General features: G+C 73.2%; 182 protein-coding genes and 5 pseudogenes (1 of these 187 cut by a window edge). 101 read left to right on the top strand and 86 right to left on the bottom strand.

Annotated features, from left to right (window positions below; all coding sequences use genetic code 11):
* The 3 genes and pseudogenes from ACLJPY_RS20400 to ACLJPY_RS20390 form a co-directional block, all read left to right on the top strand.
* A pseudogene (locus ACLJPY_RS20400) lies at window positions 1-308 on the top strand (2-oxoacid:ferredoxin oxidoreductase subunit beta); the annotation flags it as partial.
* A 143-nt stretch (window positions 309-451) separates the two neighbouring features.
* On the top strand, window positions 452-1,765 hold the full coding sequence (locus tag ACLJPY_RS20395) for a GH25 family lysozyme (RefSeq protein ID WP_410590577.1): 1,314 nt from the start codon (window positions 452-454) through the stop codon (window positions 1,763-1,765).
* Between the two features lie 24 nt (window positions 1,766-1,789).
* Window positions 1,790-2,530 carry a D-Ala-D-Ala carboxypeptidase family metallohydrolase gene (locus ACLJPY_RS20390; protein WP_410590575.1) on the top strand — a complete coding sequence of 247 codons (741 nt, stop codon included), beginning with the start codon at window positions 1,790-1,792 and terminating at the stop codon, window positions 2,528-2,530.
* A 60-nt stretch (window positions 2,531-2,590) separates the two neighbouring features.
* Here the strand turns inward: ACLJPY_RS20390 and ACLJPY_RS20385 are convergent, their stop codons facing one another.
* The gene (locus tag ACLJPY_RS20385; RefSeq protein WP_410590573.1) at window positions 2,591-3,553 is read right to left on the bottom strand and encodes a helix-turn-helix domain-containing protein; all 963 of its coding nucleotides are present in this window, start codon (window positions 3,551-3,553) and stop codon (window positions 2,591-2,593) included.
* A gap of 177 nt (window positions 3,554-3,730) precedes the next feature.
* A complete protein-coding gene (locus tag ACLJPY_RS20380) occupies window positions 3,731-4,183 on the bottom strand; it encodes a MarR family winged helix-turn-helix transcriptional regulator (RefSeq protein WP_410590571.1) in 453 nt (150 codons plus the stop codon).
* Between the two features lie 167 nt (window positions 4,184-4,350).
* On the opposite strand from ACLJPY_RS20380, the gene ACLJPY_RS20375 reads away from it, so the two are divergent.
* From ACLJPY_RS20375 to ACLJPY_RS20360, 4 genes are read left to right on the top strand one after another with little or no spacing between them, the layout of a single operon-like run.
* The gene (locus ACLJPY_RS20375) at window positions 4,351-5,661 is read left to right on the top strand and encodes a pyridoxal phosphate-dependent decarboxylase family protein (protein WP_410590594.1); all 1,311 of its coding nucleotides are present in this window, start codon (window positions 4,351-4,353) and stop codon (window positions 5,659-5,661) included.
* Window positions 5,662-5,707: 46 nt separating this feature from the next.
* Entirely contained in the window at window positions 5,708-5,887 is a 180-nt protein-coding gene (locus ACLJPY_RS20370; RefSeq protein ID WP_410590569.1) for a hypothetical protein, read from the top strand.
* 26 nt (window positions 5,888-5,913) lie between these two features.
* Complete coding sequence (locus tag ACLJPY_RS20365) at window positions 5,914-6,594, top strand: response regulator transcription factor (RefSeq protein ID WP_410590567.1); 681 nt, start codon at window positions 5,914-5,916, stop codon at window positions 6,592-6,594.
* Window positions 6,591-7,895: a sensor histidine kinase gene (locus ACLJPY_RS20360; RefSeq protein ID WP_410590565.1), complete on the top strand. Its 1,305-nt coding sequence runs from the start codon at window positions 6,591-6,593 to the stop codon at window positions 7,893-7,895. Before ACLJPY_RS20365 ends, ACLJPY_RS20360 begins: the two co-directional genes overlap by 4 nt.
* Before the next feature lie 22 nt (window positions 7,896-7,917).
* Here the strand turns inward: ACLJPY_RS20360 and ACLJPY_RS20355 are convergent, their stop codons facing one another.
* Window positions 7,918-9,126 (bottom strand): DUF1501 domain-containing protein, encoded by a 1,209-nt coding sequence (locus ACLJPY_RS20355; protein ID WP_410590563.1) that lies wholly within the window; start codon window positions 9,124-9,126, stop codon window positions 7,918-7,920.
* Window positions 9,123-10,418 carry a DUF1800 family protein gene (locus tag ACLJPY_RS20350; RefSeq protein WP_410590561.1) on the bottom strand — a complete coding sequence of 432 codons (1,296 nt, stop codon included), beginning with the start codon at window positions 10,416-10,418 and terminating at the stop codon, window positions 9,123-9,125. Before ACLJPY_RS20350 ends, ACLJPY_RS20355 begins: the two co-directional genes overlap by 4 nt.
* Before the next feature lie 190 nt (window positions 10,419-10,608).
* Between ACLJPY_RS20350 and ACLJPY_RS20345 the strand changes: the two genes are divergently transcribed.
* From ACLJPY_RS20345 to ACLJPY_RS20325, 5 genes are all read left to right on the top strand, one after another.
* A complete protein-coding gene (locus tag ACLJPY_RS20345; protein WP_410590559.1) occupies window positions 10,609-10,935 on the top strand; it encodes a Sec-independent protein translocase TatB in 327 nt (108 codons plus the stop codon).
* A 94-nt stretch (window positions 10,936-11,029) separates the two neighbouring features.
* A complete protein-coding gene (locus ACLJPY_RS20340; RefSeq protein WP_410590557.1) occupies window positions 11,030-12,361 on the top strand; it encodes an MFS transporter in 1,332 nt (443 codons plus the stop codon).
* A 31-nt stretch (window positions 12,362-12,392) separates the two neighbouring features.
* Window positions 12,393-13,307 (top strand): LysR family transcriptional regulator, encoded by a 915-nt coding sequence (locus ACLJPY_RS20335; protein ID WP_410590555.1) that lies wholly within the window; start codon window positions 12,393-12,395, stop codon window positions 13,305-13,307.
* A 102-nt stretch (window positions 13,308-13,409) separates the two neighbouring features.
* Complete coding sequence (locus ACLJPY_RS20330) at window positions 13,410-14,120, top strand: SDR family NAD(P)-dependent oxidoreductase (RefSeq protein WP_410590553.1); 711 nt, start codon at window positions 13,410-13,412, stop codon at window positions 14,118-14,120.
* The gene (locus ACLJPY_RS20325; RefSeq protein ID WP_410590551.1) at window positions 14,107-14,478 is read left to right on the top strand and encodes a YybH family protein; all 372 of its coding nucleotides are present in this window, start codon (window positions 14,107-14,109) and stop codon (window positions 14,476-14,478) included. The genes ACLJPY_RS20330 and ACLJPY_RS20325 overlap by 14 nt, the downstream gene beginning before the upstream one ends.
* Before the next feature lie 47 nt (window positions 14,479-14,525).
* Here the strand turns inward: ACLJPY_RS20325 and ACLJPY_RS20320 are convergent, their stop codons facing one another.
* Window positions 14,526-15,122: a TetR/AcrR family transcriptional regulator gene (locus tag ACLJPY_RS20320; protein WP_410590549.1), complete on the bottom strand. Its 597-nt coding sequence runs from the start codon at window positions 15,120-15,122 to the stop codon at window positions 14,526-14,528.
* A 118-nt stretch (window positions 15,123-15,240) separates the two neighbouring features.
* Here ACLJPY_RS20320 and ACLJPY_RS20315 point away from each other — a divergent pair, with 118 nt between their 5' ends.
* The 4 genes from ACLJPY_RS20315 (at window position 15,241) to ACLJPY_RS20300 (ending at window position 20,045) form a co-directional block, all read left to right on the top strand.
* Window positions 15,241-16,338, top strand: coding sequence for a hypothetical protein (locus ACLJPY_RS20315; RefSeq protein WP_410590548.1), 1,098 nt, complete (start codon window positions 15,241-15,243; stop codon window positions 16,336-16,338).
* 91 nt (window positions 16,339-16,429) lie between these two features.
* A complete protein-coding gene (locus ACLJPY_RS20310; protein WP_410590546.1) occupies window positions 16,430-16,954 on the top strand; it encodes a (2Fe-2S)-binding protein in 525 nt (174 codons plus the stop codon).
* Window positions 16,951-17,958, top strand: a complete 1,008-nt coding sequence (locus tag ACLJPY_RS20305) for an FAD binding domain-containing protein (RefSeq protein ID WP_410590545.1) — start codon at window positions 16,951-16,953, stop codon at window positions 17,956-17,958. Before ACLJPY_RS20310 ends, ACLJPY_RS20305 begins: the two co-directional genes overlap by 4 nt.
* A complete protein-coding gene (locus ACLJPY_RS20300) occupies window positions 17,955-20,045 on the top strand; it encodes a xanthine dehydrogenase family protein molybdopterin-binding subunit (protein WP_410590544.1) in 2,091 nt (696 codons plus the stop codon). Before ACLJPY_RS20305 ends, ACLJPY_RS20300 begins: the two co-directional genes overlap by 4 nt.
* Before the next feature lie 37 nt (window positions 20,046-20,082).
* On the opposite strand, the gene ACLJPY_RS20295 is transcribed toward ACLJPY_RS20300, so the two are convergent.
* Window positions 20,083-21,300, bottom strand: a complete 1,218-nt coding sequence (locus ACLJPY_RS20295; protein ID WP_410590543.1) for an amidohydrolase family protein — start codon at window positions 21,298-21,300, stop codon at window positions 20,083-20,085.
* 90 nt (window positions 21,301-21,390) lie between these two features.
* On the opposite strand from ACLJPY_RS20295, the gene ACLJPY_RS20290 reads away from it, so the two are divergent.
* Window positions 21,391-21,840 (top strand): MarR family winged helix-turn-helix transcriptional regulator, encoded by a 450-nt coding sequence (locus ACLJPY_RS20290; RefSeq protein WP_410590541.1) that lies wholly within the window; start codon window positions 21,391-21,393, stop codon window positions 21,838-21,840.
* Window positions 21,841-21,995: 155 nt separating this feature from the next.
* On the opposite strand, the gene ACLJPY_RS20285 is transcribed toward ACLJPY_RS20290, so the two are convergent.
* Together ACLJPY_RS20285 and ACLJPY_RS20280 are read right to left on the bottom strand one after the other, a co-directional pair.
* Window positions 21,996-22,259 carry a DUF6082 family protein gene (locus tag ACLJPY_RS20285; protein WP_410590539.1) on the bottom strand — a complete coding sequence of 88 codons (264 nt, stop codon included), beginning with the start codon at window positions 22,257-22,259 and terminating at the stop codon, window positions 21,996-21,998.
* An 80-nt stretch (window positions 22,260-22,339) separates the two neighbouring features.
* A pseudogene (locus ACLJPY_RS20280) lies at window positions 22,340-22,570 on the bottom strand (hypothetical protein); the annotation flags it as partial.
* 252 nt (window positions 22,571-22,822) lie between these two features.
* Between ACLJPY_RS20280 and ACLJPY_RS20275 the strand changes: the two are divergent.
* Both ACLJPY_RS20275 and ACLJPY_RS20270 read left to right on the top strand, forming a co-directional pair.
* Window positions 22,823-24,001, top strand: coding sequence for a serine hydrolase domain-containing protein (locus ACLJPY_RS20275; protein WP_410590537.1), 1,179 nt, complete (start codon window positions 22,823-22,825; stop codon window positions 23,999-24,001).
* Window positions 24,002-24,139: 138 nt separating this feature from the next.
* Entirely contained in the window at window positions 24,140-24,700 is a 561-nt protein-coding gene (locus ACLJPY_RS20270) for a phosphoribosyltransferase family protein (RefSeq protein ID WP_410590536.1), read from the top strand.
* A gap of 13 nt (window positions 24,701-24,713) precedes the next feature.
* Here the strand turns inward: ACLJPY_RS20270 and ACLJPY_RS20265 are convergent, their stop codons facing one another.
* Entirely contained in the window at window positions 24,714-25,376 is a 663-nt protein-coding gene (locus ACLJPY_RS20265) for a hypothetical protein (RefSeq protein WP_410590534.1), read from the bottom strand.
* 36 nt (window positions 25,377-25,412) lie between these two features.
* Window positions 25,413-26,462 (bottom strand): hypothetical protein, encoded by a 1,050-nt coding sequence (locus ACLJPY_RS20260; protein ID WP_410590532.1) that lies wholly within the window; start codon window positions 26,460-26,462, stop codon window positions 25,413-25,415.
* A gap of 169 nt (window positions 26,463-26,631) precedes the next feature.
* Between ACLJPY_RS20260 and ACLJPY_RS20255 the strand changes: the two genes are divergently transcribed.
* Window positions 26,632-27,771 (top strand): DICT sensory domain-containing protein, encoded by a 1,140-nt coding sequence (locus tag ACLJPY_RS20255; RefSeq protein ID WP_410590530.1) that lies wholly within the window; start codon window positions 26,632-26,634, stop codon window positions 27,769-27,771.
* A gap of 267 nt (window positions 27,772-28,038) precedes the next feature.
* On the opposite strand, the gene ACLJPY_RS20250 is transcribed toward ACLJPY_RS20255, so the two are convergent.
* The gene (locus tag ACLJPY_RS20250) at window positions 28,039-29,310 is read right to left on the bottom strand and encodes a vanadium-dependent haloperoxidase (RefSeq protein WP_410590529.1); all 1,272 of its coding nucleotides are present in this window, start codon (window positions 29,308-29,310) and stop codon (window positions 28,039-28,041) included.
* A 127-nt stretch (window positions 29,311-29,437) separates the two neighbouring features.
* Here ACLJPY_RS20250 and ACLJPY_RS20245 point away from each other — a divergent pair, with 127 nt between their 5' ends.
* Genes ACLJPY_RS20245 through ACLJPY_RS20225 form a run of 5 tightly spaced genes read left to right on the top strand, consistent with a single transcriptional unit; the run spans window position 29,438 to window position 32,508 of the window.
* On the top strand, window positions 29,438-30,034 hold the full coding sequence (locus tag ACLJPY_RS20245) for an RNA polymerase sigma factor (protein WP_410590527.1): 597 nt from the start codon (window positions 29,438-29,440) through the stop codon (window positions 30,032-30,034).
* On the top strand, window positions 30,031-30,723 hold the full coding sequence (locus ACLJPY_RS20240; RefSeq protein ID WP_410590525.1) for a ubiquinol-cytochrome c reductase iron-sulfur subunit: 693 nt from the start codon (window positions 30,031-30,033) through the stop codon (window positions 30,721-30,723). The genes ACLJPY_RS20245 and ACLJPY_RS20240 overlap by 4 nt, the downstream gene beginning before the upstream one ends.
* Before the next feature lie 20 nt (window positions 30,724-30,743).
* Window positions 30,744-31,169 (top strand): plastocyanin/azurin family copper-binding protein, encoded by a 426-nt coding sequence (locus ACLJPY_RS20235; protein WP_410590523.1) that lies wholly within the window; start codon window positions 30,744-30,746, stop codon window positions 31,167-31,169.
* Window positions 31,166-32,104, top strand: a complete 939-nt coding sequence (locus ACLJPY_RS20230) for a metallophosphoesterase family protein (RefSeq protein ID WP_410590522.1) — start codon at window positions 31,166-31,168, stop codon at window positions 32,102-32,104. The genes ACLJPY_RS20235 and ACLJPY_RS20230 overlap by 4 nt, the downstream gene beginning before the upstream one ends.
* Window positions 32,101-32,508, top strand: coding sequence for a hypothetical protein (locus ACLJPY_RS20225; protein ID WP_410590520.1), 408 nt, complete (start codon window positions 32,101-32,103; stop codon window positions 32,506-32,508). Before ACLJPY_RS20230 ends, ACLJPY_RS20225 begins: the two co-directional genes overlap by 4 nt.
* Before the next feature lie 9 nt (window positions 32,509-32,517).
* Here ACLJPY_RS20225 and ACLJPY_RS20220 read toward each other — a convergent pair.
* The 3 genes and pseudogenes from ACLJPY_RS20220 to ACLJPY_RS20210 form a co-directional block, all read right to left on the bottom strand.
* Window positions 32,518-32,771, bottom strand: a pseudogene (locus tag ACLJPY_RS20220) (ubiquinone-dependent pyruvate dehydrogenase); the annotation flags it as partial.
* Window positions 32,772-32,843: 72 nt separating this feature from the next.
* Window positions 32,844-33,023, bottom strand: coding sequence for a hypothetical protein (locus tag ACLJPY_RS20215; protein WP_410590518.1), 180 nt, complete (start codon window positions 33,021-33,023; stop codon window positions 32,844-32,846).
* 76 nt (window positions 33,024-33,099) lie between these two features.
* Window positions 33,100-33,771, bottom strand: coding sequence for a signal peptidase II (locus tag ACLJPY_RS20210; RefSeq protein WP_410590516.1), 672 nt, complete (start codon window positions 33,769-33,771; stop codon window positions 33,100-33,102).
* Window positions 33,772-34,013: 242 nt separating this feature from the next.
* Between ACLJPY_RS20210 and ACLJPY_RS20205 the strand changes: the two genes are divergently transcribed.
* Together ACLJPY_RS20205 and ACLJPY_RS20200 are read left to right on the top strand one after the other, a co-directional pair.
* The gene (locus ACLJPY_RS20205; protein WP_410590514.1) at window positions 34,014-34,922 is read left to right on the top strand and encodes a hypothetical protein; all 909 of its coding nucleotides are present in this window, start codon (window positions 34,014-34,016) and stop codon (window positions 34,920-34,922) included.
* A gap of 87 nt (window positions 34,923-35,009) precedes the next feature.
* Window positions 35,010-35,357 (top strand): DUF3253 domain-containing protein, encoded by a 348-nt coding sequence (locus ACLJPY_RS20200; protein WP_410590512.1) that lies wholly within the window; start codon window positions 35,010-35,012, stop codon window positions 35,355-35,357.
* Between the two features lie 87 nt (window positions 35,358-35,444).
* On the opposite strand, the gene ACLJPY_RS20195 is transcribed toward ACLJPY_RS20200, so the two are convergent.
* From ACLJPY_RS20195 to ACLJPY_RS20150, 10 genes and pseudogenes are all read right to left on the bottom strand, one after another.
* Window positions 35,445-36,578, bottom strand: coding sequence for a M48 family metalloprotease (locus ACLJPY_RS20195; protein WP_410590511.1), 1,134 nt, complete (start codon window positions 36,576-36,578; stop codon window positions 35,445-35,447).
* Between the two features lie 189 nt (window positions 36,579-36,767).
* Window positions 36,768-37,778 (bottom strand): SMP-30/gluconolactonase/LRE family protein, encoded by a 1,011-nt coding sequence (locus ACLJPY_RS20190; protein WP_410590509.1) that lies wholly within the window; start codon window positions 37,776-37,778, stop codon window positions 36,768-36,770.
* A gap of 27 nt (window positions 37,779-37,805) precedes the next feature.
* A pseudogene (locus ACLJPY_RS20185) lies at window positions 37,806-39,436 on the bottom strand (PQQ-dependent sugar dehydrogenase).
* Window positions 39,437-39,665: 229 nt separating this feature from the next.
* Window positions 39,666-40,541 (bottom strand): fumarylacetoacetate hydrolase family protein, encoded by an 876-nt coding sequence (locus ACLJPY_RS20180; RefSeq protein WP_410590507.1) that lies wholly within the window; start codon window positions 40,539-40,541, stop codon window positions 39,666-39,668.
* Window positions 40,538-40,672, bottom strand: a complete 135-nt coding sequence (locus tag ACLJPY_RS20175) for a hypothetical protein (protein WP_410590505.1) — start codon at window positions 40,670-40,672, stop codon at window positions 40,538-40,540. Before ACLJPY_RS20175 ends, ACLJPY_RS20180 begins: the two co-directional genes overlap by 4 nt.
* A 404-nt stretch (window positions 40,673-41,076) precedes the next feature.
* Window positions 41,077-41,238, bottom strand: a pseudogene (locus ACLJPY_RS20170) (IS110 family transposase); the annotation flags it as partial.
* Between the two features lie 62 nt (window positions 41,239-41,300).
* On the bottom strand, window positions 41,301-42,170 hold the full coding sequence (locus tag ACLJPY_RS20165) for a class II glutamine amidotransferase (protein ID WP_410590504.1): 870 nt from the start codon (window positions 42,168-42,170) through the stop codon (window positions 41,301-41,303).
* Window positions 42,171-42,286: 116 nt separating this feature from the next.
* Window positions 42,287-42,778, bottom strand: coding sequence for a MarR family winged helix-turn-helix transcriptional regulator (locus ACLJPY_RS20160; protein ID WP_410590502.1), 492 nt, complete (start codon window positions 42,776-42,778; stop codon window positions 42,287-42,289).
* Window positions 42,779-42,873: 95 nt separating this feature from the next.
* Complete coding sequence (locus tag ACLJPY_RS20155; protein ID WP_410590500.1) at window positions 42,874-43,965, bottom strand: L-dopachrome tautomerase-related protein; 1,092 nt, start codon at window positions 43,963-43,965, stop codon at window positions 42,874-42,876.
* Between the two features lie 139 nt (window positions 43,966-44,104).
* Window positions 44,105-45,022 (bottom strand): NAD-dependent epimerase/dehydratase family protein, encoded by a 918-nt coding sequence (locus ACLJPY_RS20150; protein ID WP_410590498.1) that lies wholly within the window; start codon window positions 45,020-45,022, stop codon window positions 44,105-44,107.
* A gap of 115 nt (window positions 45,023-45,137) precedes the next feature.
* Between ACLJPY_RS20150 and ACLJPY_RS20145 the strand changes: the two genes are divergently transcribed.
* Window positions 45,138-45,743, top strand: coding sequence for a TetR/AcrR family transcriptional regulator (locus tag ACLJPY_RS20145; RefSeq protein ID WP_410590496.1), 606 nt, complete (start codon window positions 45,138-45,140; stop codon window positions 45,741-45,743).
* Between the two features lie 15 nt (window positions 45,744-45,758).
* On the opposite strand, the gene ACLJPY_RS20140 is transcribed toward ACLJPY_RS20145, so the two are convergent.
* From ACLJPY_RS20140 to ACLJPY_RS20115, 6 genes are all read right to left on the bottom strand, one after another.
* Window positions 45,759-47,075, bottom strand: coding sequence for an alpha-glucosidase/alpha-galactosidase (locus ACLJPY_RS20140; protein ID WP_410590494.1), 1,317 nt, complete (start codon window positions 47,073-47,075; stop codon window positions 45,759-45,761).
* 30 nt (window positions 47,076-47,105) lie between these two features.
* The gene (locus tag ACLJPY_RS20135) at window positions 47,106-47,990 is read right to left on the bottom strand and encodes a carbohydrate ABC transporter permease (protein ID WP_410590493.1); all 885 of its coding nucleotides are present in this window, start codon (window positions 47,988-47,990) and stop codon (window positions 47,106-47,108) included.
* Complete coding sequence (locus tag ACLJPY_RS20130; protein WP_410590491.1) at window positions 47,987-48,898, bottom strand: carbohydrate ABC transporter permease; 912 nt, start codon at window positions 48,896-48,898, stop codon at window positions 47,987-47,989. The genes ACLJPY_RS20135 and ACLJPY_RS20130 overlap by 4 nt, the downstream gene beginning before the upstream one ends.
* Window positions 48,899-48,907: 9 nt before the next feature.
* A complete protein-coding gene (locus ACLJPY_RS20125; RefSeq protein ID WP_410590490.1) occupies window positions 48,908-50,173 on the bottom strand; it encodes an ABC transporter substrate-binding protein in 1,266 nt (421 codons plus the stop codon).
* Between the two features lie 203 nt (window positions 50,174-50,376).
* Window positions 50,377-51,192, bottom strand: a complete 816-nt coding sequence (locus ACLJPY_RS20120; RefSeq protein WP_410590488.1) for an endo alpha-1,4 polygalactosaminidase — start codon at window positions 51,190-51,192, stop codon at window positions 50,377-50,379.
* 90 nt (window positions 51,193-51,282) lie between these two features.
* Complete coding sequence (locus ACLJPY_RS20115) at window positions 51,283-52,089, bottom strand: DeoR/GlpR family DNA-binding transcription regulator (RefSeq protein WP_410590486.1); 807 nt, start codon at window positions 52,087-52,089, stop codon at window positions 51,283-51,285.
* Between the two features lie 127 nt (window positions 52,090-52,216).
* On the opposite strand from ACLJPY_RS20115, the gene ACLJPY_RS20110 reads away from it, so the two are divergent.
* The 7 genes from ACLJPY_RS20110 to ACLJPY_RS20080 all read left to right on the top strand — a co-directional run bounded on the left by ACLJPY_RS20110 (window position 52,217) and on the right by ACLJPY_RS20080 (window position 60,382).
* Window positions 52,217-53,347 (top strand): SIS domain-containing protein, encoded by a 1,131-nt coding sequence (locus tag ACLJPY_RS20110; protein ID WP_410590484.1) that lies wholly within the window; start codon window positions 52,217-52,219, stop codon window positions 53,345-53,347.
* 1 nt (window position 53,348) lies between these two features.
* Window positions 53,349-54,305 (top strand): N-acetylglucosamine kinase, encoded by a 957-nt coding sequence (locus ACLJPY_RS20105; protein WP_410590482.1) that lies wholly within the window; start codon window positions 53,349-53,351, stop codon window positions 54,303-54,305.
* Between the two features lie 10 nt (window positions 54,306-54,315).
* Window positions 54,316-55,230, top strand: coding sequence for a DMT family transporter (locus tag ACLJPY_RS20100; protein WP_410590480.1), 915 nt, complete (start codon window positions 54,316-54,318; stop codon window positions 55,228-55,230).
* Entirely contained in the window at window positions 55,227-56,135 is a 909-nt protein-coding gene (locus ACLJPY_RS20095; protein WP_410590478.1) for a 1-phosphofructokinase family hexose kinase, read from the top strand. Before ACLJPY_RS20100 ends, ACLJPY_RS20095 begins: the two co-directional genes overlap by 4 nt.
* On the top strand, window positions 56,132-56,956 hold the full coding sequence (locus ACLJPY_RS20090; RefSeq protein WP_410590476.1) for a class II fructose-bisphosphate aldolase: 825 nt from the start codon (window positions 56,132-56,134) through the stop codon (window positions 56,954-56,956). The genes ACLJPY_RS20095 and ACLJPY_RS20090 overlap by 4 nt, the downstream gene beginning before the upstream one ends.
* Window positions 56,957-57,037: 81 nt before the next feature.
* Window positions 57,038-58,327, top strand: coding sequence for a protein kinase domain-containing protein (locus ACLJPY_RS20085; RefSeq protein WP_410590474.1), 1,290 nt, complete (start codon window positions 57,038-57,040; stop codon window positions 58,325-58,327).
* Window positions 58,328-59,020: 693 nt separating this feature from the next.
* Window positions 59,021-60,382, top strand: a complete 1,362-nt coding sequence (locus ACLJPY_RS20080) for a beta-1,3-glucanase family protein (RefSeq protein ID WP_410590472.1) — start codon at window positions 59,021-59,023, stop codon at window positions 60,380-60,382.
* A 39-nt stretch (window positions 60,383-60,421) separates the two neighbouring features.
* On the opposite strand, the gene ACLJPY_RS20075 is transcribed toward ACLJPY_RS20080, so the two are convergent.
* Window positions 60,422-61,579, bottom strand: a complete 1,158-nt coding sequence (locus ACLJPY_RS20075; protein ID WP_410590470.1) for a mandelate racemase/muconate lactonizing enzyme family protein — start codon at window positions 61,577-61,579, stop codon at window positions 60,422-60,424.
* A gap of 72 nt (window positions 61,580-61,651) precedes the next feature.
* Here ACLJPY_RS20075 and ACLJPY_RS20070 point away from each other — a divergent pair, with 72 nt between their 5' ends.
* The 3 genes from ACLJPY_RS20070 (at window position 61,652) to ACLJPY_RS20060 (ending at window position 65,971) form a co-directional block, all read left to right on the top strand.
* Entirely contained in the window at window positions 61,652-62,398 is a 747-nt protein-coding gene (locus ACLJPY_RS20070; protein WP_410590468.1) for a FadR/GntR family transcriptional regulator, read from the top strand.
* 145 nt (window positions 62,399-62,543) lie between these two features.
* On the top strand, window positions 62,544-63,968 hold the full coding sequence (locus ACLJPY_RS20065; protein ID WP_410590467.1) for an ABC transporter substrate-binding protein: 1,425 nt from the start codon (window positions 62,544-62,546) through the stop codon (window positions 63,966-63,968).
* Window positions 63,965-65,971: an ABC transporter permease subunit gene (locus ACLJPY_RS20060; RefSeq protein WP_410590465.1), complete on the top strand. Its 2,007-nt coding sequence runs from the start codon at window positions 63,965-63,967 to the stop codon at window positions 65,969-65,971. The genes ACLJPY_RS20065 and ACLJPY_RS20060 overlap by 4 nt, the downstream gene beginning before the upstream one ends.
* Window positions 65,972-65,980: 9 nt before the next feature.
* Here ACLJPY_RS20060 and ACLJPY_RS20055 read toward each other — a convergent pair whose 3' ends face one another.
* Entirely contained in the window at window positions 65,981-66,721 is a 741-nt protein-coding gene (locus ACLJPY_RS20055; protein ID WP_410590463.1) for a ribonuclease activity regulator RraA, read from the bottom strand.
* A 41-nt stretch (window positions 66,722-66,762) separates the two neighbouring features.
* Window positions 66,763-67,641: a TIGR03620 family F420-dependent LLM class oxidoreductase gene (locus tag ACLJPY_RS20050; protein WP_410590461.1), complete on the bottom strand. Its 879-nt coding sequence runs from the start codon at window positions 67,639-67,641 to the stop codon at window positions 66,763-66,765.
* Window positions 67,642-67,738: 97 nt separating this feature from the next.
* On the opposite strand from ACLJPY_RS20050, the gene ACLJPY_RS20045 reads away from it, so the two are divergent.
* A complete protein-coding gene (locus tag ACLJPY_RS20045) occupies window positions 67,739-68,620 on the top strand; it encodes a LysR family transcriptional regulator (protein WP_410590460.1) in 882 nt (293 codons plus the stop codon).
* A gap of 309 nt (window positions 68,621-68,929) precedes the next feature.
* Here ACLJPY_RS20045 and ACLJPY_RS20040 read toward each other — a convergent pair whose 3' ends face one another.
* On the bottom strand, window positions 68,930-69,637 hold the full coding sequence (locus ACLJPY_RS20040; RefSeq protein ID WP_410590459.1) for an SGNH/GDSL hydrolase family protein: 708 nt from the start codon (window positions 69,635-69,637) through the stop codon (window positions 68,930-68,932).
* A gap of 177 nt (window positions 69,638-69,814) precedes the next feature.
* Here ACLJPY_RS20040 and ACLJPY_RS20035 point away from each other — a divergent pair, with 177 nt between their 5' ends.
* Window positions 69,815-70,666 (top strand): MerR family transcriptional regulator, encoded by an 852-nt coding sequence (locus tag ACLJPY_RS20035; protein ID WP_410590458.1) that lies wholly within the window; start codon window positions 69,815-69,817, stop codon window positions 70,664-70,666.
* Here ACLJPY_RS20035 and ACLJPY_RS20030 read toward each other — a convergent pair.
* From ACLJPY_RS20030 to ACLJPY_RS20020, 3 genes are read right to left on the bottom strand one after another with little or no spacing between them, the layout of a single operon-like run.
* The gene (locus ACLJPY_RS20030; protein ID WP_410590457.1) at window positions 70,631-70,939 is read right to left on the bottom strand and encodes a DUF3099 domain-containing protein; all 309 of its coding nucleotides are present in this window, start codon (window positions 70,937-70,939) and stop codon (window positions 70,631-70,633) included. The genes ACLJPY_RS20035 and ACLJPY_RS20030 overlap by 36 nt on opposite strands.
* Window positions 70,936-71,307, bottom strand: coding sequence for a hypothetical protein (locus ACLJPY_RS20025; RefSeq protein WP_410590456.1), 372 nt, complete (start codon window positions 71,305-71,307; stop codon window positions 70,936-70,938). Before ACLJPY_RS20025 ends, ACLJPY_RS20030 begins: the two co-directional genes overlap by 4 nt.
* A complete protein-coding gene (locus ACLJPY_RS20020) occupies window positions 71,304-72,872 on the bottom strand; it encodes a cytochrome b (RefSeq protein ID WP_410590455.1) in 1,569 nt (522 codons plus the stop codon). The genes ACLJPY_RS20025 and ACLJPY_RS20020 overlap by 4 nt, the downstream gene beginning before the upstream one ends.
* A 178-nt stretch (window positions 72,873-73,050) precedes the next feature.
* Between ACLJPY_RS20020 and ACLJPY_RS20015 the strand changes: the two genes are divergently transcribed.
* The 4 genes from ACLJPY_RS20015 to ACLJPY_RS20000 all read left to right on the top strand — a co-directional run bounded on the left by ACLJPY_RS20015 (window position 73,051) and on the right by ACLJPY_RS20000 (window position 77,223).
* The gene (locus ACLJPY_RS20015) at window positions 73,051-73,530 is read left to right on the top strand and encodes a TspO/MBR family protein (RefSeq protein WP_410590454.1); all 480 of its coding nucleotides are present in this window, start codon (window positions 73,051-73,053) and stop codon (window positions 73,528-73,530) included.
* 280 nt (window positions 73,531-73,810) lie between these two features.
* Window positions 73,811-74,944, top strand: coding sequence for an LLM class flavin-dependent oxidoreductase (locus ACLJPY_RS20010; protein WP_410590453.1), 1,134 nt, complete (start codon window positions 73,811-73,813; stop codon window positions 74,942-74,944).
* Window positions 74,941-76,230, top strand: coding sequence for an LLM class flavin-dependent oxidoreductase (locus ACLJPY_RS20005; protein ID WP_410590451.1), 1,290 nt, complete (start codon window positions 74,941-74,943; stop codon window positions 76,228-76,230). Before ACLJPY_RS20010 ends, ACLJPY_RS20005 begins: the two co-directional genes overlap by 4 nt.
* A 75-nt stretch (window positions 76,231-76,305) precedes the next feature.
* On the top strand, window positions 76,306-77,223 hold the full coding sequence (locus ACLJPY_RS20000) for an ABC transporter substrate-binding protein (RefSeq protein WP_410590450.1): 918 nt from the start codon (window positions 76,306-76,308) through the stop codon (window positions 77,221-77,223).
* Window positions 77,224-77,588: 365 nt separating this feature from the next.
* Here ACLJPY_RS20000 and ACLJPY_RS19995 read toward each other — a convergent pair whose 3' ends face one another.
* On the bottom strand, window positions 77,589-78,398 hold the full coding sequence (locus ACLJPY_RS19995; RefSeq protein WP_410590449.1) for an alpha/beta fold hydrolase: 810 nt from the start codon (window positions 78,396-78,398) through the stop codon (window positions 77,589-77,591).
* A 101-nt stretch (window positions 78,399-78,499) separates the two neighbouring features.
* Here ACLJPY_RS19995 and ACLJPY_RS19990 point away from each other — a divergent pair, with 101 nt between their 5' ends.
* Window positions 78,500-78,898: a winged helix-turn-helix transcriptional regulator gene (locus tag ACLJPY_RS19990; protein WP_410590447.1), complete on the top strand. Its 399-nt coding sequence runs from the start codon at window positions 78,500-78,502 to the stop codon at window positions 78,896-78,898.
* Window positions 78,899-78,940: 42 nt separating this feature from the next.
* Here the strand turns inward: ACLJPY_RS19990 and ACLJPY_RS19985 are convergent, their stop codons facing one another.
* Entirely contained in the window at window positions 78,941-79,465 is a 525-nt protein-coding gene (locus tag ACLJPY_RS19985) for a hypothetical protein (protein WP_410590445.1), read from the bottom strand.
* 256 nt (window positions 79,466-79,721) lie between these two features.
* Between ACLJPY_RS19985 and ACLJPY_RS19980 the strand changes: the two genes are divergently transcribed.
* The 5 genes from ACLJPY_RS19980 to ACLJPY_RS19960 all read left to right on the top strand — a co-directional run bounded on the left by ACLJPY_RS19980 (window position 79,722) and on the right by ACLJPY_RS19960 (window position 85,546).
* A complete protein-coding gene (locus ACLJPY_RS19980) occupies window positions 79,722-80,570 on the top strand; it encodes an SCO6745 family protein (protein ID WP_410590443.1) in 849 nt (282 codons plus the stop codon).
* Window positions 80,571-80,681: 111 nt separating this feature from the next.
* Complete coding sequence (locus tag ACLJPY_RS19975) at window positions 80,682-81,254, top strand: VOC family protein (RefSeq protein WP_410590442.1); 573 nt, start codon at window positions 80,682-80,684, stop codon at window positions 81,252-81,254.
* Window positions 81,255-81,283: 29 nt separating this feature from the next.
* Complete coding sequence (locus tag ACLJPY_RS19970; RefSeq protein ID WP_410590440.1) at window positions 81,284-81,745, top strand: hypothetical protein; 462 nt, start codon at window positions 81,284-81,286, stop codon at window positions 81,743-81,745.
* Between the two features lie 81 nt (window positions 81,746-81,826).
* Window positions 81,827-84,577, top strand: coding sequence for a helix-turn-helix transcriptional regulator (locus tag ACLJPY_RS19965; protein WP_410590438.1), 2,751 nt, complete (start codon window positions 81,827-81,829; stop codon window positions 84,575-84,577).
* 99 nt (window positions 84,578-84,676) lie between these two features.
* Complete coding sequence (locus ACLJPY_RS19960; RefSeq protein ID WP_410590436.1) at window positions 84,677-85,546, top strand: DUF3592 domain-containing protein; 870 nt, start codon at window positions 84,677-84,679, stop codon at window positions 85,544-85,546.
* A gap of 93 nt (window positions 85,547-85,639) precedes the next feature.
* On the opposite strand, the gene ACLJPY_RS19955 is transcribed toward ACLJPY_RS19960, so the two are convergent.
* The 5 genes from ACLJPY_RS19955 to ACLJPY_RS19935 form a co-directional block, all read right to left on the bottom strand.
* The gene (locus tag ACLJPY_RS19955) at window positions 85,640-86,443 is read right to left on the bottom strand and encodes a hypothetical protein (protein WP_410590435.1); all 804 of its coding nucleotides are present in this window, start codon (window positions 86,441-86,443) and stop codon (window positions 85,640-85,642) included.
* Window positions 86,444-86,537: 94 nt separating this feature from the next.
* The gene (locus ACLJPY_RS19950; RefSeq protein WP_410590433.1) at window positions 86,538-87,713 is read right to left on the bottom strand and encodes a mandelate racemase/muconate lactonizing enzyme family protein; all 1,176 of its coding nucleotides are present in this window, start codon (window positions 87,711-87,713) and stop codon (window positions 86,538-86,540) included.
* A gap of 1 nt (window position 87,714) precedes the next feature.
* A complete protein-coding gene (locus ACLJPY_RS19945) occupies window positions 87,715-88,542 on the bottom strand; it encodes a carbohydrate ABC transporter permease (RefSeq protein WP_410590431.1) in 828 nt (275 codons plus the stop codon).
* Window positions 88,542-89,489, bottom strand: a complete 948-nt coding sequence (locus ACLJPY_RS19940) for a carbohydrate ABC transporter permease (protein WP_410590430.1) — start codon at window positions 89,487-89,489, stop codon at window positions 88,542-88,544. Before ACLJPY_RS19940 ends, ACLJPY_RS19945 begins: the two co-directional genes overlap by 1 nt.
* A gap of 4 nt (window positions 89,490-89,493) precedes the next feature.
* Window positions 89,494-90,762 (bottom strand): ABC transporter substrate-binding protein, encoded by a 1,269-nt coding sequence (locus ACLJPY_RS19935; protein WP_410590428.1) that lies wholly within the window; start codon window positions 90,760-90,762, stop codon window positions 89,494-89,496.
* Window positions 90,763-90,912: 150 nt separating this feature from the next.
* On the opposite strand from ACLJPY_RS19935, the gene ACLJPY_RS19930 reads away from it, so the two are divergent.
* Window positions 90,913-91,674, top strand: coding sequence for a FadR/GntR family transcriptional regulator (locus tag ACLJPY_RS19930; RefSeq protein ID WP_410590427.1), 762 nt, complete (start codon window positions 90,913-90,915; stop codon window positions 91,672-91,674).
* A gap of 14 nt (window positions 91,675-91,688) precedes the next feature.
* Window positions 91,689-92,039, top strand: coding sequence for an L-rhamnose mutarotase (locus ACLJPY_RS19925; protein WP_410590426.1), 351 nt, complete (start codon window positions 91,689-91,691; stop codon window positions 92,037-92,039).
* 45 nt (window positions 92,040-92,084) lie between these two features.
* On the opposite strand, the gene ACLJPY_RS19920 is transcribed toward ACLJPY_RS19925, so the two are convergent.
* The 9 genes from ACLJPY_RS19920 to ACLJPY_RS19880 all read right to left on the bottom strand — a co-directional run bounded on the left by ACLJPY_RS19920 (window position 92,085) and on the right by ACLJPY_RS19880 (window position 112,368).
* The gene (locus ACLJPY_RS19920) at window positions 92,085-93,272 is read right to left on the bottom strand and encodes a glycosyltransferase (RefSeq protein ID WP_410590424.1); all 1,188 of its coding nucleotides are present in this window, start codon (window positions 93,270-93,272) and stop codon (window positions 92,085-92,087) included.
* Between the two features lie 5 nt (window positions 93,273-93,277).
* Window positions 93,278-94,744, bottom strand: a complete 1,467-nt coding sequence (locus ACLJPY_RS19915) for a serine hydrolase domain-containing protein (protein ID WP_410590592.1) — start codon at window positions 94,742-94,744, stop codon at window positions 93,278-93,280.
* Between the two features lie 2 nt (window positions 94,745-94,746).
* Window positions 94,747-95,433, bottom strand: a complete 687-nt coding sequence (locus ACLJPY_RS19910; RefSeq protein ID WP_410590423.1) for a hypothetical protein — start codon at window positions 95,431-95,433, stop codon at window positions 94,747-94,749.
* A complete protein-coding gene (locus ACLJPY_RS19905) occupies window positions 95,430-96,638 on the bottom strand; it encodes a cytochrome P450 family protein (protein ID WP_410590421.1) in 1,209 nt (402 codons plus the stop codon). Before ACLJPY_RS19905 ends, ACLJPY_RS19910 begins: the two co-directional genes overlap by 4 nt.
* 10 nt (window positions 96,639-96,648) lie before the next feature.
* The gene (locus tag ACLJPY_RS19900; RefSeq protein ID WP_410590419.1) at window positions 96,649-97,521 is read right to left on the bottom strand and encodes a TauD/TfdA dioxygenase family protein; all 873 of its coding nucleotides are present in this window, start codon (window positions 97,519-97,521) and stop codon (window positions 96,649-96,651) included.
* Between the two features lie 23 nt (window positions 97,522-97,544).
* The gene (locus ACLJPY_RS19895) at window positions 97,545-106,121 is read right to left on the bottom strand and encodes an amino acid adenylation domain-containing protein (RefSeq protein WP_410590418.1); all 8,577 of its coding nucleotides are present in this window, start codon (window positions 106,119-106,121) and stop codon (window positions 97,545-97,547) included.
* The gene (locus tag ACLJPY_RS19890) at window positions 106,118-109,933 is read right to left on the bottom strand and encodes a non-ribosomal peptide synthetase (protein ID WP_410590416.1); all 3,816 of its coding nucleotides are present in this window, start codon (window positions 109,931-109,933) and stop codon (window positions 106,118-106,120) included. The genes ACLJPY_RS19895 and ACLJPY_RS19890 overlap by 4 nt, the downstream gene beginning before the upstream one ends.
* Window positions 109,934-110,127: 194 nt before the next feature.
* The gene (locus ACLJPY_RS19885) at window positions 110,128-111,765 is read right to left on the bottom strand and encodes a glycoside hydrolase family 44 protein (RefSeq protein WP_410590414.1); all 1,638 of its coding nucleotides are present in this window, start codon (window positions 111,763-111,765) and stop codon (window positions 110,128-110,130) included.
* A 114-nt stretch (window positions 111,766-111,879) separates the two neighbouring features.
* A complete protein-coding gene (locus ACLJPY_RS19880; protein ID WP_410590413.1) occupies window positions 111,880-112,368 on the bottom strand; it encodes a MarR family winged helix-turn-helix transcriptional regulator in 489 nt (162 codons plus the stop codon).
* A gap of 108 nt (window positions 112,369-112,476) precedes the next feature.
* On the opposite strand from ACLJPY_RS19880, the gene ACLJPY_RS19875 reads away from it, so the two are divergent.
* Window positions 112,477-113,661 (top strand): FAD-dependent monooxygenase, encoded by a 1,185-nt coding sequence (locus ACLJPY_RS19875; RefSeq protein WP_410590412.1) that lies wholly within the window; start codon window positions 112,477-112,479, stop codon window positions 113,659-113,661.
* A 42-nt stretch (window positions 113,662-113,703) separates the two neighbouring features.
* On the opposite strand, the gene ACLJPY_RS19870 is transcribed toward ACLJPY_RS19875, so the two are convergent.
* Complete coding sequence (locus ACLJPY_RS19870; RefSeq protein ID WP_410590411.1) at window positions 113,704-113,925, bottom strand: hypothetical protein; 222 nt, start codon at window positions 113,923-113,925, stop codon at window positions 113,704-113,706.
* A 203-nt stretch (window positions 113,926-114,128) separates the two neighbouring features.
* Here ACLJPY_RS19870 and ACLJPY_RS19865 point away from each other — a divergent pair, with 203 nt between their 5' ends.
* From ACLJPY_RS19865 to ACLJPY_RS19855, 3 genes are all read left to right on the top strand, one after another.
* Window positions 114,129-115,274: a Gfo/Idh/MocA family protein gene (locus ACLJPY_RS19865; protein WP_410590409.1), complete on the top strand. Its 1,146-nt coding sequence runs from the start codon at window positions 114,129-114,131 to the stop codon at window positions 115,272-115,274.
* Window positions 115,271-116,275: a sugar phosphate isomerase/epimerase family protein gene (locus ACLJPY_RS19860; protein ID WP_410590407.1), complete on the top strand. Its 1,005-nt coding sequence runs from the start codon at window positions 115,271-115,273 to the stop codon at window positions 116,273-116,275. Before ACLJPY_RS19865 ends, ACLJPY_RS19860 begins: the two co-directional genes overlap by 4 nt.
* Before the next feature lie 86 nt (window positions 116,276-116,361).
* On the top strand, window positions 116,362-116,721 hold the full coding sequence (locus tag ACLJPY_RS19855; RefSeq protein WP_410590405.1) for a hypothetical protein: 360 nt from the start codon (window positions 116,362-116,364) through the stop codon (window positions 116,719-116,721).
* 240 nt (window positions 116,722-116,961) lie between these two features.
* On the opposite strand, the gene ACLJPY_RS19850 is transcribed toward ACLJPY_RS19855, so the two are convergent.
* The 10 genes from ACLJPY_RS19850 to ACLJPY_RS19805 form a co-directional block, all read right to left on the bottom strand.
* Window positions 116,962-119,898 carry an AAA family ATPase gene (locus ACLJPY_RS19850; protein ID WP_410590403.1) on the bottom strand — a complete coding sequence of 979 codons (2,937 nt, stop codon included), beginning with the start codon at window positions 119,896-119,898 and terminating at the stop codon, window positions 116,962-116,964.
* Window positions 119,899-120,009: 111 nt separating this feature from the next.
* Window positions 120,010-120,216, bottom strand: a complete 207-nt coding sequence (locus ACLJPY_RS19845; RefSeq protein WP_410590402.1) for a hypothetical protein — start codon at window positions 120,214-120,216, stop codon at window positions 120,010-120,012.
* 31 nt (window positions 120,217-120,247) lie between these two features.
* The gene (locus tag ACLJPY_RS19840) at window positions 120,248-123,106 is read right to left on the bottom strand and encodes a type 2 lanthipeptide synthetase LanM family protein (protein WP_410590400.1); all 2,859 of its coding nucleotides are present in this window, start codon (window positions 123,104-123,106) and stop codon (window positions 120,248-120,250) included.
* Between the two features lie 150 nt (window positions 123,107-123,256).
* Window positions 123,257-124,114 carry a 4'-phosphopantetheinyl transferase family protein gene (locus ACLJPY_RS19835; RefSeq protein ID WP_410590399.1) on the bottom strand — a complete coding sequence of 286 codons (858 nt, stop codon included), beginning with the start codon at window positions 124,112-124,114 and terminating at the stop codon, window positions 123,257-123,259.
* Window positions 124,111-127,278: a S41 family peptidase gene (locus tag ACLJPY_RS19830; protein ID WP_410590397.1), complete on the bottom strand. Its 3,168-nt coding sequence runs from the start codon at window positions 127,276-127,278 to the stop codon at window positions 124,111-124,113. Before ACLJPY_RS19830 ends, ACLJPY_RS19835 begins: the two co-directional genes overlap by 4 nt.
* Window positions 127,275-127,856, bottom strand: coding sequence for a GNAT family N-acetyltransferase (locus tag ACLJPY_RS19825; protein WP_410590395.1), 582 nt, complete (start codon window positions 127,854-127,856; stop codon window positions 127,275-127,277). The genes ACLJPY_RS19830 and ACLJPY_RS19825 overlap by 4 nt, the downstream gene beginning before the upstream one ends.
* The gene (locus ACLJPY_RS19820) at window positions 127,844-128,281 is read right to left on the bottom strand and encodes a hypothetical protein (RefSeq protein ID WP_410590393.1); all 438 of its coding nucleotides are present in this window, start codon (window positions 128,279-128,281) and stop codon (window positions 127,844-127,846) included. The genes ACLJPY_RS19825 and ACLJPY_RS19820 overlap by 13 nt, the downstream gene beginning before the upstream one ends.
* Complete coding sequence (locus ACLJPY_RS19815; protein WP_410590391.1) at window positions 128,274-128,729, bottom strand: hypothetical protein; 456 nt, start codon at window positions 128,727-128,729, stop codon at window positions 128,274-128,276. Before ACLJPY_RS19815 ends, ACLJPY_RS19820 begins: the two co-directional genes overlap by 8 nt.
* A complete protein-coding gene (locus ACLJPY_RS19810; RefSeq protein ID WP_410590389.1) occupies window positions 128,726-129,259 on the bottom strand; it encodes a hypothetical protein in 534 nt (177 codons plus the stop codon). Before ACLJPY_RS19810 ends, ACLJPY_RS19815 begins: the two co-directional genes overlap by 4 nt.
* 224 nt (window positions 129,260-129,483) lie before the next feature.
* Window positions 129,484-129,621 (bottom strand): hypothetical protein, encoded by a 138-nt coding sequence (locus tag ACLJPY_RS19805; protein WP_410590387.1) that lies wholly within the window; start codon window positions 129,619-129,621, stop codon window positions 129,484-129,486.
* 231 nt (window positions 129,622-129,852) lie between these two features.
* Between ACLJPY_RS19805 and ACLJPY_RS19800 the strand changes: the two genes are divergently transcribed.
* The 11 genes from ACLJPY_RS19800 to acpS are packed head-to-tail and all read left to right on the top strand — an operon-like array spanning window position 129,853 to window position 140,294.
* Window positions 129,853-131,451 (top strand): condensation domain-containing protein, encoded by a 1,599-nt coding sequence (locus ACLJPY_RS19800; protein WP_410590385.1) that lies wholly within the window; start codon window positions 129,853-129,855, stop codon window positions 131,449-131,451.
* Window positions 131,452-131,474: 23 nt separating this feature from the next.
* The gene (locus ACLJPY_RS19795) at window positions 131,475-132,434 is read left to right on the top strand and encodes a 3-oxoacyl-[acyl-carrier-protein] synthase III C-terminal domain-containing protein (protein ID WP_410590384.1); all 960 of its coding nucleotides are present in this window, start codon (window positions 131,475-131,477) and stop codon (window positions 132,432-132,434) included.
* Window positions 132,431-133,774, top strand: coding sequence for an ATP-grasp domain-containing protein (locus ACLJPY_RS19790; protein ID WP_410590383.1), 1,344 nt, complete (start codon window positions 132,431-132,433; stop codon window positions 133,772-133,774). Before ACLJPY_RS19795 ends, ACLJPY_RS19790 begins: the two co-directional genes overlap by 4 nt.
* Window positions 133,771-135,075, top strand: a complete 1,305-nt coding sequence (locus ACLJPY_RS19785) for a type III PLP-dependent enzyme (protein WP_410590381.1) — start codon at window positions 133,771-133,773, stop codon at window positions 135,073-135,075. Before ACLJPY_RS19790 ends, ACLJPY_RS19785 begins: the two co-directional genes overlap by 4 nt.
* Window positions 135,072-135,338, top strand: coding sequence for an acyl carrier protein (locus ACLJPY_RS19780; protein WP_003100549.1), 267 nt, complete (start codon window positions 135,072-135,074; stop codon window positions 135,336-135,338). The genes ACLJPY_RS19785 and ACLJPY_RS19780 overlap by 4 nt, the downstream gene beginning before the upstream one ends.
* 3 nt (window positions 135,339-135,341) lie before the next feature.
* A complete protein-coding gene (locus ACLJPY_RS19775) occupies window positions 135,342-136,205 on the top strand; it encodes a hypothetical protein (RefSeq protein WP_410590380.1) in 864 nt (287 codons plus the stop codon).
* Window positions 136,205-137,152: a 3-oxoacyl-[acyl-carrier-protein] synthase III C-terminal domain-containing protein gene (locus ACLJPY_RS19770; RefSeq protein ID WP_410590378.1), complete on the top strand. Its 948-nt coding sequence runs from the start codon at window positions 136,205-136,207 to the stop codon at window positions 137,150-137,152. Before ACLJPY_RS19775 ends, ACLJPY_RS19770 begins: the two co-directional genes overlap by 1 nt.
* On the top strand, window positions 137,149-137,757 hold the full coding sequence (locus tag ACLJPY_RS19765; RefSeq protein WP_410590377.1) for an acyl-CoA dehydrogenase family protein: 609 nt from the start codon (window positions 137,149-137,151) through the stop codon (window positions 137,755-137,757). Before ACLJPY_RS19770 ends, ACLJPY_RS19765 begins: the two co-directional genes overlap by 4 nt.
* The gene (locus ACLJPY_RS19760; protein ID WP_410590375.1) at window positions 137,754-138,893 is read left to right on the top strand and encodes an acyl-CoA dehydrogenase family protein; all 1,140 of its coding nucleotides are present in this window, start codon (window positions 137,754-137,756) and stop codon (window positions 138,891-138,893) included. The genes ACLJPY_RS19765 and ACLJPY_RS19760 overlap by 4 nt, the downstream gene beginning before the upstream one ends.
* On the top strand, window positions 138,886-139,635 hold the full coding sequence (locus ACLJPY_RS19755) for a hypothetical protein (protein ID WP_410590373.1): 750 nt from the start codon (window positions 138,886-138,888) through the stop codon (window positions 139,633-139,635). Before ACLJPY_RS19760 ends, ACLJPY_RS19755 begins: the two co-directional genes overlap by 8 nt.
* Window positions 139,632-140,294: a holo-ACP synthase gene (gene acpS, locus ACLJPY_RS19750; RefSeq protein ID WP_410590372.1), complete on the top strand. Its 663-nt coding sequence runs from the start codon at window positions 139,632-139,634 to the stop codon at window positions 140,292-140,294. The genes ACLJPY_RS19755 and acpS overlap by 4 nt, the downstream gene beginning before the upstream one ends.
* A gap of 221 nt (window positions 140,295-140,515) precedes the next feature.
* Here the strand turns inward: acpS and ACLJPY_RS19745 are convergent, their stop codons facing one another.
* Window positions 140,516-141,502 carry a LuxR C-terminal-related transcriptional regulator gene (locus tag ACLJPY_RS19745; RefSeq protein WP_410590371.1) on the bottom strand — a complete coding sequence of 329 codons (987 nt, stop codon included), beginning with the start codon at window positions 141,500-141,502 and terminating at the stop codon, window positions 140,516-140,518.
* Window positions 141,503-141,686: 184 nt separating this feature from the next.
* Between ACLJPY_RS19745 and ACLJPY_RS19740 the strand changes: the two genes are divergently transcribed.
* From ACLJPY_RS19740 to ACLJPY_RS19720, 5 genes are all read left to right on the top strand, one after another.
* On the top strand, window positions 141,687-141,956 hold the full coding sequence (locus ACLJPY_RS19740; RefSeq protein ID WP_410590369.1) for a phosphopantetheine-binding protein: 270 nt from the start codon (window positions 141,687-141,689) through the stop codon (window positions 141,954-141,956).
* Window positions 141,949-143,487 carry an acyl-CoA ligase (AMP-forming), exosortase A system-associated gene (locus tag ACLJPY_RS19735; RefSeq protein ID WP_410590368.1) on the top strand — a complete coding sequence of 513 codons (1,539 nt, stop codon included), beginning with the start codon at window positions 141,949-141,951 and terminating at the stop codon, window positions 143,485-143,487. The genes ACLJPY_RS19740 and ACLJPY_RS19735 overlap by 8 nt, the downstream gene beginning before the upstream one ends.
* Window positions 143,488-143,575: 88 nt before the next feature.
* Window positions 143,576-144,418, top strand: coding sequence for an ABC transporter ATP-binding protein (locus ACLJPY_RS19730; protein ID WP_410573303.1), 843 nt, complete (start codon window positions 143,576-143,578; stop codon window positions 144,416-144,418).
* Complete coding sequence (locus tag ACLJPY_RS19725; protein WP_410590366.1) at window positions 144,402-145,163, top strand: ABC transporter permease; 762 nt, start codon at window positions 144,402-144,404, stop codon at window positions 145,161-145,163. Before ACLJPY_RS19730 ends, ACLJPY_RS19725 begins: the two co-directional genes overlap by 17 nt.
* Before the next feature lie 20 nt (window positions 145,164-145,183).
* Complete coding sequence (locus ACLJPY_RS19720) at window positions 145,184-148,210, top strand: beta-ketoacyl synthase N-terminal-like domain-containing protein (RefSeq protein WP_410590365.1); 3,027 nt, start codon at window positions 145,184-145,186, stop codon at window positions 148,208-148,210.
* Between the two features lie 314 nt (window positions 148,211-148,524).
* Here the strand turns inward: ACLJPY_RS19720 and ACLJPY_RS19715 are convergent, their stop codons facing one another.
* Genes ACLJPY_RS19715 through ACLJPY_RS19680 form a run of 8 tightly spaced genes read right to left on the bottom strand, consistent with a single transcriptional unit; the run spans window position 148,525 to window position 174,017 of the window.
* On the bottom strand, window positions 148,525-149,274 hold the full coding sequence (locus ACLJPY_RS19715) for a thioesterase II family protein (RefSeq protein ID WP_410590364.1): 750 nt from the start codon (window positions 149,272-149,274) through the stop codon (window positions 148,525-148,527).
* Complete coding sequence (locus ACLJPY_RS19710) at window positions 149,271-150,338, bottom strand: HAD-IIIC family phosphatase (RefSeq protein ID WP_410590363.1); 1,068 nt, start codon at window positions 150,336-150,338, stop codon at window positions 149,271-149,273. The genes ACLJPY_RS19715 and ACLJPY_RS19710 overlap by 4 nt, the downstream gene beginning before the upstream one ends.
* Window positions 150,335-151,474, bottom strand: a complete 1,140-nt coding sequence (locus ACLJPY_RS19705; protein ID WP_410590362.1) for an acyl-CoA dehydrogenase family protein — start codon at window positions 151,472-151,474, stop codon at window positions 150,335-150,337. Before ACLJPY_RS19705 ends, ACLJPY_RS19710 begins: the two co-directional genes overlap by 4 nt.
* Before the next feature lie 3 nt (window positions 151,475-151,477).
* Window positions 151,478-151,729 (bottom strand): acyl carrier protein, encoded by a 252-nt coding sequence (locus tag ACLJPY_RS19700; protein WP_410590360.1) that lies wholly within the window; start codon window positions 151,727-151,729, stop codon window positions 151,478-151,480.
* Between the two features lie 28 nt (window positions 151,730-151,757).
* Entirely contained in the window at window positions 151,758-152,600 is an 843-nt protein-coding gene (locus ACLJPY_RS19695) for a 3-hydroxyacyl-CoA dehydrogenase family protein (protein ID WP_410590358.1), read from the bottom strand.
* A 33-nt stretch (window positions 152,601-152,633) separates the two neighbouring features.
* Window positions 152,634-161,549, bottom strand: coding sequence for an SDR family NAD(P)-dependent oxidoreductase (locus ACLJPY_RS19690; RefSeq protein ID WP_410590357.1), 8,916 nt, complete (start codon window positions 161,547-161,549; stop codon window positions 152,634-152,636).
* Between the two features lie 8 nt (window positions 161,550-161,557).
* Entirely contained in the window at window positions 161,558-165,916 is a 4,359-nt protein-coding gene (locus tag ACLJPY_RS19685) for a type I polyketide synthase (protein ID WP_410590355.1), read from the bottom strand.
* A 28-nt stretch (window positions 165,917-165,944) separates the two neighbouring features.
* Window positions 165,945-174,017: an SDR family NAD(P)-dependent oxidoreductase gene (locus ACLJPY_RS19680; protein WP_410590354.1), complete on the bottom strand. Its 8,073-nt coding sequence runs from the start codon at window positions 174,015-174,017 to the stop codon at window positions 165,945-165,947.
* Between the two features lie 485 nt (window positions 174,018-174,502).
* Here ACLJPY_RS19680 and ACLJPY_RS19675 point away from each other — a divergent pair, with 485 nt between their 5' ends.
* Genes ACLJPY_RS19675 through ACLJPY_RS19665 form a run of 3 tightly spaced genes read left to right on the top strand, consistent with a single transcriptional unit; the run spans window position 174,503 to window position 179,241 of the window.
* Window positions 174,503-175,732, top strand: coding sequence for a pyridoxal-dependent decarboxylase, exosortase A system-associated (locus tag ACLJPY_RS19675; RefSeq protein ID WP_410590352.1), 1,230 nt, complete (start codon window positions 174,503-174,505; stop codon window positions 175,730-175,732).
* Between the two features lie 17 nt (window positions 175,733-175,749).
* Window positions 175,750-178,293 (top strand): BTAD domain-containing putative transcriptional regulator, encoded by a 2,544-nt coding sequence (locus ACLJPY_RS19670; RefSeq protein ID WP_410590351.1) that lies wholly within the window; start codon window positions 175,750-175,752, stop codon window positions 178,291-178,293.
* A 21-nt stretch (window positions 178,294-178,314) separates the two neighbouring features.
* The gene (locus ACLJPY_RS19665) at window positions 178,315-179,241 is read left to right on the top strand and encodes a TIGR03564 family F420-dependent LLM class oxidoreductase (protein ID WP_410590349.1); all 927 of its coding nucleotides are present in this window, start codon (window positions 178,315-178,317) and stop codon (window positions 179,239-179,241) included.
* On the opposite strand, the gene ACLJPY_RS19660 is transcribed toward ACLJPY_RS19665, so the two are convergent.
* The 3 genes from ACLJPY_RS19660 to ACLJPY_RS19650 form a co-directional block, all read right to left on the bottom strand.
* A complete protein-coding gene (locus ACLJPY_RS19660) occupies window positions 179,234-179,722 on the bottom strand; it encodes a beta-class carbonic anhydrase (RefSeq protein WP_410590347.1) in 489 nt (162 codons plus the stop codon). The genes ACLJPY_RS19665 and ACLJPY_RS19660 overlap by 8 nt on opposite strands.
* A gap of 90 nt (window positions 179,723-179,812) precedes the next feature.
* Window positions 179,813-181,084 carry an LLM class flavin-dependent oxidoreductase gene (locus tag ACLJPY_RS19655; protein WP_410590346.1) on the bottom strand — a complete coding sequence of 424 codons (1,272 nt, stop codon included), beginning with the start codon at window positions 181,082-181,084 and terminating at the stop codon, window positions 179,813-179,815.
* Entirely contained in the window at window positions 181,081-182,064 is a 984-nt protein-coding gene (locus tag ACLJPY_RS19650) for an LLM class flavin-dependent oxidoreductase (RefSeq protein WP_410590344.1), read from the bottom strand. Before ACLJPY_RS19650 ends, ACLJPY_RS19655 begins: the two co-directional genes overlap by 4 nt.
* Window positions 182,065-182,277: 213 nt before the next feature.
* Here ACLJPY_RS19650 and ACLJPY_RS19645 point away from each other — a divergent pair, with 213 nt between their 5' ends.
* From ACLJPY_RS19645 to ACLJPY_RS19620, 6 genes are read left to right on the top strand one after another with little or no spacing between them, the layout of a single operon-like run.
* Entirely contained in the window at window positions 182,278-183,888 is a 1,611-nt protein-coding gene (locus ACLJPY_RS19645) for an ABC transporter substrate-binding protein (RefSeq protein WP_410590343.1), read from the top strand.
* On the top strand, window positions 183,885-184,841 hold the full coding sequence (locus tag ACLJPY_RS19640; protein ID WP_410590590.1) for an ABC transporter permease: 957 nt from the start codon (window positions 183,885-183,887) through the stop codon (window positions 184,839-184,841). Before ACLJPY_RS19645 ends, ACLJPY_RS19640 begins: the two co-directional genes overlap by 4 nt.
* On the top strand, window positions 184,834-185,664 hold the full coding sequence (locus tag ACLJPY_RS19635; protein WP_410590342.1) for an ABC transporter permease: 831 nt from the start codon (window positions 184,834-184,836) through the stop codon (window positions 185,662-185,664). Before ACLJPY_RS19640 ends, ACLJPY_RS19635 begins: the two co-directional genes overlap by 8 nt.
* Window positions 185,661-187,238, top strand: coding sequence for a dipeptide ABC transporter ATP-binding protein (locus ACLJPY_RS19630; RefSeq protein WP_410590340.1), 1,578 nt, complete (start codon window positions 185,661-185,663; stop codon window positions 187,236-187,238). The genes ACLJPY_RS19635 and ACLJPY_RS19630 overlap by 4 nt, the downstream gene beginning before the upstream one ends.
* A gap of 22 nt (window positions 187,239-187,260) precedes the next feature.
* Complete coding sequence (gene sfnG, locus ACLJPY_RS19625) at window positions 187,261-188,391, top strand: dimethylsulfone monooxygenase SfnG (RefSeq protein ID WP_410590339.1); 1,131 nt, start codon at window positions 187,261-187,263, stop codon at window positions 188,389-188,391.
* Entirely contained in the window at window positions 188,388-189,563 is a 1,176-nt protein-coding gene (locus tag ACLJPY_RS19620) for an acyl-CoA dehydrogenase family protein (protein WP_410590338.1), read from the top strand. Before sfnG ends, ACLJPY_RS19620 begins: the two co-directional genes overlap by 4 nt.
* A gap of 1 nt (window position 189,564) precedes the next feature.
* Here the strand turns inward: ACLJPY_RS19620 and ACLJPY_RS19615 are convergent, their stop codons facing one another.
* A complete protein-coding gene (locus tag ACLJPY_RS19615; protein ID WP_410590337.1) occupies window positions 189,565-190,524 on the bottom strand; it encodes a zinc-binding dehydrogenase in 960 nt (319 codons plus the stop codon).
* 66 nt (window positions 190,525-190,590) lie between these two features.
* Between ACLJPY_RS19615 and ACLJPY_RS19610 the strand changes: the two genes are divergently transcribed.
* Complete coding sequence (locus tag ACLJPY_RS19610) at window positions 190,591-191,169, top strand: TetR/AcrR family transcriptional regulator (protein ID WP_410590335.1); 579 nt, start codon at window positions 190,591-190,593, stop codon at window positions 191,167-191,169.
* Window positions 191,170-191,312: 143 nt separating this feature from the next.
* On the opposite strand, the gene ACLJPY_RS19605 is transcribed toward ACLJPY_RS19610, so the two are convergent.
* On the bottom strand, window positions 191,313-192,155 hold the full coding sequence (locus tag ACLJPY_RS19605) for a TIGR03620 family F420-dependent LLM class oxidoreductase (protein ID WP_410590334.1): 843 nt from the start codon (window positions 192,153-192,155) through the stop codon (window positions 191,313-191,315).
* 96 nt (window positions 192,156-192,251) lie between these two features.
* Between ACLJPY_RS19605 and ACLJPY_RS19600 the strand changes: the two genes are divergently transcribed.
* The 4 genes from ACLJPY_RS19600 to ACLJPY_RS19585 all read left to right on the top strand — a co-directional run bounded on the left by ACLJPY_RS19600 (window position 192,252) and on the right by ACLJPY_RS19585 (window position 197,048).
* Window positions 192,252-193,094, top strand: coding sequence for a LysR family transcriptional regulator (locus tag ACLJPY_RS19600; RefSeq protein WP_410590332.1), 843 nt, complete (start codon window positions 192,252-192,254; stop codon window positions 193,092-193,094).
* A gap of 59 nt (window positions 193,095-193,153) precedes the next feature.
* Window positions 193,154-193,891, top strand: a complete 738-nt coding sequence (locus ACLJPY_RS19595) for an alpha/beta fold hydrolase (RefSeq protein WP_410590331.1) — start codon at window positions 193,154-193,156, stop codon at window positions 193,889-193,891.
* On the top strand, window positions 193,888-194,469 hold the full coding sequence (locus tag ACLJPY_RS19590) for a TetR/AcrR family transcriptional regulator (RefSeq protein ID WP_410590330.1): 582 nt from the start codon (window positions 193,888-193,890) through the stop codon (window positions 194,467-194,469). Before ACLJPY_RS19595 ends, ACLJPY_RS19590 begins: the two co-directional genes overlap by 4 nt.
* Window positions 194,470-194,705: 236 nt before the next feature.
* Window positions 194,706-197,048 (top strand): beta-L-arabinofuranosidase domain-containing protein, encoded by a 2,343-nt coding sequence (locus tag ACLJPY_RS19585; RefSeq protein WP_410590329.1) that lies wholly within the window; start codon window positions 194,706-194,708, stop codon window positions 197,046-197,048.
* Between the two features lie 275 nt (window positions 197,049-197,323).
* On the opposite strand, the gene ACLJPY_RS19580 is transcribed toward ACLJPY_RS19585, so the two are convergent.
* The 3 genes from ACLJPY_RS19580 to ACLJPY_RS19570 form a co-directional block, all read right to left on the bottom strand.
* Window positions 197,324-198,100: an SDR family NAD(P)-dependent oxidoreductase gene (locus tag ACLJPY_RS19580; RefSeq protein ID WP_410590327.1), complete on the bottom strand. Its 777-nt coding sequence runs from the start codon at window positions 198,098-198,100 to the stop codon at window positions 197,324-197,326.
* Window positions 198,097-199,551 (bottom strand): aldehyde dehydrogenase family protein, encoded by a 1,455-nt coding sequence (locus ACLJPY_RS19575; protein ID WP_410590325.1) that lies wholly within the window; start codon window positions 199,549-199,551, stop codon window positions 198,097-198,099. Before ACLJPY_RS19575 ends, ACLJPY_RS19580 begins: the two co-directional genes overlap by 4 nt.
* A gap of 94 nt (window positions 199,552-199,645) precedes the next feature.
* On the bottom strand, window positions 199,646-200,260 hold the full coding sequence (locus tag ACLJPY_RS19570; protein WP_410590324.1) for a DUF4230 domain-containing protein: 615 nt from the start codon (window positions 200,258-200,260) through the stop codon (window positions 199,646-199,648).
* Window positions 200,261-200,371: 111 nt separating this feature from the next.
* Between ACLJPY_RS19570 and ACLJPY_RS19565 the strand changes: the two genes are divergently transcribed.
* The gene (locus tag ACLJPY_RS19565) at window positions 200,372-200,518 is read left to right on the top strand and encodes a hypothetical protein (RefSeq protein ID WP_410590323.1); all 147 of its coding nucleotides are present in this window, start codon (window positions 200,372-200,374) and stop codon (window positions 200,516-200,518) included.
* On the opposite strand, the gene ACLJPY_RS19560 is transcribed toward ACLJPY_RS19565, so the two are convergent.
* Window positions 200,515-201,105: a TetR/AcrR family transcriptional regulator gene (locus ACLJPY_RS19560; RefSeq protein WP_410590322.1), complete on the bottom strand. Its 591-nt coding sequence runs from the start codon at window positions 201,103-201,105 to the stop codon at window positions 200,515-200,517. The genes ACLJPY_RS19565 and ACLJPY_RS19560 overlap by 4 nt on opposite strands.
* Window positions 201,106-201,233: 128 nt before the next feature.
* Between ACLJPY_RS19560 and ACLJPY_RS19555 the strand changes: the two genes are divergently transcribed.
* The gene (locus ACLJPY_RS19555) at window positions 201,234-201,791 is read left to right on the top strand and encodes a hypothetical protein (protein ID WP_410590321.1); all 558 of its coding nucleotides are present in this window, start codon (window positions 201,234-201,236) and stop codon (window positions 201,789-201,791) included.
* On the opposite strand, the gene ACLJPY_RS19550 is transcribed toward ACLJPY_RS19555, so the two are convergent.
* Complete coding sequence (locus tag ACLJPY_RS19550) at window positions 201,779-203,137, bottom strand: glycoside hydrolase family 6 protein (protein WP_410590589.1); 1,359 nt, start codon at window positions 203,135-203,137, stop codon at window positions 201,779-201,781. The genes ACLJPY_RS19555 and ACLJPY_RS19550 overlap by 13 nt on opposite strands.
* A 433-nt stretch (window positions 203,138-203,570) precedes the next feature.
* Here ACLJPY_RS19550 and ACLJPY_RS19545 point away from each other — a divergent pair, with 433 nt between their 5' ends.
* Window positions 203,571-205,958, top strand: a complete 2,388-nt coding sequence (locus ACLJPY_RS19545; protein ID WP_410590319.1) for a ricin-type beta-trefoil lectin domain protein — start codon at window positions 203,571-203,573, stop codon at window positions 205,956-205,958.
* A 27-nt stretch (window positions 205,959-205,985) separates the two neighbouring features.
* Window positions 205,986-207,434, top strand: coding sequence for an arabinofuranosidase catalytic domain-containing protein (locus tag ACLJPY_RS19540; RefSeq protein WP_410590317.1), 1,449 nt, complete (start codon window positions 205,986-205,988; stop codon window positions 207,432-207,434).
* A 209-nt stretch (window positions 207,435-207,643) separates the two neighbouring features.
* Here the strand turns inward: ACLJPY_RS19540 and ACLJPY_RS19535 are convergent, their stop codons facing one another.
* Window positions 207,644-208,624: a PaaX family transcriptional regulator C-terminal domain-containing protein gene (locus ACLJPY_RS19535; RefSeq protein WP_410590316.1), complete on the bottom strand. Its 981-nt coding sequence runs from the start codon at window positions 208,622-208,624 to the stop codon at window positions 207,644-207,646.
* A 201-nt stretch (window positions 208,625-208,825) separates the two neighbouring features.
* On the opposite strand from ACLJPY_RS19535, the gene ACLJPY_RS19530 reads away from it, so the two are divergent.
* Genes ACLJPY_RS19530 through ACLJPY_RS19490 form a run of 9 tightly spaced genes read left to right on the top strand, consistent with a single transcriptional unit; the run spans window position 208,826 to window position 219,299 of the window.
* Window positions 208,826-209,743, top strand: a complete 918-nt coding sequence (locus ACLJPY_RS19530; RefSeq protein WP_410590315.1) for a transporter substrate-binding domain-containing protein — start codon at window positions 208,826-208,828, stop codon at window positions 209,741-209,743.
* The gene (locus ACLJPY_RS19525; RefSeq protein ID WP_410590313.1) at window positions 209,740-210,615 is read left to right on the top strand and encodes an amino acid ABC transporter permease; all 876 of its coding nucleotides are present in this window, start codon (window positions 209,740-209,742) and stop codon (window positions 210,613-210,615) included. Before ACLJPY_RS19530 ends, ACLJPY_RS19525 begins: the two co-directional genes overlap by 4 nt.
* On the top strand, window positions 210,612-211,397 hold the full coding sequence (locus tag ACLJPY_RS19520) for an amino acid ABC transporter ATP-binding protein (RefSeq protein ID WP_410590312.1): 786 nt from the start codon (window positions 210,612-210,614) through the stop codon (window positions 211,395-211,397). The genes ACLJPY_RS19525 and ACLJPY_RS19520 overlap by 4 nt, the downstream gene beginning before the upstream one ends.
* On the top strand, window positions 211,394-212,533 hold the full coding sequence (locus ACLJPY_RS19515) for a CapA family protein (RefSeq protein ID WP_410590311.1): 1,140 nt from the start codon (window positions 211,394-211,396) through the stop codon (window positions 212,531-212,533). Before ACLJPY_RS19520 ends, ACLJPY_RS19515 begins: the two co-directional genes overlap by 4 nt.
* Window positions 212,530-213,768, top strand: coding sequence for a CaiB/BaiF CoA transferase family protein (locus ACLJPY_RS19510; RefSeq protein WP_410590309.1), 1,239 nt, complete (start codon window positions 212,530-212,532; stop codon window positions 213,766-213,768). The genes ACLJPY_RS19515 and ACLJPY_RS19510 overlap by 4 nt, the downstream gene beginning before the upstream one ends.
* Window positions 213,765-214,784 carry a 2-hydroxyacyl-CoA dehydratase gene (locus ACLJPY_RS19505; RefSeq protein WP_410590307.1) on the top strand — a complete coding sequence of 340 codons (1,020 nt, stop codon included), beginning with the start codon at window positions 213,765-213,767 and terminating at the stop codon, window positions 214,782-214,784. The genes ACLJPY_RS19510 and ACLJPY_RS19505 overlap by 4 nt, the downstream gene beginning before the upstream one ends.
* Window positions 214,781-216,004: a 2-hydroxyacyl-CoA dehydratase gene (locus ACLJPY_RS19500; protein ID WP_410590306.1), complete on the top strand. Its 1,224-nt coding sequence runs from the start codon at window positions 214,781-214,783 to the stop codon at window positions 216,002-216,004. Before ACLJPY_RS19505 ends, ACLJPY_RS19500 begins: the two co-directional genes overlap by 4 nt.
* 19 nt (window positions 216,005-216,023) lie before the next feature.
* Window positions 216,024-217,907 (top strand): transporter substrate-binding domain-containing protein, encoded by a 1,884-nt coding sequence (locus tag ACLJPY_RS19495; RefSeq protein WP_410590304.1) that lies wholly within the window; start codon window positions 216,024-216,026, stop codon window positions 217,905-217,907.
* A 12-nt stretch (window positions 217,908-217,919) separates the two neighbouring features.
* Complete coding sequence (locus tag ACLJPY_RS19490) at window positions 217,920-219,299, top strand: hypothetical protein (RefSeq protein WP_410590302.1); 1,380 nt, start codon at window positions 217,920-217,922, stop codon at window positions 219,297-219,299.
* Between the two features lie 74 nt (window positions 219,300-219,373).
* Here the strand turns inward: ACLJPY_RS19490 and ACLJPY_RS19485 are convergent, their stop codons facing one another.
* Window positions 219,374-224,050, bottom strand: a complete 4,677-nt coding sequence (locus ACLJPY_RS19485) for a DUF6531 domain-containing protein (RefSeq protein WP_410590300.1) — start codon at window positions 224,048-224,050, stop codon at window positions 219,374-219,376.
* A gap of 242 nt (window positions 224,051-224,292) precedes the next feature.
* Between ACLJPY_RS19485 and ACLJPY_RS19480 the strand changes: the two genes are divergently transcribed.
* Complete coding sequence (locus ACLJPY_RS19480; RefSeq protein WP_410590298.1) at window positions 224,293-225,903, top strand: long-chain fatty acid--CoA ligase; 1,611 nt, start codon at window positions 224,293-224,295, stop codon at window positions 225,901-225,903.
* Between the two features lie 3 nt (window positions 225,904-225,906).
* Here the strand turns inward: ACLJPY_RS19480 and ACLJPY_RS19475 are convergent, their stop codons facing one another.
* Complete coding sequence (locus ACLJPY_RS19475; RefSeq protein WP_410590297.1) at window positions 225,907-227,595, bottom strand: helix-turn-helix domain-containing protein; 1,689 nt, start codon at window positions 227,593-227,595, stop codon at window positions 225,907-225,909.
* Window positions 227,596-227,741: 146 nt separating this feature from the next.
* Between ACLJPY_RS19475 and ACLJPY_RS19470 the strand changes: the two genes are divergently transcribed.
* Window positions 227,742-227,998: the start of an MFS transporter gene (locus tag ACLJPY_RS19470; RefSeq protein ID WP_410590295.1), read on the top strand. The gene runs 1,135 nt beyond the window's last position; only the first 257 of its 1,392 coding nucleotides appear in the window; the start codon lies at window positions 227,742-227,744; its stop codon lies off the right edge, out of view.

The following is a 227,998-nucleotide window of genomic DNA, read 5'->3' as shown; positions in this document are numbered from 1 at the left end:
CCAACCAGGAATTCGGCGTCCAACGCGGCGACTGGGGCGGCCTCGACGTCGCCAAAGCCGCCGACATCGGCGAAGACAACATCGTCGTCCACGACCCGTCAATCGCGGACACCTCCTACGCCTTCGCGCTGTCGCGCCTCGGGGACCAGAACCTCAACCACGTCCCCACCGGCATCCTCCGCCAAGTCGAACGCCCCACCTACGACGACGGCGCCCGCGCCCAGGTCGAGGAAGCCCGCGCAGCCCGCAAGCCAGACCTGCAGGCCCTCCTGCACGGCAAGGACACCTGGACCGTCGCCCGGTCGTGAGCCACTCCACCGGCCGTCCCGGCGTCCCGGCCGTGTCCCACGGCGGTGGTGTTTCCGCTGGTCCGGCGGGTGGAACCGTCCCGGTGTCCCGGATCGGCCGTCGAAGGGCGACGGGCCGGGTGGCCGCTGCCAGCCTTCTCGCCATGCAGAGACTCGCTCTGGCCGTCGCCGTGCTGCTGGTGCTCCCCGCCGCAGCCGCGGTCGCGGCCGAACCCGTTGCGGTGTGCGGGCACACGACCGCCCAGCCCACCCTGGACCAAGGCGCGACCGGGGCCGCGGTCGCCGAGGCGCAGTGCGAACTGAACCTGGCGACGAAGGCGAGCCGGTACACGCCCATCGGCGCGGACGGCTCCTTCGGCCCGGCGACCGACGCCCGCGTCCGCGTCTTCCAGAAGTGCGCCGCGCTGAGCGTGGACGGCTCGATCGGGCCGAACACGTGGGCAGCGCTGAACTCCTGGTCCGCGCGGCCGCGCAAGTGCGCCACGCAGGGCACGGCCGGCACCGCGCAGAGCGTCGTGTGCGGCCTGTCCACCGCGCGCCCGACCCTGCAGAGCGGCTCCAGCGGCCCCGACGTCGAAGAACTCCAGTGCCGGCTGAACCTCGCCATGGAGCCGGGCCACTACCCCCCGCTGACGGTCGACGGCCAGTTCGGGGCCGGCACCCGGAACCGGGTGATCGAGTTCCAGCACTGCGTCAACGCCGGCGCCGACGGCGTCGCCGGGCCCACGACCTGGGCGAAGGTCACCGACTGGTCCAGCCGCAACGCCTACTGCACACCGCTGAAGCCCGCCGGGCACCCGATCGACGGCGTCGACACGGCGAAGTACCAGCACCCCGGGGGCGCGCCGATCAACTGGGGCGCGGTGAAGGCGTCCGGCGTCGAGTTCGCGACCGTCAAGGCGACGCGCGGCCTCAACACCACCGACGAGTACCTGGCCACGGACCTGCCCGCCGCGCGCAACGCCGGCCTGGCCGTGGGGCCGTACCACTTCTACACGGGCACGGCGGCCGGCACCGGCGGCGCACAGGCCGACCGGTTCATCGCCGCGGTGAAGGCCACCGGGTACACCGGCAAGCGCGCCGGTGACCTGCCGCCGGTGTTCGACCTGGAGTGGAAGGACGACGGTTCCGGCGGGTGCCCGCCGTACGTGACGGTCGCCGACGTCAAGGCGTGGCTGGACAAGGTCCAGGCGGCGTTCGGCCGGACCCCGATCATCTACACCCAGAAGTCGTTCCTGGACAGTTGCCTCGGCGGCACCACGGCGCTTTCGGCCTACCCGATGCAGCTCGCGGACTACCGCCAGTCCGTCACGCAGCCGGCGCTGCCCGCGGGGTCGAGGACCTGGCTGATGTGGCAGTACACCGACGCGGCCATCCCCGACGGCATCCCCGCGCCGGCGACGGGTGACGTCTTCAACGGCACCCAGGCCGACCTCGACCAGCTCGCCAACCGCTGAAACCCCCGCTAGGAAAGGACAAGCATGACTCTTCCCCTCAGCCGCCGCACGGTGCTCCGCGGCGCGGTGGTGCTCGGCGCGGCCGCGGCGGTCAGCCCGCTGCTGCTGTCCGGCACCGCCCAGGCGTATTCGTGGTCCCGCACCCTCGTCGAGGGCAACACCGGCGCCGACGTCACCGAGCTCCAGATCCGGGTCGCGGGCTGGGCCGCCGATCACGCCAGCCAGAGCCGGGTTTCCGTCGACGGCGAGTTCGGTCCCGGCACCGCGGCGGCGGTCCGCCGGTTCCAGGCGGCCTACGGGCTGGGGGCCGACGCCCAGGTCGGTCCGGCCACCCAGGCCGCGCTCAACGCGCTGGAGCAGAGCGACGGGTCCACCGTCCACTTCAACTTCAGCGAGTTCACCGACCGCGAGAGCGGGACCTTCAGCGGCGGCAAGGTCAGCGCGGCCACGGCCAAGGAGAACGCCCGCCGCTGCATGTACAAGCTGGAGGCGCTGCGCAAGAAGCTCGGGAACACGCCGATCACGGTGAACTCCGGCTTCCGCAGCATCGCCCACAACGCGGCGATCGGCGGCGCGAGCGACAGCATGCACCTCTACGGCACCGCGGCCGACCTCAACGTGCCGGGCGTGGCCAACAAGACGGTCTACCAGAAGGCCGAGACCTGCGGCTTCTCCGGACTGGAGACGTACAACACCGACCACCAGCACGTGGACAGCCGGGCCGACCTCGGCCGCTCGTGGTGGTGGGAGAACGGCACGGTCTGAATCCACCACTGGGGGTCTGACGCCGGGAACCGCGCGGGGTTCCCGGCGTCAGCCGTGGTTTCAGTGCGGCTGCGGGTTCCCCAGCGCCGCCGAGCAGGACGGCCAGTCGTGGAAGTCGTGGTGCGCGCTCCACAGGCGGTGCGCCGCGTCGATGTTCCAGACCGGGTCGAACGCCTGCCGCGGCGAGCCGCCCAGCTCCAGCAGGCGCGCGTCGGAGATCTGGAAGACACCCCAGTTGCGGCTGCCGTTCGTGTTCGGCAGCACCCACAGCGGATCGAGGAACGAGGCGCAGCGGGCGATCGCGACCGCGGTGTCCGGCGTTTCGGTGAACACGGCCCGGATCCGCTGCTCCACCGTGGCCGCCGGCCAGGTCGCCATGCTGGTCCGCTGGTCGTACAGCGCGGTCTTGGTGGCCTCGTCGACGACGCCGCGGGCGGGCAGGCCGGCCAGCACCTGGAACGCGGTGACCCGGCGCAGCGTCTCCGGGCCGAACGAGCCGTCGACCGAGAGCCGCCCCCGGGCGGCGACCAGCAGGTTCTGCACCTCGGTGACGCACTCGTCGTGCTGGCCCATGCTCACCGGCGGCCGGCAGGCGGCCGAGAACAGCATCCGGTCGGCGTACCGGCCCGCGGCCGGTGCGGAAGCGTCGGAGGTGAGCCACACGAGCCCGGCCGCCAGCAGCACCACGACGCCGATGGCCGTCGCGGCGTAGGCACGCCGGCGGCGCGGCGGCGCGACATCGCCACCGGTCGCGGCGCCGGCCTGCTCCGCTTCGTCGACGCGGCCGGCGTCGGCGAGCGCCCACAGCTGGTGCAGTTCGCGCAGTTCCGCCGGGGAGGCGCCGCAGACCTTGGCGAACGAGTGGACGACGCGGTAGTCCGCGGGGACGCTCTTGCCGGAGCAGTACCGGTGCAGGCTGGAGCCACTGGCCCCGGCCTGCTTGCCGAGCCGTTCATAGCCCTGCCCGCTGCGGTCCTTCAGCATGCGCAGGTAGGCGGCGAACTTGTCCGTCTGCAGTGTCACAGTGCTTCGACCACCTCGCTCGGGAGCGGATGACGGACGGAAGTTAACACCGTCGTGCGGTACTCCGGGCAGAAACTGACGGATTGCGCCGACCGGGTCAGCCGTGACCGGCCGGTTGGCGGTTCCCCGGGCAGGTCCGGTGCCGTTCCTGCGGAAGCGCCGTGCGCTGATGACTCCTCAGCTGGCCGAAGGTCGATCGCTTCCGGCGAACCGCTGCTCGAGGCGGGCGAGGGTCTCGGTGCACCGCGTGATCGTGCCCGGGTCGATGTCGCCGAGGAGGCCGCCCAGCAGCTCCGACCAGGCGCCGCGCAGGACGGTCAGATTGGTCCGGGCCAGCTCCGTCGGGTGCACGGTGACCGTCCGGCCGTGGCCGGTGCGGGTCAGCATGCCCTTGGCTTCGAGGCCGCGAAGGGCGGTGCTGACGTTCGTGCGCTGCAGCCCGGTGCGCTCGGCGATGCGGCTCGGTGCGCAGCCCGGGTCGAGGTCGACGCTGCGCATGACCTGGCGCTCCGTGGCGGTGAGCGGCACGACGTCCGGCTCGGCCGGGGTGCGCAGGCGAATCAGGCGCGCCACGTTGAGCACGAGGTCGGCCAGGTCGGCGTACGGATCCGGAGGCGGGGGGAGCGGCACCCCTTTACGGTACCCGATAGTTATGCCACGATAATTATCTATCCATACCCAGGTCAGGGAGCCGCCGCGCGATGAACCGGAACGATGGTGTCCTGCGTGCGGGACCGGCCGGTTTCGCGGAGCTCGCCGCCGCGCTGGGCGACGCCGTCCGCGACGTCGGGGCCTGGATGGCGGAGTACGGCGGCTACGACCCGCACCCGGCGCAGGACGTGCCGCTCGACCGGTTCCGGGAGGCGACCGCGGAGCTGCACCGGCGCCTGCGGGACAACTACCCGTTCTTCCACCCCCGCTACGCCGGGCAGATGCTCAAACCGCCCCACCCGGCGGCGGTGGCCGGCTACCTGAGCGCGATGCTGGTCAACCCGAACAACCACGCCCTCGACGGCGGTCCGGCCACCGCGGCCATGGAAAAGGAAGTGGTCGCGGACCTGGCGGCGATGTTCGGGCTGCCGCAGCACCTGGGGCACCTGACCAGCAGCGGGACGATCGCGAACCTGGAAGCGCTGTTCGTCGCCCGTGAGACGCACCCGGGCCGGGCCATCGCCCACAGCGCCGACGCCCACTACACCCACGGCCGGATGAGCCACCTGCTCGGCGTCGAGGCGGTTCCGGTGGCCACCACGCCGTCCGGCTGCCTCGACCTCGACGCGCTCGAAGACCTGCTCCGCACCGGCCGGATCGGCACCGTGGTCGCGACCACCGGGACGACCGGGCTGGGCGCGGTCGATCCGGTCGGCGAGATCGTCGCCCTCGCCCGCCGGTACGGGGCCCGGGTGCACGTGGACGCCGCGTACGGCGGGTTCTTCCGGCTCATCGCCGACGACACCGCCGACGGGGTGCCCTCGGCGCCCTTCCGCGCCATCGCCGACGCCGATTCGGTGGTCATCGACCCGCACAAGCACGGGCTGCAGCCCTACGGCTGCGGCGCCGTGCTCTTCCGCGATCCTTCGGTGGCCCGGCACTACCTGCACGATTCGCCGTACACCTACTTCACCTCGGACGAGCTGCACCTCGGCGAGATCTCCCTGGAGTGCTCCCGGGCCGGCGCCGCGGCCGCCGCGCTGTGGTTGACGTCGAAGGTGCTGCCGCTGACCCCGGACGGGCTCGGCGCGGTGCTGCGGCCCGGGCGCCGCGCCGCACTCGCCTGGGCCGGCCTGATCGCCGACAGCGCCGAACTGGCGGTGTTCCAGCCGCCGCAGCTCGACATCGTCAGCTACTTCCCCGCCCGGGAGACGCTGTCCGAAGTCGACCGCGTCAGCGCGCACGTGCTCGACGCCGGGATGCGCCGCCCTGCCGACCGGGCGTTGTTCGTCGCCACCTACACCGTCACCGGCGACGACCTGGCCCGCCGCGGCCACGAAGTGCGTGCAGACGTTCCTCGCGGCCGGATCCTGCGCAGCGTCTTGATGAAGCCCGAAAGCGAAGCGCACGTCCCCGAGCTGCACCGCGAGATCGCGCTCCTGAGCGGCCGCGGGTAGGTGCCGGGCGGCGCCGTACGGGCCCTTCGCGACGGCGCAGGCGAAAGTGCCGCCCGGCACCCCGGTAAGCAATCTCGACCTGGCCGGCGACCGGGTGCCGACGATGTTCATCGCCGGTCGGCGCGACCCGGTCGTCGCCCCGGCGCACCTCGATCAGCTGAACGCCACCTTGCCCGCGGCGGACGCGACCGGCATCTCGGTGTACCGCAGCACCTGTCCACTGTAGCCACGCCGGGCCTCTAGGCTGGCGGGGTGGATGAGCCGACTCCGCCGCGCGTCCTGGTGATCGAGGACGCCGAAGCGATCCGTGTGCCGGTCGAATCCGCGCTGGCCGATGCGGGCTTCTCGGTGCGCTCGCGGTCCGACGGCGCGGAACTGGAGGCGGAGCTGGCCCGGACCCGGCCGGACCTGGTGGTGCTGGACGTGCTGCTGCCCGGCCGGGACGGGTTCGAGCTGCTGCGGGTGATCCGGCGGACCTCGGCCGCCGGCGTGGTCATGCTGACCGCGCGCGACGGGGTCGAGGATCGGCTGCGCGGGCTCGGCGAAGGAGCCGACGACTACGTCGTGAAGCCGTTCGTGCTCGCCGAACTGGTCGCGCGGGTGACCGCCGTGCTGCGCCGGACCGGGCGCTCCCGGCCCGCCGTCGAGGTCGGGGACCTGGTGATCGACGTCGAGGGTGGCCGCGCCCGCTACGGCGACGCCGACGTCGAGCTGACCTCGACCGAGTGGAAGGTGCTGCTGTACTTCGCCCAGCACCGCGACCGGGTGGTGTCCAAGACCCAGGTCCTCACCGCCGTGTGGGGCTACGGCGACTCCGCACCGAACCTCGTCGAGGTCAACGTCAGCACCCTGCGCCGGAAGCTCGAAGCGCACGGGCCGCGCGTGCTGCACACCGTGCGCGGCCAGGGATACGTCCTGCGCGGCGAGCCGTGAGCCTGCGGACCGCGTCGCTGCGCCGCCGGGTCACCGTCACCGTGCTGGTCGTGCTCGCGGTGGTGCTCGTCGCCGTCGGCTTCGTGGTGGACGCCGTCTTCCGCGCGCAGGCCGAGCGGGACGTCAACACGGTGCTCACCACCCGCGTCCAGCTCGCCCAGCAGCTGGCCAAGCAGAACGCCGCCCCGCAGACCCTGCTGCGGCGCGTGGAAACGCGGGGGGTGACCGGCTCGCTGACCCTGCCCGGCGGCGCGTTCTTCGGGGCGGCGCCGTTGCCGGCCGACGCCCGGCTCCGGCAGGTGCACGCGACGCTGTCCGGGCCGCCGCGGATCAACGGCGCCAAGCTGACCCTCACCGCCGACGAGTCCCTGATCGCGGCCGCCGAGCGGAGCCTGCGGTGGGTGCTGCTGGCGACCGGCGTCGCCGCGCTGGCGGTCGCCGCCGCGGCGCTGCTGCTGGCGGTGCGGTTCGCGCTCGCGCCGCTGGACGCGATGACCCGGCTGGCGCGGTCGATCGTGTCCGGTGAGCGCGGCGGCCGGCTCGCTCCCGAGCGGACCGGCACCGAGCTGGGGCGCGCAGCGGCCGCGTTCGACTCGGCCCTCGACGCGCTCGAAGGCGCGGAAGGCGCCGCCCGCGCCTCCGAAGAGCGGACGCGGCGGTTCGTCGCCGACGCCGCCCACGAACTGCGGACCCCGCTGGCGGGTGTGCAGGCGGCGGCCGAGGCGTTGCTGCAGCAGCCCCCGGACACGCCCCACGAGCACCGGGAACGGTTGCAGCTGCTGGTGGTCCGCGAGTCGCAGCGGGCCGGCAAGCTCGTCGCCGACCTGCTGGACCTGGCCCGGCTCGACGCGGGCGCCGAGCTCGAGCGGGCACCGGTGCCGCTGCGGGAACTGGCCGAGGTGCAGGCCGAGCAGGTGCGGCTGACCGCGCCGGAGGTCGCGGTCGAGGTGACCGGGCCGGACACGACCGTGCTCGGCGACCGCGCCCGGCTGACCCAGGTCCTCGCCAACCTGACCGGCAACGCCGTGCGCGCGGTGGACGGCCGGGGCACGATCACGCTCGAGGTCACCGGCGACGGCGTGACGGTGACCGACACCGGCCCGGGCGTCCCGGCCGCGGACCGCGAACGGATCTTCGACCGGCTCGTCCGGCTCGACGCCGCCCGCAGCCGGGCCGGCGCGGGCCTCGGCCTCCCGATCGCCCGCGGGTTCGCCCGGGCCCACGGCGGCGACCTCTGGTGCGAAGCCGCGCCCGGCGGGGGAGCGCGGTTCCGCCTGGCCGGGCTGCCGGTCGAGCCGTGAGCCGCCGGTCAGCGTCCGGTGGTCAGGCGAACAACCCGTCGAGCCGCCCGCTGTGCCCGGGCAGGACCCGGCCCGCGTCGGTGCCGAGCACGTTCTCGACGAGCGACGCGTAGACGTCGCGGAAGTCCGTGGTGCGCTTCAGGTCGCCGTCGTCGAGGTCGGTCAGGCTGGGCTCGGCGCCGTGGAAGCCGCCCTCGACCTTCGAGCCGAGGACGAAGACCGGGCCCGCCGTGCCGTGGTCGGTGCCCTGGCTGGCGTTCGCCGTCACGCGCCGCCCGAACTCCGAGTACACCAGCACCGTCGCCTGCTTGCCGCGGTCGGTCTTCGCGAGGCGCTGCACGAACGGCGTCAGGGCGCCGTCCAGCTCGGTCAGCAGCCGCTGCTGGGTGCCGCGCTCGTCGGCGTGGGTGTCGAAACCGCCCAGCGATACCGAGTACGCCCGCGTCGGCACGCCCGCTTCGATCAGCCCGGCGACGACGTCGAGCTGGGCGGACAGCTCGCCCTTGGCCTTCTGCCCGTCCTTCGCGGGCTTGCCGAGCGTCTGCACGGCCCGGTGCAGGTCGGTCACCGACCGCGCGGCACGGGCCTGCCAGAACCCTTCGCCCGGCTGCGCCGCGCCGAGGTCGGCGAACGCCTGGCCGAGCGCCCCTCCCGGCAGCTTCAGGCCGCCGACCGGCAGGGACGCGGCGGCGGTGCGCTCGCCGGCCAGCATCGGCGGCAGCACCGGGTCGACGGAGACCGCGCGCAGCGGGTCGTCGCCGGTGGCGTCGAGCCAGCGGCCGAGCCAGCCGGTCGGCACCGACGTCTCCGGCGACGCCGTCTGCCAGATCGCCATCGACCGGAAGTGGCTGTGGTCCGGTTTCGGGTAGCCGACCCCGCGCAGCACGGCGAGGCGGCCGTCGTCCCAGAGGCTCTTGAAGCCCTTCATGCCGGGGTTCAGGCCGAGCCCCTCGCCGAGGTCCAGCACCTCTTCCGGCCGGTACGCGAGTTCCGAGCGGGCGTTCCGGTACGCCGGATCGCTCGCCGGGACGACGGTGTTGAGCCCGTCGTTGCCGCCGTAGAGGGTGACGACCACCAGCACGCCGGCGTCCGGGTCGAGGGGGTTCTCCTGGGCGGCCGACACCAGCCGGCCCCAGTCGACCTGCGTGGCGCTGGCGGCCAGCGCCGCGGCGGCCGTCACGCCGGTCGCGGTGAGGAACCTGCGACGGTTCACCTGCTGCACGATCGTCACCCGCTCACTACGTATTCGGGGGCACAAGCGGCCACTGTGGACAGTTGACGGGCGTTGCCGCCGACCCCGGCCAGGGCCGCGCGCGTGCGGTCGGACCAGGCGTCGACGCCGAGCAGGTCACCGATCGCGGCGACCTTGTCCCGCGCCTTCGCCACCACGCCGAGGTCCGCGTGCGCGGCGACCAGCTGGGCGGCGTGCAGCCGCGCCACCCCCGCCGACGTCGTCAGCCACGCGCCGCCCGCGGCCCAGCCCCCGACGCTCGGCGGCTGGAACGGCACCTGGCCCATCCCGCGCAACGCCGTCAGCAGGCCGCCGCGGGTCTTGTCGTCGAGCCGCCCCGGCCGGACGCCGAGGGCGCGCAGCAGCCCGGCCAGCCATTCGACGGGCTGTTTGACCAGGGCGGTCCCGCTGTCGTGGAACGCGGCTTCACCGGTGATCGCGCGCAGCAGGGCGCTGATGTCGCGCCGGCCGCCGTAGGTGGCCACCAGCCGGTTCAGCGTGTCCGGCGGCGGCGGGGTCGTGGACACCAGCCGTGACCAGATCCGCCCGACCACGAACGCGGCCGATTCCGGCCTGCCCAGCACGAGGTCCACAAAGGACTGCGCGTCGAAGTCGCCGCTGGCGCCCAGGATCCGCTTCACCCCGGTGTCGTGCCGCTTGGCGACCAGCTGCGCGCCGGTGGCGTCGCGCTCGGCGGTCCAGCCGGTCAGCGCGCGGGCGGCTTCGCGGACGTCGTCTTCGGTGTAGTGCCCGATGCCGAGGGTGAACAGCTCCATGAACTCCCGCGACAGGTTCTCGTTCGGCTTGCCTGCCTTGTTGCTGTTGCCATCGAGCCACAACAGCATCGCCGGGTCGACGACCATGGCGCGGGCCAGGTCGGTGAAGCTGCCGAGCGCGTGGTCGCGCTGGGTCCGGTTCTGCGCGAGCATCAGCCGCGGGCTGCGCACCTTCTGCTCGCCGGTGGCGAAGTGGCCGTGCCAGAACCAGGTCAGCCGTTCCACGGACGCGAGATCGGCGGCCACCATCCGATCGAGCCACCATGCGGCGGCCTGCGTGGCTTGCGCCTGCGTCGCCTGACGCGCCTGCTGTTTCGCCGCCGGGTCTTTGCCGGGATGGTCCGGCGGCGGCCCGAGGTCGGGCATCGGGGTCGCGGCCGCACCGGCGTCCGGCCCGCCGCCGAGCAGCCGATCGCGGGTCTCGGCGAACCCGCGGTCGAGATCCCCCGCCCGCGGCCCGAAGCCGAGCCGATCGTGCAGCCGCCGCACGGCGGCCCGTTCGGAGAGCACCACCATGGCGTCGATGGTGCCGCCCGCACGGCGGCGCGGGGGAGGCCGCGACGGCTTTCTTAAGCCGATCCACAGGAGCGCGGGGTGCTGGTCGGTGCCCGAGGTCGGGCTAGACGGTCCAAAGGGGCGAGGTGCTCGCTGCCGCGGCCGTCGCGCTCTCAGCGTTCGCTAAGCGGGTGGCGGCTAAGGTCACCCGGTGTTCGGTCTCAGCCTGGAGCACCTGGTGATCCTGCTCGCGGCGGCGTTGTTCATCCTCGGCCCCGAGCGGCTGCCCGGCGCGGTGAGCCAGGCGACCCGCGCGGTACGCCGGATCCGCGGGTTCGCCGCGGAAGCCCAGCAGCAGCTCGAGGCCGAACTGGGCCCGGAGTTCCAGCAGCTGCGCAAACCGTTGCAGGACCTGCAGGCGCTGCGCGATTTCGACCCGAGAGCCGCCCTGCGTCACCACCTCCTCGACGACAGCCCGCCCGCGGCACCGGCCTTGCGCCCCGGCGAGCGTGCGCCGATCGACTCCGACGCCACCTGAGCGCGGCTCGCGGAGACCCTGGGAGGCGGCGCCTCGCACCTGGGAGGCAACGGTTCGTGGACCGCCGAAGCGTCCCCGGGGTTCACTCGGAGCCATGATCGCCTCGACTGCGCAGCGGGCTCCGGCCCGGCTGGCGCTCACCGCGGTGTGCCTCGGGTTCCTGATGATCACGCTCGACGCGACCATCGTGAACCTCGCGCTGCCCGCCATCGGGGCCGAATTCGGCGAAGCGTCGACCGCGGCCCTGCAGTGGGTGGTCGACTCCTACACCGTCGCGCTGGCCGCCTTCCTGCTCACCTGGGGTGCGGCGGGCGACCGGTGGGGCGCCCGCCGCGTCTTCGAAGCCGGCACGGCCGTGTTCGTCCTGGCTTCGCTTGCCTGTGCCACGGCCGGGTCGCTGCCCTGGCTGGTCACCGCGCGGGCCGTCCAGGGAGTCGGCGCGGCCGCGTTGCTGCCGTCGTCGCTCGCCTTGATCGTCCACCGGTTCCCCGACGCGGGCGCCCGGGCGCGCGCTCTCGGTGTGTGGGGCGGCATGAGCGGGGCCGGGCTCGCGGCCGGGCCGGTGCTGGGCGGCCTCGCCGTCGGGTTGGCCGACTGGCGGCTGGTGTTCGCCGTGAACGTGCCGGTCGGGCTGGTCACTCTGGTGCTGACGCGCCGGTGCGTCACCGAGACGCCACTCCGCGAACGCACCCGGCTCGACCTCGCCGGGCAGGTCCTCGGCACGGCCGCGCTGGCGTGCGTGGTCGCCGGCCTGATCGAGGCCGGGCACGCGGGGTGGACCGACGCGACGGCGCTGGGCCTCCTCGGCACCGGGGTCGCCGCGGGCCTCGGGTTCGCGGCCGCCGAGCGGACGGTCTCCGCGCCGGTGCTGCCGCCCGGCGTGCTGAAGGTCCGCGATTTCGCCGCCGCCACGCTCATCGGCGGCCTGTTCAACTTCTGCCTCTACGGCACGCTGTTCTGCCTCGCCCTGTTCCTGCAGCGGGTCTGGCGGCTCGACGCGCTCGCCGCCGGGCTGCTGCTCGTGCCGCTCACGCTCGTGGTGGGCGTCAACGCCTTCTTCAGCGGACGGCTCACGCACCGGTTCGGCGCGCGCGGGCCGATCGTGGCCGGCGGCCTCCTGGCGCTCGCCGGGTCGGTGGGCCTGGCGCTGCTGCCGTCCGGCCGCGCTCCGGTGCTGCTCATCGCCTGCTCGGTGGTCTTCGGGTGCTGCTCGCTCGCCATGCCCGCCATGACGTCGGTGGCCATGACCGCGCTGCCCGGCGCGGCGGGGCTCGCCGCCGGCGTGCTCAACGCCGTGCGTCAGACCGGCGGTGCGGTGGGGGTCGCGCTCGTCGGCGGGTTGCTGCCGGGTACCGCGATGTGGGTGGTTGCCGGGGGTGGCGCGGGTATGGTGGTGCTGGCCGGTGCGCTGCGCCGAGCCCGGTAGCGTCCTTTGTGGCCGGACCTAGGATGACGACGTGGAACTGCGTCAGCTGCGCTACTTCGTCACCCTCGCCGAAGAGATGAACTTCGGCCGGGCGGCCGAGCGGCTGCACATCGCCGGCCCGTCGCTGTCCCAGCAGATCAAGGCCCTGGAACGGGATCTCGGGGTGCGCCTGTTCGACCGCGACCGCCGCCGGATGGACCTCACCGAAGCCGGGCGGGCGCTGCTGCCGGAGGCTCGCGAGCTGCTGCACGGGGCCGACGAGCTGCGCCGGCACGCCGGGTCGCTCCGCGGGACCGGGACCGTCCGGCTGGGGTACGTCAACTGGCTGCCCGCCGACCTCGCCCAGCGCACGTCCGGGGTGGCGAACCTGCAGGTCGACGCCTGGGTGATGCCGTCGCACGCCCAGGCCGGCCGGGTGGCCGACGGCAGCATCGACCTCGCCGTCTGCTGGGTGCAGAAACCCGATCTGGCCGCGCAGGACCTCGACGCCCGCTTCCTCGGCGCCGACCGCCTCTACGCCGTCTCGCCCGGGACGGACACGTCGCCGGTGGCCGCGGCGGACACCGCGGTCCTGGTCGACTCCGACACCGTCAGCTGGGCGTCGTGGAACCTCTACGCCGGCCAGTTCAGCCGGGACACCGGCGCGCTCGTCGTGCGGACCGAGGACAACGGGATCACCGGGCCCGCGTTCTTCGAGCACGTGCGCCGCGCGGACCGGCCGGTGGTCAACTCGCCGAAGGGGCAGACCACGCCGCTGCCCGCCGGGCTGGTGGCCCGGCCGATCGTCGACCCGGCGCCCTACTGGACGTGGTCGCTGGTCACCCGCCGGGACGACGACCGCGCCGCCGTGCGGGCGGTCGTCGAGGCCTTGACCGACGGTGTCGAGGGCGTTCCCGCGGACGGCAGCGCGTGGTTGCCGTCCACCGACCCCTACGCGCGCTCCTGAGAGGAGTTTCCTCCCGGCTGGGAGGCTGCACCTCGTGGCGGTGAGTCCGGTGGCTGGTTAGCGTCAGTGGTAGACAACCGGTCTACTACTGAGGATGGGATCATGAGCAGTGCGCAGAAGGTGGCCGTGGTCACCGGGGCTTCGCAGGGCTTCGGCGCGGCGATCGTCGAGGGGTACCGGAAGCAGGGCTGGGCGGTCGTGGCCACGGCCCGCTCGGTGCGCGAGGCGAACGACGCCGGAGTGGCCACGGTGGCCGGGGACATCACCGACCCGGCCACGGCGCAGCGGGTCGTGGAGACGGCGCTCGAGCGGTTCGGGCGGGTCGACACGCTGGTCAACAACGCCGGCGTCTTCGACGCGAAGCCGTTCACGGACTTCACCTTCGACGACTTCGAGCGCTTGGTGGCGGTGAACCTGGCCGGCTGGTTCCACCTGACCCGGCAGGTCGTGCCGCCGATGCTCGCCCAGGGCGGCGGGCACATCGTGCAGATCACCACCAGCCTCGTCGAGCACCCGCTCTCGGCGGTGCCCGCCTCGGTGGCGATGCTGACCAAGGGCGGCCTGCAGGCGGTCACGAAGTCGCTGGCCGTCGAGTACGCCGGGCGCGGCATCCGGGTCAACGCCGTCGCGCCGGGCATCCACAAGACCGCGCTCAACCCGCCCGAGACCTACGCGGAGCGCGGCGGACTGCACCCGCTCGGCCGGATGGGCGAGGTCGGCGACGTCGTCAACGGCGTGCTCTACCTGGAGAACGCGCCGTTCGTCACCGGCGAGATCCTCAACGTCAACGGCGGTCAAAGTGCCGGCCACTGAGGACCGGGCGATCGTGACCCGGGTGCTCGACGCCTGGCGGGCGGGCATCGACGACCACCGCCCGGCCGACGTCGCCGCGCTCTTCACCGAGAACGCCCTCTTCCAGGGCGCGCACCCGGCGTACTCGCTGGGGCGCAAGGGCGTCGAGGAGTACTACGAGCAGCAGCCGGCCGGGCTGACCGTCCGCTACGAGGTCCGGGAACTGCGCCCGCTGGCCGACGGCGTGCTGCTGGCGTACGTCGATCCGGACTTCACGCGGCCGGACGGCACCGTGTGGCGGTTCCACCTGACCGTGCTCTTCGAGCGGCAGGACGACGGCCGGTGGCTGATCGGCCACTACCACGTGTCGAGGATCTGAGAAGCGCGGGAAGCGGGTGGTACGCACCTGCTTCCCGCCTCGGTCCGTCAGGCGGGCGCGCCGACGAGCGCGAGGCAGTGGGTCCACAGCGCGTCGAGGTGGCCGGTGTCGTTGTAGAGCTTGGCGAAGAGCACCTGGCCTTCCAGCTGGGCCACGACGGCCCGCGCCGCGGCGGCGGGGTCGGCGGCTCGCGCGTCACCGCGGGCCACGGCTTCCTCGACCACCGCCCGCACCAGCTCCGCCTGCTCGCCGAAGATGTCCTGCAGCGCGCGCCGGACGGGCTCGGCCTGGTTGCTCAGTTCGAGGCTCAGGTTGCCGAACAGGCAGCCCGAAACGGTGCCGCAGTCCGCCTGCCCGGACCGCTGGGTGGCGGCGGTCGAGTCGAAGAGCGCGCGGAGCCGGTGCAGGGGCGCCCCCGGGCCCTCGAGGATCTCCGCCCACGCCCGCCGCTGTTCGGCCCACTCGCAGGCGATCACCTCGAGCGCCAACGCCTCCTTCGAGTCGAAGAAGTAGTAGAAGCTGCCCTTGGGTGCTCCGGCGCTCTTGCAGATCTCGGCGACGCCCAGCGCGGAGTAGCCACGCTGCTCCATCAGCCGTCGTCCGGCGGCGACGATGCGCTCCTTGCCGTCACTCGTCCTGCCCACCCCGTCAGTGTACGACCGGTCGTCTACCAGTCCGGGCCGCTCACTCCATCGGTTGATCACCGCCACCGGACCGGCGACACCGGTCGTGAGCCGTTCGCGCCTGTGCTTCGTTGAACCGGTGATTCCGCTTCGCTTCGCCCACGCCCTGACCGGCTTGGCCGTCTCCGCGGGCGCTGTGACGCTCGCGTTGGCCGGTCCGGCCGCACGGACGGTCGCCCCGGCCGCGCGGTCCGCCGCGCCCGCCTCCGCGACGCTCGTCCGGTTGACGGAAGCACCGGTCGAAGCGCTGGGTCTCGAGGCCTACACCGGCCGGTACGGGGTGGCGGAATCCGCCGGTGCCGGTGAGACCGACAACGGCGACTTCAGCGACCCGGACGGGATGCTGCACCGGATCGGCGTCGCCACGAAGCAGACCCGGACCGCCGCCGACCCGGCCAAGAACTGGGCGCAGGCGCAGCTGACCGCGCTGGAGGTGAAGTCCGGGAGCAAGTCCTTCCTCCAGGTGGCTTCGTTCGATTCCTACGCCGAGTGCGTGCCACCGCCGGTGGGGCCGTGGGCGCTGGCGTACAACCGCAGCGACAGCAGCGTGATCCGGGTGCTCGGGCACCTCGTGCGCCCGGGCCGCACCGAGCTGAGCGTGACCGGGGCCGAGCTCGGTGCCGCCGGGATCGGCAAGAGCACGCTGACGGTCGTGGTGACGCCGTACCAGGACCCGTCCGCGCAGAGCCGCCGGGACTACGCGCGAGCCGGCCTGGACATCGACGTCACCGCGGCGCTGAAGGACAAGGACGGCAAGCCGGTGTACAACGGGCCGGTGCTGTCACTGCGCCTCGGTGAAGTCGAGGCGCACTGCGCAGCCCGGCCGCCGACGACCTCCAAAACCCCCGCCACTTCGACGACCCCCACGAGCTCGTCGACACCTGCCACCTCGTCGACGGTGACTTCCTCGTCCGCCGCGACGACCTCGACGACGGCCGGTTCTTCGAGTGCCACGACCACCCCGGCCGGCTCGTCGACCGCGACACCACCACCCGACTCGGCCGGCGGCACCTCGACGCCGGGCCCGGCGTCACCGCCGGGTGGGCCCGGCGAGCCGGGTGGGAGCCTCCCCGGCACCGGCATCGGCGGCCTGCCCGCGCAGGCGATCGTGCTGCTGGCGCTGCTCGGAGCCGGGCTGGCGCTGCTCGCCGCGGCGCGCCGCCGAGGCAGCCGCTGAGCCGGCCCGCACCCGCGCTCCACGGCGTGACCTGCAGGTTTTGTCGCGCCGCGAACGGGTACGCCGAACGATCCCACGGAAAGGGCAGCGCATGGCGGCGAGCGAAGACACCGGTGCGGGACCCGCGATCGCGGTGCGGGTCGACGGGACCGAGCACGAAGTGGCGGTGGACCCGCGGCGGACCCTCTTGGACCTCCTCCGCGAGCAGCTCGGCGAGCCGGTGGCGAAGAAGGGCTGTGACCACGGCCAGTGCGGCGCGTGCACCGTGCTGGTCGGCGGCCGCCGGGTGCTGAGCTGCCTGACCCTGGCCGTGACCTGCGACGGCGCGGACGTCACGACGGCGGCCGGGCTCGCCCGCGACGGCGAGCTGCACCCGATCCAGCAGGCCTTCCTCGACAACGACGCCTTCCAGTGCGGGTACTGCACGCCGGGGCAGATCTGCTCGGCCGCCGGGTTGCTGGCCGAGTTCGCCGCCGGGGCGCCGAGCCACGTGACCTCGCCGGTCAGCGGTGCTCCACAGTGGTCGGACGAGGAGATCGCCGAGCGGATGAGCGGCAACCTCTGCCGCTGCGGCGCCTACGCCGGGATCGTCGCCGCCGTCCGGGAGTCGCGATGAAGACCTTCACCTTCGCCAGGCCGGCCACGCTGGCCGAGGCCGTGCGGGCCGTGGCCGCGGACCCGGACGCGGTGTTCCTCGCCGGCGGCACGAACCTCGTCGACCACCTCAAGCTCGGGGTGGCCCGGCCGGACCGGGTCGTCGACGTCACCGGCGTGACGTCGGACGAGATCCGCGAGCACGAAGACGGCAGCCTGTTCGTCGGGGCCCGGGTGCGCAACAGCGATCTGGCGGCGCACGCCGCGGTCCGCGCGCGGTACCCGGTGCTGGCCGAAGCGCTGCTCGCCGGCGCGTCCGCCCAGCTGCGCAACATGGCCACGGCCGGCGGCAACCCGTTGCAGCGCACGCGCTGCCTCTACTTCCAGGACGTGACGACGCCCTGCAACAAGCGCGAGCCCGGCTCCGGGTGCTCGGCGCTGGGCGGAGCCACCCGCCAGCACGCGATCCTCGGCGCGTCCGAGGCGTGCGTGGCCACCCACCCCTCCGACATGGCGGTCGCGCTGACGGCCCTAGACGCGCGGGTGCACGTCACCGGGGCCGGCGGCGAACGGGAAATCGCCTCCGGAGACCTGCACCGGCTGCCCGGCGACCACCCCGAACGCGACACGGTCCTTGAACACGGCGAGCTGATCACCGGCTTCACGCTGCCCGCCGTGCCGTGGGCGCACCGGTCGGCCTACCGCAAGGTCAGGGACCGGGCGTCGTACGCGTTCGCGCTCGTTTCGGTGGGCGCCGGAGTGTCCCTTGTGGACGGGAAGATCGACGACGTCCGCGTCGTGCTCGGCGGAGTGGCGCACAAACCGTGGCGGGCCACCGAGGCGGAAGCCGTGCTGCGCGGGGCCCGGCCGGGTGCGGACGTCTTCCGGGCGGCGGCGGAGGCCGAGCTGGCCGGGGCCCACGCGCTCGACGGCGTCGACGGCGGCAACGCCTTCAAGATCCCGCTCGTCCGCCGCACCCTGGCCGCGGTGCTGCGCGAGCTGACCACCGAGGAGCCGACCCGATGACCGAGCTGCTCGAACCCCGTGCCATGGGGACCGCCACCACCCGCCGCGACGGCCCGGCCAAGGTCACCGGGACCGCACCGTACGCCTTCGAAACGCCCGCTGATCGCCCGCTGTACTGCCACCCGGTGCAGGCCACGATCGCCCGCGGCCGCTGCGCCCGGATCGCCACCGTGCCCGCCGAAAGCCTTGACGGCGTGGTGCGGGTGATCACGCCGTTCACGGCCGAACGGCTGGCGAGCACCGACGACGCCGAGCTCGCCGTGCTGCAGGGTCCCGAAGTACCCTTCCGCGGCCACGTCGTCGCGCTGGTGCTGGCCGAGACCCCGGAGACCGCCCGGCACGCCGCGGAACTCGTGGCGGTCGAATACGACGCCGAGCCGCACGACGTCGAGCTCAGCGCCGGCCGCAGCGACCTGTACGCGCCGGACTCGGTGAACCCGGCCTTCCCGACCGACACCGCGCAGGGCGACGCCGACGCCGAGCTCGAGCGGGCGGCGGTGACGATCGGCGAGACGTACACGACGGCGATGCAGCACAACAACCCGCTGGAGCCGCACGCGACGACCGCGTTGTGGGACAACGGGATCCTCACGCTCTGGGACTCCACGCAGGGGGTCCACCCGGTGCGCTCGGCCGTCGCCGGGGTGTTCGGGCTGCCCGAGGAGGAGGTGCGGGTCCGCTGCCCCTACGTCGGCGGCGGGTTCGGGTCGAAGGGCACCCCGCACGCGAACGTCGTGCTTGCGGCCATGGCCGCCCGCGCGGTGCCGGGCCGCCCGGTCAAGCTCGCGCTGACCCGGCCGCAGATGTTCGCCCTCGCCGGGTACCGCACGCCGACGATCCAGCGGGTCCGGCTCGGCGCGGACGCCGACGGGCGGCTGACCGCGCTGCGGGTCGACGTCGTGGAGCAGACGTCGCGGATCAAGGAGTTCGCCGAGCAGACCGGGGTGCCCGCGCGGATGCTGTATGCGGTGCCGAACCGGGCCACCAGCCACCGGCTCGCCGCGCTGGACGTGCCGGTGCCGTCGTGGATGCGGGCGCCGGGGGAGTGCCCCGGCATGTTCGGCCCGGAAGTCGCGATGGACGAGCTCGCCGTGGCGCTGGGTGTGGACCCGGTCGAGCTGCGGGTGCGCAACGAGCCCGACCGCGACCCGGAGAACGGACGGCCGTTCTCCAGCCGCAACCTCGTGGCGTGCCTGCGCACCGGGGCCGAGCGCTTCGGCTGGGCGGACCGGGATCCGCGGCCCGGTGTCCGCGGGGACGGCCGGTGGCTGACCGGCACCGGGGTCGCCGCGTCGGTGTACCCGGCGAAGCGCTCGACCGGGTCCACGGCGCTGATCCGGTTCGAGGCCGGGCGGTACGTCGTGGAGATCGGCGCCGCCGACCTCGGCACCGGCGCCTGGACGATCCTGCCGCAGATCGCGGCCGATGCCCTCGGCGTGCCGGTGGCGGACGTCGAGGCCCGCATCGGCGACACCGGCTACCCGAACGCGACCGTCGCCGGCGGTTCCTCCGGCACCGCCTCCTGGGGAACGGCGATCGTCGCCGCGGCGGAGGCGTTCCGCGACAAGTACGGCAGCGACCCGGCCGACGGCGCCGAAGCCGCCGCGGACACGCCGGAGAACCCGGCCGAAGAGCAATACTCGATGTACGCGTTCGGCGCGCAGTTCGCCGAAGTGCGCGTCGACGCCGACACGGGCGAAATCCGCGTGCCGCGGCTGTACGGCACGTTCGCGGCCGGCCGGATCGTCAACCCGCTGACGGCCCGGTCCCAGCTCCTCGGCGGCATGACGATGGGGTTGTCCATGGCGCTGTTCGAAAGCAGCACGATGGACCCGCGCACCGGGCACGTGGTCAACCACGACCTGGCCGAGTACCACATCGCCACCAACGCCGACGTCGGCGACCTGCGCGCGGACTGGATCGACGAGCACGACCCGCACGTCAACCCGATGGGCACCAAGGGCGTCGGCGAGATCGGCATCGTCGGCACCGCCGCGGCGGTCGCGAACGCGGTGCACCACGCGACCGGGGTGCGCGTGCGCGAGCTGCCGATCACCCTCGACGCCCTGTTGCCCGCGCTGGAGTGACGCCGGGGCCGTCAGGTGAGGCCGCCGAGGGCGCGCCTCACGCGTCTACGAGCCGGGCGCCTCGGCGCCAGATCGCCCGGGTGCCGAGCGTGTCGCCGATGTCCTGCGTCGGGTCGCCGTCGACGAGCAGGAGGTCGGCGCGGAGTCCTTCGGCGATGCGGCCGCGGTCGGCGAGCCCGAAGCGGCGTGCCGCGGTCGCGGTCGCCGCGCGCAGCGCTGCGGCGGGGGTCAGGCCGGCGGCCACGAGGTACTGCAGTTCCCGGTGCAGGCTGGCTCCGTGCGCGAGGCCGCCGAAGAACGTTTCGGGCATGGAGGCGTCGGTGCCCGCCAGGAGGTCCACGCCCGCGGCGGCCAGCGCCCGGACGGTCGCCAGCACGTCTTCCAGGTTGCCCTGCGGGTAGCGGTCGTAGCTCGAGCGCAGCGTTTTGTCCCACTGGTCGTCGAGGCGGCGGGCGACCCGGGGATCGTCGGCGAGGTCGCTGCCGGTGATGCCCATCATCGACGCGTCGAGCGCGATGCAGGGCACGACGAACATGTCCGCGCCGGCGATCAGGTCCACGATTTCCGCGGTGTGCGGCCGGTCCATGAACACGTGGACGAGGCCGTCGATGCCGGCTTCGACGGCCATCCGGGTGGCGTCGAGGGTGAGCGTGTGGGCGACGGTGAGGGCGCCGTGCTTCTTGGCTTCGGCGACGCCGGCGTCGAGCGTGGCCTGGTCGAGTATCGGCAGCCCGGGATGGCCTTCGACACTGCCATCGTCGATCATGAACTTGATGTAGTCGGAGCCGCGCGCCAGCAGCTGCGGGACGAACGCGGCGGCCTGCTCGGGCGTGGTGGAGAACGGCATCAGCGGCATGACCGGCGGCAGGTCGCGGGCCGGCCGGAACCCTTCGGGCATCAGCTCGCTGGGGTGGCCGCCGGGCGGCGTGATGGCGAAGCCGGCCGACCGGACGTCGGCGACGGTGTCGTCCTCGGTGATGTGCGCCCGGTTTTCCCGGGTGTGCAGACCTTGCATCTCCAGTTCGGTGGTGACCCCGAACCGCAGGGCCAGCGCCAGGGAGCCGGGGCTGGAGTGGACGTGCGCGTCGATCAGCCCGGGCAGCAGCGTCGCGCCGCGGCCGTCGACGACCTCGGCGCCGTCGGGCACGTCGCCGCCGATCCGGCGGATCTTCGGCCCGTCGAGGACGACGGTCTGCACACCCAGGGGCTTCTCGCCGTCGAAGACGCGGGCGCCGGTGATGGCGGTGGTGGCCATGGTAACTCTCTTTCTCGCTGACATTTACATACCTGATGCTATGCACTTTGCCAGTGGTATGCAAATGCGGGAGGTACTACGCTTCGGCGGGTGAGCAGTTCCGCCGAAGATCCGCTGCTGGACCAGATCGGGCCCGCGCTGTCCCGCCTGCGCCGGCGCACCCCCGCCTCGGGCCGCGACCTGTCCCGCAACCTGGTGCTGAACGTGGTCGCCGACGCACCGGGGGAGATGACGGTCGGCGGCCTCGCGGCGGAGATGGGCGTGGTCCAGCCGGTGGCCAGCCGCACGGTGGCGGCCTGCATCGCCGACGGCTTGCTGCGGCGGGCAGCGTCCCAGGCGGACGGCCGCCGGACGGTGCTGGAGCTGACCGAGCGCGGCGAGGTCGAGCGAACCCGGTTCGCCGCCGAGCAGCGCGCGGCGTTCGAAGACATCACCGCGGCGTGGTCACCGGAGGACCGCGCCCGGTTCGCGCGGCTCCTCGTCCGCTACGCCACCGATGCCGCCGCTTGGTCTCGGCGCCGTGGGTCGGACGGCGAGTAGCTTTCCGGGCCGCCGAGCGTTCAGCCGTCGCCCGTTGGTGCCCGGTGCGGTCGCGCCGAGCCTTCCGGTCGCGCGTGTGCCCGGACCGCGATCTTCCTGAGCTAGTCGAGAAGCGTGATAGTCAAGTTTCTTGACTGAACTAGCTGCGATGCGTGTCAAGACTCGGGTAGCTCAGTGCTTGGGTCGACGGAGGAGGTGGGCGGCAATGGCACCCAGTCCGCAGGCGGGCCCGCCTTGCGGGCCGAGTGAAATTCTTCTTCGACCGCCGAGAGGAAGGATTGTCTCCGGCGTCCGCCGCCTTGGCCCGAGAGCCAGCTGTCTCGTGAGTAGGCCCAGTACTCCCTTTCGAGTTCTCCCTCGAAGAAGCGGGCAATGTTGCGGCGGACGCCTTGCAGGCTGTACTGGCCACTGAGGAACATCGAGTAGTAGTTGAGAAAAGCAAGAGGCCCGCGTGCAGTTGGCGTTCGTCGCGGATGCCAGCCCTTCGTGCTTCGCGGACTTGGCCGAGGAGCGATGCGGCAACGCCGAATACGCCGACCGTGGCGATCAAAGCCGAAATTCCGCCGTACGCCTGTCCGATGTTGCTCAGCTTCGACCAGTCAACAGCCTCGACACGATCGAGCAACGGGAACAGAAACGGCGACACGATCACGGCGAGCACGCATATCGCAGCGCCCGCGAAACCGGCCGAAACCAGGATCGTTCGTCTCAAACGTAGCTGCCCTGGCATACGCTGCAACACGGCCACCCTCTTCTCGTCACGTCTCCGGCAGATTTCATGACGGCATCCAGGAGTACATCGCTCCCGGGCGAGTGGCCACGGTGGCCACCCGTTCGCCGAGCACTTCGACGCCGGAGACGCGGCCGGCCGGAAGGTGGAGCCGGACAGAGCGAACCGGAAAAACCGGATGCTCACGAGAATCCCTTACCGCGGGGGCTGGTCTGCGCTACCGTCGAGGGACCGCAGACACCGGGGGGAATCATGCGTCGATTGGTCGTTTCCGCCGCTTGCGCCGTGCTCGTGTGCGCCGGCACCGGTACCGCCGCCGCGGGGGTGGATCCGCGGCAGGCCGCGTTGGACGCCGCGGTGCAGGCCGGGAACGTCGGGGTGGTCGCCGTCGCCGCGGATGCGGCCGGGCGGTGGCGAGGCCGGGCGGGGGTCGGTGACGTCGTCACCGGGGCGAAGCCGGACACCGGCGGGCGGTTCCGCATCGGCAGCGTGTCCAAGACCTTCACCGCGACGCTCGTGCTCAAGCTCGCCGCGAAGGGGCGGCTGCAGCTGGACCACCCGGTCGCGGAGTACCTGCCCGGCCTGCTGCCCTACCCCGAGCCGATCACCGTGCGCCAGCTGCTGCAGCACACCAGCGGCCTGCCGCGGGACCTCGCCCCGCAGTACACCTGGACGAGCCTGCCCGAGCTGGACACCGAGCGCTTCGTGCACTTCGGCGAGGTCGAGGCGATCCACGACAGCACGGTGCAGCCGCTGCTCTTCCCGCCGGGCACGAGCTGGTCGTACTCCAACACCGGCTACAACGTCTTGGCGCTGCTGGTGGAAAAGCTCACCGGACGCCGGTTCGAGCAGGTGCTCGCCGACTGGATCACCGGGCCGCTGCACCTGGCCGACACGTTCCTGCCGCGCGACTTCCCGCTGGTGCCCCGCCCGGCGGTGCACGGCTACGAACAGCTCTACCCCGCGCCGCACGGGCTGACCGACGTCACCGTCTACAACCTCAGCCGCTACTTCGGCGCCGGGAACATCATTTCGAGCGCCACCGACCTCAACCGCTTCTTCCACGCGTTGTTCGGCGGCGAGCTGCTGCCGCCCGCTCTGCTCGCGCAGATGAAGACGACCGTTCCGTGGCCGGGCCAAGGTGGTGTCCTCGCCTACGGGCTCGGGCTGATGCGCGTTTCGCTGTCGGCGATCTGCGGTCCCGGCGCTCCCGACGTCTGGGGGCACGCGGGGGACGTACCCGGGTACAGCACGTGGAGCATGAGCGACGAGACCGCCACCCGCGGGATCACGGTCGCGGCCAGCCCGGACATCACCGCCACACCCGCCGCGGCGGCCGGCCGGGTGATGGCCATGGTGACGGAGTTCTGCGCCCCCGCCGCGCCCGGCGCACAGGCCCACGCCGGCCGGCTCGAGGCCGCGATGCGCTGACTTGGATTCCGGCGCCGCACCGACCGGTCCGGGCAGCTGGGGCGGGCGTCTGGCTCGGTCGAACTCCACGGCGAGCAGCCGCCGTCAGGGGCGCCAAATCCGATTGCCCGGCGAGGCCGGCGGCGCGATCATGGGCCGGTGTCCGGGGGCGAATGGCTGGCAGAGGTGAAATCCGGGCTGCGCGGTGCGGTTGCCTGGCGGGGAGACCGCACGGACGAGCACCGCTATGCCGACGTCACGGGCTGGTGGCGCCGGCCCGCCCTGCTCGGGCAGCTCGGCCCCGCGCTGGCGCACCTGTTCGACGGCGAGCAGCCCACCGTCGTCGTCGGCCCGGAATCGCGTGGCTGCCTGCTGGGCCCGCTGGTCGCCCTGCGTTTCGACGCCGGGTTCGTCGAGGTGCGCAAGAACCGCGTGGCGTCGAGCGACAGTGACGCCTGGCTGCAGCGGACCACGCCGCCGGACTACCGGGACCGGCACCTCACCCTCGGTTTCCGCAGGAGCCTGGTCGGCGGCGGCGATCGCGTGCTGTTCGTCGACGACTGGATCGAGACCGGCGGACAGGCCCACGGTGCCCACCGCCTCGTCGAGGACGCCGGCGCGACCTGGCTCGGCGCCGCGACGGTCGTCGACGCGCTGAGCAGCCACCAGGTCCGGCGGCACCTGAAGGTGCGATCGCTGCTGCACGTCCGGGAGCTTTGACCTTTTAGTGAGGTCAGCCGAGCGGGTAGCCGATGGCTGCGACCCGGTCCGCGACGGCGGTCAGTGTCGTGGCGGGGTTGAGTGCGGTCACGACGCCGGCGCTCAGGGGCCGCCCGGCGTAGACGTGCCGTACCGCGTCGAGGTCGATCGGCGTTCCGTAGTAGTCCCGCGCCCAGTCCTGGAACGCTTCGGGGGTGCCGTCGGTCAGCAGGCCGAACAGCCAGCCGGCGCCGTCGTCGCCGTCGGCGGGAACCGTGACGGGCCCGTGCCGCCACTCGCTGTCACGGTGCTCGCGCCACAGGCACACCGTGACGTGCGGCGTGCCGGTGTCGTCGCGGAACGCCGGGTTCTCCACGCAGTCCCGGAAGGCGTCGGGCACGGCGTCGAGCACACCGGGCCAGGGGCGCTCGTCGTCGGTGGCGTAGGGACTCATCGGTGACTCGTGGTCGAACCCGCGCACGAAGGCTCCCGCCCGCGTGAACACGATCGAATACTCGTTGCCTGCACCGTCCCGCATGGACGCCAGCTCGGCGCCGGGCGCCCAAGCGGGGTCGTGACCGTGGCGCCGGTCGTCGCTGCCGGGGTCCAGCACGACGTCCAATGTGGCCAGTGCGCGGCACAGCGCGCGCAGTCGCGGGATGGCGGGCAGGCGACGGGAAAGGTCGTACACGGTCACCCCGGCATCCAAGCAGACCGGCTCCGGGCCGCGATGTCAGCGGGCCCCGCCGGAAGCCTGCCTGAGCGTGCGTTGCCGGGGACGCAAGGGGTTGCGGACCCGCCACGCCATGCCTTGCCACCAGATGCCCAAGGCCGTCAGCGAGCCGCAGAGCACGACGACTTCGGCGGCGTCGGCGAAGTCGCCGCCGTCGGTGAGCCACGCCGCCGTTGCCGGGAAGGCGATCGTGGTCGCCACGGTGATCGGCCAGTGCCGCAGCGACACCACCAGCCGCCGCCCGCGGCCGGGTGCGCCGGTGGGGCGGCGGGCGGCGCGGGCGCGCCACGGCCCGCGGTAGAGGAGTTTGCCCAGCAGCGTCGAGAGGGCCAGGCCGCTGGTCACGCCGAACAGGAGGGCGATCCCGGACAGTCCGGTGAGGACTTCGGTGCGGTGGCCGTACCCCCACGGCCGGGCGTGTGGGTCGGGGGCGTCGCCGGTGGAGGAGGAGGCGGCGACGGCGACCGGGACGAGCAGCACCAGCCACGACGCGATCAGCCCGGCGAGGAACCAGGCGTGCAGCCGGACGCTGATGCCCGTGACGGTCACGCGGGCGGAACCGCGCGCGAAGTACTCGCCGCTGCGGGCGCCGAAGTCCGACCCCGCGCCCAGCCAGACCATGATCAGCGGCGCGCTGGTCATGACCGCCATCAGGAGCACGAAGACGATCGACCCGGTGCCGCTCGCGTCCCCGGACATCCCGAACAGCTGGTCGGGTCCGTGGCCGGTGCCCGTGAACCACAGGGTGGCCGCCAGCAGGAACAGCAGGTCCAGGCCGAACAGGCCCAGGCAGATCGACGCGACCGCCTGCTGCCACCGCACCGGCGCCCCCCGGTAGGCCAGCGAGAACCCGATCCCCGGCAGCAGCACGCTGCCGGCGACGAGCCACCACTGGCCCGAGGGGCCGCCCGGCTGCTGGGCCGGGTCGTAGGTCAGCCACCGGGTGCCGAAGGACGAAGTCAACCGGTCCCCGGTGCTCATCACCAGCGCGACCGAGGCCAACGCCGCGATCGCCAAGCCCGCCGGCACCGGCAAGATCCCACGCCGCATCGTCACCCTCTTCTGCCTCGGCCGGTCGGAAGCTGAGCTTTCAACGATCCGGCTGCGGGCGCAAGGGTGTCACGGAGAGCTTCCGAGTTCACGCCATTGTGTGACTGGTCGGCGGCTGTGGTCGCTTGTACGTTGGTTTTCTCCCTCTCCCCGGCGAAGGCGATCCCTCATGCCCCACGCAGATCCGCGTGCCGGCGTGCTGACCAAGCGCGCTCTGGTGACGGCGTCCCACGCGGTGGAGCGCGCGGCCCTGGCCGAGGGCGCCGGCGCCGACACGGTCGTGCTCGCGTTGTTCCAGCGGCTGCCCTACTTCGAACGCGAGCGGGAGGTCTACGCGCGGATCGCGCGCCGGGCCGCCGTCACGGTCGTCGGCCTGGTCGACGCCGGGCGGCCCGACCTGCCGCACGGCGTCACGCCGGTGCTGCTGCGGCCCGGCGAACCCCTGGCGCGGGAGTGGTCGGTCGTCGTGCTGTCGCCGACGTTCGGGGCCTCCGTCGTGGCGCAGGACCTCGTGGAGGTCGACCCGCAGGCGGCCACCGTCGAAGGCGCGCGGCTGTTCAGCGGCCGCTGGGGCCTGCGCCGCGACGAGGCGTACGCCGAGGTCGTCCGGCTCCGCGACGCCCTGGGCGACCGGCTGCCCCCGGCCGTGCGGCGGAAGGTCGACGAGGTGCTGGCGTCCGTCGAAACCCCGGCGGCGGTCGACGTCGAGAGCCGGGCCGAAGCGGCGTTGCGGCACGTGGCGGCCGAACTGGACGAAGCCCGCGACCGGGCGGCCCCGCCGCCGGCCGTCGATCCCGAAACCGGGCTCGCCACCCCGGCCGGGCTCGCCGCCTGGCTCGGCGACGCGACCGACACCGTGCCGCTGGGGCTGGTCCTGGTCGCGGTCGACGACCTCGCCGCGGTCGAACGCCGGCACGGGCCCCGCATCCGCATGCACACCGAGCAGAACATCGCCGACCTGTTGCGAGAGGGCCTCCGCCCCCTCGACCGCGCGGCCCGGCTCGGCCCGGGGGAGTTCCTGGTGGTCCAGCCCGCGGTACCCCCGGCCGAGCTCACCGAGCGCGGCCGCCGCCTGGAGCACCGCCTGGCGGCCCTGCACGCGACCTACCCGTTCGTGGACCTCCACCCCCGCACCACGACGCTGCTGACCCGCCGCCGCCCGTTGCCCCTGCGCAAGCTGCGCGCCCAGCTGCGCGAGGTCCCGGCGGGGACGTTGTGGCCGCCGAGCCAGGGTTCGCTGCCGCTCCCGCTCCCGTCGAAACCGCGGCCGGTGGTGCTGCGCTCGGGTGTGGGCAGCCGGTTTTCCTGAGCGCGGGTCGCGTCTGGTGACGGTCGGCGAATCCGCGCCACGGCCGGAGGACGAACTGGTCCTGCTGCCGCCCTGCTTCCGCCGCCACCGCCGCCACCGTGGCCGGCGGTGCTGCGCTCGGGTGCGGGCAGCCGGTTCTCCTGAGTGGCGGTCGCGTTTGGCGGCTGTCAGCGAATCCGCGCCATGGCCGGAGGACGAACCGGCCCAGCTGCGGCCCCGCCGGTTCCCCTGAGGCGCGTCCGTTCCGTGGCCGTCGGCAGATCCCCGTCACGACCGGAGCACGAACTCGGCCACATCGTGGCCCAGCTGCCGCCCAGCTTCATGGTCGATCCGGGTGTGGACCCCGGCCACAATGCGGCTCACGCCCGCTTCATCGGCGGCCGCCTGGAACGAGGGGAACCGGCGGATCGTGCCCGGCAACGCTTCGGACGTCACCGCCAAAGCCCAGCGCGGCCCGTACTCCTGGCGCAGCACCTGCGCGCCCGCCTGGGAAATGACGCTGTGTGCGCCGGGGTACGCCGGGTCAGGTGGGGTGTTCGCCAGGCTGGACCAGCCGGGGATGCCGTCCGTGGCCGGGTTGCCGTCCTCGGCGGCCAGGCGGATCGCCGTGATCGGGCGCCAGATCCGGTAGTGGTACTTCGCGTCGTAGAAGGCGATCACCGCGTCGGCGAAGGTCAGGTTGAGGCGGGCGAACACCCGGGCCGCGACGATCAGCCCGCTGCGCGAGCCGCCGACGACCGACTGCGCGATCTCGTTCCAATAGTTCCAGATCGGCGCGGCCCAGAACCGCGCTTGCACCGTCTCGTCGGCCGTCCGGGTCGTGCTGGTGTCACGCCCGGCCGCGGCCACCTCCCGCACCGCGTCGGCGTACCGCGCGCCGGTCAGCGCGGGGTACGGTCCCGGCCGGAACCGGGCGGCCCGGTCCAGCACGAACGGCGTCACCGCCGCCCAGTGGGTGAACGCGGCGGGGGCGAACGCCGGGGGCGTCGGCCGGTACTGCCCGGGTTCGGTGCCCGGTGGCAGGACCGGCGGGGGCGCGGCCGAGCCGTCGTCCGCGCGCAAGCCCAGCAGCAGCCGCGCGACCAGCCGCCCCGCCCGCACGCCGGCGTCCCGCGCGGCCGGCGGGGTCACGCCGGCCAGCTGCCCGGCCAGCAGGCTCGCCAGTTCGCCGGCCCGGGCGGGGTACAGGGCGGCGAGCACGTCGTGGGCGGCTTGCGCCGCGGCTGCCTCCGGCGCCGCCCGGCCCGGCGCGTCGACGGTGAACAGGTAGGGGCGCCCGGTGCCCGTCGTCGCGACGACGGCGTCGTGGATCGCCGCGTGCAGCAACGCGAAACTGCGGGTCGGGTGCACCGTCGCGGGCTGCAGGCCCGCGGTGCGCACGATGGCCAGCAGTTCCCGGTTCCAGGCCAGGACGACGTCCGCGCCACCGGGCCGCACGGGCGCCGCGGCAGCGATGGCCGGCAGCCCGGTTGTGGCGAGCACGGCAGCCGCCGTTCCGCTGGTCACGAGCAGCGTCCGGCGCGACATCGGTGTGGTCATTTCGCTCCCTGTTCGTCGGAGGCCCAGTCGCCAGAAGGTTCGCTCACCGATACGGTCACGAGTTACGGCGTAACCCGGGCGCGTATCCCTCAAGTGGCGGGAAGAGTCGGTGGGGAGAAGCGGGGCGGTGCCGGTGGCACAGCGGTTCCGGCGCAAGCGCGCCGAACAGGACGAAGCGGGCACGGCGCCGCGCCCGCGGCTGCACGCGGTGGGGGCGGATGTCTACCCGGACTGGGAGGCGGTCTACCGCGACAACGTCGACCGCGTGTACCGGCTGATGTTCTCGAAGGTGGGCAACCGGCCGGACGCCGAAGACCTCACGACGGAGGTCTTCCTGACCGCGTTGCGGCCGCTGCGCGTCTCGGCGAGCGTGGGCGAGGTCCGGGCGTACCTGCTGGCCACCGCGCGGACCGTGCTGGCCGGGCACTGGCGGCGCACGCTCGGCCGGGAGATCACCACCCTGGACGAGGAACACGACGTCGTCAGTTTCGAAACAGGCACAGCCGAGGCCGGCACCCCGGACCCGGGCACGCTGGCCCGCGCGGAAGCGATCCTAGCGCTCCTGCCGGAGCGGTACGGGCGGATCCTGCGGCTGCGCTTCTTGCAGGCTTGTTCGCTGAAGGAAGCGGCGGAGCAGCTGGGCACCACCGTCGGCAACGCGAAGGTGCTGCAGCACCGGGCGCTGCGCCAGGCGGCCCAGCTGGCGGAAGGGATGGAGACGTGAGCACCAGAGGCGCCCGCCGGTTCGTGAAGGACCTCCTGCGGCGGCGACGGCCGCGCCCGTTCGCGGCCGGCCCGGAGGACGAGGCCGAGCTGCGGACCGCCATCCTGCTGCGCGCCGCCCGGCCGGGCGGCGCGGCGGCGAGCGAGGAGTTCGTCGCGGGGCTGCACCGACGGCTCGCCGAAGAACTCGGTGAGCCGTCGCCCGCGCGCGGCGGCAACCGCCGCCGGTTCATCCAGGTGTCTTCGGCCGCCGCGGTGGCGGCCGCGGCGGGCGCCGGCGTCGAATACCTGGTGGTGTCGGAAGCCGAACCGGCGGCGGAGCCGCCCCCGCCTCCTCCGGGAGAAACGACGCTGCAGCCGGAAAACGGCGAGTGGCGGGCCGTCGTCGCGGCGCACGACCTGCCGGAGGGCGGGGTGCGTCCGTTCGACTTCGGGGCGGTGGCCGGCTTCGTGCACCGGTCCGGCGGGCAGGTGCAGGCCGTGTCGGCGACCTGCACGCACCTCGGGTGCCGGTTGAACCTCGACGCGCCGGCGCGGCGGCTGAACTGCCCGTGCCACCGCACGTCGTTCGCCGTCGACGGCGTCGTCCTGACGCACCAGCTGCCGGTGACGCCGCCGCCGTTGCCGCACCTGGTGGTGCGGGAAGCCGGGGGAGTGGTCGAGGTACTGGTGCCGCCCGCCGGAGCGTAACCCCCGCGCGTATTCCTGGCATGAGGATTTCCGTTGCGGTGAAACACTTCCTGCTCGTGGGTGCGGCGGCGCTGGCGCTCACGGCGTGCACCGCGTCACCACCGCCGCCGCCCGCGGCGGCGCCGCCGTCGATGCCCGCCATGTCGAGCATGGCGGCTCCGCCGTCTTCGCCGGTGGCCGCGAACGCCACCGCGAACAGCGTGGCCATCAAGGACTTCGCGTTCGCGCCCGCGGCGACGACGGTGAAGAAGGGCACCACCGTCACCTGGACCAACTCCGACCAGGACGCGCACACGGTCACCAGCACCGGCTCCGGCGGCCCGCTGCGGTCCCCGACCCTCCAAACCGGACAGTCCTATTCGTACACGTTCACGACCCCGGGCACGTTCGAGTACCTGTGCACCATCCACCCGTTCATGACCGCGACCGTGACGGTGACCCCGTGACCGAGGACGACCACGGCCCCGACGGCATGACCCGGCGCCAGCTGCTGCGCCACACCGCGTGGTTCGGCGCCGCGGTGGTGCTGACGGTGACCGGCGGCGAGGTGATCAGCCGGATCGCCGCGCCCGGCGAGGCCGCGGCCGTCGACGACCCGAACGCGCTGCGGTTCGTCCAGATCAGCGACAGCCACCTCGGGTTCAAGGGCCCGGCCAACACCGCCGTCGAGTCGTCGTTCTCGCAGGCGCTCACGCAGATCAACGGGCTCGGCTACCGGCCGGACTTCGTCATGCACACCGGCGACCTGACCCACCTGTCGACGCCGGCCCAGTTCGACGAGGTCAAGCAGATGATGGGCACGCTGGACACCGGGCACGTGTCCACCGTGCCCGGCGAGCACGACTCGGTCGACGACGCCGGGCAGAAGTACCGGCAGGCGTTCGGCGCGGGCACCGCGGGCGACGGCTGGTACAGCTTCGACGTCAAGGGCGTGCACTTCATCGCCCTGGTGAACACGCTCAGCCTGGAGAAGCTCGGCCACCTGGGCCCGGACCAGCTGGAGTTCGTCCGCAAGGACGTCGCCAAGCTCGGCTCGGACACGCCGATCGTGGTGTTCAGCCACATCCCGCTGTTCGCGATGTACTCGGCGTGGGGCTGGGGCACCGACGACGCCACCCAGGCCCTGTCGTACCTGCGGCGGTTCTCGTCGGTGACCTGCCTCAACGGGCACGTGCACCAGCTGTTCACCAAGACCGAAGGCAACATCACCTTCCACAGCGCGACGACGACGGCGTACCCGTTGCCGCAGCCGGGCACGCGCCCGGCGCCGACGCCGGTGACGCTGCCGGCCGGCAAGCTCGCCGACGCGCTGGGCATCCGCGAAGTGTCCTACCGGCCCGGGCAGCCGGGCCTGGCCGTGAAGGACGTGAAGCTGGCATGAACCTCCTCCTGCGGATCGCGACGGCGGTGGGCCTGGCGGCCACCGGATTCCTCCACGCGCAGCTGTACGTCGATGGCTACCGGGTGATCCCGGTGATCGGACCCGCGTTCCTGGTGCAGGCGGCGGGGTCGATGGCGGTGGCGCTCCTGCTGCTGGTGGGCGCCCCGATCCTGCTCCGGCTGGCGGCGGCGGCCCTGGCGGCGGGGGCGTTGGCCGGTTTCGTGCTGTCGCGCACGACCGGGTTGTTCGGCTTTTCCGAGCGGGGCTTCCAGCCGGCGCCCCAGGCGCTGCTGAGCGTCCTGGCCGAGGTGGCGGTGCTGGTCCTGGTCGCGGTCGCGCTGCACCGCGACGGGTGGGGGCAGCTGATCCGGCGCCGCGGCCGGGTCCGGGTCAGCTCGCCGTAGCCGCCGCGGTCACGGCCGCGGGATGTTGCGGAGGTTGGCCCGGGCGAGCCGGGCCAACCGGCCGACGCCGCCGTGCAGCACCATCTTCTTGGTGGGGACGGCGAAGCCGAGCAGCTGCCGCCGCTGATGTACGGCGGGATGGACCGGGCATTGGGGTCGGTGACGACGTCCACGAGCGCCGGGCCGTCGTGGTGGAAGGCGTCCTTCAGCGCCTGCCGGACCTCGCCCGGGTCTTCGACGCGCCGGGCGACAGCAGCGCCGCTGGTGTCGCCCGGCTGAGGTTCGTTGCCAGTGGCCCGGCTCGGTGACCTTCAACGAACCTGCGAAGAGCGCTGCTAAGCGACCCGCCGGACCGCCTCGGCGTGGTGTTGCGGGCGGCAGGCGGTGCACACCATGGTCCTGCCGAGCAGGAGCCCGGCGGGGGAGAGGATCCGCCCGACGTGCAGGGTGTGCTGGCCGCACCGCCCGCAGGGGAGGGGTTTGCTGTGGCGGCTGATTTCGATCCGGTCCGGCATGGGGCACCTTCCTCGGGCGTCGGTTCGGCGGGGCTACCCGGGTGACCGGGGGACACACCCGGGTAACCCGAACGGGCTAGGGCGCGCCCTGGTGCAGGGGCGCGCGCGGCGAGGTCGGCGGGACGACGGACCCGCCGTAGTCCGCGGCGCCGACCGTCACGGCCGCGACGAGGGCGACGGCGCCGGTGGCGGCCACGACGCGCGCGGGCTTGCGCAGCGCCGGCCACGGGTGGCGGGCGGCGGCCGCCGGCTTCGTGGCGGCCCGTCGGCGGGCGGACGCCACGACGAAGCACAGCGTTGCGGCGATGATGAAGAAGTCGGCGACGTTGAAGCAGTACCGGCCGATCGGGATGAAGTCGACCGCGCCCCGGACGCTGCCCGGGGCGGTGAGGTGGTGCATGCCGAGGCGGTCGAGCAGGTTGCTGGTCCAGCCGCCGATCGCGAGGGCCGCCGGCAGCCGGACGGCCACCGGGTGCCGGCCCGGCAGCCGGGTGAGCACGGCCACCGCCAGCAGACCGGCGCCCAGGAGGTCGAGCAGCGCGCCGGTGACCGGACCGGCGTACCACGCACCGACCGCCGGGCCGACGAGCGGATCACCGCCGTAGTTGATCCGCACCTGCGGGATCTCGCGCCAGGCCCACCACTTGGCCAGCTGGTCGGTGAGGACCACGAGCACGACGGCCGCGACCGGCGCTCTCGCCGATCTCCGCGCGGGGCCGTTCCCCTCTCGCCGGTCAGCACGGATCATGGTTCCTCACAACGCGGTGCGGGTGCCCTGGGCGAGCAAGGAGCCGGCCAGGTGGGGACTGTCTCGGCGAGTCCCCGGCGATCCGCCCGGTAAACGCTTCCACGGACCGGCGTCGGCGAGGACGACGCCGGCGCAACCCAGGTCGCCGCCGCGTGGGTCAGCGTGAGCGGTGCTCGGCAGAGTCCGACGAAGCATGATCCTTCTGCTGTGGTGGGGTTTCGTGGCTGTCTATGCTCGGGTGCATGCAGTCCGACCACGAGATGACGGACCAACCGAGCGATGATCCGGACCGGCAGCGTCCGCGGGGCCAGGCACCGGAACTACCGCCGATCGCACCCAGGACGCGATACCCTGTCTTCTCTTATCCGACCTTCGACGACGAGACCGTGCGCAGGCGGATGACGCTCATCGGAGTCGAGTGGAACGAGGGCTACGCGCAGAGAATCGAGCGATATGAAGAAGATCGTCAATGGAGCCAACTCAAGGCAGCGCTCATTCTCGGCTCATATGTATTAGTCGCTTTTTTCGGTATCTACGCCATGCTTCGTGAGTTCGTATTATCGCACCCCAGGGATAATGTCTGGCTGGTCGTCGCGGGCTACTCTCTTTTGCCTTGCTTGGCTGTTGCCTTCGGCATCTACTGGGTCTCGAGCCTTTTCGCGGGTGCCGATTCGCGCTTTTACAACCATATGGCCGCCATATTCAAAGCGGCGGACACCGGAGGTGTCGTCGACGCCATGAACCAGGTCGGTATCGCCGCGCGTCGGCTCTTCGCGCTGGTGCAGGGAAGTCGTCAGACATGGACATCGCCTCCCGCGGTCGCCGACCGGGCGTTGAAGCTGACTCGGCCCCTGCTCGACATCGCACTCGACGATGCGTTGCCGGCGCAGCAACGGGCGACTTTGAAAAGCCTGTTGTACGACGTGACGGCCATGGTCGTCATAGGCCGCCCGGACTTCATTCCGAGGGTTCGTTCCGGATATCCGAGCCTGCCGCGACGTTCGGTCGACGTGGCCGGAGACGATCGGGACATCCTCTACCTCGATCCCATGCGCAATCGCTCACGTTGGGAAGTGACTCGTGAGTACGTCGTGCCATTGGCCAGCCTGATCGTATCGATCGCGGCGTTCGTGGTTGCCAGCACGAAGTGAGGCGGTCATGTTCGTTCAACCGGTAAGTGGCTGTTTCAGGGACTCCCTGGCACGGCGAGCAGTGCCGATCGGTGCGACCCTGGCGGGATGACCGATCGGCCGGGGCCACGACGAGAACTCGAGCGCATCCGCGAGAGCGGTGGACCGGCGGCGGCGCATGCCCGGGAGGCACTCGGCACCGGATCCCTGCCCGATCGGCTGCGGGCCGCGATCCTCGCCTTGGCTCTCGCGCGCGGCGAACGCAGCAGCACCTGTCCTTCCGACGCCGCCCGCGCGCTGGCGGACGAGTGGCGTCCGCTGCTGCCACGGGCTCGGGAACTGGCCCGTGAGCTCGCGCGGGCCGGTGCGGTGCACCTGACCCAGGGTGACCGGGTGCTCGACCCGGACGGAGAATGGACCGGACCGATCAGGATCCGGTGGCACGGGACCGGCTGAGCGCCCGGACGCGACCGAGAACCGGCCGACGCGCCCGGGACTCCACGCGGAAGTCCCGGGCGCAGGCGGTGAGGCGACGGGAAAGGCTCAGCTGTGGGCCGCGGCGACCAGGGCGCTCGCCGGCGGCATCAGCTTCGGGTACTCCTTCTGGAACTTGTCGATCATCGTCGCGGACGGGATGATGCGGTTCGGGTTGGCCTGGCTCGTCGCCTGCTTCTCGCCCCAGGCACCGGCGGCCTTGCGCTGGTCGGGGGTGCCGTGGCTGTGGAAGCAGTCACCGATCGACGCGTCGAGGTAGCTGACCTCCTGCTGGGTGCGGGCGTTCCAGGCGTAACCCTTGGCGTGCGCGACGAAGTAGCCGCCGTAGGCGTCGGGGCCCATCTCGGACGACTCGTTGCGCGGGTGGTTGTCGTGCGCGAAGTCGACCTGGTGGCCGTACTCGTGGCCGACCACCGACTCCACCGAGACGTCGTCGAAGCCGAGGACGTTCACCGTGTCGAGCAGGCCGTCGCCGAGGGCCACGCGCTTGCCGCCGAGGCTGCCGGCCGGGGCGGAGAACGCGTTCAGCGTCAGCAGCGGGTTGCGGCCGCCCTGCATGGCCGGCACCTCGTAGAGCACCTTGGTGGCGAGCGCGGCCGCGTCCTTCACCTTCGCCGGTGCCAGGCCGAGGCTGAAGGTCTGCGCCATCTTCGCCTGGCTGCCGAGGTCGGTGCCCTTCCAGGCGACGAGCTGGATGTTCCAGCTCTCGATGTCCCAGAAACCGCGCAGCTTGTCGATCGCGGTGGTGGCCCGCGCGGTATACTGGCCGTCGGTGCCGAAGACCTGCGGTGCCTTGTCGGACGTCACGCCCTGGACGTAGAGCTGGCTGAGGCCCGACAACGCGTCGAGCGCCTGGCCCTCGAGCGGGGTGAGCGCGGCCGCGAGGTTGTTCGCGTAGGTCAGCAGCGCACCCGGGGTGCAGCCCGGGATCGGGCCGTCCGCGGCCTGGCTCTGCGGGCCGATGCGCGGGATGGGCGAGTCGATGAGCCGGTCGACGCCGCGCAGCGCGTCCGCGGGCAGGCCCCTGTAGAGGTCGATGACGTCCTGGTACAGCTGCGCGACGTCCTGTTCGACGGTGGTCGGTTCGGCCGCGGCAGCGGGAACGGCCGTGGCGAGCACGAGCGCCACCGCCGTTCCCGCCGCCGCGAGCGTGCTGCCGAGGAATCCGGTCCGGTTCGGCAAGGTTGGTCCCCTCTTCTGTTCCGGTGCAAGATCACGAAGCACCGCCACAGTAGGGCGGCGCTTGGCGGCCGAACCGGCGCCGGGACAGGAACCCCTCAATGGCTCACGTCTTTCGGAGGGTTTCGGGGGTGCGAACCTCGTCCGAAAGTACTAGAAGCGGGACGGTTGACGTGCTGGTGTAACTCGCGCTCAGTACGGGTTTCCGGGCACGGCCAGGTGCGTCCGGTAGAGGCCGAACCCGCCGCCGGGCGCGCTCGAGGTGATGTACAGGGTCTGCCCGTCGGGTCCGCCGAACGCCGCGTTGGTGCTGGTGCGCCCGGCCGAGATGGTGCCGAGCTCGGCACCGGACGGGGCGAAGACGTGGATGAGGCCTTCGCTGTTGGAGATCCAGTACAGGTTGCCCGCGCAGTCGACGGTCGCGCCGTCGGGCGTCCGGATGCTCGCGAACGTCGTGCGGTCGCCGGTGGATCCGTCGGCGCGGACGGCGTACTTCACGATGACGTCGTTGCCGGTGGCGCCCACGTAGAGCGTCCGGCCGTCGGGGGACAGGACGACGCCGTTCGGCTCCCGCAGGGTGTCGTCGACGAGGCTGACCACGCCGTCGTGCACGCGGAAGACGCCGGTCCGCCCGCCCTGCTCGTCGGCGCGGTTGCCGCGCTGGTAGTCGGGGTCGCTGAAGTACGTGGTGCCGTCCGCGCCGGTGGTCAGGTCGTTCGGCGAGTTGAACGCGTGGCCGAGGTAGCCGGCGGCGACCGTCGTCCGGCTGTGGTCGGCCAGGTCGTAGGCGGAAACGGTCCGGTTGTCGTGGGTGGCGGCGAGCACCCGCGTGCCGTCGGCGGTGATGGCCAGGCCGTTGCTGCCGGCGTCGGCGATGAAGGAGTCGAAGGTGGCCGGCGGGGTGTACCGGAGCATCGTCGACGGCTGCACGCGCTGGGGGCCGGCCGGGTTCTGCATGTCCGAGAGCAGCAGGGTGCCCGTGCGCCGGTCCCAGGTCGGTCCCTCGAGGAAGGTGAAGCCGCCCTTCACGAGCTCGGCGGTCACCGCCCGGCCCGGCAGCGGCGACCCGTAGGTCGCGCCCGGGGTGCACGGCGCGCCCGTGGTGGCGCTCGCCGCCGACGGCGCCGCCGAACCCGCGATCACGGTGGCCGTCGCGGCGACCGTCCACACGCGACGGTGGCGGCGGGTTCTGCGGTGGGCCATGGTGGCTCTCCTTCGCGAGGCGCGGCGTCAGCGGCCGAGTTCGACCTTGAGGATGCTTTCGTTGCTGTTGTTGGGGATGCTGTCCTTGTCGCCGTAGTTGCTCGTGGTCAGCCACAGGTTGCCGTCGGCGGACGGTTCCACGGTGCGCAGCCGTCCGTACGTGCCGTTGAGGTACTGCTGCACGTTGGTGAGGCTGTCGCCGGAGATTTCCGCGCGGTAGAGCCGGGTTCCGCGCTCGCAGGCGATGTAGACGGCGTCGCGGACCACGGCGATGCCGCTGCACGAACCCTGTGCGACGGGGTAGGTGTGCTTGGGGGCGACGAAACCCGGTTGCCCGCAGTCGCCCGTCGTGCCCTCGCAGGCCGGCCAGCCGTAGTTGCCGCCGCGAACGATCAGGTTGGTCTCGTCCATGACGGAGTTGCCGAACTCCTGCTCCCAGAGGCGGCCCTGGGAGTCGAACGCCAGGCCCTGCGGGTTGCGGTGGCCGTAACTCCACACCGGGGTGCCGAAGGGGTTGTCCGCCGGGACGGAGCCGTCGGGGTTGATGCGCAGCACCTTGCCGGCCAGGTTCCCGAGGTCCTGGCCCAGTCACCGTTCTGGCCGTCGCCGGTCGAGATGTAGAGCTTGCCGTCCGGCCCGAAGCGCAGCCGGCCGCCGTTGTGGTACTTGTTGCGCGGGATGCCGGTGAGCAGCACCTCCGGGGTGCCGGTGAGCACGCCGCCGGTGTAGCGGACGCGCACCACCCGGTTGTCGGTCGAGGTGGTGTGCATGACGTACAGCCACGGGTCGCTCGCGAAGCCGGCGGCCACGGCGATGCCGAGCACCCCGCCCTCGCCGTCGGTCCCGGCCGCGTCCGGAATCCGCCCGACGACGGTTTTCGCGCCGGTGGCGGGGTCGAGGCGGACGATTTCGAAGGTGTCGCGGCGGCCGTAGAGCACCTGTCCGTCGGGCAGGGTGGTCAGCCCCCACGGCAGGTCCGTCTCGGTGGTGACCTTGGTGACCGAGCACAACGCCGTGGCGCAGGACGAGCCCGTGGTGACCGCGACCGGTGCGCTCGGCGCCGACCGGTTGCCCTGGGCGTCGCGCGCCCGCACCTGGTAGGTGTAGCGGGTGTTCGCGGTGAGGCCGCTGTCGGTGAACGACGTCGACGTCGCACCGCTGGTCGAGCCGGCCGCGGCGCCGTTGCGGAGCACCTCGTAGGCCGTGACGCCGACGTTGTCGGTGGCCGCGGTCCAGCGGACGGTCACGGTGGTGCCCGACGCGGTCGCTCGCACGCGGGTGGGGGTCGTGGGCGGCTCGGTGTCGGCCTGGCACTGCGGCACGGCGACGGGAACCGTCGGACTGGCCTGGGAGACGTTGCCCGCGGCGTCGCGGGCGTTGACGTACAGGCCCCAGGTGGCTCCCGGCACGACGGTCAGCCGCGCCGACAACTCCGTGCCCGGCACCGAGGTCATCAGCTGCCCGTCGTGGTAGACGTCGTAGAAGGCCACCCCGACGTCATCGGACGACGCCGACCACGACAGCACCACTCCGGTGCACGTCAGGTCCGAGGTGCGGGGGTCGGCCGGCGCGGTCGGCGGCGTGGTGTCGGCGTCGAGCGCGGTGGCGGCAGGGGTCGGCACCACGGCACCCAGGCCCGCCAGCACCACCGTGCACACCACTCGGAGGGTGGCCGCGCGCTTCTTTCCCGGGGTGTTCCGCATGGTGTTCCTCTCACGCAATGCCGGGCGGATTTGCGCCGTCGGTGGGGGTCCGATTGATTGGGAGCGCTCCCAGCCAACGGTAGCGCAAATTGTTTTCCGACCACAACCCGGTGTGCGAATATCCCACTGCTTTCTGACGGCGGTTTCGAAAGTTTCGGGCGGGCGACGGTTCTCCGTCGATACTTCAGCGCCCGGCGAGCACCCGGCGCACCTCGTCCGCGCCCAGTACCACGGGCGAGCGCAGGGAACCGACTTCGGCGATTTCGATCTCCACCACATCTCCCGGCTGCAGCCCCTGATCGAGCCCGGGTACGACGGACGTGCCGGTCGAAAGGACGGCCCCGTCGGGGAAGTCGTTGTCGCGCAGGAGGTACTCGATCAGGTCGGCCGGCTTGCGGTTCAGCTGCGAGGTGCTGGCCGCGCCGGCGAACACCTCGTGGCCCTCGCGCAGGATGCGCATGCGGAGGTCGAGCGACAGCGGGTCCGGCACTTCCCACGCCGGTCGCACCCGCGCCGAAACAGCGCACGATCCGGTGTAGCTCTTGGCTTGGGGCAGGTACAGCGGGTTCTCGCCTTCGATGCTGCGGGAACTGACGTCGTCGACCACCAGATATCCGGCGGTCTCGCCGCCGGCGGTGAGGAGCAGGCCGAGTTCCGGTTCCGGGACGTTGTTGGCGGAATCGGCGCGGACGGCGATCGGCTCGCCGTCGGTGACCACGCGCCAGGCGGCCGACTTGAAGAACAGTTCCGGGCGCTTCGCGCGGTACACCCGGGCGTAGACGTCTTCGTCGGTGCTCTCCTCGCGGCGGGCCTCTTCGGAACGCAGGTAGGTGACCCCGGCGGCCCACACCTCCATCCGCCCGTCCAACGGCGGCAGCAGCCGCGTCCCGGCCGTGGGCCGCGGTTCCCCGGCGGCTTCGGCCAGCTCGCGGATTTCCGCGACGGGCCGGCGCAGCAGGTCGCTCATCGACCCGACCGCGAGGGGCCGCACCTCGTCGCCGGTGAGCAGGCCGACCCGGACGTCCCCGCCTCCGCCGTCGAATCGCACCAGGTGGCTCATGCCGGTCCGGTCCGGGCCCCGAGCAGGCTCGACACGAGGCCGCAGACGACGAAGAGCACCCCGGTCAGGAACAGGACACCGGCGCCGAGGCAGATTCCGCCGACGCCGAGTATCACGCCTAGGGCGACCATGCTTGTCCTTTCGCCGGTACCGCGAGCGCGCACGAGGTACCCGGGCCGCCACCCGGCCAAACCAGGAACGGCCGGGTGACCCGATCGTGGGCGGCCCACGCACCGGGTCGTGCTCGACCAGCCGGGTGAACCGATCCGGGCCGGACCGGCGTGCGGTATTGAACCATGATCGAAAAGCTTGTGGCGGGGTGGCCGCTTCCCGCAGTCTCCGGGGGTGACCGGGGAGGGTCCGGGACGGACACCGCGCCCACCGGCCGGGAGCGGCCGGTGACGGAGCAGGCGACGGGAGTGTGGGCCCCGGTACCGGGGGGAGGGGTCCCACGCTCGGTCCGGCGGCCGCGGTCGGGAGCGGGCGGGAACGTGTAGGCGGTCGAGGGCGGTGCAGATCCCGGCGACGGGTTCGTAGCGCGGCCGGGGTAGAGGTCGGCGATGCGGCGCATCGCCAGGCCGGGCGGTTGCGCCACCTGGTGTCCCGCGGCGCGGGCGACCGCGACCGGCACCGCCCCGATCGTGGAGCGCTGGGCGGCCACGACCAACAGTGTGCCGTGCTGGGCGAGTTCGTCGAGATCGGCGGTCGGTCGATGCCACCAGCGGCGGTGAAGGGTGGCTGAACGGTGTTCGGTTTTCCCTACTGGCCTTGCTGCGAGGCGGCGGCGTGGGCGCCGAGATCGTCGAGGGTCAGCCGGTGCTTCGGCGGGTGTTCGAGGACGGTGCTGCGGATGACGACCTGGTCCGCGCCGACGTGCAGGAGCTGCCCGGGTTGCAGGTTCTGCCAGCCGGGGTTTTCGTCCATCCGCTCGCTGGCGACGACGACCGCGCGGTGGTGGGCCAGCGGGCCGGAGCGGGCGCGGATGCGGCCGGCCGCGCTGGCGTGTTCGAGGTGGCGGTCGCCGTGCGGGCCGCCGGGTGAGCGTTGCAGGACGTACAGGTCGTGCGTGTCGGGGTAGCGCAGCGCCCACAGCTCGGTGGGGGTGGTGAGGATGAGGTTGATCGCGTAGATCGGCAGGTGGCCGGCGGCCCACCGGGCGGCGGTGGTGATCCCGGCGCCGATGTCGCCGTCGTGGGCGTCGATTTCCTTGGTGACGAGGGCGAAGAACCGTTCGGAGTCGGTGTCACCCTGTACGAGGTCCCGGTAGTCGCCGAGCTGCTGTTCCAGTGCCGGGAGGTCGCCGATGACGCCGTTGTGGGCGAACAGGCGGTCGTGCTGGACGAAGGGGTGGGTGTTCGCGGGTTCGAGGCCGCCGGTGGAGGCGTAGCGGATGTGCGCCAGGAAGGTCGCGGATTCCCGCTGTTTGGCCTCGTACGCGAACTCGTCGTCCTGGTAGGCGGCCAGCGGCTGCTTCGAGACCTGGGGTTTGCCGTCGGCGTCGAAGACGCCGAGCCCGGTGCCGTCCGGCTCGCGGCGGCTCTGCTCGGCGAGGCTGTCCGGCGCCTCGAGCAGCCAGAAAGTCGCGTGCACCCGCTCGGGCGCGGCGGACAAACCGAACAGACGACACATCCTGGGCTCCTTCCGATCCCGGCTGCGTCGCGGATACCCCTGCGGGCGCGCGTGAACCATCCGTTGTAGTGCGAAACACTTGGGCGAGGCAATCGAGCAGGGGCCTCGGCCTGACGTCAGCCCCAGATCGCTTCCGGGGCACCGTCGAGCGCCGGTTCCCCGCCGGCTTCGGCGAACGCGGTGAGCGCCTCGACGAGGCCGTCCCGGTGCCCGGCGGACATCCTGCCGACGACCTTGGCGATTTCCTTGCGCCTGCGGGCGATGACGCGGCGGACGATCCGCGCGCCGTCCGGGGTGATCGCCAGGATGATCTCGCGCCGCGAGACCGGGCTGGTCCGCCGGTCGACGAGGCCGCCGGCGACCAGGCGGTCGACCGTCCGGCTCGCGGTGGAGGGCGTCACTCCGAGGTGTTCCGCGAGTGTCGCGTGCTTGAGCGGCCCGCGCGCGTGCAGGACGACCAGCAACCGGAACTGGGGCAGGGTCAGCGTTTCTCCGGCGGCCGCGATCGAGCGCACCGAGATCGCGACGAGCAGCCGCGACGCGGTGAGGACGGCATCGGTCAGGGCGTCGAGGCCGGCGGCGTCCACTCCCGAGCTCGTGCGGGTCATGCGACCCATTGTGCCGCACCGGCGGGCCACGGTCCGGCGCCGGACGGCCGAGGGGCGGCGGCCCGGCCCGCGCCGCCACGGGCCGGGCCGCCGGATCACCGCAGGTGCACCGGGCCGGCGTCGATCGGCGTGCGGAACAGGTAGTACGGGTGCTGCCGTTCGTCCTTGCCGCCGCGGTACCTGTCCTGGCGGTGCAGCTGGTTGGCCGTGACGTACAGGTGGCCGTCGGCGACCGACATCGTGTCCGGCCACAGCAGCCGGGGGTCGTGCACCACCGTTTCCCAGCGGCCGTCGGGGTGACGGCGGTGGACGGCGTTGTGCTCCCCGTCGGTGACGTAGAGGCGGCCCTGGTCGTCGGTCTCCATGCCGTCGCCGGCGCCGCCCTTGTCACCTTCGTCGATGAGCGTCGCGGCGACCGCGTCGTCGTCGAGGCCGCGGTCGATCAGGGCGTCGGTGGACACGCTCCACCAGCGGCGGGAGGCCAGGCAGCAGTAGTACAGGCGGGCGCCGTCCGCGCCGATGGCGATGCCGTCGGCGCCCATCCGCACCGGGCTGACCGAGCCGTCTTCGGACAGCTCCACGAAGTCACGCCCCTCGACGACCATCCGCAGGTCGGGCGGTACCTCGGCCTTGGTGCTGGGGTGGTCGTGCAGGCGCCGCCAGGATTCGCCGGTCTCGAGGTCGACGACGATGATCCCGTTCGGGCCCTGGTCGGCGGAGTCGGTGATGAACGCGACGCCGCGGCCGAGGTCGAAGCGCACGTCGTTGAGGTAGGTGGTGGGCAGGGCCACGTCTTCGGGGAAGAGGATGGTCGTGGTGACTTCGTCGCGCTCGAGGTCGACGCAGACCAGCTTCGGGCCGCCGTGGGCGGTGGGCCGGAACAGCGGACTGCCCGTGTCGAGGATCCACAGCCGGTCGTCCGCGTCGACGACGATGCTCTGCACCGAAACGAGGGCGTCCGGGTCGGTCTGGCTCTCGCTGTCGTTGAAGGCCTGGCTGGGGTAGGGGACGAGTTCGCCGTCACGGAGTTCGGCGACGGTGAACCGCACGTCGTCGCCCCACTTCGGGAAGTTGACGAACACCCGGCCCCGGCGCGAAACGCTGACGCCGGTCGGCATCGCGCCGGTGAATTCGTGCACGACTTCCAGCTCGCCCAGCGGCTGGTCGGTGCCGGGCACCGCGGTCACGCCGTGCCCCCCGGGTGTTCGCGCAGCTGACGGCCGGAGTGGCTTTCGAGCGGGGGCAGGGTCATCACGGCTCCGTTCGGGAAGAGGATCTCCCCGCGTACCCCCTCGGCGGCCCGCCAACCGCCGGATCCGGTGACGGCTACCCGGACGCCGGTGCGCCGACCTCGGCGCGGACGGCGGTGTCGACGTCGGTGGCGGTCAGGCCGAAGGTGGCGGCCGTTTCGGTGGCGTCCATGCGGAACGGCTCGTACCACTGGTAGTCCATCTCGGCCATCTCCCGGGCGATCGGCACGACCAGCCCCGCCGTGCGCATCACGAACCGCGGCAACTGGATCAGCTTGATCGGCGGCCGGCCCGCGGCGGCGGCGTACCGGCCCGCCAGCTCGCGGATCGTGAGCGCCGGCGGGGACGGCACGTGCCAGGGGCGGCCCCACGCGCGCTCGTCCCCGGCGAGTGTCACCAGCGCCTGGGCCATGTCGGTGTTGACGGTGAACGTGTGCGGCACGTCCAGCCGGCCGGTGATCCACGCGGTACGCCCCTTGGTCAGCGCCGGCCGGATCAGCAGGGCGTAGATGCCGGCCGCGTCCTTGCCGATGTAGTCCGAGCCGCGGACTTCGACGGTGCGGATGCCGGCGGCGAGAGCCTGTTCCCACATGCGCTTGCGCAGGCGGCCTTTGTGCCCGGTCGCGGCCATCGGGGTGTGCTCGGTCATCCGGCCGTCCGGCCGGCGGCCGTAGGCGTAGAGGCTGCCGGTCAGCGCCAGGACCGCGTCGGTGGCCTTCGCGGCGGCGATCACCGCCGTCTGCAAGGGCGGCAGCAGGCGCTCCCACTGCGTGTAGGAGGGCGGGTTCGCGCAGTGGTAGAGCACGTCCGCGCCGCGGGACAGCTCGGTCAGCCGGGCCGGGTCGGACGCGTCGGCGGCGACCCGCTCGATCAGCGGGTGCTCGGGGCCGGAGCCGCTGCGCGTGACGATCCGGACGCGGTCGCCGCGGGCGGCGAGCAGCCGGGCGACGTTCGTGCCGATGGAGCCGGCGCCGATGACGACGTGGTGGGTCATGGGACTTCCTAACGTTGTTAGATTTTCTAACAACGTTAACCTAGCGGCGGGCTCGACCGGCCGTCAAGGACGGCGGCTAGGGTCCGGGCAAACCGGCGAAGCGAAGTGGCGGAGCATGTCGACCAGCACCAGGCGCGCCCGCGAGCGGGCGAGCACCCGCGAGCGGATCATCGAGGCCGCGCTGCACGTGCTCGAGACGGAGGGCCCGGCGGCGTTGACGATCCGCCGGATCGCGGCCGACGTCGACTACACCCCGCCGGTCGTCTACCAGCACTTCGCCAACAAGGACGCGCTCGTGGTGGAGCTGATCGCGCACGGCCACCGCCTGCTGCTGGCCGGCTTCCGGCGGGCCGCCGAGGAGCCCGGCGCCGACCGGCGGGTGCTGCGGGTCGCGGGCGAATACGTCCGGTTCGCCCGCGCGCACCCCCACCTCTACGAAGTGATGAACGGCCCGGTGCGCAGCGCCGACGCCCGCCGGCTCGCCGCCGAACCGGCCATCGCGTTCGTGAAGGACCTCCTCACGTCCTGGTCGGCCGCGCACGACGTCGTCCTCGCCGACCTCGACGAGGCGTGCGAGATCCTCTGGGGCACGCTGTACGGCACCGCCTCGCTCGGCCACCTTTCCGGCGGGGGCGAGGAGCGCACCCGGCGGCTGGCCGAGCAGGCGCTTCGCGCGATCCTCCTCGGCTGGCGGACCGGGCTGCCGGACGACGGTTCGTGACCCGCAGTCCGGAGGTCAGTGGCCCAGGACGGCGCGCAGGCCCGGCTGGAGCCGGTCGCCGTGCGCCCGGACCAGGTCGTCGCACAGGTCGAAGATCCGCTCGACCGGCAGCGCCGCCGCCGTCGCGGGGTCGATCAGCGCCGCGTGCCGGATGTGGCGGGGATCGTCCTCGACCGCCGCGCGCACGACCAGGTCGTTGACGCTCAGGTACGTCCGGTTGAGCGCCGCGAGCTGCGGCGGCAGCGCGCCGATCCGGGTGGGCCGGACGCCGGTGCCGTCGACCAGGCAGGGCACCTCGACCACGCCGCCGGACGGCAGGTTCTCGATCAGGCCCCGGTTGACGACGTTGCCGTAAACCGTCCGCGGGGTGCCCGTCAGGACACTGTGGACGATCTGCGGCGCGTACTCGCCCGTGCCTTCGACGGGCAGCGGCTCGTCGGCCGCGACCGCGTGCCGGGTGCGCTCGTACTCGGCCTCGTTCTCCGCGACGATGCCGAGGTAGGCACCGATCGGCAGGCGGAGGCGCTCGACCTCGCTCTCGTGCTTGAGGTACCAGGGCACGTACTCGGCGGAGTGCTCGCTGGTCTCCGTCGGGTAGTAGCCGAGCCGCCGCAGCATGTCGAAGCGGACGCGCCGCCGCAGCTGCTCGTCGGACTCCGCCAGCTCGCGCAGCCGCGGGTACAGATCCGCGCCGGCGTGCTCGAACCGCAGCACCCAGGCCTGGTGGTTGACGCCCGCCGCGACGTAGGTGACCTCGTCGAACGGCACCCCGACCAGCGCGGCGAGCCCGTGCACCGTCCAGTGCACCGAGTGGCACAGCCCGACGACCCGGGTCAGCCCGGTCGCTTCGCTCAGGTACTGGACGTTCATCGCCATCGGGTTCGTGTAGTTCAGCAGCCACGCCTCCGGACAGACGTCGGCGATGTCCGCCCCGAGTTCCTTGAGGAAGGGGAACGTCCGCAGCGCGCGGAAGATCCCGCCGATGCCGAGCGTGTCGCCGATGGTCTGGCGGACGCCGTGGCGCTCCGGGACCTCGAAGTCGGTCCGGGTCGCCGCGCCCATCCCGATCTGGACCATGTCGACGACGAAGTCCGCGCCGGACAGCGCTTCCCGCCGGTCCGCGTGCGCGGTCAGCACGGGTTTGACGCCGCGGACGGCCGCGATCCGCTGGGCGGCGGCGAGCGCGGTGGCCAGCCGGCCGGGGTCGATGTCGTGCAGGGCGACGTGCACGCCGTCCAGCTCCGGGTAGGCGAACAGGTCGGCGAGCAGGCCCTGGGTGAACACGACGCTGCCCGCGCCGACGAAGGTGATCTTGGGGGTCTTGAGGTTCACTGGAATCCGATCCGGGGTGTCTGAAGTGGACTAGCCCTTGAGCCCGCTGGAGGTGATGGACTGGATGAAGGTCTTCTGCGCGCCGAGGAAGGCCAGCAGCACCGGCAGCACGGTGATCACGTTGCCCGCCATCACCGCGGCCCAGTTCGTGTGGTGCTGGCCCTGGAAGGTCGTCAGCCCCAGCTGCAGCGTGTACGTCGTGTCGTGGTTGACCGCGATCAGCGGCCAGGTCAGGTCGTTCCACGTGCTCAGGAACGTCAGCACGGCCACCGTGCTCAGCGCGGGCCGCGACAGCGGGAGCACGATGGTGACGAGCACCCGCAGCCGCGAGCAGCCGTCGATCCACGCCGCTTCTTCGAGTTCCCGGGGCAGGGACAGGAAGAACTGGCGCAGCAGGAACACCGCGAACGGCGTCACCAGCGACGGCACGATCAGCGCGCCGAGGGTGTCGATCAGGCCGAGCCGTTTCATCACCAGGAACGTCGGGATCATGGTGAGCTGGAACGGGATCGCCATCGTCGCGACCATCACGGCCAGCAGCGCCCGCGAGCCGGTGAACCGCATCCGCGCGAACGCGTACCCGCCGAGCGTGCCGAACAGCAGGTTCGACGCGACGGTCACCGCCGAGACGATCAGCGAGTTCGTGAACCAGCGGACGAAAAGCGCGTTCTCGAGGACGTAGCGGTACCCGGAGAAGTCCAGGCGGGACGGCCAGAGCGCAGGCGGGAACCGGTTGATCTCGGCGTTGCTCATCACCGAACTCAACAGCAGCCAGACCAGGGGTGCCGCGAACACCAGCGCCAGCGGCACGAGCAGCAGGTGCCAGGGACTGAACGGCAGCCGGGGCCGGCGCAGCACGGGCAGCGCGGCGCGGGTTGCGGACACGTCGAGCGGGGCGGGCCGGGTGGTCGTCATCGGAGCACCTTCCCCGGTCGGCGCAGCAGGCGGAGCACCACGACGGCGGCGAGCAGGGCCAGCGCGAGCACGTAGGCCGACGCCGCGCCGTAGCCGGCGGTGAAGTTCTTGAACGCCTGCTCCCAGACGAAGTAGACGATGACCGTGGTGGAGCCGAGCGGGCCGCCCTTGGTCGTCACGTAGACCAGGTCGAACACCTGCAGCGACGTGATCAGCTGCCACACCACGAGGAACGCCGTCACCGGGGTCACCGCGGGCAGCGTCACGTGCCGGAGCACGCGCCACGTACCGGCGCCGTCCAGCCGCGCGGCCTCGACCAGCGACGGCGGGACGTCCTGCAGCGCGGCCAGGTACACCACGACGCAGAACCCGGTGCCGCTCCACAGCGTGATGCCGACCAGCACCAGCAGCGCCTGCGCGGGATCGGTCAGGAAGCCCTGCGGCGACACGCCGAGGTGGTGCAGCACGGAGTTCGCCGCGCCGAACTGCGGGTCGAGGATGAACGAGAACAGCACGCCCTGTGCCGTCGCCGACAGCACGAACGGGACGAACACGAGCGTCCGGTAGACGCCCGCGAAGCGGATGCGCCGGTTGAGCGCCTGCGCCAGCAGGAACCCGAACAGGATGCTGAGCGGGACGTATAACAGCGTGTACAGCACGGTGTTGGCCACGGCCTGGGCGAAGTGCGGGTCCTGGGCGAGCGCGGCGTAGTTGTCGACGCCGACCCAGCGGCTCGGCGTCACCAGGTCGTCGGCCTGGAACGACAGCACGAGCGACCAGGCCACGGGCACCACGCCGAGCCCGAGGATGATGAGCACGGCGGGGGAGACGTAGGCCCACGCGGCCGCGGTCTCGCGGCGCCGGCGCGAGCCGGGTGTGACGGTGATGGGCCTCGGCAGTCCGGGCATGGCGGCTCCCTATCGCGGAATGATCAGGGCGGCGTTCGCGGCCGCGGCGCAGTCGCGCAGCGCGTCGACCGGGGTCGCCCGGCCGAGCAGCACGGCGACGATCGCGGTGCCGAGCGCCGCCGACACCTGGGGGTAGGCCGGGTGCACCGGCCGGACGCGGGCGTTCTCCAGCGCGTCGACGAACACCGGGAGGCCGGGGGTCTCGGCGGTTTTCGCCTGCCACGCGGGCAGCGCTTGCGTCCGGCGGCTCAGCGGGAGGCTGCCGGCGCCGTCGTCCCAGCGGACGTCCTGGGCCGGGTCGGCCAGCCACGACAGGAAGGTGCGGGCGGCCGCCACGCGTTCTTCGCCGTTGTCGAACAGCGTCCAGGTGTCCGGACCGGAGATGGTGACCGGGCGGCCGCTGAAGCTCGGCAGCGGCACGACCGCGTAGTCGATCCCGGCGTCGGCGATGTCGGGCAGCTGCCACGGCCCGGTCGGCACCATGCCGATGTGCCCGGCTTCGAACGCCTGGTACATCTGCTCGCTGCCGGTCTTCGGGTCGAGGTAGACGGCCTTGGCCGCGGCGAGGTCGCGGACGACCTCCAGGGCGCGGACGCCCTGGTCGGCGAACCCGATGCCGCGCCCGCCCGCGCCGATGACGTCGCCGCCGAGGTCCCAGACCATCGGCCACAGCCGCCACACCGTGTCTTCGTCGCCGGTGGCGGGCCAGGCGGTGCCGAAGGTGCCGTCGGCCGGATCGGTCAGTTTCTTGGCTGCGTCGACGAAATCCGCCCACGTCCAGCCCGGACCGGGCAGCGGGATCCCGGCCTTCTCGAACAACGCCTTGTTGCACACCACGGCCAGCGAGTCGAGCAGCGCCGGAACCGCGCGGACGCGGCCGTTCACGGTGACCGCTTCCCGGGCCGGCGCCCAGAAGCCGGGGCCGGCGTCGACCAGTCCGGTGACGTCGACGACGCTGGGGCTGCGCGCCACGCTGGCGAGGTCGGAACCGAAGACGTAGGCGATGTCCGGGAACGACCCGGACGCGAGTGCCGCGGTGATCTTCTGGAGCATCGCGTCGGCGAGGACGCCGCCGCCGAGGTCGATCCGGATCCCGGGGTGCGTCCGGTGGAAGTCCGCGACGAGCGCGTCCAGCACCTTCTTGCCGGTGTCGGTCTGGCCGTGCCAGACCTCGACCGTGACCGGGCCCCCGGTGGCCCGCGCCGGGCCGCAGCCGGCGAGGGCGGCACCGAGGGCCAGACCACCGGCGCCGCGCAGGAATCCGCGGCGGTCCATCAGCTTGTCTTGCCGAGCAACGGAAAACTCATCATCGCAGACTCCGGATGATGGTGGGCACGACCCCGCCTCGGACTCTCGCGTCCTGGCGACTCGGTCCGGGCTCGCGGTGGAACCGACATACCGGCTGGGCGTACCTCTGACGTCGGTGGGCCCGACGTGGACAGCAGTAAAGCGAGCGGAACAGGGTGTGTCAAGGCGGGTCAGCAGGTCTTGCGGACGTACCCGCTCGTGCCCTGGGGCACCACGTACAGGTCACGCCGGACGATGCTGATCCTGGTCTTCCACTCCGGGCAGGCCTTGCTCATCCCCGAAGCGGTGTACTCGACGTCGACCACCCGGTTGCCGAAAGGACCCGCGTAGTCGGCGCACTCCTCGTACTCGCCGCACTCCTCGGTGACGGCGAAGTCGAGGCCGTTGGCGACCCGGTTCGCGGCCAGTTCCGGCGTGTTCTTCTGCGCGATGGCGAGGTTCTTGCCGTGGGCGCGGGCGGAGAGGAGCTTGATGTAGTCCTGCGCCTGCGACGCGGTGAGCAGGTTGCGGGACCGGGAGTAGCTGTCGTAGTTGTCGGGCTCGATCGCCTGGTAGCCCTTCGCGGCGCACGTGTCGATCCAGCTGCCGACCTTGGCCGCGACCCGGGAACGCTTGTCGGCCGTGCGCAGGTCGAGCAGCGTCTCCTGCCAGTCCGGGTCGACGACCTTGGCGCCACTGGAATCCCGGAGCAGCAGGTCGGCAGGCCAGTCGCCGTCCGCGCCCTGCTGCGCCTGGAAGGCGTTGAGGTAGCAGATGTTGTACTTGCCGCTCGCCGGCGCCGCGGAGACGTCCCGGCTGACGATCTGCACGCCCGACGGCGGGGTGTAGGCGCCGCCGATCTGGTAGTCGAAGCCGGCGGCCTGCGGGGGCAGGGTGACCGCGGCCGACGCCGGCGCGGCGAGCGCGGCGAGCGTGCCGGCGGCCAGCGCGCCGGCCGCCGTGAAAGTAGCGAATCGCTTGCCGCGGGCGGGGGAGGAACGCTTCATCCGGACTCCCATCATCGTCGGGCTGTTGACGGCGAAAGGTAGGCAGGAGGCGGACCGCGGTCAACGAAACGCGCATTCGCGATGCGCGTTTCACCGGTCCTGGGTGGTGACCGCCTCGACGACGGTGACCCGGACCCCGGCCCGGCGGATCGCGGCGACCGCGCCGGGCGCGGCGGAGGAGTCCGTGATCACCTCGTGCACGTCCTGGATGTCACCCATGCGGGCGAGGGTGGTCCGCCCGAGCTTGCTGCCGTCGGCCAGCACGACCACCCGCTGGGCGCGCCCGAGCATGGCGCGGTTGGTCCGGGCTTCGTTCTCGTCGTGCGTGGTGATGCCCGCGGTGGCGTCGATGCCGTCGACGCCGACGAACGCCGTCCCGACGCTGATCGAGGCCAGCACGTGCTCGGCCCACGGCCCGACCAGCTCGTAGGACTGGGGCCGGGCCACCCCGCCGACGACGACGAGCTTCAGCCGCGGGTGCAGCGCCAGGTCCATCGCGATGTTGAGCGCATTGGTCACCACCGTCAGGTCCGCGCGGCCGGGCAGCTCCTTGGCCAGTTCGCTCGTGGTGGAGCCGCCGGTCAGGGCGATCACGTGCGGCCCGGTCGGCAGCGTGCGGATCGCCGCGCGCACGATGGCGCGTTTCGCGTCCCGGGACCGGTTTTCCCGGTAGGGCGGGGGTACCTCGTTCGTGCGCCCGCGGGGCCGGGCGCCGCCGTGGGTGCGGGTCAGCAGCCGCTGTTCCTCCAATTTGGCCAGATCGCGGCGCAGCGTGGCGGAGGAGACGCCGAACCGGGCGCTGAGCTCGCCGACGTGCAGCGTGCCGGTGTCCGCGAGCACCCGCAGCAGCTCCGAAAGCCGTTCGGCCCGGGTGGTGCGCCGTTTCCGCGTGGACATGGGCCGAGCCTACGACAGCCGGCGAAACGCTCAATCCGAATGCGCATTTGGACGGCGGACCTTGCCCGCCGGGCGGAGCGCGGCCGAGTCTCCGGGAGTACGTCCGGGGAAATCGGAGGCAGCACCTATGCACAGCAGCGGGCGGTGGTCCGGCGACAGCTGGACCGCACGGGAGATCGGGCAGCAGCCCGCCACCTGGCTGCGGGTGGCGGAGGCCGTGCGGCGGGCGCGGCCGGAAATCGCCGGGCTCGTCGGCGACGGGCGACGGCGGATCGTGCTCACCGGCGCGGGCACCTCGGCGTTCGTCGGCGAGGTCGTGGCCCGCGACCTCGCGCGCCGGCTCGGCCGGCCGGTCGAGGCGATCGCGACCACGGAGATCGTCGCCGACCCGGCCGGCGCGGTCGTGGACGACCGGCCGGTCCTGCTGGTGTCCTTCGCGCGCAGCGGCAACAGCCCGGAGTCCGTCGCGGCGGCGGACCTGCTGCACCGGCTGACCCCGGGCCTGCGGCACCTGGTGATCACGTGCGACGCGGCCGGGCAGCTGGCGCAGCGGTGGTCCGGTGCGGCGAACGCCGTCGTGGTGGCCCTGCCGGAGGAGGTCAACGACCGCGGGTTCGCGATGACGTCCTCGTTCACCGGGATGGCGCTGGCGGCCCTGCTCGCCTTCGGGGTGGACGTCGACGTCGAGGCGCTGGCCCGCGCCGGGTCGACCGTGCTCGAGGGGGCCGCGGACCACGCATCGGCGATCGCCGGCGCCAAGCCGTCCCGGCTGGTGTTCCTGGGTTCCGGGCCGCTGCGCGGGCTGGCCGGGGAGGCCGCCCTCAAGTGCCTCGAGCTGACCCGGGGCGAGGTCGTCGGCCTCGCCGACTCCGCGCTGGGCTTCCGGCACGGGCCGAAGTCGGTGCTCGACGAGCGCACCATCGCCGTGGTCTTCCTCTCCACCGACCCGCACACGCGGGCCTACGACGCCGACATCGCCCGCGAGCTGGTGCAGTCCCTCGGCGAGGAGCGGGTGGTCGTGGTCGGCGGGGAAGACGCCGGCGAGTTCGGCGGCGCCCGGATCTGGCCGATGCCTTGGCCAGCCGGTCTGCCCGTGGCCGGGTACGCCCTGCTCGCCGTCATCGCCGCGCAGACCACGGCGCTCGCCTGCTCGCTCGCGCTGGGGATCACCCCGGACAACCCGTTCCCCGAAGGGGAGGTGAACCGCGTCGTGCAGGGCGTGGTCATCCACGACTTCGCTGCGCCGGAGGTGGGCTGAGATGTTCCTCGGTGTCGACGGTGGGGGCACGAAGACCGCGTTCTGCCTGCTCGATCCGGGGGGCCGGGTCGTGGCCGAGGCCCGGACCGCGAGCGTGTACTACCTGAGCGAAGGCCTGCCGATCGTGGAACCCCTGTTGCGCCAGGGGATCGGCGAAGTGTGCGAGGCCGCGGGCATCGCTGTTCCCGGCATCACCCACGCCTTCTTCGGCCTGCCCGCCTACGGGGAGATCAGCGCCGACGTGCCGGTGCTGGACGCGATCCCCGCGCGCATCCTCGGAACGCGGAACTACCGCTGCGGCAACGACATGATCTGCGGCTGGGCCGGGTCGCTCGGAGCGGTCGACGGCATCAACGTCGTCGCCGGCACCGGCTCGATCGCCTACGGCGAGCACGGCGGCAGGCAGTGGCGCGGCGGTGGCTGGAGCGAGCTGTTCGGTGACGAAGGCTCCGGCTACTGGGTCGCCATCCAGGGCCTCAACGCGTTCAGCCGCATGGTCGACGGGCGCTTGGCCGCCGGTCCGCTCGTCGAGCAGATGCGGGCGGCCCTCGGCCTCGCCGCCGACTTCGACGCGATCGACGTCGTCGTGAACCGGTGGCACGGCGACCGCGGCCGGATCGCGAACCTGAGCAAGGTCGTGACCCGGGCCGCGGACGCCGGAGACGCCGTCGCGACCGGGATCCTCCGGGAGGCCGGGCGGGAGCTCGCGCTGCTCGTGGCCGTCGGCCGGACGGCTCTGCAGTTCGAGGCCGCGCAACGGGTTCCGGTGTCGTACTCCGGCGGCATGTTCGGGTCGGCGCCCGTGCTGTCGTCGTTCCGCGACGCGCTCTCGCTCGGCTACGACCTCCGCGAGCCGCTGCTGGAACCGCACATCGGTGCCGCGCTCTACGCGGCGCGCCTGCACGGACACCCGCTGCGGGCCGAGCAAGTCCACTCGACCGCGTCCCTGCCTCGCTGAGGAGCCCGACATGACCGCATCTCTCCGCGCCACCAGCTGGATCCCGTACGCGGGCCTGCTCGTGGTGTTCTGGGGCGTGTGGGGAGCGATCTCCAACCTGCCCACCAAGCTCTACGCCTACCCCGACCCGATGGTGTACGTCATCTGGGCGCTGACCATGCTGGTGCCCGCGTACTTCTCGTTGCGGGGGAAGAAGTTCGACCGCGGCCGGACCGCCGCCGGGTACGGGCTGGCGATCGGGCTCACCGGCGCGGGCGGCCAGCTGTTGCTGTTCAAGGCCCTCACGATCGGCCCGGCCTACGTCATCTTCCCGATCGTCGCGCTTTCGCCGGCGGTCACCGTGCTCCTGGCGTTCGTCGCGCTGCGGGAGCGGCTCGGCGGGTGGTCGTGGGCGGGGGTGGTGCTCGCGCTCGTCGCCGTCGTCCTGTTCTCCGTGTCCACCGGGGACGGTGGGGACAGCGGGTGGCTGTACCTGGTGCTGGCCGTCGGAATCTGTGTGGCCTGGGGTGTGCAGGCGTTCTTCATGCGCAAGGCCGCGCTCGCCGGCGTGGACGACGCTTCGACCTTCGGGTGGATGACGATCAGCGGGCTGCTGCTGATCCCGGTCGCCGTGCTGATGATGGGCGGGCTCCCGCTGGGGTTCCCGTGGCAGGCACCCGCGCTCACCGCCGGGACGCAGCTGCTCAACGCGGTCGGCGCGCTGTTCCTCGTGATGGCGATGAGCCGGGGCAAGGCGTCGATCGTGGCGCCGGTGACGAACGCACTGGCCCCCGTGCTGACCATCGTCCTGTCCCTGCTGTTCTTCGGCGCGGCACCGACCGGGTTCCAGCTCGCGGGCATCGTGCTGGCTCTCGTCGGCTCGACGCTGATGGTCTACCGCGCGGAGAAGGGCAGCGAGCCGCTGCCCAGCACCGCGGTCTCATGACGCCGCGGATCATCACGGTCACCCTCAACCCCGCGGTCGACGTGACCTACCGGGTCGGCGAACTGCACCTGGGCGGGACCACGCGGGTGGCGGACGTCCGGTCCCGCGCCGGCGGCAAGGGCGTCAACGTGGCGGCGGTGGTCCGGGCGCTGGGTGGCGAGAGCCTGGTGCTGGCGCTGACGACGACCCGGACGCCCGACGAGTTCCGGGACGGCCTGGCGGAGCTGGGCCTCCCGCACCGGCTCGTCCCGGCCCTGCCCGCGGTGCGGCGGACCGTGGCGGTGGTGGCCCCGGCCGACGGGACGACCATGCTGCAGGAGAACGGCTTTCCGGCCGGCGAGACGGCGGAAGCGGGCATCTTCGCCGCTCTTCGCGCGGAGCTGCCGGCCGGCGCCGTCGTGATCTCCGGCAGCGTGCCCGAGGGGCTGGGGGCCGACGTCCCGGCGAAGCTGGCCCGGCTGTGTGCCCGCCACGGCGTGCCGGTCATCGCCGACGTCTCCGGCCCCGCCCTGCGCGAGGCCGCCGGGAGCGGCGCGGTGCTGATGCCGAACGAGGACGAGCTCGCGGACCTAGGCGGGGCCGGCGCCGGTCCTGACCTCGTGGCCGCGGGAGCACCCGCGGTGGTGGCCACCTTGGGCGCCGAGGGCGCGATCGCCGTCACCGCTCAGGGCACCTGGCGCGCTCGGCCGGCCGAAGTCGTCACCGGCAACCCGGCCGGCGCCGGGGACGCGGGTGCCGCCGCGCTGGCCATGCACCTGACCGCGTCCGAAGTGGACTGGCCGGTCGCGCTCGCGGACGTGGTCGCCACGTCGGCCGCGGCGGTGCTGCGGCCGGTCGCCGGCGAGATCGACGTCGCGGCCAGGAACCGCTGGATTCGGGAAGTGAAGGTGGAGAGGATCCGATGAACTGGGCCGGCTTGCTGGACGACCTGCGCGCGCAGCGGCGCGCGATCGGGGCGTTCAACGCCATCCTGATCGAGCACGCCGAGGCCGTCGTGGCCGGCGCGGAGCGTTGCGGGCTCCCGGTGGTGCTGCAGATCTCGCAGAACGCCGTCCGCTACCACGGTTCGCTGGCGCCGTTCGCGCTCGCCTGCCTGCGGCTGGCCGAGGCCGCGACCGTGCCCGTCCTGGTCCACCTCGACCACATCGAGGACGAGGAGCTGATCGACGAGGGGCTCGGGCTGGGCATCACCTCCGTCATGTTCGACGCGGCCGCGCTGCCCTACGCCGAGAACGTGACCCGGACGAAAGCCGTGGTCGAACGCTGCCACGCGGCGGGCTGCCGCGTCGAGGCGGAGCTCGGCGAGATCGGCGGCAAGGACGGTGCCCACGCCCCCGGCGTGCGCACGGACCCGGCCGAGGCCCGCGAGTTCGCCGCCGCGACCGGCGTGGACTCCCTCGCCGTGGCCGTCGGCTCGTCGCACGCCATGGCCGACCGCACGGCGGTGCTCGACGAGGACCTGATCGCCGCGCTCGCCCGCAGCGTCCCGGTGCCGCTCGTGCTGCACGGCTCCTCCGGTGTGCCCGACGAAGGCCTGCGCGGGGCGGTGGCGAGCGGCATCGTCAAGGTGAACGTCGGAACGCGGCTGAACCAGGTGCTCACGGCCTCGGTGCGCTCGGCGCTCGGGCAGCACGCGACGCTCACCGACCCCCGCCGCTACCTGGCCCCGGGCCGGGACGCGGTCCGGGACGAGGTGGCCCGGCTGCTCACCCTGCTCGCGAAGTGAGCTCGGCCTCTCCGGGTTCGCGTTTGCGCGACCCCCCGTCGCGGGTACCGGGAGGGCACATGAGCCGGATGGGGGCTGCCGATGACGAACGATCTGCCCGGCGTGATCGCCGGGCGGTACGAGGTCGGGCCGCTGATCGGCCGGGGGGCCACCGCGCGGGTCCACCGGGCCGTCGACCGCGAGCTGGGGCGCGAGGTCGCCGTGAAGGTCTACGACAGCCACGTCGTGGCCGTGGAGCAGCTGCGCCGGGCGCGGGAGAAGACCCTGCTGGCCAGCGTGCAGCACCCCGGGGTCGTCGCGGTGTACGACAGCGGCACCGAGGGCGACCGGCCGTACCTGGTGATGCAGCTGGTCGACGGGGAGAACCTGGCCGAACGGCTGTGCGCCGGGCCGTTCGGCGCGGCGGAGGTGAGCGAGCTGGGCGTCCGGCTGGCGGACGCGCTGACCCACGTCCACGCCCGGCACATCGTCCACCGCGACCTGAAACCGGCGAACGTCCTGCTGGGGCCCGGCGGCCCGCTGATCACCGACTTCGGCATCGCCCACGCGCTGGACGCCACGCACATCACCGGCACCGGCCTGGTCACCGGCACGGCCGCGTACCTGGCGCCGGAGCAGATCCTGGGGGAGCAGGCCGGTCCGCCGGCCGACATCTACGCGCTCGGCCTGATCCTGCTCGAGTGCCTGACCGGACAGCTCGAGTTCCCCGGCACGCTGGCGGAGTCGGCGGCGGCGCGGCTGCACCGCGCCCCGCGGATCCCCGCGGGCACCCCGGAGCCGCTGGCGGCCGTGGTGCGCGAGATGACCGCCCGCGACCCCGCCGACCGGCCGAGCGCCGAGCAGGTCCGGCAGTGGCTGCGCGAGCCGTCCACCACGGTCTCGACGGCTGCGATCGCCGAGCCGGCCACGCCGAGCCGGCCCGGCGCATCGGAGAGCGGGTTCGCGGCGGCGAGTGATCACACGCACCCGGCTGTGCCCGCCGCGTCGCGCGAAGCCGCCCCGGTCGCGTCGCGACGCCGTCCGTTGGCCGCAGTCGGCGCCCTGGCAACCGTGGCCGCGGCGGCGGTGGTGGTGGTGGCGGTGCTCAGCACGTCGGGCGATCCGGGGCCGACACCCTCCCCGGTGCCCGAGGCCGCGCCGGGCACGAGCTCGGTCCCGGTTCCTTCGCAGGTCACGCTGTCCCCGGCGTCGGCGGTCGTGCTGGCCTCGTCGGAGGCCGGGAAGCCCGCCGAGGTGGTGGCCGCCGGACCGAAGAAGGACAAGCCGGAGGGCGGCCGGGGCAAGGGCGGCGGCCCGGCGAAACGGGACGCCGGACCGCACGGGGGCGTCGGGGAGGTCGCTGGCCCGGGAGGGCCGCCGGGGAAGCGGTGACGGCTTGCCGGCCGCGGCAGCTCGTGCCTCGGCGCCCGGCCGAAGCCGCGGCCCACGTGCTGGTGGTCCAGGGCGAGTCGACCCGCGAACCGGCGACGAGCAAGCCTGTTCGGCGGTCCGCACCTTCCTGCTCGCGAACTCCCGGCCCGCAGCGGCCACCTGTCCGGGAGTCCCGCTGCTCGGGGAAGACAGCGTTTTCCCGGTGGCGGGTCCGGTGACCGGCGCGCACGCGGCGGCAGCCGCTGGGCCGGAAACCGGACTTCGGCGTTGCGTGCGGCGATCCGCCGCGGCAGCGGCGACCTCAACGACGGGCGCTGAGGTCCGGCACCAGGGACGTCCCACGAGTGGGCGGACCGGCCGGCTCGCCGCTCGCTCGTGGTCGCGGGGGAGCGGTCGTCGCGCCGCTTCGGCAACGCGCTGACCGAACTCGGTGGGCATGGCTGACTCCTGGTGAGCCGGCCCCTGAGCGGGTGGCGGCGCCACGCAGAGGTGGGGAGGTGGAACCGGTTCCGAGGATCGCCGCGGGCGGCGGATCTGTCAAGGGTTGACAGGTCGGGTGCGGTGGTATGAACCTTTTCACCGATCGTTCCCGCCGGCCCTGTCGAGGGCATCCGCCCGGTGTTCAGGACGAGCCGGACCCTGTCGTCGCCTGAGGCGGCGGCGGGTCCGCCGCTTCCCAGCCAGGGAGGAACCATGCCCACGAACGCCCCGCCGCGGCGCCGCCGCCGCGGACCCCGTGCCCGCTTGACGACGCTGGCGGCGGCCCTCGCCGTCGCCGCGCTCGGCTTCGCCGTCCCGTCGGCCGACGCCGCCGACTCGGTCATTTCCCAGGGCAAAGCCGCTACCGCGTCGTCGGTGGAGAACGCCGGCACCCCCGCGTCCGCCGCGGTCGACGGGAACACCGGTACCCGCTGGTCGTCGCAGTTCAGCGATCCGCAGTGGCTGCAGGTCGACCTCGGCGGCGCCGCGACCGTCAGCCAGGTCGTGCTGCGCTGGGAGGCGGCTTACGCCACGGCCTACCAGATCCAGCTGTCCGACAACGGGTCCAGCTGGTCCACCGTGTACCAGACGACGACCGGGACCGGCGGCACGCAGACGCTGAACGTCACCGGCTCCGGGCGGTACGTGCGCTTGTACACGACCGCCCGGGCCACCCCCTACGGCGTCTCGCTGTGGGAGTTCCAGGTGCTGGGCACCGGCGGCGGAACGACCTCGCCCGGCGCGGGCACGCCGCCCGACTCGTTCTGGGGTGACACCAGCACCATCCCGGCCGCGCGCAACGTGCTCACGGTCAAGGTGCTCAACCGGACGAACGGCAAGTACCCGGACAGCCAGGTGTACTGGAACTTCGGCGGCCAGACCCACTCGATCGCCGAACAGCCCTACATCGACATGCCGGCCAACTCGGCCGGCCGGATGTACTTCTACCTCGGCACCCCGAACGGCCAGTACGCCGACTTCATCGAGTTCACCGTCGGCCCGGACGCGTTCAACGGCAACACCACCCGGGTGGACGCGTTCGCGTTGAAGCTGGCCATGCGGCTGCACGCGCACGACGGCTACGACGTGCAGGTCGGCGACGACTACGGCCTGTTCCAGGAGGACCGCTCGGCCACCTTCGCGCGGTTCCAGGCCGAGGTGCCGACCGAGTTCAAGGGCCTGGCCACGGTGAACGCGCCGTACCGGATCCCGGCGCCGGGCAGCGCCCCGGACTTCCGCGCGGGCGGCAAGTACGCGAACTACTTCACCTCCTACGCCCAGTCGGTGGGCGTCAACGAGCCCACGTCGAACATCACCGGCTGCGCGGGCTCGCTGGCGGGCAACCCCGACATGTGCGCGGCGCTGAACCGCCACACGGCCCACCTGCCGCAGTCGCAGTGGCAGGACCCGTCGCGCTACTACCAGGCGGCGCCGGCGAACTACTACGCGAAGTTCTGGCACGACCACGGCATCAACCACCTCGCGTACGGCTTCCCGTACGACGACGTGGCCGGGCAGTCCTCGTTCGTCTCGCACGGGGACCCGCAGTGGCTGGTGGTCGCCGTCGGGTGGTGAGCGCGGCGGCGGCTCCGGTCCGGCGACCGGAGCCGCCGCCTACTCGAAGATCCCGTAGCCGGCGACGGCGTGGGCCCGCACGCCGTCCATGTCGAGTTCCACCCCGATGCCGGGCGTGTCGGGCAGCGTGATGTAGCCGTCCTTGACGATCGAGCCGCTGCCGTCCGGGGCGTGGGCGTAGCTGTCCCACACCGCACGTTCCTCGAGGGCGTGCCATTCCTGGACGAAGAAGTTCGGGATCGCCGCGCACTGGTGGGACGTGGCCATCGTGCCCAGCGGCGTCGAGACCAGGTGCGGGGCGAACGGGATGTAGTGCAGCTCCGCGAGGTTGGCGATCTTCTTGGCCTCGGCCAGGCCACCGCACTTCGGCACGTCCGGCTCGATGACGTCCACCGCGCCGCGTTCCAGCAGCTCGCGGAAACCCCAGCGCAGGTACAGGTTTTCGCCGGCGCAGATCGGCGTGCGGGTCTGCGCCCGCACCCGCACCAGCGCGTCGACGTTCTCCGCCGGCAGCGGCTCCTCGAGCCACATCAGGCCGAACGGCTCGAGCTCCCACGAAATCCGGCAGGCACTCGGCACGTCGTAGCGGGCGTGCAGGTCGATGGCGAGGTCGACGTCCGGTCCGATCGCTTCGCGGACGGCGGCCACGCGTCCGACCATCGAACGCAGCTCGGCGGCGCCGATCGTGTGGTTGAAGGCGTCGAGCTTGGCGGGGTGCTGCAGGTCGTCGATGTCGAACTTGAGGGCGGTGAACCCTTCGGCGACCATCCGCTGGGCGCGGTCGACGCACCCGGCGACCGAACCGGCCGGGTCGTCGCCGTCGCCGCAGTCGGCGTAGAGGCGGATCCGGTCGCGGAACTTCCCGCCGAGCAGCCGGTGGACCGGCTGGCCCGCGGCCTTGCCCGCGAGGTCCCACAGCGCGAGTTCGATGCCGGACAGCGCGATCACGAACACCCCGCCCTGTGAGCCCGCGAAAACGTTGCTGCGGCGGAGTTTCTCCCAGCACCGCTCGACGTTGCGCGGGTCCTCGCCGATCAGCAGCGGCGTCAGGGTCTTGATCACCCCCACGACGGCGGCCGCGCCCGCGTCGGGATTGGCCTCGCCGAACCCGCTGAGTCCTTCGTCGGTGTCGATCCGTACCAGGGTGGCCTGTCCGTGGTAGGCCACCACCGCCGTCGTGACGTTCACGATCCGCATTGCTCTCCCGTCACCGGGTGGTGCGTATGAACGGACTAATGCGACGTCCAACTTGTCCGATAAGCTGATGACATGCCAAGGAGACAAGAGTCTCCGGACGCTGTCAAGGTCCGGACCCTCCCGGTGCAGGTGGCCGCCCACCTGACCCGGCGGATCGTCAGCGGGGCGATCGAGGACGGCCGGGCCCCGTCGGAACTCGAGATCGCCCAGGAGTTCGGGGTTTCCCGGGTGGTCGCGCGGGAGACGCTCAAGATCCTCGCCTCGCTCGACATCGTCGAGATCGCGCAGGGCCGCCGCGTCGTCGTGCGTCCGCGCGCGGAGTGGGACTACCTGAGCCCGTTGCTGATCGAGTGGCTGCCCACCGAGATCGTCGACGAGCTGCTGCAGGAGCTGCACCAGACGCGGGTGCTGCTCGAGCCCGAACTGGCCGCGATGGCCGCGGCCGGGGCCACGAAGGAGACGCTCGGCCGGCTCAAGGGCGAGATCGACCGCATGGCGGCGCTCGAGGCGGATCCCGACGCCTACCTCGCGGTCGACCACGAATTCCACATGGAGATCTGCCGGGCGGCGAACAACCGCATCCTCGACCGGATCATGTACTCCGCGCGCTGGCTCGGCACGGCCAGCCGGCGCGTCACCAACGAGGCGCCGGCCGGGCTGCACCGCGCCACCGCCGAGCACACCGAGATCTACGAGGCCCTCGTGGCCCGCGATCCGGACGGCGCCCGCGCGGCCATGCGGCGGCACCTGAGCAACAACTACTCCACGCTCCTCGCGGAGAAGGAACAGCGAAGCAAGCGGGCCGCCCGGCGGCGTTAGGCACTGCAGCACCGCACGACCGAGTCCGACGCACCAGCACCACCGCACGAACGACCCCAAGCGGGGCGCTCGCTCCCGCTGCCCGCCGGTTGCACCGTCGCCCCGTCGGCACGCGTCCGCCCGATCGGACGCGAAAGGAGTGGTCATGGCAGAGAAATCGGAGTGGCCGAGACGTACCTTCCTCGGGGTGAGCGCGCTGGGCGTGCTCGGCCTCGCCGGGTGCGGGAGCGATCCCGCGCCCGCACCGCAGGTCGACGTCCAGGTGCCCAAGGCGCTGCTCGACCAGGCCGCGGCGCTGCGCGGCGGGTCGGTGGGGATGCTCTCGCAGAAGCTGTACTCGGAAGCCGCCAACAAGGCGCTGGACAAGTCGCTGCAGGCGTTCGCGCAGGCCACCGGAACCACGATCCGCAACGACCTCGTGTCCGGCGACGCCGGCGACATGGTCGCGAAGATGGACGCCGAGGTGAAGGCGGGCACCAACCGCGATCTGGCCTTCGTGAGCGACCGGCGGTTCGTCGGCCAGCTCCACAACCTCGGCGCCCTCACCGACGTCACCGACGTGGTCCAGGAGATGAAAGCGCTTTACGGCGAACCCGCGACGGAGGCGAACGACTACTGCGTCTTCGACGGGCGCTGGTACGCGATCCCGTACCACTTCATCGCGACCGGGATGTACCTGCGCAAGGACTGGTACCAGGAAAAGGGCCTCCCGCTCAAGCCGTACTACTCGTGGGAAGAGCTGCGGGACAACGCCTTGGCGGTCTCCGACCCGGCGAAGCGGCGCTTCGGCTGGGGGCTCACGGTGAACCGCTCCGGCGACGCCAACGGCTTCATCGCCAACGTCATCAACACCTACGGCGGCGCGATCGCCGACAACACCGGCACGAAGGTCGTCTTCAACTCGCCGGAAACCGTCGCCGCCGTCCAATTCATCGGCGACATCTACACGAACCCGAAGTACGCGCCGATGCTGCCGCCCGGGGTCGGCAGCTGGACCGATTCGAGCAACAACGAGAACTGGCTCGCCCGGATCCTGGGGCTGACGCTCAACCAGTTCAGCGTCTACGCCGACTCGAAGACCAAGAAGAACCCCGTTTACGCCAACACCCACGTGTTCAACGGCGCCACCGGACCGGCGCTCGACCGCCCGCTCGCGTACGGCGAGTCCAACTCGTTCGTCATCTTCAAGGGCGCGAAGAACCCCGGCCTCGCCAAGCTGGTGGCGAAGTTCATGGCCGGCGGGAGCGCGCTGCTCGGCGTCGCGAAGGAAGCACCGTGCCTGGTCAACCCGTCGTGGGACAAGGTGTGGGACTCCGATCCGTACTACACCACCGGTGATCCGGCGTTCGCCGCGCTGCGGGAGCAGACCCGCGCCCGGCTGCCGGAGAAGACCAAGACCGGCTACGCGTTCCCCCAGGCCCCGAGCCCCGGCGAGCAGGCCGCCACCGCCGCCTACCTGCTGACCGACATGATGCAGTCGGTCATCCAGGGCACCCGGCCGGCCGAGGCCGTCGCCGCGACCCACGGCCGGATCGTGCAGATCTTCGAGCAACAGGGCTATCGGCAATGACCGTGCTGCGTCCGCGCCCGGCGCCGGTCCGTCCGGCGCCGCGCGCGTCTTCCTCGCTCACGCCGGCGCAGCGGCGGCTCGGCCGCGACTGGCGCCTCGCGGCGGTGTTCATCGGGCCGACGCTGGTGCTGGTCGCCGGCCTGATCCTGGTCCCGATCGTCAGCTCGATCTTCACCAGTACCACCGAGCGCCACGGCGCGGAGACGGTCTTCGTCGGGCTGGACAACTACACCGCCCTCGCCGACGACTCCCTGTTCCACCAGGGCGTGCTCAACTCGTTCGTCTTCACCGCCTACGCCGAGATCTTCAAGGTGACCTTCGGCCTGATCGCGGCGCTGATGCTGCACCACCTGCGCCGCGGCAAGGCGATCGTCGCCGGGGTGATCCTGCTGCCGTGGGTGATCCCGACGGTCGTCACCGCCTTCACCTGGCGGTCGTTGCTCGACCCGATCTTCGGCAGCGTCAACGTGCTGCTCACCGAATCCGGGATCGGACCCGGCCTGGCCGCGCTCGGGCTCGTCGACCACTGGCCCGCGGAGTGGCTGTCCGACCCCGCGCTCGCGATGCCGGCGGTCATCCTGGTCAACGTCTGGAAGGGCATCCCGTTCTTCACGGTGACGTTCCTCGCCGGCCTCAAGGCCATCGACAGCGGGCTCCACGAGGCGGCGATGGTGGACGGCGCCTCGCCGTGGCAGCGCTTCGTGCACATCACGCTTCCGGGGCTGCGGCCCGTCATGATCGTGACGGTGCTGCTGTCGTCGATCTGGACGTTCAACAACTTCGACCTGATCTGGCTGATGACCCAGGGCGGACCGGGCGACGCCACCGCCCCGTACGTGATGGTGGCCTACTCGAAGGCCATCCAGCAGCTGCAGCTGGGCGCGGGCGCCGCGGTCACGCTGGTGATGCTGCCGGTCATCGCCGTCCTCGTGGTGATCCTCGTGCGGATGATGCGCCGCAGCGACCTGCCGGGCGCGGGCGACCTCGGGCGACGGCGGCTGACTCCCGCGCAGCGCCGGGCGCTGCCGTGGGTGATCGTCGTGGCCTCGGTGCTCGTGCTGGTCTGGGCGTCGCCGCACATCGTGTGGAAGGCCGCGCTCGTGCTCGGCGTGTTCGTGCTGCTCACGGCGGCCGTCGGCCGGGTCGTCTCCGTGCTCGCCATCCGGGGCAACCGGGCGGCCGCCCGCCTGGTCGGTGGCACCGGCACCGGGGTGGCGCTGGTGGGCCTGCTGGTCTTCGTGCTGGCCCCGCTGTACTGGATGACGGTGACGGCCTTCAAGTCCGACGACCAGATCGTCGCGCGCGCCGACGACCTCTGGCCGACGCCGTGGACCACCGAGCAGTTCACCAACCTGTTCACCGGCGCGTTCGGCACCTGGTACGTCAACACGATCCTGGTGTCGGTGGCGTCCACGGTGATCGCCCTGGTCTGCGCGGCCCTGGCCGGCTACGCGCTGGCGCGGCTGAAGTTCCGGGGTTCGGAGAGTTTCACGGTGACGATCCTGCTCACCTACGTGATGCCGGGCGCGCTGCTGTTCATCCCGCTCTACCAGCTGATGAGCGGGTTCGGCCTCAACGACTCGCTGTGGTCGCTCGTGCTCGCCTACCCGACGTTCACCCTGCCGTTCGCGACGTGGCTGCTCGTCGGCTACTTCAAGTCGATCCCCGCCGACCTCGAGGAGGCCGCGCTGGTCGACGGGTGCACGCGGTTCGGGGCGTTCCGCCGGATCGTGCTGCCGCTGGCCAAGCCGGGCCTGCTCGCGGTGGCGCTGTTCACCCTCACCAACGCGTGGAACGAATTCCTGTTCGCCTTCGTGTTCATCACCAAGGACGACGACAAGACGCTGCCGGTCGGCATGCAGTCGATGATCTTCAACGACGTCGTGCCGCAGGGCCAGCTCGCCGCGGCGTCGCTGCTGATCAGCATTCCGGTCGTGCTCATGTACGGGTTCGGGCAGCGGTTCCTGACCAAGGGCCTCACCGCGGGCGCGGTGAAGGGGTGAGGGCCCGCATCAGGCCCGGTCCTGCTCGGCGCGCCACCGCTCGTACTCGGGCCGGGCCTCGTCGGACAGCGGGTAGTAGCGCCGCAGGTCGCCGCCTTCGGCCAGCCGGATCCGGGAGAACTCCTCCCATTCCGCGTGGTCACGGGCCACCGCCACGAGTGCGGGCGCGAGCTCGACCGGCACCACGACAGCTCCGTCGTCGTCGGCGACGACGATGTCGCCCGGCTCGACGAGCGTGCCCCCGCAGGCGACCGGCACGTTGACCGCGGCCGGGACGATATCGGTCTGGGCGTGGAAGTTCGGCGTGGCGCCCCGGATCCAGAGCCCCAGGCCGAGTTCCTTGGCTTCGCCGATGTCCCGCAGGCACCCGTCGACCACCACGCCCACCCCGCCGCGGCCCTTGAAGTAGGTCAGCATCATCTCGCCGAACACGCCGCTGCTCATGTCCCCGCGCGCGTCCACGACGATCAGGTCGCCAGGTCGGGTGTGGTACATGACGTGCCGGTGCAGCTGCTTCTCCGGCTCGGCGTATTCGTCGGCGGGGTAACGGTCTTCCCGCTTCGGCAGGAACTGCAGCGTCAGCGCCGGGCCGGCCACGCGCACGCCGGGCGTCACCGAAACCGGGCCGCGGATGAAGGCGCTGCGGATGCCCATGCGGCTGAGCTCGGCACTGGCGGTCGCACTGCCGATGACCGCCAGCGCCGCGCTGAGTTCGGCAGGCGGGCGAACGATGTCGGGCGTCTCGACCACGTCCGTAGCTCCCTGGGTTCCGGCGGAGTCCTCGCCCGAGCCTAGCCCGCGGACGCCGCTTCCGGGGCCGATGTCGAGCCGTGCTTCGCCGCCGGGGCGATCTCCAGAGCGCCGGCGATCGCGCGCAGCACGCCGATCGGGTCTTCGCCCATCGCGTGCACGCCGACCTGGTTAGCGCCCGCGGCCAGTTCCGCGCGGATGCCGGCGGCGACGGCCGCCGCGTCGCCGTGCAGGACGAGCGCGTCGACCAGCCGGTCGCTGAACGGATCGGTGAGGTCCGCGTCGGTGTAGCCGATCCGCCGGAGGTTGCCGGCGTAGTTGGCGATCCCGAGCATCGGGCGCAGCGCCGCCCGGCCGGCCGCGCGGGCCCGCCCGGCGTCGGTGTCCAGCAGTGCGCCGTGGCCGGGCACCACGAGCTTGGCCGGGCCGAGGACCTGCCGGGCGCGCCGGGTGTGCTCGGGCGTCACCTGCAGGGTCAGCGTGCCCGCGGCGCGGTCGGCCGCCAGCCGGAGCATCTTCGGCCCGAGCGCCGCCAGCAGCACGCGGTCGGCGGGCACGCCGGCCGCGGTCAGGGCGTCGAGGTAACCCGCGACCTTCGCGACCGGGGACGTGTACCCGGCGTCGGCTTCCCGGTGGCCGGCGCCGATGCCAACGAGGAGCCGGCCGGCGTGCTCGGCCGCGACCCGGTGGTAGGACTCCGCGACTTCGGCCACGTCCGCCTGCCACACGTTGAGCACGCTGGTGCCGACGAGGATCCGGCTCGTGGCATCGAGCAGCCGCTCGGCCACCCGGAGGTCGGCGGGCGGCGACGCGGCCAGCCAGATCGCGCCGTACCCGGCTTCTTCCAGTGCGACGGCGTCCGCCGCGGTCGCCTCGGCGGCGGTCAGGTAAGCGCCGAGCGGTCCCGGTTCGATGGTCATGATCACCACTCCAGCACCGGCCCTCGACGCGCACCAGCACCAACTTCGACGTGCTGCGATAAGCTCGCCTTATCGTCGGTTGGCTGGGCGGGGGAGCATGGAGCTGCGGGCACTGCGGTACTTCGTCACCGTCGCCGACGAACTGCACTTCGGCCGGGCCGCCGACCGGCTGCACATCGCCCAGCCCGCCGTCAGCCAGCAGATCGCCCGGCTGGAGCGGGAACTCGGCGTCCGGCTGCTCGACCGGTCGCCCCGCCGCGTCCGGCTGACGGCGGCCGGCCAGCGGGTGCTCGACGCGGCCCGCACGACGCTCGCCGCGGCCGGTCAGGTGCAGGTCGCGGCGAAGGAGGTCATGACGACGGTGCGCATCGGCACCGCCGCCGGGCTCACCGCCCGCCTGGAGCGCGGGATCGACGCGCTGCGCGAGCGGGCGCCGGAGTTCGACGTGGTGCTGGTCGACCTGCCGGTCGAGGCCCGGCTCAACGCACTCCGGCAGGGGGAACTCGACCTGGCACTGGCGCGCGGCGTGCGGTCCGCGCCCGGGCTCACGGTGTGGCCTGCCTGGACCGAACGCCTGTACGCGGTGGTGTCCCGGCACCACCCGGCGGCCGACCGCCCGGCCGTCGGCCTCGCCGAACTGGCCGGGCACCCGCTGCGGGTACCCGCCCGTGAGCACGACCCACCGCTGCACGACGCCGTGGTCCTGGCCCTGCACGAGACGGAGCTGTGCCCGAAGGCGGGCCGCCCGACAGGCACGCTCCAGGACACGATCGTCGAGGTCGGCTCGGAGCCGCGGACCTGGACGGTGCTGTCCACGGACCAGGTGGCCGAGATCCGCTCGACGCGGGTCCGGGCGATCCCGCTCGAGCCGGAGATCACGATCGCCGGGAGCATCGTCGTCGCCGAGAGCACGGAGGGGAGCGCGGCCGAGTGCGCGGTGGCGGCGTTCCGCGGTGACGTGGTCGAGGACCGTCCATAGGGGACGGTTCGGTGGCGTCCGGAGGGCGGCGGCGCTACTGGGTGTGCGGTGGTGGCGTTCCGTGAGGTCGTTCTCGGGAGCTTGACTGCGTTTGGAGGGCGGCCGCCGCGGTCCCGGCAGCGTCGTCGTTGCGGGCAACGCGGCAAGCGCTGCCGGATGTGCGGTGGCGGCATTCCGCAACGCCGTCCTCGAGGACCGAGTTCGGCTGCATCCGGAAGGCGGCAACGCCGGTCCCGGCAGCGTCGTCGTCGCTGTGGGCAATGTGGGCGGTACGTCGAACATGCGGCCCACCGTCCTGAATGGACAGCGTCAGCCCGCCGCGCCGAGCGAAACCACCGCGCGCACCGGGCGTTCGAACAGGTCCGCGATCCGGGCGTAGCCGGCGTCGTTCGGGTGGAACCAGTCGTCGGCGAGGTGGCCGCGGACCGGGCTCAGCGCGGGCCCGCGCAGGTCGGCAACGTGCACGCGACCCGCGTCGGCCGCGGTATCGATCAGCGCGTTGACCGCGCGGGCCGCCGCGTTGCGCCTCGGCAGGGTGGCCACCACGGACCGGCCCGGCGGCAGCTGTTCGAGCAGGGCGGCGAACCGGTCGGCGAGCCCGCGGCGTCGGCCCGGGGTGAGCATGTCGTTGGCGCCGGCGAGGACGGTCACGAGAGCCGGCCGGCCGGGGAGGGCGAGCAGCCGGGGGAGCTGGTCGCCGAGGACGTCGGCGACCCTGGCGCCGGACGCCGACAGGTTGACCACCGCGAACAGCTCGCCGAGCCGGGCGTTCAGGCGCGGGACCCAGCCGCCGGCGACGTCGGCGGCTCCGATGCCCTGCGTCATCGAGTCGCCGAGGGCGACCCAGACGGGACGGCCCGAGCGGGGCGCGGCGCGGTTGGCGGCCGCCCACGCCCGCGCGAACGGCTCCTTCTGCGCACGGACCCGGCCGACGCCGGGCAGCACGGCGGCCGCCCCGTCGAGCAACCGGGCCGGCCACGTCCGCGTCGGCAAGGGCACGTCCTCCTGATCGTCCACAGGCGGCATTCGGAGCCGCCCCGGCCTCGGACGGGCCCAGTCACGTCGAGATGCAATTCCGATGCAAATCCCGCCCCGAGGTCGATCTCCGTGAGAAACACCTTCGCCGCTTCGGATGCCAATGGCCACCGGGAGGTACTGTGTTGCAGAATCCGTTCAAGGGCGCCGGGAGATCGAGTGAGCAGCACACCCGAGGGACGTTCCCTCAGCTCGAACGAGGTCGCCCGGACCCTCGGCGTCTCGCAGGTGACGCTGCGGACGTGGGAACAGCGGTACGGCATCGGCGCCTCCGGCCGCGAGGAGAACGGCCGGCGCCGGTACACGCCCGAAGACGTCGACCGCCTGCGGCGGATGCGGGCGCTGCAGGCGCAGGGCACCCGGGCCCGCGAAGCCGCCCGGCTGGTGCTGTCCCGGTCCGCGGCGGGGACGACCGTCGAGCTGCGGCGGCAGCGGATCGCCGAGGCCGCCGAATCGCTCGACGTGGCCACCATGGGCGCCCTCGTCGACGACGCGCTCACCAGCCTCGGGGTCGCGAAGTCGTGGACCGACGTCGTGGCCCCCGTCCTGCGCGCCATCGGCGAACGCTGGGCCGCGGCGGGCGACCGCGACGCGATGGCCGCCGAGTGGGCGCTGGCCGCCGCGGCCTCGGCAGCGCTGGACCGGGTGCGGGCCCCGGCACCCGCGGCGGCCGGCCGGGGACCGGCGCTGTTCGTCTGCGGCCCGGCCGAACGGCACGAGCTGCCGGTCAAGATGCTCAGCGCGGCACTCGGTGACGACGGCGCGCCGTCGATGTTCCTGAGCGGGCTGGTGTCGGCCGACGTCCTGCGGGTGGTGGCCGGCCGGTACTCGCCCAGTGCGGTGGTCATCTGGTCGATGACGTCACCGTCCGCGGACGTGCGGACCCTGCGCGCGCTGCACGCCGAAGGCATCCCGGTGCGCCCGGCCGGCCCGGGCTGGCGCGGCCTGCCGACGGTCGGTGAGCCGCTCCCGCCGTCATTCGCCGACGCCTTGGCCGCGCTGAGCGGCTGACCGTTCCACCGCAGCCGGCCTCGTGCGGAAGCGGCTGACGCGTTCGGTGCGGCGGGCCGGCACGTCGTTGGCGATGAGCACGGCGGCCCACGGCAGCGGCACCGACACGGCGAGGAAGGCCAGCGCGAGCCACCAGACGTGCGCGGTGAGCCCCGCGAGGACCAGGCACGGCACGCGGCAGGCCATCATCACCACGTACTTGCGTCGGCGCAGCGCCAGCTGCTCGTCGGCCGACGGCCGGGCCGTGGTGATCAAGGCGGGCTTGCGGCTCAAGAGACCCTCCCTAGCCGGACGCCCAGCACGGCCAGTGGTCCGATGCCGTTCTGCACCACCGACAGCACCACGGCGGCTGGGCTGCCGGGCACGGACATCGCCGCGGCCCAGGCCGAGCCGGTGATCAGCAGCCCGCCGAGCAGCGCCGCGACGGCGGTGGCGCTGCGGCGCAGCCGCTCGTCCCGGAGGTCGGTGATGGTCAGGGCCAGTGCCCCGTGGACGACGAGGGCCGCCGCCGCGCCGAGGGCCGGCCAGTCGAACGGCAGCCGGGTGAAGGCCACCGCCGTGGCCACTGCGGAAAGGACGGCCGTGGCGGCGGCGCACCACCCGGCGAGCCGGCCCCGGGCGCCGGCGGTCACCGCGGTCATGGGCGTCCCCGGTCCAGGGCGCGGGTCTCCGCGGGCGGGTCCGGCGTCAGCAGCGAGCCCGGGACGGCGTGCCCGGCCGAGCCCAGCTTGTTCATCTTCTTCGGCACGGGTGCGCCCTGGTAGGCCAGCGGCGTCGCGGCCAGCGGCTGGTGGACCTCGATGAACTCCCCGTGCGGCAGCCGCTTGATGATGCCCGTCTCGACGCCGTGCTCCAGCACCTCGCGGTCGGACCGCTGCAGGCCGACGCAGAGCCGGTAGGTGACGAAGTACGCCAGTGGCGGCCCGACGAGCAACTCGATCCGCCCCGCCCAGGTCATCGCGTTGAGCGAAAGGTCGAACTGCACGGCGAGGATGTCGTTGAAGCTGGAGAGGGTCAGGACCAGGAAGAACGTGATCGCCATCGCGCCGATGGACGTCCGCACCGGGACGTCGCGCGGGCGCTGGAGCAGGTTGTGGTGCGCGGTGTCGCCGGTGAGCCGCCGTTCGACGAACGGGTAGCTCAGCAGGGCGGTCACCAGCACCGCGATCCCGATCGCGCCGGCGAAGAACACCGGGGGCACGGTGTGGTCGCCGAGGTAGAGCTCCCACGGCGGCCAGACGCGCAGCAGCCCGTCGGCCCAGCCCATGTACCAGTCCGGCTGGGACCCGGCGGAAACCTGGGACGGGTTGTAGGGGCCGAAGTTCCACACCGGGTTGATCTGGAACAGGCCCGACATCAGCGCCAGCACACCCACGACGAGGGTGAAGAACGCGCCGCCCTTGAGTGCGAAGTACGGCATGATCCGGACACCGACGACGTTGGACTCCTTGCGCCGCACGCCCGGGAACTGCGTGTGCTTCTGGTACCACACCAGCGCCAGGTGCGCCCCGACCAGCGCGAGCATGATGCCCGGGATCAGCAGGATGTGCAGCGTGTACAACCGCGGGATGATCTGATCCCCGGGGAACTCCCCGCCGAACAGCGCCCAGTGGATCCAGGTACCCGCCACCGGCACCGACAGCACGATGCCCGACAGCGTCGCCCGGATCCCGGTCCCGGAAAGCAGGTCATCCGGCAGCGAATAACCGAAGAAGCCCTCGAAGCAGCCCAGGATCAGCAGCAGCCCGCCGATCACCCAGTTCGCCTCACGCGGGCGCCGGAACGCACCGGTGAAGAAGATCCGCAGCATGTGCACGGCCATCGACGCCACGAAGATCAGCGCCGCCCAGTGGTGCAGCTGCCGCATGAACAGGCCGCCGCGGACGTCGAAGGAGATGTCCAGCGTCGTGCGGAACGCCTGCGACATCTCCAGGCCCTGCATGTTCTTGAAGCTGCCGTGGTAGACGACATCCTGCATCGAGGGGTCGAAGAACAGCGTCAGGTACACACCCGTCAGCAACAAGATGATGAAGCTGTACAGCGCGATCTCGCCCAGCAGGAACGACCAGTGCGTCGGGAACACCTTGTTCATCTGGTGCCGCAGACCCTTGGCCAGCTGGTACCGCTGGTCCGCGTTGTTCGCGGCCTCGCCCAAGTGCTGCGCAGGCGCACGCGAGCCCTTGGTCGGCGTGGTGAGTGAACTCATCGGTCCTCCCGGTCTTCCCGGACTCGACCGTGACACCGGGAGATCGATCCGGCAACCGAACACCGCACTTTGCATCGAAGATGCATCGCGTACTACCAGCGCACCTACGAATTCGGATGTATGTTGAAGGCCAGCGCAACGACTTTGCATCGCCTGACCCGACCGGAGGAGAACCGGCGTGACGACAGTGCCCCGTTCCACCCCGGCCCCGCTGGCCTTGGCCGGTTTCCTCGCCGCGGTGACCGCCGTGGCCGTCGTCGGCAGCCTGGCCGCCACGCAGTCGCGTGCGGTCTACGAAGGGCTCGTCCAGCCGGCCTGGGCGCCGCCCCCGTGGCTCTTCGGTCCCGTGTGGACGGTCTTGTACCTGCTGATCGCCCTGTCGGGCTGGCTGTTCTGGCGAGCCGGCGGCACGCGCCGTGACTTCGCCTGGTACGCGGCCGGGCTGGTGCTCAACGCGGCCTGGACGCCGCTGTTCTTCGCCGCCGGCGCGTACACGCTCGCGCTGGTGGAAATCGTCGTGCTGGACGTCGTGCTCGCCGGCACGCTGGTGGTGTTCCGGCGGCGGTCGGCGGTGGCGGCCGCGCTGCAGCTGCCCTACCTGGCGTGGACGCTCTTCGCCACGGCCCTCAACGCGGCCATCGTCCTGCTGAACCGGTGACCACGGCCGCCGGGTGGCGGGGGCGGTCTGCGGTGGCTCTGGTTTGAACCGGCCGCGGACCTGGGCCACCGGAGACCGGTGACTTGCTCCCAGTCTGTCCCGGTGGCGGCCGCCCTCGCCAGGGCCGGAAGGCCGTGACCGCTGCTGCCACCCGTTCGGGTGATATCGAGCGAGCAGAGGGCCGCTTCCCAGCCCGCGCCCGGCCGGTGGGACGACTTGACCGCACGGGCCCCGCGATCGGCACGATGACCGCGAGTCGCGAAGCGGACGGAGCCACCCGATGAGATTCCAGGTCCTGGACATCCTGCCCCACCTGACGAACCCGGTGACCGGCCGCCGGGTCCGGACCGACGAGCGCTTCGCCCAGGCGCTCACGTCGGCGCGCCGCGCGGAGGAGTTCGGGTTCGACGCCGTCGCGCTCGGCGAACGGCACGCCGGGCACTTCCTGAGCAGCGGGGTCACCGTGCTGCTGGGGGCGATCGCGGCCACGACCACCCGGGTGCGGATCCAGACCGGCGTCTCGGTCCTGTCCCTCCACGACCCGCTGCGGGTCGCGGAGGACTACGCCACCGTCGACCAGCTCTCCCGCGGACGGCTGGAGCTGGTGATCGGCAAGGGCAACGAACTGCGCCAGCTGCCGATGTTCGGCATCGATAACGGCGACCAGTGGGCCGCCCTCGCCGAGAAGTACGAGCTGCTGCGGCGGCTCTGGCGCGAAGAGGACGTCACCTGGTCGGGCCGGTTCCGCGACGCGCTGGACGCGGTGACCAGCCTGCCGCGGCCGTACGCGGGCGCGCCCCGGGTCTGGCACGGTTCGGCGACCACGGTGACGTCGGCGGAGCTGGCCGCGAAGTGGGGCGACCCGCTGTTCTCGGCCAACGCGATCCAGCCGCGGGACAACTACACCGTCCTCATCGAGCACTACCGCAAGCACCACGCCGAGCACGGCCACGACCCGCGGTTCGCCTTCGTCGGCGCGGGAGCGGGCTTCCTGTACCTGGCCGACACGACGCAGGAGGCGCGGGAGGCGTTCGGCCCGACCTACGAGAAGATCGTCGCGATCTTCAACCAGCCGGGGAACCACACACCGGGCAACGCGATGGAGTTCCCGACCATCGACGACGCCATCGAGCGCGGGCCGGTCCTGGTCGGCAGTCCTCAGCAGATCGCCGAGAAGATCCTGTGGTGGCACGAAGCCTACGGCCACGACCTGCAGTCGTTCAGCCTGCCCACGATGATCCCGCACGAGCAGCAGCTCGACATGCTCGAACGGTTCGCCTCGGAGGTCGTGCCCGTCGTCCGCGCCGCCGCGCCGACGACACTGTGGACCGGCGACGACCCGTACGGTGGCCGCCCCGCGGTGCACGGGCGTACCGTCGCGGATGCGGCGGCCGTCCTCGAAGGAGCACTGTGACTGGGAAGTCCCTCCACTTCAACGCCTTCGTCTGGCCGAACGGCTACCACGAGTCCGCGTGGCGGGTCGTCGACGACGACGTCCGCGGCGTGCTGGGGCTGCCGTACTACGCGGACATCGCGCGGACCGCCGAGCGCGGCCTGCTGGACTCGGTCTTCCTCGCCGACAACATCGCCATCGCCGAGTACCGCGTCACCCACCTGCCGCAGACGCAGTTCGACCCCGTTTCGGTGCTCTCGGCGCTGGCCGCGGTCACGGAGAAGATCGGGCTGATCGGGACGGGGTCGACGACCTACAACAAGCCGTGGGAGCTCGCGCGCCGGTTCGCCACCCTCGACCACCTCAGCGGCGGCCGCGCCGGGTGGAACATCGTCACCACGATCACCCCGCTCGCCGCGGCGAACTTCGGCGAGCAGGCGCACCCCGAGCACGCCGACCGCTACGAACGCGCGCACGAGTTCGTCGACGTCGTCACCCGGGCGTGGGACAGCTGGGACGAAGACGCGATCGTCGGCGACCGGGAGAAGGGCGTCTGGGCCGATCGCGCCAAGCTGCACGCGCCGCGGTTCCACGGCCGGTTCTACGACGTCGAAGGCGTGCTGCCGTTCCCGCGGTCGCCGCAGGGGCGGCCGGTGCTCGTCCAGGCGGGACAGTCGGCCGCCGGGATCGGGCTCGCCGCGCGGTACGCGGAGCTGGTGTTCTCCGGGCCGCCGTCGCTGGCGGCGGCGGTGGAGTTCCGCGCCGAGCTCGACGCCCGGATCCGCCAGGCGGGCCGCGATCCGTCGCGGGTGCGCGTCCTGCCGGCTCTGATGGTGACCCTGGGCGGCACCGAGGCCGAGGCGAAGGCGAAGGCCCGGCGGCTGGAAGAGCTGGCCAGCCCGGAGTTCCGCTGGCAGAACGCGCTGTACACCGCGGGTCTGGACCCCGACGCGTTCGACCCGGACGCCCCGCTGCCCGCCGAGCTGCGCGCCGAAGGCGGGTCGAGCCGCCTGCGGCAGCTGGCCGCGGCGGCGCGGGAACGCCCCGGCGCCCCGCTGCGCGAGATCGCGGCGCGGATCACCGGCGGAGCGGGCCAGGTCCACTTCGCCGGCACGCCGGAGCAGCTCGCCGAGCACATCATCGCCTGGCAGGACGCCGGAGCCGTCGACGGGTTCACCATCATGGGTTCGACGCTGCCCTACGAGCTGGCCGCGTTCGTCGACCACGTCGTGCCGATCCTGCAGCGCCAGGGGCGGTTCCGGACCGAGTACACCGGCTCGACGCTGCGTGAGCACCTGTCCGGGTGAATCCCGGAATGTGGTTTCTGTCGGTGGTGCTGGCTAGTGTCCTGCTGTCCGAATTCGACGACAGGAGTGTGGGACGTGGGCTGGACCCGGAACATCCGAGTGGCCGCGCTGGTGGCGGTGGCCGCGCTGGGCTTGACGGCGTGCGGAGGCGGGGACGAAAAACCCGCCGCGCCGGGCAAGGGCGGGGCGCCGATCGTCGTCGCGTCCTTCAACTTCACCGACAGCCAGATCCTGGCGGAGATCTACGCGCAGGCGCTGGAAGCCAAGGGTTATCCGGTGACGCGGAAGCTGAACCTGGGCTCGCGGGAGCTGATCTACCCCTCGCTGAAGTCCGGTGAGCTGCAGTTCATCCCGGAGTACCAGGGCTCGGCGATCGCCGCCGGGTTCGGCAAGGAACCGGTGAAGGACGCCAAGGGCGAGCACGAGCAGCTGGCGAAGCTGCTGGAGCCCAACGGCGTGGCGCTGCTGAACTACGCGCCCGCCGAGGACAAGAACACCTACATCGTGAAGGCGGACCTCGCGAAGTCGAAGGGCCTCGCGAAGATCAGCGACTTGAAGAAGCTCGACAAGGTGGTCCTGGCGGGCGGCCCGGAGTGCGAGAAGCGGCTGACGTGTTTCAAGGGCTTGACGGACGTGTACAAGCTGACGAACGCGAGCTTCCAGACGGTACAAGAGCTCGGCCCGCGCGTGCAGCAGCTCGATTCCGGCGCGGTCACGCTGATCCCGGTCGACTCGGTGAGCCCGCTGGCGGGTGACGCGAAGTACACGGCGCTCGAGGACGACCTGGCGATGGTCCCGACGGAGAACGTGGTCCCGGCGGTGAACAAGAAGGTCCTGGACGAGCGAGGCCCGGACTTCAAGGCGGCGGTCGACGCGGTGAGCGCCAAGCTGACGACGGAAGGAATGCGCGGCCTGAACAAGCGAGTGGACACGGACGGCGAGACGGCGGCGGACGTGGCGAAGGATTGGCTGTCGCAGCAAGGCTTGCGGTGAGGAGGTAGTGGGCTGGAGGTCTCATCTGGAGGGTCCCATGGGGTGGTCCGTCCGGTATGGACACCGCCTTTGGCAGGCGGCCGTCGTGGCAGGGGTCGGGTTGAGACCGTTGGCCGGTGGCGGCGCGGCGGCCCTCCGGCGGGGGACGCGGTTGTCGGCGAGGTAAGGGTGGAGGTAGCTGCTGTGTGGCGGCCCGCCTTCGAGCCCGCTCCCGGCCCGCGAGCCCTGCCGTCGGCGGCAGCTTAAGCGCCTCCCGTGGCACCCCGCGCCCATCGGGCGAGGCGGCTGTGCGGCAAGGCAAAGCCTCAGCTGAAGCCGTGACCGGCCTCAGCCCAACGGCCCACCAACGGCGCAACCAGAGCGAGTCAGTCGGTGGTCAGTAAGGGAAGGAGTGCTTCCGGGCGGTCCAGCGGGATGATGTGACCGCAGTCCTCGATGAGGTGCGTGGTGAGTTCGTCCGTCACCGGCCGCAGTTGCTGGGCGAGGGCATTGCCCACCGGCTGGGCGCCGATCGCCACCGTCGGCACGGTCAACCGGCCGGTTGCGGCCGCCGTCGCAATCTGGGCCGCGCTTTCCGGCATCGCCCGGTAGTGGCCGAAGGCGCTCCGCAACGCTTCCGTCCCGGTGTACGCCTCGGTGAAGTGGTTGCGGATCGCGGGTGGCACGCCGCGGCCGCGCGTGCCGGCGTCGAGGAACCAGCCGATGTACTCCGCCTCGTGGCCGGTGAGGACAGTCTCAGGCAGACCGGGCACCGAGTGGAACCCGAACCACCACGGCGGCCGGAACTCCTCGGCGCCGGGCAGGCCGCCCAGCAGTGACTCCATCAGCACGAGCCGGCGGACCCGCTCCGGCCGCCGCATCGCGAGCAGCAAGGCCGGTGGGGCGCCCGCGTCGATGCCCACGACCGTCGCCGCCGGTTCGGCCAGTGCGTCGAGGAGCGCTTCGGCGTCGGCCGCCAGGGTGCCGGCGTCGTAGCCGTCTTCCGTGCGGCTGGTCGCTCCGAGACCGCGCAGGTCCGGGGCGATGACCCGGTGCCGCCGGGCCAGGTGCGGGACCACCGCCGTCCACAGGCGCCACGTGTGCGGGAAGCCGTGCAGCAGCAGGAAAGCCGGCCCTTGCCCGGTGATCGCCACGTTGATCTCGATGCCGTTCGCCGTGACCCGCTGCTCGTGCACACTGCCTCCTCCGTGACGGTTACCATTGGTTACCGGCTGAGGTTAGGTAACCGAGGCGACCCGGCCAAGACGGCACTTTCCCGACAGGTGGTGAGCTCCAGGTGACCCCCTCCCCGAAGGGCGCGCGCGGCGACCTCTTCGACCCCGCCTGCCCGACCCGGCTGCTGCTGGACCGGATCGGCACGAAGTGGACGTCGATGGCGGTCAAGGTGCTGGCCGAAGCGGGCCCGGACGAGGTGCGGTTCGCCGAACTGCAGCGCCGGATGCCCGGCATCTCGCAGAAGATGCTGTCGGTGACCCTGCAGAGCCTCGCCCGCGACGGCCTGGTCGAGCGCCGCGTGGAGCCGACGGTGCCGCCGCGGGTGCACTACCGCCTCACCGGCCTCGGCCACTCCCTCGAGGTCCCGCTCGCCGCGCTGCGCACCTGGGCGGAGGAGCACATGGCCGCGATCGACCGGGCGAACGCGGCCGCCGATGAGGCGGCACCCACCCGGCGGTAGGACGCGTGGGCCGGCGTCCGGACGCCGGCCCACGCGAGCCGGTCAGGAGATCTTGAACGAGCTGGCGCGGTCGCTCATCGACCCGAGGTTGGCGGACTCGTCCAGCCACCCGGTCGCCGTGCCGGTCGCGTTGGTCCCGTCGAACAACTTGATGTCGCAGTGGTTGTAGGTGCGCACCGAGCTGATCTGGTCGGACGCGGCGCCGAGGTTGGCCCCGCCTTCGTTGTCCGTCGTCCCCGACGTGCAGCCGACGTGGTAGGCCGGGTTGAAGACCACCACCTGCGAGCCGGTGAAGTTGATGTCGAAGTACAGGATGCTGACCACGAGCCCGTCGCCCGGCGTGCCCTGCTGGCAGCCGAAGGTGTTGTCCCGGACCGCGCAGTACAGGGTCGAAGCCACGCTCTCCGGGTGCGCGGCGGTCAGGTCCGCCACCGTGACGGGCGTGGCGCTGCCGACCGCCTCGACCCGGACCTCGTGCGGCGCCGCCCCCGCCGGACCGGCGGCGGCCAGCAGCGTCGCGGCTCCGGCGGCAGTTCCGGCCGCCCACCGCTTCCAGGAAACGTTCATTTCGGGTTCCTCCCTCGTCGTGAGCCCGGGTTTCCGTGCTCTCGCGGTTCCGAGCGCAACCGCGTCGGGGGAACGCACCGGGAGCGGAACCGGTTGAGCGCCCGCGGCCGCGTTCACCCGAACGAGCTACCGGCGGCACCGGTTTCCCGCGTCGTGTCAGGTGGGGCGGACCGCGGCCGGCGGCCCGGGGACAACCAGCCGACCCGGCCCGGCTGAACCCCTCCACGCCGTACCGACCGGATGGTATGTTGCCCGCGTGATCGAAGCGGCGCGCCGGACCTGGCGAGTGATCGAGCCCTACCACGGAATGATCTACTTCGCCCCGGAAGCCGCGGCCGCCTACCGGCAGCTCGGCCTCACCGGGCGGGCCGGCTACTTCGCGTCGAGGTCCGCGGCGCTCGGTGCCGTTCCCGCCCCGGTCGTCGTCGCGACCTTCTACAACTTCAACCCGGTCCTCGTCCGGGAGTCGATCGCCGCCGCCTGGTCCGCCGCCGAGCCGGCCGCCGTCCTCGCCGCGCGGTACGCCGCGGTCGATCAGGCGCTGCGGGGCGCCCTCGGCGACGCGATCGGCTCGGCGGAGATGCGCCGGGCCGCCGCGGTCCTGCGGGAAGCCGCCGAATCGATCGACGGCGACGTCACCGGCCGCCCGCTGTTCGCCGCGCACGCGGCCCTGCCGTGGCCGAGCGAGCCGCACCTGGTGCTCTGGCACGCGCAGACGCTGCTGCGGGAGTACCGCGGCGACGCGCACGTCGCCGCCCTCCTGACCGCGGGCCTGAACGGGATCGAAGCCCTCGTCACCCACGCCGCCTCCGGGGCGGTTCCCGCCGAGACCCTGCGCACCTCCCGGTCGTGGTCCGAAGAGGACTGGCGCCGGGCCGTCGACGACCTCCGTGAGCGGGACTGGCTCACCGGCGACCCGGACCTGGCCTTCACGCCCGCGGGCGCGGCCCGCCGCGCGGAACTCGAGCGGGCGACCGACGAGAACAGCACCGCGCCCTACGCCCACATCGGCGAGTCCGCCTGCGCCGAGGTGCAGGAACTCGTCCGGCCCTTCAGCCGGGCCCTGGCCGAGAAGTTCATGCCCTGGGTCCTCGCCCGGCAGTAGCCGCCCGGGACCGGACCAGGGTGTCTCCCTGGGGCGAACGGGACCCGCCGAGGGCCACTGTGAATGTCGGGCGGCGAACCCGCCGCCCGGCACACAGAGGAGTTGCCCGTCATGGACATGAAGCTCGAAGTCGTGGTCCTGCCCGTCACCGACGTCGACCGGACCAAGCACTTCTACAAGACCCTCGGCTGGCGCGAAGACGCCGACATCGTGTTCGGGACCTCGCGCGTGGTCCAGCTGACCCCGCCGGGGTCGGCCGCGTCGGTCCACTTCGGCACCGGCATCACCGACGCCGCCCCCGGGTCGGTGCGCGGCACCTACCTGGTCGTCGACGACATCGAAGCCGCCCGCAAGGAGCTGGCCGGGTACGGCGTCGCCGTCAGCGAGGTGTTCCACCGCGACGAAACCGGCGCCTTCGCCCCGGGCGTGCACCCCGGCCACGGCACCTACTCCTCGTTCGCGTCCTTCAGTGACCCCGACGGCAACACCTGGCTGCTCCAGGAGATCACCACCCGGTTCCCCGGACGCGTTTCCGGCGTGGCCTACGACTCCGCCGAGGAGCTGGAGCAGGCCCTGAAGCGGGCGGCCGCCGCGCACGGCGAGCACGAGAAGGAAACCGGGCGGTACGACGAGCAGTGGCCGGCCTGGTACGCCCGGTACATGACCGACCACCAGGACGCCTGAACCCCGTTCGCACCAACCAGGAGACGAGCATGTCCACGATCCACCTGCGGCAGCTGACCACCGCGTCACCCGAGCAGTTCCTCGCCGGGCTGACCGACTTCGGCCCCGAACGCGCGAAGCTGTTCGGCCGCAGCGCCGGCGAGTACCTGCGCGTGCACGACCAGGGGCCCGGCCACGCCGACGTCACCGAAGGGTCGGGCGGCATCTGGGAGCGCCTGAGCTACGACTGGTCCGACCCGGCCCGGGTCGTCATGAAGACCACCGACTCGAACACGTGGGGCGGCGCGTCGGGGCACACGTACACGTTCACCCGGCTGGCGGACGGGCGCACGCAGGTCGACGCCGTCGTCGTCCGGGAGGGCAAGAACCTCAAGGGACGGCTGCTCGGGGGCCTGCTGGGGCTGCTGGGCCGCCGGGTCCTCGGCGGGGAGCTGGCGAAGACCGCGAAGGCCATCGAGGCGCGGAACGCGGCGGCCCGCGACGACGTCTGACCGGCCGGAACGGCGCTGCGCTACTGTTCGACCGCCCGGCACCTTCGTCCCGCCGTCGCCGGCCGGCCGCAGGAGGTGCGCATGCCGGGGCGTGGACCGGCGCTGATCGGACGCGACAGCGAGTGCGCCGCGCTCGACCGGCTGCTCGCCGACGCCCGGGCGGAGCGCGGCCGGGTGCTGGTCCTGCGCGGCGAGGCCGGGATCGGCAAGACCGCGCTGCTGGAGTACGTGCACGCGCAGGCGCGGGAATTCCGCGTCGCGCGCGCCGCCGGCGTCGAATCCGAGCAGGTGATGGCCTACGCCGGGCTGCACCAGCTGTGCGCGCCGTTCCTCGACCGGCTCGACCGGCTCCCCGAACCCCAGCGCGAAGCGCTCGGCACGGCGTTCGGGCTCAGCTCCGGCCCCCGGCCGACCCGTTTCCTGGTCGGGCTGGCGGTGCTGACGCTGCTCGCCGACGTGGCCGAGGAACAGCCGCTGCTCTGCCTGGTCGACGACGTGCAGTGGCTCGACCGGATGTCGGAGGTGGTCCTGGCCTTCGTCGCGCGCCGGCTGCTGGCCGAGCGGATCGTGGTCGTCTTCGCGCTGCGGGAAACCGGTCGCGAGTTCGACCTGGCCGGCTTGCCGGAGCTCCCGGTCGGCGGGCTGGGGGAGGCCGAGTCGGCCGCGCTGCTGGCGTCGGTGCTCAAGGGACCGGTGGACGGCCGCGTGCGCGACCGGATCCTCGCCGAAACCCACGGCAACCCGCTGGCGCTGCTGGAACTGCCCCGCGCGTGGACGCCCGCCGAGCCCGCCGTCGGCTTCGGGCCGCCGGGGGCGATGGCGCTGGCCGGACGCATCGAAGACTGCTTCGTCAAGCAACTGCAGCCGCTGCCGGCCGACACCCGGCGGCTCCTGCTCATCGCCGCCGCGGAACCCCTCGGGGACGCCACCCTGCTCTGGGCCGCGGCCGGCGAGCTCGGCCTCGGTGCCGACCCCGCGGCCGCCGCCGAGGCGACCGGGCTGATCGAGTTCGGCCGCCGGATCCGGTTCCGCCACCCGCTGGTGCGCTCGGCCGTCTACCGGTCGGCGCCGGCCCGGGACCGGCAGGACGTGCACCGGGCGCTCGCGGCCGTGACCGACCCGGACCGCGACCCCGACCGCCGGGCCTGGCACCGCGCCCAGGCGACCGTCTCCCCGGACGAGGACGTCGCCGCCGACCTCGAACGCTCCGCCGGACGCGCCCGGGCCCGCGGTGGCCTGGTCGCCGCGGCCGCGTTCTTCGAACAGGCGGCCCTGCTGACGCCCGAGCCGGCCCGGCGCGCGGACCGCGAACTCGCCGCGGCCGCGGTCAAACGCGACGCCGGCGCGCTCGAAGAGGCGCTCGGCCTCCTCGACTCGGCGTCGGCCGGCCCGCCCGACGCCGGCCGGGCCGCCGAAATCGAGCGCCTGCGCGGGCAGATCGCGTTCGACCGGCGGCGCGGCGGCGACGCGGCCCGGCTCCTGCTGGGTGCGGCGCAGCGGCTCGCCCCGCTCGACGCGAACCGGGCGCGGGAGACGTACCTGGAAGCGCTGGCGGCGGCCCTCTGGGCCGGTCCGGAGCCGAGCGATCTCGTCGCGGCGGCCGAGGCCACCCGCGCCGCGCCCCCGGCACCCGCGCCGCCCCGCGCCGTCGACCTCGTCCTGGACGCACTGGCCACCCGGTTCACCGACGGCCACCGGGCCGCGGCGCCGCTGCTGGCCCGGGCGCTGGCGGCGGTCCGCGACCTCGACGTCGGGACCGAGGACACCGGGCGGGTGCTCTGGCTGCTGGGCAACCGGGCCGGCGGCATGGTCGCCACCGAAGCCGCGGACTTCGCGGCGGCGCGGGCGTTCGCCGAGCGGCAGGTCCGGCTCGCCCGCGACGCCGGCGCGCTCGTGCAGCTCCAGTTCGCGCTCAACTTCCTCGCCGTCAACGAGCTGCTCGCGGGCGAGCTCACCGCGGCGGCGGCGTCGATCGAAGAGGACCGCGTGATCGCCGGCGTGACGGGCAACGCGCCGGTCGGCTACGCCGCGATGCTGCTCGAGGCGTTCCGCGGCCGGGAAGCCCAGGCGCTGGAACTGTTCGAGGAGACCGCGCGCCAGGCGTCGGCGCGCGGCCAGCTCCGGCTGGTGACCTTCGCCGACTACGGACGGGCGGTCCTGTACAACGGCCTCGGCCGCCACGACGCCGCGCTGGCGGCCGCCCGCCGCGTGTTCGACCTCGACGTCGTCGGGTTCCAGGGCCTCGTCACCGCCGAACTGGCCGAGGCGGCGTCCCGGACCGGCGACGAAATTCGGCTCCGGGCAGCGGCCGAGCGGTCGGCGGAGCGAGCCGAGGCGGCCGGGACCGCGGAGGCGAGGGGCTTGGACGCCCGCGTGCGCGCCTTGGGCGGCGCTGACGCCGAAGACCGCTACCGCGAGTCGATCGCCTGCCTCGAGGCGACGACGCTGCGCGTCGACCTCGCCCGCACCCACCTGCTGTACGGCGAATGGCTGCGCCGGGAGGGCCGCCGCGTGGACGCCCGCGCGCAGCTGCACACCGCCCACGAGCAGCTGTCGGCGATGGGCTTGGCGGCGTTCGCCGAGCGCGCCCGGCGCGAGCTGCAGGCCACCGGCGAGACGGCGCGCAAACGCACGGCCGAGCCGACCGGCGAGCTCACCGCCCAGGAGTTCCAGATCGCCCGCCTGGCCGCGGAGGGCTACTCCAACCCCGAGATCGGCACCCGGCTGTTCCTCAGCCCGCGCACGGTGGAATGGCACCTGCGCAAGATCTTCACGAAGCTCGGGATCAGCTCACGCCGCCAGCTGCGTGACGCTGCTTTCGCTGGTGCTTGAGGCGTTCGAGTACGCCGCCGGGCAAACCTGCCGCCGCGGGACTTTCCGGTTGCATCACAGGCGGCCTTCGGCGGCCGGGGACGGGCCTAGCATGGCGCGATGGGGACTGGGGAGCACGCGTTCGGCAGACCGGTTCGACGCCGGCCGCCGCCTCCACCGCCCTCGCGGCCGGCCGGGCCCGCGGTCGCCGAGCGCGACAGCGGACTGCCTGCCGGACGTCCGGACCCGCGGGTGGCCGTGCCGGGACGGCGGCGGCTGCGGGCCGGCGGACGCCGTTGGACGTTCGCGCTGCTGGCCGCCGCGGCCCTGATCGGCGGGTGCTTCGCGGTGCAGCACGAGCTGGACCGGGCCGCCGACCTGTTGCTGCGCACGGGCGTGCACAGCGACGGCACGGTTCTCGCGGTCCGGCGCAAGTCGAAGGCCGGGGAGTTCATCGAGGTCGGTTACGCGTTCGGCGGCGCGCAGAAGCGGGTCTGGATCGTCAAAACCTCCGAACGCGGGTACGCGGTCGGCGACCACGTCGTCGTCACGACCGACCCGGCCCGGCCGGCCCGGGTCCGCACCGCCGACGGACCCAACGAGGACCGGGCCACGAACAGCGCCGCTGTCGTGATGCTCATCGCCGGCGTGGTTCTGTTCCCGGTGGCGGTGTTCCGCCGGATCCGCTGGTCCCGCCGCCTGGCCGCCGCCCGCCGCACGGGCTGGTACCCGGCCGAGGTGACCATCACCCCGCACCGGCGCCTGACCGCCGCCGACCACCACCCGCCGGACCTGCGGATCAGCTACCGCGACGGACCAACGATCAACGCCCGCGGCGCGCACGCCTACGGCGTCGCCGAGCTGGCGGACCGGCCGCGCCGGACGGTCTGGGTCGCGGGGACCGGGGAGAACCTGGCGGTGCTGTTTCCGGCCGGGGCCAAGAGAAAGCGGCCGTATCTGGTTCCCGCCAGGGTCGTGACCGACCACTGAGAGCGGCTGACTCGTCCGGGGACTTGGTCGTCGGTCGCCACCGACGTCGTGACATGGCGTCTTCGCTTGAATCCGGGTCGAGTGGAAGCACCGCTAACGGCGCCTGGTCCCGGAGTGTTCCGCCGGGACCTCGAGGGGCCGGACCTCGAGGACGGTGACGGTGTGGTTCCGCCGGTCGGCGACCGCCACCTTCACCAAAGCCTCGAACGGGCGCCGCGTGGAAACACCGGCTCGGTGGAGTGCCTTGCTGCGCAACGATTCCGCGGCAGCGGCGGTGCCGTGGCCCCAGCAGCCGCTGAGGATCATCACCTCGGTGCCGTCGCCGGCCAGCGGGTTCGGCGCCCGCACCACCACCCCGTAGTCGGCGGTGAGGTGTCCGTCGTCGTCGTATTCGGGGCGGTACTCCCGGCCGGTGGTTCGGTCGACCAGCAGCACCACGTGGTCACGCCAATAGGGGAAGGCGAAGGTCGGCGCGGGCCGGATCCGCTGGATCATGGTGGCCGTCACCGGGTTGGCGTCCGGGCCGCCGATCAGCACCAGGTCTCGGCGCAGGTCCGCGCCGGCCATGTCCTCGGCGGACCGAACCGTCAGGCCGAAACCGAACGACCGCAGCTGCTCCTCGATCGAGGCCAGCGCTTCGGCGTCACCCAGTCCGATCAGGCCCGACCGCTCCCACGCGTCCAGCCACCCCCGGCTTTGCGCGCCGACGACGATCGTCACGCCACGGTCACCGGGGTGCTTCCAGAACTTCCGCGCCCGCAGCAACCGCGCCCGCCGCCGGGTGCGGCCGGTCGTCCACACGGCGACGCCGCCGATCGCCGCCGCGATCAGGTTGACCGCGATGTCCGGGCCCGACCGCCCCAGCCACCCGATCAGGTCACGCAATGACTGCCACATGCCCAGGGAAGTCGGATGAGTGGCGGTCCGCGTAACAAGCCGGCGCCGCTGCGGGACGAGCAAAGCCACCTCGTCTCGGGCCCCCGGCCGAGCCTCAGGCTTCCGCCGAAGCCCGGTCGCCGTTGTTCGTCGTCGGGAGCAGGTGGAAGCCCGCGCGGTCCGGGCGGATGTGGGAGCCGCCCGCGGACGGGTCCGGGACGCGGTCGCCCGCGGCCTTGATCGCCGCTTCGTCCAGTGCTATCCCCAATCCCGGGGTGTCGGCCAGGATGTACGCGCCGTCGGCTATCTCGTGGGCCACCGAAACGCCCACCGGGGGGTGGAGGTCCTGCAGTTCCGTCACCAGGTGGTTCGGCACCGCCGTCGCCGCGTGGACCAGGCCCACCGGGGTCGTGCCGATCGGGCTCACCGGCAGGTCGTGCGCGTGCGCCAGGGCCGCCACCCGCAGGAAGTGGGTGACGCCCCAGCCCGCCGCCGTCTGGACGACGTCGACCGCGCCCGCCGTGATCAGCGGGCGGTGCTGCTCCAGCCCGGTCAGGTTCTCGCCGGTGGCGATCGAGGCGCGGACGCCGTGGCCGACCGCCGCGTGGCCGGCCACGTCCCAGCGCCGGACCGGTTCCTCGATCCAGGTCAGGTCGAAGGTCCGCTCGAGCTCGCCGACGTGCCGGACGGCCTGCTTGCGCGTCCAGTTCTCGTTGACGTCCAGCATCAGGCCCGGGCGGCGACCGGCGCCCGCCTCGACGAGGACGTCGCGGACCAGGCCGAGGCGGTGGTGGTCGCGGTCGATGTCCAGCCCGCCCTTGAGCTTCGCCGCGCGCAGCCCGTGGCCGGCGTAGGTCCGGTACAGCCGGGCCAGCTCGTCGTCGTCCAGTGCGATGTCGAGACCCGACGCGTACGCGGGCACCCGGCGGTCGCGGCCGCCGAGCAGCCGCCACAGCGGTTCGCCCGCCAGCTGCGCCTTGATGTCCCACAACGCCGTGTCGAAGGCGCCGATGGTGCCGAACACCGCACCGGCGTGCCCCGCCTTGAACGTCCGCCGCAGCATCCGGTCGTAGAGGGCGATCACGCCGCGCGGGTCTTCGCCCTCGATCGCGGCGAAGACCGTCTCCGCCAGCACGTGCGAACCCAGCCCGACGCCGGTGACGCCTTCGTCGGTTTCGACGACGACGATCGGGGTCCGGACGACACCGCCGGCGTGGACGCCGTTCGCGTCGCCGATCGGGCGGCCCCAGTCCTGGACGGTCGTGAGGGCCCGGAAACCAGTGATGCGCATTTCATCCCTTCGTGGACCCGGCGGTGACCCCGTCGGCGATCTGGCGTTGCAGGAACAGGTAGACGAGCAAGACCGGCACCGCGGCGATCAGCACCCCGGCGGCGAACGTCGGGATGTCGGCGGAGTACTGCCCGCGCAGCGCGGTGACGCCGACCATGAGCGTGCGGTGGTCCGCGGATGGCATCATCACCAGCGCGATCAGCACGTCGTTCCAGCAGAACAGCGCGTTGAGCACGCCGACCGACAGCAGCGCCGGCGCACCCAGCGGGAGCATGATCCGCCAGTAGACGCCGTAGACGGTGCTGCCGTCGACGCGGGCGGCGTCGACGATCTCCGCCGGCACGGCCGCGTAGTAGCTGGTCATCAGGAAGACCGTGAACGGCAGGAACTGCGCCACGTAGGCGAGCACCAGCCCCGGGTAGGTGTCGATGAGCCCGCTGCCGGCCATGATCCGCGCGAGCGGCACCATGATCACCTGGAACGGCACGAACAGCGCGGCGAGGATGCCCAGGAACACCGCCGACGACCCCCGGAAGCGCAGCCGGCCGAGCGCGAAGCCCGCCATGGACCCGAGCAGCAGGAGCACCGCCACCGAGCACGCCACGACGACCACCGAGTTCAGGAAGTACCGGGACATGCCCACGCTCGACCACGCGCGTGCGAGGTTGTCCCAGCGCAGCGAACCGGCGGGGGAGAACCGGTCGAGGGTGTACTCCCGCCGGTCCTTCATCGCGACGTTCGTGGTGAACACCAGCGGGTAGACCGTCGCCAGTGCCAGCGCCGCCATCGGGATCGCGGCCAGCCGCTTCGTGAGCCGGGCACCCGCCATCAGTCCTCCCTCCCCGCGCGCCGCAGGATGCCGATCTGGGCCAGGCCGACCACGAGCATGATGAGGAACAGCACGGTCGACGCCGCGGAGGCGAGCGCGGGCTGGTTCAGCTGGCCCTGCTGGATCCAGACGTAGTACTCGGGCAGGTAGGTCGACCCGGCCGGGCCGCCGCTGGTCATCACGTAGAGCAGGCCGAACATCGACGTCAGCATGCCGATCATGGTCGTGACGAAGACGAATTGGATGGTGCGGGACAGGCCGGGGACGATGACGTGCCGGATGGTCTGCGGCAGCGAAGCACCGTCCACTTTGGCCGCGTCGAGCAACGACGAGTCCAAAGTGGAGAATCCGGCGAGGAAGACGACGAGCGCCATCCCGAACGTCGCCCAGACGTGCACGCCGACGACGGCGAAGATCGCGACACCGGGGTCGCCCAGCCAGTCCACCGGGCCGAGCCCGGCGTAACCGAGCAGGGCGTTGACCGGCCCGTCGAAGGCCAGCAGCAGGTTGAAGATCGCCCCGACGATCACCGGGGAGAGCACCGCCGGGAAGAAGTACACGCCGCGGTAGAGCCGGTGGCCCGGCACCTTCAGGTGGATGAAGGTGGCGAGCAGGCCGGGGATGGCGACGGCGACCGGGAGCAGGAGCACGAGCAGCCCGACGTTGCGCAGCGCGGTGCGGAACAGCGGGTCGCCGAACAGCGTGGCGTAGTTGTCGAAGCCGACGGCCGTGCCGTTGCGGTCGCCGTCCCCGGTGAAGGAGAAGTTGACGCCGAGCAGCAGCGGCCACAGCCGAAGCAGGAGGACGACCAGCACGGCCGGGGCGACGAGGACGAGCGGCGCGAAGCGGTCGAGCCGCGTGCCGCGGTGGGCGCGCCGGGGCGGCGCGGGTGCCCCGGCGGGCCGGGCCGGGGCCCGGTCCACCGGGGCCGGGGAGTATCCGGTCACGTCGTCAGCCCTTGTCCGACGCGGCCAGCTGCTGCAGCGCGTCGTCGACGCCGACCGACCCGCTCAGCAGCTGCTGCGACAGCCGTCCCATGAGGTCGAGGGTCTTCGACGAGAGGGCGACGTGCAACGCCGGCTTGCCGCTCTTGACCTCGGAGACGATCGTGGCCACGGCCGGTCCGCCCGCCGAGACGTCGATCGAGGTGTCCGCGGCGATCGCGCCGCTGTCGGCGTAGAAGGACTTCAACGCCTCCGTCGAGCTCAGCGACCGGACCAGGTCCGCGGCCAGTTTGGGGTCCTTCGTCCCCTTCGCGACCGCGTAGCCGATGCCGCCGTCGTACGGCAGGCTCGGCGTGGCGGCCGGGTTGACCTGCGGCGCGGTCATCACGCCGACCTTGTCCGCGCCCAGGAACTCGGCGAAGTCCTTCCAGTGCCCGACGTCGGACATCAGCCCGATGACGTTGGCGGCCTTGCCGGACTGGAAGAGCGCGAACTCGTCGTTGAACATCGCGGTGGAGTTGGGGCCGTCGGTGTTCAGTCCGGTGTCGTTGGCCTGCTTCCACAGTTCGAAGATCCGCTTGACGTCGGGCGAGGTCCAGTTCCGCTTGCCGGCGATCCAGTCGTCGTACTCCTGCGGCGTCAGGCTCGCCGAACCCAGTGCCGACAGGAAGAACTGGATCCCGTCGCCCTCCTTGTTGCCCAGCGCCAGGCACTTCGCGCCGGTCTTGGCGGCGATGGTGCCGCAGGCGCCGACGAACTCGGCCCAGGTCCGCGGCGGGGCCGCCGGGTTCAGCCCGGCCTTCTCGTAGAGCGCCTTGTCGAAGTAGAACGGGTGGCCCTGCAGGGTGACCGGCTCGGCGTAGACCTTGCCGTCCTTGGCGAACGCGTCCCAGCCGCTGAGCCGCGACCGGTCGTCGGCGACGTAGGGGTCGAGGGGGACGAGGTCGGCGACGCGGTCGCGGAGCTGCCCGCCGCCGTTGAAGAGCATCACGTCCGGCCCGCGCTTGGCTTGGACCGCCGCGCCCAGCAGGGTGTAGTACTGGTCGAAGGGCTGGGCCACGAACTCCACCGTGACGCCGGGGTGCTGCTTGGCGAACTCGGCCTTGGCCTTCGCCACGTACCCGGCGGCCTTGGCGTCACCGGACTTCCAGTCCCAGACCACGAGCTTCCTGCTCGCGTCGCCGGTCGGGGCGGCCGGCCCGGCGGCGCTGCCGCATCCCGCGGTCAACGCCAACGCCGCGACGAGGGCGGCCGAGAATAGTGTGCGCTGCTTCATCGCTGCTCACTTCTCCAGACGGTGGCCGGGCGGGGAGTGGCCCGGCGAGTGGGCAGAAACGTAACTCGTATGACGTATGACGTCAACGGCGGCGCTGTGTAAGCTGCTCCTGCGTCCGACGCAGGTCGACGCAGTGCGACCGGAGGAACGATGACGGCATCAGACCGGCAGCCCACGGCCCCCGACTGGGTGCGCCGGCCCGCGAACCTGGCGAGCGCGGTCACCGCCGAACTCGTGGACCGCGTGGTTCGCGGGGTCCACCCGCCCGGGACGTCGCTGCCCGCCGAACCGGTGCTGTGCGAGCGCTTCGCGGTGAGCCGGACCGTGGTCCGCGAAGCGGTGAAGCTGCTGCAGGCGAAGGGCCTGGTCCAGGTCCGCCAAGGCGCGGGCACGGTGGTGAACCCGGCGTCGATGTGGAACATGCTGGACGAGCTCGTGCTGGCCGCGGTGATCGCCGAGGACGAGACGTCGGCCGTCCTCGACGACCTGGTGGTCACGCGGCGGCTGCTCGAATCGGACATGGCGCAGGTCGCCGCGCGGACCGCCGGCCCCGAGGTCGTCGCCCGGCTGGGCGAGCTGGTGGACCTCATGGACGAGCTCGTCGACGATCCCGACGCCTACCGCGAGCAGGACCTCGCCTTCCACGACACGATCATGCAGGTTTCGGGCAACCGCCTGGCCCGCGGTGTGGTGCGTGCGCTGGAGAGCCAGGTCGTCAACACCGCCCGGTACGTCGGCCCGGGGGAGCGCGCCCTGTGCGTGGCCTCCAACCAGGGCCACCGCCGGGTCTACGAACGGATCGCGGCCGGGGACGCCGACGGCGCCGGGAAGGCGATGTTCGACCACATCACCGAGGCGTGGCTCGCCCGCCGCCCCGCCTCCGCCGGCGACGCCGGCCGCCTCGAGCGTTGACCGGAAGGAACCCCATGGCCCAGCGCTACGGCATGCTGATCCGCTTGCGCCCGGAGCGGCGCGAGGAGTACCTGCGGCTGCACGCCGCGGTGTGGCCCGCGGTCGAGGAGACGCTGAGGAAAGCGAACATCCGCAACTTCACCATCTTCCTGCACGACGACCTGCTGTTCGGGTACTACGAGTACGTCGGCGAGGACCACGACGCCGATCAGGCGCGCATCGCCGCGGATCCCGAGACGCAGCGGTGGTGGAAGCTGACGGACCCCTGCCAGGAGTCCCTTTCCGCGCGTGAAGGGGGCTCCTGGTGGACGCCCATGGCGGAGGTCTGGCACCTCTCGCCGGGCCCGGTGATCACCCCTCCGTAGCTGCACCGTCCACTTGGGACGTTCGGCGCCGTTCCGGGCGGCGGCTCACCGCAGTTCGTCGAGCAGCCTACGGGCCGCCGCCTTTGCACCGTCGGTGCGCATCCGCGGCCCCAGCGCCTTCGCCCGCGCCCGGGTTCCGGGCGCCAGCGCCGTGTCGAACGCCGCGGTCACGGAGTCCGGCGTGGCCGTCGGGCCGTCGAGGGCCGCGCCGATCCGGTGGGCGGCCACCTGACCGGCCCAGTACGGGTTGTCCGCCAAGCGGATGGGGACCACCAGCTGCGGGACGCCCGCCCGGGCGGCCGTCTGCGTCGTGCCGGCGCCGCCGTGGTGGACCACCGCGGCCAGCTCGCCGAACAGGCGCTGGTGGTTGACCTCGCCGACGGCGAAGCAGCCGTCCACGGCCAGCTCGGCCCAGCCGCGGGAGACGAGCACCCGGTGGCCTCGCGCGCGAGCGACCTCGACGGACCAGCGGGCGATGTCCGGGGCCGGGGTGATGCTGCCGAAGCCCACGTAGACCGGCGGCGGCCCGGCCGCCAGGAACGCCGTCAGCTCGGCCGGCAGCGGCCGGTCGTCGGGCAGGGTCCACCCGCCGGTCCGGACCACTTCCAGACCGGGGGGAGGCGGGCCCAGCACCGGGTCCGCCGCCAGCCACGGCCGGTCCGAGTAGACGTGGTCGCGCACGTTGTCCACCGGCGGCAGGCCGAGTGCGTCCCGGTGCGCGTTGAGCGGCTCGCGGAACTGCGCGTTCACCTGCCGGGCGTCGAATTTCCACAGCGCCGCGTTGTCCGCTCCCGACGGCTCCGGCCAGCCCGGCCGCGGAGGCGGCGCGTGGTGCGGCGACGGCAGGTTGACCGCCGCATAGGTCGCGTAGAAATAGCGGACGCCCGCGGCTTCGGCCACCGAGCGCGCGGCGACCTGGGCCAGCCCGGCCGCCACCAGTGCGTCGCAGCCGGCGGCCGCCGCGGGGAGGACGTCGAACTGCGTCTCGAGCAGCTCGGCCCGGTACTTCGTCAGTTCCGCCGCCGTCGGCGGGGCCGTCGCGCGCATCAGCGCCCGGACCGGCGGCCCGGCCGCCACCGCCTCGATCCCGAGACCGTCCAGCCGGTGCGCGAACTCCTCGTCCGGCGGGGTGCACATCCGCACGTCCGCGCCGAGGGCCCGGAGCTCGACGGCCAGTGCCACCAGCGGTTCGACGTCCCCGCGCGTCCCGTACGTGGTCAGCAGCACCCGCATCCGGGTCACCGCGAGGAGCCGGCGTAGAAGCCGACCGGCATCGTGACTTCGGCGCTCGACGCCCCGCACTCCAGCATCCACAGCGCCGCCGCCGGGCCCAGCTCCCGGCCCAGCGCCCCGAGCGCGGCCGGGTCCGGCGCCACCGCGCGCGCCTGCTCCACGCCGCGGGCGAACGCCGCCGGGTCCCAGCCGCCCGCGTCGCCGTCGCCGAGGGACCGCGCGCCGGCGGTCATGGTCGTGACGGGCAGCGGGCCGGGCACGCCGAGCAGGCCGTGGGTGCGCTCGCCGACCAGGACGCCCATCCAGTGCGAGCTCTCCGGTGTCGGCCGGGGGCCGGTCCACCGGGGCCGCCCGTCCGTGTCCGGGAGCTTCGCCGGCGCGCCGGACACCGCCCAGCGGCCCGCCCAGTCCACGGCCAGCCCGGGCGCGCTGCGGGTCGCGGGGTTGTGGAACCGGGCCATGTCCCAGCGGTTGCCGACCGCGACCGCGGCCAGGTCGCGGTGCGGCCAGACCCGGGCTTCCCACCAGAAGCCCCACGGGAACGCCGCCGTGTGCCCCCACCACCAGTCCTCGCCCAGCGCCGGATCGGCGAGCTCCAACGTGAGGCCGGAAAACGACCGGACGCCGTGCGGGCTCGGCCGTTCCACGCGCGGGGCGGCCATGGCGGCGAGCGAATCCGGGCCGACCAGGCCGCGGTCGCCGCGGGCGGTGCGCAGCAGGGACTGCAGCAGCCGCGCGAAGTCCGCGGCGCTGGTGTGCATCCCGACACCCGGGTACGCGGACGTCCGCAGCGGCGGGCTCGGCACGCACCAGTCACCGAAGGCCAGGTACCCGGTCGCGCCGCCGGCCGGGGCGCGCGTGCCGTCGTCGATGCCGGTGGCCGCCATCCCGGCCGGCGCGAACACCTCCCGCTGGACGCGGGCGCCGTACGGTTCGCCGGTCAGGTGCTCGACGACCCCGCCGAGCACCCCGACCCCGAAGCTCGAGTACGAATAGGATCCGGGCGCCGAGACCAGCGGCAGCACCCCGCCGTACTCGACGGCCCGGCCGGCCTCGTGCCGGCGCCGGACGTAGTCGAGGATCGGCTCGGCCGGCGCGGTGGGCGCGACGGCGGTGACGATGTCGCTGTAGTAGCCGGCCTGGTGGGCGGCCAGCATCGCGGTGGTGGCGGGTGGTGCGCCGGCACCGCGCAGTCCCGCGGGCAGGACCTGGTCGACCGGCGTGTCCAGCCCGGCCATCCCGGCCTCGACGAGCTGCAGGAACGCCAGGCCGGTGACGGGTTTGGTGAGCGAGCCCGCCGGCGCGGCCGTCTCGGCGGTCATCGGCGTGCGCGCGGCCAGGTCCGCGAACCCGGTCGCGGCGGTCCGCAGGTCGTCGCTCGTGGCCACCGCGACGGCGACGCCGGGCGTGCCGGTCACCGCGGCCAGCCGGGGCAGGACGGTGTCCAGCGCCGTCATCACGTCGTCGAGCATGCTCATCCCTCGGTGGTGTTGTAGTTGACGATCCGGGCCACCATCAGGGCGCGGGCCCCGGCCAGCGGGCTGTCCGCGTCCCGCCGCGCCACGTCCGGCAGCCGGTGGGCGTGCTCCGCGGTGACCGCCACGATGCCCCAGAGCGCGTTGAAGCCCGTGGGGTCTTCCGGTTTCTCCGCGGCGGCCTCGACGGTGACGACGCCGTGGCCGCCGGCCACCGTCAGCGCGCCCATCTGCCGCAGCACGCCGGGATCCCGCTCTTCGGCGGCGACCACGCTCCAGCCCGTCACATCCGCCTGCCGCAGGGCCGACAGCAGGCTGTCCACGCCGCTGACGACGATGTCGGGCAGCACCAGCGCCACCGGTCCCGCCGTCAGCGGCAGGGCGCACCGGATCGCCCCGTCGAGCCCCGGCTCGGCCACGTCGTCCTGGTAGACGAAGACCAGCTGGAACGTCCCGGCGTAGCGCGCCAGGTACTTCACCGTGTCGAGCTTGTGCGGCCCGAACACGACGACCACGCGCACGCACAGGCCGCTCTTCACCAGCTCGACCACGGCCTCCAGGCTGCGGTCCAGCACGGTGACCCCGGGAGCCAGGCAGTGCAGCTCCTTCGCGTAGGGCGCGCCGAACCGCGTCCCGAACCCGGCGCAGGGCAGGATGACCGAGACGTCGGGGGTGGGTGCGGTCACCGCAGCCGCACCTCGAGCGCGACGCGGTGGCGGGCCCGCGGCAGCGGCACCCACGCCGGCTCGCCCACCGGCTGCACCGCCGGGAACCGCTCGAACAAGCTCCGCAGCGCGACTTCCGCCTCCACCTTCGCCAGTGCGACGCCGAGGCAGAAGTGCGGCCCCCAGCCGAAGCCGACGCTGCCCTCGCGGCCGCCGTGCTCGGCCTGCCAGCGGACGTCCGCCGCGTGGGGGTGGGCGAACTGCGCCGGGTCGCGGTTGGCCGCGCCGAGGACCGCCTGCACCGCGTCGCCGGCGCGGATCCGCACGCCGCCGACCTCGAGATCCGTTGCGGCGTAACGCAACCGCGCCAGCTGGACCGGGCCGTCGGTGCGCACCAGCTCGCGCACCGCCGCCGGCCACAGCTCCGGTTCCGCGCGCAACAGCTCCCGCTGCGCCGGGTCGCGCATCAGCGCGAGCGCCGCGTTGGACAGCATGTGCGCCATCGTTTCGTGCCCGGCGAGCACCAGGAACACCACGAGGGCCACGGCGTCGACGTCGGTCAGGTCGTCCTGGGCGACGACCTCGCTGAGCAGGTCGTCCCGCGGTTCGGCGCGGCGGCGGTCCACCAGCGCGTGGCAGTAGGCGAACATCTCGCCCAGCGTCGGGGTGATCCGCGCCGGGTCGCCGTCGACCAGCACCTTGCCCCAGCGCCACCAGTCCGCCCAATCGGCTTCGGGCACGCCGACCAGTTCGCACACCACCGCCATGGCCAGCGGGTAGGCGTATTCGTCGAGCAGGTTCGCCGTCGCGCCGAGGCCGTCGAGCAGCTCGTCGACGATCTGCTGCACCCGCGGGCGCAGGGTGGCGACGCGGGCCGCCCCGAAGGCGTGGCTGATGCTGCGGCGCAGCCGCGTGTGCTCGGCGCCGTCGAGGCTCAGCAGGCTGGCCCGCAGGTACGGCAGGTGCTCCGGCGGCGTGCCCAGCGCGAGGAACGTCTCCTCCTGCGTCCGCGCGCCCTGCCCCGGCAGGCCGGTGGGATCGTTGCGCACGGCCGGATCGGACAGCACCGCGCGGACCTCGGCGCTGCCGGTGACCAGCCAGCCTTCTTCGCCGCCGGGCAGCCGGGCCCGGCAGACCGGTGCTGCGGCGAGGACGCGGTCGTAACCGCCCATCGGGTCGTCGAGGACGGCCGGGTCACGGACGTCCACCACGGGTTCGGACGACATGGCGCTCCTGTCAGCCTTTGAGCGGGCCGCCGTTGATGGCGACGCGGTGGCCGAAGCGGGTGTGCGGGTAGTAGTCGTAGGTCGCGTGGTGCTGGACGCAGCGGTTGTCCCAGAACACCAGCGTGTCCGGCTCCCACCGCACGCGGCAGGCGAGCATCGGCCGGTTCGGCACGACCGAGAACAGCAGGTCGAGCACGGCCTGGCTCTCGTCGGCCGACAGCTGCGGGATGCGCGAGGTGTAGGCCGGGTTGACGTACAGCAGCGGCCGGTCGGTTTCCGGGTGCCGCACGACGACCGGGTGCTCGCTGACCGGCGGTTCGTACCCCTCCGGGATCTTGTGGCCGCGGAAGGCGTGGGCGCCGTCGTGGATCGCGGTGAGCCCGGTGAGGAACTCCTTCAGCTTGGGCGAAAGCATGTCGTACGCGAGGTGCATGTTCGCGAAGAGCGTGTCGCCGCCGCTGCCGGGCGCCGGCATCTCCGTGATGTGCAGCATCGAGCCGAGCGACGGCTCCTCGTCGGCGGTGCCGTCGGCGTGCCAGCCGTTGCCGAACACCGTGGCCGCCTCCGGCGCGGTCGCGACCTCGAGGATGTAGGGGTTCCCGTGCTCGGGCGGCGGGTTCACCGGCCGCAGCTCGCCGAAGCTCGCGGCCAGGCGCTGGTGGTCGTCCGGTGTGATGTCCTGGTCGCGGAAGACCAGCACGTGGTGGTCCAGGAAGGCCGTCTTGAGCTCGGTGAGCTGCTCGTCGGTCAGTTCCCGCGTCAGGTCGAGGCCGGTGACCTCGGCGCCGATCACCGGCGTCAGGCCCCGCACGGCCAAGGTGCGGTAGTCGCGCGCCGGCCGCGTGGTGATCCGCTTGACGGCGTCGAGTTCGTACTGCTCCATGGTTTCCTTTCCTCCTGTGGGTCTCACAGTCCGATGGCGGCGGCGACGGCGGTGACGTGCGGGGCGCGCACGATGCCGTAGTGGGTGGCGGGCAGTTCGTGCCAGCGGCTCGGTTCGGGCAGCAGCGCGCGCCAGCCGCCGCGGTCGGTCACCGGCAGGCCGGGCTCGGGTGCGGCGGCGAGCCAGACGTGGCTGGGGGTCGCGGCCAGCCGCGGCAGCTCGTGCCCGGCCATGCTCGCCAGGTTCGCCCGGCACGCGCGGGCGAGCCGGTGCGCGTGTTCGCCCGCGGTGCCGCCGGAGGCGCCCAGTTCGCGCTCGAAGACCGTCTCCAGCTGGGCGTCGCTGTAGTCCGCGGCACTCGCGCCGGGCGGCGGCGGGTCGATGAGGTGCAGCGCCCGCACCGGCTGCCCGGCCGCCTCGGCCTCGGCGGCCATGCCGGCCGCGACCCAGGCGCCGAACGACCACCCGGCCAGCCGCCAGGTGCGGCCGGGCAGTTTCGCCTGCAGTGCCGCGTGGTAGCGACGGGCCCGGTCCGCAACGGACCACCCCGGCGGTTCCGGCCGGCTCAGCGCCGGATCGGCGATCACGCAGACGCCGAGCTCGGGCGGCAGCGCCTCGACGAGCGGGCGGTACGCGTGGACGTCGCCGCCGACCGGGTGCACGAGGCAGACGACGTCCTGGGTCGTCCCGGCCCGCCAGACCTGCACGGCCACTTCGCCGGTGTCGGCCGCTTCGGTGACCTTCGCCAGCAACGCGGCCATGGTCACCTCCGGCCCGAGCCACGCGAGGTCGAGGTCGACGCCGTACAGGCGTTTCACCGACTCGACGACGTCCAGCAGGGTCAGGGAATCGGCGCCGAGGTCGTACAGCGGCACGTCCGGATCGAGCTCGGCGACGCCCAGGAGGGCCCGGACTTCCTCGGCCAGGTCCGCTTCGGCCGGTTTCGCCGACGGCGTGGTGTCGCGCTCGTGGAACGCCTTGGCGGTGTCCAGGCCGGTCGTGGCGACGAGGAGCTGCGGCAGGCCCGTGCCGAGTGCGCGGGCGAAGGTGCGCCGCCCTTCCGCGTCGCCGAGGCCGACGGCGAGGTGGGCTTGGTGCCGGGCGTCGGTTTCCAGGGCGGAGACGGCCATGCCGCTGTCCCGCCAGACGTCCCAGCCGATGGCGAGCCGGGCGGTCGGCCCGTCACGGTGGGCGAGCGCGTCGAGGAACCCGTTGGCGGCGGCGTAGTCCAGCTGCCCGTGCCCGCCGAACTGGGCCGACAGCGACGAGCAGAAGACGGCGAAGGCGGGCCGGTCGCGTTCGACGAGCTGTTCCACGAGGAGGGCGCCGGCGAGCTTGACCGATTGTGTGCCTTCGCCGCGGGTGGCGATGAGACCGCCGTCGGGGTTCCCGGCCGCGTGGACGATCCCGGCGAGGGGAGCGGGGATGTCATCGGCGGTGACGGAGGTGAGGTCGGCGGCGAGGAGGTCGACGCGGTCCGCCCACGGTTCGAGCGCGCGGGGCAGGAAGGGGTGCCGGGCGAGCAGGATGACGCGGCCGGTGGTGCGGGTCAGGAGCTCCTCGGCGATGGCGGTGCCGATGCCGCCGGTGCCGCCGAGGACGAGGTGGGTGCCGGTGGGTTGGTCGGGTGTGGTGGCTTCGGTTCGGCTTTGGGCGATGGTGAGGACCGGAGGGTTGCCGGTCAGCTGCTCGGGCGCGACCGGTGCGGTGCCCTGCGTCCACCAGAAGCCGCCTCGCAGGGCCGTGCGGTCCGGTGGGGTCGGTCCGGTGAGGAGGTCGGCGAGGGGGTCGAGGTCGGGCGTCGGAAGGTCGGCCCAGTGGCCGGGCACGCCGGTTTCCTGCGGTCCGACGGCGGTGATCCCGGCGAGCAGCCCGGCTTCGGGCCGCGTGACGGCGGTGTTCGCGGGTGCAGCTCCGGCGGAGATCCACCAGGTCCGGACCGGCCGTCCGTGGGCGGCCCGCAGGAGCGCGGCGGGCGTGTCGAGGCACGCCCATTTCGCCCGCTCCAACGAACTTTCGCCGACGAGTCCGGTAATGCCGAGCGGTAGGGTGTGCAGCCAGTCGGTGCCGGTGCCGCCCACGGCGTCGAGCACCCGGCGCAGGTGCGCGGTGTCGGCGGGGTCGGCTTCGAAGGTGTCCGGGCCGAGGCGGGCGAAGTGGTCTGCCGCGTGGACCCGCACGACACGCGGGTAGGCGGCATCGAGGGCGGGTGCGGTCAGCGGACCGTCCCCGGAGATGACGAGGACGCGATCGGTCCCGGCGGCGGCCCCCGCCCGGCGCAGCCGGACCCAAGTCGGCTGGTGCAGCCACTCGGCTTCGGGCAGCCGGGTGGTGGCAGCCCGCCGGGGGAAGTCGAACTCCCGCACGTCGAACGCGGGCGGCGGGAAGTCCCACGGCGCCGGAGCAGCGGCCTGCCCCCAGTCGACGGCAGCACCCGCCACCCAAGCAGCCGCCAGTTCGGCGGCCGCGGAGAGCGAGATCGCGGTCGAGGAGTCGCCGGCCAAAGCGGCACTTTCACGTGGAAGTGCCGTCTCGCGAGGGGCACTTTCACGTGAAAGTGCCCCTCCGGACCGGGCGGTCTCCTCCGGCTCGGCCGTGCGGAGCCACTCGACCGCGGCGGCCGCGGTGTCGCAAACCGCCGCCATGCGCCAGCGCTCCGCCGGGCGCCCCGACTGCAGGTGCCGGAGTACGTCCACATAGGACTCCGGATGCGCCTCGAGGTACGCACCCACCCGAGCCGCTTCGAGCCGCAACGCCGGTGCGCTGCGGGCCGACAGCACCAGGCACCGCAGCGGCTCCGGGCGTGCTGGTGGCACCGGGCGGACCTGCTCCAGCACCGCGTGCGCGTTCGTCCCGCCGATGCCGAAGCTGCTGACCCCCGCCACCCGCGGGCCCGACGGCCACGGCTCCGCGGCCGTCGGCACCCGGAACGGGCCCAGGTCCAGTGCCGGGTTGGGGGCGTGGAAATCCACCGTCGGCGGCAGGATCCCGTGGTGCACCGCCAGGCTCGCGCGGATCAAGCCCACCACGCCTGCCGCCGCGCCCAGGTGGCCGAGCTGGCTCTTCACCGACGACAACACGCAGCCCGCCGAGTCCGGCATCGCCTCGCGCAGGGCCGCCACCTCGATCGGGTCGCCGAGCCGGGTTCCCGTTCCGTGCGTCTCCACGTAGCCGACGTCGGCGCCGGTGCGTCCGGCCCGGCCGAGTGCGGCCCGGATCGCCGCCCGCTGCCCGGCCGGGGACGGGGCGCTGTAGCCCTGCTTCGCCGCGCCGTCGTTGGTCAACGCCGAGCCCGTGACCACCGCGTACACCGTGTCGCCGGCGCGGCGGGCCGCCGAAAGGGGCTTCAGCACCACCACGCCGACGCCGCTGCCGCCCACCGTGCCGTCGGCGTCGTCGCTGAACGGGCGGCAGTGGCCGTCCGGCGAAAAGATGTGCTGCGGCCGGTACCGGTAGCCCTCGGCCAGGGTGACGTCGACGAGCACCCCGCCCGCCAGCATCACGTCCGCCTCGCCGCCGCGCAGCATGGCCGCCGCCTGGTGGACCGCCACCAGCGAGCTCGAGCACGCCGTCTGGGTCGTCAGCGCCGGACCGGTCAGGTCGAGGTGGTACGCCACCTTCGTCGCCAGGAAGTCCTTCTCGTGGTGCAGGGCCAGCTGGAAGCCGTCCGGCAGCGCGGCCGGGTCGGCCTCGCGCAGCATCTGCCGGAAGTACGTGTTCTCCCCGCAGCCCGCGATCAGCCCGACGCCGTCGCCCGACGTGATCCCGGCGTGCGCCAGCGCCTCCACGCACGCCATCAGCAACTGCCGCTGCTGCGGGTCCATCAGGGCCGCGTCGCGGTGGCTGATCCCGAAGTGCTCCGGGTCGAAGCCCAGGGGATCGGCCAGGATGCTGCGCGCGCCGACCAGGCCCTCGGCGGCGGGGAAGTCCTCGATGGCCCGGCGGCCGGAGACGACCAGGTCCCAGAACGCCGCCAGGTCCCGCGCGCCCGGCAGCCGCACCGCCATGCCGACGACGGCGACCGGTTCGTCGGCGGTCCGGGCCGCCGGGGCAGCCGCCGCGGGGCCGCTTTCGAGGTGCCGCGTCAGGTCCCGGAGCGTGACGTGCTCGAAGAGGTCCGCCACGGTGAACCGGTAGCCGGCTTCCGCGCAGCGCAGGTGGAACCGCATCAGCGACAGCGAACTGGCGCCGGCGGCGAAGAACGTCTCGTCGGGACCGATCGGCGAGCCGGTCACCTCCTCGAACAACGCGGCCAGCTCGCTCGACGGCCGGGCCGCCGTCCGGTGCAGGTCCGTCCCCGGCGTGCGGGCGGCGGCATCCCGGTCGAGCTTCCCGCTCGGCGTGCGCGGCAGGGCGTCGACCACGCGGAAGCGGTCCACCCGCGCGTGCGGCGGCAGCAGCGGCACCAGGAAGTCCGCCAGCTCCCCGGCGGACGGCGTCCGGCGGCATTCGAGGAACGCCGTCAGCCGGTCGTCCTCGGCCGCGACGACCGCGTTGACGACGTCGGGGTGCCGCAGCAGCGCCGCCTCGACCTGCCCGAGCTCGAGCCGGTGCCCGCTCAGCTTGACCTGCCGGTCCGCCCGGCCGTCGAAGTGCAGCAGCCCGGCCCGGTCGAAGTGCGCGAGGTCGCCGCTGCGGTAGAACAGCTCCGGCAGCTCGGCGAACTTCTCCGGCGCGGCGTCGCCGAGGTAGCAGCGGTTGGCCGCGAGCCCGCCGATCAGCAGCTCGCCGACCTGGCCCGGCGGCAGCGGCGCGCCCGAGGCGCCGGCGACCCGCAGGACCGCGTTCGCCACCCGACGGCCGATGGCCGGTCGCTCGGGCCACTGCGCCGGGTCACCGTCGAGGGTCAGCGCGCTGACGACGTGGGTTTCGGTCGGCCCGTAGTGGTTGTGCAGGCGGGCGCCGGGCAGCCCCGCGAACCAGCGCCGGATGGCCGGCGTGCACACCAGCTGTTCGCCGGCGGTGATGACGTCCCGCAGCCGCGCCGGGTACCGCCCGAGCCGGACGCCGTGCTCGGCCAGCAGCTGCAGGGCCACGTACGGCAGGAAGATCCGCTCGATCCCGGCCGAGTCCAGCTGGTCCAGCAGCGCGGGGACGTCGTGGCGCCATTCGGGGCGGATCAGGTGCAGCCGTCCGCCGCCGCAGAGCGTCGTGAAGATCTCCTGGAACGACACGTCGAACGAGAGCATCGAGAACTGCTGGGTCGCCGAGGGTGGCGCGTCCTGCCACTGCAGCAGGTTGGCCAGCGTGCGGTCCGGGACGCGCACCCCCTTGGGCACGCCGGTCGAGCCCGAGGTGAACAGCGTGTACAGCGGCCGTCCCGTGTGCCGGGCCGGGACGTCGGGCACCGGCCCGCCATCGAGCGTGACGTACCGTCCCTCGACGTCGGTCTCGAACGCCTCGCCCGGCGCGAGCAGGACGCAGCGCGGCCGGACGCGGTCGAGCATGGCGCGCAGCAGCTCCGGCGGGTACGCCGGATCCAGGGGCACGGCGGTGATGTTCAGCCGCGCCAGCGCGAGCAGCGCGACGACGTGCTCGGCCGAGGGCCGGAAGTACAGCGCGATGTCGGTGGCGTCCGCGGGCAGGGTGGCGGCGAGCCGGGCCGCGTGCGCGTCCAGTTCGGCGTAGGTCAGCGTCGTGTCGCCGGTCAACGCCGGAGCGTCGGGCGTCCGGGCGACCTGCCGCGCGAAGCCGTCGGCGACGGTCTCCCAGGTCAGCTCGGCCGGCTCGCCACGGCCGTGGTCGTGGTGGTCCGGCGTCCGCGCGTCGCCGTGCAGGGCGCGGTCGAAGACTTCCCCGAGTTCGCGGGCTTCGGCTTCGGTGAAGTGGCCGTCGCCGTACTCCCACAGGCAGTCGAAGCCCTCCGGCCGTTCCACGACCGAGAGCGTGAGTGCGCACTTGGCCTCGGCCGCCTCGATCCACTGTGGACGCACCGTGCAGCCGGGCAGCCGCAGTGCTTCGAAGTCGGTGTTCTCCAGGACGAATAGGTAGTCGAACGCCGCGTACGCCGGGTCCAGGTCGGCGAAGGCGACGTCCTGGTGGTCCAGCGCCGCCCCCGCGCTCCCGCCGAGCCGGCGCAGCTGGGCGGCCAGGTCTTCGTCCGGGTCCACCGCAAGCGGCAGCCGCACGGTGTTGGCGAACATCCCGACGGCGTCCTCGAACTCCCGCACCGGCCGGTTCGCCACCGGCGCGGCGATCCGGGGCCGGGTCCGCCCGGTCACCGCGTACAGGCTCCACGCGAACACGCCGAGCAGCAGCTGGAACCGCGTCAAGCCGAGCTCGCCGGCCCACTCGTCGACGCGGTCGCGGTCGATCCGGGTCGTGTGCAGCCGCCCGGCCGAGGAGGCCTCGGCGAGGGGCTCGGCGTCGTCGGCGCGGTCGATCAGCTGGGCGCGGTAGCCGGGGGAGGCGAACCAGCGCGACTGCCACGCGGCGAAGTCGAACGGCGTGTGCGCGCCGGCCCGCGGTGTCGCTCCGGACAACTCCCGGAACAGGACGTTCAGCGACCAGCCGTCGACCGCGATGTGGTGCAGGCACAGCAGGAGCGTCCCGCCGGGCCGCCAGGCCGCGCGCAGCAGCCGGCCCGAAGCGAGGTCGAAGGGCGCGGTGAAGAAGTCCTCGGAAGGTTCGGTCCACGGGTCGTAAGGCGCCTTCGCCACCTGCCGCAGGCCGTCGGAGGTGGCCTCGAACGCCGTCCGCAGCGCCGGGTGCCGCTCCACCAGGGCGCGCACGTCCCGGCGCAGGGCGTCGAGGTCGAGGTCGCCGGTGATCCGGAAAGCGAGCGGCACGTGGTAGGCGGTGGACGCCGGATTCCGCTGCTGCAGCAGCCAAAGCCGCTGCTGCTCGCTGGTGGCCGGCGCCGACGTCGCCGATGTCGGCGCGCCGGGAGCCGGGTACGCCGCCCGCCCGGCGGCGGAGACGGCGGCGGCGAGGTCGGCGAACGTGCCGCGCTGCACCACCGAAGGCGCCACGTCCGCACCCCAGCGCTCCCGGACCGCGAACCGCAGCCGCAACGCCTTGAGCGAGTCGCCGCCGGACCGCAGCCAGGTGTCGAGCGGCCGGAGGGCGGGAACGCCGAGGACGTCCGAAACGACGTCGAGGACTTCCCGCTCCCACGCCGTCGCTTGCCCGCCGGTTTCCGGCCGCCAGGGCGGGAAGCCGCCCGCCAGCAACGCGGTTTCGTCCACCTTCCCGTTCGCGTTGCGCGGCAGCTCGCCGACGCGGAAGACGTGGTGCGGGCGCATGTAGGCGGGCACGGTCTCGGCCAGGTGCGCTTCGAACGCCTCGAAGGACAGCTCGCCCGCGACGACGTAGGCGAGCAGTTCGGCGGTGGCCGCGCGGCGCACGGCGACGTGGACCTGCCGGATCTCCGGGTGCGCGAGCAGCCGCTGCTCCAGCTCGCCCGGCTCGATCCGGAACCCGCGCACCTTGACCTGCCGGTCGGTGCGCCCGACGTAGGCGTACCGCCCGCCCGGCAGCACCCGGACCAGGTCGCCGGTGCGGTAGAACCGCGCGCGGCCGTCGTCCAGCCACGGCAGCCGCACGAACCGCTGCCCGGTCTCCGCGGGCAGGCCGCGGTAGCCGAGCGCGACGCCGGCGCCGGAAAGGTACAGCTCGGCGACCTCGCCTTTGGCGGCCACGCGCTCGTCCGGCGTGACCGCGACCGCGCCGGTGCCCGGCAGCGGACGGCCGATCGGCACGACGTCGCCGTCGAAACCCCGCGGGATCGCGTAGCTGAGCGCGAACGTCGTCGTCTCGGTCGGGCCGTAGCCGTTCTGCAGCCGTGTCGGCGAGTCCGGGTTGGCCCGGTACCAGCGGCGGATCAGCGGGGCGTTGAGCTGCTCGCCGCCGATGACGACCCGGCGCACGGTGGCGAAGCTGCCCGGCACGGTCTCGGCGACCGCGTTGAACAGCGTCGCGGTGACGAACATCGTGTCGATGCGCTCCCGGACGAGCGCGTCGGCGAACGCCTGCGGGTCGCGGACGGTGTCGTCGTCGAGGACCACGCACGTGCCGCCGGTCAGCAGCGGCACCCACACTTCGAAGCTGATGGCGTCGAACGCCGGGTTGGCCAGGCAGGCGAACCGGGTGCCGATGTCGAGCCAGCCGGGTTCGGCCAGCCGCAGGACGCCGGCGTCGCGGACCTCGACACCCTTGGGCCGCCCGGTCGTGCCGGAGGTGGCGAAGAGGAACGACGCCGGCGCGGGGCCGGCGGGCACCCCGGCTTCCGCCGCCTCGGCGAGCAGGTCGGCCGGGGACAGCGGCAGCAGGCCCGGCAGGCCGTCGTGGACGACGGCGGCCGCGCCCGCGTCGGCGAGGATGACCTCGCGGCGCGCGGGCGGGCTCTGCCGGTCCAGCGGGACGACCTGGGCGCCGAGGCGCAGGACGCCCAGCATGACCTGGACCAGTTCGGCCGAGCGCGGCAGTGCGACGGCGACCGCGTCCCCGGCGCGGATCCCGCGGCGGGACAGGGCTTGCGCGACCGCGGCGGCGCCCGCGTTCAGCTCGGCGCAGGTGAGCCGCCGGGTGCCGTCGGACACGGCGAGGGCGTCCGGGTGCCGCAGGGCCCGGTCGTGGACGCGGCGGGCGATCGAGGTCATCGGGCCGCCAGCTCGGCCGAGACCAGCTTGGCGACCAGCGGCAACGCGTCGCTCTCCAGCATGTCCCAGTGGCCGCAGTCCGCCGGGACGACCTCGAACTCGCCGCGGGCGCGGCGGCGCCAGAACTCCACGGTCCCGGGCACCGGATCCTCGCCGACGGCCTGGACGAAGACGACTCTCGCGGCCGTTTCGCCGGGGTCGTGCTCCCGCGCGGTCAGCCGGTTGTGGTTGTACGTGCGGTGGTAGCGCTCGATCTGCGCGTCCTCGATCCCGGGGTACATGCCGTTGAAGCGGACCAGTTTCTCGCGGAACTCGGCCGCGGGCACCGGCTCGACCGCCGCCTTCGCGGCCGGGTCGTCGGTGGCGGTCGTGTCGAGCAGGACGACGCTGACGCGCGGGTGGTGCTGCGCGAGCCGTCGTCCCATCTCGTACGCGACGAGCCCGCCGTAGGACAGTCCACAGAGGACCAAGGTTTCCTCCGGGAGCGGATCGACCAGCCGCAGGTACTCTTCGGCCATCGCCTCGACGCTGGGCAGCGGTTCTTCGCCGGGGTTGAGCCCGGGCGACTGGATCCCGACGACACCGGCGTCCTCGGGAAGCAGGGCGCTGAGCGGGAGGTAGCAGAACGCCGTGCCGCCTGCCGGGTGCACGCAGACCACGCGGGCCCGCCCGGCGCCGCGGCGGAACTCGATCAGGCTGCCGCCCTCCGGCGTCCGGTCCGTGCGCAGCAGTGCGGCCTGTGCCTCGATCGTCGGGTGCAGGATGACGTCCCGGATCGGCAGCTCGCGGCCGAACTCGGTGCCGATCGCGTGGGCCAGCTTGATCGCCGAAATCGACGTGCCGCCGACGGCGAAGAAGTCGTCCGAGACGCCGATGGCCGGGTGCAGCAACAGGTCTCGCCAGATCCGGAGCAGGGCGAGTTCGACGTGGTCGCGCGGGGCGGCGGTGTTGACCGCGGCCGGCGCGCTCGTGCGGGCACGGGCCAGCACGGCCTCGCGGTCGAGCTTGCCGCTGCGGCTCAGCGGCAGCCGGTCGAATTCGGCGAACACGGACGGGATCATGTAGTCCGGCAGGCGGCCGGCCAGCGCGGCCCGCCACTCGTGCGGGGTCCGCGCGGTACCCGCGACACCGGCGACGAGCCGCGGCTCACCCTCGCGGTCGACCAGCACGGCGGCCTCCCGGACGCCGGGCACGGCCAGGAGCGCGGCCGTCACTTCGCCGGGTTCGATGCGGAAGCCGCGCAGCTTGATCTGGTCGTCGCGGCGGCCGGCGTACTCGGCTTCGCCGCCGGGCAGCCACCTCGCCAGGTCCCCGGTCCGGTACATCCTCCTGCCGGCGACGAACGGATCCGCCACGAACCGTTCGGCGGTCAGGTCCGGCCGGTCGAGGTAGCCGCGCGCCAGGCAGTCACCGGCCAGGAAGACCTCGCCGACGACCCCCGGGGGCACCGGGCGCAGCCGCTCGTCCAGCAGGTACAGCCGCGAGCCGGGTAGTGGCCGCCCGATCGGGGCCGGGCGGTCCTTCGGCTGCGGGTCGAAGTGCGCGGTGGCGTAGAGCGTGGCTTCGGTGGGGCCGTAGCCGAAGCAGATCCGCAAGCCCGGCAGGGCCGCGGCGAACCGGGCGAGCGCGGCCTCCGGCAGTGGTTCGACGCCGGTGAGCAGCTGCCGCAGGGCCAGCCCGCGGACGCGGGCGGGGTCTTCGTCGACCCACCGGACGTAGGCGGGTGGCAGGAACGCTTGCACCACCCGGTGTTCCCGCAGCCACGCCATCAGCGCCGCCGGATCGGGCCGGACGTCCTCGGGGACGACGTGCAGCACGGCACCGGTGGTCAGGGGTAGCAGCAGTTCGTGCACCGAGGCGTCGAAGCCGATGCTGGACCACGCCGACGTCGCTTCGCCCGGTGTCGCGCCGAAGCGGTCCAGCCATTGGTCGAACAGCGCGAGGACGCTGCGGTGGGTGACGGCGACCCCCTTCGGGCGACCGGTCGAGCCCGACGTGTAGATGACGTAGGCCGTCTCGTCGGGGCCGGTCGCGACCGGTCTCCGGGTCTCGTCGCCCTCGGTTTCGAGGTCCCCGATGTCCGCCCCCAGCACGAGCACGGGACGCGCGTCCTCGACCATCGCCGCCCGCCGGGCCTCCGGCTGGGCCGGGTCGAGCGGGAGGTAGGCGGCCCCGGACTTGAGCACGCCGAGCACCGCGACCACGAGCTCGGCCGACCGTCCACTGTGGATGGCCACGACCCCGCCGGGCCGGGCGCCGCGGCGGCGCAGGGCGTTCGCCAGCCGGGTGCTGCGGCGGTCCAGCTCGCCGTAGGTGAGGGTCCGGTCGTCGCAGACGAGCGCGGGCGCGCCGGGGGTCGTGTCGGCGTGGCCGGTGAAGCGCTCGACCAGCCCGCCGGGCCGCCGGTGCGGCCGCGGACCGGTGCTCCACGCGGTGAGGATTTCGCGGCGCTCGGCGTCGTCGAGGAGTTCGTAGCTCGCGATCTCGGCGTCCGGCCGCGTCGCCAGCTGCTCCAGCAGCCGGACGAGGTAGCGCGCGTACCGCTCGGCGGTTTCCCGGTCGAAAAGGGCGACGGCGTAGTCGAGGTGCCCGGCGACGTCGCCGTCCTCGTCGGCGAGGCCGAGAGCGAGGTCGAACTTCGCGGGGGCGTGCTCGACGTCGAGGGGCTCGACGGTCACGCCCGGCAGCTCGAGGACGTCGTGCAGCGTCGGCACCCAGGCGAACATCGTCTGGAACAGCGGGGTGTGCGCCGGGCTGCGCGGCGGGTTCACCAGCTCGACGACCCGTTCGAACGGCAGCTCGGCGTGGCCGATCGCCCCGCGCAAGGCCGCCCGGACGTCCTTGAGCAGGGTGGCCCCGGTCGGCGCGCCGGACAGGTCGGCGCGCACGGCCAGGGTGTTGACGAAGAACCCGAACGTCCCGGGGTACTCGCCGGCGGCGCCCCGGTTGGCCGTCGGGACGCCGACAACGATGTCAGTTTGCGCGGAAAGGCGCCCGAGGAGGATGGACCAGCAGGTCAGGATGGTGGAGTAGAGCGTGACGCCGTGCTCGCGCGCCACCGCCTTCAGCCGCGCGGTGAGGTCGGCTCCGAGGGAGACGGGCACCCCCGCGCCCCGGTGGTCCTGCCGGGCCGGACGCGGCCGGTCGGTGGGCAGCTCCAGCACCGGCGGCACGCCGTCGAGCTGCACCCGCCAGTAGGCCTCGTGCGAGGCCGGGCCGTCGCCGGCCAGCCAGTCCTGCTGCGCCACGGCGTGTTCGCGGTAGGGCCGGGCGGGCGGCAGATCCGCCGCCGCCCCGGTCACTTCGGCGGTGTAGAGGGCGCCGAGTTCGCGCAGCAGCAGGGTGCGTGACCAGCCGTCGAAGACGAGGTGGTGCACGGTGATCAGCAGGACGTGGTCCGCGGCCCGGAACTGTCGGTGGTCCCCGGTAGCGTGGCGATCGGGGGGCGGCGCCCCGGCCAGCAGCCGCGCCCGCGCCAGCGGAGCGCGCGTGAGGTCGAAGGCCTCGGCCGGCTCGGCTCGCCGCAGCTCGGCCGCTTCCTCCGGCCCGGAAACCTCGGTGACGACGCACGGAAACCCGTGCCCGGCGGGTTCGACGACCTGCACCGGCTTCCCGTCTTCGACGACGATCCGGGTCCGCAGGGCCTCGTGGCGGTCGGCGAGGGCGTCGAAGGCCCGTTGCAGCGCCTCGCGGTCCAGCGGTCCGCGCAGGGCGAAGGCCATGGTCTCGTTGTAGGCCGGGCCGGCCCCGGCCAGCTGGGACAGGGCCCACAGGCGCTGTTGACCGGACGACAGCGGGGCGGACACACGCATCGGGGGACGGCCTTCCGGGCGGGGCGGGCGAACCGGTACTGCTTTGTGCCGTCGCAGCCGAGTGGGGGAAACGCTCTCTGTCTGTGGCGCCAGTTAACACCACACCATCGGCCGATGACGAGGGGTGACCGAAGTTTGCCCGGAAATCCTCGGGCGCTGCCCCGGTTCTTCTTGCCCGAACGAGGTCCTGATCGTCAGCGGCCCGCGTGCGGCAGGACCAGCAGCGTGATCGAGTTCGCCGGGTACGTCGTGGCGACGCGCCCGCGCTGCACGCCGAGGTCCGCGCCGCGCACGATCGAGGTGAGCGCGGCGGGGCCGTAGGTGTACCGCTGCGCCGTGCCGCTGCCGTAGCCGGCGATCGACAGCGGCGAAGTGAGGTCGGTGCCGGTCTTGTTGACCACCATGACGGTGAGCGCGCCGTCGCAGCGGCGCTGGGCGCCGTAGATCGCGAGCTGTCCCTGGTCGCTGCTGGTGGCCGAGACGCTGAGGTCGCCGAACTTGCCGCCGGCGCCGTCGTAGTTGCGGTACATCCGGAACGCGTACGCGCCGGGGTCGGTGGGTTTCGGTTCGCCCCAGATGGTGGCGAGGTCGAGGCCTTCGCGGCCGAAGATGCCGAGGACGTCGGCCTCGGCGAGGGCGCCGTTGATGTCGTCCAGTGCGCCCCAGTTGTACTCGGTGATGGCGGTCTTGGTGCCGGGGTAGTACTGCGAGACCCACTGCTTCATCGTGCGGATGAACTGCAGCGGGGGAGCGTTGACCCCGCTCGGGCCGATCCAGGACTCCTCGACGTAGGACGGGTCCCACAGCGAGCGCGTGGACCGCAGCCGCCACGCGTCGGCTTCGGGCGTCTTGTCGCCGCTGATCTGCGGGTAGTAGTGCTGGTCGAAGTAGTCCAGCAGCCGCTTGCGAGCGGTGGTGCTCGCGTCCTTCAGGTTCTTGAGGAACCACTGGGACAGGTTGAGCCCGCCGTGGGCGGCGGCGTCCGCGCCCGGCGCGCAGCCGTCGAGCCCGGAGGCGACCCATTCGCAGTAGCCCCAGCCGGACGGGCCGAGGACCGCCGCCCGGGGATCGGCGGCCTTGACGGCCGACGCGGTCGCCGTGCTCTTGGTGCCCAGCTCGTCGTCGGTCACCGGCTGCGGGTGCACGTCCCGGTGGGTTGAGCTCCACAGCACCGGCTCGTTGTCGAGTTCGTAGATCGGCACGCCGCCGCGAGTGGCCGGGCCGAACTGGCCCACCAGGTGCGACACCTCGGCGCCCGCGAAGGAGGCGTCCGCCGGAACGGAGGTGTCGGTGGGTTCGGCGCCGGTGAGGTTCGTGTTGTTCAGCCGTCCGTTGCCGCAGTTGGCGTCCCACTGGTCGAACGAGTCCTGGGCGGGGAAGCGGGTGGCGGGGAAGCCGCAGGCGTGCGGCGACGACGGCGAGTCCTTCGCCACCCAGCCCGACATCGGCAGGGTGACCACCTGCTTGATCCCGTGGTCGCGGTTGCGCTGGACGTACGCTTCGAGCGTGTTGTCCGGCCCGGCGACGATGTTTTCGAAGTACCAGTCGCTGCCGGTGTTGTAGGTGTGGTTGGTGAAGTTGTACCGGCTGCTCGCGTTGCCACCCCAGCGTGAAACGGGCGTGCCGAGCTCGGCGACGAGCGCGGGGTCGCCGCCGTTCATCCCGTAGATGTCGGGACTGATCGGGTGCCGGGCCGCGAAGAGGTCCACGGACAGGTCGAGGTCCGCCGCGGAAGCCGGGGGTGCCGCAACGACCTGCGCGGTGAGCAGCGCGGCCAGCACGCACCCGCTCGCCGGTCCGGTCCTGGGGTGACGTCGTCGGTCGGCAACCATCGGAACTCCTGCGGTCGGCTTCTGGGAGCGCTCCCAAACGCTACCCGGCGCACACGGTTCGTCAATCGGGCGATCGGCGGTGCCGCCGTGCTCCGGCCCGGTGGCGCGGCGGCCTCACGCCTCTTCGGCGGTCGCGGCCAGGAAGGCCGCGAGGTCGTCGGTGAACCGCAGGAGCAGGTCGTAGAAGGTCCGGCGGTCCGCGGGGGACCAGTCCGACAGCGCGTCGCCGAACCAGTCCAGCAACGTGGTGACGTACCGGTCGGCGATCTCCCGGCCGTCGGGCGTCAGCTCGACCAGCCGGGCGCGCCGGTCGTCGGGGTCGGGCGGGCCGTGCACGAGCCGCCGTCGTTCGAGCACGTGCAGGTGCCGCGTGACGTGCGGGCCGGCGACCTGCATCCGGTCGGCGATCTCGCCGACGCGCAGCGCCTTCCCGGCCGTGTACAGGGCGATGATGATCGACAGCCCGGGCCGGTCGAGGTCGGCCCCGATCGACTTCATCGCCCGCTCGCCGAGGCCGCTGCGGTTCATCAGCGTGCCCAGCTGCAGGATCCGGGGCAGCACGGCACGCAGGTCGGAGACGTTGCCGGCGTCAGTGTCGCCCATCACACCTCTTAGATAGCTAACTTAGGTATATAGTCGGTCAGGTCGGGGGTTTTGCACGGGCATTGTCGCACCCGGCATTTGGATACCTAACTTAGCTATTGGAGTGTCATGAAGAAGGTCCTGATTTCCGGCGCCAGCATCGCCGGTCCGGCTCTGACGTTCTGGCTGCACCGGGCCGGGTTCGCGGTCACCGTCGTCGAAAAGGCACCCGGACTGCGGACTGGCGGCTACCCCATCGACGTCCGGGGCACGGCCCTGGACGTCGTCGCGCGGATGGGCGTCCTGCCCCGCCTGCGTGAGCTCCACATCTCCACGCGACGGCTGACGTTCCTCGACGCCGACGGCGGCGAAGTGGCCTCACTGGCCCCGGACGCGATCGTCGGCGGCGTCGACGGCGAAGACCTCGAGATCCGCCGCGGCGACCTGATCCGGACGCTGTACGACCTGGTGCGCGACGACGTCGAGGTCCGCTTCGGCGACACGGTCGAAACCCTGGCCGACCACGCCGGCGGCGTCGACGTCGCCTTCCGCAGTGGCCGCCGGGAGACCTACGACCTGGTGATCGGCGCCGACGGCCTGCACTCCCGGACCCGCGAGCTCGTCTTCGGCGACGAGGCACCGTTCCACCGCTACCTCGGCTACAGCTTCGCCGGGTTCACGCTGCCGAACGACTTCGGGCTCGTTCGGGAAGGGCTGGCGTGGAGCACGCCCGGCAAGGGCGCGGCGCTGTACGCGGTCCTGGACAGCGAGGAGGTCCACGGGTTTCTGGTCTTCGCCCGGCCGGAGCCGCCGCTCGAGGCGTTCCGGGACCCCGAGGCGCAGCGCGACCTGATCGCTCGCACCTTCGAGGGCGAAGGCTGGGAAATCCCGCGCATGGTGGCGGCGATGCGCCAGGCCGACGACCTGTTCTTCGACGTCATCAGCCAGATCCGCATGCCGCGTTGGTCGGCGGGCCGTGTGGCCCTGGCCGGCGACGCCGCTCACGCACCTTCGTTCCTGACCGGCCAGGGCACCAGCCTCGCCTTGGCGGGCGCGTACGTGCTCGGCCAAGCGCTGGCCACGATCCCGGACCACGCGGCGGCTTTCGCGGCGTACGAGAACCGGTTGCGGGGCTTCGCCGAAGCCAACCAGAACCTGGTGGGCGACGGCCAGGCCACGCTGTTCCCGGCAACGGCGGAGGCGCTCGAACGCCGCAACGCCGCGCTGCGGCAGCTGGAGACGGCCCCGGCGCCCACACCCCGGCCCGAGCACTCGGCGCTGACGCTGCCGGACTTCCCCGTACCGGCGCGGTGAGGCGGGTCCGGTCCCGCAAGACCCGCCGCCCGCCGCGAAGGATCAGCTGCCCGGGTGGGTGAGCACCGGGAAGTACCGGTCGTAGACGCACAGCCCCGTCGACGCGTACATCAGCAACGAATAGCCGATGCAGTGGATCGCCGGGCCGGTTTCCGCCTGGGCCGACACCTGGGCCGACGCCGGGGCCGGGGCCGATGCCGTGGTGCCGACGAGGACGCCGGTGGTCAACGCCAACGCACCCAGCGCGGTCATGATCCGTCGCATGGTGATCCTCCTGTGTCGTGGAGCCGGTTTCCGATGGCGGGAGGCTGCCCCGGAACCGGGCCCGGTGAACGGCTTCGCCCCCGATGGCACCGGTCCGGGTGACACCCACCGGAACCTCACCAGCCACAGCCCGAGCGCACCGGCGACCGGCCGCGCACCAGTAGGCTGAAACGAGTGAGCACGCCCGAGCCACGAGGAGGGGAATGAGCCCGCCACGGGAAACCATCGGGATCGGCATGGTGGGGCACGCGTTCATGGGGGCGGTGCACTCGCACGCCTGGCGCAGCGTGCACCGGTTCTTCGACCCGCCGCTGGTGCCGCGGCTCGCGGTGCTCGGCGGCCGCGACGAGCACCGGGCGAAGGCGGCCGCCGAGCGGTTCGGCTGGGCCGCCGTCGAGACGGACTGGCGGACGCTGGTCGCCCGGGACGACGTCGACCTGGTCGACGTCTGCACACCCGGGGACAGCCACGCCGAGATCGCGATCGCCGCGCTCGAAGCCGGGAAGCACGTGCTGTGCGAGAAGCCGCTGGCCAACTCGGTCGAGGAGGCCGAAGCGATGGCCGAGGCGGCGCGGCGGGCCGCCGAACGCGGGGTGCGGGCCATGGTGGCGTTCAACTACCGCCGGGTGCCCGCGCTCGCCCACGCCAGGAACCTGGTGGCGAGCGGAGCGCTCGGCGAGGTCCGGCACGTGCGGTCGGTGTACCTGCAGGACTGGCTGTCCGACGCGCGAGCGCCGATGACCTGGCGCCTGCGTCGCGAAAGCGCGGGTTCGGGTGCGCTCGGCGACCTCGGGGCGCACATCGTCGACGCGGCGCAGTTCGTCACCGGCAAGCGGATCACCGGCGTTTCGGCGCTGACGAACACCTTCGTCAAGCAGCGGCCGGACGAGACCGGCGGGACGGACGAGGTGACGGTCGACGACACGGCGTTGTTCCTCGCGCGGCTGTCCGGGGGAGCGGTGGCGACGTTCGAAGCGACCCGGTTCGCGCTGGGCCGCAAGAACGCGATGCGGCTGGAGGTCAACGGCTCGAAGGCCAGCCTGGCGTTCGACTTCGAGGCGATGAACGAACTGCAGTGGTACGAAGGCACCGGGACCGAGGCCGGCTTCCGGCGGATCCTCGTCACCGAGCCGCAGCACCCGTACGTCGGTGCGTGGTGGCCGCCGGGGCACCTGCTCGGCTACGAGCACACGTTCACCCACGAGGTCGCCGACTTCCTGGACGCGATCGGCGCGGGCACCGATCCCGAGCCGGGTTTCGACGAGGGGCTGCGGGTCCAGCGGGTGCTGGCCGCGGTCGAGAAGAGCGCGGCCGAGGAAGCACATTGGACACCGGTGGAGGAGAAATGAGTCGTCCCGTCACGTTGTTCACCGGCCAGTGGGCCGACCTGCCCTTCGCGGAGGTCTGCGAGCTGGCCGCGAAGTGGGGGTACGACGGGCTGGAGATCGCCTGCTCCGGCGACCACTTCGAGGTGGACCGGGCACTGTCCGAAGAGGACTACGTGCCGGGACGGCTGCGGCTGCTCGCCGAGCACGGCCTCAAGGTGTGGGCGATCTCGAACCACCTCGTCGGGCAGGCCGTCTGCGACGACCCGATCGACGACCGGCACCGGGCGATCCTGCCGTCGCGGATCTGGGGTGACGGCGAACCCGAGGGCGTCCGGCAACGGGCGGCGGCGGAGCTGGCGGACACCGCGCGGGCGGCGGCGAAGCTGGGTGTGGACACCGTCATCGGCTTCACCGGCTCGAAGATCTGGAAGTACGTGGCGATGTTCCCGCCGGTCTCGCGCGAGGAGATCGACGACGGCTACGCCGACTTCGCCCGCCGCTGGCACCCCATCCTGGACGTCTTCGACGAGGTCGGCGTCCGGTTCGCGCACGAGGTCCACCCGTCGGAGATCGCCTACGACTACTGGACGACCAAGCGCGCGCTCGAAGCCGTCGGGCACCGGCCGGCGTTCGGGCTGAACTGGGACCCGTCGCACTTCGTGTGGCAGGACCTCGACCCGGTCGGGTTCATCCTCGACTTCGCCGACCGGATCTACCACGTCGACTGCAAGGACACCCGCAAGCGCTTCGACGGCCGCAACGGACGGCTGGGTTCGCACCTGGCCTGGGCGGACCCGCGGCGCGGCTGGGACTTCGTCTCCGTCGGCCACGGCGACGTCCCGTGGGAGGACTGCTTCCGGGCGCTGAACTCGATCGGCTACGCCGGGCCGATCTCGGTGGAGTGGGAAGACGCCGGAATGGACCGGCTCCGCGGCGCGGCGGAGGCGGTGCAGTACCTGCGCGAGCACCTGTTCGACCAGCCGTCGGCGGCCTTCGACGCCGCGTTCAGCAACCAGAAGTGAGGCGTCGCGGGGCCGCCGGTGCGTTTGCCACCGGCGGATCCGGGTAAGCGAAACCCGTCCGACCGCACCGAGTGAGAAGAGCGACGATGCCCGCGTTGACCCGTGTTCTCGGAGCGGCGACCGCCGCGTACAGCGCCACGATCATCGCGGCGCCGCGCGTGCTGGCGAAGCCGTGCGGCCTGACCGACGCGACGGGCGGGGTGAGCGCGAGCGTCCGCACGCTGATCGCCGGCATCGGCGCCCGAGACGCGGCGATCGGGCTGGCGATGCTCTTCGCACCGGCGGGCAAGCCGCTGCAGGTGGCACTGGCGGCCCGGGTGGCGTCCGACGCGGCGGACGCGCTGGTGTTCGGCACCGGCCTGCCGGACCGCTCGGCGCGCCCGAAGGTGGCGGCGTTCGCCCTCACGTGGGCGGCGCTGTGCGCGGCATCGTCCTTGGCCCGCTGAGGGACCCCCACCCGGCGTGACGGCTCTGCCTCGGCGGCACGGTGGCCGGGGTGTGCTCAATCCTTCGAGGTCGACGAGTGTTCCGCCGCGAGCTGGGTTAGTTCGGCGCGGTCGCGGACTGAGGTCTTCATCAGCAGGGCCGCGGCGTGGTTTCCATCGTGCGCGGCGTCGTGCTTGGCCCGTTGACGAGCCCACCCGGCGTGACGGCTCGGCCTCGGCGACACGGTCGTCGGGTTGTGGTCAGACCTCCGAGGCGGACGAGTGCTGTGCCGCGAACTGCGCCAGTTCGGCCCGGTCGCGGACCGAGGTCTTCATCAGCAGGGCGGCCACGTGCTTCTCCACCGTGCGCGGCGAAATGTGCAACCGCGCCGCCAGTGCCTTGTTGCTCAGCCGGAACGCCAGCAGCTCGAACACCTCGTACTCGCGCAGCGTCACGCCGATTGCGCGCAGGCTTTCCGGGACCCGCTCGGTCCCGGTGCGGCGCTGCTGCACCGACGCCCCGGCCCGGCGCAGCAGGGCCCGGCACGCGCTGGCCACCGGGATCACGTCGGCGCCGTGGAAGTGGCTTTCGGCTTCGCGCAGCCACTCCGCCGGCTCGCCCCAGCCGTGGTCGACGGCGGGCTCGGCGGCCAGGCGCAGGCCGAGCGGGCGCGCCACGCCGAACGGGGCGGCCGCCTGGGCCGCCCGTCGCATCGCCGTGGCGGCCGCCTCGGGCGCGTTGTCGCGGCCGTGCAGCACCGCCTCGGCCAGCAGCACGAACTGGCGGTTCCAGCGCATCCCGCCGACGGCTCCGGTGGCGATGCGCCGGTGGTCCTCCCAGGTCGCGTCGCCGGCGATGACGTCCAGCAGCAGCTTCAGGCCGTGGGTGCCGGCGAGGTGGAACGTGCTCTGCTGCCGCGCCTGGTCGGCGGCCAGTGTCTCCAGCTCGGCGCGGGCGGTGGCGCGATCTTCCTCCAGCAGCGAGCAGAAGACCTGGGCCAGGCCGCGCGCGAGCGGGGCCTCCGGGCCGGCGTCGCCGCCGCCGCGGCGGAAGTCGCCGAGCGCGGTCTCCATCGCCCGGCGGTCACCGCGGTGCCCGGCCAGCACGGCCTGCGTCATCTGCACGTACCGGGTGACGGCGTACAGCTTGATCCGCGACGCCTCGGCGTAGCAGGCGTCGAGCCGCTGTTCGGCCTCGGCGAACCGGCCGCACAGCACGGAATGCAGGCCCAGCACGGCGTCCGCGTTGTGGGCCAGGCTGATCCCGCCGGTGCGCAACGCTTCGGCGCGCGCGGTTTCCAGCCCGGAGGGGTCGGCCTCCGCCAGCCAGGCGTTGCCGCCGAGCCCGACCAGCGCGTAGTTGCGCCAGTTCGTCAGCCGGTGCTCGGCGGCTTTGTCGAGCATCCGCCGGAAGCACTCGTCCGACTCGGCCATGTCGCGCTCGCGCACGACGAACCCGACCGCGTAGAGCGCCTGGCAGGCCGTCGACGGCGAGCCGATCCGCTCGGCGCCGTCGACCGCGCGGCGGCCCAGCTCCTCGCTGCGGCGCACCCGGTCGGGCGCCGGGCCGGACATCGACAGGTACGCGTCCACGGCGTCCACCGCGACGGCCTCCTCGTCCAGTCCCGTCTCCGGCAGCAGCGCCCGGGCCGCGGCGACCTGCTCGAAACCCTCCGCCCAGCGGCCGGCGACCTGCGCCGCCCAGGCCAGGCGGACGTGGACGCGGATCTGCCGCGCGGAATCGCGGCCGTCGGCCGGGCGCAGCGAGCGCGCGACCTTCACCGCGCGGTCGAACTGCCCGGCCTCGGCCAGCGCGAACAGCAGCAGCTCCAGCAGGTCCCGGTACCGGCCGGACTGCTCGGTGCCGCGGCCGGCGTCGTCGCCGAGGAGGTTGACGGCGTGCTCGAGCACGGCGACGGCCGATCCCGGCGCGCCTTCGCCCAGCGCGCGCTGGGCGGCCTCGCGGTACAGGTCGGCGGCGGCCCAGCGGTCGCCCGCCCCGAGCCGCAGGGACGCGGCCAGGCTGCACAGCTCGCCCGGCAGATCGGGGTGCAGCTCCACCACGGCGTCGGCCGCCTTCGCCGACAACGTCACGCGTTCGGCCGGGTTGAGCAGGGTCAGCAGCGCTTCGGCGGTGAGCGGGTGCCGGAAGGCGTACCAGTCTTCGCCGCGCTCGTCGGCGGTGAGCAGCTGGGCGGCCACGGCGGACTGCAGGTGGCCGAACAGGCTGTGGTCGTCGAGCTCGCTCACCCGCTGCACCACCGACAGCGGGAACCGGCGGCCGAGCACCGCGGCGATGGCGAGCAGCTGCTTGCCGCGTTCGCCGAGGCGGTCGGCGCGGCGGGTGATGATCGTGACGAGGGTGGCGGGGACGGCACCGCGGCCGTGGCCGGTGAACCGCCAGCCCGCCGCGCCGTTCACCAGCTCGCCCGCCGCCACCATGCTGTGCAGCAGTTCCTCGACGACCAGCGGGTTGCCCGCGCTGTCGGCGAACAGGCGCTCGGCCACGTCGGCGGGCACCTGGTCCGGCTCCGCGCCGAGCGACGACGCCACGACGTCCCGCACCTCGGCCGGTCCGAGGCTGTCCAGCGGCATGAGGAAGCCCTCGCCGCGCCGGGCGACGGCGTGGGCCGTCTCCAGCGCGGGGGAGGGTTCGGCGCGCAGCGTGGCCAGCACGGCGACCGGCTGCGTGTGGACGTTGGCGGCCAGGTACTCCACCACGGCGAGGGTTTCCACGTCGGCGTCCTGCAGGTCGTCGACGACGAAGAGGCAACCGCGGCCCGCCCCGGCCAGGCCGGTGAGCCGCAGCGTCGCCTCGGCGAGCACCACCAGCGAGGAGTCGCCCGCGGCGTCGGCGCCGGCGGCCCAGTCGGGGATCAGCCTGCCCAGCACCGACCGGTACGGCCCGAGCTGTTCGACCAGCTCGCGGCCGCCGGTGCGGGCGAGGGACAGCAGTGCTTCGGTGAGCGCCCGGAACGGCACGGCGGGTCCGGTGGTGCTGCCGCGGCCGCGCAGCACCACCAGTCCCGCGTCCAGTGCGTGGCCGACCGCTTCGGCGGCGAGCCGGGTCTTGCCGATACCGGGTTCCCCCGTGACGAAGACGGCCGATCCCGAAGAGCGGCGAGCGTCGTGCAGTACCCGCCCGATCTCTTCGATCTCCGTTCCTCGGCCGACGAGAGCGGGGGCACGGGTGCGCATGCGCCAACCTTAGAGACCGGAGTCACGAATTCGGTGGTCTTCCGGTGGAGATTCCACTGTTCGGACGGCAAAATCGGGGTTGTTGTCACGCTTTGTGCCGTGACGAGCACGTCACGCGTGCGTGTGGTTGCTCACGACCGTGCTGATGTCCATCGTGACGACCGCGGCGCTGGCCACGCCGAGGGTGAGGCCGGCGAGAATTCCGGCGCGGACACCGATCTTCGTTCTGGCACCAGGGGCGGCCTCGCCCAGGGGGCTGTCCGCCTCCGCGCCGGCGCGGGTCTCGTCGAATTCGCCGGCGTTGGTGTCGTTGCGCATGTTCACTCCTGTGATGAGGTGTGTTTCGCGGTTATTTCCCAGTGGGTACCGAAGGTTCCAGCAAGAGAACCGACGGGACCTGTTCGGCGAAACCGACTCGCAACAACCCGAAACCGATACCCCCGGTTCCGGTCAGCAAGCCGGGACTCGCTACTCCGTGCGGAGTACCGCACTGGAGCCCGTGCCCTTCCACTGCGCCCACGAGGCGCGATGTCGCCCTCCGCAACGCGGAGACCGACGGTTCGTGGCCCTGTCCGGCCAGCACCACGAGTGCTTCCAAGGTGCCGAGCTCGCCGTGGCAGAGCGATTGGTCGGTCGACGGCGGCCGGGCGGCCACCGCGGCCGAGAACGCGTCCGCCGTCCGGACGGCGGTGCCGGGCGGCGGCCCGGCCTGGCCCGGTGCGGCGGCCGCGGCGAGGACCCGGCCGGCCAGGCCCGAGCACCAGCCCAGGTCGCCGTCCACCGGCTCGGCCGCCGTCCGGCCGCCCCGGCCGAGGGCCCAGTCGACGCCCGCCGCGCCCCAGAGGAAGCCGGGAGCGGCGGGGCGCGGGGCGCCGGCGAGGCGGCGGGTGAGCGTGGCGGCCAGCGCGGCCGCTTCGGGCCGCCCGCTTTCGGCGTGCACGGCGTGCATCGCGGCGAGCGCGCCCGCGGTGCCTTCGCCGACGCCCGCGGGTGCGGCCGCGTCGGCGGCGGCGGTCGCGGAGATCGCGGCGGGCAGGCAGGCGGCGAGGGCGCTGTCCCCGAGGAGGTTGGCCAGCCGGGCCAGCGCGTAGCAGATCCCGCCGAGGCCGAAGAACCCGCCGGACCCGACTTCACGGGCCAGTTCCGGGTGTTCGGCGAGGACCTCGACGAGCACCGGCAGCGTGCGCACGGCCTTCGCGGCCAGCTCCGAGTACCGGGAGGTGCCGGTCAGCTCACCCAGCTGCGCCAGGAACAGCGCCGTGCCGCAGTAGCCTTCGGCGAGCCCGGCACCCATCGGCAGCACCAGCCAGTGCCGTCCGTCGAGCAGTTCCAGGCCGACCCAGTTGGCCCGCCCGTCGTCGTGGGCGGCGCGGGCGACGAGGTCGTCGCCGATCGCGGAGGCCAGCGCGAGCAGGTGCTGGCTGTCGGGCACGACGGCGGCGACCGCACCGGGCAGCGGGGACCCGGCGCTGTGGCGGACCTCCGGGCGGCGGGTGGCCAGCGTCGCCTCCACGAACCACTCCTGCTCGCGCAGGTCCTCCGCGCACAGCTGCGCGATCTTCGCGCGGGCCTGGTCGAGCCCGCTCGCGGCCAGCAGGCCGGGCAGCACCGCACCGGTGCCGGTGGTGACGTCGACCGAGCCCGCCGCGGCGGTGAACACCGGCACGTCACCGTCGCACAGCTCGGTGATCTCGTGCGGCACGAGCGCCGGCAGGTGGGCCTTCGCGCGGTCCTCGGCGAGCGAGGCGAACGCTTCGGGGCGGCCGGCGCCCGCGGCGAGGTGGGCCGGGTGCGTCGCCTCGGCCAGCAGGGTCGCGTAGACCTGCGTCGGCCGCATCACCAGGCGGATCTCCTCGACGGCGAACGCCGCCAGCACGCCACCGAGCAGCTCGGTGCGGCGGTCGACCAGTGACTCGTAGGCGGCGCGGAAGCCGCTCAGCAGGCTCTGCCGGTACATCCCGGCGTCGACCTCGACGCCCGCGAGCACCGGGCGGTTCGCGCCGCCGGCGTAGGGCAGCGGGCCGCGGGCCAGGCGCATGTCGTCGGTCCCGGCGCCGGTCCAGTGCGGTACCTCGCCGGGGCTCTGCTCGCCGTTGCCGCCGCCGAACGCCGAGACGTCGAGCGCGCCGTGCTCGCCGAGCATCAGCGTGGGCAGCAGGGCGGTGCGGGCCACCGAGCGGTGCAGCGCGGTGGCGGCCGGGTCGGGGCCGTTGCGGGTCAGCGCGGTGAAGGCGGGGTGGAACAGCGTTTCGACGTCCACCAGCATCGGCTGGTCGCCGCAGGCGATGAGGTTCTCGCAGTGCATGTCGGTGGCGTCGAGTGCGTAGAGGAGGGCCAGCAGCGCGCCCTGGCGGCGGTAGAACAGCTCGACGCCGGCCTGGTCGGCGCACGGCCGCGCGGGCACGTACTCGGCCCAGCCGTAACCGTCGCGGGCGAGCACGCCCACCGGGCGCGGCGCGAGCCCGGGCCGTTCCTCGGCGAACCAGCGCAGCAGGTCGCCCCACCGGGCGAGCAGCCCGAGCGGACGCGGCTTGTAGACGAGCTGCCGTCCGTCGGCGAAGCCGAGCACGGCGACCGCGCGGCCGCCGGAGTGCACGTCACCGGCGCCCAGGGTGAGGTCGGTGAGCTCGGCGGCGCTGCCCGCCAGCAGCCCGGCGCGCAGGGCGGCCCGGTCGGCGGCGAACCGCGTGAGCAGCTCGGCGACGGCGTCGGCGGTGCGCAGGCAGGTCCGGGCGAGCAGCCGGGCCAGCACCGGGTGGCGGCCCAAGACGCCGGTGAGGTACCCGCGTCCGCCGAGCAGGCGCAGGAAGTCGACGAAGCGGTCACGCCCGGTGGCCCCGCGCAGCAGGCCGCCCTTCTTCGCCGAGTGCAGCTCGAGCACGAAGGTCCGGGCGGCGAGCGCCGTGAGCTGCCCGCAGAGCCAGGATTCGACACCGGGCCACACGCACTCGGCGGCGGGTGCCCGCTCCAGCAGCAGCGCCCGGGTGGCGGCGGCGAACGGCAGCACGGCGTGGCGGAAGACGCGGTCACCGTCGGCGTCGACGGGAGCGGGCCAGTCACCGTCGGCGGGCAGCGAGGCCAGCACCTCGTCCGCGAGCACCGCCCAGGCGGGCCGGTCGCCACCGGTCTCGCCGGGGAGGCGAGCGAGGGTCCACCAGGCCGGTGCCTCGTGGGGGACCTGCTCGGGACGTTCGACTGTCTGGCTCACGTCGAAGAGATTCGCACTGCGGGAGATGCGCGTACATGGGTACTCGCTACCCAGATTGGCGGCCCCCTGCTCCAAGCCGGGGAAGGGGATTGCGCACGGCCGCGGTGGGTGTGGTGGTGCTGCGGTGGGCGTCGCCGGAGTTCGGCCAGGTCAGGAGGGTGGCTCAGGACGCGGAGACGGTGCCGGCGGGGTGGTGGCGCGGGCGGTGGATCGGGGGTTTCGAGGTTCGGGTGGCTGGGTAGGTACGCCCGGCCGGGTGAGTGTGGCCGCGATTGCCGGCTGTCTCGTTCGTACGGCGGGTCCGGTTCTCCCCGATCGCGCGGTCACGCCGTCCGGGGTGGCGAGTTCGGCCAATTCCCGCCGCCGCACCGCCGCCACCGGCACGGTCGTGGCCAGCGCCGCCACGTGGCCGTCCGGTGCCGCCAACGGCCGGAGGTGGACCGGCTCGCGTGGCCAGCCCGGGACGTCCGAGCAGGCCAGCCGCCCCCGCACGTCCACCCGGGCCGGGGCCGCGGCCAGCCCCAGCCCCGCCAGTTTCATCGCCGCCTCCTTGCGGGTCCAGGCCGTCAGCAGGCGGCCGGCCTGCTCGTCCGGGGGCGCCGCGGAAAACTCGCGGTGCTCCGCGACCGACAGCACCACCCCCGCCAGCCCGGTGGGGTCGGCCGCCGCGGCCGGGTCCTCGATGTCGGCTCCTAAGCGTCCCGCGCTCGCCGCGGCGAGCAGCAGCCACCGCCCGGTGTGCGACACCGAGAACGCGGGCGCTCCCGGCAGCCGCGGCCGGCCGTGGCCGGGGTCGCCGCAGTGCTCGCACGACCGGTCGATCGTCACCTCCGCCGGGGGGACGCCGACCGCGACCGCGCCCCACCGGCGCTGCAGCGCACGGGAAGTCACGAAGACGTCCCCGGCCGGAGCCGCCAGCCGGGCGGCGCGGGCGCGTTCGGCTTCGGAGAGCCACCCGAGCCACGACGGCCGCGGGCGGATCGGCACCAGCCAGACGTCGACGATCATGGCGCCTGCGGCAGCAGCAGGGCCGCCCGCGGTGCGGGCAGCTCGTCCGACGGCGTGCCCAGCTCCGCCAGCAGGTGCGCGACGGCCGCGGCGAGCTGGTCGTCCTCGCCCGGCAGCAGCCGGTCCGGGGCGGGCACCACGGCCAGGTCGGGCTCCACGCCGTGGTTCTCCAGCGAAGCACCCACGTCGCCGAACCGGTAGCGGAACTCCGGTTGCGTGGTGACCGTGCCGTCCACCAGCCGGTGCCGCGGCCAGGTCGCGATCACGCCGCCCCAGCTGCGCCTGCCGATGAGCGGGCCCAGCCCGAGCGCCCGGAAGACGTGGGCGAAGATCTCGCCGTCGGAGCCGGTGTGCTCGTTCAGCAGGGTCGCCATCGGGCCGCGCGGCGACTCCGTCGGGTACGGCGCCATCCCGCTCCACCGGCCGTGCTCGGTGCCGGTGCGGCGCCGGGCCAGCCGGTCGAGCAGCAGTGGTGACACGTGCCCGCCGGTGTTGAACCGGACGTCCACGATCAGGCCGTCGCGGTCGAGCTCGGTCAGGAACCCGCGGACGAAGTCGGCGTAGCCGCTGCGCGTCATGTCGGGCACGTGCAGGTAGCCCAGCCGCTCGCCCGACACCGCCCGCACGTACGCGCGGTTGCCCTCGGCCCAGTCCAGGTACCGCGCCCGCGCCTCGCTCGCGCACGCCCGCACCACCACGCGGTGCTCGGCGCCGGCTCGCCGGACGGTCAGCTCGACCTCGCGGTCGGCCTGCCCGACCAGCAGCTCGCCGGGACCCGGCGGGCCGACCCGGCGGCCGTTGACCGCGACCACGGCGTCGCCCGCGCGGATGTCCGCGCCGAGCCGGGCGCACGGTGAGCCGGCCTTCGGGTTCCAGGGGTCGCCGCGCAGGATCCGCGCGATCCGCCACCGGGAGCCGTCGTCGGGGGTGTCCCAGTCGACGCCGAGGAAACCCTGCGCCTCGTCCGGCCCGGCGCGGTACTCGCCGCCGCGCTCGAAGGCGTGCGAGGTGCCGAGCTCGCCGTGCAGCTCCCAGATGAGGTCCGACAGCTCGGCGCGGCACGACACCAGCTCGGCGAGCGGGGCGTACCGGTCGTACACGGCGTCCCAGTCGAGGCCGGACATCCGCGCGTCCCAATAGCCTTCCCGCTGCAGCCGCCAGGCCTCGCGGAACATCTGCCGCCACTCGGCGGACGGGTCGAACGGGACCTTGACGCGCCCGAGGTCGACCCAGCCGGTCGCCGGCCCCGGTTCCTCGCCGTCGGGCGGGTCGCCGGCGGCGTCGGCGCGCAGCACCCGCAGCCGGCTGTCGGTGCGGTGCAGCACGACGTCGCCGCGCACGTCCAGCTCGTCGACCGCGCCGAGGCAGCCGGCGGTGACCCGGCCCGTGCCGAGGTCCACCAGCGACACCGTGCCCTCGCCGCCGGCGTCCGGGTGCGCCGGGTCCGGGGCCGCGAGCGGCACGGACAGCAGCAGGACCCGGCCGGGCAGGGCCGCGATGTCGCTGTAGCGGCCTTCGGGCACCGGGAACGCCGCCACCCGCCGGGAAATCCCGTCGAGGTCGACTTCCACCCGGCCGTCGCCGCGCGCGGCGGGCCGCGCCTGCCCCGGCACGGCGGCCCGCGGCTCGAACGGCGACTCCTCGTCCGCCCGCAGCGTGATCAGGTACGGCCGCGAGCCGAACGGGAACCCGACGTCGAACTGCACCTGGTCGAGCTCGGGCGTGAGGTCGCGCTGGCCGAGGAAGTAGAGGTACCGCCCGGAGGGGTCGAACGCCGGGCGCGCGTCCCGCACCACCGGTTCGGTGACCCGGTGGGTCCGCCCGGTGGTGGTGTCGGCGAGCTTGATCGACGACGTGCGCGGCGATTCCGGGAACGTGTAGGCCAGCCACCGGCCGTCGGGCGACCAGGCGAGGTCTTCGATGCGCTCGTGCCGGCTCGCGTCGAGCAGGCGGGGCCGGGGGAGCACGTCGGCGGTGTCCACGACCCACACGCGCTGGCGGCTGGTCGCGAAGGCGACGAGCCCCGACGCGGGGGAGGCGGTCAGCTCGGTGATGTGCCCGACGCCGCCCGCGACGAGCACCGGGGCGTCCTCGCCGCCCTCGGCGTCCATCAGCACGATCCGCTCGTCCGGGCTCTCGTCGGCGGCGACGGCGACCAGCTGCCGGCCGCCGGCCAGCCAGCGCAGCAGGCGGTAGCGCACGCCGTCGGCGCGGCCGTGCCCGCGGACCGGCCCGGACCAGTGCGCGAAGGTGAACGCCTTGCCGCGGGCGGTCACCGCGAGCCGGGTGCCGTCGGGGGACAGGCGTGCGCCGTCGAGGTACTCGCCCGCGGGGGCGAAGCGGCGGCCGCGCTGCGGGGCCGCGCCGCCCAGGTCGACCGCCACCGGCCGCGCGCCGCGCGGGTCGAGCACGTGCAGCCGGGCGCCCGCGGTGTAGACGAGCCGGGTGCCGTCGGTGCTGAGCCCGCGCGCGTAGTGGTCGTGGTGGTCGGTGTGGCAGCGCAGGTCGGTGCCGTCGGGCAGGCACGAATAGACGTTGCCGATGCCCTCGTGGTCGCTGATGAAGTGGACGCGGCCGCCGGCCCAGCAGGGGTCGGCGACGTTCCCGGGCAGCGCGACGAGCCGCGTGAACGGCCCGGCCTCCTGCTCGGCGTACCACAGTTCGCCGGTGCCGCCGCCGCGGTAGCGCTTCCACCGCGCGGGATCCGCGGTGTTGCGGCCGACGACGACGCCGGAGCCGCCGAAGGCGATCGTGTCGGCCGGCCCGAGGCGCAGCGGCCGCGCGGGACCGCCGGACGGCGGCACGGAGAACAGGCGCGCGCCGAAGCCGGACGGCTGTTCGGCGTCGGTCGCGTAGAGGACCTCGCCGGTGTGCGGGTGCCAGCCGACGGTGACGCAGCGGCCGGCCTGGAAGGTCAGCCGCCGGGGCGGGCCGCCCTCGGCGGGCATGACGTACACCTCGGCCGGCCCGTCGTAGGTGCCGACGAAGGCGATTTCGCTGCCGTCGGGGGAAATCCGTGGCCGCCGGGCCTCGCCGGGGCCCGCGGTCAGCCGGTGCGCCCGGCCGCCGTCGGCGGGCACCGACCACAGGTCGTCCTCGCAGGTGAAGTACAGGGTGCCCCCGGAGACCGCGGGCGTCCGCAGGTACCCGGCCCGCCCGGTCACGACCGGGCCTCGATCCGCGCGCGGATCCGCTCGGCCAGCTCCCGGCGGCGTTCCTCGGCGGACGCCTCGTGCTGCCGGATGTCCTCGTCGGACAGTGTCCAGTAGCACGCCGTCCGCCATTCGCCGACGGTGTGGGAATCCCGCTCGCAGCGGACCTGGTGCTGGGCTTCGAGCGCCTCGGCGGAGAGGAACATCGTGTTGTGCGTGTAGACCTGGTTGACGATCACGCGCATGTTCAGCTCGTCGCGCAGGTGCTTGTGCACCGCGTAGACGGCGAACGCGCCGAGGCCGCGGTCGCGCGGCAGCACGCCGAAGGACAGCTCGCAGCACTGCGCGCGCCAGTCGATCGAGGTGATCCACGCGAACCCCATCACGCGGTCGTGCGGGCCGCAGACGGTGAAGATCTGCTTGGTGCGCTGCTCCTCGGCGATGGTGCGGAGCTGGCCGGCCTGCAGGCCGTCGTCGTCCGAGCCGACGGCGAAGTCGGTGAGGTTCGCGGTGAACCGGGCCTCGCGCAGCAGTTCCGTGCGCAGCGGGACGTCCTCTTCGGTGAAGTGCCGGACGGTCACGATCGGCATGGCTCCTCCTTCACCAGGACCAGCACGTCGTGGAACGCGTGGCCGGCGTAGTGGTGGCCGGGCAGCACGCCGCCGCGGGCGAACCCGGCGCCGAGGAAGGCCGCGGCACTGCTCTCGGGGACCAGCGCGACGAACGACGTCCGCCGCTGGTAGGTGGTGAGGTGGCCGAGCAGCGCGCGCACGGGCTCGGGGCCGGCGGACGTGCTCGAGACGTACGCCTGCCGCGGCTGCGCCCGGTTCGGCACGCAGCCGACCAGCGCGCCACCCGCGGCGTACACCTGGGCCCCGCGGCGGGTGAGCTCGCGCACGAGCAGGGCGTCGTTCTGGGTCACCGGGTCGGTGCCGAGGAACCCGCGCGCGGCGGTCCCCGCGCGGCGCAGCCCCCGGGCGGCCTCGGCGGCCGAGAGCGGCCTCAGTTCAGTCATGGCGGATCGTCCCCCAGATCTCCCGTGCGGCGGGTGCGCCGTCGAACCAGGTGGCGGCCGGGACGACCGCTTCGCGCCGGAACCCGGCGGCGGCCAGCGCGGCCGGGCCGGGCGCCGCGGCCGGGGTGACCCAGCCGTGCAGGCGCCGCAGGTTCAGGCCGGTGAAGCCGTGCGCGACGGCGGCTTCGAGCAGTTCGTCCACATCAGACAGTGGATTGTGGACGCCGATTTCGACGCGGGCCCGGCGGTGCACCCAGTCGATGCCGGTGTAGCGGACGAAGGCGCCGTCGGTGACGCACAGCTCCTCGTCGTGCCCGGTGGGCGGCGGGACGCACGTCGGTTCGGCCAGCGCCGGCCAGTCCTCGATCGGCAGGCCCAGCAGCTCGCCGCCGAGCCACGGCCCGGTCAGCAGCTCGCGGTCGGTGCCGCGGTATCCGCGCAGTTTCATGACTCCGCCCAGACCTGGGAGAAGAAGACCGTGCCGCGGCGACGGCCTTCGTGGGTGGTCACGCCGGCGAGCGTGCCCTCTTCGGTGAGCCCGGCGGACCGCGCGAAGGCGAGGCCCGCCGGGTCGAACTCGGGGAACCGGACCGACAGCCGCACCAGCTCGTGGCGCCACCGCAGGGCCCGCACGATCTCGCGGTAGGCGTCGCGCCACCAGTGCGTGGGGACGTCGGAGCGCAGGCGCAGGTGCAGGACGTAGTGGCAGCCGTGCTCGCTGCCTTCGTGCTCGAGCGCGTAGAGGCCGACGGGCTCGCCGTCGGCGCAGAGCACGCGCGTGTCGTCGCCGAGGAGCCGGTCGATCTCCGCCTCCGGCCGCGTGCCGGGCCGGTCGGTGCGGAAGAAGAAGCCGGGGTCGGCGAACAGCGCGAGCACGGCGGGCCGGTCGGCCGCCCCGCAGGCGCGGGCCGACCAGCGCGGCAGCACGAAGTCCGCCGGTGCGGCGACGGCCGGTGCGGCGGACGCGATCGAGGTCATGGCCCCTCCCGGGCTGGTGGGATGGCGGTACCGGGCACTTTCACGTGAAAGTGACCCTCTCGCGGTGGTGGGGCGGCCGAGCGCGGGAGCGGCACCGGCCGGCGTGTGCCGGCGGCGGTGCCGCGCCCGCGGTGGCCGCGAGAGACGGCACTTCCGGTGGGGAAGTGCCGGGTCCGGCGGGATGGCGACGCGGTCGGTGCCGGCCGTCGCCATCCCGCCGGGTGTCACGCCTCCTTGGAAGCGACCTTCGAGGCCTCCTTGGACGCCACCTTGGACGCCTCCTTAGAGGCCTCCTTGCTGGCGACCTTCGAAGCGACCTTCGACGCGACCTTGCTGGCGACCTTCGAAGCTTCCTTCGACATGGGTGGTACTCCATTCATCAGGTGGGATTTCCCCGCGGATCCGATCCGCAATTCCTGCGTTCCGAGCGGGGCCAACCCAGATTCACCGACGAACCGTTGCGGGTCAAGGAAAACTCCGGTGCGCCCGGTGTCATGTTCGTGCCACGGAGAACGTGCCACCGCCAAGGGCTAACCATTCCCGCCGCGGCCGCCCACTATCGGCCTACGACGATTCACGGTTGGAGGCCCCGGATGCCCGAGGCGAAGAGCGCGAACCTCTGCTGGGGACAGCACCACCACCTGCTGCGGTACCTGCGGGTGCCGGCGCCGTCCCGGCACGAGGCGCACATCGGCACCAGCTACCCGCTGCCCGCGGGCTGCACGGTCGCGGCCGTCCGCGCCGCGCTGACGCACCTGGTGCGGCGGCACGAAGTGCTGCGCACGGTCTACGACCTCACCGGCACCGCCGCCGACGGCCGCGCCTGGCCGCGCCAGGTCGTGCAGCCGCCGGCACCGCAGCCGGTCACCGAGGCGACCACGGAGGACGCCGTGGACGTCATCGCGCGGCTCACCCGCACCCCGTTCGACCTGGCCCGCGAGTGGCCCCTGCGGGCGTGCGTGGTCACCACCGGCGGCCGGCTGGTGCGCCTGCACCTGGTCTTCAACCACCTGGCCTTCGACGACGTCGCCCTCGACCGGCTGGCCGCCGAGCTCGACGAGCTGCTGGCCGCCCGCACCGAGGGCCGTCCCGCGGTGCTGGACCCGGTCGAACACCAGCCGGTGGACCTCGCCCGCTTCGAAGAGAGCCGCACCGAGGCCGACCTCGAACCCGCGCTCGGACACTGGCGCGACATCGTGGAGAAGCTCCCCGCGGACGTCTTCTCGAAGCGCCGCAGGGCCTCCGAGGCCGCGCACAGCGCCTCCTTCACCGTCCCGTCGCTGCTGCCGGCCGCCCGGGCGATCGCGGCCCGCGAGCACGTGTGGCCCTCGGCCGTGCACCTCGCCGCCTATGCCGTCACGCTCGCCGCGTACACCGGCGAAACGGTGGTCGCGCACCGGATGTACACCAGCCAGCGCGACGCCAGCGGCTTCGGCGGCGCGGTCACGTGCCTGTCCTACCCGACGCCGGTGCTCGCCGACCTCGGCGGCGATCCGCGCTTTTCGGCCGTGGTCAAGGCGTCCGCCACCCGCGTGAGCCAGGCGATGACGCACGCGCACGTGCCCTACGACCGCGTGTACGAGCTGATCGCCGAGGAGGGTGCCCGGCGCGGGACGCCGGTGCGTGTCGTGGCCGAGCTGAACTTCCTCGACAACGCGCCGCGGTCGTGCCGGGCCAAGCGGGACCGGTACGCGGTCAACGCCGCTCCCGCCGACTGGGCCCTCGCCGGTTCGGACAGCTACCTGCGCATCTACGAATGGGCCGACGGCATCACCCTCGCGCTGCAGGCGCTGGACGCCGTCATGGACGCCGATGCCGTCGAGCAGTTCCTGCGCGGCTACGCCCGGCTCGTCGAGGCCCACCGCGACCCCGGCACCGACCTGCGCGTCAGCGAGGCCGCCGCGCTCATCGGCTTCACCCCGCCCGCGGCACCGCGGACCGGGCCCACGCGGCCGGAACCCACCGGATCCGCGCCCGCCGAGCGCGTGCTCGTCGACGTCGTCGCCGAGGTCAACGGCCTCGACGGGGTCGATCCGGCCCGCAGCTACACCGGCGCGGGCGGGCGCGTGCTGCGCCTGCCCCGCGTCGTCGAAGCCCTGCACGAGCGCGGCTGGTCGGCCGGGCTCGTCCCGTTCACCACCACCCGCCCCCTGTCCGCGCTCGCGCACGAACTCGTGCCGGCGCGCGGCTGAGCCGGAAGAAGAGGAGGAAACCCATGTCCCTGCTCGAAGCACCCCGCCTGGAACGGGTGGCGTCGTTCGTGCCGGAGACGAGCCTGCCGGTCGCGGACCTGGCCGGCCCGCTCGGCCTCGACGCGACGCAGCTGCGCTTCTTCACCCGCTTCCTCGGGCTCGACCGCGTCGCCGTCGCGGACGGCCTCGAACTGGCCGACCTGCTGGCGGGCGCCGGGGAGCGCGTGCTGGCCGGTACGGACCGCGACTCGGTCCGGTTCCTGGTCCACGCGCACACCATGCAGCACGTCGCCGTCGCCACGCCCGGCCTGCTGGAGGACGTGCGGACGCGGCTGCGGCTGCACCGCGCGACCGCGTTCAGCCTGTCGCACCTCAACTGCGTGGTCGGCATCCACGCCCTGCACGTCGCGCGGTCGCTGCTGGCGACCGCGGCGCCGGGCGAGCGGGTGCTCGTGCTGACCGGCGACAAGGTGCTCATGCACGAGGCCCGGCTGATCCGTGACACCACGATCCAGGGTGACGGCGCCGCGGCGGTGCTGCTCGGCCCGGACCCGCGCGGCGACCGCGTCCTCGGGCGCGCGCTGACCGTGCTGGGCGAGTTCTACCGCGGCATCGACTGCGACGAGGCCCTGCAGCTGCAGTACAAGCACGTCTACCCGGACGCGCTCGCGCAGGTCATGCAGGACGCCCTCGACGACGCCCGGGTCGAGGCCGCGGACATCGCGGCCATCCTGCCGCACAACGTCAACAAGCTGTCGTGGAAACGCATCACCGGCGCGCTCGGCGTGCCGCGGGACCGCGTGTTCCTCGACAACGTCGGGAAGTACGCCCACTGCTACAGCTCCGACCCGTTCATCAACCTGGCGGCGGCGCGCGCGGACGGGCGGGTCGATCCGGGGGACCTCGTGCTGCTGGCTTCGGCCGGCCTCGGGGCGACCTTCGCGGCGGCCGTCGTCGAGATCGGAGAAGGGAACCAGGGATGAATTTCGTGGCACGGCTGAAGAAGGACCTCACCGGCGACGCCGGTGCGCGGTTCGTCTTCGTCAACAACTTCGAGGTGGAGCGCAGCTGGGCGGTGGGCGAGCCGAAACTGCCCGGCGCCGGCATCTCGTTCGCGGGGGCCACGGTCAACCGCATGGAGGAGATGGGTGCGCTGCTGGCCGGCGAGGGCGACCTGGTGGTGCTGAAGGCGCCCATGGACCCCGCGTTCGCCGGCTACCTCGCCCGGATCGGCGCGGCCGACGGCTCGACGTTGGTCGCCGAGCACAACGACCCGGGCGCGATGGTGACCGAAGACGCGCTCGACTCGCCGGAGCTGCTGGGCAAGCTGCGGGAGCTGGCCGACGGCAACACCTACCTGATGCCGCTGGGCATTTCGGCGTCGGAGGAGGCGCTGGCCAAGGAGTCCGGGCTGCCGCTGGCCGGCTCGACCGCGCAGATCTGCAAGGCGGTCAACGGCAAGGTGTTCAGCCGCGGCCTGGTCGACTCGCTCGGCCTGCGCCAGGTGCCGGGCCGGGTGGTGCTCACGGTCGGCGAGCTGCGCGAGGCCCTCACCTCTCAGCTGGCCCTGGGCGGCCGGGTCGTGGTCAAGGAGTCGCTCGGCGTCTCGGGCCGCGGCATGGTCGTCGTCGAGGACGAGCGCGGCGCGAACCGCCTGCTGCGCCTGATCGAGCGCCGCGGGGCCGACGCGCCCGCGAACCTCGTCGTCGAGTCCTGGATCGAGCACGCCCAGGACCTGAACTACCAGTTCGTCGTGTCCCGCACCGGCGGGGTCCGGTTCGAGACGGTCAAGGCGGCCGTGCTCAAGAACGGCGTCCACCAGGGCCACCGCTTCCCGGTGGAGCTGCCGCCGGTCGCCGCCCGCGAGCTGGCCGAAGCCGTGGAAAAGATCGGGCGTGCCCTGCACGCCGAAGGGTTCTTCGGGATGGTCGGGGTCGACGCCATGCTGGCCGCCGACGGCACGCTCTACCCGTGCCTGGAGATCAACGCCCGGTTCAACATGTCGACCTACCAGAGCCGGATCGCGGAGAAGTTCATCCCCGAGGGCCGGCACGCCATCGCGGCGACCTTCTCGCTGAAGCTCCAGCGCGAGCACACCTTCGCCGAGGTCGAGCGGGCGCTCGGCGACCTGTTCTTCACCGGCGCCGGCGACACCGGCGTGCTGGTCAACAACTTCGCGACGCTCAACGCCGCGTTCACCGGCGAAGGCTCCTTCCACGGCCGTCTCTACGCGATCTGCGTCGGCGACTCGCCGGAAGAGGCCCTCGCCGTCCGGACCGAAGCCGAGCGCCGCCTCGGCGTCATGGCAGGGGAAAACGCATGACCGACATCGACTACCAGGACCTGGCCGCGCGCTTCGGCACGCCGCTCTACGTCTACGACGGCGACGTCCTGCACGCCACCATCACCGGCCTGCGCGCGGTGCTGCACCCGGCGATCGAGGTCTTCTACTCCTTGAAGGCCAACCCGAACATCAGCGTCTTCGCCGCCCTGCACGCCGGCGGCGCGCGGGCCGAGGTCTCGTCCATCGTGGAGCTGCAGACCGTGCTCACCGCCGGCGCGCGGCCCGACGACATCATCTTCCTCGGCCCCGGCAAGAGCGAGCAGGAACTGCGGGCCTGCCTGGAAACGGGCGTCTACGCGATCGTCTGCGAGTCCTTCGCGGAACTCGACGACATCGAGCGGCTCGGCGCCGAGCTCGGGAAGCAGCAGCGGGTGCTGCTGCGGATCAACCCGACCTGCGCGATCAGCGGGTCCCGGCTGACCATGGGCGGCAAGCCCCGCCAGTTCGGCATCGACGAGGCCCAGGTCCTCGCCGCCGGGCCGCGGCTGGCGGAGTACCGCCACGCCGACGTCGCCGGCATCCAGGTCTACATGGGCACGCGCATCCTCGACGCCGACGTCATCGGCAAGAACACGCGGTACGCCCTCGACCTGGCCGAGCGGGTGGTCGCGGAGACCGGGATCCGGCTGGAAGCGGTCGACATCGGCGGCGGCCTCGGCGTCGCGTACTTCGAAGGCGAGGACGACCTCGAAGCGGCCGACGTGGCCGACGTGATCAACCCGATGCTCGAGGAGTTCCACCGGAAGCACCCGGCCACCCGGCTGATCATGGAATCCGGCCGGTTCCTGGCCGGCCGCGCCGGGGTCTACGTGCTCGGCGTCCGGTACGTCAAGGAGTCGATGGGGGAGCGGTTCGCCATCGCGGACGGCGGCACCCACCACCACATGGCGGCGGTCGGCATCGGCTCGTTCGTCAAGCGCAACTTCCCGGCCGTGCTGCTCACCCCGCGCGCGGCGGGCGAGGACACCGACGACACCGTCGAGCCGGGCCCGTGGACCGTCACCGGCCCGCTGTGCACGCCCAACGACACCCTGCTCAAGCAGGTCAAACTGCCCGACCTGCGCCCCGGCGACCTGGTCGGCGTCCTGAACTCCGGCGCCTACGGGCCGTCGGCTTCACCCGGGCTGTTCCTCAGCCACGGGTTCCCCGCCGAGGTGCTCGTGCGCGGGGGAGCGGCCTTCCTGGTCCGCGACCGCGACGAGCCCGCGGACCTGCTGCGCAAGCAGCACCTGCACCAGCCCACCACCAGCAGCACCAGCACGGAAAGCGAGCCGAGATGAACCGCACCGAGATCGTCGCCCACCTGGAGATCGCCCTGTCCGCCGTGCTCAACAAGGAGATCGGCGGCGTCACCCCGGAGCTGCGCCTGTTCGAGGACCTGGCGCTCGACTCCACCAGCGTCATCGAGCTGCTGATGAGCCTCGAGGACACGATCGGCCTCGAGATCGACCCGGACGAGCTCGGCCCGGAGGTCTTCCGCACGGTCGGCAGCCTGACCGACTACATCGAGTCGGCCTTCGCCAGGGCCGCTGCGGCGGTCTGAGCCATGTCCCTCCAGACGCTCGCACCCCCGGGCCGGGTCGCCGTACCCGCGCGCCCGGCCGGGGTGCACCTGAGCGGCGTGACGCACCGGGTGTTCACCGAACGCGCCAAGCCGGTGTTCGGGATGCGCCCGGACCTGGCCCGGCTCATGGTCGAGACCTTCGGGGCCGCCGCCGACCAGGAGGACTTCCTGGCCCGCACCGGCAACGGGTTCATCGAGATGACCGAGGCCCTGCTGGCGGAGGCGGACACGCCGCTGCCGCCGCTGGACGCGGTGGTGCTCGCCTACCACTCGCCCGACCTGTACCACTCCGAAGTCGCCGGCTGCTACCTCGCCGGACGCCTGCCGGGCAACCCGGAACCGTGCTCGGTCGCCGGGCCCGGTCCGGGGGCGGCGTTCACCGCGCTGCGCCTGCTGGACGGCATGTGCCGGCTCGGCGAGGCGGCCTCGGCGGCCCTGCTCGTGTACGACCAGAACGCCGTCCTGTGGGACAGCGGCCACCCCGCCACGCACCGGCCCGACGCGGCGGTGCTGCTGCGGGCCGGCGCGACCGGCGACGTCGCCGTGACCGAGCTGGAGGAGGTGCGGCTCGGCGGGACCGGGCCGCACACCGCCACCCTCGCACTGGCCGACGTGCTCTACCGGCACCCGGGCGTGGACGTGCTGGCCGGCGCGGGGCTGGCCAAACGGCTCGCCGGCACCCCCTACGCCGGCCGCGTCGAGCCGGTGCCGGACCTGTGGTGCACCGGCGTGTGGGCGGGTCTCGCCCGCCGGTGGCCGCTGGACGAACCGGTGCTGCTGGCCGACTTCGAACCCGCGGGCGGCACGTTCTGCAGCTGCCTGCTCACGCCGGGGAGGGAGCACTGATGGACACGGGGCTGTCCCGGGTCGCCGTGCGGCTGCCCGGCCGCGTCGAGCCCGTCGACGACGTGCTCGTGCGGTCGGGCGCCAAACCCTTGGAGCGGCGCATGTTCGGCCGCATCTACGGCCTGCGCGACAGCCCGGTGCTCGCGCCGGGCGAGCGGATGGCGGACCACCTGGCCGAGGCCGGGCGGACCGCGCTCGGCGGCGGGCCGGCGAGCCTGGTGCTCTACGGCCACACGCTGCTCATCGCCGAGCTGGACCTGTGCGGCACTTTCCCGGACCGGCTGCGCGACGCGCTCGGCCTGCCGGGCGTCCCGTTCTTCGGGGTGTCGCACGTCAACTGCACGTCGGTGCTGCGCTCGGTCGAGCTGGCCCGGCGCTACCTGGCCCGGCCCGGCGCGGCGCCGGACGACCGGGTGCTCGTGCTCGGCGGTGACCAGGGCAGCGCCAGCGACCGCGGCCGCTACATCCCGGGAACGACCATCGCCGGTGACACGGCCGCGGCGCTCGTGGTGTCCCGCGGCCCGTCCCGCTACCGCTACCTCGGCGGCGCGAGCACCCGTGACACGCGGTTCCACCGCAGCCTGCGGATGACCAAGGAGGAGTTCACGCTCTTCGGCAAGGTCTGCTGCGAGCAGGCGGTCGCCGTCGTGGGCGCCGCGGCCCGTGCCGCCGGTCTCACTCTGTCCGATGTGGACTGGGTGCTGCCGGACCTGTCCAACCGCATGTTCTGGCGCACCTTCAGCGGGCTGTCCGGCTTCCCGTTCGACCGGATCCCGCTGGAGCTGGTCGCCGAGCGCGGGCACAACTTCGGGGTCGACTCGCTGCTCGCCCTGGAGCACGCCGACGCGGCCGGCCGGCTGCGTCCCGGACAACGCTGCGCCCTGGTCTCCGTGGGCCAGGGCGCCTACTTCCAGTCGGTGATCGTCGAGGTCGTGGAGGAGAAGTGACCACCAGCCTGCTCGAATGCGAGCGGACCGCACGCAGTGCCGGCCTCGCGGCCGGTCTCGCGCGGGCCCTGCCCGCCACCCCGGCCGACCGGCTGGCCCCCGGCCGGTACGCGGCCGTGCCCGCCGGTGCGGTGCCCGAAGGCGCCGAAGTGCGCACGCACAGCCTGGCCGACCGCGAGGACATCGTCTTCCTCGCCTGCCCGGGCCGTCCCCGCGAAGAGCGGGACGCCCACGAACTGGCCGACTTCGGCCGGCACCTGGCCGCCGTGCGCCTCGGCGTACTGCGCTCGGTGCTCGACCACGTCGCCGAGCACTTGTCGAACCGCACGTCCGGCGACGAACCGCTGATCCGCAAGCAGCTGATCGTCGGTGCGATCGGCGACGTGATGGCCGCGGTGGAACGGCTGCGCGCCCAGGTGCGCTCGCAGCGGCACCCGGTCGCCGTGGCCGACGTCCACCGCGAGCTGGACGAGCTGGGCTGGCGGGTGGCCCAGCACCTCGGCGCTTCGGGCTTCCTCGCCACCTCACCCGCGCGGTCGCTCTACGTCTCGGCCCTGGTGGCCGGCACCTGGGTGGACCGGGAACCGGAAGGAGAACCGGCATGATCGAGCTGAGCGACCGCGTCCGCGCGGTCCGCGACCTGAGCCGGGAGGCGGCCGTCGACCTGCGGTCGCGCGCCCTGGCCATCGACACCGACCCGGACGCGATGGACGAGCACTACAACTCGCCCGTGTTCGAAATGGTCCGGCAGGCCGACACGCCGCCGCAGTACCGCGAGTCGCTGCCGTCGACGCCGTTGCTGCGGGCGATGGAACGCGGATCGTGCCTGGAGAACGTGGCCGGGCTGATCGAGCTGGCCCGCGGTGACGTCGGGGCGATCCTGGCCTGCCCGTCACCCGGCCTGGCCGGGGTGTTCGTCGAGCTGCTCGGCACGCCCGAGCAGCAGGAGTGGTTCTTCACCCGGATGCACGGCGGCCGCCGCTGGTCGTTCTTCGCGATGACCGAAGAGAGCCGCGGCAACGACGCGACGGCGATGGAGACCCGCTTCGACCGCGACGGCGAGGGCTGGCGGCTCAACGGCGGCAAGTGCTACGTCGGCAACGCCGCCCGCGGCAGCGTCGGCGTGGTGTTCGGCCGCACCGGCCGGGGCGCGCTGTCGATCCGCGCGGCGCTGGTCGAGGTCCCGGCGCCCGGCTGGCACGGCGAAAAGCTCGAGATGATCGGCCTGCGCGGCGCGTACATCAGCCGACTGTCCTTTTCGGACGTCGCCATCCCGGCCGGGCGCATGCTGGGCGACCACCTGCCGGTGACCCGGCGCGGGATCTTCGCCGCCATCACGACGTTCAACCACATGCGGGTGCGGATCGCCGCGTCCGCCGTGGGCACGGCGCTGGCGATGGTCGAGTACGTGCTGGAGCACCGCAAGAACGCCCCGGGCGGCCAGCTGGCCCTCGCCCGCGCCGAAGCGGGCCGCGAGCTGGTGTACGAAGCGGCGGCGCGGATCGACCGCGACCCCGAGCGCGGCTACCTCTCCAGCGCCGCGAAGCTCGGCGCGGTCCGCCTGGCGGTGGACACGGCGCACTGGGCGTCGGCCGCACTCGGTCCGGCCGGCCTGATCGAGCACCCGCTGCTGGAGAAGTGGACGCGGGACGTGCCCGCGTTCGAGTTCATGGAGGGCACCAGCAACATCCACCGCCTGCACGTGGCGCGCGGGTACCAGGCGGGAGACGCCGATGCCTGACCTCGGGATCGACACGATCGCGTTCGCCGCCGCGCGGCGCGAGGAGTACGTGCCGCTGTCGTCGTTGCCCGGCGCCGCCGACCTGGTGCCGCCGGAGCGGCTGGCCGCGGCCGGGATCCCGTTGTCCCGGTTGATGGTCCGGATCCCGGAGGACGACGACGTCGACGTCACCGCGCAGGTGCTCGCGGCACTGGGCCCGCCCGCGGTGCCGCAGCCGCTGTTCTTCGTGCGGTCCGGCCCCCTGCGCGACCCGAACGTGGCCGCGCTGGCCGGGCTGGTGCACCGCAGCGGCTGGGCGGGCGAGGACGTCGGCCTGACGCACCTCGACGAGCTCGGCGGCACGGCGGTCTTCGGGCTGCTGGAGTGGGCGGTCGAGACGGAGGCGACGGCGGTCATCTGCGACGAACCGCTGTTCGCCGACTCGGCCGCCGGCCACCCGCGGTTCGCGGCGGTCGGCTTGAGAGTCCGGCGCGGCGCGTCCGCGTTGACGATTTCCGGTTGCGGCGAAGGAAAACCGGCGCTCGCGGGCGACCACCGGTTCACCGGCCGCGGCCCGTGCGACGCGTGGCTGGCGTTCTGCGCGGCCCTGGCCGAGGGCGTGGTCGCCGACGGCGACCGCGTCCTGCTGCACACGCGCGGCCCGATCCGCGAGGGCTGGCTTTCGCTGCTCGCCCTGGACGTTTCCGCGGTGCGGCTGGTGCCGGCGGCCACGGCGAGCCTGCTCGGGGGGCGGAGTGGATGAGGATCGGCGTGGACCTGATGTCGATCCCGCGGTTCGCGGAGGTCGCGGCGCACCACCGGTACCGGACGCTGGTCTTCACGCCGGTGGAGCTGGAGCAGGCCGCCCGGATGGGTGCCGAACGGTCCCTGGAACGGCTGGCCGGGCGGTTTTCCGTCAAGGAGGCGACCTGCAAGATGCTGGGCCGTGGCTTCGGCCAGGGCCTGCGCTGGCGTGACATCGAGGTCACCAACGACGACTGGGGAGCGCCGTTGGTGACCCTCGGCGGCGGCGCGGCCGAGCTCGCGGAAGAGGCGGGCCTCGAGGAGATCGTGGTGACGCTGAGCCACCAGGCCGACCTGGTGGTCGCGGTCGCGGCGGCGGGGTGCGCCCGGCCGCCCCGCCCGTTCCGCCGCGCGGTGGCACCTGCTCTTGCCGCGCCGGTACCGGCGCGCTTCGACGAACTGGCGGCTCTGGCCGCCGACCTGTTCTCGGTGCCCGCCACCGAAGTGGCCACCGCGGAGTCCTTCGCGGGCGATCTGGGGGTCACGTCGGTGGTGGTGATCGAGCTGCTTGCCCGGATCGAGAGCCGGTACGGCATCCGGCTGCCGGAGTCCGGCGTCTACCGGATGACGGATCTGCCGCGGACCTACGGGGTCGTGGCGGAGGCCGCCGGATGGTAGGGCGGGCAGAGAGAAGGGGCCTTCCGCAAGCGGAAGGCCCCTTCTCGTGTGGCCCGGTCCCAAGCGCCCCAAGGTGGCCTTCGGTGCTCCATCCATGCCCCCGCCACCACCCTCAACGGAGGCGCTTCGCGCCGCGGCGCCGATTCAGCGCACCCAAGGCGGCCTTCGGTGCGTCTGACGCACCTAAGGCCGCCTTGGGGCGCTCGGGTCGGAGCGCGGGGTCAGGCCAGGGTGAAGCGGGCCGCCGCCTGCACCCCGGCCTGGAACCGCGACACCGCGTCGAGGTTCTGCAGCATCGCGGCGATGTGCCGCCGGCAGGTCCGCACCGACATCCCCAGGCGCCGGGCCACCACCTCGTCCGTCAGGCCCTGGGCCATCAGGCGGGCGATCGTCTGCTGCAGGTCGTGCGCGATCTCGCCGCTGTAGCCCTGGTCCTCCGCCGAAAACGGCGTGGCGCCGTCCCACAGCTGGTCGAACAGGCCCAGCAGGAAGCGGACCATGCCCTGGTCGCGGACGCGGCGGGCGGACAGGTCGTCGACGTCCAGGGTCACCGCCAGTGACCGGTCGAAGACCACCGCCGCCTGGGGGACGCGGCTGAGCGTGCGGATGCTGGCGCCGCGGCCCGCCAGCTGGGTCAGCCGGGCGCGGGCCGCGTAGCCGGCGCGGCTGCGGTGCGGGCACACCACCCGGACGCCGACGCCGTCGCCCAGGACCGAGTAGCACGCGTCCAGCAGCTCGTCGACCAGGTCGTCGGCCGCTTCGCCCGGGTGGAGCACCACCAGCTCGTCGCGGCAGACCTCGGCCGCCAGCTTGATCAGGCCGCGGATCTCGGCGATGCCCTCCACGCGGTCGAGCGCGCCCGCCGCGCCGGCCGAGGCGCGGGTGATGCCGTCGATGCGCTCGCGCAGCCGGTCGGCCATCTCGCGGCGCTCGTACATCGCGCGCTCCAGCGGCGTCACGACCAGCTCCGCGGCCGCCGACGGTTCCCGCGGGACCAGGCCGCCGTCCGGGACCGCGCGCAGCAGGTGCAGCTCCACCAGCCGGGCCGCGGCCGCCTGCACCGTGTCGGCCGGCAGGCCGAGGTGCGCCGCCGCCGTGGCCACGGACGAGATGCGGCCGCAACGGGTCGCGTAGCGGTACAGCTCGGCTTCGGGGTCGGGCTCGGGCACGGAAAACGCCCCGGGCGGCGGGAGAGTGGCCGTCGACATGGTGCCTCCAAGGCGGGGTGGGCGAGTGCTTTTCCCACCGTCGCAGCCGGTCTTCTCGCAGCACTCTCACGCCGCTCTCGCCGCCCGGCGGCCGGATGAGAGCGGCGTGAGAGCCCGGTGATTCCGCGCGGTGGTGTCCTCGGGGGGACACGGTTGACCGCCGAAAGCGAAACAGGGTGACGCAATGCCTGACACACTCCCCATCCCGCCGCGGTTCCTCGGGATCCTGCTCGCGCACCTGCCCTACGCGCTCGAGGAGCGGATCGCCGAGGACGACGACCTCGCCGCGCTCGGGCTCGATTCGATGGGCGTCGTGCAGCTCGTCACCGACCTGGAGGAGACCTTCGGCTTCGAGCTGCCGGACGAGCTGCTCACCGAGGACACCTTCGCCACCGCGGGCAGCCTGTGGGCCGCCGTCGCGGAGTTCGTCGTGCCGGAGCCCGCCGATGTCTGAGGCGGCCGCCCCGGTGCGGCTCGACGCGCTCCTCGCCCGCGGCGCGGCCGGCGATCCGGCCCTGACCCACAAGGACCGCACGCTGACCTACGGCGAACTCGCCGATCAGGTCGCGCGCGTCGCCCACGGCCTGCACCGGCTCGGCGTGCGCCGCGGCGACCGGGTGGCGGTGTACGCGGAGAAGCGCCTGGAAACCGTCGTCGCGCTCTTCGCGGCCGCCGCCGCGGGCGCGGTGCTCGTGCCGCTGAACCCGCTGTTCAAGGCCCGGCACATCGCCCACGTCGCCACCGACTGCGCCCCGAAGGTGGTGCTCACGACGGCCGAGCGCCTGACGACGGTCCGCGAAGCCGTGCCGGAGACCACCCCGGTCGTGGTGTTCGGGCAGTCCGGGTGGGACGCGCTGATCGCGGCCGAGCCGGCCGCGGTGCCCGGCGCCGGCGCGGTGATCGACCAGGACCCGGCCGCGATCATGTACACCTCCGGCAGCACCGGCGGCCCCAAGGGCGTGGTGCTGTCCCACCGCAACCTGCTCGCCGGCGCCGCGAGCGTGGCGGAGTACCTCGGCCACACGTGCGACGACGTCGTGCTCGCCGCGCTGCCGCTGAGCTTCGACGCCGGGTTCAGCCAGCTCACCACGGCCTTCGCCGCCGGCGCGCACGTCGTGCTGGTGAACTACCTGCTGCCCAAGGAGATCGTGCGGCTCTGCGCCCGGCACGGCGTCACGGCGCTGACCTGCGTCCCGCCGCTGTGGCTCCAGCTCGTGACGCAGGAGTGGCCCGCCGAGGCGACCGCGCGGCTGCGGTACTTCGCCAACACCGGCGGCCGCATGCCGCGCGCCACGCTGACGCGCCTGCGCGAGATCTTCCCGGAGGCGCAACCGTTCCTGATGTACGGCCTCACCGAAGCGTTCCGCTCCACCTACCTCGACCCGGCCGAGGCCGACCGGCGGCCGGGATCGATCGGGAAGGCGATCCCGAACGCCGAAGTCCTGGTGCTGCGGCCCGACGGCACGCCGTGCCTGCCCGGCGAGCACGGCGAACTGGTGCACCGCGGCGCGCTCGTGGCGCTGGGCTACTGGAACGACCCCGGGCGCACCGCGGAACGGTTCCGCCCGGTGCCGGGGCCGGACGGCCTGGTGCGCCCGGAAATCGCCGTGTGGTCGGGTGACACCGTCTACCGCGACGAGGACGGGTTCCTGTACTTCGTCGGCCGGACCGACGAGATGATCAAGACGTCGGGCTACCGCGTCAGCCCCGCCGAGGTCGAAGAGGCCGCGTACGCCACGGGCCTGGTGGGGGAGGCGGCCGCGTTCGGCGTGCCGGATCCCGCGCTGGGCCACCGGATCGTGCTGGCCGTCGCGCCCGAGGGCGACGCCGACGCGGTTTCCCGGGCGCTGGCGAAGGAACTGCCCGCCTACATGCTGCCGCGGCGGATTGAGGTGCTGCCGAAGCTGCCCCGGTCGGTCAACGGCAAGTTCGACCGCGTCGCGCTGCGGGAGTCCTTGACCGCGGTGCCCGCCGGCACCGAATGACGGCAGTTTCCTGCCACCGCGGGGAAGCGCCGCCCCGGCCGTCCTCGTGCGACATTGCAAGAGCCGTGAATCGCAAGGAGCGATCCCTATGTTGCAAGCAATCGACCTCCGGAAACGCTACGACGAAGTGCAGGCCCTCGACGGCTTCAGCCTCGAGGTCGCCCCGGGTGAGATCGTCGGGCTGGTCGGCCACAACGGCGCCGGCAAGACCACGTTCGTCGAGATGGTGTCCGGGCTGCTGCGCCCGGACAGCGGAACCGTGCTCGTCGACGGCGAGTCGCCGACGCGCGCCCGCGACCGCATCGGCATCTCGCCGCAGCACATCGCGCTCTACCGCCCCCTGACCGTGCGCGAGCACCTGGAGCTGTACGGCCGCCTGGCCGGCCTGCGCCGGGCCGCCCTGCGCTCGGCCATCGACGACCTCACCGCCGCGCTGCGGCTGGAGAGCTTCCTGAACCGCACCTGCGGCCTGCTCTCGGGCGGCCAGCAACGGCGGGCGCAGGCCGCGACGGCGCTGGTGCACCGGCCGGCGCTGCTGCTGCTCGACGAGCCGACCGCCGGTGCCGACCCCGAGACCCGTCAGGCGCTGCTCGACGTGGTCAAGCAACGAGCAGGCGAGGGAGCCGCAGTGGTCTACACCACACATTACCTGACCGAACTGACCGACCTGCAGGCCACGATCGCGGTGGCCGCCGAGGGCCGCGTGATCGCGCGCGGCGCCGCGGACGAGCTGCTGTCCGGGCTGCCCGGCGAGGTCCGCGTGCGCACCGCCGACGAGCAGCTGACCGTCTCGACCACCGACCCGACCGGCACGCTGCTGGAGCTGCTGCCCAAGGTCGAGCGGCCCGTCGAGTCCGTCGAGCTGCGCAACCCCAGCCTGGACGACCTCTACCACTCCCTGGCGGTGACGACCGATGTCGACGCGCACTGATTCCCTGTCTCGCACCGGCGCCCTCGTCCGGTACAACGCGATCCTGCGGCTGCGCGACCCCTCGCAGCTGATCAGCTACCTGATCACGCCGATGATCTTCATGGTGCTGTTCCAGCCCCTGTACGTGAAGGCACTGGGCACCGGCGCGGTCGAGGCCGTGACCGGGCAGCTGGTGATGTTCTCCGTGTTCGCCATGGCGATCGTGGGCAACGCGATCTTCGTCGAACGCGAGTGGCGCACCTGGGACCGGCTGCGCGCCAGCCGGGCCGCCCGCGCGGAACTGCTGATCGGCAAGGCGATCCCGGTGTTCGTCGTCCTGCTGATCCAGCAGGGCGTGCTGATCGTCTACGGCTGGCTCGTGGTCGGGATGCCGTTCCCGGTCTCGCCCGGGCTGGTGTTCGGCGCGATGAGCCTGTGGGGCTTCATGCTCCTGGCCATGGGTGCGGCGCTGTCCACAGTGGTCCGCAGCCGCGGTGACCTGATCGTCGCCGTCGACCTCGGCGCGATCACCATCAGCTCCCTGGGCGGCTCGCTGCTGCCGGTGTCGCTGATGCCGTCGTGGGCGCAGGCGATCGCGCCGTTCTCCCCGGGCTACTGGGGGCTGTCGCTGATCCGCGCGGCCATGGCGGGCAACGCCGAGGCGATGCTGCGCCCGGCGTTGATCGTCCTCGGGATCGGCCTGGCCACCGGCGCGTTCGCCACCTACCGGCTCGCCCACGGCTGGGGCCGCAGCCACCTGCTCTGACGTCACCGAAAGGACCTGCCATGACGGAACCGGCACCCGAATCGGCCGTGGCGCTCGTCGGAATGGCGGGCCGGTTCCCCGGCGCCGCCGACGTCGAGCAGCTGCGCCGCAACCTCGCGGCCGGGCGACCCGGCCTGCGGGAACTGACCGACGACGAGCTCGCCGCCGCGGGCGTGGATCCGGCCACCCCGGGCCACGTCCGCGTCGGCGGGCCGGTGGCCGGTGGCGTCGAAACCTTCGACGCCGCCGCCTTCGGGCTCAGCGCCCGCGAAGCGGAAACCCTCGAGCCGCACCACCGGCTGCTGCTCGAATGCTCGTGGGAGGCACTGGAGCGGGCCGGGTACCGGCCGACCGACCCCGGCCTGCCCGTCGGGCTGTTCGCCGGCTGCGCGTTCCCCGACTACCTGACCCGCAACCTCGACGGCCTCGCCGCGGAACCGGGCGGCAAGCCCCTGCTTTCGGCGGGTGTCGAGCGCGACTCGCTCACCTCGCTCGTGTCGTACAAGCTGGGCCTGCGCGGCCCGGCGATCACCGTGCAGACGTACTGCTCCACTTCGCTGGTCGCGGTGCACCTGGCCTGCCAGAGCCTGCTGACCTACGAGTGCGACCTGGCCCTGGCCGGCGGCGCCGCGCTGCCGCTGCCGCAGACCGGCGGTCACGCCTTCGAGGAGGGCAGCATCCTCTCGCCCGACGGCCGGGTGCGGGCCCTCGACGCCGACGCGAACGGCACCGTGATGGGTTCCGGTGCCGCCGTGGTCGCCCTGAAACGCCTGGAGGACGCCCTCGCCGACGGCGACGTCGTGCACGCGGTGCTCCTCGGCTCCGCCGTCAACAACGACGGCCGCGACCGCGCCGGCTACCCCGCCCCCGGCGTCGCCGGACAGGCCGCGGTGGTCGACACCGCGCTGGCCGTGGCCGGGGTGAAACCCGAAACCGTCGGGTACGTCGAGTGCCACGCCGTCGGGACACCGCTGGGCGACTCGATCGAGCTGGCCGCGCTGAACCGGGTCTTCGGGCCCGGCCGCGCGGCGCCGTGCGTGCTCAGCTCGGTCAAGCCGAGCATCGGGCACCTGGACCGCGCGTCCGGCGTCACGTCGCTCATCCGGGCGGCGCTGAACCTGCGTGACGGCGTCCTGCCGGGCACGGCCGGTTTCCGCACCCCGAATCCGGCGATGACCGACCGGTTCACCGTGCTGCCCGCGGACCGGCCGTGGCCCGGCGGCGGGACACCGCGGCGGGCGGGGGTCAGCTCGTTCGGCGTCGGGGGGACGAATGCGCACGTCGTGCTGGAAGAGCCGCCGGTTCGGCCGCCGCGGCCGTCGGGCGGCCCGCACCTGCTGACGTTCTCGGCCGGCGACGCCACCGCCCTCGACGAGGTGACCGCCCGGCTGCGCGCCCACCTGGCTTCGCACCCGGACGTGGATCTCGGCGACGTCGCGTTCACCCTGCAGGTCTCGCGCGGGCACTTCGCGCTGCGGCGGGCGGTGGTGGTCCGGGACCTGCCGGACGCCGTGGCGGCTCTGGCGGACTCCGCACGCTGGATCGACGGCGAAACGCGCCGCCGGGACCCCCGGTTCCGTCTGGTCGCGGGCCCCGGTTCGGAGTGGGCGTCGACGGCCTCGGCCGTCCACCGCCTGCTGGCCGGGGCCGACGTGCCCGCTCCCGCCCCCACCCGCGCCGGCGCGCTGTCGGCGTCGGCCGCCGGGCTGACCCGGCTCGGGATCCGGCTGGACGAGAGCGCCGCGGACGAGCTCGTCCTCGACGGCGGCGCGGCCGAGGAGCAGGTGCTGACCATCCTGGCCCGGCTGTGGCTCGCGGGCTGCACCGTGGACTGGGCGGCCCTGCACCGCGGCGCCGGCCGGCGGGTCGAGCTGCCGCCGTACCCCTTCCAGCGCAGGCGGTTCTGGGTCGATGCGGCGCAGGCGCCGCGGCCCGCCGCGCACGTGCCGTCGTGGCGGCTCGACCCACAGCCACTGGCCGGCCTGGAGAGCCGGGTGCGGGCGGCGGGGCCGTGGCTGGTGTTCGCCGCCGATCCGGTCGGCGAGGCGCTGGCGGCCCGCATCACCCTGGCGGGCGGCGAGGTGACCACCGTGCGGCCGGGGCCCGGGTTCGCGTTCTTGGACACCGGTGACTTCGTCGTCGGGCCGGGCGACCTGCCCGCGCTGCAGCGGGCGCTGGTCGTGGTCCCGCGCACGGTCGTGCACGGTTTCGCGCTGGGCGGCGCGCCCGGCGACGTCTCGGAGGCGGCCGGCTTGTGGCCGGGGATGGTCACCCTGACGTCCGGCGCGGCCGGCGTGCTGGGGCCCGACCTGACCACGCCGTCGCACGCGGGGCTGACGGTGCTGACCGCGCGGCACGTCGACGTCGGCGTGGACGCGGCTCTCGACCAGGTGCTGGCGGCGGTGCTGCAGGCGGAGACGCCGTTGGCGGTCCGCGGCGACCAGTCGTGGCGGCCGCACCACGAGCCGTGCGCGCTGGAGGGCCACGCGCAGGCCCCGGTGTACCGGGCCGCCGACGTGCCCGCCGGGGACGGCCTGCCCGATCTGGGCGGGCGGCGTGGGCTCCTCCTCGTCCGGCCGGACGCTCCCGGCCGCGTCCTGGCGGCCGAGGCTCGCGTGGCGCGGCTCGCCGGCCGCGGGCTGTGGACCACGGTGGTGTCCGCCGCGGACCCCGCTCCGGCGGTCCTCGGCGCGGTGGCCGCGGCCGACCACCTGACCGAAGTCGTGCTCTCCGGCGTCCCGCTGGTCCGGCCGGTGCCGGCCGCCGGGTCCGTCGAGTCCGTCGAGCCGTCGGCTTCGGTCCGGCCGCGCCCGGCGCTCGGCACGCCGTTCGTCGAGCCGGAACCGGGCCTCGAGCAGGAGGTGGCGGCCCGCTGGGCCGCGGCACTGGGTTACGCGGAGATCGGCGCGGACGACAACTTCTTCGAGCTGGGCGGCCGGTCCGCGGGCGCGGTCCGCATCGCCGCCCACTGGAACCTCCCCGCGACGGCGGTGGTCGAGCTGCCGACGGTCCGCCTGCTCGCCGCCCGCATCGCCGGGCGTTCCTGACCCGCACACCGCGAAGGCCCCCTTCCCGAGCCGGGAAGGGGGCCTCTTCACGTGGGTGATGGGCCCGCCGCCAGGGGTATTGGCGGCGGACCCACCACGCTCCGGATGTGCAATACCCCGATCAACGGGGTTTCACACATAATCGAGCAGGATCTCCCGTGACCAGGCGGGCATCACCCGTGATCGGGCGGGCATCTCGCGTGATTGGCGGGGCATCATCGCGATGCCCCGCCAGTCACACGTGATGCCCCTCCAGTCACGCGAGATGCCCCTCCAGACACGCGTGATGCCTCTTCAGGCACGTGGTGCCTGGGTCAGGACCAGGGGCGGAGGGCGGCGGCCAGGTGGGCCAGGGTCACGTCCTCCTGCTCCAGGACCGCGAAGTGGCCGCCGTCGAGGACGTGGCCGCGGAAGGGGCGGACCGTCTGCTCCCGCCAGGCCAGCACCGACTCCACGCTCGCGCGGACGTCCGTGGTGCTCGCCAGGGCCGTGACCGGCAGCTCCAGCGGCGGGCCGGAGGTGTAGGCGTAGGTGTTCTTGACCGTCAGGTCCTCGCGGATCGGCGGCAGGATGAGCCGCAGGACGCGGGGGTCGTTCAGGAACACCTCCGGCGTTCCGCCCAGCGTCCGCAGCAGCGAGACGATCTCGGCGTCGCCCATGCCGGCCACGATCGGGTCGTCCGGGGTCAGCCACTGCGGGGCCGGGCAGCCCGACACGACCAGGTGCACCGGCAGGGCCGCACCGCGGCGGGCGATCTCCCGCACCAGCTCGAACCCGACCAACGCACCCAGGCTGTGGCCGTAGACCGCGTACGGCGCATCGTCCGACGACAGCACGAAGTCGGCCAGATCGGCGACGTAGGAAGCCATCGATGTGTGCGGTGTGTCCCGCTGGCGCGTTTCGCGGCCGGGCGGCTGGACCGGGCACACCGTCACCCCGGGCAGCCGCCCGATCCACGCGCGGAAGGCCGACGCCGAGCCGCCCGCGTGCGGCAGGCAGTACAGCCGCACGTTCCCCGCGGTCGCGGGGAACGGCAGCCAGCGGCTCGCGACCGCCGTCGTCACGACTCCACCTCGAGCGTCACGTAGGCCGGCGGCTCCTGGACGGCCGAGAGGTCCGCCGCCAGCACCACGTGCGCGCCCTCGCGGGACACCTCGCGGAACCCGCTGAACGCGTAGGTGATCTGCATCATCCGGTTGCGGCCGGTCTCGACGAAGTCCGCGCGCAGCCCCGCGCCGGCCGCGCGGGCCAGGCCCATCACGTGGCCCAGCAGCACCGTGCCGACTCCGCGGGACATCACCCGGCACGACATCAGCATCATGTTCAGCCGCCAGTCGGGCGTGCCCTTTTCCAGCAGCGCCAGGCCGATCTTGCCGTAGGAGCCGAACTTGTCCGTCAGCGACGCGACGAGCAGCACGTGGTCGTCCGACGACCGCAGCGCGTCGAGCTCGTCGTAGGAGTACGTCCGCCCGGTCGAGTTGAGCTGGTTGGTGCGGACCGTCAGCTCCTCGGCCCGCTGGAGGTCCTCCCGGCGGGCCGGCGCGATGGTGAACCGCAGGTCCAGGCTCGCCAGGAACTCCTCGCCCGTTCCGGAGAAGTCTTCCTCGATGTCGTCGCGGGCGAGCTGGCTGAAGTACATCCCGCGCCGCTGCGCCGACTCGTCGGTGACGAACCGCGGCGCGAACTCGGGACGCCGCAGCACCTCGTCGGCCTCCAGGATGTCCACAGTGGTCACCTGGGGCAGGGCGAAGGAAACCTCGGCGCGCTCGAACTCCTGGTCGTCGACGAACGCGAACGCGTCGAGCCCGAGGTTGAGCTTCTTCGCGATCTGGCCGATCGACGCCGACTTCGCGTTCCAGGAGATGCGCGGGAACAGGAAGTACTCGTCCAGGCCGAACTCCCGCAGCTTCGCCATGGCGGCGTCGTGGTCGTTCTTGCTGGCGACGGAGTGCAGCACGCCCATCGCGTCGAGGCGCTTGACGTGTTCGACGACCCACGGCCGCAGCCGGACGTCGCCGTCCTCGAGCAGGACCCCGTCCCAGACGGTGTTGTCGAGGTCCCACACCACGCACTTGATCTTGCCCTGCACCGGTTTGGCGGCGGGTGCCGGGGAGAGGAGACTGGTCACGGTACCTGCTTCCGGTAGGCCTCGGCGGCGATGGTCATCCGCTGGATCTCGGTGCTGCCCTCGATGATCTCCATGACCTTCGAGTCCCGGTAGAACCGGGCGACGGGGTAGTCCCCGCTGCAGCCGTTGGCGCCGTGCACCTGCACGGCCTCGGACGCGTGGCGGGCGGCCGCGACCGACGCGAAGTACTTCGCCACCCAGGTGGCCATGATCGTGGCCGCGTCGCCGCGGTCCTTGAGCCGGCCGGCCTCGGCCAGCAGCAGCCGGGCCGCGCGGACGTCGGTGACCATGTCCGACAGCTTCGCCTGGATCAGCGGCAGGTCCTTCAACGGCTGCCCGCCGACCGTCCGCTTGCTCGTGTAGTCCGCGCACGCGTCGGCGCACGCCTGGATGATGCCGACCGACCCGGCCGCCACGCTGTAGCGGCCGAGGTCGAGCGTGCCGGTCAGCACCATGCCGGACGCGAACCCGCTCGGCCCGAGCAGCGCGTCCGGGCCGAGCCGGACGCCGTCGAAACCAATCTCGGCCAGCATCGACGACCGGGTGCCGAGGATGTCGTCGATCGGGGTGACCGTGACGCCGGGTGCGTCGCGCGGCACGAGCAGCGCGATCGTGCTGGCCGGACCTTTGGCGAAGACGAGGAACAGGTCCGCGCGCTGGCCGTTGGTGGTCCACTTCTTGAGGCCGTCGAGCCGCCAGCCGTCGCCGTCCGGAGTGGCCGTGGTGGTGATCGCGGCCGTGTCGCTGCCCGCGCCGGGCTCCGAGAGGCAGAACGCGCCGAGGACGCGGCCGCTGGCCAGCTCCGGGCCCCAGCGGTGTTGCTGCGCCTCGGTGCCGAAGCGCAGCAGCGCCCAGGAGAGCATGGTGTGCACGGTGAGCAGGCTGCGGACCGACGAGCAGCCGCGGCCGACCTCTTCGTGGATCTCGCCGAGGGTGACCATGTCGGTCCCGGAGCCGCCGAGCGCGGGCGGCAGGAACGGCGCCCACAGCCCGGCCTCGGCGATCTTGTCCAGCAGGTCTTCGGGGATGCGCCCGGCCTTGTCCCATGCGTCGGCGAAGGGGACGACGTGCTCGTCCACGAAGGCCCGCGCGGCCTCGCGGCCGGGCGCGCGGACCGCGGTGAGTACCTCCGTCACGGGTCAGCCCACCGTCGCGGCCGGGCGGAGGCGGCCGACCAGCTCGGTCATCGCCGACGCGGTGCGGAAGTTGTCGATCCGCAGCTCTTCGTTCGGGATGGTGACGCCGAACGTCTTCTCCAGGTGCATCACCAGCTCCATGGCGAACAGGGAGTTGATGTAGCCGAGCGAGAAGATGTCCTCGGTCTCGGTGATCTCGGCCTGCGGGAAGCGGCCGGTGATGAAGGCGATGATGTCGCCGGTGGTCTCGGACATGGTGGTTTCTCCTTTTGGGTAACGGGATTCAGCTGTAGGTGTAGAAGCCGCGGCCGCTCTTGCGGCCGTGCAGGCCGGCGTCGGTCATCTGCTTGAGCAGCGGGCACGGGCGGTACTTGGAGTCGGCGTAGTGCTCGTAGAGCACCTCGACGCTGTAGAGGATCGTGTCGACGCCGATCAGGTCGGCGGTCTCCAGCGGGCCCATCGGGTGGCCGAAGCAGCCGCGGAACACCTCGTCGACCGACTCGGCGGTGGCGACGCCCTCGTGCACCAGGTAGGCGGCCTCGTTGACGGTCAGCATGAGCACGCGGTTGGACACGAACCCCGAGGCGTCCTTCACGTCGACCCAGCGCTTGCCGATGCTGGTCAGCAGCTCGCGGGTGCGCAGGATGGTCTCCGGCGTGGTGTGGAAGCCGGGGATCAGCTCGACGACGGGCTTCTGCGGCACCGGGTTCATGAAGTGGACGCCGATGACGCGGCCCGGGTTCTTGCCGACCGACGCGATGCGCGTGATCGGCACGGCGGAGGTGTTGGCGATGATCACCGTGCCGGGGCCGCAGACGTCGTCGAGCTCGGCGTGCACCGCGGCCTTGATGGCCCAGTCCTCGGTGACGTTCTCGACGAGGATCTCGGTCTTGTCCAGCGCGGCCAGGCCGACCGCGGTGGTGATCCGGGCGAGGATCTCGTCCGCGTCGAGCGCGGGGCCGCCCATCAGCCGGCTGAGCCGGCAGTTGCGCGTGATCTCGGCCCGTGCGTGCTCGAGGATCCGCTCGTCCTTGTCGACGAGCACGACCTCGTGCCCGGCGGCGGCGAAGTCCTGGGCGACGCCGATGCCCATGACGCCGGCGCCCACCACTCCCGTGACTGCCATGACTGTTCCCTTTCTCTGGAAGGACTTCTGGGTTCAGGCCCGGCGCCGTCGGGCGGCCGCGGCCTTGATGCCGGAGCGGCGCAGCTGTCCCTGCGCGGCGCTGTCGGGTGCGGGTTCGGGGGTCCCGGCGCCACCGGCGGCGATCTTCGCGAGCGCGGCGACGGTCGGGGCCTCGTGGATGATGTGCGGCGGCAGTTCCGCGTCCGGGAACGCGGTGCGCAGCGTCGCCAGCAGCGAGATGCCGAGCAGGGACGTCCCGCCGAGCTCGAAGAAGTTGTCGGCCACCCCGACGCGGTCCAGGCGCAGCATTTCGCACCACGCCTCCGCGACGGCCCGTTCGACGTCGCTCTCGGGCTCCTGGAACGGCGTGACCAGCTCCGGCCGCGGGTGCCGGTCGGCCGTCGAGCCGCCGTGCGCGGCGGAGGTGACCGCGTCGACGCTGAACCGCGCCGCCACGGCCGTCACCGCGTCCAGGTCCTGGGTGGACACCACGACGTGCGGTTCGCCCGCGGCCAGCGCCCGCAGCAGCGTGCGCCAGCCCTGCTCGAAGTCGATGCCGAACTTGGCGCGGTGCTCGCGGAAGTAGGTCTGGATGTCCTCCTCGTACCCGGACAGCCCTTCGTCCCAGGCGTTCCAGGTCCACTCGCCCCACGAGATCGACACCGTGCGGCCGCCGTGGGAGGCGGCGTAGGCGTCGAGCCACGCGTTGCCGGCGCAGTAGTCGACCTGGCCGGGACCGCCGCCGGTGACCGAGGTGATCGAGGAGAACAGCGCGACGAAGTCGAGGTCCAGCCCGTCGGTGGCCGCGCTGAGCGCCCGGGAGCCGGGCAGCTTCGGGGCGAGCACCTGGTCGGCGTCGCCGGGCTGCTTGAACTGCATCAGCCCGGTGCCCGGCACGCCCGCGGTGTGCAGGATCCCGTGCAGCGCCCCGAACCGCTCGACGGCCACGGCGACCGCGCGCCGGACGTCGGTCTCCTCGGCGACGTCGCCTTCGACGACGACCACCTCGCCGCCGAGGGCCTCGATCTCCTGCACGCGGGCGACCCGGTCGCGGATCGTGCCGGGCACCTCGTCGGTGCCGTCGGCGATCCCGGCCCAGCGCTCGCGCGGCGGCAGGCCGCGGCGGCCGAACAGCACCAGTTTCGCGTGGCTGTCGCGGGCCAGCCGCTCGGCCATCGCCAGCCCGATCCCGCCGAGGCCGCCGGTGATCAGGTAGACGCCCTCCTCGCGCAGCACCGACTTGGCCTGCTCGATCGGCTGCGGCGCCAGGACTTCGTAGCCGGGCAGCCAGCGCCGTGAGCCGCGCAGCGCGACCGTGCGGCCGGGTGCGGGGCGGTGCAGCTCGGCGACCACCGCGGCGGCGCCGGCGGCCGCGTCGACGTCGATCAGCCGCGTCTGCACACCCGGGTACTCCATCGGGATGACCAGGTTGGGGCCGACGAGCGTGGCCGCGTCGGGCCGCAGCTCGCCGTCGTGCAGCACGCGCTGGGTGCCGGTGGCGGCGAGATCCAGGGTCCAGCCGCCCAGGCCCAGCTCACCGGCGGCGCGGGCCAGTGCGACGAGCGTGTGCAGGCCGAGCAGCAGGGAGTCGTCCTCGAGGTTCCACAGGTGCACGACCCGGTCCAGGCGAGTGCCGCCGCGCTTGAGGTCGCGCAGCAGCTTCAGCAGGTCGTCGACGTCGCCGGGGCGGACGGTGGCGTCCGGGCCCGGCCGGTACCCCGCGCCCGGCCGGACCACGGTCACCGGGTCGCCGGTGCGGCGGATCCCGTCGAGGACGTCCTCGGCCAGGCCGGGACGGGCGAACACGAGCCAGGACGCGGGCTGCGGCGCGATGGGCGCGGCCGAGGTCTGCCGCCAGGTGGGCAGGTTGATCCACCGGTCTTCGGGCAGCAGCGGGATCCGGTCGAACTCCTCCAGCGGGCCGTCCGTGCCGGGCGTCTCCACCCGGGTGCCGCCGGCCGCGGCCGGCTTCGCCTCGATCCAGTAGCGCTGCCGCTGGAAGGGGTAGGTCGGCAGCGGCACGCGGCCCGGCGCGGTGCCGCGGTAGACCGGCGTCGCCGTCCCGCGGCCGTGGTGGGCCGACCAGTCGAGGTCCGCGCCGAGCAGCCACAGCCGGGCCAGTCCGTCGGTGAGGACCTCGTCGGCGGGCCGCGGGTCGTCGGCGGCGGGCAGGGTGGCGGTGATCATCGGCCAGCGGCTCGCCGGGCTCAGCCCGCGCAGCAGCGCGCCGAGTGACGGGCCGGGGCCGATCTCGACGACGGCGAGGTGCTCGTCGGCCAGGAGCTCGGTGGCCGCGTCGGCGAACCGGACGGTCTCGCACATGTGCCGGGCCCAGTACGCCGGGTCGGTGACCAGGTCCGCGGTCGCGTGCTCGCCGGTGACGTTGGACAGGTAGGGCAGTTCGGGTGCGGTGAGCGTGACGTTCGCGGCGATCCACGCCGTCAGCCCGGCCGCGGCCGGGGCCAGCATCCGCGAGTGGAACGCGTGGCTGGTGCGCAGCGGACGGCACGGGACGTCGGCGGCCCGCAGCTCCTCGGCCAGCCGCTCGACCGCCGGGTGCGCTCCGGCCACCACGACCAGCGCCGGGCCGTTGACCGCGGCGATGTCGATGCCCGTGAGGTCGAATCGGGCTTCCAGGTCGACGGCGGACAGCGGCACCGCGGCCATCGAACCGCCCGGCAGCGCGGCGATCAGCTCGGCCCGCTTGGCCACCAGCGCCAGGGCGTCTTCGAGCGAGAGGACCCCGGCCAGGCAGGCGGCGACGTACTCGCCGAGGCTGTAGCCGAGCATCGCGGCGGGCCGCAGCCCCCAGTCCGTCAGCGTCCGGGCCAGGGCGTAGTCGACGGCGAACAGCAGCGGCTGCGCCAGCTCGGTCCGCTGCAGCCGCTCGGCCCGCGGGTCCTCGTCGCCGGCCCGGCCCAGCAGCGCGGCCAGGCTCGGCCCGCCACCGCGGACCCCGGTGACGAGGTCGCCGTCGGCGTCCAGGTGGGCCAGGCACTCGTCGAGGTGGGCGCGGAAGACCGGCTCACGCCGGTACAGCTCGCCGACGAGACCGGGGTACTGCTCGCCGACGCCGGCGAAGAGGAACGCCACCGGCCGGTCCTGCACCGGCTCCACGCGGGTCGCCGGGGCGCCGGTCAGGGCCGCGGCCGCACCGTCCACATCGGACGCCACGACGACCCGCCGGTGCTCGAACGTCTTGCGGCCCTCCTGCAGGGTGAACGCGACGTCCGCGAGCCGTGCGTCGGGCGTGCCGGCGAGGTGCTCGCCGAGGCGGCGGGCCGCGGCGTCGGCCGCGTCCGCGGTGCGGGCCGAGACCGGCAGCACCTGGTAGCGGCGTTCGGTGTCCGGGTCACCCGGGGGCAGCGAAGGCCGGTCCGGCGGCTGTTCGACGACGACGTGCACGTTGGTGCCTCCCATGCCCAGCGAGTTGAGCCCGGCGATCCGCGGACGGCCGCCGTCGGTGTTCCACGGCGCGAGCTCGGCGGCCACCCGGAACGGGCTGTGCGCGAAGTCGATCTCCGGGTTCGGCGCGGTGTAGTGCAGCGTCGGCGGGATCAGGCCCTCGCGGACGACCAGCGACGCCTTGATCAGCCCGGCCGTGCCCGCGGCGCGGTCGAGGTGCCCGACGTTCGGCTTCACCGAACCGAGTGCGCAGTACTGCTTCTCGGCCGTGTCGCCGAACGCGCGGGTCAGCGCGGCGACCTCGATCGGGTCGCCCAGCTCGGTCGCGGTGCCGTGGGCCTCGACGTACCCGACGTCCTCGGCGGCGACGCGCGCGTCGGCCATGGCGTCGGCGATCACCCGCGACTGCCCGCCCACGCTCGGCGCGGTGTAGCCGACCTTGAGGGCGCCGTCGTTGTTCATCGCCGAGCCGCGGATGACCGACCAGATGTGGTCGCCGTCCCGCAGGGCCGCGCCGAGCTTCTTGAGGACGACGACGGTGGCGCCGTCGCCGAACATGCTGCCGTGCGCCTGGGCGTCGAAGGTGCGCACGTGCCCGTCCGGCGACTCCTGGCCGCCGGGGGAGTGCAGGTGCCCGATCCGGTCGGGCACGCGGACCGACACGCCGCCGGCCAGCGCCATTTCGCAGTCGCCCGCCCGTAGGCTGCGCATCGCGGTGTGCACCGCGACCAGCGACGTCGAGCAGAACGTCTGCACCGCCATGCTCGGGCCGCGCAGGTCGAACAGGTAGGACACGGTGGTGGTGAGCGCGTCCTTGTCGTTGCCCATCACCAGCTCGTAGATGCTGGCGTCGGCGTCGGAGGTGAACTGCCCGGCGATGCCGAGCAGGTACGTCGAGAGGTTGCAGCCGCCGAACACGCCGACCCGGCCGCGCTCGTCGCCGGCCCGGGCGTACCCGGCCCCCTCCAGCGCTTCCCAGCAGACTTCCAGGAACAGCCGCTGCTGCGGGTCGGTCAGCGCCGCCATGCGCGGGCTGAGGCCGAAGAACGCGGCGTCGAAGCCGGTGACGTCGTCGAGCACCGGCCGCGCCGGCACGTACGCCGGGTCGCGGACCTGCGCCGGGTCGACGCCGGCGGCGATCAGCTCGTCGGGGCTGAAGAAGGTGATCGACTCGACGCCGTCGCAGAGGTTGCGCCAGAACTCGTCGACGGTGCCCGCGCCGGGGAACCGGCCGGCCATGCCGACGATGGCGATGTGCCGGTCCAGCTCGTCGTCGTCGGCGTCCGCCACGACGACCGGTTTCGCGGGGGCCACCACCGGTGCTTGTTCGTCGAGGGTGGCGGCGAGGGCCTGCACGGTCGGCAGCTCGAACAGGGTCACGGTGGGGATGGCGACGCCGAAGCGCTCCTTGACCAGCGCGAGCATCTGCAGGGCGAGCAGCGAGTTGCCGTTGAGGTCGAAGAAGTTGTCCCGGGTGCCGACCGGTTCGACGCCGAGCACGGCCGACCAGACCTCGGCGAGACCGCGCTCGGTGGCGGTCATCGGCGGGGTGTAGGGCTGGGGCAGGTCGGGCCGCGGGAAGCGGTCGGCGGTGGTCGTGGTGATCTTCGCCGCGCCCGGGAGGCGCTCGTCGAGCCCGCCCGCGGCGACGATCACCGCGGGGCCCGCGTGGGCGGTGAGCCGGTCGAACGCCGCCAGGGCCTGCGCGCGGGTCATGGCGTGCTTGGCCATGGAGGCGCCGAGCCGGGAGTCGAGGCGTTCGAGGGTGCCCGGCCAGGTGTCCCAGGCGGCGGCGAGCCAGCCGGGACGGCCGTGGGCCTCGGCCAGCAGCGCGGCGTTGGCGGCGGCGTAGCTGCCGAAGGTGACGCCACCGAGGAGCGCCGACGTCGAGGAGAACAGCAGCGTCCACTCGGGACGGTCGGCGGCGGGCAGCTCGGCCAGGGCCGCGGCCAGCACCCGGGCCCCGCCGACCTTGGCGGCGAAGTGCCGGGCGATCCCGGCCTCGTCCACTTCGGACAGCGGGCGGAAGCCGGCCGGGTCGGAGTCGGCGGCGGCGTGCACGATGCCGTCGAAGCGGCCTTCGGCGAGCAGGGCCCGCACCGCGGCCGGGTCGCCGACGTCCACGCGAGGGGTGTGCACGTCGGCGCCCAGCGCGCGCAGCCGGGCCACGGCCGCGTCGGTGCCGCCGCTGCGGCTGGCGAGCACCAGGCGGCGGGCGCCGCGGGTGACGAGGTGCTCGGCCACGGTGAGCCCGACGCCGCCGAGCCCGCCGGTGATCAGGTAGCTGCCGCCGGCGCGGATCGCCGGGGCGCCGGCGGGTTCGGCCGGGCGGTGTCCGGGGACGAGCCGCTGGTCGCCGCGGTAGGCGACCAGCGGCGTGCCCGGCGAGCGCAGTTCGGCGGCCAGCACGGCCGCGGCTTCGGCCGCGCTGTGGGCCGCGTCGAGGTCGACGGCGCCCGCGTCGAGGTTGAGGTGCTCCTGGTTCGCGACGACCGGCAGGACGGCCACCGCGGCCTGCGCCGGGCGCACCCGCCCCGGCCCGGCCGCCTGGCCCGCGCGGGTGGCGACGAGCACGCGGACCGCGCGTGACCCGTCCCCGGCCGCCGTGGCGAGGGTGCGGGACACCGCGTGCACCGCGGCCACGTCCTCGTCCACGTCGAGCACGGACAGGTCGACCACGGTGTCCGCCTCGGCCACGTCGACCACGCCGCCGAGCAGCGAGGTGAGCGCCTCGGCGACGCCGCCGGTGTCCGGCAGGATCGCGACGCGGCCCGTGGTGCCGGCGGCGGGCGCGGGCTGCGGCCGCCACGACGGCGTCAGCAGCTGCACGTGCTCGTCGGGTTCGGCCGCGAGCCGCGGGACCTCGGGGGTGACCGTGCCGGGGGCGTCGATCCAGTAGCGCTCGCGCTGGAACGGGTAGCCCGGCAGGCCGACGCGCCGGGCCTCGCGGCCGCCGCGGACGCCGGTCCAGTCGAGGTCGACGCCGGCCAGCCACAGCCGTCCGGCCGCCTCGGCCAGCGCGGCCGTCGCCGTGGTGGGGTCGTCGGCGCCGGGCAGCGTCGGGATCACCGACGCCCAGCGCTTCGGCGCGCACGCCCGGTGCCCGCGCACCATCGCGCCCAGCGAGCGGCCGGGGCCGAGCTCCAGCAGCGCGGTGTCCTCGTCGGCCAGCAGCGCGGCCAGTGCGTCGTCGAACCGGACGGGCGCGCACATGTGCTCGGCCCAGTACGCCGGGTCGGTGGCCTGGGCGTCGGTGACCAGGTCGCCGGTCACGTTGGAGACGTACGGGATGGTGGGTGCGTTGAGCGTGACGTTCGCGGCCACCCAGGCGGTCAGCTCGTCGCGCAGCGGGGCGAGCCGGCGGGAGTGGAAGGCGTGCGTGGTGGCCAGCGGGCGGCACGGCACGTCTTCGGCGGCCAGCGCCGCGCGGAGTTCGGCGATCGCCTCGGCGGGGCCGGACACGACGGTCAGTTGCGGGCCGTTGAGCGCGGCGACGTCGAGTTCCGTGCCCGCGATCCGAAGGCTCACCTCGTCGGCGGGCAGCGGCACGGCCGCCATCGCGCCGCCGGGCAGTGCGGCGATCAGCCTCGCGCGGTGGGCGACCAAGTTCAGCGCGTCCTCCAGCGAGAGCACCCCGGCCAGGCACGCGGCCACGTACTCGCCGAGGCTGTAGCCGACCAGGACGCTCGGCTCGACGCCCCACGAGCGCACGAGCTGCGCCAGCGCGTACTCGACGGCGAAGAGCGCCGGGTGCAGCACGTCGGTGCGGTCGCCCGCGCGGTCGCCGGCCGAGCTGCGGCCCAGCAGCGCGGCCAGCCCGCCCGAGCCTTCGCGCTCGCCGAGCGCCTCCGCCAGGAAGTCCGTGTCCAGCAGCGCGCGGCAGCGGTCGAGCTCGGCGCGGAACACCGGCGCCGTCTCGTACAGCTCGGCGGCCAGGCCCGGGTACTGCTCGCCGGTGCCCGCGATGAGGAACCCGACCCGGCGGCCGGTGCCCGCGTCGCTCGACGCCGACACGGCTCCGTCGCGCAGCGATTGCGCGGCTTCGGCCGCCGAACCGGCGACCAGCACCCGCCGGTGCCCGAACGTCGTGCGTCCACTTTGGAGGGTGTGCGCGACGTCGGCGAGCGCGTCGCCGGAGGTCTCCAGGTGCGCGGCGAGGTTCGCGGTGGCCGCGTCGGCGGCCGCGGCCGAGCGGGCCGACCACACCAGCAGCTCCGGTCCGGCCGTCGCGGTCGGCACCGGCAGCGGTGCCTCTTCCAGGACGACGTGGGCGTTCGTGCCGCCGATGCCGAACGCGCTGACGCCGGCGCGGCGCGGGGTGTCCGTGCGCGGCCACGGCGTGCGCTCGGTGACCACGGTCAGGTCGGCGTCACCCGCGGTGAGCTGCGGGTTCGGCGTGCCGAGGTTGCGCGTCGGCGGGATCTCCTCGTGGTGCAGGGAAAGGGCGGCCTTGATCAGGTTCGTCACGCCGGCGGCGCGGTCGAGGTGCCCGACGTTCGTCTTCACCGAGCCGATGCGCACCGACCGGCCCGCGAAGACCTGCTGCAGCGCGGCGATCTCGGCGGCGTCGCCGAGCGCGGTGCCGGTGCCGTGCGCCTCGACGTACCCGATGTCGGCGGGTTCCAGCCCGGCGGCGGCGAGCGCCTCGGCGATCACCGTGGCCTGGCCTTCGACGCCGGGCGCGGTGAAGCCGACCTTGCGGCCGGCGTCGTTGTTGACCGCCCAGCCGCGCAGCACCGCGTACACCCGGTCGCCGTCGGCCAGCGCGTCCTCCAGGCGGCGCAGCGCGACCACGCCGACACCGCCGCCGAGCGGGGCGCCGAGGCCCGCGGCGTCGAACGCGCGGCACTCGCCGTCCGGCGGCGCGATGCCGCCCTGCTGGTAGAGGTAGCCGACGCGGTGCGGGACACCGATCGACACGCCACCGGCCAGTGCGACGTCGCATTCGAAGTTCGCCAGGCTGCTCGCCGCGACGCAGACCGCGACCAGCGACGTCGAGCAGGCGCTCTGGATGCTGAACGCCGGCCCGGACAGGCCGAGGGTGTGCGAAACCCGGGTGGCCAGGGTGTCCTTGTCGTTGCCGAGGGCGATGGCGATCTCGCCCATCTCGCCGGCGGCGTTCGCCGGGGTGAGGTTGTTCGTCAGGTAGGTGCTCCACGCGCAGCCGGCGAAGACGCCGATGGCGCCGTCGAAGCGCGCGGGGTCGCAGGCCGCGTCCTCCAGGGCGTGCTGGCTGTGCTCCAGGAAGAGCCGGTGCTGCGGGTCGAGGATCTGCGCCTCCTTCGGGTTGATCCCGAAGAAGCCCGCGTCGAAGTTCTCGACGCCGTGCACGACGGCGCCGGCCTTGACGTAGGCCGGGTCGCCGAGGCGGTCGGCGGGCACGCCCGCGGCGAGGAGTTCCTCGTCGGTGAAGCGGGTGATGCCGGAGCGGCCGGCGCGCACGGTCTCCCAGAGCGCGCTGACGTCGTCGGCGCCCGGGAAGCGGCCGGCCATGCCGACCACGGCGATGTCCGTGGGCGAGATCTCGCTGCTGGTGTCGGTCACGGTGTCCCTCATTTCCGGGTGCCGGCCAGGCGGCGGCGCTGGCCCCGCGCGGATCCGGTGGTGGCCGCCCGCGGGGCGGGGGCGTCGGTGTCGGTCAGTGCGGCGGCGAAGGCGGCCACGGTGGGGTGGCCAAAGAGCACAGCCGGCGCGATCCGGCGGTCGAGGCGCTTTTCCAGCGCCGCCACCATGGCCATGCCGACCAGCGAATTGCCGCCGAGGTCGAAGAACGGGTCGTGGACGCCGACGGCGTCGATGCCGAGGAACTCGCCCCAGACGCCGGCGATGTCGGTCTCGAGCTCGCCGCGCGGAGCCGCGTACTCGGTGCGCAGCGGCGGCCGCGGGTAGCGCGTCTTGGCCGCCGGTGCGGCCTCGACCAGGCCGCCGAGGTCGTTGAGCTCGGCCAGCTCGCGGCGGGCGCCCGGCAGGTCCTGGCGCAGGGCCACGACGGTGCCGCGGAAGCCGGTGCCGATGAGCCGGTCGAGCACCGTGCAGCCGGCTTCGGCGGTGAAGCCGTAGCGGCGGCGGTAGGCAAGCCGGGCTTCGCCGGTGGCGGCGTCGGCCCAGGAGTCGTGCTGCCAGTGTCCCCAGGCGACGGTGACCACCTGCGTGTCCGCTGTGGACAGTGCGGCGCCGTGGGCGTCGAGGACGCTGTTGGCCGCGCAGTAGTCGGCTTCGCCGATGCCGCCCACGACCGTGACGATCGAGGAGAACAGGACCAGCCGCCGCGGCCGGGCGTCGAGGAGCGGCCCGACGGCGTGGACCTTCGGGGCGAGGGTGCGGTGCATGTCCTCGGCGGTGCGGCGCTGTGCGAGCCCGCCGCCCGGCAGGCCGGCGGCGTGGACGATCGAGTCGAACTCGCCGAGCTGCGTTCTGGCTTCTCGCAGTGCCTTGGCGAGCTGCTCCGGGTCGCCCGCGTCGGCGGTGAGGACCAGGACCTCGGCCGGCTTCAGGGCGTCGAGGTCGCCTGCGTCCGCCTCGCCGGTGCGGCTGATCAGGGCGAGCTTGCGGGCGCCGTGGCGGGCGAGGTGCTTGGCCACCAGCATGCCGAGGCCGCGGGTGCCGCCGGTGACGACGTGCGTGCCGCCCCAGTCCGGGGTGACGTCGTCGAGGGTGAGCTCGGTGTACTCCTGCAGGCGCCGGCGTCCGCCGCGCCAGCCGGTGAGCACCGGCTCCTTCGCGGCGTCGTCGGGCCATGGCCGGGCGAGCTCGTCGAGGAGGTGCTGGGCCGGCGTGCCGGGTTCGACGTCGACGCCGCGCCAGCGCAGGCCCGGGTATTCGGCGCGGACACCGCGGCCGAGGCCGTGCACCGCGGCGGCGGCCGGGTCGGTGAGGTCGCCGCCGGTGATTTCGGCCGCGCCGGTGGTGACGGTGAGCAGCCGGACGTCGTGGCCGTCCAGGACCTGGACGGCCCGCAGGAGGTCGTCGAAGCCGCCGTCGTGGACGACGTGGAGCGGCTGGGGCAGCTGGGCCGGGTCGGTGCCGACGGTCATGCCCGCTTCCGCGGCCAGCGCGGCGAGGTCGCGGTTGGTGGTGATCAGCGACCCGTGCGGGGTGGTCGTGGGCCGGGTCGGGTCCAGACGCCAGACGGGGACGTAGAGCCGACCGTCTTCCTCGACCGGTCCGGCCGGCGTGCGGGTGGCCTGGGGCCAGAACTTCGTGCGCTGGAAGGGGTAGCCGGGGAGGCTGACGGTACGGCCCTCCCGCCGCAGGCTCTTGAAGTCGACGGCGACACCCAGTTCCCACAGCCGAGCGAGGGTTTCGAGGAGGGCGGTGCCTTCGGCCGGGCGGTTCTCGACGGGCCAGGGCGCGGGCAGGGTGCCGAGGACGGTGGGGCGCGCGTCGGTGAGGTTCTGGCGGACCAGCCCGCCGAGCGTCTGACCGGGGCCGAGCTCGACGTAGGCGTCGACCTCCTGGCCGGCGCAGTGCCGGACGCCGTCGGCGAACCGCACCGGGCGGCAGAGGTGACCGGCCCAGTACTGCGGGTCGATGGCCTCGGCGTCGGTCAGGACGGCGCCGGTCGCGTTCGAGACGATCGGGATCCGCGGTGCCTGCCGGGGCACGGAGGCGACGAGCGCGGCGAGTTCGTCGCGGGCGGGTTCGAGGAGGGTGGAGTGGAACGGGTGGGCCGACCGCAGCGCCCGGGCGGCGAGGCCGGCCGCTTTCAGCTGCGCGGCCGCGGCTTCGACGTCTTCGGGAGCTCCACTGAGGACGGTCATCTGCGGGCCGTTGAGCGCGGCCACGTCGATGGTGCTGTCCATCAGCGCAGCGGCGACCTGGGCCGCCGAGGCGGCGACGGCGAGCATCCGCCCGGCGGGCGCGCGGCCGATCAGCCGGGCGCGCCCGGTGACGACGTGCAGGGCGTCGGCGAGGGTGAAGACCCCGGCGAGGCAGGCGGCGACGTACTCGCCGAGGCTGTAGCCGACGAGCAGATCCGGCTTGACCCCGCGGTCGGCGAGCAGTTGCGCGAGCGCGTACTCGACGGTGAAGAGGAGCGGGTGCGCGACTTCGGCGCGGTCGAGGAGTTCGTCTTCCGGCCCGGCGCCGAAGAACGACCCTGTGGTGGCGCGCGGTTCCGCGAAGAAGGCGCCCCGCAGATCGACCCCGCACCGCTCGGCGGCGATGGCGCAGCATTCGTCCACGGCTCGGGCGAACACGGGTTCGTCCCGGTAGAGCTGGGTCGCGAGACCCCGGTACTGGTCCCCGACACCGGGGAGGAGGAAGGCGACCTTCGGGTCGCCGGACTTCCGGTGCACGCCGGGTGTGGTGGCCGCGGCGGCCAGCTGCCGGGCGGCGTCTTCGAGGCTGGTGGCGACGACGGCCCGCCGGTGGTCCAGGTGCGCCCGGCCCTCGCGGAGGGTGTGCGCCAGATCGGCCAACGGGGTTCCGGTGTTTTCCCCGAGACGGGCGAGCTGCGCCTGCAACGCGGTCTCCGACGCCGCCGAGACCGGGATCAGCTCGGCGACCTCCACGACCTCCGCGACCTCCGCGACCGGCGGCCGGGCCGGGGCCGGGGGTGCGGCCTCCAGCACCAGGTGGGCGTTCGTGCCCGACCAGCCGAACGAACTCACCCCCGCCACCGCCGGGCGGCCGCTATCCGGCAGCGGCGACAGACCGGCCGACGGCCGGACCGCCGGGCTCGCCAGGACCTGCTCGGCCGGGTCGGTCATGTGCAGGTTCGGCGGGACCTCGCCGTTCTCCAGGACCAGGACCGTCTTGATCAGCCCCGCAATCCCGGCCGCCGTGTGGGTGTGGCCGATGTTCGTCTTCACCGCGCCGACCGTGAGCGGGCGGGAAGCCGGCCGCTCGCCGAACACGTCGCCCAGTGCGCCCAGCTCGATCTCGTCGCCCAGCGGGGTGCCCGATCCGTGCGCCTCCAAGAAGTCCACGTCGGCCGGGGCGGCACCGGCGTCGGCCAGGGCGCGGCGGATCACGTCGACCTGGGCGCTGCGGTTGGGCGCCGTCAGGCCGTTGCTGCGGCCGTCCTGGTTGACCGCCGAACCGCGGATCACCGCGCGGATGCGGTGGCCGTCGCGCAGGGCGTCGGACAGGCGGGCCAGCACGACCATCCCGCCGCCCTCGCCCATCATGTAGCCGTCCGCGCTCGTGTCGAACGTGTGGCAGCGGTCGGTCGGGGACAGCAGCGCGTTCCGGCTGCTGTACACGTACAGGAACGGGTGCAGCGCCAGGAACCCGCCGCCGGCGAGGGCGTAGTCGCACTCGCCCGCCCGCAGCGCGCGGGCCGCGAGGTGCACCGCCACCAGCGTCGACGAGCACGCCGTGTCCAGCGAGAACGCCGGGCCGCGCAGGTCGAAGTGGTACGCCAGCCGCCCGGCGACGACGCTGGCGAGGCTGCCCTGGCCCATGTACGGGTCGGCGTACACGCCGGTGCCTTCGCGCTCGGCCTCCACCTGGCCGTACTGGAAGGCGTCGGAGAACCCGAGCAGCACGCCGGTGCGGCTGCCCCGCAGCCGCGGCGCCGGGGTGCCCGCGTCGTCCATCGCCTCCCACGCCAGCTCCATCAGCAGGCGCTGCTGCGGGTCCATCCGCAGCGCTTCCTGCGGTGCGTAGCCGAAGAACCCGGCGTCCCAGCCGTCCACTTCGGACAGGAACGCGCCGCGGCGGCCGGTGGTGCCGGGAACGTGGTCGAACCGGCCGGCCGGGACGTCGCCGACTTCCGCGGCACGGCCTTCGCGAAGCAGCTGCCAATACGATTCGACGTCGGGGGCGCCCGGGAACCGGCAGGACATGCCGATCACGGCGATGGGCTCGCTCTCGCGGGCCTCGTACTCGGCCAGCCGGCGGCGCGCGCCCGCGAGCTCGACCGTCGCCCGCTTCAGGTAGTCGCGAAGCTTGTCTTCGCCGGTCATGATCGAACCCCTATCCGTTCGCAAAAGATCACAGCTTGTCGATGAAGGCGAAGAGCTCGTCGTCCGAGGCCAGGTCGAGCGACGGCGACGCGCCGAGCCCGTCCAGTGCCTCCCGCAGCACTTCCGCCAGCCGCAGGCGGTCCTCGTCACCGGCGCCGGGCAGGACTTCGCCGAGGGTCTCGCGCAGTCGCTGCGCGGGGTCCGGTGGCGGGGGGAGCAGCTCGCCGAGCAGGTGCGCGGCCAGCAGCTCGACGGTCGGGTGGTTGAACAGCAGCGACGCGGGCAGCCGCAGCCCGGTCCCGGCGCCGATGCGGTTGCGCAGCTCCACCGACGTCAGCGAGTCGATCCCCAGCTCGCTGAACGGCTTCGCCACCTCGACCGACGCCGGCGACCGGTGTCCGAGCGCCGTCGCGACCTCAGTGCGGACGAAGCCGGTCACCGTCGCGGCGGCCGTTTCCCGGTCCAGCCCGGCGAGCTGCCCGGCCAGTCCTGCCGCAACCGGAGCGGCCGAGGCCGTGCGACGCACCGGTACGAAGCTCCGCAGCACAGCGGGAACGTCGTCCGCTGCCCGCAGGGCCGCGGTGTCCCAAGTGGACGCCACCACCGTGCCGGACAGCCCGAGCGCGGCGTCGAACGCGGCGAGGCCCTGCGCCTCGGTGATCGGCCGGACGCCGGTCAGGCGCGACCGGTCGGTGGCGGTCATCGCGGCGGTCATCCCGGTGGCCGTGTCCCACAGGCCCCATGCGATCGACACGCCCGGCAGCCCGCGTGCCGCCCGGTGCTCGGCCAGCGCGTCGAGGGAGGCGTTCGCGGCGGCGTAGTTCGCCTGGCCGCGGTTGCCGAGGACCCCGGCGATCGAGGAGAACAGCACGAACGCGGCGAGGGGCTGGTCTCCGGTGAGCTCGTGCAGCAGCCAGGCGGCGTCGCGCTTGGGCCGCAGCACGGTGTCCAGCTGCGCCTTCGTGAGCCCGGTGAGCGTCGAGTCGTCGAGGACGCCGGCGGCGTGCACCACCCCGGTCAGCGTCTCCCCGGCCAGGACGGCCGACAGCGCGGCCCGGTCGGCGACGTCGGCCGCCACCACCCGGACGCGGGCGTCCAGCCCGGCCAGCCGGGCCGGGACGTCGCCGCCGCGGCGCGAGACCAGCAGCAGGTCACGGACGCCGTGCGCGGTCACCAGCCGCTCGGCGACCAGCGCGCCCAGTCCGCCCGTGCCGCCGGTGATCAGCACCGTGCCGCCGGCGAAGTCCACTGTGGACGGCTCGGCCGCGCAGCGCGCGAGCCGCGGCACGAGCACGGCGCCGTCCCGGACGGCGAACTGCGGCTCGCCGGCGTCGAGCGCTGCCGCCACCGGGGCGCCGGGACGGGCACCGGCGAGGGCGAAGCGGCCGGGGTGCTCGGCGATCGCCGAGCGCACCAGCCCCCACACCGGCGCGCCTTCGGGCGAGCCCGGGTCCTGCAGGAACACCAGCTGCGAGCCGTCGCAGCGCTCGTCGAGCAGCCAGCGCTGCGCGAGGTCGAGCACGGCGGGCAACTCGTGCGCGGTGGTGAGCACGACGGGCGGGACGACCGCGGGCAGCTCCGTGCCGATCACGGTCCACTCGCGGTCGGTACCGCCACCGACCGGCGCCGGCGTCCACTCCACGCGGTAGAGCTCCGCGGTGGCGACGGCGTCGGCGGCGGGTCGCAGCAGCAGCGACTCGACGCCGCCGAGCGGGGTGCCGGCGGTGTCGTAGAGCGTGACTTCGACGCCGGTGGTGGCCGAGCCGGACAGCCGGGCCCGCACCGAACCCGGCAGCGGCGAAGTGATCCGCAGCCCGCCGAAGGAGAACGGCAGCAGCAGCTCGGTGCCGTCGAGGACGAGCGCGTGCAGCACCGCGTCGAGCACCGCGGGGTGGGCGGTGAACTCGCCCTCGGCGGGCAGTTCGACCTCGACGTACCGGTCGTCGCCGTCGCGCCACAGGGCCCGGAGCCCCTGGAACGCGGGCCCGTACTCGTACCCGCGGCCGGCCAGCTGCGCGTAGGCGCCGTCGAGGTCGGCCGGTTCGGCGCCGACGGGCGGCCAGGCCGGCAGGGGGGTGCCGGGCCGCGGCTCCGGGCCCACCGTGCCGGTCGCGTGCCGGGTCCACGGGCCGTCGCCGAGTCGCGAGTGGACGGTCAGCAGCCGCCGGCCGAGGTCGTCCGCCTTGCCGAGGCCGACCTGGACCTCGACGACGCCCGAGGCGGGCAGCGCCAGCGGAGCTTCCAGCGTCAGGTCCTCGACGCTCCCGCCGTCCGCCGCTTCGAGAGCCAGTTCGGCGAAGCCGGTGCCGGGGAACAGGACCGTGCCGCGGACGGCGTGCCCGGCCAGCCACGGGAGCGAGGTGAGCGAGAGCTTTCCGGTGGCCACCAGGCCGTCGCCGTCGGCGACCGGCGTGGGCGCACCCAGCAGGCCGCCGGAGCGGTCGGTGAGCCAGTAGCGCTGCCGGTCGAACGCCGAGGTCGGGACGTCCGGGTGGCGGGTGACCGGGCCGAGCAGCCGCGGCCAGTCCACGGCGGCGCCCCGCACGTGGGCCGCGGCCAAGGCGAGCAGGAACCGGCGGTACCCGCCCTCCCCGCGGCGCAGCGTGCCGACGGCGGTGCCGTCGATGCCCGCGTCGGCGAGGATCTCCTGGACCGCGCCCGCGAGGATGGGGTGCGGACTGACCTCGACGAACAGCGGCCGCCGGTAGCCGGCGAAGGCGCGGATGGCGGTGTCGAACTCGACGGGCTCGGCCAGGTTGCGGTACCAGTAGTCCGCGGTCAGCTCCGAGCCCGGCAGGAAACCGCCGGTGCAGGAGGAGCAGATCGTGGTCGCGGTGTCGGCGGGCGCGAGCTCGCCGATCTCGGCGAGCAGGGCCTCGCGGACGGCCTCGACGTGCGGCGTGTGCGCCGCGTACGCCACCGGCGTGCGCCGGATCTGGACGTCGGCGCAGGCGGCGGCGAACTCCTCGATGGCGGCCAGGTCGCCGCCGACCACGGTGCCGGTGGGGCCGTTGTCCACGGCCGGCCACAGGCGGCCCGCCCACGGCGCGAGCCGCTCCCGCACCTGCGCCACCGGCAGGCCGACGGCGAGGATCCCGCCGGTGCCGTCCAGTTCGGCGGTGAGGAGCCGGCTGCGCACGGCGATGATCCGGGCGGCGTCGGCGAGCGGCAGCGCCCCGGCGATGACGGCCGCGGCCAGCTCGCCTTGGGAGTGGCCGACCACCGCGGCCGGAGCGACCCCGGCGGCCTGCCACAGTCCGGCGAGGGCGACCATGACGGCGAACAGCACGGGCTGCACGACGTCGGTCCCCTCCAGTCCCGGCGCGCCTGCCGCGCCGGTGAGCACGTCGAGCACCGACCAGCCGGTGTGCGGCCGCAGGGCCTCGGCGGCGTCGGTGAGCAGCCGCGCGAAGTCCTTATCGGTGGCGAGGAGTTCGGCGGCCATGCCGGGCCATTGGGCGCCTTGGCCGGGGAAGACGAAGACCGGCTTGGTGTCGCCCGCGGCGGTGCCGGTGACGAGCGCGGGGTGCGGCGCATCCTCGGCGAGGGCAGCCAGGGCGGCGACCAAATCGGCCCGGTCTTCGGCGACGACGACCGCGCGGCAGGTGCCGGGGCGGCGGCGGGCGAGGATCGCGGCGGTGGCGGTGAGGTCGCGGTCGGCGGCGGTTTCGGCGTAGGCGAGGAGCCGGGCGGCCTGGGTGCGGAGAGCGGTGGCGGTGTGCGCGTGCAGGGGCCAGACCAGCGGTTTGGCCGGTGCCGGTGCGGGTTCGTCGGCGGGAGCGACGTGCGTGCTGGTGTGGGGGTGTTGTGGCTCGGCGGACGTCGGTGCGGGTTCCTTGGCGGGCGCAGCTCGGAGCTCTTCGCGGGCGCCGGTGTGGAGGTGCTGCGGCTTGGTGGGTGTCGGTGCGGGCCCGTTGGCGGCCGCGGCTTCGGGCGTGGCAGGCGTTCCGGCGCCGGGGTGCTCCGCGGGCGTCGGTGCGGGCTCCTCGGCGGGCACCGACTCCAGCAGCACGTGCGCGTTGGTCCCGCTGATGCCGAAGCTCGACACCGCCGCCCGCCGCGGGCGCCGGAGTTCCGGCCACGGCTGCGCCGCCGAGAGCACCTCGACGCGGCCGCTCGCCCAGTCCACGTGCGGGCTCGGCACCTCGGCGTGCAGCGTGCGCGGGATCGTGTCGTGCCGCAGCGCCTCGACCATCTTGATCACCCCCGCGACCCCCGCCGCCGCCTGGGTGTGGCCGATGTTGGACTTCAGCGATCCGAGCCACAGCGGCTTTTCTCGGTCCTGTCCGTACGTGGCCAGCAGCGCGTGCGCCTCGATCGGGTCGCCGAGCTCGGTGCCGGTGCCGTGGGCCTCGACCACGTCGACGTCCCGTGTGGACAGTCCCGCCGCGCGCAGCGCCCGGCGGATCACCTGCTGCTGCGCTTGGCCGTTGGGGGCGGTCAGGCCGTTGCTGGCGCCGTCCGAGCCGGTCGCGCCGCCGCGCAGCAGCGCCAGGACCGGGTGGCCGTGGCGGCGGGCGTCCGACAGGCGCTCCAGCACCAGCATGCCCGCGCCCTCGGCGAACGCCGTGCCGTCGGCGTCGGCGGAGAACGCCTTCGCGCGGCCGTCGGCGGACAGGCCGTTCTGGCGGGTGAAGTCCACCAGGTTGCCGGGGGCGGCCATCACCGTGACGCCGCCGGCGAGGGCCAGCGAGCAGTCGCCGCGGTGCAGCGCGTCGGCCGCCAGCTGGATCGCGACCAGCGACGACGAGCACGCCGTGTCGACGGTGAGCGCCGGCCCGCGCAGCCCGTAGGTGTAGGCGATCCGGCCGGACGCGACGCTGGGGGAGGTGCCGGTGAGGCGGTGGCCGTCGACGAGCCCGGTCGGCTCGTGCAGCCGCGGGCCGTAGTCCATCGCCATCGCGCCGACGAACACGCCGGTGTCGGTCCCCTCGAGGGAGCCGAGGCCGGCCCGCTCGATCGCCTCGTGGCTGATCTCCAGGAGCACCCGCTGCTGCGGGTCCATGGCCAGGGCTTCGCGGGGGCTGAGGCCGAAGAACGCGGGGTCGAACCGGTCGGCGTCGTGGAGGAACCCGCCGAAACGGGTGGCGCACGAGCCGGGCCCGGCCTCGCCGAGGAGCGTGTCGAGGTCCCAGCCGCGGTTCGCGGGCAGTTCGGTGACGGCCTCGCCGCCCGCCGAAACCAGGTCCCACAGCTCGGCCGGGGAGGTGATGCCGCCGGGGAAGCGGCAGCCCATGGCGACGATCGCGATCGGGTCACCCTGCTGCGGCGCGGCTTCCGCCACCACGGTGGCACCCGGCTGCCGCAGGTGCGTGATCAGGTGCGCGGGGGTCGGGAAGTCGAACAGCAGCGTGGTCGGCAGCTTGAGCCCGGTCGCGGCCTGCAGCCGGGTCCGCAGCTCGACCACGCTCACCGAGTCGAAGCCGAGGTCCTTGAACGTCGACGCGGGGTCGATCCCGCTCGGGTCGGCGTGGCCGAGGACGGCGGCCGCCGTGGCGAGCACCAGGTCGGCGACCTGCGTCGGGTCGACGGCGATCGGCGCGGCGGCGACCTCTTCGCCGAGCCAGTGCCGGGTCCGCTGGAAGGCGTACGTCGGCAGGTCCACGAGCCGGTCGCCCGGCACCTCCCAGTGCACCCCGGCGCCCGCGACGAACGCCTCGGCGAAGCTGCGGCGCAGGCGGTCGCCGCCGCCGTCGTCCCGGCGGAGCGTCCCGATCACGGCGACCGTCCGCTCGTGCGCTTCGGCGGTCTCCTCGATGCTGCCCAGCAGCACCGGGTGCGGGCTGCACTCGACGAACCGCGCGCCGCCGGCCGCCAGCGCCCCGGCGGTCGCCTCGGCGAACCGGACCGGTTGGCGCAGGCTCTCGAACCAGTACCCGGCGTCGAGCTCGGCGGTGTCGAAGGGTTCGCCGGTGAGCGCGGAAACGAAAGTGACCGGAGTGGACACCGGACGCACCGGGGCCAGCAGGCGCAGGATCTCCGCCCGCAGCGGGTCCACCGCCGCCGAGTGCGACGCGTAGTCGACCGGCAGGACCTTCGCGCGGTGACCGGCTCCGGTGAGCGTGGTGTGCAGCCGGGCCAGCGCATCCGACGGCCCGGACAGCACCACCGACCGCGTCCCGTTCACCGCGGCCACCGACACCCCGGGCGGCAGCAGCGGGCGGACGACGTCCTCGGGCACTCCGGCGGACAGCATCCCGCCGCCGCGCGGCATCCCGGCGATCACGCGGCTGCGCAAGGCGACCACCCGCGCGCCGTCGGTCAGCGACAGCGCACCGATCGCGGTGGCGGCGGCGATCTCGCCCTGCGAGTGCCCGACCACGACCGACGGCGTGAGCCCGGCGTCCCGCCAGACCGCCGCCAGCGACACCATGACCGCCCACAGCGCCGGCTGGACGACGTCGACGCGGCCGAGGTCGGCGGTGCCGTCCCGCAGGTCGCCGAGCAGGTCGTACTCGACGAACCCGGCCAGCGCCGCCGAGCACTCGGCCAGCCTGCGGGCGAACACCGGCGAGTCGCGCAGCAGGGCGCGGGCCATCTCGGGCCACTGCGACCCCTGCCCGGGGAACACGAAGACGTCGGTGCCGTCGACGGCCCGCCCGGTCACGACGTTCTCCGAGGGCGTCCCGGCGGCCAGCGAGGCGAGGTCGCCGAAGACGACCGCGCGGTGTTCGAAGAGGTCCCGGGTGCGCAGCAGCGACCGGGCGACGTCGCCGTGCGCCAGGTCCGGGTGTTCGGCCAGGTGGCCGGCGAGCGCGCGGGCCTGCGCGGGCAGGGCGGTGGCGGAGCGGGCCGAGAGCACCAGCGGCGCGTTCTCGGCCAAGACGTCTTCCGGAGGGACGACCGCCGGGGCTTCCGCCACGACGAGGTGGCAGTTGGTGCCGCCGACGCCGAACGAGCTCACGCCGGCGACGAGCCGGTCCTGCGGCCGCGGCCAGTCCCGGCCCTCGTGGACCACTTCGAGGTTGAGCGTCCCGAAGGGGATGGCCGGGTTCGGCGTGACGAAGTTCAGGCTCGGCACGAGACGGCGTTCCTGCAGGCACACCAGGACTTTCAGCAGCCCGGCGATACCGGCGGCGCCTTCGAGGTGGCCGAGGACGGTCTTCACCGAACCGACCTGCAGCGGCCCGGGCCGGTCCCCGGCGAACGCGGCGCCGAGGGCTTCGGCCTCGATCGGGTCGCCGACCGGCGTGCCGGTGCCGTGCAGCTCGACGTACTGGACGTCGGCCGGGGCGACACCCGCGTCGGCGCACGCCAGGCGGATCACCTCGGTCTGCGCCTCGGCCCGCGGCACGGTGAGGCCCGCGCCGCCGCCGTCGTTGTTCACCGCGCCGCCCAGCAGGACCGCGTGGACCCGGTCGCCGTCCGCGAGCGCGGCGCTCAGCGGCTTGAGGACGACCAGGCCGCCGCCTTCGCCGCGGACGTACCCGTCGGCGCGGCTGTCGAAGGTGTGGCAGCGGCCCTGCGGGGACAGCGCGCCGAAGCGGTCCACCGTCTCGGTGCCCGCGGCCAGGAGGTTGAGGTTGACCCCGCCGGCGAGCGCGACGGCCGCGGTGCCGCGGCGCAGCTGCTCGGCCGCCAGGTGCACCGCGACCAGCGACGACGACTGTCCGGAGTCGACGGTCAGGCTCGGGCCGCGCAGCCCGAGCACGTAGGAGACGCGGTTGGCGATGAGGCTGCGGTGGGTGCCGGTGAGCGTGTGCGGCCCGGCGCCGAGGCGGTCGTGCAGCAGCGCGTAGTCGCCGGCGATCGCGCCGACCACCACCGCGGTGCCGCTGCCGCGCAGCGTGCCGGGCGCGATCCGCGCGTCTTCGCACGCCTCCCACGCCAGCTCCAGCACCAGCCGCTGCTGGGGGTCCATCGCGGCGGCCTCCCGCGGGGAGATCCCGAAGAAGGGGGCGTCAAAACCGTCCACATCGGACACGAAACCGCCGCGCCCGGTCGTGTCGCCGTCCGCCCACCGGCCCGGCGGGACGTCGCCGACGGCCTCGCGGCCCTCGGCCAGCAGCCGGCGCAGCGACGCCGGGCCGGGGGCGCCGGGCAGCCGGCAGGACATGCCGACCACCGCGATCGGCTCACCGGGAGCAGGCAGGGAAGACATAGTTCACCCATCGTCGGAAGGGATCGCGGAAATCGGCAAAAACGTCGTGCTCACCGAATTGCGCCGGGTCCCGGTGAATTCCGGGGCAGCGCCGGTGGATTCCGATCGTGCGGTGTGCGCACCCCGTTCGTCAAGAGGGGTTTCCGGCGCCGCCGGTGGCAGGCAGGCGACGGCAGGAAGCTGCCACCGCCGGCGGGCCACCCGGCTGGAGCAGCGGGGCGGGTGACTGGGCCGAACGGTGTGGTCAATTGCTCTGACCTGCGAAAACGACTGTCCCAACCGAACGGATCGATGTCACCGCAGTGACCGGACGGACACAGCAGGTACACCTGGGTGCCCCCATCCCCACGACCGCGCCGAATCTGGGTGAGGACTACCCATGTCCGGGTGGGTGGGTAGTTGCTTCAGTGGTCCCCGTACCGCCGACGAACCGCCGGTGGTGCTTTTCCCGGATGTCATTCCCGTGCTCGAAGAAAAGGAAAGCGATGGCGAACACGACGGAAGCCGCGGCGGCGCCGTTCGGCCGCGCCGGCGGTGTGCTCACCGTGGGCGGCGTGCCCGTGGACCGGCTCGCGGCGCGGGTCGGCACCACCCCCTTCTTCGCCTACGACCGCTCGCTGGTCACCGCCCGCGTCGAGCGGGTGCGGGCCGCGCTGCCCGACGACGTCGAGCTGAGCTACGCGGTCAAGGCCAACCCGATGCCCGCGCTGCTGCACCACCTGAGCGGGATCGTCGACGGGCTCGACGTCGCCTCCGCCGGCGAACTGCGGCAGGCGCTCGACACGACCGTCCCGCCGGAGCGGATCAGCTTCGCCGGGCCCGGCAAGACCGCGGCCGAGCTGGCCCGCGCGGTGGCCGCCGGTGTCACGGTCGAACTGGAGTCCACGACCGAGCTGGCCCGCGTGCGGGAAGCGGGCGACCGCCTCGGCCTCACCCCGCGCGTGGCGCTGCGGGTGAACCCCGACTTCGCCGTGCGCGGTTCCGGCATGCGCCTGGGCGGTGGCCCGCAGCAGTTCGGCATCGACGCCGAGCGCGTCCCCGCCGTGCTCGCCGAGGTCGGCGCCGCGGGCCTGGACTTCCAGGGCTTCCACGTCTTCGCCGGCTCCCAGAACCTGCGCGCCGAAAGCCTCTGCGAGGCCCAGCGCGCGACGGTCGACCTGGTCCTGCAGCTCGCGGAGGCGGCACCCGGCCCGGTGCGCACGGTGAACCTCGGCGGCGGTTTCGGCATCCCCTACACCGCCCGCGACACCGCGCTCGACCTCGACGAGGTCGGCGAGAACCTGGCCAAGCTGCTGGACGTCTCGCTGCGGCCCGCGCTGCCCGAAGCGCGCGTGGTCATCGAACTCGGCCGCTACCTCGTCGGCGAGGCCGGGGTGTACCTCACCCGGGTGGTCGACCGGAAGGTCTCGCGCGGCACGACGTTCCTCGTCGTCGACGGCGGCCTGCACCACCAGCTGGCCGCGTCCGGCAACTTCGGCCAGGCCATCCGCCGCAACTACCCGCTGGCCCTGGCCTCCGCGCCCGGCGGTCCGGAAGAGACGGTGACCGTGGTCGGCTGCCTGTGCACCCCGCTCGACCTCCTCGGCGACCGGGTCTCGCTGCCCGGCGCGGCGATCGGTGACCTGATCGCGATCTTCCAGGCCGGCGCCTACGGCCTGACCGCCAGCCCCACCGCCTTCCTCGGGCACCCGGCGCCGCCCGAAGTCCTCGTCTGATCCCGGGAGGGAACACCGTGCAGACCACCGTGCCGGCCGCCGGAGCCACCGTGCTCCGGGCCGCAGTGACCACCGGGGGCTCCGCCGCCCGGAACCCCCGCGATGAAGGCGAACCCTGGCCCGGACCCGGTTTCCGCGTGCTCGGCCTGCTGCAGGTCCGCGGCACCGAGCCGGTCGTCGTCACCGCGCGCCGCCAGCAGGTGGTGCTCGCGCTGCTGCTGCTCAACGGCAACCGCGTGGTGCCGGTGGAGGTGCTGCTCGACGCGCTGTGGGGCGCCGAGCCGCCCGCGACGGCCCGGGCACAGGTCCAGACCTGTGTGTCGGCCCTGCGGCGCGCGCTGGCGAAGGCCGGTCTCGGGGAACGGATCTCGGCGCGCGGCAGCGGGTACTGCCTCGACCTGGCAGCGGGGGAGCTGGACCTGCACGAGTTCGAGGCGCTGGTGGCGCGCGGGCGGGCCGCGCGGCGGCCGGAGGAGGCCCGCGCCGCCTTCCGCGAAGCGCTCGCGCTGTGGCGCGGGGAACCGCTCACCGGCATCGACAGCGGGGTCGTGCGCGCGCACCAGGTCCGGATCGCGCAGCGGCGGGTCGAGGTGCTCGAGGACTGCCTGGACGCCGAACTGGAGCTGGGCCTGCACCGTGAGGTCGTCGGCGAGATCTCGGTGCTGACCGAGGAACACCCGCTGCGCGAGCGGTTCGTGCTGCAGCTGATGACCGCGCTGCACCGGTGCGGCCGCCGGGTCGAGGCGCTCGCCGCCTACCGGGACGTGCGCCGCCGCTTCGTCGACGAACTGGGCCTCGAGCCCGGCGCCGCCCTGCGGGAGCTGCACCAGGACATCCTCGCCGGTGCGGGCGAAGCACCCGCGAGCGCCCGCGCGGTCCCGCGGATGCTGCCCGCGCGCCTGCCGTACTTCACCGGGCACGAGCGCCTCCTGGCCGGGCTGCGGCGCGGGCTCACCGATGACGGCCCCGGCGCGGCGGTGGTCACGGTCCTCACCGGCCGCGGCGGGGCCGGCAAGTCCGCCGTGGCGGCGGAGGCCGCGCACCGGGCCGCGCCGTCGTTCCCCGACGGCGTGCTCTACGCCCGGCTCGGCGAGGAAGACGCGGGCGAGGTGCTCGTGCGCTTCCTGCACGCGCTCGGCGTACCGGCGGCGGAGATCCCCGAGGAGCTGGACGGCCGTGCCGCGCTGTACCGCAGCGTGCTGGCCGGGCGCCGGGTCCTGACCGTGCTGGAGGACGCGGCGGGCCTGGCCCGCGTCACGCCGTTCGTCGCCGACGCCCAGGGCTGCCGGCTGCTCGTCACCACGCACGCTCGCGTGCCGTCGCTGCCGGGGGTGGCGGTGGCCGAGCTCGACGTGCTGGACGGCGCCGAGGGCGTCGAGCTGCTGTCCGCGCTGGTCGGCGAGGACCGCGTGACGGCGGAGCTGTCCGACGCGGTGGAGCTGGTCGAACTCTGCGGTGGCCTGCCGCTGGCGGTGACGGCGGCCGCGACGCACGTCGCGGCGCGCCCGGGCCGCACGCTGGCCCAGGCGGTGGCCCGGCTGCGGGCCGAAGGCGACCGGATCGGCAGGCTCGGCGCGGGTGTCCGCGCCGCCGTCGGCCGCGGCCTGGCGGAGCTGCCCGCGCCGGCCCGTGATCTCTTCGCGCGGCTGGCCCTGCTCCCGGCGGGCAGCTGGGCGGGCTGGACGGCGACGGCGCTCGCCGACCTGGGCCCGGCCGAAGCGGCCGACGCGCTGGAGGCGCTGGTCGACGCGCGGCTCGTCGACGTCGCCGGCGTCCGCTACCGGCTGCCGTCGCTGACCCGGCTGCTCGCGCTGGAAATGCTGGCGGCGCAACCACAACCGGCGCGCGCGGCGGCCGCCCGGCGGCTCTTCGGCGCGTGGCTGTCCTTGACCGACGCCGTCCGGGGTGCCGCCGCCGGCGGCGCGGCGCGGACCGCGGTGGTGGCCGAGCTCGGCGACCCGGGCACCTGGTACGACCGCGAGTCGGCCGGCCTGCTGGCCGCGGTGCGCCAAGCCGCCGACGCCGGGGAACCGGAGTACTGCGCGGAACTGGCCTTGGCGGTGGCCGACCTGGCGGGCGAACGCGGCCGGTACGCGGACTGGCGGGAGAGCGCCGAAACGGCGTTGCGCGCGGTGGCCCCGACGGGCGACCGCCGGGCGGAAGCGGCGCTCGAACAGTCCCTCGGCGAGCTGGCGGTCCGGGAAAGCCGGTTCGCCGACGCGGCGGGCCGCATCACCCGCGCGCTGACCGCCGGCGAGCAGGCCGGCGGCGTGAGCTGGGACGAACTGGTCCGCCAGGTGCTGGCCGGGGTCGACCGGGCGCGGGCCGCGGTGGCGGCGCCCGCGCCGGTGCCGCTGACGCCGTCGTCGCCGGATCCGGTTCGGGGCAACCGCACGGCTTCGCCGCGGATCACGGTGGGCCGCGACCAGTTCGAGCTGGCGGCCGACCGCGCCCAGCCCGACGGCGCACCGAGGCCGGCCGGCCGTGGGGGACACCGACGGCTGCCGCGCCCGCGCCCGATCTCGTGGCGGCGCGAGTCGGAGTACCCCGAGGAAGCCTGACCCGATCCGGAAGGAATGCTCATGACCATCGGTGCCGCCCTGCCCGCCGGCGACCTGTCGGGGGCCGCCAACAGCGTCGAAGCGCTGCTCGCCCAGACCCGCGAAGCCGCCGGCGCCGGCCTGCGTTCGGTCTGGTTCTCCCAGCTGTTCGACCACGACGCACTGACGCTCGCCGCTCTCTCCGGGCGCGAGGTGCCCGAAGTGGCCGTCGGTACCGCCGTCGTGCCGCTCTACCCCCGGCACCCGCTCCACCTCGCGGCGCAGGCGCAGACCGTGCAGGCCGCCACCGGCGGCCGGTTCACCCTCGGCCTCGGCCTGGGCGTGCAGAGCCTGCTGGAACCGGCGTTCGGCTTCGAATACCCGCCGCCGATCACGTCCCTGCGCGAATCGCTGACGGTGCTGCGCGACGTCTTCGAGGGCCGCCGCCCGGCGTTCGACGGCGAGACGCTGACGGCGTGCCCGCCGCTGCCGACGGCCGTCCCGGGCGGCGGCGACGTCCCGATCGTGGTGGCGGCGATGGGCCGCCAAGCCCTGCGCGCGGCGGGCGAACTGGCCGACGGCACTCTCCCGTTCCTGGCCGGCCCCCGGGCGCTCGCGGAACACATCGTCCCGACGCTCACGAAGGCCGCGGCCGACGCGGGCCGCCCGGAACCCCGGGTGATCGCGGCGGTCCCGGCGGTGGTGACGGACGACGCCGACACGGTCCGGCAGGTCGCCGCGGTTCACCTGGGTTACTACGGCGATATCCCGTCCTACCGGCGCATCCTCGAGATCGAGGGTGCGGCGCACGCCGCCGACCTGGCGTTGGTCGGCGACGAGCGCGTGGTGGCGGCGGGTTTGCGGCGGTACTTCGACGCCGGTGCCACCGAAGTCATCCTGATCCAGTCCGGGATGCGCTCACCCCGCGAACGGCTGCGTACCTGGCAGCTGGCGGGGTCGCTCAGCTGACCTCGTTGAGCTTGCCGGTCGCCACGTCGAACACGAACCCGCGGATCGAGTCCTTCTTCGGGATGAACGGGCTGTTCCGGATCCGGGCGATCGACTGGCGGACGTCGTCGTCGAGGTCGGCGAACGCCTCCGCCGCCCACGGGGGCTTGATGCCGACCTCGTCCTGAATGGACTGCTTGAAGTCGTCGTCGGTGAACGTGAGCATGCCGCAGTCCGTGTGGTGGATCAGGATGATCTCCTCGGTGCCCAGCAGCCGCTGGCTGATGGCCAGGGAGCGGATCTCGTCCTCGGTCACCACGCCGCCGGCGTTGCGGATGACGTGGGCCTCGCCTTCCTGGAGGCCGAGGACGCCGTAGACGTTGATGCGCGCGTCCATGCAGGCGAGCACGGCGACGTGCTTGGCGGGCGGCAGCGGCAGCGGCCCCGAGAACCGGGCGGCGTAGGCGGCGTTGTTGGCCAGGAGCTCGTCGGTGACGGACATGCCGATCCTTCCGGTGGGCGAATGTGCTTGCGCCGAGTGGACCCGCCCGCGCCACGACGGCGCAAGCGCGCCCACGGGCTGGACACCGCGCTACGGCAGCTCCAAGTGCTCCCGCAGCGTCGTGCCCTGGTACTCGGTCCGGTAGACGCCGCGGTCCTGCAGCTCGGGCACCAGCCGGTCGACGACGTCGTCGAGGGCGGCCGGGACCAGGTGCGGGCTGATGTTGAACCCGTCCACCGCGCGGGTGCGGACGTACCGCGCCCACTCGTCCGCGACCTGTCCGGGCGTACCCACGAAGCCGTGCTGCCGCGGCTGGACCTCGAGGACCAGCCCGTGGATCGACAGCTTCTTCGCTTCGGCCAGCTCCCGCCACCGCCGGATCCGCTCCAGCTTGCCCGTCCGGTCCTCGATCGAGAGCGTCCCGCGGGACGGGTCCAGCTCGCCGTCGGCGGGCTCGATGTCCGGCAGCGGGCCGTGCGGGTCGTAGGCCGACAGGTCCTGGCCCCAGTACTGCTCCAGGAAGGCCAGCGCGCGCTGCGGGGTGATCTGGCGCCGCCGGATGTCCTCCGCGCGCTCGGCCGCGTCGGCCGGGGTGTCGCCGAGGACGACCGTCGCGCCGGGCAGGATGCGGACGGCGTCGGCGGGCCGGCCGTGGCGGGCGAGCCGGGCGCGCAGGTCCTCGGCGTAGGCGATGGCCTTGTCGTAGGCGGTGTTCGCGGAGAAGACGACGTCGGCGTACTTGGCCGCCAGCTCGCGGCCGCCGGGGGAGTCGCCGGCCTGGAACAGCACCGGACGGCCCTGCGGGCTCGGCGGCACGGTCGGGGCCGCGCGCAGGTTGACCAGGTCGGTGTGCCGGTCCACCAGCCCGCCGCCGGACCACAGCGCGAGCGCGGCTTCGACGAACTGCTCGGCCCGCTCGTACCGGCGTTCGTGGGCCAGCCAGCCGCCGCGCCGGAAGTTGGCGCCGGTCCAGGCGTTGTCGGTGGTGACGATGTTCCAGCCCGCCCGGCCGCCGGACAGGAAGTCCAAAGAGGACAGCCGGCGGGCGAGGTCGGCGGGGAAGTTGTAAGTCGTGTTCTGGGTGGCGACCAGCCCGATCCGCGTGGTGGCGGCGGCCAGCGCGCTCAGCTGCGTGATGGCGTCCGGCCGCCCGGCGACGTCGAGGGCGTGCACGCGGCCGCGGTTCTCCCGCACCCGCAGGCCTTCGCCGAGGAAGAACGCGTCGAACAGGCCGCGTTCGAGGGTCCGGGCCACCGAAACGTACGTTTCGATCGCGGTGTGGTCGGCGTTCGACGGGTCGTCCCACAGGAACTGCGGGCCGACGCCGGTGTAGAAGACGCCGAGGTGCAGCCGCGCGGTCATGCCGCACCTCCGGTGGCGAACAGGCTCACCGGGCGGCCCAGCCCGAGTGACTCCCGCAGCGTGGCGCCCGGTTCCGGCGAGGTCAGCAGGCCTTCGGTGCGCAGCGCCGGCAGCACCTCCCCGGCCAGGACCGGCAGGTCCGCCGCCGTCGTGGCGGGGTGCAGCCGGACGCCGTCGACGCTGGTCGCCAGCCAGCCCAAAAGTTCCGTTAATCCCGGCGCGGAGCCGGTGTAGCGCAACCGATCCTGCTGCGGCCGTCGCCCGGCGGGCGCGTCGAGCACCACGTCGACCTCGGCGAAGACCAGGCGAGCCCCGGTGTCGCGAGCGCGCCGGGCGCGGTTGCGGACGTCGTCGAGACCGGCGCCGCCCACCAGCACGATGTCCGGCCGGGCGGCCTCGGCCAGCGCGTCGGACGCGAGCACCACCGGACGGCCCTGCGGTGGCCGCGGGGTGATCGACGGGCCCTTGACCGAGAACCGCGTTCCGGTGAAGCCGACGTGGTGGACCCGGTCCGGGTCGAGGTACCGCCCGGTGGCGACGTCCTTGACGACGGCGTCGTCGTCCCAGGAATCCCAAAGCCGGCGCACGACTTCGACGACCTCGGCGACCTCGTGGTGCAGCGCGTCCGGGCCGAGCCGGGAGCCGCCGACGGTGGCCAGCGCCTCGGCCGAGCCGTCGGCACCGACCACCCACGCCGCGCGTCCGTGCGAAGCGTGGTCGAGACTGGCCAGCTGCGCGGCCAGGTGGAACGGCTCGGCCGTGGTGACGTTCGAGGCCGGGGCCAGCCCGAGGCGATCGGTCAGCGTGGCGACGAAGGCCGCCCGGGTGGTGGCGTCGAGCCGCGGACCACCGAGCGGGGAGTCGTCGAAGGTGGCGAAGGTGAACCCGGCCCGTTCGGCGGTCGTGACGGTGCCCGCCAGCGCGCCGGGGGACAGCTCGCCGTCCAGCTCCACGGCGACGTGCAGGCTGTGAGAAGTCATGGCTCCACAGCTATCCGGCGCGCCCCCGCGGTGCACGCGAGTTCAGGATGTGGACTCCGTGATCGGAACCGGAGCAGGAAACGCCTGCGTGTCAAGGGTGTCTCGGCGCGGTGCCAGTGGCTGGGACGCCGGTTCGCAGTGTGGGACGGGGGTCGGCGCATGGCTAGCGTCGCGTTCCGAAAGCTGCAACCGCTCCCCGCTGGAGGCCGTCCGGTGTCCCCTCTTTCCCGTGCCCGCCACGCCGCGGCCCTGCTCGTCCTGCCCGTGCTGCTGACCGCCTGCTCCACGGCGGGCGGTGATTCCGCGACCGACGCGGGCCCGCCCAAGCCGGGCGGCACGCTGCGCCTGGGCATCTCGTCGGCGCCCGACTGCATCGACCCGCAGCAGGCCGCCACGAACGCGTCGATCAACGTCGCCCGCCAGCTCGCCGACTCGCTCACCGACCAGGACCCGAAGACCGGCGAGCTCAAGCCGTGGCTGGCCGACAAGTGGGAGATCAACGCCAATTCCACGGCGTTCACCTTCCACCTGCGCTCCGGCGCGACGTTCTCCGACGGCAGCCCGGTCGACGCGGCCGCCGTGAAGACGAGCTTCGACGGCATCAAGGCCCTCGGCACCAAGGCCCAGCTCGGCTTCGGCTACCTGGCCGCCTACAAGGGGTCGGCCGTCGTCGACCCGCAGACCGTCCGCCTCGACTTCTCCGCGCCCAGCGCGCAGTTCCTCCAGGCCAGTTCGACCGTCTCGCTCGGCGTCCTGGCGCCCGCGGCGTACCGGAAGACGCCGGAACAGCGGTGCCAGGGCAACGGCCTGCTCGGCTCCGGGCCGTTCGTGTTCGAGAGCCGGAAGCAGAACCAGGAGATCGTGCTGGTCAAGCGCAAGGGCTACGCCTGGGGTTCGGCGCTGTTCAAGCACCGGGGCGAGGCCTACCTGGACAAGATCGACTACAAGATCGTGCCCGAGCCCGGCGTCCGCACCGGCAGCCTCGCCTCCGGCCAGCTCGACGCGGCCACCGACGTCCAGCCGGTGGACGAGCCGCAGTTCACCGGCAACGGCTTCACCGAGAACATCCGGCCGAACCCGGGTGTCGTGTTCAACCTGCACGCCAACACCACCCGCGGGGTGCTCGCGGACGAGAAGGTGCGCCAGGCCGTGCTCAAGGGTGTCGACCGCGCCGAGGTCGTGAACACCGTGCTGACGCCCAGCTACAAGGCCGCCACCAGCATCCTCGGCTCGGCGACGCCGCTGGTCAGCGACCTCTCGCAGCAGCTCGCGCACGACCAGAAGGGCGCCGCGGCGCTGCTGGACGCCGACGGCTGGGTGCCGGGCCCCGACGGCATCCGCGTCAAGAACGGCCAGAAGCTGAGCGCCGCCGTGGTGTTCTCGCCGGTGTTCAACCAGAACCGCAGCGTGCTCGAACTGGTGCAGCAGCAGCTCCGCAAGATCGGCTTCGACCTGCGCATCGAGCAGCACACGACGGCCGAGACCACGCAGATCCAGCTGAGCGGGAACTACGACTTCCTCTGGTACAACGTGACCCGCGCCGACCCGGACATCCTGCGCAGCCAGTTCTCCACCAAGGCCGGCAACCGCAGCAAGCTGACGCCGGGCAACCCGCTCGACGTCGCGCTGGACGCCCAGTCGTCCACTGTGGACGTCGCCAAGCGCAAGCCGTCGGCCGACGAGGCGCAGAAGCTCATCGTCGAGCACGCCTACGCGATCCCGGTGTTCGAACTGACCCAGGTCGTCGCGCTGAGCTCGAAGGCGCACGGCGTCGACTTCGAGGCGTCGTCACGGCTGCAGCTGTTCGACGCGTGGCTCTCGTGAGGCGCTACCTGCTCCGCCGCGTCGGGCAGGCGGTGTTCGTGCTGTGGGCGGCGTTCACGCTGTCGTTCCTGATCCTCTACCTGCTGCCGGGGGACGCCGTTTCGGCGAAGCTCGCCGGTGGCGAGGCGGGTTCGTCGGCGACGCCCGAGCAACTCGCCGCCGCCCGCGCGGCGTACGGCCTCGACTCGCCGCTGCCGGTGCAGTACCTGAACCGCCTCGTCTCGGCGCTGCACGGCGACTTCGGACGCAGTGTCGCGACCGGCGACGACGCGACGCACATGGTTCTCACGGCCCTGCCGCCGACGCTCGCGGTCACCGGACTGGCACTGGTGTTCGCGGTGCTGTTCGGCGGCGGGACGGCGTTCCTCGGCACGTTCACGCGGTTCCGCTGGCTGCGCCAGGCCCTGCTGTCCCTGCCGTCGCTGGCCATCTCGCTGCCGCCGTTCTGGGTCGGGCTGCTGCTGATCCAGTTCTTCTCGTTCCGCCTGCGGCTGCTGCCGGCGCTGGGCACGCAGGGGTTCTCCGCGCTGATCCTGCCCGCGCTCACGCTGGCCCTGCCGACCGGCGCGATCATCGGGCAGGTGCTGGCGAAGAGCCTCGCCACCCAGCAGGAGCAGCCGTACGCGGAGATCGCGGCGGCGAAGGGGGCGAGCCGCTGGCGCGTCCACTTCGGACACCTCCTGCGCAACGCCGCCGTGCCGGCGCTGACCGTCGCCGGGGTGGTGGCGGGCAACCTCGTCGCGGGTTCGGTGATCACCGAAACGGTGTTCTCGCGCGACGGCGTCGGCCGGATCACCGCAGCCGCCGTCACCGCGCAGGACGTCCCGGTGGTGCAGGCGGTGATCGTGCTGGCCGCGCTCGTGTTCGTGGTGCTCAACCTGGCCGTCGACCTGCTCTACCCGCTGCTCGACCCGCGCATCGCGCGCACCCCGGAGGCGGTGCCCCATGGCTGACCTGACCCTCGCGAAGGGGCACTTTCACGTGAAAGTGCCCCCCGGGCTGGTGGTGGCGGTGGCGGTGCTCGGGTTCGTGCTGCTCGCGGCCTTCGCGCCGGCCCTGCTGACCGGGTACGACCCGATCGCCGGTGTCCCGGCCGAGCGGCTGCACGGCCCGTCGCTGCACCACCTGTTCGGCACCGACGAGACCGGCCGCGACGTCTACGCGCGGGTGATCCACGGCGCGTCGCTGTCACTGCGGGCGACCGCCATCGCCGTCGTCGTGGCGCTGGTGGCCGGTTCGGCGCTCGGCCTGCTCGCCGGGTTCCGCGGCGGCCCGCTCGACACCGTGATCATGCGGGTCGTCGACGTCTTCCTGGCCATCCCGCCGATCCTGCTGTCGCTGGCCCTGGTCACGGCGCTCGGGTTCGGCACGACGAACGTGGCGATCGCCGTCGGCATCGCGAACCTGGCCTCCTTCGCGCGGGTCATGCGCGCGGAGGTGCTCCGGGTGCGCACCGGCGTGTTCGTCGAAGCCGCCCGCGCCGGCGGCGTGCGCTGGTCCGGGGTGCTGCTCCGGCACGTGCTGCCCAACGCGGCGGGCCCGGTGCTCGCGCTGGCGACGCTCACCCTCGGCACCGCCGTGCTCGAGGTGTCCGCGCTGAGCTTCCTCGGCTTCGGCGCGACCCCGCCCACCCCGGAGTGGGGCGCGCTCGTCGCGGGCGGACGCAGTTTCCTGGCCACCGCCTGGTGGATGACGACGTTCCCGGGACTGACGGTCGCGGCGGTGGTCCTCGCCGCCAACCGGCTCTCCCGCGCGCTGGACGGAGGCGGACGATGACCCTGCTGCGGATCTCGGACCTGGCCGTGTCGTACCGGGGGGTGCCGGCCGTGCGTGACGTCGGGCTGCACGTCGACGCGGGCGAAGTGGTCGCCGTCGTCGGTGAGTCGGGCTCGGGCAAGTCGACCACGGCGCACGCGGTCATCGGGCTGCTGCCCCGCGGCGGCCGCGTCGACGGCGGCTCGATCACCTTCGGCGGCCGGGACCTGCTCGCGCTCTCCGGCAAGCAGTGGCGGGGGGTCCGCGGGCGCGAGATCGCGCTGGTCCCGCAGGACCCGGCGGTGTCGCTGAACCCCGTGCAGCGGGTCGGCGACCAGGTCGCGGAGGTGCTGAAGATCCACCGCCTCGCGGACCGGAGGGCGGCGTCGCTGCAGGCGATCGAGCTGCTGGAGCGCGCGGGCGTGCCCCAGCCCGGGCTGCGCGCGCGGCAGTACCCGCACCAGCTGTCGGGCGGCCTGCGGCAGCGCGTGCTGATCGCGTCGGCGCTGGCGGGACGGCCGAAGCTGATCATCGCCGACGAGCCGACCTCGGCCCTGGACGTCACCGTGCAGCAGCGGATCCTCGACCACCTGACGGCGCTGGCGGCCGAATCGGGGACGGCGATCCTGCTGATCACGCACGACCTCGGCGTGGCGGCCGACCGGGCGTCGCGGATCGTGGTGCTCTCGCAGGGTTCGGTCGTCGAAGAAGGCCCGTCGGTCGTCAGCGCACCGACGCACCCGTACACCAAGCAGCTGCTCGCCGCCGCGCCGAGCATGTCGAGCGCCGTGCGTCCCGCCGCGCCGCCGGCCGAGCCGCTGGTCTCGGTGCGGGACCTGGCGAAGACGTTCGACGGCGGGATCCGCGCGGTCGGCGGCGTCTCGTTCGACATCCCGCGCGGGCAGACCCTCGCCCTGGTCGGCGAGTCCGGTTCGGGCAAGTCGACGACGGCGCGGATGGTGCTGCGGCTGGAAACGCCGTCGGCGGGCTCGGTGTCGTTCGACGGCCAGGACATCACCGCGCTGACCGGCGACGGGCTGCGCCGGCTGCGGCGGCGGATGCAGATCGTCTACCAGAACCCGTACGCGTCCCTGAACCCGAAGTTCTCCATCGAGGACGTCGTCGCCGAACCGTTGCGGGCGTTCGGGCTGCCGGACCGCCGGGCGCGCGTCGCCGAACTGCTGGAGCAGGTGGCGCTGCCGGCGTCGGTGGCCGGGCGGAAGCCGGCGGAGCTCTCCGGCGGCCAGCGGCAGCGGGTGGCGATCGCGCGGGCCCTGGCGCTGAAACCGGACCTGGTGGTGTGCGACGAACCGGTGTCGGCGCTGGACGTCTCGGTGCAGGCGCAGATCCTGCGCCTGCTGGCGGACCTGCAGGCTTCGCTCGGGCTGTCGTACCTGTTCATCTCGCACGACCTGGCGGTGGTCCGGCAGCTCGCGGACCACGTCGGCGTCCTGCGCGCGGGGGAGCTGGTGGAGCTCGGTCCCGCGGCCCGGGTCCTGGCGGAACCGGAGTCGGAGTACACGAAGGAACTGCTGGCGGCGATTCCCGGCCGCCGGGCGGTTTCCCAGCCCGTGGATGCTTTTGCCGAGCCGTGAGGCCATGCCGCATTCTCCGCTCATGACCCAGCTCCACGAACCACTGAAATTCGCCTATTGGGTGCCGAACGTCAGCGGCGGGCTCGTCACCAGCGACATCGAGCAGCGCACCGATTGGGGGTACGAATACAACCGGGATCTCGCGGTCATCGCCGAGAACAACGGTTTCGAATACGCCCTCACCCAGGTGCGCTACACCGCCAGCTACGGCGCCGCCTACCAACACGAATCGACCGGGTTCAGCCTCGCGCTGCTGCTGGCGACGCAGCGGCTGAAGGTGATCGCGGCCGTGCACCCCGGGTTGTGGCAGCCCGGCGTGCTGGCGAAGTTCATCGCGAGCGCGGACGTCCTGTCCGGCGGCCGCGCCGCGGTGAACGTCGTCAGCGGCTGGTTCAAGGACGAGTTCACCGGGCTCGGCGAACCGTGGCTGGAGCACGACGAACGCTACCGCCGGTCCGAAGAGTTCATCCGCGTGCTCAAGGAACTGTGGACGAACGACCACGCCGAGTTCGCCGGCGACTTCTACCGCATTCACGACTTCGACATCAAGCCCAAGCCCCTTTCGGGTGATGGCCGTCCGCATCCCGAGATCTTCCAGGGCGGGAACTCCACGGCCGCCCGCAAGCTGGCCGGCCGCGTTTCCGACTGGTACTTCAGCAACGGCAAGGATTACGCCGGGTTCAGCGAGCAGGTGGCCGAGGTCCGCGGGTACGCCGCCGAAAGCGGTCACGCCGTCCGATTCGGCCTGAACGGTTTCGTGATCGCCCGCGAAACCGAAGCGGAAGCGCGGGACGTGCTGCGCGAGATCGTCGCGAAGGCCAACGTGGAAGCGGTCGAAGGGTTCCGTTCCGCGGTGCAGCAGGCCGGTAGTTCGACGGCGGACAAGAAGGGCATGTGGGCGGATTCGGAGTTCGCCGACCTCGTGCAGTACAACGACGGCTTCCGCACCCGGCTGATCGGCACCCCGGAGCAGGTCGCCGAACGCGCCATCGAGTACAAGCGCCGCGGCGCGAGCCTGCTGCTGCTCGGCTTCCTGCACTTCCAGGAGGACGTCGAGCACTTCGGCAAGCACGTGCTGCCGATCATCCGGGAACTGGAAAAGGACATCGACCGCAGCGCCGCAACGCCCGAACCCGTGGGGAGCCGAGCATGACCGACTGGATCGAACGCGCCCGCGAGGTCGCCGCCAAGCTGGCCGTCGACGCCGTCGAGCGCGACCGCCGGGGCGAGACCCCGTACGAGGAAGTCCGGCTGCTTAAGGACAACGGCCTGGTGACCCTCCTCGGCCCGGCCGAGCACGGCGGTGGCGGTCAGACGTGGGACACCGCCTACCGGGTGATCCGCGAGATCGCCCGGGCCGACGGCTCGATCGGGCAGCTGCTGGGCTACCACTACCTCTGGGCCTGGGCGGCGCGCCTGGTGGCCACGGACGAGCAGGTGGCCGCCGTCGAAGAGCTGTACACGACGGGCAACCTGTTCTTCGGCGGCGCGGTGAACCCGCGCGACTCCGACCTGACGATCACCGAGGACGGCGACTCGATCGTCTACAACGGGCACAAGTCCTTCTCGACCGGGAGCAAGGTCTCCGACCTGACGGTGCTGGAAGGCGTCCTGGCCGGGACCGAGGACCACATCTTCGCCATCGTCCCGTCGCAGCAGGAGGGCATCACCTTCCACGACGACTGGGACAACATCGGCCAGCGCCTCACCGAGTCCGGCAGCGTGACCATCACCGACGTCCGGGTGCCGTGGGAGTCGGCGGCCGGGTACGTCGACCGGAAGTTCCGGCCGCTGGTGTACAACACGCTCAACGTCCCGGCGATCCAGCTCGTCTTCACCAACTTCTACCTCGGCATCGCCCAAGGCGCGCTGGAGACCGCGCTCGCCTACACGCGGGACCACACCCGCGCCTGGCCCTACGGCGGTGACGACAAGCAGGCCGCGGCCGAGGAGTGGTACATCCTCGACGGCTACGGTGACCTGCAGGCGAAGCTGTGGGCGGTCGAGGCCCTGGTCGACAAGGCCGGCGCGGCGATCTCCCGCGTGCTGCACGCCCCGCGCGAAGAGCTGACGCCCGAAGCACGCGGCGAGGTCGCCGTGCTGATCGCCGCGGCCAAGCAGCGCACGGTGGACACCGGCCTGGAGATCGGGACGAAGATCTTCGAGCTGACCGGCGCGCGGGCGAGTGCGTCGAAGTACGGCCTGGACCGCTTCTGGCGCAACCTGCGGACGCACTCGCTGCACGACCCGCTGCCGTACAAGCGCCGCGAAGTGGGTGCCTACGCCTTGCTCGGCGAGTACCCGACGCCGACCTGGTACACCTGAGTCAGGCCGGGACGAGCGCGAGCCGGCCGAAGACTTCGCCGTCGTCGAGCTGCCGGTGGGCGAGGGAGGCGTGCGCCAGCGGCAGCACGTCGTGGACAACGCTGTCCACCTCGCCCCGTCCCGCGGCGGCCAGCAGCTCGGCCGCGGCCGTTCGACGGTCCTCTGTGGACACGGTGTCGGCGCTGAACGTCGCGAAGGTCAGCGACTTCCGGAACGCGGCGAACATCTCCGCGGCCAGCCGCGCCGGCGGTGGGCCCGCGACCGCGCCCACCGCGACCAGCCGCCCGTTGGGGTTGAGCCGGGCGAGGAAGGCCGGCAGCTGCTCGCCGGCTACGACGTCGATGACCACGTCGTAGCCGGTGGGTCCGTCGCCCGAGCGGTCCAGGACTTCGGTGGCGCCCAGCGCGCGCAGGCGGGCACCGCGCTCGGCCGACGACGTCGTGACCCCGACCGCGCTAGCTCCGCCGCGCGCCGCGAGCTGGACGGCCAGCACCCCGATGCCACCCGCGGCGCCGCGCACCAGCACGGATTCGCCGGGCTCGAAGCGGGCGTGCCGAAGGCCGAAGCGGGCCACCACGCCGGAGCCGGCGAGCGTCACCGCGTCGACCGGCGACACGCCCGGCGGCACCGGCACGAGCGTCGCGGCCTGCGCGAGCGCCTGCTCGGCGTACCCGCCGCCGAGACCGGTGGGGGACCAGACGCGGGCCCCGGCCCACGACGCGTCGACGCCGTCACCGAGCGCGGTGACCACGCCCGCGACCTCGCCGCCGGGGACGTGGCCCGCTTCGAAGCCGTAGGCGGCGAGGGCGCCGCGGCGGATGAGGGCGTCGACGCCGCCGACGCCGATCGCTTCGGTGGTGATCACCACCTCGCCGGCGGCCGGACGCGGGTCGGGGCGCTCGACGACGGCCAGGCCACCGGGCTCGCCAAAAGTGCGTATTTCCACTGCTTTCACGGTCATCTCCCGAGGTTCGGTGCGGCCGCGACGGTAACGGACGCCCCCGTCCGGTTCGGCTAAAGTGAGAGGGTGACCGACCGTTTGCCTCGGATCCGGCGTTCGGACGCCCGCGACAACCGCGAGCGCCTCCTCGAAGCGGCCCGGGCGGTGTTCGCCGCCGAAGGCCTGGCCGCACCGATGCGGGAGGTGGCCCGGCACGCGGGAGTCGGCCCGGCGACGCTCTACCGCCACTTCCCGACGAGGGAGCAGCTGTTCGCCGAGGCGTTCGAGGAGCAGCTGCGGGCGTGCTACGCCGTCGTCGAGGACGGGCTCGCGGACCCGGACCCTTGGCACGGGCTGTGTACGGTGCTCGAGCGGCTGGGCGAGCTGTACGCCCGCGACCGGGGGATCACGGCGGCACTGGTGTCGGCGTTCCCGCGCGCGATCGACTTCACGGCCGAGCGTGAACGGGCGCTGAAGTCGCTCGCGGAGCTGGTGCGCCAGGCGAGAGAGGCCGGGCGAGTGCGACCGGAGACGACGGTGGACGACGTGGTGCTGGTACTGATGGCGGCCGGTGGCATCCAGGGCCCCTCGCCGGCGGCCCGGGTGGCGGCGGCCAGGCGGTTCACGGCGATTGCGCTGAACGGGCTTCGAGCTGTCCCGGGGTGAGGACGGCTTGGGCGGTGGGCCGCCGCGGAGGTGAGCGAGGCTGCGGCCGCGGGCGTCCGTGGCGATTGCGCTCGGCGGAGCGTCGAGCCGCCCGGGGGAGCCCCCTCGGTGGCGGGACCGCCGGGCGCCTGCGGCGATCGCACTCAACGGCCTTCGAGCCGCCCCGAGCTGGCCACCGCCTCCGCCACCGCGAGCAAGGTCGCCACCGGATCGTCCCCGAGTGGGTAGACCCCCACCTGGTCGGCACCCGCGTCCAACTGCGCCAGGAGCGTCGCCGCCACCACGTCCGCCGGGCCGTGGGCCACCAGTGCGTCGATCAGGCGGTCGCTGCCCGCCTCGGCGAGGTCCTCCGCCGTATAACCCAGCCGGCGGAGGTTGCTCGCGTAGTTCGTCACGGCCAGCGCCGTTCCGGGCGGGGCCGAACGGGCGATCGCCCGCGCGCGGGCCGCGTCCGGTTCCACCAGGGCGAACTGGCCCGGCAGCACCAGCTTGCCCGGGCCGAGGGCCGCCCGGGCGCGGCGGGTGTGCTCGGTGGTGATCATGCACGGGACGGTCCCGGCCGTGCGCTCCCCGGCCAGGCGCAGCATCCGCGGCCCGAGCGCGGCCAGCACGATCCTCGGTGCGGGCACGCCGTCGCGGACCAAGGCGTCCACATAGGACACCAGCGTCTCGTACGGCGACGCGTATTCGGCGTGCACTTCGCGGTGCCCGATGCCGACGCCGAGCAGGAACCGGCCGGGGTGCTTCGCCTCGATCCGGTGGTAGGAGGCCGCCACCGTGGCCGCGTCGGCGGTCCATGCGTTGACCACGCTCGTCCCGACCACCAGCCGGTTGGTCGCGTCGAGCAGCGCTTCGGCGAGCTCCAGGTCGGCCGGGGGAGAGGCGTCGAGCCAGAGCGTGCCGTAGCCGGCGTGCTCGAGGGCGACGGCCGCGTCCGGGGTCACTTGGTGTTCGCGCAGGTGGGCGCCGAGCAGTCCGAGATCCATGCCGTGAAGTGCACCAGTCCCGCGGTCCGGGAACCAGGACCGGTTCCGCCGGGCAGCGATACCTTCGCGGCATCGTCGCAGGAAAGGAGCGGGCCGGTGGAACTGCGGGCGCTGCGGTACTTCGTCACGGTCGCCGACGAGCTGCACTTCGGCCGCGCGGCCGAGCGGCTGCACATCGCCCAGCCGGCGGTCAGCAGGCAGATCGCCGCGCTGGAGCGCGAGCTGGGCGTCCGGCTGTTCGACCGGTCGCCGCGCCGGGTGCGGCTGACCGAAGCCGGGCAGCGCGTGCTCGGCACGGCGAGGGAGGCGCTCGCGGCCGTCGACCGGGTCCGGCTCACCGCGCGCGCGGGCGTGCTGCGCATCGGCACCGGCGCCGGGCAGTTCGCGGCCCGGCTGGAACGCGGGATCGACGCGCTGCGCGAGCGAGCGGGCTTCGACGTCGTGCTCGTCGACCTGCCGCCGGCCGCGCGCCTGAACGCCGTGCGGCAGGGGGACGCCGACCTCGCGCTGGTCCGGGGCGTGCAGGCGGCGCCGGGACTGCGGGTGCTGCCCGCCTGGACGGAGCCGGTCTTCGCGGTGGTGTCGGCGCGCCACCCCGCCGCGGACCGCCCGGTCGTGCGGGTCGCCGACCTCGCCGGTGGCGAACTGCGGATCCCGTCGGGGGACACCGTCGCCCTGCGCGCGGCCGGGCTCGAGGGACGGGCCGGCCGCCCGGCGGGGACCGCCCGGGACACCGTCGTCGAGGTCGGCTCGGATCCGCGCGGCTGGACGGTGCTGCCCGCCGACCAGGTCGCCGAGATCCGGTCGGCCCGGGTACGAGCGATACCCCTGGAGCCGCCGGCGACCGTCACCGGCAGCGTCGTCGTGCCGGTGGAACTGCCGGGCGAGTGCGCCGCGGCCCACACGGCGGCCTTCGGGGATCGACCCGCCGCGACGTAAGTGGGACAATGTCCCGTATGCTAACCGGGACAACGTCCCACTTGACGAATCGAGCTTCCATGGCGATCACTTACGTGCTGGTCCACGGCGCGTGGCACACCGGGCAGTGCTGGGCGCGGGTCGTGCCGCGGCTGGCGGCGAGCGGGCGGCGGGTCTTCACCCCGACGCTCACCGGCTACGGCGAGACCCGGCACCTGCTGAGCCCGGACGTCGGCCTGCGCACGCACACCGCCGACGTCGTCCGGCTGCTGGTCGAAGCGGACCTGCACGACGTCGTCCTGGTCGGGCACAGCTACGCGGGCCTGGTGATCTCCGCGGTGGCCAACGAGGTGCCGGAGCGGATCGCGCGGCTGGTGTACCTCGACGCGATGGTGCCCGCCGACGGCGAGAACGCCCTCGACGTCATGCCGATCAGCCGGAGCATGCTCGGGACCGGCTGGCGGGTTCCGCCGCTGCCCGAGTTGCCCGCGCCATTCGGCCTGTTCGGCGTCACCGATCCGGGCGACGTCGCCTGGCTGCGGACCATGCTGTCCGACCAGTCGCTGCGGTGCCTCGAAGAGCCGGTCGCCCAGGACAACCCGGCCCTGCGCGCGATCCCGCGCACCCACATCCACTGCACGGTGAAGCCGGCCGGGTTCGACCGGCGCCCGGTGCCCGCCGTGCAGCCGAACGGCGAGCCCGCGGACGTGCGGGAGCTGGCCACCGGGCACGACTGCATGATCACCGCGCCCGCCGAGCTCGCCGGGCTGCTGCTGGACGTCGGGGAGCCGGTGGGGGCCGGTAGCATGCGGTCGTGAGCGGTTCCCGGACGGCGGCAGGCAAACCGCCGCAGCGCGCGGACGCGCGGCGCAACGCCGGCAACGTCCTGGAGGCCGCGGCCGCGGTGTTCGTGACCTCCGGCGTCGAGGCGCCGATCCGGGAGATCGCCGCCCGGGCCGGGGTGGGCACGGCGACCATCTACCGCCACTACCCGACCCGGGCGGACCTCATCCTCGCGGTGTACCGGCTGCAGGTCGAGGCCCTGGCCGAAGCCGGCCCCGCGTTGCTCGCGGCGGAACCTGGACCGCACCGGGCGCTGGTGGAGTGGATCGACCGGTTCGTCGACTTCGTCATCACCAAGCAGGGCCTGGCGTCGGTGCTGCAGTCCGACGAACCCTGCTACGACCCGCTGCACGCCTACTTCCTCGAACGTCTCGGCCCGGTCTGCACGCAGCTGCTGGACGCGGCGGCCGCGGCCGGGGAGATCGTGCCGGGCCAGGACGCGTACGAGCTGATGCGCGGCGTCGGCAGCCTCTGCGCGGGCGCGGGAACGGCGGCGTCCTACGACGCGCGGCACCTGGTGCAGCTCCTGGTGAACGGGCTGCGGCGGACCTGACGCCGGTCCGGCGCGCCGAAGCGGGAAACACCGTCCGCGGGTATCCCGGAATGGGAAACCGGGTCCGGCGGAAATGAAAGTTTCAGTGCCGTCGCCGATTTCGGCAAAGTCGCGCGCGGCCCGGGCGGCGGCGGTCTTGTGTGGCAACAGCTGCCTGAGTATCGTGACAGAGCTCACTTTGTTAACGCTAACATTGTGCTGGCTCGCTTTTGTCCGCCCGATGAACGGAGTACCCGGTGTCCCCATCCCTCAGCCGGCGGCGGTTGCTGCAAGCCGCCGGAGCCACCGCCCTTGCTTCCGCGGCCGGATCCGCCGTGGGCTGGGCCCCGGTCGCCACGGCGGCCTCGGCGGCCACCGCGGCCGTCGGGCCGGTCCGCCCGGACGCCGGGGTGTCCGCGTTCCCGTTCGAGCTCGGCCAGGTGCGGCTGACCGCCAGCCGGTGGCTGGACAACCAGAACCGGACGCAGAACTACCTGCGGTTCGTCGACGTCAACCGGCTGCTGTACAACTTCCGCGCCAACCACCGGCTCTCCACGGCCGGCGCGGCCACCAACGGCGGCTGGGACGCGCCGAACTTCCCGTTCCGCAGCCACGTGCAGGGGCACTTCCTCTCGGCGTGGGCCCAGCTGTGGGCCGTCGCCGACGACACCACGAGCCGCGACAAGGCCACGACGATGGTGGCCGAGCTGGCCAAGTGCCAGGCCAACAACAGCGCCGCCGGGTTCGCCGCGGGGTACCTGTCGGGCTTCCCCGAGTCCGACTTCGACAACCTCGAGGCAGGCAAGCTGTCCAACGGCAACGTCCCGTACTACTGCATCCACAAGACGATGGCCGGCCTGCTCGACGTGTGGCGGTACATCGGCAGCACCCAGGCCAGGGACGTGCTGCTCAACCTGGCCGGCTGGGTCGACCGCCGGACCGCGCGGCTGAGCACGAGCCAGATGCAGTCGGTCCTGAACACCGAATTCGGCGGCATGAACGCGGTGCTCACCGATCTCTACCAGTACACCGGTGACGCGCGGTGGCTGACCGCCGCGCAGCGCTTCGACCACGCCGCCGTGTTCGACCCGCTGGCCGCCAACCGCGACCAGCTCAACGGCCTGCACGCCAACACCCAGATCCCGAAGTGGATCGGTGCCGCCCGGGAGTACAAGGCCACCGGCACCACCCGCTACCGGGACATCGCCACGAACGCCTGGAACATCACCGTCGGGGCGCACACCTACGCCATCGGCGGCAACAGCCAGGCCGAGCACTTCCGCGCGCCCAACGCCATCGCCGGCTACCTCAACCAGGACACGTGCGAAAGCTGCAACACCTACAACATGCTCAAGCTGACCCGGGAACTGCTCGCGCTGTACCCGGACCGCGCCGACCTGGCCGACTACTACGAGCGGGCCCTGCTCAACCAGATGATCGGCCAGCAGAACCCGGCCGACAGCCACGGCCACATCACGTACTTCAGCTCGCTCAACCCGGGTGGCCGCCGCGGCCTCGGCCCCGCCTGGGGCGGCGGCACGTGGAGCACCGACTACAACTCGTTCTGGTGCTGCCAGGGCAGCGGCCTGGAGACCCAGACGAAGCTGGCGGACTCGATCTACTCCTACGCCGACACGACGCTGATCGTGCACCAGTTCCTCCCGTCGGTGCTCACCTGGACCCAGCGCGGCATCACGGTCACCCAGACCACGTCGTTCCCGGCCAGTGACACGACCACGCTGACGGTGACCGGGAGCGTGAGCGGGACCTGGGCGATGCGGATCCGCATCCCGGGCTGGACCACCGGGGCGACCATCAGCGTCAACGGCGTCGCGCAGAACCTGACCGCCACTCCCGGCAGCTACGCGACCCTGTCCCGCTCTTGGGCTTCGGGCGACACCGTCACCGTGCGGCTGCCCATGAAGGTGGCGCTGAAGGCGGCCAACGACAACGCGAACGTCGCGGCGGTCACCTACGGTCCGGTGGTGCTGGCGGGCAACTACGGCAACAGCACGCTCGGCGCGCTGCCGTCGTTGAACGCGAGTTCGGTCACCCGGACCAGCAGCAGTGCGCTGACCTTCAGCGCCACCGCGAACGGTGCCGCGGTGAACCTGGTGCCGTTCTACGACGCGCAGGGCTTCAACTACACCGTCTACTGGAACACCAGTGGTTCCGGTGGGACGACCTACCGGCTGGTCAACGTCGGGAGTGGCTTGGTGCTGGGTGTGGAGAACATGTCCACCGCCGATGGTGGTCGCGCGCTGCAGTGGACGGACAGCGGTACCGCCGATCACAACTGGGAGCTGATCACCGATGGGAGTTCTGTGCGGTTCCGGAACGCCAACAGCGGGAAGGTGCTTGGTGTGCAGGACATGTCGACGGCTGATGGGGGGAGGGTTCTGCAGTGGTCGGACAACGGGACTGCTGATCATCGGTGGACTGTTGTTGATCAGGGGGATGGGTCGTCCAAGATCGTCAACGTTAACAGTGGTAAGTTGCTGACCATTGAGAATGGGTCCACTGCTGCTGGGGCTTATGCTTTGCAGGGGCCGGATAATGGGGCTTCGGCCAATCGGTGGCGGCTCGTGCGCAACGGCTGAGAGTCGGTCTGCTGGTCCTGGTTTGGCTTCCGGTGATCTGTTGGGTTCTGGTTTGGCTGCCGGTTGGTCTGCTGGTTCTGGTTTGGCTGTCTGTTGGTCTTACCTTGCACTGGGTTTTGCTACCCCGATTTGCCATTGTGACTACGGTCGGCGGCACCGCGTCAAGGCGGGAAAGCGTGCCTTGACCCGGTGCCGCCGGCCGTGTTCTGGCTTCGGATCGGGGTTGCGGGGAGGTCTGGGTGCTTCTGTGGTCCCGTTTGTGGTTATCTCGCGTTTTAGTTTGGTGGTGTATAGCGGCCGTCTATTGCTGTCCAGCCTCCGTCTACCATCAGCGTTGAACCCGTTACGTATGTTGCTGCGTCCGATGCCAGGTACACCACTGCTCCGGCCAGCTCTGATGGTTGGGCCCATCTGGCCAGTGCGCTCTTTTTTGCGTACGCGTTGTGCCAATCCGGGTTTTCTTTGATCTGGTTGGTCAGGGGGGTTTCGACCACTCCGGGGGCTATTGCGTTCACCCTCACGCCTGCTTCGCCGAACTCCGCTGCCGCTGTCTTCACCAGCTGGATTGCTCCCGCCTTCGTTGCCGCGTACACCGCTTGACCTGGCTCGACCACGAAACCTCGGACCGAGGAAAATACGATTATGCTTCCCTGTCCTCTTTGGACCATTTGGCGGCCGAACGCCTGCAGCACCGTGAACGTTGCCTTGAGGTTGAGGGCTACCACGCGGTCGAACTCGACCGGGGTGTAGTCGAGGATCCTCTTGCGGACGTTCGTGGCCGCCGTCAACACCAGTACGTCGATGTCGCCCAGGGCCTCGGCCGCCTGGGCGACCGCTTCCGCGTTCGTGATGTCCAGTTCGCGTGCGTGTCCGCCTGCCTCGGCCGCCGTCGACTTGGCCGTTGCCGGGTTCTTGTCCAGGCATGTCACCTCGGCGCCGTGGGCCGAGAGGGCCAGTGCTGCTTCGCGGCCGATGCCGCCCGCTCCGATCAGGGCCGCTCGCTTGCCCTCCAGGCGGAACAATCCGGTGTAGTCGGTCATCGTCTCGCTCATTCCGGCCGGATCACGGCCATGCGGGTGACGGTCAGTTCCTCGATCGCGAACCGGGGGCCCTCGCGGCCGATGCCCGAGTCCTTCACGCCGCCGTACGGCATGATGTCCGACCGGAAGCCCGGGGCCTCGTTCACGATCACGCCGCCGACCTCCAGCTCCTCGACCGCCGTGAACGCGGCCGCCAGTGAGCGGGTGTACACGCTCGCGTGGAGGCCGTAGCGGGAACGGTTGACCAGCTCGAACGCGGCGGGCAGGTCCGGTACCGACCGGATCGCCACGACCGGGGCGAAGATCTCTTCGCACCACGCCTCCGCTTGTTCGGGGACGTCGAGCAGGAGCGTCGGCTCGATCGTGCGCCCGGCCAGGCGGCCGCCGGCCAGCAGCTTTGCGCCCGCCCGCTCCGCGCGGTCGATCCAGTCCAGTGCGCGGCGGGTGGACGCTTCGTCGATCAGGGGCGCCACCTTGGTCGCCGGGTCGCGGGGGTCTCCGGTGGTGAGCTCGCCGATGCGGGCGGTCAGCTTGCCGACGAACTCCTCGCGCACCGGCTCGCACACGATCACGCGCTGGACCGCGATGCACGCCTGGCCGTTGAAGTAGAAGCCGCCCCGCAGGACCGCGTCGGCCGCTCTGTCCAGGTCGGCGTTCGCCGCCACCACCAGTGCCGCGTTGGAGCCCAGCTCCAGGAGCACCTTGCGGGGGGCCGCGTCCTTGGCGATCCGGTGGCCGACCGCCGCCGACCCGGTGAACGACACCGCCGCCACGCGCGGGTCGGTGACCAGCGTGCGCCCGACCTCGGCGTCGCCCGTCACGACCTGGACGATCTCCGGCGGTGCCCCGTGCCGCTCCGCCGCCTCGCGTACCAGCTCCGCCAGCCACAACGCCGACAACGGCGTCGCCGGGGCCGGCTTGCAGATCACCGGGCAGCCCGCGGCGATCGACGGCGCGATCTTGTGACTGGCCAGCAGGAGGGGCGCGTTGAACCCCGCAATGCCCACGACCAGGCCGATCGGCTTGCGCGTCCAGAACCCGACCAGCCCGGCGCCGGACTCCTGGACGTCCAGCGGCACGGTCTCGCCGTGGATGTGCGCGACCTCCTCCGCGGTCGCCGACCAGGTGAACAGCGTCCGCGACAGCTCGAGCGCGCAGTCGGCGCGGGTCTTGCCGGTCTCGGCGACCAGCAGCTCGGTGAACTCCGCCGACCGCGCGCGGACGGCGGCCTCGACGTCGAGCAGGATCGAACGGCGCGCCGCCGAGGTCAGCGCCCCCACCCGCTTGACGACCGCAGCGCCCGCGTCGAGCGCGGTGACCGCGTGCTCGACCGAGCCGACCGGGGCGTCCGCCACCACCGTCCCGTCGTAGGGGAACACCACCGGCGCCGAGCCGGTGCCGGTGACCCACCCCGGCCCGATCGGCAGCCCGGACCGCAGCGGCGGGACGGCGAAGCCCGTCATCGGCAAACCCTCCTCGGACGAGGTCTTCAGGTAGTACCAGCGGCGAGCTGTGCCGAGGGTCCGGCAATTTCGTTCGCGCCGCCGGAGCTGCGGGTCAGCCGGGGTTGGTGTCGGCGTACTTGACCGTGATGTTCTTGAAGCCGAGCGACTGCAGCAGCCCGGTCAGCATCGTCCGGGTGTTCCGCTCGGCGTCGGCCACCAGCGAGCTCTTCGCCGCCGCGGCCTGGATCTGCTTCTGCGCGAGCTCGTACAACGCCTGCTGCGAGTTGGGGTTCCCGCTGAGGAAGTCGCTGATGCGCGTGAAGAGGCCCTGCTGCTGGGCGTACACATGCGACTCGTGCACGTCGAGAGTCGCCGGCTCCAGCTGCGCGTGGCCCAGCGTGATCGTGGCGGACTGGCGGTCGTCGGAGACCTGGACCGCTTCACCCTTGAGCCGGGAGAAGTCCACGTAGGCGTTGTCCGTGCCGACGCCGATGAACAGCGTGTCGCTGCCCACGAGGAAGCTGGGCAGGACGGAGCTGGTGGTGATGTCGACGACCACCTGGAACGAACCGCTCGCCGCTTCGTAGCGGGAGAGCTCGACGATCGACTGCAGCAGCACCGGACCGGAGTGCTCCTCGGTCCGTTCGGCGAACGGGTTGCGCAATTGGGGTAACAGGTGAACCGCCGAACCGACGAGTACCGCGGCGGCCAGAACCACCACTGCCACGGCGAAAGCGACGAGCCGTTTGCCCCAAGCACCCATACCGGCACGAATACCCAAACGGCCGCCCGGCCAATCGAGCGGTACGGTGTGACCGCTTGGCCGGAGGGAGTGGGCGTGCGCAAGTCCGTGTGGCTGTGGATCCTGCTGGCGGTCCTGGCCGTCCTGGTGCTCGGCATGATCTTCGGCGGGTACCGCAAGGGCACCAAACTCGGGGAGCCCGCCGCACCCGTGGTGGCCTGGACCGCGGACCGGGCGGCTTAGCCCCGGTTCCGCCGCTTGCCGCCGGGGGCGTCGCGGTACTTCAGGATTCCCTCCACCCCGCGGAGGAACGTGACGCAGACCGGGGCCGGGTCGGTGAGGCAGCCCGCCGCCATCGCGCCGTCGCGGAGCATGACGAAGTGCCGGGCCGCCGGCTCGGGGTCGGGTTCGCCCGCGGCGGCGAGCAGCTCCGTGACGGTTTCCAGGAACCACTGCCGGTGCGCGAGAACGGCTCGGTGGACCGGGTGGGCCGGATCGGGGTACTCCGCGGCGGCGTTGAGGAACGCGCAGCCCCGGAACCCCGGTGAGCGGATGCCGTCGGCGATCGTCGTGGCCACCGCGCGGACGGCGTCCTCGGGGGCACCGGCCGCCGCCTCCGCGCGGGCCGCGGCCACCTGGGCGCGGATGAGGTTGTCGGCTTCGGTCAGGTAGGCGACGAGCAGTTCGTCCTTGCTGGGGAAGTGCCGGTAGAGCGTGGCCCGCGTGACGCCCGCGCCGGCGATGACCCGGTCGATGCCCACCGAGTGCAAGCCTTCCGCGTAGAACAGCTCGCTCGCGGTGGCCAGCAGCCGTGCGCGTGCTTCGGACACTCGACGTCCACCTCCCGTGGTTCGTGGTCCCGAGCCTAGCAGATAGAACGGTCGGTCTTGACGGCGACGGCGTCACACTGCCATAGTCGGCGGCACGAGACAGATCGTTCTATCTACCGGGAGCACTCATGACCACGAACACCACTCCGGCCGCCGGCGTCGCGCAGACCCTGCGGCGGCTCTACTTCGTCAGGTTCGGGTTTGCCCTGGTCTGGGCGGGATTCCTGGTCGCCACGGCGTCGAGCCTCGGCCCGGTCAGCATCGCGCTGCTGGTGCTGTACCCGCTGTTCGACGTGGTCGCCGCCGTGCTCGACGCGCGTTCGTCGAAGACGGGCAGGCCGATCGCGGCGCTATACGCGAACGTCGCGATCAGCCTGCTCGCCGCCGCCGGGCTGGCGGTGGCCGCCTCGTCCGGGATCCCCGGCGTCCTGCGCGTGTGGGGCACCTGGGCGATCGTGGCCGGCCTCGCCCAGCTCGCCGTCGGGGTCGCCCGGCGCGGCATGGGCGGCCAGTGGCCGATGATCCTCAGCGGTGCGATCTCCGTGGTGGCCGGTGCTTCCTTCGTCATCCAGGCCACAATGGACGGTGCGTCGCTGCGGTCGCTCGCCGGTTACGCCACGCTGGGCGGGATCTTCTTCCTCGTCTCCGCGCTGCGGCTGGGCCGCCGCCGCGCTCAGGAGCAGTAGGTCCCGTTGACCGCCGGCTGCAGGAACGGCGGCGGCGTGCTGCCGTTGTAGGTGGCGTTGTAGCCGAGCGTGGTGGTCCCACCCGTGCCCAGGTTGCCGTTCCACGACGCGCTGTCCACCTTGACGACGTCGCCGGTGTCGCTCCAGGTCCCGTTCCAGCCCTGGGTGACGGTCACGCCGGGTGCGGAGAACGTCAGCGTCCAGCTGCTGAGGGCGGCACCGTCGTTCTCGATGACGATCTCGCCGGTGTACCCGGTCGGCCAGCTGCTGACCACCCGGTGGGTCACCTTGCAGCCGCCGGTCGGCTGCGGGGTCGTGGTGGTCGGGGAAGTCGGCGTCGTGGGGGTGGTCGGCGTCGTCGGGGTGGTGGGGGTCGTCGGTGTCGTCGGCGTGGTCGTCTGGACCGGACCCGCCGCGATGGCGAGGTCGTAGGCCCGCTGCGGCACGAACTGGCCGGCCGTGGCGATGCAGCCGTCCGCCTCGCCCGGCGGCTTGATCCAGAGGAACGCTTCGATCTGGCTGTCGCCGGTCTGGTTGGTGCTCGGGATGCCGATCGCCCGGCCGGCGGGGTCGCACCACTCGCTGCCCTGCGGCCCGTTGCCGTTGCGGCTGGTGTCGACCACAGCCTTCAGCCGCGAGTCGCCGAGCTGGTTGAGGATGGCGTTGTCGTAGGCGACCTCGTCCGCGGTCGAGCGGTAGTTGGACACGTTGGTGGAGATGCCGTCGGCGCTGTTGGAGATGTCGGCGGCGCGCAGCCGCGAGGCGGCCTCGCTCGCCGAAAGCCAGGCGGAGTGCCCGATGTCGAAGTACACCTTCGCCTGCGACGAGCCGGCCTTGAGCTTCTTGCCCGCGTACGCGATCGATGCTGTCGTCTGGCGCTGCTGGTCGCTGCTCTGGCAGTTCGTCATCTGCGGGAGCACGTCGGGCTCGAGGATGATGGCCGCGGGACGTCCCGCGAGGCCGGCCGCCACCTGGTCGATCCAGGCCCGGTAGGCGTCTTGGGACGGGGCGCCGCCGCTGCTCGCGCCGCCGCAGTCGCGGTTGGGGATGTCGTAGACGACCAGGATCGGGATCTTCCCCGCGGCGGCCGCCGCACCGGTGTAGGCGTCCACCTCACCGCGGACCGTGGACGTGTTCGTGGTGGTGAACCACCTCGCCTGCGGCACCGAGGCGATGCGGTCCCGGATGACCGCCGCGCGCGAGTCGCCGGGGTTCGCCGCGACCCACTTGGCGGCGTTGGTGCCCGGGTCGACGTAGTACGCCGAGTCGGCGGCCTGCGCGCCGGCCCACGTGGTCGCGGCGACGAGGCCGGTCGCGGCCACCGCGGCCAGTCCACCGGCTGCCACTGTCCTGCTTCGCATGCACCTTCTCCTTTGAACGGTGGTGGCGCCGGAAACGGCGGTTCTGGGAGCGCTCCCAGCAATCGGAGACTGTAGCCCGGGACGGCGGCTCGGGAAAGGGGTGGCGGCCGGGTTTTCGCCCGGAGCCGAGAAAATTACATTTGCCGCCGACGCCGCTGGGCAACCGGAGAAGGCCGCTGAACTGCGACGATTGTCCTTCCGTGAAACGAGGAGCGGGGAGTTTCGTAAACTGCGCCGCACCGCGGAGCCGGCAGTTGTTCGGTGGCGGCCGGACTGTTAGCGTTAACGCCCGGTGTGTTCGCCATCGACGAAGATGGGTTCTCCCAGGCTGTTTCCCTCTTCGCTGAGCGACCGATCGTTTCGCCGGTCATCCCGAGACTTTCGCGGGGGGCCGCCTTCGTCGGAAGTGAGGACCAGCATGCTCCGGAGTGCGAGAGCCGCGTTGGCGGCGGTGGCCGCGGTCGTCTTGGCGGCGGCCGGTGTCACCGTCGCCGCGACGCCGGCCCAGGCCGCCACCTCGATCACGATCAACGGCGGTTCGGGCGGGCGCACGTTCGACGGCGTCGGTGCCGTCAGCGGCGGCGGTGGCAACAGCCGCCTGCTGATCGACTACCCGGAGCCGCAGCGCGGCCAGATCCTCGACTACCTCTTCAAGCCCGGCTACGGCGCCGCCCTGCAGATCCTCAAGGTGGAAATGGGCGGCGACACCAACTCCACCAGCGGTGCCGAGCCGAGCCACGCCCACTTCCGCGGCGACCTCGACTGCAACCGCGGGTACGAGTGGTGGATCATGGAACAGGCGAAGGCGCGCAACCCCGGCATCAAGCTCGTCGGCTTGCCGTGGGGCGCACCGGGCTGGATCGGCAACGGCACGTTCTTCTCCAACGACCTCACCGACTACTACCTGTCGTGGCTGGGGTGCGCCAAGCAGCACGGGCTGACCATCGACTACCTGACGAGCGTCCAGAACGAAAAGCAGTGGAGCGCCGACTGGACCGTCACGCTGCGGAACGCGCTCAACGCCAACGGGTACAGCGCCATCAAGATCATCTCCGGTGACTCGTGGCCGGGCGACTGGGGCCCGGCGAGCGCGATCTCCACGAACACCGCCTACCGCAACGCGACCGACGTCCTCAGCGCCCACTACACCTGCGGCTACCTCAGCGCGCAGACGTCCTGCAGCGTCCCGGCCAACGTCACGAACACCGGGAAGACGTTGTGGTCGAGCGAAAACGGCTCCCAGGACTACAACGACGGCGCCAAGCCGCTGGCCCGCGGCATCAACCGGGTGTACCTCGACGCCAAGATGACCGCCTACCTCAACTGGGACCTGATCGCCGCCGTCACGCCGAACATCCCGTGGCCGACCGTGGGGCTGATGCTCGCCAACCAGCCGTGGTCGGGCTACTACGCGGTCGGCAAGGACACCTGGGCGCTCGCGCACACGACGCAGTTCACCGCGCCCGGCTGGAAGTACCTCGACGCCTCCAGCGGCTACCTCGGCGGGAACCGCGCGAACGGCAGCTACGTCTCGCTGAAGTCGACCAACAACACCGACTACAGCACGGTCATCGAGACGATGGACGCGACCTCGGCGCAGACGCTGAACCTCAACGTCACCGGCGGCCTGTCCACCGGCCAGGTGCACGTCTGGGCGACCAACCTGAACTCGAACAACCCGGCGGACCACTTCGTGCACAGCACCGACGTCACCCCGGCCGGCGGAGCGTTCTCCCTGACCGTCCAGCCCGGCTACCTCTACACCCTCACGACCACCACCGGGCAGGGCAAGGGCACCGCGGCCGGCCCGCCGCAAGGCTCACTGAACCTGCCCTACAGCGACGACTTCGACGGGTACGCGAAGGGCAAGGAAGCCAAGTACCTGATGGACATGGAAGGTGCGTTCGAGACCGCCGCCTGCGGCGCCGGCCGCGCGGGCACCTGCGTGCGCCAGGCGGCCCCGCAGAAGGCCATCCCCTGGAAGAAGACGACCGATCCCTACGCGTTGCTGGGCAACGTGGCCTGGAGCAACTACACGCTGAGCTCGGACGTGCTGCTGGAGAAGGCCGGGTACGTCGAACTGCTCGGCCGCGTCGGCTCCCAGGACACCGGCAACCAGGGCGCGGTGAACGCCTACTACCTGCGGGTGAGTGACACCGGGGCCTGGTCGATCCTGCGCAACAACACCAGCCAGCAGGTCACGACGCTGCGCAGCGGCACGACCACCGCGCTCGGCACCGGCAGCTGGCACAAGCTGTCCCTGGGCTTCTCGGGCAGCACCATCACCGCCTCCGTCGACGGCACCGCGATCGGCACGGTCAGCGACAGCACCTTCCCGGCCGGTCAGGTCGGGATCGGCACGTCGATCGGGGAGACCGCGCAGTTCGACAACCTCGCCGTCGCCGGCTCGGGCGGCGGGTCGACCTCCGTCCTGCGCAACACCGCGGCCGGCCGCTGCCTCGACGTCCCGAACGTGTCCCAGACCAACGGCACGCAGGTGACGCTGTGGGACTGCAACGGCGGCAGCAACCAGCAGTGGACGCTCACCTCCGGCAAGCAGCTGCAGGTGTACGGCAGCAAGTGCCTCGACGCCGAAGGCGCGGGCACGACCGCCGGTACCCGGGCGATCATCTGGGACTGCACCGGCGGGACCAACCAGCAGTGGAACGCCGCCGCCGACGGGACGATCACCGGTGTCCAATCCGGGCTGTGCCTCACCCCGGCCGGCAACGGCACCGGGAACAGCACGCCGGTGACGCTGCAGACCTGCACCGGCGGCGATGCGCAGAAGTGGACACGGAGCTAGCGGCACCCCGGACGAAGGAGTTCACCGATGAGAGCACGCTGGAGCCGGTTGTGGCCGGCCGTGGCGATCGCGGCGGGTGCGGTGGCCGGCACGGCCACGCCGTCGCAGGCCGCCACCGAAGGACCGTGTGACATCTACGCGGCGGGCGGCACGCCGTGCGTCGCCGCGCATTCGACGACCCGGGCGTTGTACGGCGCGTACAACGGCTCGCTCTACCAGGTGCGGCGGGCGTCGGACAGCACGACGCGGGACATCGGTGTCCTGAGCGCGGGCGGGGTCGCGAACGCGGCGGCCCAGGATTCGTTCTGCGCCGGGACGACGTGCCTGATCACCGTCATCTACGACCAGTCCGGCCGCGGCAACCACCTGACCCAGGCCCCGCCGGGCGGCTTCTCCGGCCCGGCGCCCGGCGGGTACGACAACCTGGCCAGTGCGACGGCGGCCCCGACGACCGTCGGCGGGCAGAAGGCCTACGGCGTCTACGTCGCTCCGGGAACCGGCTACCGCAACAACAACACCAACGGGATCGCCACCGGTGACCAGCCGGAGGGCATGTACGCGATCTTCGACGGCACGCACTACAACGGCGGCTGCTGCTTCGACTACGGCAACGCCGAGCGCAACAGCCGGGACAACGGCAACGGCACGATGGAAGCCATCTACTTCGGCAACATCAAGGTCTGGGGCTACGGCGCCGGGAACGGCCCGTGGATCATGGCGGACCTGGAGAACGGCCTGTTCTCCGGGGTCAACCAGCACTACAACGCCAACGACCCGAGCATCAGCCACCGCTACCTGACCGCGATCATCAAGGGCGGCCAGAACCGGTGGGCCATCCGCGGCGGCAACGCCCAGTCCGGCGGCGTGTCCACCTTCTACGACGGCGTGCGGCCCAACGTCTCCGGCTACAACCCGATGCGCAAGGAGGGCGCCATCATCCTCGGCACCGGCGGCGACAACAGCATCGGGTCCGCCGGCACGTTCTACGAAGGCGTCATGACGTCGGGCTATCCGTCCGACGCCACCGAGAACGCCGTCCAGGCCAACGTCGTCGCGGCCGGGTACGGCACCGGCGGCAGCACCACGGGAACGGGCCCGGTGCACGCGGTCGGCGCCGGCAAGTGCCTGTCCGCCCCGAACTCCACCCAGGGGACGCAGCTGCAGATCGCCGGCTGCACCGGCCAGCCGAACCAGACGTGGACGCGCACGTCGGACGGCAGGCTGACGGCCACGCTCGGCGGGGCGACGCTCTGCCTGGACGCCTCCGGCCAGGGCACGAGCGCGGGTACCAAGGTGGTGACCTGGTCGTGCAACGGGCAGGGCAACCAGCAGTGGACGGTCAACGCGAACGGCACGGTGACGGGTGTCCAATCCGGACTGTGCCTGGACGTGACGGGCGCGTCCACCGCCGAAGGCGCCCCGGTCGAGCTGTGGACCTGCAACGGCGGCAGCAACCAGCAGTGGACGCTGGGCTGACCCCGTAGGCAGCCTGGCCGCTTCGCCGTCCTGACGTGTCGGGCGGCGAAGCGGGCCAGGCGGCGGGCTTCAGTCCAGGCGCTCGGCTTGGGCCACCTGTTCGAGCGGCGTGCCCGCCGTGGCTTCTGTGATGGCCCGTGCCCGCGGCGGGACACGCCGGGTGTCGCTGCCACCTCGCTGAGAGCGCGGCACCGCCCGGGACGTGCCGCTCACCGCCGGCGGGCTTCGTCCAGACGCCGGGCTTCGGCCGCCTGCTCGAACGGCGTGTCGCCCGCCGGGTGGCGGTCGCCCAGTGCGGCGAACAGCGCCGCCACCTTGGCCGAGTCGTGGTGGTCGGCGAGGTCCGCCAGTGCCGGGTCGGTGTCCGCCAGCACCTGGCGGAACCGGAGCTCGGCCAGCGGGCCGAGCCGGTCGTAGATCTGGAGGAACACCTTCTGGGCCCGGTCGCGCGCCCAGCCGGCCGGCAGGAGCTCGGCGGGCAGGTCCGGGTCGGTCTCCGGGAAGCGGCGCCAGTCCACGCGCAGCTCGGTGCGGGTGCGCAACGCCTGCGCCGGGCTGATCAGGCCCGCGTCCAAGCCGGTCAGCACCTCTTCGTAGCGCTCGACGAACTGTTCGTACTCCCGGGCCAGCGGGTCGAGGTCGAAGGCCGTGGCCGCCGCGGCCGAACCGGGTACCTCGGTCGCGCGGAACACCGTCGCGCTGCCCAGGCCGAGCTCGCGCAGGGCGGCCAGGGCCGGCTCGGCGAGGTCGTGCGGGCTGACCCAGACGCCGTCGTAGAGCGCGGCGAACCGCAGGACCCGCAGCCGCGACCGCAGCGCCGTGCGCAGTCCGCGGTCCTGCTCCGGCACCGAGAAGGTCACCACCGTCCACTGCCCGTCCCAGTCCGGGGCGGTCGTGCCGAAGGTCAGCATCCGGTGGGTCCGCTCGATGATCACCTCCGACGTCCGGGCCGGGATGCCGTACGCCGTGGTCCGGCCGCTGCGCGAGACGGTCAGCAAGCCGCGGCCGGCGAGCCGTCGGATCGCCGCCCGGGCGCTCGCCGGGCTGATGTCGAACTCGCCGAGCAGCTCGACCAGCGCGGCCGAGGGGATGTGCTCGTCGCGCCAGTACCAGAAGTCGCCGAGCAGCGAGGTGAGCAGCAGCTGCGGCTCGGCTCCCTGCCGGTCGCGGGGCAGCGGGCCCGTCGTCATCGCGCTCCTGCCTCTTCCGGGGTCGGTTCCGGCGGGCGGTCCGCCGCGGAGGTCCATGGTGGCAGTTCCGTCCGGCCGCTCGAACCGAGGGGTTGAATCACGCGACACATCATGCGACGATCGGCGCCCAGATAGCAACCAATCGTTCTCCCAGGTTTCCTCGCCGCTCCTCCCGGGCGGCCTCCGCAGGAAGAAAACGACATGGGTTCCTCACTTCGTCAATGGCGTCGAAGCGCGCTCGCCGTGGCCGCCACGGGCCTCGCCCTGGCCGGGTGCACGGTCGACGACGGGGCGGCCTCCGCCCCCTCCGCCGCCGCCCTCACCGCCGTCCCGGCGCTGCACGACCAGCTGCCGCAGGCGGTCAAGGACGCCGGCGTCCTCCGGTTCGCCGGGGACTCGCACCCGCCGTACCGCACGGTCGGCCCGGACGGCAAGACGGTCACCGGCATCGACCACGACTTCCAGCAGGCGCTCGGCCAGCTACTGGGCGTGCGCACGGAAACCACCATCGTCAGCGGGCTCCCGGCCGCGCTGCAGGGCATGCTGAGCGGCCGCTACGACGCCTTCAACGGCCCGGTCAAGGCCACCGCGGAACGCGAGAAGCAGTTCGACACCGTCACGTGGATGACCACCCGCACGTCCTACGTGGTCCCGGAAGGGGCCGCCGCCGGCCTCAAGCAGGCCGCCGACCTGTGCGGGAAACGCGTCGCGGTGGTCACGGCCAGTGTCGTCGAAGAGCAGCTCGCGAAGCTGTCCGCTTACTGTGAGCGCTCACAGAAGCCGGCCGTGCAGGTGGTCGGGCTCGACGACACGAACGCCACGCTGCTGGCCGCGAAGTCCGGCCGGGCCGAGGCCGCCGGGATGACCCAGGCCGCCGCGATCGACGTCACGACCCAGCAGAAGGGCCAGTACCAATACGTGACGCAGACCGAGGAACAGGGCGCCACGAAGGACAACCTCGCGTTGTACACGCCGAAGGCCGCGAAGCTCGGGCCGGTGCTGCAGAAGGCGTTCGAGGAGCTGTTCCGCAACGGCACCTACACCCGGATCATGCACCAGTGGGGCCTGGCCGACGTGACCGTCCCGCAGCCGGTGTTCGACGCGGCGTCCGCGAAATGACCGCGGTGTCCACTGTGGAGGAGACGCCGTCGGCCACGGACGACGTCGCCGGGGCCCGCGGCCGCTTCCGGCCGCTGCGCTGGCTGTTCGTGCTGCTGCTGGCCGTGCTGACCGCCCAGCTCGTCGTCTTCCTCGTCGGCAACTCCCGGTTCCAGTGGGACGTCGTCGCGAAGTACCTGTTCGAGAAGAGCGTCCTGGCGGGCCTCGGCACCACCGTGCTGCTCGCGGTGGCGGCGATGGTGCTCGGGTCGCTGGCCGGTGGCGTGGTCGCGGCGATGCAGCTGAGCGGGTTCGCGCCCGCCCGGTGGGTGGCCACGCTGTGGGTGGGCCTGTTCCGCGGCATCCCGCCGCTGGTGCAGCTGATCTTCTGGTTCAACCTCGCCTATCTGCTGCCGAAGCTTTCGCTCGGCATCCCCTTCGGCCCGGTCTTCGGGACGTGGGACGCCAACACCGTCATCACGCCGCTGACGGCCGCGGTGCTCGGGCTGTCGCTGGTCGAATCGGCCTACCTGGCGGAGATCTTCCGCGCCGGGGTCGTGTCGGTCGACCCCGGCCAGCGCGACGCCGCCCGCGCGATGGGCTACCCACCGGGCCAGACGCTGCTGCGGATCGTGCTGCCGCAGGCCATGCGCGTGATCATCCCGCCCGCGGGCAGCCAGTTCATCAACGTGCTGAAGGGGACCGCGCTCGTGTCGGTCATCGCCATGTCCGACCTGCTGCACTCGGTGCAGGTCATCTACAACCGCACCTACGAGATCGTGCCGATGCTGCTGGTCGCCTGCTTCTGGTACCTCGTCGTGGTCACCGCGCTCACCGCCGGGCAGCGCCGGCTGGAACGGCACTTCTCCCGCGGCCACCGGAGTGCCCGATGAGCGCGCCGGTCCTGCGCCTGGACGGCGTCCGCAAGCAGTTCGGGCCGGTGGCGGCGCTCGCGGGGGTCAGCCTCGACGTGCACGAAGGCGAGACGGTCGTGGTGATCGGGCCGTCGGGGTCCGGCAAGTCGACGCTCGTGCGCTGCGCCCACCAGCTCGAACCGCTCGACGGCGGCGCGATGTACCTCGACGGCGAACTCCTGGGGCACCGGCGCACACCCGGCGGCCTGCGCGCGCTGACCGAGCGGAAGATCGCGGCCCAGCGGCGCCGGATGAGCATGGTGTTCCAGCAGTTCAACCTGTTCCCGCAGTTCACCGTGCTGCGCAACGTCACCGACGCGGCCGTCCGCGTCCACGGCCGCGATCGGTCCGCCGTGGAGCAGGAGGCCCGGGAGCTGCTGGCGCGCATCGGACTGGCCGGGCGCGAGGACCACTACCCGCGGCAGCTCTCCGGCGGGCAGCAGCAGCGGGTCGCCATCGCGCGGGCCGTGCTCGTGCGGCCGCGGATCATGCTGTTCGACGAACCCACCAGCGCCCTCGACCCGGAGCTGGTCGACGAGGTGCTGGCGGTGCTCCGGGACCTCGCCGCGGCGGGGACCACGATGGTCGTCGTCACGCACGAGATGGCCTTCGCCCGCGAGGCGGCCGACCGGTGCGTGTTCATGGAGGCGGGCCGGATCGTCGAGGAGGGCCCGCCGGACGAGCTGTTCGCCCGGCCCCGGACCGACCGGCTGCGGGCCTTCCTGTCCCGTCATCTGTCCGAAAAGGAGGGCGTTTCGTGATCACCGTCGGCGCCGTCGGCGACCTCATCCTGGACGAGCCCGAGCCGGAGTCCTTCCTCGCCCCGGCCGCGCCGGTGCTGCGCGGGCTGGACCTCGCGATCGGGCACGTCGAAGTCCCGCACTCGACGACGACGGTCCAGCGCAGCACCGACGTCCCGGCACCACCGGCCGACCCGGCCGCGCTGAAAGCGGTGGCCGACGCCGGGTTCGCCGCCGTCACGCTGGCCGGCAACCACATCTGCGACGCCGGCGACGAAGGCCTGGCCGACACGATCGCGCACGCCCGCGCCGCCGGCCTGGCGACCGCCGGCGCCGGGCCGGACCTGGCGCACGCGCGGCGCCCGGCCATCGTCGAACGCGGTGGCCTGCGCATCGGCGTGCTGTCCTACAACTGCGTCGGCCCGCGCGACTCGTGGGCCACTTCCCGCAAGCCCGGCTGCGCGTACGTCCACGTCCTCACCCACTACGAGCTGGACCACGCGAGCCCGGGCGGGCCGCCGAAGATCTACACCTTCGCCGACCCGGACAGCCTGGAGGCGATGGCCGAGGACGTGCGCCGGCTGCGAGCCGAGGCCGACGTCGTGCTCGTTTCGCTGCACAAGGGCGTCGGGCACACGCCGGTGGTCGTCGCGATGTACGAGGGCCCGGTGGCGCGCGCGGCGGTCGACGCCGGCGCCGACGCCGTGTTCTCCCACCACCCGCACATCATGCGCGGCATCGAAGTCCACCGGGGACGGCCGATCTTCCACGGCCTCGGCAACTTCGCCACGGTCACCCACGCACTGACCCCGGGGGCGGGCGTCGGCGCGGACGAGCTGCGCGCGTGGGCCGAGCGGCGGACGAAGCTGTACGGCTTCGCGCCCGACCCGGACATGCCGTTCTTCCCGTTCCACCCCGAAAGCCGCAACACCGCCATCGCCTTCTGCCGCTTCGACGAGTCCGGGCTGCGCGAAGCCGGGTTCGTCCCGTGCTGGATCGACGACCGCGGCCGTCCGGTGCCGGTCGGCGGCACCGGACGCGGCGAAGCCGTCACGAACTACGTCGAGCACATCACCCGCGGGGCCCGGCTCAACGGCCGGTTCACCACCCGTGGCCGCGAAGTGCTCGTCGATCTCACCGAGGGGGTTCCCGCATGACCGACCAGCCACTGGCCGGCCGCACCGTCATCGACCTGACCACCGCGCTCGCCGGGCCGTACGCGACCCTGTTGCTCGCCGGGCTCGGCGCGACCGTGATCAAGGTCGAAAACCCCGCCACGGGCGGGGATTCCTCACGCAACAACGCCCCCTACGTCGGCCGGGACGGGCTGAACCTCGCCCGGCGGCACGACGACGACCTCTCGGTGTCGATGCTGCTGCGCGGTCGCAACAAGCTCAGCGTCACCCTCGACCTGAAGAACCCGCGCTCGCACGCGGTGTTCACCGATCTCGTCCGCGACGCCGACGTGCTGGTCGAGAACTACAGCCCGGGCGTCACCGAGCGGCTCGGCATCTCCTACGACCGGGTCCGGGAGCTCAACCCGCGGCTCGTCTACACCTCGATCAGCGGCTTCGGTGCCCAGGGCGGGCCGGGCTCCGGCAAGGCGATGGACTCGATCATCCAGGCGCTGAGCGGCGTGATGATGACCGCGGGCGAGCCCGACGAGGGCCCGGTCCGCTTCGGGCTGCCGATCGGCGACCTGCTCGCCCCGCTGTTCGCCGTGGTCGGCACGGTGTCCGCGCTGCTGCAGGCCGAGCACACCGGCGAGGGCCAGCACGTGGACGTGTCGATGCTCGGGGCGCTGACCTCGCTGGTCGCGTGCGAGCCGTTCGACGCCTTCGAAGCGGTCGGCCTGCCGCAGCGCACCGGCTCGATGGTGCCGCGGCTGGCGCCGTTCGGGATCCTGCCCGCCGCCGACGGGTACGTCGCGCTCTGCGCGCCGACCGACGCCTTCGCCCACGGCGTGCTCCGGGCCATCGGCCGTCCGGAACTGGCCGAAGACGACCGCTACCGCACGCGCGATCAGCGGGTCCGCGCCGCCGACGAGCTGCACGGGCTCATCCGCGAGTGGTGCCGGGAGCGGCCCTTGGCCGAGATCCTCGCCGCGTTCACCGCCGAAGGCGTGCCCGCGGCCGAGGTCCGCGAGCCCCGCGAGGCCGTCCGCGACCCGCTGGTGCTGGCGCGCGAGGAGGTCGTGCCGCTGCGGCACCCGCGCCACGGCGAGGTGGCCGACCTGGCCGGGACCGGGGTGCCGATCCGGTTCTCCGCCGCCCGCGTCGCCCTCGACCGCCCGGCGCCCGGGCTGGGGGAGCACAACGAGCACGTCTACCGCGAGCTGCTCGGCTACACCGAACAGCAGCTCGCGGAGCTCGTCGCGGAGGCGGTGATTTGAGCGCGCCGGTCGTCGGGTACGTCGGCGCGGACGTCCCGGTCGAGCTGATCACCGCGGCGGGCCTGCGGCCCCTGCGGCTGGCCGGGAAGCCGCGGGAAGACAGCACCGCGGGTGACCGCTACCTCGGCCGCGGTGTCGACCCGGCCGCCCGGTCGATCCTGACGCGGATCCTCGCCGGGGACTACGGGCCGCTCGAAGCCATCGTGGTTTCCCGCGACTGCGAAGCGTCGTTGCGGCTGTTCTACGCGCTGCGCGAGCTGCACCGGGTCGAGCCGGAGCTGGGGTTGCCGCCGGTGCGGCTGGTGGACGTCCTGCACCTGCCGCACCACACGACCACCCGGTACGTCCACGCGAAGCTCGCCCAGCTGCGGGAGTGGCTGGGGCGGTGGCGGCCCATCGGCGACGGCGACCTCGCCGCGGCGATCACCGCGCACGACGACCTGCGGCGCTCGCTCGCGCGGCTCGCCGTGCTGCGCCGGGCGAACCGGCTGAGCGGCACCCGGTTCCTGGAGGTCGTCGCCGCGACCACCACGCTGCCGGTCGGCGAAGCCACGACGCTCGTCGACCGGCTGCTCACCGAAGAGCGGCCCGAAGTGGCCGGGACGCGGCTGTTCCTCACCGGGAGTTCCCACGACTCGCCGGAGGTGTACGAGACGTTGGAGCGCAACGGCTTTCTCGTCGTCGGCGAGGACCACGACTGGGGCGAGCTGTTGTTCGCCCGCACCTGCGCGGCGCCGACGGAGCTCGCGCTGGCCGAGCGTTACCAGCACAATGGGCCGTCCGCGCCCCGCGCGTCCATCCGGCAGCGTGCGGCGCACACCGCCGCGGCCGCCCGCGGCTGTGGCGCCGAAGTCCTGTTGTCCTACGCCCGCGTCCACGACGACGCCCCGCCGTGGGACTTCCCCGAGCAGCGGGCCGCGACCGGGCTGCCGGCGGTGCTGGCCGAGCGCCAGCCGTACGGCGAGCTGACCGCCGAGGCGCTGGCGGCGCTGGTCCCGGCGGGAGCCGCGGCATGACCGCCCCGCTGGCTTCGGCGACCACCGCGACCGCCTACCAGCGCGAGTGGTTCGCCGCGATCCGCACGACCGGGGGGCCGCTCGCGCTGGTCAACGCGGACGCGCCGCAGGAGATCTTCCGCGCGATGGACATCCCGTACGTCGTCAACCAGTGGTGGGCGTCGATCGTGGCGGCGAAACGCCAGACCCAGCGCTACCTGGGTCTGCTGCGCGAGCGGGGCTACCCGGACTACGTCGAGCAGTACAGCGCGACGTCGCTGGCGTCGGCGTTCGAAGACGATCCCGGGCAGGCGCCGTGGGGCGGGCTGCCGAAGCCGTCGATCGTGCTCGGCGAGACCACCGGCGACGCGGCCCGCAAGATCTTCGACGTCTGGGACGCCCAGCCCGGCGTCACCTACTACCCGCTGGAGAGCGCGGCGGAGAACGAGGTCCCCGAGCGGTGGTGGGAGCTGATGCCGCGCCGCTGGGAGGAGGCCATCGGGAGCGACCGGCTCGACCTGCTGACCGGGGAGCTGACCGGGCTGATCCGGTTCCTCGAGCAGACCACCGGCCGGGTGTTCTCCGAGACGCGGTTCCGCGAGGTGCTGGACCTGGTCAACGAGCAGCAGGAGTGGAACCGCCGCACCCGCGACCTGATCGCCGCCGCCCGGCCGTGCCCGATCGCCGTCACCGACGGGATCCCGAGCGTCATGGTGCCGCAGTGGCACCGCGGGACCGAGTGGGCGCGGGACGCCGCGCGGGCCTTCCACGACGAGGTGCGCGACCGGGTCGACGCCGGTTTCGCGGTGTGCCCGGACGAGCGGCTGCGGCTGATGTGGGTCGGCCGCGGGCTCTGGTTCGACCTCGACTTCTACCGCCGGTTCCAGGAATCGCACGGCGCGGTGTTCGTGTGGTCGATGTACCTCGCGATCGCCGCGGACGGCTACCTGCGCTACGGCGACGACCCGCTGCGCGCGCTGGCCGCCCGCTTCGCCGCGTTCGGCGACCAGCTCTACACCCCGCCGTGGTCGGCCGAGTGGTACGTCAAGGAGGCCCGGCACCACGGCGTCGACGGCGTCGTCCACCTCGTCTCCGACGACGCGCGCGGCAGCTACTTCACCACCCGGGCCCTGCGTGCCGCCGGGATCCCGGTGCTGGAACTGCACGCGGACAACGTCGACGCCCGCACCGGCGACGGCCTGACCGCGCGGATGACCGAATGGCTCGATTCCTTGACCTGACCGTCCGGAAAGGACTCCTGTGCGATCTTCACTTCGCCGAAGAAGCCGAAGTGCGATCCTCGCGACCGCCGCCCTCGGGCTGACCGGCTGCACGGTGGGCGCCGGCGCGCCACCGCTGGCCACCGGGACGAACCTGCCGGTGGTGCAGTCCCTGCACGACGCGCTGCCGCAGGCGATCAAGGACGCCGGGGTGCTCCGGTTCGCCGGCGACTCCCACCCGCCCTACCGCACGGTCGCCGCCGACGGGACGGTCACCGGCATCGACGCCGACTTCCAGGCCGCGATCGGGCAGGTGCTCGGCGTCCGGACGCAGACCGTCGTCGTCGCCGGCCTCCCGGCCGCCCTGCAGGGCATGCTGAGCGGCCGCTACGACGCGTTCAACGGCCCGGTCAAGGCGACGGCCGAGCGCGAGCGGCAGTTCGACACGATCACCTGGATGACGACCCGCACGGCCTACCTGTTCCCCGTCGAGTCGACGGCCGGGATCACCCGGACCGAGGACCTCTGCGGCAAACGCGTCGCGGTGGTGGCCGCCAGCGTCGTCGAGGACCAGCTGAACAAGCTTTCCCGCTTCTGCACGGAGAACAAGCGCCCGGCGACGCAGACCATCGGGGTCGACGACACCGACGCCACGCTGCTGGCCACCCGCTCGGGCCGGGCGGACGCCGCGGGCATGACCGAGGCCGCGGCGATCGACGTCACCCAGCGGCAGGGCGGGACCAAGTACGTCACCCAGACCGAAGCGCAGGGGGCGACGAAGGACAACCTCGCGTTGTACGTGCCCAAGGCGTCGAAACTGGGCCCGGTCCTGCAGGCGGTGTCCGAAGAGCTGTTCCGCGACGGCACCTACGTGAACATCATGTCCCGCTGGGGGCCTCAACCAGGTTTCGGTACCGGCGCCGGTCTTCGACGCGGCCACGCGCGGCTGATGCGGTCAACCGTCCAGAAAGGACATCCCATGGGAAAACCGTTCCTGAAACCGGCTCTCGTCGCCGTGGCGACGGCCTTGGTCGCGGTGACGGCGGCCGTCGTCCCCGTTCCGTCCGAAGTGGACGCCGCGGCTCCGGCCGCGCCGCCCGCGCCGCCCGCGCCGCCCGCGTCTACGGTGTTCCACCCCGTGGTCCGCGAAGCCGCCGCCAAGACGGGGCAGTACGCCGCCGAGTACACCGTCTACCGGCCCGCGGACCTGGACGCCGTGCACGGCCGCCTGCCGGTCGTGGTGTTCGGCAACGGTGCCTGCCGGCACATCAGCAACGACGAGCTGCTGACCCTCGAAACGCTGCTCGCCGCGCACGGGTTCGTCGTCGTGGCCGTCGGCGGGTTCGACGAGCCCGCGCTGACCGAGAACGGCAGCCCGCAACCGAAGGTGATCACCGACGCGATCACCTGGGCCGAGCGGGAGAACGACCGCCGGGGGAGTGCGCTGCGGAACAAGCTCGACCCGCGGCGGATCGGCGTCGCCGGCCACTCGTGCGGAGGTCTCGAAGCGCTCGTCGCCGGCGCGGACCCGCGGGTGAAGTCGGTGCTGTCGCTCGACAGCGGCTTCTTCGCCGACGGCACGCTCGGCTACGGCCGGGAGAACCTGCGGAACCTGCACACGCCCGTGCTCTTCGCCGACGGCGGCCCGAACGACGTCGCCTACGACAACAGCGGGGAGAACTACGACCTCGTCACGGTGCCCGCGGTCCGCGCGACCAACGCGGCCGCGGGCCACACCGGCTTCGTCTACGGCCAGCGGGACGGCAACCCCGACCCGAGCGTCCGCGAGGAAGCCGTCCGGGTGCTGGTCGCCTGGTTCGACTTCACGCTCAACGGCAACCGCACCGCGCGTGGCTACTTCCTCGGCACCGGCTGCGGCCTCTGCGCCACCCCCGGCTGGACCGTCACCAGCAAGAACTTCTGACAGGAGCGTTTCATGGGGAGCAGGATCACCCTTCTGGCCGCGGTCGCGGTGCTCGCCGCCGCGTTTCCGGCGACCGCCCGCGCGGCGGACGCCGGGACGGCGTGCCCGGACCCGGTCGCGACCGCGCGGTGCACCGGCGGTCAGCTGGCCGACGGCACGCCGTACACCTTCGCCAAGCCGGGCCGGTGGAACGGCGCCGTGCTGGTCGACCTGGACTTCGCCGCGGGCGGCCTGGCGAGCCCGCTCACGGCGAGCCTGCTGGAGCGGGGTTACGCGGTGGGCGGGACCACGCGCACGATCAGCAGCTGGAACATCGCGCGGGCCATCGACAACCAGGCCGAAGCGCTCGGCCGCTTCGAAAGCGCGTTCGGCCGGGCCCGGTACGCGATCGCCGAAGGCCGTTCGATGGGCGGGATGGTCGCCGCCGGCGTCGCGCAGGTGTACCCGGGCCGGTTCGCCGCGGCGATCCCGATGTGCGGCGGCCTCGGCGGCGCGGTGGGGCAGTGGAACCAGAAGCTCGACACGGTGTTCACGCTGAAGACGCTGCTGTTCCGCGACTCGGCCCTGCCGGTGACCGGCATCCCCGCCGACGTCCCGGGTACGCAGCAGCAGTGGCTGTCGGCGGTGGCGTCGGCCCAGGGGACGCCGGCGGGCCGGGCGCGCATCGCGCTGGCGGCGGCGATCGGCCAGCTGCCGGGCTGGGGCCTGGCCCCGGACGGCTCGCCGACCCCGGTGCCGGACGGCCGCGACACCGACGGCGTCGAGCACGGCATGTTCCTCGCGCTGGCGGGCGGGCCGCTGCCGTACCTCGGGCAGGCGGCCAGCAGCCGCCGGACGATCGAGCAGCTGGCGGGCGGCAACCCGTCGTGGAACACGGGCGTGGACTACGCGCGGCAGTTCGCGTCGGCCGCACCGGAGCAGCGGAACGCCGTCCGGCGGCTGTACGAGCGCGCGGGGCTCGACCTGCGCGCGGACTTCGGCCGGCTGGCCGCGGCACCCCGCGTCTCCGCCGACCCGGCCGCGGTCCGCTACCTGGAGCGCGGCATCGTCTTCACCGGCGACCTGCGGATCCCGGTGCTGACGGTCAACGGCACCGGCGACCAGATCTCGACGGTCGCGCAGCAGCAGTCGTACGGCGCACTGGTGCGCCGGGCGGGCAACGAGTCGTTGCTCCGGCAGACGTACGTCCGGACGGCGGGCCACTGCACGTACACGACGGGCGAACAGCAGGCGGCGGTGGACAGCATGCTGACTCGCCTGCAGACCGGCCACTGGCCGGACACGGCACCTCGGACGATGAACACGCTGTCCGCGGCGGTGGACGGCGTGGCGGGACGGTACCTGAGCTACGTCCCGCCGCACTTCAACCGGATGTACCCGGCCGCGCACTGAGCCCGGCGTGTCTGGAGGGGCATCACGCGTGTCTGGACGGGCATCACGCGTGATTGAGGGGGCATCACGGGTGGTCAGCGGGTCTTGCTGTCCCAGATGACCACCGGCGGGGCGTCCGGGTAGTTCGTGTCGTGGGCGATGACCCGGTCCACCTTCGGGTTGTGGCGGAGGATCGGGAACTCGTCCATGTCGAACACGTTGTTGGGGCGGCGGGAGCTCAGCTCGTCGCCCCGGCCGGGCCAGCCGCTGGACTTGCCCGGGGTGTTCGGCAGGGCGATGTGGACGTCGCCTTCCGCGTTGTGGGCCAGTGCCTTCGACGCGTCCTTCCACACCTTCTCGCCGTTCGGGTGGTTGTCGGAGAACTTCGGCATCTCGATGTCGTTGTCCTTCAACAGGCCTTCGAGGGTGTTGCCGCCGTTCTTCTTCGCCAGGTCGATCGCCGGGTTCTCGATCGAGCCGTGGTACTTCGAGTCCGAGATCTTGGCGCCGGTGACCGGGTCGACCTGCGCGTCCTTGATGTGGCCGCCCGACCAGAACCACGACTTGTCCTTGCCCGGCGCCATCATCTCGTCCCACTTCTTCGAGAACTTGGCGTACTGCTCGTCGGTCAGGTTGTGCGGGCGGATCTTGCCGTCCGGGTCGCGGAACTCCGCCAGGCCGTCCGGCTTCTTCGCCCCCGGTGGGAGCTTGCCCGCGTCGCCGCCGCCCGCCGGGTTGTCCGGCGCCTTCGGGCCGCCCGTCTTGCCGCACGGGCTCTGCACCAGGCCGAGCGGGTCGCCCTGCAGGTGCGGCTGCTCGACGTAGGCCACCGGGTCGGGTGCCGCGGCCAGGCCGAGCGGGTCCTGGCTCAGGTACCGGCCCGTCCGCGGGTCGTAGTAGCGGTAGACGTTGTAGTGCAGCCCGGTTTCGGCGTCGCGGTACTGGCCGGGGAAGGCCAGCGGCATCGGCGCGGTGCCGGACGTCGACGGCAGCAGCTCGCCCCAGAAGCTCGTGCGCGCCTGCCACTCGAGCGTGCCGTCCGCGCCGAGCAGTTCGGTCGGCGTGCCGGCCGGGGACGTCACCACCGTGTGGAACCGGACCTCGGACCCGCGCTGCTCGACCTGGACCACCGGACGGCCGTCGGCGGGGTGCCGCTCCCAGGTGAGCACGCGCGAGGACCCGTCGCCGGTGACCTCGATCTCCTCGACGAGCTCGGCGCCGCTCCAGACGAACCACGTCTCGGCGGTCTGCCGCGGCGCGCCGTCGTCGCCGAGTTCCCAGCGCCGCTTGGCGAACCGGCGGCCGAGCGGGTCGTAGAGGTAAGTCCAGAACGACTCGTCCGGGGCGATCACCGCCACGAGCCGGTCCAGCTCGTCCCAGACGAACCGCCACTCCCGCTCCCCGGCGGGAGTGGTGTGCACGCGGCTGGTCACCCGGCCCTGCGGGTCGGCGCCGTACCGCGTCCCCGCCGGTGGCGTGAGGCGGCCCGCCGCGTCGTAGCTGAAGCGTTCGACGCCGTCGGGCGCGTGCACCTGGTCGACCCGGCCCGCCGGGTCGAACCCGAACCGGACCGGCCGCGGGTCGTCGATCGCGGCGAGCCTGCCGTCCGGTGTGTAGGAGTAGCGCCGCCGGCCCAGGCCGGCGATCGCCTGCTCGCCGAGCCGGTCGGCGGCGTCGAAGACCTGGCGCAGGACCTCCGAGCCGTCGACCGAACGAGCGGTCTCGCGGCCGGCTTCGTCGTACTCGAAGGCGATCTCGTGGCCCGCGACGCGAAGCGACACCGGGAGTTCGCCCTCGTACCGCCACTCACTGTCCACACCGGACAGCGTGGTGCGGTGGACACCCGCGGCGTCGTAGGTCCACCGCACGCCGACGCCGTTGACGGTCTCCTCGCGCACCCGCCCGCGCTCGTCCCGCACGATCTGGAGGACCGACTCGTTGTTGACGGCGTACTCGAGCTGCCCCAGCTCGTCGTAGGCGTACCCGGTGACCCCGGTCGCCGTCCGCCGTTCGACGACGTTCCCGAGCGCGTCGTAGCCGTACTCGGTGACTTCGCCGAGGCCGTTGGTCATCCGCCGGAGCTGGCCGGCCTCGTCGTAGGCGTAGCTCAGCCGGCGGCCGTCGAAGTCGGTCTCCTCGACCAGCCGGCCGGCCGGGTCGTAGGTGTAGCGCCAGGTCTCGCCGCGCGGGTTGGTGACGGCGACCAGCCTCAGCTCGGCGTCGTAGCGGTACGCCGTGCGCGCACCGGCCGCGTCGACCTCCTCGATCGGCAGGCCGAACGGGCCGTACGTGCGGCGAGTCGTCCGGCCGGCGGCGTCGCGGTGCTCGACGACGCGGCCTTCGCCGTCGTGGCGCCAGCTTTCCCGCTCGCCGTGCGGGCCGGTCCGCCAGGAGCGCCGCCCTTCGGCCGTCCAGCCCAGCCGGGCCGCGCCGCCGGACGCCGTGTGCACCAGGCGGGGCCGCCCGAACGGATCGCGGTCGCCCGGCCGCGTCGCCGCCGTGACCACCGGTTCCTCGCCGAGGGCGTCCGCCGGACCGTCGACGCGCAGGCGGGTGGACACCCCCGGGAGGGCGGCGTACGGGTCGGACGCGGCGGTGACGACCCGCGCGTCACCGGCGCGCAGCTCCACTTCACCGGTCGCGGTGGGCGCCAGCCGCACCACCGAGCCGTCCGGCCGCGTCACCGTCGTCAGCACGCCGTTTTCGTAGCCGTAGAAGGTGATCCGGCCCAGCTCGTCGGCCTGCGACAGCAGGTCGTCGTAGCGGGTCCAGGAGTACCGGCGCGTGTGCCCGAGCGGGTCGGTCCGCTCGACGAGCTGGCCGGCTTCGTTCATCCGGTACGTCCAGGTGTGGCCGAGCGCGTCGGTGTGCCGGGTGGTCCGGGTCCCGGTGTCGTAGGCGAACGTGCCGTTGAGGTAGCGCTCGGCGCCGACGCTGCGGACGCAGCGGCCCTCGGCGTCGTAGACGTACCGGTACCAGGTGCCGGTGCGGTCCTGCCAGCCGACGATCCGGTCGTCGACGTCGTAGTCGAGGGTGACCGGGCGGCCGGCGAACCCGGCGACCTGGGTCAGCTGGCCGAGCCGGTTGTAGCCGTACCGGACGACCGGCGCGCCGCCGGGCACGCCGAGCGCGGTGACCCGCCCGCCGCCGGATTCGACGCTGATCTCGGTGCCGTCGTCCCGGCGCAGCAGCCGCGGGGCGCCGCTTCCGGCGTACTCGACCGTGGTGCGGGAGCCGCCCTGTTCGATGACCGTCAGCGGCCGCACGCGGCCCGGGCCGTCGGCGAACACCAGCTCGCGGGCGCCCGTCGACAGCCGGTAGCCCTCGGCGGTCCGGCGCAGCGGGTGGCGCGGGCCTTCCAGCGGCAGCACGGGCCGGTCGCCGTCCGGCTGCGGGTACACCAGGACCATGCCGTCTTCGGCGAAGAACCGCAGGTGCTCGCGGTCGACCTCCAGCCGCTGGTCCAATGTGGACGCCCAGGAGCGGCCGAACCAGCGGCCGGCGCGGTAGGCCGACAGGTGTGTGCGGGACAGTTCCAGCTCGCCCGCGTCGCCGGGCAGGGTCAGGTCGACCTGCTTCAGCACGACCTCGCCGGTGGCCACGTCCACCGGGTCGGAGACGCAGACCTTCTTCTCGTCCGGCACCGCGCGTTCGCGCGGGCCGTCCCCCCTCGGGTCGCCCTTCGGCTTGCCGCCGCCGTCGGCGCCGCCCTTCGGCGTGCCACCGGACGGGGTGTCGCCCTTCGGCGGTGGCGGGGTGTCGGCGGGCGGGTCGCTCTTCGGCGGCGGGTCCGTCTTGGGTGGGGGATCGGCCTTGGGCGGCGGATCCGCCTTCGCGCCCGCCGCGCTGGTGCTGTCGTCGCCCTTCGGCGGCGGATCGGTCTTGGGTGGGGGGTCCGTCTTCGGCGGGGGATCGGTCTTGGCCGGGGGCGCGTCCGGACCGCCCTTGCCCTTCGGACCGCCGATGTCCTTCGGGCCGCTCTTGATGTCGGCGTGCTTCGGCGGCGGCGCGGTCTTGCCCGGCTTGATCTTCCGCAACGCCTTCGCCGCGTCCCCGAACAGGTCCCCGGCCCGCTTCAACAGCGGGATCAGCGCCTTCAACGCCGTGACCAGCCGCTTGACCAGATCGGCGATCTTGGACGCCGTCTTCGCCACCGCGCCGATCACCTGCGGCACCACCCAGGTCATGCCGATGCCGAGGGTGAAGACGACCTGCAGCGCCCAGCTGATCAGGTGCCCGACGAGCTCGGCGATGATGTCGCGCACCAGCGCCCGCACCGCGGCGACGACCTCACCGGCGGTCTTCACCCCGCTGGAAGCGCCTTCACACCCTTTCTGCGCGGTCTCCAGCAGCGTCACGGTGTCCTGCGCCCGCTGCCGGTAGGTGTCCGCGGCGGTGCCGGTCCACGTGGAGACGTCGGTCTTGACCATTCCGGTGAGGTCTTCGCCGACGCTGCCCAGTTCGGTGGCGATGTTCTTCCACGTCTCCGACTGCGCCGCGATCTCGTCGGCATTGCCCGTCAAGCCGTTCAGGGCTTCCTTCAACGGCCCGACGTGCTCGATCAGCCACCCGACCCCGGCGGCGAGGATCGCGCCGAAGGGGTCCATCGCCATCGACAGGGCGTCCAGGGCCGTGCCGACCGCACCCATCGCGACCGACGCCCAGTCGCCGCTCTCGATGGCCGACTTGAGGTCGTTCGCCGACTCCAGCAGTGAGATGCCCGAGTACGCCTTCGTGGAGTCCTTGGTCTCCGCCACCAACGGGTTCGCCATTGATTGACCTTCTTTTCACCGAAAGTTCAGGCAAAGCTAGCAGCGCCGGTTGCCCGTGCAGGCAAGCCGCGATGCGGCTGCCCGAAAATTCCCCGATCGGTGCCCGGGGCGGGCAACGGCCCCCGCGTGGAGGTGATCACCACCGAAGGGGGCGGACGAGTGGGCGGTTCGCACCTCTCGTCCGGCCGGGGTGCGCTCCTAGAGTCACTCGCGACCAGCAGCCACCGACCGGAAGAGGCGCCATGGACGGGCTGATGCAGCCGCGGCCGCTCACCCTCGCCCACATCCTGGAGCGGGCCGAGCGGCTCTACGCGCACAAGGAAGTCACGGGCAACGGCGAGCGGCTCACCTACGCCGAGGTGGCCACCGGGACGCGGCGCCTCGCCACGGCACTGGACGCCCTCGGCGTCCCGCCCGGCGCCCGGGTCGCGACCTTCGCGAGCAACCACCGGCGCCACCTCGAGCTGTACCTGGCCGTCCCGGTCACCAAGCGGGTCCTGCACCCGATCAACATCCGGCTGACGGCGGAGCACCTCGAGTACATCGTCGAGCACGCCGAGGACGACGTGGTGTTCGTCGACCGCGCGCTGCTCCCGCGGATCTGGCCGAGCGCCGACCGCCTGCCGCGGGTGCGGCACTGGGTGGTGCTGCCCGACGACAGCGGCGAGCCGATCCCGGCGGATCCCCGCGTCCGGCACTACGACGACCTGGTCGCCGCGGCCGAGCCGTTCGCGGGTTCGTTCGAGGACACCTTCACGCTCGCGGACGAGCACCTCGCGTCCGGGCTCTGCTACACCTCGGGGACGACCGGGCCGCCCAAGGGCGTGCTCTACAGCCACCGGTCGACGGTCCTGCACTGCCTGGGGACGCTCGCCGCGGGCCTCGTCGGCCTCTGCGAAAGCGACGTGGTGCTGCCGATCGTGCCGATGTTCCACGCCAACGCCTGGGGCCTGCCCTACGGCGCGATGATGACGGGCGCGTCCCTGGTGCTGCCCGGTCCGTCCGCGGACCCGGACCACCTGCTGCGGCTGATGGCCGCCGAACGCGTCACGGTCGCCGGGGCCGTCCCGACGGTGTGGACGAGCATGGCGCCCGGGCTCGGCGACCACGACCTGAGCGCCACCCGGTTCCTGCTCGGCGGCGGGTCGGCCGTCCCGCCGGCGTTGTCGGAGACCTACCGCGCGGCGATCGGTGTGCCCATCACGCACTCCTGGGGGATGACGGAGGTCAGCCCGGTCGGGGCCATCGGCGGCACGCGCACCCAGCACCAGGACACCTCCGAGGCGGCGCAGGTGGCCGTCCGGGCCGCGCAGGGCCAGCCGCTGCCCCTGGTCAACGTGCGGATCGTCGACGTCGAGACCGGCCGGGAGCTGCCGCGGGACGGCGACGCGGTCGGCGAGCTGCAGGTCGCCGGCCCCTGGGTGGCCGGCGGCTACTACCGGGTGGGCGCCGACGGCAGCTTCACCGCCGACGGCTGGCTGCGCACCGGCGACCTGGCCACCATCGACGCCGACGGCTACCTGCGGCTGGTCGACCGGATGAAAGACCTGATCAAGTCCGGCGGCGAGTGGATCTCCTCGGTCGAGCTGGAGGGCGCCATCGTGGCCCACCCCGACGTCCTCGAAGCGGCGGTGATCGCGCGCCCGGACCCGCGGTGGATGGAGCGCCCGGTGGCGTACGTGGTGCTGCGCGAGGGCCGCGAAACCACGGCCGAGGAGCTCCTGGCGCACCTCACGCCGAGGGTCGCGAAGTGGTGGCTGCCCGACGAAATCGTCTTCGTCACGGCCTTGCCGAAGACGGGCACCGGCAAGATCTCCAAGACCGCCCTGCGCGACTCCGTGCGGGTCGGCTGACCCTCAGGATGTGCTCGCCCGCAGCCGGTGCAGCCGGAGCCCCAGCTGCAGTTCGAGGTCGTCGTCCCGGCGCCAGTCGCCGCCGAGGACCGAGCCGGCCCGGTCGAGCCGCTTGAGCAGCGTGTTGACGTGCAGGTGCAGCGCACGGGCGGTCGCGGCGACGTTGGCGCGGTGGACGTAGTACGCGCCGAGCGTGCCGACCAGGTCGGTGCCCCGCCGCCGGTCGTACTCCAGCAGCGGGCCGATCGAGCCGGCCAGGAACCGGTCGAGCTCGCCGGCCCGCTCGGAGTCGAACACCATGGCGTACAAGGCGTACTGCCGCGTGGTCGCGCCCCCGTCGGTGTGCCCGAGCGCGCGCAGCACCGCCCCGCAGCGCCCGGCCAGGGCGAACGCGCGTGCCCAGTCGTGGCCCGCCGCGCGTTCCCCGACGACGACCACCGGGGCGCCCAGCGCGCGCCGGAGTCGCGTGTGGACTTCCGCCACGGTCGCCTCGGCGTCGGCGCCGGGCAGGATCGTCGTGGCCCGGCCCAGGTGCTCGCCGGCCAGCCCGGCGCGCTCGCGGGCGATGTCGTGCAGGTGCCGCGCGAGGTCGCCCGGCGCGATCGCGGGGGAGTCCGCGACCAGCACCAGGTCCAGGCGGTCGACGTCGATGTTGCGGGCCCGGGCGCGGGCGCGCTGGGCCGGGCCGATCCCGGGACTGCCGACCATGAGCTCGGTCAGCAGCTCCCCGCTCAGCCGCTCGCCGGCTTCCGCGACGGCCTGCTCCTTGAGGATGAGCAGCCCGAGGATGTGCGTCGCGCGCTCGAGGGTTCGCAGGTCCGTGTCGTCGCCGGTGCCCGACGGCCGGGTCCACACCAGTGCGCCGAGGTAGCTGTCGCCCGCCTGGACGGCCGCGACGCTGCGGTCCGTCCCGCCGGGTCCGGCCGACGTCGTGCAGCGGCCGGTGCGGCGGGCGTCCGCGACCGCGCCGGCCAGGTCCGTCCCCAGTGGACTCCCGGTCCGGTCGACGAGCGTGACCTGACCGCCCAGCTGCTCGGCGAGGTGCTGCGCGACGTCGCCCGGGGTCCCGCCGCCCAGCACGACGCCGGTCAGGGCCTCGTGGATCGCCTGCGCCCGCTCGATCTTCCCGTACGCGACCCGCAGTTCCCGCAACGCCGTCCGGCTGGCTTCGTAGAGCCGGGCGTTGTCGAGGGCGACCGCGGCGTGATCGGCGAACGCGTTGAGCAGTGCGATCTCCTCCGCCTGGAAGGACCGCGCGGAGCGGTCCGCGGCGAACAGCGCGCCGACCGCTTCGCCGCGGATCACCAGCGGCACCCCGAGCAGCGCCACCAGGTCCTCGGTGACGACCAGGCGGTCGAAGTTCGGGTCGTGCTGGATGAGCGTCGACGTGGCGTAGTCGCGCACCCAGTGCGGGCTCTTGGTGGCCAGCACCTTGCCGCCTAGCCCCACGGTGGCCGGGATGGTCGCGGCGAGGAACTCCGCGGAGATCGTGCCCTCCGACGCGCGGGCCGACAGCCGCCCGTCCGGGCCGACCAGCGAGAGGTAGGTGAAGTCCGTGCCGATCAGGTCGTGGGCGTGGTGGACGATCGACTGCAGCACCTCGTCGAGCTCGCCGAGAGCGGTGAGCGACTTGACGGTGGCGTACAACGACGCCAGTTCGCGCTGCCGGCGCGGTTCGGCCGTACTGCTCACGGGGGTCGTCCTCCTCGGGCACCGGGTGGGCGAAAGACCCACCGCCGCGGCGGGAGGAGTGGGTGGTCCACACCTCAGGTCGCAGGTTAGCGCCGCCCTACCATCACCGCCAGCACCTGCTGACCTCATCGACGAAGGCGGCACCCATGGCCATTCCGCTCACCCAGCCCGAGGGGCAGTCCGGCACCGGCGTGCCCGCGACCCCGCGCCGGGCCTTCCGCAAACTACTGGCGGCCGGGCTCATCGGCAGCTCGATCGAGTGGTACGACTTCTTCCTCTACGGCACCGCGGCCGCGCTGGTGTTCCCCAAGGTGTTCTTCCCGCACGCCTCGGCGCTGACCGGGACGCTGCTGGCCTTCAGCACGTTCTGGGCCGGGTTCGTGGCGCGCCCGGTCGGCGGCGT

The sequence above is a fragment of the Amycolatopsis sp. lyj-23 genome (assembly GCF_046549135.1).
Classification (GTDB): Bacteria; Actinomycetota; Actinomycetes; order Mycobacteriales; family Pseudonocardiaceae; genus Amycolatopsis.
The sequence above is the reverse complement of the archived record's forward strand: the minus strand, read 5'-3'. Positions and strand labels throughout refer to the sequence as shown.

Excerpts from the sequence above, each read along its gene's own strand:
- ACLJPY_RS20235 (WP_410590523.1), top strand. The coding sequence starts at position 30,744 with ATGAGGATTTCCGTTGCGGTGAAACACTTCCTGCTCGTGGGTGCGGCG.
- ACLJPY_RS19480 (WP_410590298.1), top strand. The coding sequence starts at position 224,293 with ATGGACGGGCTGATGCAGCCGCGGCCGCTCACCCTCGCCCACATCCTG.
- ACLJPY_RS19950 (WP_410590433.1), bottom strand. The coding sequence starts at position 87,713 with ATGCGCATCACTGGTTTCCGGGCCCTCACGACCGTCCAGGACTGGGGC.
- acpS (WP_410590372.1), top strand. The coding sequence starts at position 139,632 with ATGAGGATCGGCGTGGACCTGATGTCGATCCCGCGGTTCGCGGAGGTC.
- ACLJPY_RS20330 (WP_410590553.1), top strand. The coding sequence starts at position 13,410 with ATGAGCAGTGCGCAGAAGGTGGCCGTGGTCACCGGGGCTTCGCAGGGC.
- ACLJPY_RS20375 (WP_410590594.1), top strand. The coding sequence starts at position 4,351 with ATGGCGGAGTACGGCGGCTACGACCCGCACCCGGCGCAGGACGTGCCG.
- ACLJPY_RS19815 (WP_410590391.1), bottom strand. The coding sequence starts at position 128,729 with ATGAAACTGCGCGGATACCGCGGCACCGACCGCGAGCTGCTGACCGGG.
- ACLJPY_RS19605 (WP_410590334.1), bottom strand. The coding sequence starts at position 192,155 with ATGGATCTCGGACTGCTCGGCGCCCACCTGCGCGAACACCAAGTGACC.
- ACLJPY_RS20020 (WP_410590455.1), bottom strand. The coding sequence starts at position 72,872 with ATGAGTTCACTCACCACGCCGACCAAGGGCTCGCGTGCGCCTGCGCAG.
- ACLJPY_RS19580 (WP_410590327.1), bottom strand. The coding sequence starts at position 198,100 with ATGAGCGAGACGATGACCGACTACACCGGATTGTTCCGCCTGGAGGGC.
- ACLJPY_RS20285 (WP_410590539.1), bottom strand. The coding sequence starts at position 22,259 with ATGTTCCTCAGTGGCCAGTACAGCCTGCAAGGCGTCCGCCGCAACATT.
- ACLJPY_RS20120 (WP_410590488.1), bottom strand. The coding sequence starts at position 51,192 with ATGAAGCGTTCCTCCCCCGCCCGCGGCAAGCGATTCGCTACTTTCACG.
- ACLJPY_RS19975 (WP_410590442.1), top strand. The coding sequence starts at position 80,682 with ATGGACATGAAGCTCGAAGTCGTGGTCCTGCCCGTCACCGACGTCGAC.
- ACLJPY_RS19945 (WP_410590431.1), bottom strand. The coding sequence starts at position 88,542 with ATGGCGGGTGCCCGGCTCACGAAGCGGCTGGCCGCGATCCCGATGGCG.
- ACLJPY_RS19500 (WP_410590306.1), top strand. The coding sequence starts at position 214,781 with ATGACCGCCCCGCTGGCTTCGGCGACCACCGCGACCGCCTACCAGCGC.
- ACLJPY_RS20090 (WP_410590476.1), top strand. The coding sequence starts at position 56,132 with ATGAACTGGGCCGGCTTGCTGGACGACCTGCGCGCGCAGCGGCGCGCG.
- ACLJPY_RS19770 (WP_410590378.1), top strand. The coding sequence starts at position 136,205 with ATGGACACGGGGCTGTCCCGGGTCGCCGTGCGGCTGCCCGGCCGCGTC.
- ACLJPY_RS20150 (WP_410590498.1), bottom strand. The coding sequence starts at position 45,022 with ATGACCCACCACGTCGTCATCGGCGCCGGCTCCATCGGCACGAACGTC.
- ACLJPY_RS19960 (WP_410590436.1), top strand. The coding sequence starts at position 84,677 with ATGGGGACTGGGGAGCACGCGTTCGGCAGACCGGTTCGACGCCGGCCG.
- ACLJPY_RS19510 (WP_410590309.1), top strand. The coding sequence starts at position 212,530 with ATGACCGACCAGCCACTGGCCGGCCGCACCGTCATCGACCTGACCACC.
- ACLJPY_RS20075 (WP_410590470.1), bottom strand. The coding sequence starts at position 61,579 with ATGCGGATCGTGAACGTCACGACGGCGGTGGTGGCCTACCACGGACAG.
- ACLJPY_RS19695 (WP_410590358.1), bottom strand. The coding sequence starts at position 152,600 with ATGGCAGTCACGGGAGTGGTGGGCGCCGGCGTCATGGGCATCGGCGTC.
- ACLJPY_RS20130 (WP_410590491.1), bottom strand. The coding sequence starts at position 48,898 with ATGCCCGGACTGCCGAGGCCCATCACCGTCACACCCGGCTCGCGCCGG.
- ACLJPY_RS20125 (WP_410590490.1), bottom strand. The coding sequence starts at position 50,173 with ATGGACCGCCGCGGATTCCTGCGCGGCGCCGGTGGTCTGGCCCTCGGT.
- ACLJPY_RS19635 (WP_410590342.1), top strand. The coding sequence starts at position 184,834 with ATGGCTGACCTGACCCTCGCGAAGGGGCACTTTCACGTGAAAGTGCCC.
- ACLJPY_RS20045 (WP_410590460.1), top strand. The coding sequence starts at position 67,739 with ATGGAGCTGCGGGCACTGCGGTACTTCGTCACCGTCGCCGACGAACTG.
- ACLJPY_RS20295 (WP_410590543.1), bottom strand. The coding sequence starts at position 21,300 with ATGGCCACCACCGCCATCACCGGCGCCCGCGTCTTCGACGGCGAGAAG.
- ACLJPY_RS19885 (WP_410590414.1), bottom strand. The coding sequence starts at position 111,765 with ATGGTTGCCGACCGACGACGTCACCCCAGGACCGGACCGGCGAGCGGG.
- ACLJPY_RS19905 (WP_410590421.1), bottom strand. The coding sequence starts at position 96,638 with ATGTCGTCCGAACCCGTGGTGGACGTCCGTGACCCGGCCGTCCTCGAC.
- ACLJPY_RS19790 (WP_410590383.1), top strand. The coding sequence starts at position 132,431 with ATGAATTTCGTGGCACGGCTGAAGAAGGACCTCACCGGCGACGCCGGT.
- ACLJPY_RS19555 (WP_410590321.1), top strand. The coding sequence starts at position 201,234 with ATGACCACGAACACCACTCCGGCCGCCGGCGTCGCGCAGACCCTGCGG.
- ACLJPY_RS19595 (WP_410590331.1), top strand. The coding sequence starts at position 193,154 with ATGGCGATCACTTACGTGCTGGTCCACGGCGCGTGGCACACCGGGCAG.
- ACLJPY_RS19895 (WP_410590418.1), bottom strand. The coding sequence starts at position 106,121 with ATGACCTCGATCGCCCGCCGCGTCCACGACCGGGCCCTGCGGCACCCG.
- ACLJPY_RS19735 (WP_410590368.1), top strand. The coding sequence starts at position 141,949 with ATGTCTGAGGCGGCCGCCCCGGTGCGGCTCGACGCGCTCCTCGCCCGC.
- ACLJPY_RS20165 (WP_410590504.1), bottom strand. The coding sequence starts at position 42,170 with ATGTGTCGTCTGTTCGGTTTGTCCGCCGCGCCCGAGCGGGTGCACGCG.
- ACLJPY_RS19630 (WP_410590340.1), top strand. The coding sequence starts at position 185,661 with ATGACCCTGCTGCGGATCTCGGACCTGGCCGTGTCGTACCGGGGGGTG.
- ACLJPY_RS20085 (WP_410590474.1), top strand. The coding sequence starts at position 57,038 with ATGACGAACGATCTGCCCGGCGTGATCGCCGGGCGGTACGAGGTCGGG.
- ACLJPY_RS19965 (WP_410590438.1), top strand. The coding sequence starts at position 81,827 with ATGCCGGGGCGTGGACCGGCGCTGATCGGACGCGACAGCGAGTGCGCC.
- ACLJPY_RS20300 (WP_410590544.1), top strand. The coding sequence starts at position 17,955 with ATGACCGAGCTGCTCGAACCCCGTGCCATGGGGACCGCCACCACCCGC.
- ACLJPY_RS19800 (WP_410590385.1), top strand. The coding sequence starts at position 129,853 with ATGCCCGAGGCGAAGAGCGCGAACCTCTGCTGGGGACAGCACCACCAC.
- ACLJPY_RS20110 (WP_410590484.1), top strand. The coding sequence starts at position 52,217 with ATGCACAGCAGCGGGCGGTGGTCCGGCGACAGCTGGACCGCACGGGAG.
- ACLJPY_RS19925 (WP_410590426.1), top strand. The coding sequence starts at position 91,689 with ATGGCCCAGCGCTACGGCATGCTGATCCGCTTGCGCCCGGAGCGGCGC.
- ACLJPY_RS19660 (WP_410590347.1), bottom strand. The coding sequence starts at position 179,722 with ATGTCCGTCACCGACGAGCTCCTGGCCAACAACGCCGCCTACGCCGCC.
- ACLJPY_RS20100 (WP_410590480.1), top strand. The coding sequence starts at position 54,316 with ATGACCGCATCTCTCCGCGCCACCAGCTGGATCCCGTACGCGGGCCTG.
- ACLJPY_RS20105 (WP_410590482.1), top strand. The coding sequence starts at position 53,349 with ATGTTCCTCGGTGTCGACGGTGGGGGCACGAAGACCGCGTTCTGCCTG.
- ACLJPY_RS19755 (WP_410590373.1), top strand. The coding sequence starts at position 138,886 with ATGCCTGACCTCGGGATCGACACGATCGCGTTCGCCGCCGCGCGGCGC.
- ACLJPY_RS20190 (WP_410590509.1), bottom strand. The coding sequence starts at position 37,778 with ATGGCCCACCGCAGAACCCGCCGCCACCGTCGCGTGTGGACGGTCGCC.
- ACLJPY_RS20340 (WP_410590557.1), top strand. The coding sequence starts at position 11,030 with ATGATCGCCTCGACTGCGCAGCGGGCTCCGGCCCGGCTGGCGCTCACC.
- ACLJPY_RS19900 (WP_410590419.1), bottom strand. The coding sequence starts at position 97,521 with ATGGAGCAGTACGAACTCGACGCCGTCAAGCGGATCACCACGCGGCCG.
- ACLJPY_RS19845 (WP_410590402.1), bottom strand. The coding sequence starts at position 120,216 with ATGCGCAACGACACCAACGCCGGCGAATTCGACGAGACCCGCGCCGGC.
- ACLJPY_RS20095 (WP_410590478.1), top strand. The coding sequence starts at position 55,227 with ATGACGCCGCGGATCATCACGGTCACCCTCAACCCCGCGGTCGACGTG.
- ACLJPY_RS20200 (WP_410590512.1), top strand. The coding sequence starts at position 35,010 with ATGACCGATCGGCCGGGGCCACGACGAGAACTCGAGCGCATCCGCGAG.
- ACLJPY_RS20210 (WP_410590516.1), bottom strand. The coding sequence starts at position 33,771 with ATGATCCGTGCTGACCGGCGAGAGGGGAACGGCCCCGCGCGGAGATCG.
- ACLJPY_RS19685 (WP_410590355.1), bottom strand. The coding sequence starts at position 165,916 with ATGACCGGCGAAGACAAGCTTCGCGACTACCTGAAGCGGGCGACGGTC.
- ACLJPY_RS19890 (WP_410590416.1), bottom strand. The coding sequence starts at position 109,933 with ATGCGTGTGTCCGCCCCGCTGTCGTCCGGTCAACAGCGCCTGTGGGCC.
- ACLJPY_RS20250 (WP_410590529.1), bottom strand. The coding sequence starts at position 29,310 with ATGACCACACCGATGTCGCGCCGGACGCTGCTCGTGACCAGCGGAACG.
- ACLJPY_RS19875 (WP_410590412.1), top strand. The coding sequence starts at position 112,477 with ATGAAGAAGGTCCTGATTTCCGGCGCCAGCATCGCCGGTCCGGCTCTG.
- ACLJPY_RS20275 (WP_410590537.1), top strand. The coding sequence starts at position 22,823 with ATGCGTCGATTGGTCGTTTCCGCCGCTTGCGCCGTGCTCGTGTGCGCC.
- ACLJPY_RS19730 (WP_410573303.1), top strand. The coding sequence starts at position 143,576 with ATGTTGCAAGCAATCGACCTCCGGAAACGCTACGACGAAGTGCAGGCC.
- ACLJPY_RS20205 (WP_410590514.1), top strand. The coding sequence starts at position 34,014 with ATGCAGTCCGACCACGAGATGACGGACCAACCGAGCGATGATCCGGAC.
- ACLJPY_RS19680 (WP_410590354.1), bottom strand. The coding sequence starts at position 174,017 with ATGTCTTCCCTGCCTGCTCCCGGTGAGCCGATCGCGGTGGTCGGCATG.
- ACLJPY_RS20225 (WP_410590520.1), top strand. The coding sequence starts at position 32,101 with ATGAACCTCCTCCTGCGGATCGCGACGGCGGTGGGCCTGGCGGCCACC.
- ACLJPY_RS19615 (WP_410590337.1), bottom strand. The coding sequence starts at position 190,524 with ATGACCGTGAAAGCAGTGGAAATACGCACTTTTGGCGAGCCCGGTGGC.
- ACLJPY_RS20395 (WP_410590577.1), top strand. The coding sequence starts at position 452 with ATGCAGAGACTCGCTCTGGCCGTCGCCGTGCTGCTGGTGCTCCCCGCC.
- ACLJPY_RS20160 (WP_410590502.1), bottom strand. The coding sequence starts at position 42,778 with ATGACCCGCACGAGCTCGGGAGTGGACGCCGCCGGCCTCGACGCCCTG.
- ACLJPY_RS19820 (WP_410590393.1), bottom strand. The coding sequence starts at position 128,281 with ATGACTGAACTGAGGCCGCTCTCGGCCGCCGAGGCCGCCCGGGGGCTG.
- ACLJPY_RS19720 (WP_410590365.1), top strand. The coding sequence starts at position 145,184 with ATGACGGAACCGGCACCCGAATCGGCCGTGGCGCTCGTCGGAATGGCG.
- ACLJPY_RS19530 (WP_410590315.1), top strand. The coding sequence starts at position 208,826 with ATGGGTTCCTCACTTCGTCAATGGCGTCGAAGCGCGCTCGCCGTGGCC.
- ACLJPY_RS19825 (WP_410590395.1), bottom strand. The coding sequence starts at position 127,856 with ATGCCGATCGTGACCGTCCGGCACTTCACCGAAGAGGACGTCCCGCTG.
- ACLJPY_RS19835 (WP_410590399.1), bottom strand. The coding sequence starts at position 124,114 with ATGATCGTCGACGTCTGGCTGGTGCCGATCCGCCCGCGGCCGTCGTGG.
- ACLJPY_RS19745 (WP_410590371.1), bottom strand. The coding sequence starts at position 141,502 with ATGTCGACGGCCACTCTCCCGCCGCCCGGGGCGTTTTCCGTGCCCGAG.
- ACLJPY_RS19805 (WP_410590387.1), bottom strand. The coding sequence starts at position 129,621 with ATGTCGAAGGAAGCTTCGAAGGTCGCCAGCAAGGTCGCGTCGAAGGTC.
- ACLJPY_RS19795 (WP_410590384.1), top strand. The coding sequence starts at position 131,475 with ATGTCCCTGCTCGAAGCACCCCGCCTGGAACGGGTGGCGTCGTTCGTG.
- ACLJPY_RS20180 (WP_410590507.1), bottom strand. The coding sequence starts at position 40,541 with ATGAGCCACCTGGTGCGATTCGACGGCGGAGGCGGGGACGTCCGGGTC.
- ACLJPY_RS19850 (WP_410590403.1), bottom strand. The coding sequence starts at position 119,898 with ATGCGCACCCGTGCCCCCGCTCTCGTCGGCCGAGGAACGGAGATCGAA.
- ACLJPY_RS19535 (WP_410590316.1), bottom strand. The coding sequence starts at position 208,624 with ATGACGACGGGCCCGCTGCCCCGCGACCGGCAGGGAGCCGAGCCGCAG.
- ACLJPY_RS20255 (WP_410590530.1), top strand. The coding sequence starts at position 26,632 with ATGCCCCACGCAGATCCGCGTGCCGGCGTGCTGACCAAGCGCGCTCTG.
- ACLJPY_RS19915 (WP_410590592.1), bottom strand. The coding sequence starts at position 94,744 with ATGCTCGACGACGTGATGACGGCGCTGGACACCGTCCTGCCCCGGCTG.
- ACLJPY_RS20175 (WP_410590505.1), bottom strand. The coding sequence starts at position 40,672 with ATGGTCGCCCTAGGCGTGATACTCGGCGTCGGCGGAATCTGCCTCGGC.
- ACLJPY_RS20080 (WP_410590472.1), top strand. The coding sequence starts at position 59,021 with ATGCCCACGAACGCCCCGCCGCGGCGCCGCCGCCGCGGACCCCGTGCC.
- ACLJPY_RS19650 (WP_410590344.1), bottom strand. The coding sequence starts at position 182,064 with ATGACTTCTCACAGCCTGCACGTCGCCGTGGAGCTGGACGGCGAGCTG.
- ACLJPY_RS19870 (WP_410590411.1), bottom strand. The coding sequence starts at position 113,925 with ATGCGACGGATCATGACCGCGCTGGGTGCGTTGGCGTTGACCACCGGC.
- ACLJPY_RS19700 (WP_410590360.1), bottom strand. The coding sequence starts at position 151,729 with ATGTCCGAGACCACCGGCGACATCATCGCCTTCATCACCGGCCGCTTC.
- ACLJPY_RS20115 (WP_410590486.1), bottom strand. The coding sequence starts at position 52,089 with ATGTCCACGCGGAAACGGCGCACCACCCGGGCCGAACGGCTTTCGGAG.
- ACLJPY_RS20070 (WP_410590468.1), top strand. The coding sequence starts at position 61,652 with ATGCCAAGGAGACAAGAGTCTCCGGACGCTGTCAAGGTCCGGACCCTC.
- ACLJPY_RS19930 (WP_410590427.1), top strand. The coding sequence starts at position 90,913 with ATGACGGCATCAGACCGGCAGCCCACGGCCCCCGACTGGGTGCGCCGG.
- ACLJPY_RS19860 (WP_410590407.1), top strand. The coding sequence starts at position 115,271 with ATGAGTCGTCCCGTCACGTTGTTCACCGGCCAGTGGGCCGACCTGCCC.
- ACLJPY_RS19725 (WP_410590366.1), top strand. The coding sequence starts at position 144,402 with ATGTCGACGCGCACTGATTCCCTGTCTCGCACCGGCGCCCTCGTCCGG.
- ACLJPY_RS20215 (WP_410590518.1), bottom strand. The coding sequence starts at position 33,023 with ATGCCGGACCGGATCGAAATCAGCCGCCACAGCAAACCCCTCCCCTGC.
- ACLJPY_RS20350 (WP_410590561.1), bottom strand. The coding sequence starts at position 10,418 with ATGGTGGTGCTCTCCGAACGGGCCGCCGTGCGGCGGCTGCACGATCGG.
- ACLJPY_RS19740 (WP_410590369.1), top strand. The coding sequence starts at position 141,687 with ATGCCTGACACACTCCCCATCCCGCCGCGGTTCCTCGGGATCCTGCTC.
- ACLJPY_RS19880 (WP_410590413.1), bottom strand. The coding sequence starts at position 112,368 with ATGGGCGACACTGACGCCGGCAACGTCTCCGACCTGCGTGCCGTGCTG.
- sfnG (WP_410590339.1), top strand. The coding sequence starts at position 187,261 with ATGACCCAGCTCCACGAACCACTGAAATTCGCCTATTGGGTGCCGAAC.
- ACLJPY_RS19665 (WP_410590349.1), top strand. The coding sequence starts at position 178,315 with ATGACCATCGGTGCCGCCCTGCCCGCCGGCGACCTGTCGGGGGCCGCC.
- ACLJPY_RS20135 (WP_410590493.1), bottom strand. The coding sequence starts at position 47,990 with ATGACGACCACCCGGCCCGCCCCGCTCGACGTGTCCGCAACCCGCGCC.
- ACLJPY_RS19675 (WP_410590352.1), top strand. The coding sequence starts at position 174,503 with ATGGCGAACACGACGGAAGCCGCGGCGGCGCCGTTCGGCCGCGCCGGC.
- ACLJPY_RS19970 (WP_410590440.1), top strand. The coding sequence starts at position 81,284 with ATGTCCACGATCCACCTGCGGCAGCTGACCACCGCGTCACCCGAGCAG.
- ACLJPY_RS19935 (WP_410590428.1), bottom strand. The coding sequence starts at position 90,762 with ATGAAGCAGCGCACACTATTCTCGGCCGCCCTCGTCGCGGCGTTGGCG.
- ACLJPY_RS19490 (WP_410590302.1), top strand. The coding sequence starts at position 217,920 with ATGGGGAGCAGGATCACCCTTCTGGCCGCGGTCGCGGTGCTCGCCGCC.
- ACLJPY_RS20065 (WP_410590467.1), top strand. The coding sequence starts at position 62,544 with ATGGCAGAGAAATCGGAGTGGCCGAGACGTACCTTCCTCGGGGTGAGC.
- ACLJPY_RS20145 (WP_410590496.1), top strand. The coding sequence starts at position 45,138 with ATGTCGACCAGCACCAGGCGCGCCCGCGAGCGGGCGAGCACCCGCGAG.
- ACLJPY_RS19620 (WP_410590338.1), top strand. The coding sequence starts at position 188,388 with ATGACCGACTGGATCGAACGCGCCCGCGAGGTCGCCGCCAAGCTGGCC.
- ACLJPY_RS19575 (WP_410590325.1), bottom strand. The coding sequence starts at position 199,551 with ATGACGGGCTTCGCCGTCCCGCCGCTGCGGTCCGGGCTGCCGATCGGG.
- ACLJPY_RS20260 (WP_410590532.1), bottom strand. The coding sequence starts at position 26,462 with ATGCGGCGTGGGATCTTGCCGGTGCCGGCGGGCTTGGCGATCGCGGCG.
- ACLJPY_RS19985 (WP_410590445.1), bottom strand. The coding sequence starts at position 79,465 with ATGAACGTTTCCTGGAAGCGGTGGGCGGCCGGAACTGCCGCCGGAGCC.
- ACLJPY_RS19855 (WP_410590405.1), top strand. The coding sequence starts at position 116,362 with ATGCCCGCGTTGACCCGTGTTCTCGGAGCGGCGACCGCCGCGTACAGC.
- ACLJPY_RS20025 (WP_410590456.1), bottom strand. The coding sequence starts at position 71,307 with ATGACCGCGGTGACCGCCGGCGCCCGGGGCCGGCTCGCCGGGTGGTGC.
- ACLJPY_RS19760 (WP_410590375.1), top strand. The coding sequence starts at position 137,754 with ATGATCGAGCTGAGCGACCGCGTCCGCGCGGTCCGCGACCTGAGCCGG.
- ACLJPY_RS20310 (WP_410590546.1), top strand. The coding sequence starts at position 16,430 with ATGGCGGCGAGCGAAGACACCGGTGCGGGACCCGCGATCGCGGTGCGG.
- ACLJPY_RS19920 (WP_410590424.1), bottom strand. The coding sequence starts at position 93,272 with ATGCGGGTGCTGCTGACCACGTACGGGACGCGCGGGGACGTCGAACCG.
- ACLJPY_RS20050 (WP_410590461.1), bottom strand. The coding sequence starts at position 67,641 with ATGACCATCGAACCGGGACCGCTCGGCGCTTACCTGACCGCCGCCGAG.
- ACLJPY_RS19785 (WP_410590381.1), top strand. The coding sequence starts at position 133,771 with ATGACCGACATCGACTACCAGGACCTGGCCGCGCGCTTCGGCACGCCG.
- ACLJPY_RS19865 (WP_410590409.1), top strand. The coding sequence starts at position 114,129 with ATGAGCCCGCCACGGGAAACCATCGGGATCGGCATGGTGGGGCACGCG.
- ACLJPY_RS20010 (WP_410590453.1), top strand. The coding sequence starts at position 73,811 with ATGAGATTCCAGGTCCTGGACATCCTGCCCCACCTGACGAACCCGGTG.
- ACLJPY_RS19485 (WP_410590300.1), bottom strand. The coding sequence starts at position 224,050 with ATGGCGAACCCGTTGGTGGCGGAGACCAAGGACTCCACGAAGGCGTAC.
- ACLJPY_RS19655 (WP_410590346.1), bottom strand. The coding sequence starts at position 181,084 with ATGACCGCGCGGCTGCACCTCGGCGTCTTCTACACCGGCGTCGGCCCG.
- ACLJPY_RS19955 (WP_410590435.1), bottom strand. The coding sequence starts at position 86,443 with ATGTGGCAGTCATTGCGTGACCTGATCGGGTGGCTGGGGCGGTCGGGC.
- ACLJPY_RS20305 (WP_410590545.1), top strand. The coding sequence starts at position 16,951 with ATGAAGACCTTCACCTTCGCCAGGCCGGCCACGCTGGCCGAGGCCGTG.
- ACLJPY_RS19775 (WP_410590380.1), top strand. The coding sequence starts at position 135,342 with ATGTCCCTCCAGACGCTCGCACCCCCGGGCCGGGTCGCCGTACCCGCG.
- ACLJPY_RS19545 (WP_410590319.1), top strand. The coding sequence starts at position 203,571 with ATGCTCCGGAGTGCGAGAGCCGCGTTGGCGGCGGTGGCCGCGGTCGTC.
- ACLJPY_RS19525 (WP_410590313.1), top strand. The coding sequence starts at position 209,740 with ATGACCGCGGTGTCCACTGTGGAGGAGACGCCGTCGGCCACGGACGAC.
- ACLJPY_RS20060 (WP_410590465.1), top strand. The coding sequence starts at position 63,965 with ATGACCGTGCTGCGTCCGCGCCCGGCGCCGGTCCGTCCGGCGCCGCGC.
- ACLJPY_RS20390 (WP_410590575.1), top strand. The coding sequence starts at position 1,790 with ATGACTCTTCCCCTCAGCCGCCGCACGGTGCTCCGCGGCGCGGTGGTG.
- ACLJPY_RS19780 (WP_003100549.1), top strand. The coding sequence starts at position 135,072 with ATGAACCGCACCGAGATCGTCGCCCACCTGGAGATCGCCCTGTCCGCC.
- ACLJPY_RS19520 (WP_410590312.1), top strand. The coding sequence starts at position 210,612 with ATGAGCGCGCCGGTCCTGCGCCTGGACGGCGTCCGCAAGCAGTTCGGG.
- ACLJPY_RS19810 (WP_410590389.1), bottom strand. The coding sequence starts at position 129,259 with ATGACCTCGATCGCGTCCGCCGCACCGGCCGTCGCCGCACCGGCGGAC.
- ACLJPY_RS19540 (WP_410590317.1), top strand. The coding sequence starts at position 205,986 with ATGAGAGCACGCTGGAGCCGGTTGTGGCCGGCCGTGGCGATCGCGGCG.